The following is a 230,686-nucleotide window of genomic DNA, read 5'->3' on the forward strand; positions in this document are numbered from 1 at the left end:
TGATGCTATCGAGCTACGCGATGGCACTGGCTAGCGCCGATTACGCCTACCGTTTTGCACTGAATACCCATGGCACAATCGAGGCATGGCGGGTCGAACTGACGCCCGCGGTGTATGCCGTTTCAAAACGCGATGCGGAGCTACGCGATCTGGTCGTGGTCAACGCGCAAGGAGGTGAGGTGCCGTTCGCGCCGTTGCCGCCAGCGCCGCCGCTATCGCATCCTTACAGCTTGAACACCCGATTGCTGCCGTTGCCCGGCGACAATACGAACATGGCGGGCAACGTGCGCGTGCAGCGCAGCGCAAACGGCGACATCGTGATCGGACAGTCGCCCGCCGGAAGCACGGCCAAGCCGACGCAATGGCTGCTCGATGCGCGTCGCGCGGTGAGCCTGGACAGCATCGAAATCGATCCATCCGCACTCATGCAGGATTTGCGTGTTCGACTGGCTGTGGACGCCAGCAACGATCTGCAGCAATGGCAAACGCGCAGTGAGGGCAACGACATTGTCAGCGTCAAGCGCGGTGAGGATGCCGTCGAGCAGCGCAAGATCAGCGTCGGTGGTGATCCCGCCCGTTATTACAGGCTGCGGTTGATCGACGGCGATGCGCCGTGGGACAGCCAGCAGACACCGGCAGTGAGCTTGAGCGGCAGTTTTACCGACCCACTGGCCGACCAGGCCGCCTCGCGGCAGTGGCTCACGTTGTCGCCGTCAGCGGCCATCGCGACAACCGGTGGCGGCATCAGCTATGACTACACTTTGCCGGCACCGCTGCCGGTCGACGCGGCGCGCGTCACGCTGATCGATGCCAACACCGCCGCGCGCTTTACGTTGTCGGCAAACGATGACGGGGACGTCAATGCCGTGTCGCTGACGACGGTTACGGTAGTGCAGGTGGGCAACGCCAAACCGGATTCATCGGCCAGCACATTCGATTCGTTGCGAGTGCAGCACTTGCGTTTGCACACGGATACGCCGCTGCCGCAGGCACCGACGTTAGCCGTGGGTTGGCACGCGGATACATTTGTTTTTCTCGCCGAAGGAGCGGGCCCTTACAGCCTGCTCGCTGGCAGTTACGCCGCGCGCCGCAGTGACTATCCGGTCGATGCCGCACTGGTGAAGATGCGCCCGACCGATGCCACGGCCAACTGGCAACCGCCGTTGGCTGTGCTTGGTGCCCGCAGTGATGCCGGCGGGGACGCCATGCTGTTGCCGCCCAAGCAGCCATACGACTGGAGCAAGCCGCTGCTTTGGCTGGTGCTTGTCGGTGGCGCACTGCTCGTTGTCTGGATGGCGTTGAGCCTGCTTAAACAATCCCGGCGCGATAATGACCAGACCTGATCGACTTTTGCCCTGATCGCCACGGTCGCTGTTGCCATGCCTCTTTCCTCTTCGTCCCCGGGCCTGTTCCCCGAATCCGATGCGCTCAAGCCGCTGGCCGAGCGGATGCGTCCGCGCAGTCTCGACGAGATCGTCGGCCAACAGCGCCTGGTCGCGCCCGACAAGGCGCTGCGCCGCGCGCTGGAAGCGGGCAGGGTGCATTCGATGGTGTTGTGGGGGCCGCCCGGTTGCGGCAAGACCACGCTGGCGTTGCTGGTGGCGCGCTATGCCGATGCCGATTTCCGCGCGATTTCCGCGGTGCTTTCCGGCTTGCCCGACGTGCGCAAAGCGCTGGCCGAGGCCGAGGTGAATTTCGCGCAGGGTCGGCAGACCGTGCTGTTCGTCGACGAGGTGCACCGCTTCAACAAGACCCAGCAGGACGCGTTCCTGCCGCATATCGAAAAGGGCGTGATCATCTTTATCGGTGCCACCACCGAGAACCCGTCATTCGAACTGAACTCCGCGCTGCTGTCGCGCTGCCGCGTACACGTGCTGGAGCCGATCTCGAAAGACGACATCGTAGCCGCTCTCAAACGTGCCCTGGTCGATACCGAACGCGGCCTTGGCGATCAGCATCTGCAAGTGGCGGATACCTCGCTGGATTCGATCGCCCAGGCTGCTGACGGCGACGTACGCCGCGCATTGACCCTGCTGGAAATCGCCGCCGAGCTGGCAGAAGAGGGCCGCATCGATGACGCCACGCTGAGCCAGGTACTGGCCGACCGCACGCGCCGCTTCGACAAGCAGGGCGAGCAGTTCTACGACCAGATTTCGGCGCTGCACAAATCCGTGCGCTCGTCCGACCCCGACGCCGCCGTGTACTGGCTGTGCCGCATGCTCGATGGCGGCGTCGATCCGCTGTATCTGGCCCGCCGCATGACGCGCATGGCAGTGGAAGACGTCGGCCTGGCCGAGCCACGCGCCTGGCGCATGGCGCTGGACGCCTGGGATACCTACGAACGCCTCGGCAGCCCCGAGGGTGAGCTGGGCCTGGCGCAGCTGGCGATCTGGCTGGCCATCGCGCCGAAGAGCAACGCCGCTTACATGGCCTACAACAAGGCGCGCGCGGCGATTCGGGAGCAGGGCACACTCGAAGTACCCATGCATCTGCGCAATGCGCCAACCAAGCTGATGAAAGGCCTCGGTTACGGCAAGGGCTATCAGTACGACCACGACGCCGAAGGCGGCATCGCGCTCGATCAGCAATGCCTGCCCGACGAGCTGGCCGGCACGGTGTTCTACGAGCCGGTCGAACGCGGGCTCGAGCTGCAGTTGCGCGAAAAACTGCTGGCGTTGCGTGCCGCGCGCAAAGTGGCACGCAAAAATCCCTGAGCACGAGTCGATGCACTGGCGCGCCCGTCGGTGAACGGGAAACGATTGTGCGGGTGCTCTTGCAGCCGGGCCACACGCGGTCCTAGATTGTCGGCAACGCAGATAGCTGGGGAGCTCATGTCATGCGTATCTTGTATGCAGGTCTGATCGGCGGCATCGTGATGTTTGTCTGGGGCGCGGTAGCGCATATGGCTTTGGGCCTCGGCAACGTAGGCATCAGGCAGCCCGCCAGCGAGAACGTGGTGCTGAGCAGTTTGCGCGAGGGGCTTGGTGATCAACCCGGCGTCTACATCCTGCCGTCACTCGATCCGCAAAAGATGAGCGATGCCACAGCGGTTAAAGCGTATTCGGAAAAAAGTAAATCCTCGCCCTATGCGTGGCTGGTCTATCTCCCGCAAGGTGACGATCTGACCCAAATGGGAAAACAGCTTCCGCGCCAGTGGGCGTCGGATACGCTGGCGGGGCTGGCGCTCGCCTTTGTCATGGGCATCGCCGGTTTGAGTTTTCGCCGCCGCCTTGCGCTGGCCGCTGCTGCCGTGACGTTCGCCTGGCTTAATCTGCAGATTCCGTACTGGAACTGGTACCGCTTTCCGCTCGATTTCACCTGGGCCTCGCTGGTCGAACAACTGGTCGGCTGGCTGCTCGCTGGTGCGGTCATGGCGTGGTGGATCGGTCGGCAAGAGCGCAAGCTGGCATCCTGATCCGGCCGTGCTGGCACATCGCGGTTTATCTCGTGCCGAGCGCTTTCATTGCGGCCGGTAGGGCCGGGCAGCGATAATTGGCGGTTCAAGCCTTTATTTGGACTCGATCATGCTGGATCCCGCACTGCTGCGTTCGCGCCTGGCCGAAACCGCCGCGCGCCTGAAGGAAACCCGCGGCTTCATGCTCGACGTGTCCGAAGTCGAGGCGCTGGAGAACACCCGCAAGCAACTGTCCACTGAGACGCAGGACCTGCAAAACCTGCGGAACAAGCTTTCAAAGGCGATCGGTCAGGCGAAGGGCAAGGGCGAGGACGTCGCGCCGCTGATGGCCGAGGTCGCTGGCATCGGCGACGACCTCAAAGCGAACGAGCAGGTGCTGGCCGAGGTGCAGGCCCAGCTCGCCGATATCTCGCTGGTCATCCCCAATATTCCGCATGCGTCCGTGCCGATCGGCAAGGACGAAGGCGATAACCTCGAAGTCAGCCGCTGGGGTACGCCCGCGACCTTCGATTTCGCGGTCAAGGACCACGTCGAACTCGGCGAAAAACACGGCTGGCTTGACGGCGACGCGGGTGCCAAGCTTTCCGGCGCGCGCTTCACCGTGTTGCGCGGTCAGCTCGCCCGGCTGCATCGCGCGCTCGGCCAGTTCATGCTCGATCTGCACACCGGCGAGCACGGCTACCTCGAATGCAACGTGCCGGTAATCGTCAACGCCGACAGCATGCTGGCAACCACCCAGCTGCCGAAGTTCAAGGAAGACTTGTTCGCCACCGAGATCGGCGACACGACGCGTTACCTGATTCCCACCGCCGAAGTGTCGCTGACCAATCTGGTGCGCGACACCATCCAGGACGCCGATGCATTGCCGCTGCGTTTCACTGCGCACTCGCTGTGCTTTCGCGCCGAGGCCGGCAGCTACGGTCGCGATACGCGCGGCATGATCCGCCAGCACCAGTTCGAGAAAGTCGAGATGGTGCAGGTGGCCCGCGCCAGCGACTCCTACGACCAGCTCGAAGAAATGGTCGGTCATGCCGAGACCGTGCTGCAAAAGCTGGGTCTGCCATATCGCAAGCTGCTGCTGTGCACCGGCGACATGGGCTTCCAGTCAACCAAGACCTACGACCTGGAAGTCTGGCTGCCCAGTCAGCAGACCTATCGCGAAATCTCCAGCTGCTCCAACTGCGAGGATTTTCAAGCGCGTCGCCTGCAGGCACGCGTGCGCAACGCCGACACCGGCAAACCCGAACTCGTGCATACCTTGAACGGCTCCGGCCTTGCCATCGGTCGCACCCTGATTGCGGTGATGGAAAACTTCCAGCAGGCCGACGGCTCCATCATCGTGCCCGACGTGTTGCGCCCCTATATGGCCGGGCTGGATCGCATTGCATGAATGCGTCGATGCAGGGCAGCCAGGCTCAGCCGCAGGGTCGCTGGAGCAAGGTGGAGAAAGTCACGAGCATCTGCATGCTGGTCGTGCTTGCCTCGTTCATCGGCACACGACTGGCTTTCGCCACCGTGTGGGAGCTGCCCATACTCGATCTAGTTCTCTCCATCGCCGCGCTGGTGCTGGTACTCGCCAGCTTCTGGTTCGCCCGCCACCGCCGCAGTTGGCGCCTCTGGGTCATCGCCCTGGCCAGCGCTACCCAGATTGTGCCGATGGTTTGCCGTGAACCGGTGTTGTTATTTCCGCTGCTGGCCGCCGCCATCCCCATCGCCATCGTCGTCGGTTGCTTGATTGCACTATCCAAGAAAGATTCATCAGTTCGTCCAGCGCCAGGTTCCTGATAAACTGCCGCATTGAGCAAAAGCGCAATCTTGCATGGACCAAGTTTTGGAGAGATGGCCGAGTGGTTTAAGGCAGCAAGGGCTTGACGCGGAGGCAGGAAGCCGTAGCGAACATCGACGAAGTCGATGGCCCCGGAGGGGTGGAGGGCAGGATGCCCGGAATAAAACTGCCGTAGTGTCGCGCAACGCGGGACTTGCAGCGGACAATTTATGGAGAGATGGCCGAGTGGTTTAAGGCAGCAGTCTTGAAAACTGCCGTAGGTGTGAGCCTACCGTGGGTTCGAATCCCACTCTCTCCGCCAGATATGCAACTAAGCCTCTGAAATACGGGGCTTTTTTGTGGATGAAATTTCTCTACCCATGAATCTACCCACAGTGAACATGACCCTTGGGCTGCGTCGTTGGTGGGCTGTTAGACCCGATCAAATTTAGCCCTGGTTGCGTATCAAAGGATGATACGTCTACGTGTTGCCGATGTTCTGGAAGCTTCGCAAAGCCGAGAAGGCCCCCAAAAGCCTGCTGCACATTTCGTGTCGCTATCTACGCAGGTGCTGACGATCCTGTGCGAGTTGCATTCGCCCACTGGTGCAGAAGGCGCGTCATCTGTTCCTTGGTGTTGCGAGAACACGCTTGGGCTATGACGGCGACAGGATGTGTGGTCACGGCTCCCGAAGCGACCTTCGAAAGGTTGGAATTTTGATAGCCCACTTGTGTTTGAGCTTCCGCTTTTCCGTGCGGCCTCTGTAACCCGAGTGGATTCGCTCTTCGTCGCCTGCTCACCCAAATGTGGATAGAGCGACAGTCCCAGTTCGGTGGTGCTTATTTTCGTTTTCGCCACTTATCCTCGTTGCCTATCAGCGTCGACACTTTTGACTGTTTCTTTACAACCGGCGTCCTCAACAGCCTGTTAGCGTCAAATCTGACATTCACTTGCACTCAGTCAATTACGATTCAATGTTCAAAGATCGCAAATACCTGCCAGAACCATATCCCGCCGGCTTTCGTACTGCCATATAGCTCTGTGCCAGACGAAAGGATGCCTTGTCTCTATCAGTTGCATCGCCAATTCGTTGCCAAATGGCGTAGCTTTTCTCAGCAATAATCAGGAGGATGGATTGCTGCGATGTGAGCAATTCCGAGCGCTCGACCAAGTCACAAATCAGGTTTGCCGTCATTACACCCAGCAGTCTTTCATGTCGTGGCATGTCGGCTAGTAGCGGTAGCAAGGCCAAGGCTTCGGAATAGATAGTTGCGCCATGCGCAGGGTCGCCCGTCAGGATGGCGGCAGGTGTAGCCAGGGTGAAGATATAGAAGCGGTCGGCGGCATCAAAGCTTTCAAGTTCGCAAATATTGTTGCTCGCTTTGAGCAAGATCGCACGTTGTCGGCATAAACGAAGGCGCGTCGCGTCTGACATGCTGGGTTGGCTTGCTACCAGTGCCTCGATGTAGGCAATGCCATCCATCCATTCACCCAGATGCTCGCTGTGCACATGACACGCCAATGCGCCGACCTCAATGAGCTGTGGCTCACTCAACCCAGTCACTTGTAGTTTCTGTAGTTCACCTTGCACGACTTGCGGCTGCTTGGTGTGTGCCTTCCATTGCTTGGCCATGAATTCCCCAAAAGCTGATTCGCTCAATTTCACGATAAACCCTTCGCTGTAAGTGCCTGTTTCGAATATACAGAAACAAGTACTTGGCGTATATTGCAATTATCGAATTTAACTACTGCGTTCAACGCCATGTCATCGTTAGACCTGAATTTGCTCAAGGCGCTGGATATCCTTCTGACAGAAGGTAGTGTCGGCAGCGCTGCTCGGCGCATGCATCTGAGCGATTCGGCCATGAGCCGTACGCTTAGCCGCATTCGTGAACAGTTCGGTGATCCGATCATGGTGCGTGCCGGACGTTCGCTTGTGCCTACGTTGCGCGCTCTGGAGTTGCAACAGCAGGTACGCACATTGCTTGACGGCGCCGAGGCATTGCTTAAAAGCCATCCCGTCAACTTCGCTTCACTCGAACGAAACTTCACCATCCGGGCGAACGAAGGATTTGTCGTTGAGTTTGGAGGGGCACTCTTTGCGCGTTTAACGCAAGATGCGCCAGGTGTGCGGCTCAGCTTTGTGATCAAGTCGGAAAAGGATGCAAAGGCGCTGCGTGAAGGTCTTATAGATCTGGATATCGGCGTGCTTGGTGAATCCGGTCCTGAAATTCGTTTGCAGGCGCTGCTTCGTGACCGCTTCATTGGAGTTGTAGCAACTGATCACCCATTAGCTAGTGTCGGTCGCATTACAGCCAAGCGCTATACACAATATAGCCATGTCAGCGTGTCGCGCCGTGCGCTTGCGAGTGGACCCATAGATGAGGCGCTTGCCAAACAACACCTAGCGCGCAAGGTAGGTGTAGTGGCACCAAGTTTTCCTGCTGCGCTGGCCATTGCGAGGCGAACCCGGTTAGTCGCCAACGTACCCGAGCGCCAAACGGCCCACTCACGCAAGGGCATGCATAGTTTTGACCTGCCTATTTCGACGGAACCGGTAACTGTGTCAATGATGTGGCATCCGCGCAGCGACAAGGACCCCTCGCACGGTTGGCTGCGTGCCTGTGTCCTGAAAATTTGTTCGCAAGACACAGCTCTTGGCGTACTTTAATTTTCGTTTCGTCGAATGCTCCCCTAGGTGAGAGTCGACATGGGCCAACTTGTCAGGTGGTAGTCCTTGCGGACACTTCCAGATCGCCGTTGGGTGATCATGCAGGCGCGATGCCCCGCTGTTGCACTCGTGCCAGGTGCCTCAGGTTGTATGCAATCACCTTCAAGGTGATCACCGGTTTGGCTCGTGATAATTGGAGCAATAGGATGCCTGAGGCGGTGATACGGACCAGGATATCCTTCTTAAAGACGCGGTCGCAGATCATGTTTCAGACCGGGAATATGCTGCTCCGTCGTCGCGAAAATACACCACCACACAGGTTGATGTGCGCAGCAGCATGGCGGTCTCTTTTTCGACGGCGAGCTTCGCCGCCATTTCATCCAGGTCATAAGTACGCGAGTGACGGCGGCGTGGCACATGCCTGAAGCGATAGTAGTTGTAGTTGGACCACAACAGCACGATCAGCATGCACAGCGTCATGCCGGCAAGCAGCATCAGTATGTTCTGTGAACCGTTGTTGTGTTCGTGCAGGAACAGATTCACGTAGCTGGTATGCATTCCGATCAGCCAAGCGATCAAGGTGATCAGGGGCAGCCACAAGAATGACCATGCGATCCAAGCGAGGAACGTGATCCAAGCCAGAAGCACGCGCTGGATGGGACGTTGCAGGCGCGCATCTTGGATGAGGATGGTCTCGGCTTTCATCGCAGGCCCCGATCCGGGCTGGTCCACACGGCGCGAGTACCCCTGCGTTTGAGCAAGGCCTTGGGCAGCGCCACGACGGTGGTCAACGTACTCAGCAGCCAATAGACCAGTGGATACCAGATCAGCCAGTAATAATTACGACCAATGCGGGCCTCGTAGCGGCGGTCGATCATGATACTGATCAGGAACTGGATCAGGCAGACGGTGCCCAGCACGACGCCATACCATTGCGGCAATATGCTTGGCACATACAAGGCTGCAGGCATCGGCACAAATTTACCTACGGCCCAGAGTATGAAAATCCCCAGTGTCACGTAAGCCCAGACCATGCTGAGAATGTACTCCAGTGCCACCAGCCACTTGCGGCGCTGGCGCCATTTGAATAGCTCCGGCACATGGCGCAGGATCACTTCCACGCCGCCTTGTGCCCAGCGCAGACGCTGCTTCCACAGGCCGCGCAGCGTTTCGGGCATCAAGATCCAGCACAACGCGTTGGGTTCGTAGCGGATATCCCATTGACGCATCTGCAGGCGCCAGCTGATGTCGATGTCCTCGGTGACCATGTCGGTGCTCCAGTAGCCGACATCGTGAAGTGCGCTTTTGCGAAAGCAGGCGATGACTCCCGATACGGTGAAGATGCGCCCATAAACCCGTTGCGCGCGTTTGATCATGCCGATGATCGAGGAGAATTCACCCACCTGGAGTTTTCCAAGCAGGGTCGAGCGATTGCGGATGCGCGGGTTGCCGGTTACCGCGCCGACCCGCGCGCCGCCCACCATATGGCTCATCAGCCAGTGCGTTGCGTAGTTGTCCAGCAAGGCGTCGCCGTCGATGCACACCAGAAACTCGCTGCGCGCTGCCATCGCCGCCATGCGCAGGCCCATCGCCTTGCCCTGGTTGCTGGCCAGGTGAATGACCCGTAGGCGCGGTACCTCGACCAGCAAGGCGTCAAGTTGTTCGGCGGTGTCGTCGGTCGAACCGTCGTTGACCGCGATGATTTCGAAATCCGGATAACGCTGAGCGCTGAGGTAGTGGATCGTTTCACGGACCTGGGCACTTTCGTTGTGGCAGGGCACGAGCAGCGAGACGAATGGATACTCCGCCAGCGCTGGAGGGTCGACGCGCGCTGGCTGACCGCGCTCCCAACGCAGGTAATACATCAGGCTGCCACTGATCCAGATCAGCGACATGGTTAGTGGATAAAAGAAGGCGTAGTTGAACAGCCAGTTGACTACAGTATCCATGCGCATCGCTTCATTTCTTCGGATACGGATAGGTGGCCGCCGAGATGGCCGGTCGGATTGTTTCGAGCAGGGGCGTGTCGGTGATGAAATCGTCCGGGTAGTAGCCCAGATGCCGCACGCCATGTGCCTGCAGCAAGGCCATTTGATGAGCCAGGACGGCCGCCGGTATCGGTTGCTTGCTGTGCCAGTCAAATGCAGCCAGCTCGAATAACGTGCGATTCAAACCATTCGGCTGTGCGGCGACAGCCTTCACCAACCGAAGAAACCAGCCGTCGCTCGCCGTCTGCTGATCCAGCTGCGGCATCGCCATCAGCGCGGTGAAATCGTAAGCGGCGTTGAACGCCGGCAGACTCTGTGCGAACCATGCTTCGACGGCCGAATCGAGTACTGGCCGCGCATAAAGATTGCGTGCCGTCTTGATCTGCGGACGCCAAGGCCTCACGCGTGCTGCCAGTTCCCTGGTGAAATCAATCAGCGCCTGTGTGCGTTGCACCGGTGCCAGCGCAGCCCATGGCCCGAGGTTGTCGGTGTCGCGCAGGTAGGCATCGTCGGAGAACAGCAAACCATCCATCGGTGCGTGCATGGCAAGGTCTTCGTAGACATCGCCGATCATCTGACGTACTCGCGGGTCCCAGGGCGCCAATCGGAAGTGGTCTTTGTCATTCGCGCCACCCTTGCCGAGTGCCGGCAGCCCCGACGCATTCGGAAAGCGGAATGCGAGCACCGGCATCCAGGCATACACCGGCACTTCGGTACGGATCGACAGCTGCCACGACACGCGTGCGAACAGGTCAGCGCGCATCGGCAGATGCCGGTTGGGGAAATATACTGCCTTGGCCACGCCATCGCCGTCCGGATCGGCATAGGCCTGCAGCCAGACCTGGGTCGGCTTCAGACGCTGGATACGGTCGAGCAACGCCGAGAGATTCTTCTCCTGCTGTGCGGGATCGCGATCGTAGACGTAGTCCAGGTCCACCTGCACGACGCGCTCGGGCGCCACTTCGGTCTGCTCCTGATAGAGCATCAAGGCCAACCCGTTGACACTGATGTTGTCGGCGATCAACAGGCGCGGAATTGTCTGACCCGGTGCCAGCACCGGGAATTTCTCGTCCAGGCTCAGTGAGACATCCATCCCGGCGGCTTTTGCCTCCTGCTCGGCGACCTTGCTGTAGGCGCCATAGGGCCACACGATGGCGCGCGGTCGCCGGCCGGTCTCGTGCTGGATTTCATCGGCGCTGCGCATGAAATCCGCGCGGACGCGCGCGCGATATGTCTGCTCATTTTCGTAGCCGCCATGCTTGCCGTCATAAGCCAGGTAAGCGGCAGCCGGCAATTTGTTGCCCTGTGGGTTGGCGATGATGCCACGGTGCAGATCGTAGGTATGCGAGGCGATCTCGACCAGGCCGGATGCCTGCATCTCGCGCACCTGCGCCCAGCTGACAAAACACTCGCGCCCGCACTGCTCACCGTTGTAGTCGAAACTCTCGCCGTCCCGCTGATCCATCCATGAATTTTCTACCGCAAACAGCGCTGGGTAACGGTAGGCACGCAACAGCGGATAAACGCGCGTGTAGAAGCTGAGCATGCCATCGTCGAAGGTCAGCAGCACTGCTTTGTCCGGCAAGCGGCGACGACCGTGCATCGCCTGCACCACGTCCTCCAAGCTGACCACATTGAAGCCGTTGGCGCGCAGCCAGTCGAAGTGCGCGATCAGATGGTCGGTGCTGATCGCGTCAATGTCCGAAGGCCCGGCATCGCGGATATCGTCGTGCACGTCGTGGTAATTGAGCACGGTCAACGCCGGCATCCTGCCGCCGGCAGGTATCGGCCGCGTTAGCGCGTCGAAACGATCGGCGCGTGCGGCCACCGGCAATGCCGCGAACAACAGCAGTGCAAGCGTGGTCATCAACCAGCGCATCTCATTCGCCCCAATGCATGGTCAGGTCCAGCATGACGCGCGACTCGCGCTTACCGTCATAGGGCTGGTTGGACCAGCCAAGACCCCAGCCGAAACTCAAACCGTTGTGCGGCTGAAAGGTTTGCCCGTAGCGCACCTCAGCGATCCAGCCTGAGCCGTAGCGATACTCCTGATATGTGCCGAAAGAGACATCGATGCGCTGCCGCCACTCGTTCTCGTAGCGCTGGTAGAGCATGCTTTCCAGTCGGCTGGTGAACATCGCCCAGCGCGCCCATTGCGGGCTGTAGTAGGGCACATTGGTCAGGGTGTTGTGCGTGCTGCCCACAGTAGCGCCACCGTCCAGCGTCAAATACGGCGCGGTATACAGCCGCTGAACCAGCGCAGCTTCCCAGCCGTCGCGGTGATCACCGTCGCTGAAGAGATCGCGCGCCGCAGTCAGCTTGACCGAGGTCAATTCGCTCGCGCGCCATTCGGCAGATGCATCGAGCGCGTGCGCGGTGATGCCGGCAGCACTCGCCTCCAGCGGCGTATCCGTATCGCCGACCGTGCTCCAGTCGGTCGAGAATAGCCAATGATCAGTGGCGGCCCACTTCAACCCCGCTTCTAACGCGGTTCGGCGCGTCTGACTGCTGATGCCAGGCAATACCTGCACGTAGGCCTCCAGTCCACGCTCATAGAAACGCACGCCCATCCCGGCACGCTGGCGTTCGGCGGTACTGTCCTGCAAATCCGCGCCGGCCAGCCGGGTGATGCCATAGATACGCCAGTGGTCGGCGAGCAACGGACTTTGCAGCGTAGCCTCGGTCTCGTGATCGTCGTCGCCGTAGGTTGGCGTATTGCCCCAGCCACGATCATATGTAATGTCGAACTGCCAATCGCGCTGGTGGTCCCAGTCGTGCCGCGTCTGCTGTGTCAGCGGGTCGCGAGGTTCTACCGTCTCGACTTCGCGCAATGCGGTTTCGACGCGGGGGAAATCGTTCAGCTCGCGCCAGTCGTCGATGATACCTAGACGCACCTGCGTATCGTTGGGATCGATGCCGAGCGTGGTTACCAGCGTATCTTCCGATTGCCGCGGCCAGCCACGTGCGCGCTGCGTGTTGCCTTGTTCGCGGCGCAACATGCTGTCCAGCGGTGCCTGAGCCGCCAGAGCACTGATGCGTTGGTCGGCGTCGCGCAGCAGCCACATATACCGGCGCCATAGCGCGGCATGCAGATCGGCTTCGGTCTTGTGCGACGACGGCTGCAGCTGCGTCGTGCCATGCCGTGCCAGCCACACAGGCTCGGCTGTCGCGGCGCGGTCGATCAACAGCTGGGCATCGTGATAGCGGCCCGATTCCATATAGGCGTACATCAGCCCGATGCGCGGATCGTCTTCCTCTTCCGGATACGGTCCCGCTATGCGCCGAATGCTGTCTTCATACAACGGTATCGCACGCTCGGGCTGGTGCTGTTTAAGCAGCGCATCGGCCACCGACGCTTCGGCATACGGCGGCAGCGGCTGCTCGTGCAGAGGTCGTTCTGAGCGCCGCATGGCGTTGTAGTCTTGCACGGCTTCGGCGGCGCGCTCGGCCTGATCGTAGGCGATCAGGCGATCGATGCGTGCGCGCAGGCTTGCTTCGCCGGCATGCGCGGAGACCACTTGATCCAGCGTGGCCACGGCGTGATCGGCTTCGGCATAGGGATGGCGAGGATCAGCCGGTACCGCGCGGCTCCATCGAGTCTGATGAGCGCCCAGATCCGCCTGCAGTTTGGCCTGGTCGGCGTCACTCATGGCTGGGTGAAGCTGCTTTGCCAGGGCCTGCGCCTGCGCGGCTGCGCCCATTTCCGATAGCAGCTGTATCTGCAGACGAAGCGCATCGGGATAGCCGGGCCTGCGCGCTAGCGCGTCTTCGCATAAGGCCAGCGCGTGCATCCGTTGCCCTGCGGCTTGTTGGGCGCGCGCGTCGTTGAGCAAGCGTTCCGCTGTTGCGTCACCATTCTTGCCGGGTGTACTTGCAGCGTGTGCCGAAAGAGTCGGTACGGCCAGCATCAACGCAAGATATAGCCGCCATCGACCATGCTTCCTATGTTGACGCGCAAGCATGTTGAGCTCCGTGTTTCATCAATAGGTGTCGGGGTTCAGACACCAATCCTTGATCGACGTCCACGCTGGGCAGGGGGAGGCTGATTTCTCTTCGACTTTAGGCAAGACCAGCTCCGCCTGCGGCTTGGAGGCCGAGATTTCAGAACACTGGTTCATGGGGCGCGAGCATGGCCCTTATCACTGGTAGGTGGGGCGGCTCGACTAGTGCTTTCAGTGATTAAAAATGTGCTCAGCGCACATAGTGCGTTCTTCATCCGCATCAATGAATAGGACAATTCCTAAAATTCCGGATCGTTGTTGGGTTTCAGGTGTGCAGTGTCCTCGTACTTCCGAGTCACTCAGAAGTAGAGGTGGCTGATCGAAACAGGGTTTCTCCACGAAGTGACATCAAAACCGTCAATGACGATCTTTCCGCAACAGCAGGCTCCAGGCTATATATTCGAAACCGAGAATCAGCAGGCATGCTGTCGGTGGCCACCAGATATAAAACACCCGCAGTAAGCCAAGACACAACAAGAGCACAGCACACCATGCAGCTAACAACGGTTGCCAGGCGCGTCGAAAACCCGGTAGCCCATACAGCAGCAATGGCAGAGTCAACATGCAACCACCCAGCAAGAATTGACCGAGAAAACTCAGGGGGGTGACGAGCATGCCTCGCTGCAAAGACTCAAGCACATTGGCTTGATATTCCACGCCAGGCATTGATCCGTCAGGTGTCCGGATGATGTCGCCTAATCCTTCGGCGGTCGCACCAATCAGCGCCCAGCGTCCTTTTAATAGTGAGGCCGACACATCACCATCCAGCACGTCTGCGTAAGACAAGCGACCAAACGTGCCTTCCGGGCCGGCGTAACGCAGCAACACATAGTTGTCGCGCATCCATAGATAGGGCGAGGCATCATTGCTTATGGGATCGTGCATCCCGGGCAAGGGCGCGTTGCTGCTGGGCTGGCTGAGTTGACGGAGTGCCAAGGCAAACGATGGCCAGTACGAACTACCCAAACCGGCCTTGAGGTAGACGCCACGTACCAGATCATCGGCATCCTTGGCAACGTCGACGTGGCCGAGTGCCGCTACGCTCTGCGCAATGATGGGAGCCGGCAGCGCTTCCTGAAGTGGGCCACCCAGATCGATGGCTTCGGCGAATACCGGCATCACTACCTTGCCGTTGCGTTGAATCGCATTTGCGAGTAACTGGTCATCGCGCGAGTTATCGTTTTCCGACACGGACATGGTTATATCCATGCCGATACCGCGCACGCCGTCCGCTGTAAGGCGATCAATCAGCTTAGCATGTACGGAGCGAAGCCATGGCCAGCGTCCCAGCGCGCTCATGCTCTTGGGATCGATGGAAACGATCACTACGTCGTTATCGGGCGTGTATTGCCAGTGGCGCAGATGCAAGTCGTAGAGCGAATTGTCCAGGCGCGTCGTCATGCCGACGGCGATCAACAGGGTGAGCAAGCCGATGCCGGCCATCCAGACCATGCTGCGCACAAGCCACACAAAAGCGCTGATAGGCATCAGCGCCTCGCGACTGGCGTGCAGTGGTGACGGAGCGTGTGGTCGAAAACGAACCTCATGCGGCTCTTATAGCAAGATCCACAACAGCACGCTGCCACCGCCAATAGCGGCGATGCGACAAGCCATGCAGGATATCCTGATCTTCTGGGTTTCGCCCCATGGGCCTACATAGCCATCGGTGTCGATGGTTTGCATGCGTACGTACCATGTTCCCGAACCGGGTTTCTGGATTTGAAGCACCGGTTGCTCCACGGTTTGATCAACCTGTGGATGCGCGAAATCGGGGTGGCGATCCAGCTGGATGTGATGGCGCTGGCCCGGTGAACCAGCGGCCCAGCCAAAGCTAACTAGGTGCCCAGACGGCTTGGGCTTGCCGACTTCGGGTACGGGCGGTTGCGGAACAAGGTCGAATGGCATGGCATTGCTGAAAGGACCTTGCTTGCCGCTGCTATCGCGGCTGGCGATACGCCAGTAATAACGGCCATAGGGCAATGCTTGTGGTGCACGTACGCTATCGCCGGTGAGCTTGGGTTCGGCTGCCAGCAGTTGAGTAAATTGCGCATCGCTGGCGAGTTGCCACACGTAGGACGCTGCCTGCAGGTTCTCCGTCCAATGGAAGCTTGGACGTGTATCGCGCACCTTGCTATCGGGTAGAGGCTGCATGACCAGTGGTGGTTGCGGATGACCATTGATATGCAGAACGCAAACGCTGTCCTCTCCCTCCAGCCGACTGGCATCGATGCCATGTACACGCACGGCGTAATCGCCATCGGGCACGTCAGGCAGGCCGAACTGCGGTGCACTGGTGACATGGTCGAGCAGCAGGGTTTCGAAACGGTCATTGGACGCCATCTGCACCCGATAGCTCTTCGCACCGTCAAGCGCCGTCCAGCCAAAGGCGTAGGGCAATTGATTGACCGGTTGTGAAGGGCAGTGCAGCGTGGGTGCGGACAACAACGGCTGCGCCTGCTTCGGTCCACTGCCGTTGGCGACGGCAACGCCGAGGCCTTTCTGCACAAGAACGTGAGAATGATCGCCAGCTACGTCGACACGCCCGGTGAGTACTTCGGTCTGGGATTGATCCGTATCGGTCGCCACGCGAAAGTGCGTGCCGCGAACACTGGATACCGTGCCGGGTGTTTCCACACTGAAGCGTGCAGCCGCCCCCGTCATCGGCGTCACGGCACTCGATACGCGCCCGTGCTGCAGACGCAACCGGGTGTCCACCATGCCTGTGCGGCCATAGGCGCTCATCTGATCCAGGTCGAGCTGGCTATTGTCCTGCATCAGCACGCGCGAGCCATCGGCAAATTGCAGTGTGAGGCTAGCGTCCGCATCCGTGCTCAGGCGTGTGCCATATGGGAGTGTCATGCCAGTGGTGATCTGCACGGGTTGCGTCTGCCCGGGGAGCTGCACGTGTGCGTTACCGGCTACTGCAATTACCTCCGCGCTGGTTGGCTGGACGTGCAGCCACGCAATCGGAATACGCAGGCTCATGCCCGGAGGGAGATGGTAGGGATCGGCGACTTTGTTGTAGTCGCGGAGCTTTTGCCAGGATACCTCGGGTTTGAGATATCGACTGGAAAGGTCCCAAATATTGTCGTGGAGGCGAACGCGATACGTCCAATCCGACGCAAGAGCCGCCGGTATAACCAACAATGTCAAAAGGACCGCCGAAAGCTGTTGCAGGAACCGCTTGTTCCGTATGGAATACACCATGGTTCTCCCTGGTAAAGCTATGCAGCCGGGAAACTGCATTTACGAACGCCCCCCTCGTTACGAGTCAGCTGTTGGCTGGCGACCTTGGTCCGGGGGTCGACAGCCTGAGCTGAATAGATATGTTTTGAATTCTGCGGCAGTTGGAAGGGAAATACCAACTGGTAGCCATTTCAGTTGGACATCAATTCATGAAATATCTGCCTGCCGTGCCAGTTCGGCCAGCAGCTTTCGAAGGTCCTGAAGGTAGTGTGGCAGTTGTTGCAGTGCTTCGTACGCACGCGCTCCGGTCAAGCGTTCCATTAGAAGGCGTCCGTCGGTAATGACTCGGTCGGCCGTGAATAGCTGCAATGCACCTAACATGCGATGCAAAGCTTGCATGGCCTGTTGGCTATCGCCGATGACGATTGCCTGTTCGAGTTTCTCCAGGTCAGCGCCACCGGTGTCGATCAGCATTTGGAGCATTTCGGTACGAAGTATCTGCATGCCAGGTTCAGCAAACACATCGTCGTGAGTGGTAGCTGGCGTGTAGACAGTTTTCTCGCTGATGGCTGTCGATCGTGGCATCCATAGCCGAATCATGTCTTCGAGTTGATGAAGCTGTACTGGTTTGCTCAGGTAATCGTCCATACCGGCACCGCGACAACGCTCAATTTCGCCATCCAGCACATTGGCGGTCATGGCAATAATCGGCAAGCGGGCAAGTCGGTTTTCCTTTTCCTCGTGCTGGCGCCACTGGGTCGCAAGCTCATACCCATTCATCAGTGGCATCTGGCAATCGGTTATCAGCAATGTGTAATCGGTCTGGCACAAGGTCTCATAAGCGGCATGACCATCGCTCACTACGTCGCAAGACCAGCCGAGCAAATCGAGTTGGCGGCGTATGAGTGATTGGCTGACCGGGTGATCTTCGGCAACCAGAATATGCCCATGCGTTTGCTTGGGCTCATCGACATAAGGCGTTGGCGTGAGCGCCGCGCGCGCGCGACGGGAAGAAGCATTAAGTGGTTCCAGGGCAAGCATGCAGACACGGACAACGGTTTGCCACTTCAACGGATTGGCATTGAGCACAATAAGCTCATCGCCTTCACCTTCATGTAACCCGCTCGGTGCAAGCGATCGGATATCTACGAAGATAGATTGTGCGGCTATCATGCCCGCGCTCCCCTGATCGTCCATATCGATAAATAGCAAGTTGGCCGCAATACCTCGACGCAACGGTTGCGAGGGTGGGATCTTCTCAACGGTAAGACCGAGTGCTATCAAATGCGCAGTCAATGCGTTCGCAATGCCGATCGAGCTTAACCGCACGATGGCGTGTCGTTCGAGAAGGCCCGTTGGGCGATCGATTTCGCGTTGCGCGACCGGAAGGCGCAGTTCAAGCGTGACCTTGGTACCTTCTCCGAGTCGGCTACTCAGTTCGACGGTACCGCCCATGAGTTGTAAAAGATGGCGGCAAATAGTCAGCCCCAGCCCTGTGCCTCCGTAACGACGAGTGGTCCATGACTCGGCCTGTGAGAAGGGTGTAAACAGGTCAGCCTGCTTGTCGGCAGCGATACCTATGCCTGTGTCGGTGACGCTCAGGCGTAGACGCTGATAGTGGCCATCGTCACCAAGCACTTGCAGCCCGACAGCCACGCTACCGCGTTCGGTAAACTTGCTGGCGTTGTTGAGTAAATTGAGCAGTACTTGACGGATACGTACACTGTCTCCAAGCAGCTTTCCGGCAAGCGTTGCATCCGCGCCAACCTCGATATGCAGACCCTTTTTGTGCATGGGAGTTGCCATCGTACCGACGACGTTGTCGATCAACGTGCGCAAGTCGAACGGTGCATCGTCAAGGCGCATGTTGCCGGCTTCGAGTTTGGAGAAATCTAGTACGTCATTGAGTACCTGCATTAGCACGCCTGCGGAGTCCTCGACTGCATGCACCAATTCATGCTGTTCCGGATTGAGTGGTGTGTGTCCCAGGAGTTCTAGCATGCCAATGACACCGTTCATGGGCGTGCGTATCTCATGGCTCATGGCTGCAAGAAAATCTGCCTTGGCCTTCGATGCGCGCTCGGCCGCATCGCGCGCTGCGCGAAGTACCTCGTTGTGCGCGTTTATACTGGTGGTGTCGATGAAGTAGCCGATCCAACTCACGTCATGGTCGGGTAACCGACGAGCCACCATGACCAGATGGATCCAACGTAGGCCCTCTGCACCGTAGGCGCGAAAATCGAGCGTGAAGCTGCGCATATGCCGCGCGGCGCGTCGAAGCAGTTGTCGCAAGGCAGGAGCATCCTCGGCGTGGATGCGATCCTGAAATGGCCAGTCGCGCAACACGTCCCCCTTTTCCAGTAGGTCTGGAAGATCCAGGCCGAAGAGTGCGTTGAGGTTGCCCGCGTTAAAGGCCAGTCTGGGTAGCCGGTCGTTGCCGCGACGAACGGCGAAAACGACCACTGGAATGCGTTGGGTGATTTCGCGCAGACTCTGCTCGGTGGCGCGTGCATTGAGCTCGATCTCGCGGTATTCGGTAACGTCCAGTAGCACGCTTATGGTGCCGCCAGCTTCACCATCAGGCATGTGAATAGGGGACTCGAGGAACAGGCCGGTCCGTTGGCGACCATCGAGGCTCTGGTAGTCGAGTTCGCAGCGCTGTACCTTGCGCTCGCGAAGAGTGTCAAGACTCAGCCGATGGATTCTCTGCTCGGCGAGGGTGCCATCGGCCATCACCAGCAACCGGTGCTCTTTCATTTCCGGGCTTGTCCGTCCGATCGTCAGCACGGGGTCGATACCGAGCCGTAATTGGCACGCGCTGTTTAGCATGCGATACACGCTTGCCACGTCCCTCAACATTACGGGGAAAGGTATGGCGTTCAGCAGTGCCTGTGTCATCGCCATCTGTTGCTGGAGCTGCTCGTTGGCTTCGGTCAGCTTCTGGTGTTTCAGGTAAACCAACCGCAGCGCGAACAACGCAAATAGCGCGGTTAGGCTCAACAGGCCGGCGAGAATCTCTACGGTGACGGAAATGGATGCTGGCCCGGAGTCTATCCAGCTAGTACTCAGAATGCCGATGATTGTTGAAGTCTTCACGACAATGGTTCGGTCATGGGTGGTCAGATTCCTAGTGATGCCGATTCCCTGATGAGAGGGCAGGCACGCCTGTCATAATGCCTGCTTGCCGATCAAGATCAATCCATTGCGTGAAGTCACTGGACGTCAATGCACTTCGGTAGCAATGTAGTCAGGCATAGGGGCACGATTCGTGTCGCTTGTTTCGAAGTCTTTAACGAATGCAGGCTATGTCAGAGAACGGTCCGATAACCCGAGTCATCATGGCTGATGATCATCCTGTCGTGATGCTTGGGATCCGAGCGCTTCTCCACGAACGGAGCGACCACATGCGTGTGACCGGTGAGGCAAGTAACGGCGGCGAGTTGCTGGCTCTGCTTACCCAGCAGGGCTGCGATCTGCTCATTACCGATTTTTCGATGCCATATGAGGATGATTCCGGGGACGGACTGCCCTTGCTGAGGCGGTTGCGTAGAGATTATCCCAGCCTACCTATCATCGTCCTCACCATGATCCATAATCCGGCACTGATTCGCGGCATGTTGGACGCGGGCGTCAACGGAGTGGTGGGCAAGGTCGCGATGATGAAGGAACTGCTCCTGGCTATCGGGGCAGTGATGAATGGACGCACTTACCTTTGTGAGAGCATGCGCGAATACACGAAGGAAAAGCTGTTGCCGCGCCCTCAAGCTGGAACTGCGACGCAGTCTGCCGGTAATGACCCAGCTGTCCTGTCAAAGCGCGAGGCCGAAGTGGTGCGCCTGTACGCGCAAGGCCTCTCGATCACGCAGATTGCCGAGCATGTCCATCGCAGCGTAAAAACCGTCAGCCAGCAGAAAAACGATGCCATGCGCAAACTCGGCATCATAAGCAATAGCCAACTTTATGAGTATGCACGGGCCTACGGTCTGTTCTAGGTATTCATAAATGCTTTACGTGTAGTCGCGCGTGAAGCTAGATCCTCCGGTAAGGATCTCCTGCGCCGCCTTCTCGCGGAACCCGCAATAGTTCGACAGAACCATGTCGGTCGCTAACGGCATATCTGTGGCGCCAACGCCTCAATTTAGGAATCGTCCGATTCTGGTCTGGGTCGGCTTGCCGCATCCTGCTTGCCAATAACGTAATCATTTCCACGCTTCGGGGTGAGTTCTCCCAGAGACAGAGATTGCGGCCAGCTTCCGCATGTGCAGGATGCGCATGCGTCGATGATAACGCCGGCGACCGTCGAGATTCGCTCCCTGAATCTCGACGGTCGGGATAGCTTTAGCACGTGGCCCGAAGGGGGCGAGAATGCTTTCCAACCAATGCATTTCTCGTCATAACTCAGATCCTGATGGCCTCGTTGCCGTGCCGTTGCACAATACGAGGAACCTGATGTTTTCAGTCTTGACCAACGAGGCACTCGATCGGCTGCACGCCTTTATCAACACTCATTCGGAGCGGCGATGGGAGGTGGACGAGCACTGCCGATATATCGACGTATCACAAGGTTTGCTTAACTTGTTTGGTCGCGAGCGCAGCGAAGTATTGGGCAGGCCGGTATACGACTTCATGACATTGAACGAAGCGGATCGCATTTCGCGCATCTTCGCAAGCAAGCCCATCCTCCCTTACTCGGAAGCTATCTCACATCATCTTCGACCAGATGGTCGGACGATTGTGATCGAATCCTGCGCTGTGCCGTTGAAAAGCGAAGATGGTGCCTTGAAGGGGTATCGAGGTATCGCACACGAGGTCGCCCATTTAGACCTACTACACAGCGACAGCGCATATCGGATGAAAGCAATCTACGACACCGTATCCGTTGCACTTTGCCTTCTCAGCCGAGACGGACGATACCTCTCCGCGAACGCAGCCTATGCCGCAATCCACGAGCTATTACCCGATGCATTGGTCGGCCGCAAGGCCAGTGAATTGCTGCCAGGCGCTGGTGAAATGGTACGTAGCGACCTTCTGTTGATGGATGCTGGTCAAGAGGTGCCGGACCACGAAATCGAATGCCGTGGACGGATCTATCTAGTTTCGGTGAGCCCACTGCAGAATCTAGAGGGGCAGGTGGCTGGCATTACGATGGCGTTGATGGATATCACCGAGCGTAAACGTGCGGAGCGCAAGTTAGCAGAAACAAATCAGCAGCTTCTGCACTACGCAAGCCACGATTACCTGACTGGTTTGGCTAACCGGCGCCACGTAGACGAGACGCTCGCGAAAGAAGTTCGACGTGCGATGCGCGAACGGAGACCGCTTTCGCTATTGATGGCGGATGCCGATTTCTTCAAACGATATAACGATCACTACGGCCATTTGCTAGGTGATCAGTGCCTGCATATGGTGGCGTCTCATCTCAAAGACGCCATGAATCGGCCCAGCGATTTGATCGGTCGGTACGGTGGCGAAGAGTTTATTGCCATCATGCCTGCCACCGATAAGGTCGGGGCACTGAAGATCGCCGAGGATGTCTTGCGCACGATCAGCGATTTGAACATGCCACATGTCGAGAGTGATTACGGCATAGTAACGTTGAGCATTGGCGTGGCGACTCTCGAACCTACTTCGCAGCTATTGACAGCTGAAGCCAATGTGCAGGTACTTCTAAGTGCTGCAGATCGAGCCCTTTATGAAGCCAAGGCTGCTGGCCGAAATACCATATCGATCGATTCGTCCCTTCAGAAGCTTTCTGGGGGATTGCTGAATCGTACGCGTTGAGGAGGTATGGCGAAATGTTGCTCTTCTTAAAGTGCACAAGACATGATTGAACATCCGCACCACATTCAGTCCGTATCACATTCAATTGGATTGGATTGTTGATCGATCACAGCGATGAGATATATCACCAGTGTAGCCATGTGTTTACGTGCAAAGCAGGTCGCATGCTGCATAAGCAAAACATGTTTGCTATCGCATTGGCGGTTTTTTTAGGAATTGTCTGATGCCACTCACGATACGGCGTAGGCACTATTATTTCCACAGCGCGACATTTGCTGATCGGTTCTGATAAAAATCAGGCTGACTTGGTTTATGTGTCCGTTGAACACTTTTCCACAAACTCAAGGATTGGTTTGGGTCAACGAATCTACGTTGACGACAGGTATGAACCGGCCCCCTGTGCTCATGCTTGTCGGAAATTTGCAAGAAACTGAAGGGTTTTAGCGCCAGCGGATGAGATGCATAGTGAAGTATTTATGCGATGCGCGTGCTGTCGCCACACAGAGCTGACTACGAAAAGTGAAACCGCCCTGGTTTATAGTCAGGGTGTTTGTGTCTGGCCCGTAGACCCATCCATTTGTAATATCTTGGAGTAGTTTAAATGGCATCGCATGGCATCTTTGCTTGGTTGATTATCGGCGCGCTGGCTGGTTGGCTGGCTGGCAAGCTCGTCAAAGGCAGTGGCTTCGGATTGCTCGTCGATATTCTCCTCGGCATTGTCGGTGCATTCATCGGTGGTTGGTTGACGGCTGCGCTTGGCATCGGTTTTAGCGGCGGTTTGCTTGCGTCAATCATCATGGCTACTTTCGGTGCAATAATTCTTCTGTTTGCTGTAAGGTTATTCAAGGCACAACGATTGTAGGTTGCGTCAACAACCGGATATAGACTCCTAACGCGTCTTTAGATGCTGGGGACTAAAGAAGCGGCTCAAGTTCAGTTTTGAAGTGTCTGGAATTCCGATCAACGATTGTGGGATCGGACTCTAATCACGCCTTAAAAGGTAAGGACGAAACTAGAGCCCAATGCTCACCGTGGCGGCTTTGCCAGCTAGATATGCCGCGTAGCGGGGGGCGTCAATCCACCGAGTGCCCTCTTTGGTCTTCATGCGATTGATTTTAGGTTGAAGCCTCTTTTGCAGCATGCCGATTCGTGGGCAAGACTCCGAAAGGGCAATGACTGCCATCTACTTAGCGAGCGCTGGGTTTAGACCAATTGCTGGACGAATGAACGCCCCAATCCGCTGCAAGCTAGCGGACGGGGTGCGCAAGACTATGCCGCCGAACGACAATAGCGCGCCCAGTCCTTCATCAACTTGGCACGCCGAATTAGTAGATCACCGCGTTGATATGCAGCTTCCGACTTGTCCTTGAGCCGGTGCGCCATCGCTGCCTCGATCACTTCACGCGGGTGCTTCGTGGTTTCCACGGCCCAGTCGCGGAACGTCGATCGAAAACCATGCGCCGTGATCTGAGGGTGCAATTCTTTCAGCAGATTCATCGCTGCGGCAGTCGTCAGAGGGCGATCCTTCACGCCCGGAAACACGTGGCCAGCGATGTGCAACTGCTTTCCCTTCGGTGTGATGGGAATAAGCGATTGCAGCAGCGCCAGTACGGTCGGTGACAGAGGTATGCGATGCTCTTTACCGGCTTTCATGCGATCGGCTGGAATGATCCACATCGCCGCGGGTACGTCGAATTCATCCCACTGCGCGCCAGCAGCTTCACCTGGCCGTGTCGCGGTGAGTATCTGCAGTTCAAGCGCACGTGCAGATAGACCTTGGCGTAGGCGCAGCTTCGTCATGAACTCCGGCATATCGGCGTAGGGCAGTGCAGCACGGTGTTCCACCTTCTGAACCTTGCTGCGTTTGGGCAAGAGTTGATCGAGATGATTGCGCCACGCCGCGAGATTATCGCCAGTGCGGAACTTGCGGACCGTGGCCCAAGCCAGTACCGACTCAATGCGACCGCGTACGCGGCTCGCGGTTTCAGTCTTCGCTTTCCAGATCGGTTCCAGGCACTTCATCACCAGGACGGTATCGATCGTGGCGACGTCCAGCGGCCACAGCAGTGTGCAGTAAGTCCGCAGGGTGGCATCCCACTGGCCAGCGTGTTTGGCATTCTTCCATCCGCTGCGATGCGCCTCTATGTACTTCTCGCAGCATTGGCCAAACGTCATTACACGCGCGTCAGAAAGCCGCTTCTTCTGCTGCGCAGCGTTTCGTTGCTCTATAGGATCGATTCCGTCAGCTAGCAGCTTTCGGCAATTAGTCGCACGGTCGCGTGCATCACGTAGCCCGAAGGTGTTGAAGCTCCCCAAGCCCATTTCTCTGGTACGACCGTTGGCCTGGTAGCGAAACACCCATGACTTGGAGAGAGAAGGGGACACTTGTAGGTACAGGCCGCCACCATCGCCCAGATAGCCAGGACTTTTGACCTTGCGGACCTTCAGGTCGGACAATTTTTCAAATGCGCGCGCCATAAGCTACCCATGGTTTTACCCATGATAATACGCTGGATTTGATTGGTCGGATATGGACAGTTTTGGACAGTTATGCGCTACAGATGGCGTTGTTAAGCCATTTATTAAGACTTGATTGGACACGTCTGGACCATAGGTGGACAGACACTCTATCCGCCAGAAAAGCAAAACGCCCCCAAGTGGGGCGTTTTGCTTTTCTGATGGTGATGACGGGGTGAGAAACCACCCGGGTTCGACAAATTCGTCTGGAACGAATTTGGACAGCCGCAGGCTGGCCCCGTAGCGCGTAGCGCGAAGGGGTGAGGCTCATGGATGAGCCGAACAATCCCGCACGCCTCATTGATGCGTCGATGAATTAAGTGACTCTGACCCGCTTAGTTGGCAAGCCACTATTTCCTGAAATGCAAATAAATTTCGCCAGCGCAGTGATCTGTATTGGCCTCGAAGTTCGCTTAAGCATATGGGGAGTGCAAGTCGCGAACTATTTTCTCGTGCAAGCCAGCACTTCCCATTTATCAATGTTAGATCAGTCGCACGGAGTCATTGGTCAGTTACTTCCAGTTCGCTTTGGATCTCGAACTTTCTTGATTTGCAACTACGAGGTGTCCCATGAATGCGATCAAACTTTCAGATTTCCGAACCAATTCAGGTCCGGCGCTCGCTCTTTACGGAAGCATTGGTTCGGCGACCTCCGCTGGTGATCCCGAGGACAGCTCTCTTTGCTTGGCCTGGAAAGGGCTAACGTCGTCGAAGCTTTATTACTCAGTGCTGCCATGGACAACTGAGAACCATTTCTCGAAGGCCGACATAGCGTCAAGGCCCGCGCTGTGTTCAACACCAAACGATATAGGACAGGTTTGGGCATGGAAGAATGCCACTGGTATTGGTATGTCCTGGAGCGCGAATGGCGTGACGGGTATACAGAGCGTGCCCAATCATGCGCATACCGTCGGTTCGCCAGTAACGTTGATGGTCGGCGAGGCGATCGATCCTGATTCGGGCAGCACCAACTACAACGTCTTTACACTGTTCTGGCAGGGCGATGCCAAATCGGGCGGGAACGGCACCAGTCATGAGTTGTGGTTTATGTCTTACGCAGATGCACCAGGTTGGAATAGCCCCACGCGCATTCCCGGAGCATCGCCAGCGACTTCGCCGGCCGCATGCCTTGGGCCGTCTTCGTTTAACGTCTATGGAACGACACTGGCGTGGGCAGATCGCAATGGGCAGATCTGGATTTGTAGCGGCGACTCATCTGGAAATGCTGACGCGCCATGGTCCACACCGATCCCAGGTCCGGTTTCATGTACCTACGACGGTCCGGCGATTTGCTACTTCAAAGGAAGTCTCATTGTTGCCTGGATAGCAGCCGGTATGAGCCAGATCATGTATTCAGTGCAAAGCTTTACGCAGGATGGTGAACTGACCTGGTCTGACCCTGCGGTGCTGGTCAATGCAATCAGCCATGACACGCCGGCACTCTCAGAACACAAAGGCAAGCTGTACGTTGCATGGGCGGACGCCGGCGATAGTTCCATATCCTACGAAACCTTCGGTTCGCTCTCGGATCTTCCGCAGCCAACGACCAACCGAGCTGGCGTACCGATGTTGATTTCCAACACTGTCGTCGGCCATGCCTACACTGGTACGTTGTTGATCGGCGCGCAGGCCGATCCGGTCAACTGCATCATCGACACCGGCAGCAGCTCACTCGCAGCGCTGAAATCAAAATACAACGCTTCCGCTGATGAACTGCTCATACCGACCGCACTTTGCCAATACGACGCGTACGGGCCGAATGGCGAAACAGGTTATTGGTTCGGGCCGGTAGTAGAAACGCTGGTGGGATTTTCGGCAGTGCCGGGTGTTGCGGCACCGCTTCCGGTTGCTGGCATCAACGTTAGCGTCGCCATCGCCGATGACAGCACCGCTACCCATCCAGTCTTCGCCGGCGCCGACGGCATTCTAGGGCTGGCGTATCCCAGCCTAAATGTTGCATACGATCTGACTGTTTACCTCACCAAAGAGGGCAAGCCACCGGTAACTTATCCTTGGCCCATCTCCAGCTCGCAGGCACCGACGACGCTTAGCGCCTTCGACTCGTTTATCAGTGCCGCCGCCGCAGCCCAACTGCCGGTACCACCTTGTTTGACGGAACTTTCGCAGGATGGACTCTTGCCGAACAAATTTGCGCTTTACGTTTATCGTGCGCTTGAGAACCTACGGACGTCCACGCCGGCCACCGACGCCAGCAACTACGGCACGCTTGTGCTTGGAGGCGGGGAAGACTTTTTCGTAAACGAGGTTGGGCCATTTCAAACCGCACAAGTCGTACAGGATAGCTTTTACTTCGTTAACTTGCTTTCCGTCCAGGTAGGTAACAATCCGCCGATTCCCTTTCCGCTGTTTTCGAGCGAAAACAATCAGACGTCTACCGCACTGATCGATAGCGGAACATCGGGGATCGTTTTACCGGCGACGGTCTTTACTGAGGTCCTCAACCAACTGCAGGCCGAAGTACCTAACTACTCCGAAATCGTCAGTCCGATGCTGCAGGCATACAATAAATACCTAGATTTCTCGCAGTGGCCGCCGCTCACTTTTGTCTTGGCTGCATCGGACGGTAGTCAGATTTCGTTGAACTGTTATCCGCCCCAGTATTGGCAGACCGATGCCGAACCCCAGGGCGTCGCCCAATGCATGTTGCAACCGGTACCCGGAGACAACCAGCCGGCGATTCTTGGTCTTGCGTTCCTGACCGGCTACTACACGATTTTTGATCGATCGATCAGTGGATTTGGCGTGGTCAAGTTTGCGCAGAAGCCGTTGATGTAGGGTCTGCATGTGCTGGGAGAGGGCATTTGTATTTGCCACCTGATTTAGGCGCTGAGCGAAAGTGGCTATCGGATTGATCCGATAGAGAGCTGAAGCATCGAGCCACAGAAAACCATGACGTTGGAAATGAAGCTCGCCTCACTTCTGCTAAGATGCCGCTGCCTAAGGTGACTGCCGGCATGGGGCCGGCAGTTGAAACGTGAATCCGGTGCGATGCATTTGGCTTGCCACTGCGTCTATTCCGGGGCTGCCCCCGCAACGGTAAGTGAGTTGTGACCCGCAAGGGTCGCCGGATCAACATTAGCCACTGTGTGTCATGCATGGGAAGGCGTTGATCCAGAAGACGCAAAGTCTTCGACCACGAGCCCGGAGACCGGCCTTGAGCGTGAACTCCGGTTTGCTCGCGGTGGGGCGAGGCTTGGGAGCGCCGGGTGCGGTTCACGCGCTCGTCGTGCTTTTCATGTCCCTAATCCTTTCGCAGTCGCCGGCATATTTATCTTTGCCGTACGGGGCCGTGCGGCTGGGGAACCTCCAAAATGAAACACCACACGACGCTGAATCGCCGCGCGCTCGCGGCCGCCCTGTTACTGGCTCTATCTGTAGCGCCTACCGCTTTTGCACAAACCGTCACGCAGCCCGACACCTTGTCGACCGTAGTCGTCACCGCGACGCGTACGCCTGAGACCGTGGACGATACGCTGTCGTCGGTTACCGTCATTACGCACGATGACATCGAGCGCCTGCAACCGACTTCACTGGCGGATTTGCTCACCGGTCTGCCCGGTGTGTCGATCGCCCAGACGGGTGGCATCGGCCAGCCGATTTCGCTGTTCCTGCGCGGCACCAATTCCGGCCAAACCTTGGTGCTGATTGACGGCGTGCGCATCGGCAGCGTGTCGCTGGGCACGCCGGCGTTGGAGCAGATTCCGGTGAATGCGATCGATCACATCGAGATCGTGCGCGGTCCGCGATCGAGCCTGTACGGTTCGGATGCGATAGGCGGCGTGATCCAGATCTTCACCCGCCACGGCTCGGACAGCGGCAACATCGAGCCGTCGGTAAGCGTGACTACCGGTAGTCACGGCTTCATCAATAGTCAGGCGGGCGTATCGGGCGGAGATGGCCACTACTGGTTCAACGCCAGCCTCGGTGGCGAATACACCAGTGGCATTCCGTCCTGCCGCCTGGGAGCTGCAGAACTGGGCGTGGCTTGTTTCACGGATGACCCGCACAACGATCCGTACCGCAACTACAACGGTCTGGCCAACTTCGGCTACCGCTGGGACAACGGCACCGAGCTGGCCTTCAACTGGCTGCGCAGCAAGAGCGACAATTTTTACGCGGGCAGCCCGTTCGGCGGCAACAACAACGAGGAAGAGCAGTACGCCACCGGCGCACGCCTGAGCTTCACTCCAGTGGATATCTGGAAGGTCACGCTGAGCGCCGGGCAGAATCGCGATGACTCTGCCACTTTCTATCAGGGCGATTATTTCGGCCAGTACTACCCGCGTGCTCCGACGGGTTATTTTGACTCGCGCCAGAACCAGGCGTCGTGGCAGAACGACATCACCCTGGCTCCCGGTCAGCTGCTCAGTGTGGGAGTGGACTACCTGCAGCAGCACATCGACAGCGACACCGATTTCATCGTCGATACGCGCGGCGATACCGGCACCTTCGCGCAGTATCAGGGCACCTTCGGCCAGAACGAAGTGCAGGTATCCGGACGCCACGACAATGACGACGAATACGGTTCCCACAACACCGGCGCAGTGGCCTGGGGTTATCACTTCGATCACGGTCTCGTGCTGTCGGCCAGCTACGGCAGTGCCTTCCACGCGCCGACTTTCGACGACCTGTACTACCCACCTTTCGACGGCACCCCCACCGCCAACCCGAACCTGAAGCCGGAAAGCTCGCACTCGGCCGAACTCGGCCTTACGCAGCAACTCGACAGCTGGCACTGGGGTCTGAATGTCTATCAGACCCGCATCACCGACCTGATCACGCTTGACAGTAACTTCGTGCCACAGAACATCAGCAGCGCGCAGATCCGTGGCGTGGAAGGCCAGTTCGGTTTCACGTTGAACGACTGGCGCGTGCAGACCGACTTGACCTGGCTGCAACCGAAGGACAATAGCGACGATGCGAACAACGGCAACTGGCTGCCGCGCCGTGCGGGTCAGACCGCTCGCGTGGACGTGGACCGCAAGTTCGGCCAGTTCAACGTCGGCGCCACCTTCTTCGCGGCGGGCAAGCGCTACGATGATGCAGCCAATCAGATCCGCCTCGGCGGCTACGCTACCACCGCTCTTCGCGCCAGCTATACCTTCGCGCCCAGCTGGCAGGTGGAGGCGAAACTCGACAACGTGTTCGACCACAACTACGAGACGGCGTATTACTACAACCAGCTCGGTCGCACTTGGTACCTGACGCTGCGTTACCAGCCGGGACTGTAATGTTCGGAGTGATGGACTGGCGCCTGCCAGTCCATCACCGACGTGTAACGCAAACATGACCGCTTGAGGAGTCGCGCGATGAAATCACTATCGGGTTCCCGCTTTACCTTGCTGTTAGCCGCGTTGGTGCTGGTCATGCTGGCGACACGCTTCAAGCACTTCGGCGACGTGCTGCATTTGCCGGACGCGTCGATGGCGATCTTTTTTGTGGGCGGTCTGTTCTTGCGCAAGCACTGGGCCTTCGCCGTGTTCATCCTGCTGACCGTAGGTCTGGACGAGGTGTCGATCCATTACGCCGGCATCAGCGACTTCTGCGTCACGGTCGCCTATGCCTTCCTTCCACTGGCCTATGCGGCGCTGTGGTACGGCGGCCGTTTGTACTCGTCATGCCTGCGTGCTGACGCAGGGCCGCTGGTCGGGGCATGGTGCGTGGCTTTGCTCTCGGCATCGATTTCCTTTGCCATCTCCAATGGGTCATTCTATTGGTTGGGCGGCCGTTACCCGAACCCTCATATGGTCGAATATCTGCAGCGCCTGTGGCAGTGGGGTCCGCTGTTTGTTCGCACCACCATGGGTTATGTCACGACGGCGTTGGTCGCCTACTTCATAGGCAGTCGCGTCGTGGTCTGGTACGGCGCGCACTACTTGTCAGAGGCTCGCACATGAGCGACGAATCGCACTCAGAGGAATCGGCTGCAGACGCGCATCATCGCGAGCGCATGCAGCGCAAGAAGGAGCTGATCGATCGGCGCATCGCCCGGGCCACCATTGAGCGTGGTGTGCTAGTGGTCAATACGGGTAATGGCAAAGGCAAAAGTTCGTCGGGTTTCGGCATGCTGGCTCGTTCGCTCGGCCATGGCTTTCACTGTGGCGTGGTGCAGTTCATCAAGGGCAGTTTCTCCACCGGAGAGGAGGCCTTTTTTCGTCGTTTTTCCGATGAGCTCGACTATCACGTGATGGGCGAGGGCTATACGTGGGAAACGCAGGACAAGGCACGCGATATCCGAGCCGCTGAAGCTGCCTGGCAGATAGCCGCAGGCATGTTGGCCGACCCACAGTACGACTTCGTATTGCTGGATGAACTCAACATTGCCTTGGTGAAGGGTTACATCGATGTGGAGAAAGTGTGCGACGCACTGCGTGCGCGTCCTCCGCAACAGCATGTCGTGGTGACAGGCCGTGGTGCTCCGGATGCACTGGTTGAGCTTGCAGATACGGTCACCGAGATGCGCGTGGTGAAGCACGCTTTCCAGGCAGGCATCCGCGCGCAAAAGGGCATCGAGCTTTAGCCCATGGCGTTTACGCCTTATCCATGCACGGCCGCAACGCTGTTCATGCCATGACGACGGCATGGGCGATGCTGGCAGCGGTGTTGATCGATGCCTGGCTGGGCGAACCATCGCGTGCGCACCCACTAGTGGGATTCGGGCGTCTGGCGCGCTGGCTCGAAGCGCGGCTATACGCTGATCGTCGTGGTTCGGGTGTCTGCGCCTGGTTGTTGACGGTCATGCCGCTGGTGCTATTGGCCTGGGGCGCCGAGGCTTGGCTGGGCCGGCTGTCGGCATGGGTGGCATCTCTTTTTAATGTGCTGGTGCTCTATGCCGTCATCGGGCTGCGCAGCCTTGGTGATCATGCGATGCCCGTGGCATCGGCTTTGCGTGACGGTGACATGGCGCGTGCCCGCCAAGCGGTCGCGCGCATGGTCAGCCGCGACACACAGGTGCTAGACGAACACCAAGTGGCTGCGGCCGCCACCGAGTCGGTGCTGGAGAACGGCAACGATGCCGTCTTCGGCGCATTGTTCTGGTTCGCCGTGCTGGGAGCTCCGGGGGCGCTGCTATACCGGCTGGCGAATACACTTGATGCCATGTGGGGTTATCGCACAGCACGCTACGAGAACTTCGGCTGGGCGGCGGCGCGCATCGACGATGGACTCAATGTTGTTCCTGCGCGACTCACGGCATTGAGTTACACGCTGCTTGGCCAGACACGCCGTGCATGGCGCTGCTGGCGCACGCAGGCAAAGCTGTGGGACAGCCCGAATGCCGGGCCGGTAATGGCGGCCGGCGCAGGTGCGCTGGGGGTCCAGTTGGGAGGCGCCGCGCCTTACGACGGAGTGTGGGAAGCGCGCCCGGATCTTGGCGAAGGCGACCCGCCAGACGCCAACGTCATCGCGCGCTCACTGGCGTTGGTGCGCCGTAGCGTAGTGCTGTGGTTGGTGGTGGCGTTTCTATACGGTAGCTTGGCCTATGCTTGAACACGGCGGACGTTTGTTGCGTGCTGCGCGTACCTATGGCATCGCGCCAGCGGATTGGCTCGATTTGTCTACGGGCATCAGTCCCTTTGCGTGGCCGGTACCACCCATACCAGCCGCTACGTGGGCACGACTGCCCGATGATGAGGACGGTCTAGTCGAGGTGGCGCAGGCTTACTACGGCGCGCCTCAGTTGCTTCCCGTCGCTGGTTCGCAGGCGGCCATCCAGACATTACCTCTGCTGCGGTCCGCGTCGCGGGTCGGCGTTATTGCACCCGGCTACAACGAGCATGCGCATGCTTGGCGGCGCGCTGGTCATCAGGTGATCGAGCTTGCGGCAGAAGAGTTGCTTGCGCGGGTCGATGATGTCGACGTGGTGGTGCTGATCCATCCGAACAATCCCGGTGGCGATCGTTTTGATCTGGCCACATTGTTGGCCTGCCATGCACGCTTGGCAGCTCGCGGTGGCTGGCTGATTGTCGACGAGGCCTTCATGGACGCCATGCCCAACGACAGCCTGTGTCCGCATACCGCCAACGAGGGGCTGATCGTGTTGCGCTCGGTGGGCAAATTTTTCGGCATGGCGGGCGCACGCGCTGGTTTCGTTTGTGCCAACGTCACCTTGCTCGATGCGGCGCGTGAGCAGCTTGGCCCGTGGACCGTGAGTGGCCCGGCTCGCTATGTCTTGCGTCACGCATTGGCCGATCTCGCGTGGCATGCACAGGCACGTACGCGCCTGCAGGCGTGCAGTGCACGTCTTGCGCAGTTGCTGACGAAGCACGACATCGTTCCCACTGCCGGTTGCGCGTTCTTCCAATGGTGGCGGAGTGAGCGGGCCAACGATGCGCACCGTGCACTCGCTGCGCAAGGCATCCTCACGCGCCTTTTCGATCGGCCTCAAAGCCTCCGTTTCGGCTTGCCGGAAAACGACGCTGCCTTTAAGCGGTTGGATGCCGCTTTGGCGCAGTGCGCACGATGAGCGGCGTCTTGATGGTGCAAGGGTGTACCTCCGACGCCGGTAAGAGCGCGTTGGTCACCGGGCTGTGTCGCTGGTTACGTCGACGCGGCATACGCGTGGCGCCGTTCAAGCCACAGAACATGGCACTCAATTCCGCGGTCACCGTGGATGGCGGAGAAATTGGTCGCGCGCAGGCGGTACAGGCACAAGCGGCGGGGCTTGATCCCCATACGGATTTCAATCCGGTGCTGCTCAAGCCCAATAGCGATATCGGTGCGCAGGTAATCGTGCACGGGCATGCCATCGGCAACATGGACGCACGCCACTATCACGACTACAAACGCGTGGCGATGGATGCCGTGCTGGCTTCACATGCACGGCTGGTCGCGCAATACGATGCGGTAATTGTCGAGGGCGCTGGCAGCCCCGCAGAAATCAACCTGCGCGAGCGTGACATTGCCAACATGGGTTATGCCGAAACCGTGGATTGCCCCGTGGTGTTGATCGCCGATATCGACCGTGGCGGTGTGTTCGCGCACATGGTTGGCACACTGGCCTTGTTGTCCGAGAGCGAGCGCAAACGGGTAGTAGGCTTCGTCATCAACCGTTTTCGCGGCGACATGGCGTTGCTGCAGCCGGGCTTGGACTGGCTGGAACGCGAAACCGGCAAGCCGGTGCTGGGCGTGCTGCCTTACCTGCATGGTTTGCAACTGGAAGCAGAGGATGCCTTGCCGCGCCAGCGCGAGCACAAGCCGCAGGCACGATTGCGCGTGATGGTGCCGGCGTTGCCACGTATCAGCAATCACACCGATCTCGATGCCTTGCGCGCGCATCCCGATGTCGAACTGATCCTGGTCGGTCCGGGTGAGTTGCCGGCGGCCTGCGATTTGATCGTGCTGCCCGGTTCCAAGTCCACCCGCGCCGATCTGGCATGGCTGCGCGGGCAGGGCTGGCCGCAAGCCATCGCCAGGCATCTGCGTTATGGTGGCAAAGTGATAGGGGTCTGCGGTGGTTTTCAGATGCTTGGGCGAGTCGTGCACGATCCGCACGGCCTCGAAGGCGAACCCGGCTCAAGTGAAGGTTTGGGCTGGTTCGACATGGAGACCGTGCTGGAACCGCAAAAGCAGCTGCGTCGTACGCATGGCCGACTTTCATGGACGGATGCCCTGGTCAGTGGCTATGAAATCCACTGCGGTATCAGTCATGGCGATGCGCTGGCCTGTCCATCGAGCTTGCTCGATGACGGTCGCAACGATGGTGCGCTGTCTGCAGACGGCCAAATTCTCGGCAGTTATCTGCATGGCTTGTTCGATCAGCCGCAGGCATTGACCGCGCTGCTGGCGTGGGCCGGTGTGCGCGATGCTGCAGCAGTGGACATGCATGCCTTACGCGAAGAGAGTATCGACCGGCTGGCCGATGCCGTGGAGAATCATTTGGATAATGCTGCGCTGCTCAGGCTGATCGGCATGGGAGAACCATCGTGCGCACACTGATACTCGGAGGTGCCCGTTCGGGCAAGAGTGCGCTGGCCGAGCGGCTGGCGCGTGAATCCGGACAAGAGGTGGTCTATATCGCGACCGCGCAGGCGCACGATGCAGAGATGGCTGTCCGTATCGCCCATCATCGTGATCGTCGCCCGGCGCACTGGCAAAGTGTGGAAGAGCCTCTGGCGCTGGCCGATACCTTGCGTGCATACGCCCACCCTGATCGTTGCGTGCTGGTCGATTGCCTCACCCTGTGGCTCAGTAACCTGCTTGGTGATGCCGACGACAAGCGCCTTGGGCGCGAATGCGAAGCCTTCCTCGAGGTATTGCCTGTACTCCCCGGCGAATTGTTGTTTGTCAGCAACGAGGTCGGACTCGGCGTGATACCGATGGGTGAGTTGACGCGCCGCTTCGTTGATGAAGCGGGGCGCCTGCATCAGGCTATGGCGGCCCGCTGCGAACGTGTGTTGTTTGTGGCAGCGGGGTTGCCGCTGCCTCTCAAAGGAAATCTTGCATGAGTCATGATTGGTTGTTTCAGCCGTGTGCCGTCAGCGACGCGGACAGCGAAAATGCCGCCCGTGCCCACCAGGCACAACTGACCAAGCCACCAGGTTCACTCGGTGCGCTGGAAACGCAGGCTATTCGTCTGGCCGGGTTGCAACGCAGTGCCCGGCCATCGGTGCAGCAGGTATGGATCAGTGTCTTCGCCGGCGATCATGGCGTTGCGGCGGAAGGCGTATCGGCTTTCCCGCAAGTGGTGACGGGCGAGATGGTGCGCAACTTCGCCCATGGCGGCGCCGCGATCAGCGTGCTTGCACGGGCCCTCGGCGCCCAGCTTGAAGTGGTGAATCTGGGCACGGTGAACGATCCCGGCGAACTGCCTGGGGTACGTCGGGCGATCATCGCGTCGCAGACGCACAATTTCTGCGAGCAGGCGGCGATGACGCCGGCCCAGCTTGATGCCGCGTTGCGCACCGGTGCTGACAGCGTTGCGCAGGCTCATACAGCGGGCGCGCAGTTGTTTATCGGCGGGGAAATGGGCATTGCCAACACCACATCGGCAGCGGCGCTGGCCTGCGCCTTGCTGGGCGAGTCGCCGGCCACCCTGGCCGGTGCAGGTACAGGGTTGGATGCCAAAGGTATCGAGCACAAGGCCGAGGTGATCGCCCGCGCGTTGGCCCGGTATCCTAATGATGCGGATGCGCTGGCGTGGCTAGGGCGCGTGGGCGGCTTCGAGATCGCTGCGCTGACGGGCGCCTATGTAGCGGCGGCACAGTGTGGCGTGGCGGTGCTCGTCGACGGTTTCATCACCACCGTTGCCGCACTGGCTGCAGTGCGCATCAATCCCGCTTGCCGCGCCTGGATGTTTTTCGGTCATCGCTCGCGCGAACAGGGACACACGCGCGTGCTTGCAGCACTGGATGCTGATCCTCTGCTGGATCTTGGCTTGCGCCTGGGCGAGGCCAGTGGTGCGGCGACGGCAGTGCCTTTGCTGCGTCTGGCCTGCGACCTGCATGCGGGCATGGCGACGTTTGCCCAGGCCGGAGTGAGCAACGCATGAGCGGAAGTATCGATCTGCTCCGTCACGGCGACACTGGCCAGACCAGCTACCGGGGCCAGCTCGACGATCCACTCAGTACCTTGGGTTGGTCGCAACTGCGTGCGGCGACGGCGGATCGTCGTTGGGATTCCATCGTCACTTCGTCGCTATGCCGCTGCACTGATTTTGCGCGGGAACTGGCCACGGAGCAGGGCATACCGCTGCGCGTCGACAGTCGACTTGCCGAATATCACTTCGGCCATTGGCAGGGCGTAAGCATCGAAAGGCTGGCACAGGAGCAGGGTGTTGCACTGGGACAGTTCTGGGCCGACCCAGTGACAAACCCGCCGCCAGGTGCCGAGTCGTTTGCGGCATTTCGGGATCGCCTGTGTGCTGCATTGAGCGATATCGCCGTGGAAGCCACCGTGCATCGCGTGCTGGTGGTAACCCACGGCGGTGCCATCCGTCTGCTGCGTTGCGAGTCCGAGGGGCGCGATTTTGGCGATATGGCCAGCATTGATGTACCGCACGCTTCCCTGCACCCATTGGGTTGGCGAGTACCGGCCTGATGCGTTCGTTGCTTGCCGCGCTTGGTTTTCTCACCCGGGTGCCGGTGCCCGCGTGGGTATTCAAAGATGCCGGGGCAACGAACGCCTCGCTGGCCTGGTATCCCACGGTGGGATTGCTGATAGGGGGCGTGCTTTGGGGTTTGGCGTGGATCGGCAGCAGCTTGCCGCCACTACTCCTGGCCGCACTGCTCTTGCTCGTATGGACCGGATTGACCGGTGCCTTGCATCTGGACGGTCTGGCCGACAGCGCCGATGCCTGGGTCGGTGGTCTCGGTGATCGTGAGCGTACGTTGGCGATCATGAAGGATCCACGTAGCGGCCCTATGGGCGTGACTGCCGTGGTGCTTGTGTTGCTGCTCAAGTTTGCTGCACTGGCGAGCTTGCCGCTCGCCGACACAGCGATCTGGCTGGCGCCGATGCTGGCGCGTACAGCCATCACAGCGGCCTTTCTTTCGATGCCCTACGTTCGTAGCCAAGGCCTTGGCAGCGCGCTGACACACTCGCCCCGGCTGCCCTGCATAGTCGGCGTATTGGCAGCGGTCGCAGTCGCTGCGTGTAGTGGATCGCATGGCGCGCGTGCTTTGCTCGCCGCGTCGGTCGTGTTTGCATGCTGGCGGTTTGCATGCATGCATCGCCTGGGAGGCATGACGGGCGACACGCTGGGAGCATTGACCGAGCTCGCCGAAGTGTTGGTGCTGATCGTGCTGGTCTAAGCGGATTCCAACCTGACGACGTGCCGAGTTTCCAGCGGCCCGAAGTGAAGGCGGGCGTCATAGGTTGCGTACTCAAGCTGGTTTATTCGCAGCGACGTCGACGGCGCATCGATCTCACACAGTCGCTGGCGAACTTCCTCCGCCGTTTATATAGCCCCAAGGTGACATGCGGCGCGTACGTGGCCTGCCGAACTTCTTTCGCCGCCACTTCCAAGGCGCAGCGCCACCGGGTCAGTTGCCCGGATGGATCCATCACGGGAATGAAGACGGCACTGGCGAAGCTGTCGGGCGCGCCCAGTGGAAGCGAACATGCGGCGCTACGCAAGCCCTGCAGTGACTCGATTTGATCGTGCAGTTGCGTGGGTGAGAAGTCATCATGCGCAACGCGTAATTGTTGCTCGAAACCGCAGACGAACAGGGTCAGATGCGGTTGGCGCTGCTGGGATGGATGCAGCAGGTCAGCAAGCCGCCGTCGTGCGGTTTCGATGTATTCCAGTAACACCGAATCGTTCACGGGAATGATCCAAACGCCATATCGTTGCCGGTGCCGATGCCACTCCGGATAGTCACGCAACTCGGCAACCACCGTTTCGGATGGGCCATGTTTCAAGTCCGAGATCAGCATGTGCTCATGCTACCCGATACCATGCGCTCAACGATTTAGGTCCGAGGTGGTTGAGGATGAGCACAGTCAATGTTGGCAATGAGGCCGATGCTACTTTTTCGGATGTGGAGCGAGATGCCGTATACAAGTGCATCTTCAATCGGCGCGACGTTCGCTCTCAGTTTCTCCCCGACTCCGTTCCCGAGGACGTGCTGGCCCGCATTCTGCGCGCCGCTCACCACGCCCCATCGGTGGGTTTCATGCAGCCCTGGGATTTCATCGTCGTGCGGGATGCCAGTGTAAAACGCCGTGTCCACGATGCTTTCCAGATCGCGAACGCGGAAGCGGCCTCAATGTTCAGCGACGAACGCCGACAGACGTATCAGTCACTCAAGTTGGCGGGCATTCTCGATGCACCGGTGGGCATCTGCGTGACCTGCGACAGAACTCGCTCCGGCCCCGTCGTTCTTGGTCGCACGCACCAGCCGGAGATGGATCTTTATAGCGCGGTCTGCGCGGTACAAAACTTGTGGTTGGCGACGCGGGCAGAAAACATCGGCCTGGGCTGGGTCAGCATCGTGGGTCCGCAACACTTGCGCGAAGCATTGGGTATTCCGAATTCCATTGTTCCCATTGCTTACCTCTGCGTCGGCTACGTCACTCACTTCCTCAAAAAGCCAGAGTTGGAAACGGCCGGCTGGCTTCCGCGCATGCCACTTCGCGACGTCGTATGGTTCGATCAGTGGCATGCTGAAGATGGAGCGGAATCCTTACTCCAACACCTTTAAGAGGATTCAGGGCCTAGGTGCCAGCCCGACTTGGACATGTTGGCCAGTACCGTGACTTCGATCGTCGTGAACGCAGCCCGGTGACCTGATCCATAAGGCGTGGAGCAGGGAGAGGTGCTGCGAGAAGTTCACCCCATGTCGGTCGTTCCATGTGGTCGAAATGGGGTGAGATTAAGCCGCAACGTCAGTCCACGTGATCCGGTTATACGTCCGGTTGTTAGCCGGACCCAGCACAGATAAGCTCGAAGTGAATCAGGGCCTTGCGTCGGGACTTCCGAACGTGATCAGAGATGTATAACCGGACCCACGGGTCCGTATATTAGGTAGTTAGGCCCCATATGGACCAAGGCGAACTAAGACAAGCAGCCGAAAATTTTGAGCGAGTCGCAAGACAAATGTCCGTAACCGTGCCTCTGGCGGAAACGATGCTACGAGGGATGGACTCAGTCATTGCTCGGGTCAAGGCAGAGGAGATAAATTCTCCTATGGAGTGGCACGAAATACCGTTCGGGTACTTATCGGCAGACGGGGAATTGTCCGCGTACCCAGAGTTGGAGGACGCTTACGCAAACTTTAAGCTCAAGCTTTGCAACATCAGCATCTCCGATAAGCTTGTGTAAAAGGGCTAGCCTTGCTGGCAGGCCTAACAACTCGTTCAAGGCGGACGCCGCCGCTTAACTCCAGCGTTAGGGCGACGGGGGAAATTCAATGAACGACTACTCTAGCGTTTCAACGGCGCATCGTATTTGTATCTTTTTTTATGGCATGGCTTCGCTCGGTTTGCTAATCGATTTATTCTTCTCGCCGATCCACCGTACTGCCGGACAATGGGTCTTCTTGGGCATGTTGCTTGCCCTTCTAATCGGCGGTCACACAGCGCTTGCAATTGGGGCATCGAACGCAAGGCCTTGGGCCCGCGCTTGGAGCATTGTCATCGCGGTTTTATACGTATTTGCATTCCCGTTAGGCACATTTGTAGCTGTTTACCTTTTCTACAAATGCAAGAATCCATGGCAAGGCCCGAAACATCGTCCCTCACTAGCAGATGCTTGGCCAATCAGCCCCGAGAGGCCCTAACATTTCGTTCAAGGCGGACGGCTTCGCCGCCGCTTAACTCCAGCGTTAGGCAGCATGAGAAAAAACTTTCCAGCTCATACCAAAACCGCGACAGGCACTTTGCTGTTTTGTCTCTTCGCTGTAGCACTTAGCACTTCCGCAATGCCGTACCTCACGGGTTATGGCACCGTGCTTTCGCAAATCGTTGGTCTCGGGGCTTGGGGTCTACTTGCTTCCGTAACTTCGGGCATGTTTGCAGATCAAAACCACCAAATACTCTGGCCAATTGTCGCTACTCTAAACGTATTTCTGTTTTCGCTATTGGCAGGTCCTGTGTATTTTGTCTTCCGCCGTCGCGCGCCAAGCTTCACGTTATGGTTCTTGGCGTTGTGGCTTGTTTTCTATTTGTGTTGCTTGTTCGTTCTCTTCCCCGCAACTGATGGTCCTTAGTAGCATGCTCCCTAACAATTCGTTCAAGGCGGACGCCTCCGGCGCCGCTTAACTCCAGCGTTAGCAAACAGGGGGCTTCATGCGAGTATCACCGACCATATTGGTCAGTTGTCTTGTTCTTGCAGGCTGCCCCGCTGCGTCGCCCACAAGCGTCGCGATTGACCCGTACGCAATTACACCGCCGGTCCGCATCGGCGAACAAGCTGGCGCGATCCCGCTTCGTTGCTGCGAGCTGGAAACCAGTGGCAGCGAAATGCTCTCTTGATAATGTCTGCGTTGGTCCTGACGAACCGGAAATTGCGACGAACATCCGCACAGATAGCAGTTGCGGCTACTTTACGAAGGGTGCGAACAAGGTTGAGATTTGCACAGTCCCTATAGCGGATGGTTCTTTGGTGAGCAGCATCTCACTTGTCCAATCTTGTTCGCTAACAATTCACTGCAGCTGACGTCCCTGACGGGCCGCCGCTGAGCTTAGGCGTTAGGGCCCTATGCCATTCAATCTCGCAGCTGTTTTGGCAATCGTCGCTGGTGTCTCGGTAGCTGGCTTGACCTTTGCCACTTGGATAGTTTCGGAGCGCTTCTTTCAGCGGCTCATCGCACAACATCCCGAGCTCGCTATTTCCTTTCCGCGCCCGCCTCTGTTGACACGATATGGCCCAATTCTTCCCTCAAAGATGGCCTACCTCAAAGGGAAGCGCTTCAATGATCTTTCAGATCCTAAGTTAAAGCGGTTGGGGCGGCTTTCACTTACGTTGCTCACTGCTCACGCTGTGGCATTTACTACGTTTATTATTTTCGCCCTATGGTGGAGCGCTGTACGGGACCGCCCGTAATACACAAAAGGGGACCATTCGAAGAACGCCTAAGCAGCAGCGTTCGCGGGACACCGTGGACGTCATCGTTGAAGCGGCAACTCGCGTTCTCGCGAAGCTCGGCTGGGCAAAATTCACAACCAACGAAGTTGCGCGAGTGGCTGGCGTAAGCGTGGGCTCGTTGTATCAATATTTTCCCAGCAAGCTGGCGCTCGCTGAAGCGATTCGTCAGCGTCACCTCGCCATGGTGCTCTCGGTGTTGCCCGACCCTGACAGTCGCGACAGTGCCATGTCGCTTGCGCGAAGGGTGGCGAAGCTGGTCGAAGGCGTTATCGCCATTCATTCAACCAACCCGAAGTTGCATCGCGTGCTGCTCGATGAAGTTCCTCTTGCGGCGCGATCCAGCTTCGAGACATTCGAGGCGGAATATTTGCGTCGCTACCAGGCGTTGATCGAGGACTGCTCGAAACAGGCGGATTCTTCGGGTGGCGACATAGCTGCTCTAGTACTTGCTGCAGCGGTGGAGGGCGTGGTGCATACGGCTGCACGCCATGGCAAGCTCGACTCCCCTGAGTTGAAGGTCGAACTCAATGGTTTGGTTTGCGCTTATTTGCGCGAACGTCTCCGTCGCTAGCCTTGGCCACCGACAGTGCCGAGCAAACCTGGTGTGATGAAGCGCTGGCCCGTATTCGCCGGAATTCGCAAGAAAGGCAAGTCTTAAAAACGCCGAGGAAAAATTTCCCTCGGCGCCCACGCTCGGTCTACTTCAACGATCAGTAATTGCGCGTTCTCAGTTCGATTCGGTAAATTGAATGGAGGGATTCGTCGCTGCCGTGGTGCCCTTGGCAGCCGTTCCAGCCTTGGCGGTACATTTACCCAGCGTCAGATTGTTGGTTTCTCCCGTGGTGCCTCCATTGGTCGGGCCAGCGCACGTTGGTGCAGTCGTCGTACCGTCAGCCACTTGAATGTTCACCGTGAGCGATGATCCCTTATTGAAGGAAAGTCCTGAGCCACCGCCGTTACCAACGACATTGAACTCCGATTGTTTCCAAATGGACCCGATGCTGACTGTGCGGCCACTCTGGCTCACCGACTTGGCAGTGGTACCGTAGGTAAAGATCACGGTGTCGTTGCCCTTCGTCGAAGCCGACCCTGAGAGCTTTACGCTACCAAGGTTTGCCAATGCAACGTTGGCTGTGTTTACAGCAGCGCTATCTTCGTAGCAGGCATCTTGTGGGTCATAGCTACCCCATCCGCTCGGACATCCAATGGAAGAGTAATCATCATCGGAAAGAAATATCCAATTCTGGATATAAGCTTGTGGCGGAGTGCCGGATACGTCCTCGCCCGTCGTTCCGTAGATGAATTGCTCCCAAGTCGAACAACTGGAGTAGCCGTACGTCGCGTTGCAAGCGGACGAGGACCCAATAGTGGTATTCAGCTGCAGCGTGTAATTGCCCTTCGCCGTGACGCCCTTCACGCTGGGAAAGCTTCCTGTTGCTGAGGTCGTCAGGCTAGAAGTTGTAGCGTTATAGTCATTGCCATCACCGACAGTATCCGTCGCTACCGGGGCGCTCTCAGCCTGGATGTGCTTAGCCGGTTTAGCGAACCGCGGCGGTAATACCACTCGATGCGCCGCTACCGGAACGCAGGCCTCCTTCTCCCAAATCACGCTCGGATACGTTGTGTGAAAACACCCTTCTGTCGGCGGCGGAGTCTGTTTAAGAGACTTGTGCCAAGTATCCAAGGCTTCTTTTTGCGCTTGGGCCGCCACATCATTCGTTTCCTGCGCCGCGACAGAAGGCGAGACACCGACGGCGCCCAATAAACCAAGGATCGCTGTGGCAAGAATCATGCGACGCATATGGAACATTATTTTTTCCGAGTGCATTTTATCTCTCCGATAGGTAGGTTATCCCGCTTCCCGCAAACAGCTTCTCCTCTAACGGGAATTTTTGGTTTTTCCAATAGACAGCGCATTGAAAAGAACTAATCTTTGTGTGCCTTACATCTTTGTGTGCCTTACATCTTTGTATGGATTGTCCCTTGGGTATGCCCTGATTTATTGAATTCGAAACGGATGTGTATACGGCTGTGTGGAACTTCGTGGACGCCTTTTTCCTTCGGTAGATGTCGACTTCCTTGGCGTCCCCTTTAAAGACGTCAAAGCGTGATAAAAACCTACCTAGAAAAATTCCTATCAATAAATTTTGAATCGGAAAAGAAAGGTGAGAGCCAGCGACGCCCACCCATCACCGCCAAATCATTCCTTGAGCGTTTTCAGAGTTTTCGCCATCATGCTTGGAGTGCCGATGCAAACCGGCGCTCGACTACTAGGCCTGCATTTTGCGGCCATGACATACAAGGGGGCGATGGTGATAGGGGTATTGCGTTTGGGCTGCCTGGGCGTCAGCGCTTTGCTCGCAAGCCAAGCTTGGGCGGACGGCTGCCAGTTGAAGGATTACGGTACTTTGCCGGTGGAAATGGTCGGCAGTCGAGCCACGACCATGGTGAAGATCAATGGGAACAATACGCGCTTCATTCTCGATACTGGGGCTTTCTACAACACCATGTCGAGTGCAAACGCGTCGTCGCTGGGACTTAAGCTGCAACCTGCGCCATTTGGTTTTCGCATCAGCGGCGTTGGAGGCGATGCGAATGTCCAGCAAACGCACGTCAAGGAATTTGGCATCCTCGATACGACGCTAAAAAATGTTGATTTCATCGTCGGCGGTACTGATGCAGGCGATGGATTGCTTGGCGCCAACCTGCTCGATTTGTTCGATCTGGAAATTGATCTTGCACAAGGCAAATTGACGCTGTTCAAAGCGGACCACTGCGATAAAGCATCGCTGGCGTATTGGGCAAAGGATGGCAAGTACAACGTCGCCGATATCGAACCGGCGGACAACCCGTTCGATCGACGCACTTTTCTCAGTGTGACGATAAATGGCAAGAAGGTGCGAGCAGTGCTCGATTCGGGGGCATTTGCCACCGTACTAAGTCGTGACGCGGCCGAGCGAGCCGGCATTGACCTCAATGCGCCAGATATCAAGGCAGGCAGTATCAGCATCGGCATTGGCGCCAAGCCGGTCAAGACATGGACTGTGAACATTGATTCGTTCTCGGTCGGCACGGAAACCATCCAGCACAGCCAGATGCAGGTTATTGACGGAAGAATTGGAGACAAAACCGACATGTTGCTCGGCGTGGATTTTCTCCTCGCCCATCATATGTTCATTGCCAACAGCAAGGAGAAAGCTTATTTCACCTATAACGGTGGGCGCGTGTTTACCTTGGCCAAAGCACCGAACGGCAATGACACGCCCGATGTCGGCACTGCTATGGACGACAACGGCGCAGCACCCACGGCTGCGCCTGATTACGCGCTGCGGGGCGAAGCGCACCTGTCTCGCGGCGAACCGAAAGCTGCCGTAGCCGATCTGGACGAGGCGATCCGTATGGCGCCCGATCAAGCCGCTTACTATGTCGCCCGTGCGAGAGCACATGAGGCGGACAAACAGCCCGATGCCGCGCTCACCGATCTGGACAAGTCCTTGAGCCTGGATCCGAAGAACGTCGATGCTTTGCTGATGCGCGCCGAACTTCGCTTTGCGCACAAGGACCACACGGGTGCGGCAGCCGACGTGAATGCAGCAGGCGCCTTGGTGCCTGCCGGATCGACACAGGCGCGCTCGATTGCCCATCTATATGTCCAACTCGATCAACCTATCGCGGCGCTACCCTTACTCGACGATTGGATTCGTTTGCATACGAATGACGCCATGCTCGGCTCAGCGCTCAACGAGCGCTGTTGGGTGCGCGCCCTGACCAATCAGATGCTCGACGATGCCTTGAGCGATTGTCGCAAGGCGATCAAGCGCGATGGCGAAAAGCCGGCTTACCTCGACAGTCTCGGCATGGTGCAGTTACGGCTGGAACATTATCCCGAATCGATCAAGGCCCACGAGCAGGCCGTCGCGCAAAGCCCCCAGTCTGCGTGGTCGCGCTATGGTCTAGGCCTAGCAAAAATTCGCAGTGGCCAGACCGACGCGGGCAATGCCGATCTGGTCGCCGCCCGCGCGCTTAATCCGGAAATAGAGGCGCGTGCCACCAAGTATGGCTTGACTGCGGCGGGGCCATAGATCGCATGGGAAATATTCCATCCGTCTTTGCAACCTTAAAGGAAAGGGGGCGTTAGGTTTTTGACCTGCGCCCACTGATCTGGAAACTACCCGGGCCAGAGTGAGTGGGTCTCTTTGTTCCGGCGTTTCGATCAGAGCGGCAACCGATTAGGGCAAGCGGTCAGCACTAATTGTCGAAGCCAGCGATGGGCAGGATCACCCTCCAAACGAGGGTGCCACATCTCGGACACCGTGCGAGTTGATCATCCTGCTACGCGTGCTTTAGCGGCAATGCAGCAAATTCCTCACGGCCAAAGGCCGTCCCTGACATTCCCCAGCCACCTTCGGCAGCTTCGGTCAGTAGTACCCAGGTACGTTGCGCTTGAGTCGCGTCGCGAGAAATTCGCGTAACGATTTCAGTAGCCTCCTTGACGATCTGCTTTTGACCATCACGACTCAGTGCACCGGGTGGCGTGATGATCTGAACGCGAACCGTGCGCGCTTGCGCCGTGGCAGCCGTCTGTACTGTGAATTGATCCATGCGATGGATATAGACGGCGGTGTTGTTGGCATGGAAGGGACCAGGGCTGATTACTCCTTCTGCGCGCAGCACCGCCAGAGTAAGTTCCTCACCAAGCTGGCGATCGATACCGGCTGGAAACAGGTCGGCAGCAGCGTAAACGTCGATCATCGGCATCTTCATTCTCCTAAAGTTAAGGATGATGAAATCATCCATATTCCCCGCGGGATTCGTTCTCTTTGTGCAGACGTAACATTCTGAATGATGATCATCATCCACATTAATGAGGATGATGAATACAATCCATATTGTCAAGTTGCTTGCTGGGATTTTCGAATGGGCCATTCAAAGGCAGACAAAGCCGACAGCCACGATCGCATCGTAAGGACGGCAGCTGCCCGTTATCGCGAAAACGGTGTAGACGGTATCGGGGTGGCCGACCTCATGAAGGATGCTGGCCTGACCCATGGTGGCTTCTACCGGCACTTCGCCTCACGCGACGAACTGGTACTCGAAGCCATCGAGTGTGCGCTGCATGACGGCGGTCAACGTGTTGTTGGCGCGCTTGTGAACAGCAGGCAGCCACCCTTGACTACCTTAGTGGACGCTTACCTCAGTGCGGCGCATCGCGATAATCTGGCAACGAGCTGTGCTGTCGCGACGCTAGCGGGCGACGTGGCCCGCAGCAATGACCGTGTTCGGAGTGCATATACACACCAGGTCAACGCTTACTTGGAACTGCTCACCAAGCTGATATCAGCGGATAAGCAGAGGTCAAAACGAATGAAAGCTATCGGTGCGTTGTCCTCGTTGGTCGGTGCTATATCTATAGCTCGTGCGGTCAATGACGAAAAGCTGTCCCGCGAAATCCTCAAGGCAGCCGCTGACGAATTGAAAGCCCAACTTGGGTAAAGTCGTTGCTAGTCCCTAGTCCGAGGGGAAAAGATGTTACCGACTTGCAGGTAGCAGGTAGTGAAATTTCGTTTTGGGCAAACCGAGTTTCTTGGCCAGGGCGGTAAATTCTTTGCTGTTGGGATATTTGTTGTCATCAGTGCCTCTTGTCTCATCGAAGAAGTTGGCGGGGTCGTTGTGCGTGAGGCGCGTGTCTTTGGTGTCATGCAGGGCGACCCACTCGCAATACTCACAACCGCGCGTCAGTTCCCACCTTCAGGTAGGACGCTTGGTCCGCACACTAGCCCCACGGCCGTGTATTGCTTTTCCAAGTCCTCGGGCTTTTCCAGTGGCACGGTTTTACCGTCTGCCGTCTTGAGCTGAAGGGTGGTTTGCGTGCAATCACAGCTCCCCGTTTTGCACTGAAGGATCGCTGTCGCTGCTCCACATGTTTTAGTGACGGGCTTGTAGTCAGCCGCGTTGGTTTGTTGAGAGAACCCCAGACCAAAGCGCGCGGTAAAGCTGGATGCAATCAGCGCGCGTGCCAGATGTCCGTTCATCGTTTGCTCCTTTAGGCCATTCCTACGTTGGCAGATGCCAGATGGCAGCTACAAAGGATTTGAAGTCACGGGAAAATCGGAGCACATTTCAAGTGTGTTGCGTTGCCAACTTGAGCAGGGGCTGGAGCTATGGGTCATCGTAAATTCGAGAATCCGAAGCAAGGTGAAACGAAATTCGTCAAAGGCACACCGAGGGGATTTGTTGTACCAACAAGACCTAAGCCGGCGGAGCCTGTCACCGAGACACACATATTGCGACGCGGGGGGATCGTAGCGGGTCCTTATGGCACACCGGGCTTCAAGTACCAGGGAGGTGATACCCATATGTCGGTCCGCCCGGTGCGTGATCGCCAGGAACTCAGCAGCCGTATTTCCCAGAGCTTGCGAGCGCAGAATCCCATCAAGCGCCACCCCATAACCATTTCGCATCGCGAGGATGCTCGCGGGTCGGGCGCTTTCTGGGATCACTACACCATGCGCACGACTACCGGCCGTACGACGGAAATCAGTCATCATCGGGAAGTGACGCCGACACTGCAGGCGCCCGGCCATATCACCGCCAAGCAGTTCACCGGGGATTTGCCAGGAGCGCGGCCTGATAGCGGGAGCGGTTTTGGCCAGGGGTTATTGTTTATTGCCGGCGGCAATTACGGTCTGCTGTCGGAGACACCGCGCAACACAGCTCACATTCCCACCAGCGAGGATGCGCAAAAGCGCCACCAGCGGCGTACCGGGCATGAGAAAGACCTTCTCAAGCATGCTCAGCTCACGGGGCGCCCCGTTCTGGGTATTTGTGGTGGCTCTTGGCAAGTGCTGGAGTCCTTTGGTGGCAGCACCCGAGGGGTAAAGCCGAAGACACACCAGACCCGGAAGATGCCTTACCTGACATCAAAAGGGACGGTCGCCAAGGTTGCTTCGGAACATGGTCTAAGTGTGGTTCCGCGGACCATGTTGTCCAGCGCTTTTCGCGACGATAGCGGTAGTACGCCAGCCAAGGTCAATTCCGCTCATTGGGCCGTAGCGGAAGAAAGCGCTCCCGGCCGACTCAAGGGAGTTCCGAAAGTCGGCGCGCGGAAAGAACCCTTGCTGAAGGTAAGTGCACGCGGATCAACTGCCCTGGATCCTCCATACCTCAAGAAAACAGGTGACTATCACCAGCAAAGTGTTGAAGCATTCGAGAGCAGGCACGGCGCTCCGGTCATGGGCATCCAATGGCACCCGGAGGCCTATGGTCACGGATTTCCTCCCACCCAGACGCAAGCCAATCAGCGCCTGCTCAATTGGATGGCCAAAGCAGGGGATGCCTATGAAGCCCGCAGGGAAATGACCCAGGAATTCAGCAAGTGGGTCAATACAAAACGCCTTCAACCGACTTACCTAGCAAAGAACAAAGCGTTCCAACTGGCGCGCCGTAACACAAAACTGGGCTTGAAATAGGGGGCGTTTGCTCTGCTGAAGCCGGTTGCCGCGGAGCCTTGAACATGTCCAGATCTTCTTGATAGCACCGGAGCGCCGGCTTTTTCGATCTTGTCTTTGAACGCAAGAGAAAAGAAATAGGTGACTTTCTCTTCTTGCTTAACTAGTTCACTGACCAACCCAATCGTCGGGTTGACGTGGCCGTGCGAAGGCACGCTCAAAAAGAGAGCGTTGGACAATTCAAGATCCTGATTTGTTGACAGGCGGTTCGGCAATCAAGGCCGCCACCCTTTGCGGCGACAGCCGATTTCCAATGCCGCGTTGAAGTTGCCAAAGCAGTACGAACGCGACCAGCGACGTGCCGACGACAACGTAGCCGATCGTGTCGAAATGTTGGAGCTTGCCATCGGTGCCGAGCGTGACGATGTGGCCCGCGACAACGGAAGCTAGTCCGCCGGACAGTTGCTGCACAGAGGCGCCGATGGCGTTGAATGAGCCGCGCTGTGTATTCGCTGGCATCGCGGACATGAGCGCCTGAAACGGAATCATGCGCGAAAAGATCCCGACGAACATGACGGCATTGATCACGATGAGCATGGGCAAAGAGATCACTTTGAGGTGCGTATAAACCAACACCATAACGATAGACAGTGCTGTGCCGAGCGTGAACACGCGGAACTTGCCAAACGCATCGGCGGCTTTTCCGATCAGGGGACCGAAGAAGATGGTGCACAAGCCGGTCACCAGATAGACCATTGGAAGGCTATGCAGGTTGATACCCAGATTATTTACAACATAGGCGCTGCCAAATGGCATCAACATGAATCCGCCAGTCGTCACAAGCGCCGTCGTCGCGAAGGCGGCCAGGTAGCGCGGCTGGTTCACCGTATGAAGCAGATGCATCCATGGGCTGTGCTCCTGGGGCAAGCCGAGGTGGTCTGCTACGGGTTGCATGCGCCAACTCACGATCAAGCCACCGAGTACGCCAAGAGCGGCCATTGCCAGGAACGGCACGTGCCAATTCCATCGGTTGGATAAATACAGGCCGATCGGAATACCCAGCACCTGACTGGCGGCGAAAGCAGTCTGGATCAGGCCCATCACGCGACCGCGTATTTGCAGCGGGAACAAGTCGGTGGCAATGGCGAGCACGACCGAGCCGATGACGCCACCGAACAAGCCCGTCACGATTCGCGCCAGCAGCAGCGCCTGGAAGGTTTGGGCGAGCCCGCACCATAGCGTGCCCGCGATGAAGCCGATATAGAAGAAAAGCAGGATCTTCTTGCGGTCGAACCGGTCGGCAAAGCCAGCCGTCAACAAGCCTGACAAGCCAGCACTGAATGCGTACGCCGACACGACCAACCCGAACTGTTTGGGGCCGATGGCGAGCGCAGGCATGATCACCGCGCCCAGTGGGGACATCAGCATGAAATCGAGGATGACGGCAAACTGCAGGAACGCCAGTATCCCGACGACAAATTTCTGATAGCGGGAGAATTTCAGTGGCGAGGATGTGGCTGCAATGTTCATGCGTTTGTTCGAAGCCGGGTCAGGGTAATGGCATCTTCGGGGCACGCGCTGACGCATAGGCCACAGGCTCTGCAGGCATCAGCGTTCAGCGCGTACGCGACGTTCATGCCGTGCACGCGAAGTTTGAATTTGTGCAGCGTACCGAGGCTTCGATAGTCTTCGTCGTCGATCCGTCGAATTTCAAAAACATTCTCGGGGCACACCCGAACGCAATCTGCCTTTCCCTCGCATTTCTTCAGGTTGACGATCGGAGCAAATACGCCCGGTTCCTGCCTGCAGGTCGCCGTCTCTTTCGCGCTCATTCCCGGTTGTCCCAGCTTCGACCGCGCCGCATGTTCTGACGAAACTGCTCTCTCTCGTCCGCCGTCATGGCTTGCCATTTTTCCCAGCGTTGTCCGCGCCGTCCACCGCGTCCATGGAAGCCGCCAAACAGAATGCGGCTGAGGATCAGCAGTCCTAATGCATGTAGATAGTCGACCGGGTGACTGCCTGCAAACACAGCCGGAACAACGGCGTTCCATAGCAGCATGACCAACCAGCCAAGCACAGCTATAGCCGCCAGGATGAGTACCGCCTTGCCCAGGAATCTGAATTTAAACGTCATGTCTGTCTCCTTTTAAATTTCAAGTTCGTCGTATACGGTTTGCAAACGCGCCCGCAGATGCAGCACCGCATAGCGTTTGCGTGCGAGCAACGTATTGAGAGTTACGCCGGTTCGAGCCGAGATTTCTTTGAAGCTGTTTCCTTCAAATTCGTGCGCAACAAAAACTTCTCTCTGGTTCTCAGGCAGCTCATCGAGAGCCTGCTGCAAAGCCTTCAGCAGAGTGGATCTCGCATATTCCGCTTCAGGGCCCGCTTCGGGCGAGGGAAGGGCGAGGTCCAGTCGCAGCTCGCTGTCATCGCCGCCGAGGTCGCTCGTTTCGCTGATTGGGCGTGCCTTCTTTTTCCGGAAATGATCGACAATGCGATTGCGCGCCACGCGAAACAGCCACGCGCTGACATGCTCGATCGGCTCAGGAAGACGGTACGCTTCGATAAACTCGTAAAAGACGTCCTGCAAGATATCTTCCGTTTCTGCCTGATCGCGAACGCGACCCCGGATAAAATTACCGAGCCTCAGGCGTTCACGCATGACAGTTGCAGCAATAGCGCTGTCTTTGTCTGTCATTGGGTTCGGGGTATCGGCGGGTACATACGTCTGAAGACGTTTCAGAGTCAGAAATATTGTGGTTCACCACGATATATTGGTGATACCACGCGGTACAGCCGAGTTGCAGCGAGCTTTTTCATCAGCTCGGTCTCGCCAAGCGGATGCTGCAGGGCCAGGTTCCGGGATCTGGGACAGAGTTCCGGTTTGGCTAGAGAGATCATGCCGGATGCTCGATTAGCCTTAGGCTGAGCATCCATTGAAGCGAAGAAAATCACGTGATGGCGTGTCGAGCGTGGTTTCGTCGCTCTAGATTGAGGCGGCGGCCAATGGATCAGCAGCCTTGCCTGAGAACACGCCAACGCGCTGATGTCTGTTGAATAGAGCCACGATCTTCCTCGGCATCATGAGCATAAATTATTGAAAAATATCATTTATATGGCTTATGTTGTTGTGCCGTAATTTGTCGGCAGGCCGGTCACATTGAACGGTCTTGTGTACTTATTGGTAGCGTGCCCGGGCCCGATATTTTGCTAAGCGGATAGACAAGGTGGATCTCCCAGGCACCTATGCCATACCCCGGAGGCAAGTGCGTACCTTGCCAGTGCGAGCCTGAAAAATTCTGCGGCGAGCAATATCAGTTTGGAAATCGATCAAAGTTGTCCTACATTGCGTTAGCCGCATAAAAGGTGGCTCATCGAAACGCCGAACCTAAAGGAAATGACATGGCAACAGCTAAAAAGGCCGCACCCGCAAAAGCAGCCGTCAAAGGCAAGTCGGCATCCGTCGCTCACAAGCCCATCAAGGATGCTTTGAACAAAACGACGCTCGTCGCGCATATCGTTGAAGCGAGTGGTGTGATTGCGAAGGATGTGCGCGCGGTATTGGCTGCACTCGAGGGTGCGGTTGCAGGCTCCGTCCATAAGAAGGGTGTTGGCTCATTCACATTACCTGGCCTGCTGAAGATTTCGGCTATCCAGGTTCCCGCGAAGGCCAAGCGTAAAGGTATTAATCCTTTTACCAAGGAAGAACAGTGGTTTGCCGCCAAGCCGGCATCGGTCAAGGTCAAAGTGCGTCCGCTGAAAAAACTGAAGGATGCGGCAGCTTAAGAGATACGTTGCCAGATTATGGGGATAGATCTGGCTACATCGCCGCAGAGTTGGGTGTACGTGGCCGCCTTAGCCACGTACACACATAGGCGAATTTGTGTGGACTGAGTGGTTGACCTGCATCACAGAGCGAGCAGAACGATCAGCCGGTGACGGCTCGTGATCTTCTCCACGGCGCCATCGGCGTTTAGCGAAGCTGATCCAGCCGCAGGCGCTGGCGTCCGTCGGTAAGACGCCATGCGGCGGAATATGCGACCGCCACGGCGACCAGGCCGCTGGCCCCTGACAAGAGAAACATCAGCAGGATCTGGTATTTGACGGCTTCAACCGGATCGAGCCCTGCCAGGATCTGGCCGGTCATGATGCCGGGCAGGGTGATGATGCCGGCGGCAGACATCTGGTTGATGATCGGCACCATGCCCCGGCGAATCGAGCCACGTATCAGGGTAGCCATGGCAGACCAGTAGGGGTGGCCGAGCATCAGGCGTGCTTCGATACCTGGCTGTGCTGCTTCCACGCCGCTAAGCACGCCATCCAGTGCAATGCTTCCCGCGTTCAACACACTGCCCAGAATGATACCGACGAGCGGAATAGTGTAATGCGGGTCGAACCACGGGTCGGGCCGTATGGCTGTAATCAGTGCAAAAACGCTGGCCAGCGTTGTGGCCCCCGCCACGCTCACCAGACCAATCAGATAATTCTGTCCGTGGACGAGTGACCGATCCGGCCGCGCTGCCACTTCGCGCGCAGCGACCAGAACCATGATCATCACGATGAGACCGGTTGCTGCCGGGTTGTTGAGGGCAAAGACAAATTTCAGCACGTAACCGATCATGACGAGTTGCACGACCATGCGAGTGGCCGCTATCGCGATCTGCTTGTGCAAACCCAGACGAAGAAAGATCGATAGTGCAATGTCGACGATGACCAGTGATGCGGCAATCGACAAATCCGTTGGATGTAGCAGGATGGTTTTCATGCGGGCAGTACCTTGCCATCCTTGATATGCATGGTCTGGTTTCCCAGCCGCTCGGCTTGGGCAGGATCATGTGTTACCAGGATCAGCACGAGGCCACGTTCGAGCTCGCTGGCGAGAAGCGATTCCACGGCGGCCACGCTTTCCTGATCCAGCGAACTGGTGGGCTCGTCAAGGAGGAGTACCGCGGGCTTTGCCACCAAGGCCCGGATGAGAGCAAGCCGCTGCCGTTCGCCGGTCGATAGCCGCAGAACCTGCCGGCTGAAAATGTCTTCGGGCAATCGCAACTGACGAGCTAGCTCTGTCGCGGTGGTTTTGTTCTTTTCTTCAAAATGCTCAGCCACCGTTGGCGCCCACCATCCCGCCTGCGCAGGCACCAGCGTCACCTTTTGACGCCACTGCGGCGCAGGCATGGTCGTGCGATCCTCATCGCCAAGCAAGACCTTGCCCTCGGCGGCATCCATGTCCGCCACCATGCGCAGAAAAACGCTTTTCCCCGATCCCGATGCCCCAGTGACTGTCAGGCATGTTCCCCGATCAATCGACATGCTGAAAGGCCCTGCCCAGGTATTGCGCAGTGCGTCTATTCGGAGATTTACGGTCTGAGTGGCGTGATCCATATCGTGGCTGCTCGCATCCGGTATCTAGCGTGGCGATTTATTCGTCCACGCTAGAGAACCATGGCAGCCCTTACAAGAAGCTTCGTTAAAGCCCGGCGAATCACATGACTTCGAACATATAGCCGAAGAAAACACCTCAAACTTCCAGCCGATCATCCTTCCGTGCCACGAGCGCATACAACGCCGGCATCAAAAAGATGCTGATCAACAGTCGCGTGAACAAACCGCTGACAATGACCAAGGCGAACGGCCGTTGCGTATCCGTACCGACACCGGTGGCAAGCGCCGCGGGCAACAGTCCCAGTGCCGCCACCAGCGCGGTCATCATGATCGGGCGCAGGCGCAGGATGGCGCCTTGGCGGATGGCCTCGGTGACGTCGACACCGCCGCGCCTGAGTTCATTGACGTAGGAGATATAAACGACGGCCGTTTGCACGGAGACACCGAACAGCGCGAGGAAGCCGATGCCGGATGACACGGAGAATGGTGTGCCGGTGAGCCAAAGCGCCACGATGCCGCCGACCGGCGCCGACAGCAGCACACCGGCCACGGTGATGAAGGGGAATTTGAAATTGCTGTAGAGGGTGAACAGCAGCAGGAAGATCAAGCCCAGGGTTAGCGGCAGGATGATGTTGAGCTGGGCACGCGACGCAGTGTATTCCGAGTATTCGCCACCCCAGTCAAGGCGATAGCCCTGCGGCAGGGTAATGGTCTTGTTGACCTGCGCAATGGCGTCCTCCACGGCGCCGGCCAGATCGCGGCCTTCCACCGAGAACTGCACGCCGATGTAGCGTGAGTTGTCCTGACGGTAGATGAAGGAGGCGCCGTTGGTGACCTTGATGTCGGCGAATTCCTTCAGCGGAATTTGCTGGCCGCCCGGCGTGGCGACCAGGATATTGCCGATCTCTTCGGGGTTGTCACGATACTTCTGTTCAAGGCGCACGACGAGATCGAACTGTTTTTCCTGCTGCACAACTTGGGTGGCCACATCGCCGCCGATCGCGGTGGTGATCAGGCCGTTGATGTCGGACACATTCAAGCCGTAACGGGCGATCGCGGCGCGGTTGATCTTGATGGTGAGGCTGGGTTGTCCCAACTCCTGCACCAGGGTCACGTCGCGGATGCCACGGACTTTTTCCAGTACCTGCTTGATCGCCTTGCCTTTCTGCTGCAGGGTGTTCAGATCGGCACCAAAGACTTTCACCGCGAGTGCGCTCTTCAGTCCGGTCTCGGCTTCATCCACCGCATCCTCGGCCGGCTGGGTGTAATTGAAGTTGATGCCGGGGAACGCCTCGAGCTTGCGGTTGATCGCGGCAATCAATTCAGGTTTGGTGCGGTAGCTGCCGCTCCACTGTGAGTACGGTTTGAGGCCGACATAAAACTCGACGTTGAAGAAGCCGGTCGAATCGGTGCCGTCATCAGGCCGGCCCAACTCCGAAGCAACCGTGGTGACCTCGGGGAAGGTTCGCAGGATGTCGCGTATCTTCGGCGTAATCCTGGCTGATTCGTCGAACGAGATGGTGTACGGCATGGTGGCGCGCACCCACAGCGCGCCTTCGTCCAGCTGCGGCATGAACTCGGCACCGATGCGCGGGATCAGCAGCAGCGAGCCCAGCAGGATGACGGTGGAGGCCAGCGTGGTCGCCCACGGATAGGCGAGGCACAGATCGAGGCCTTTGACGTAAACCGACTTGATCGCCTCGAACACCACGTTGCGCCGCTCGCGCACGCCTTTGCGCATGAACCACGCACACAGCACCGGCAGCAGGGTCAGTGTGACGATCAGCGAACCGACCAGGGCGAAGATCATCGTGTCCGCCATCGGCTTGAACAGCGTGCCTGATGGCCCTGACAGCACGTAGATCGGCAGGAAGCTGACCACGATCACCGCAACGGCGTAGAACAGTGGGCGATCCACCTCTGCGGCTGCATCGCGGATGATTGCCCTGACGCTGAGTGGCGTGCCTTTGCGCTCGGCGATCTGACGGAAGATGTTTTCCACCATCACCACCGCACCATCGACCAGGATGCCAAAGTCGATGGCACCGATCGACAGCAGGTTGGCCGATGCACCCTGGACGTCCAGGCAGATGAAGGCAAACAACAAGGCCAGTGGAATCGTGACGGCAACGATCAAGCCCGCACGGAAATCGTAGAGGAAAAAGATCAGCACCACGATGACCAGCAGCATGCCGCGCAGCAGGTTGTCTTCGACGATCTTGGTGGTCAGCGCGATCAGGTCGCTGCGGTCGTAGTAGGGCACGACCTTGACGTCCTTGGGCAGTACGCCGTTGTTGAGTTCGTGCGTTTTGGCTTCGACGCGCTTGAGTACGTCCTGGGTTTTCTCGCCGGTGCGCAGCAGGATCACGCCTTCGACGGCGTCGTCCTGTTTCTCGTAGCCAAACTCACCCAGTCGCGGCGCAATGCCGATCGCCACGCGGCCCACGTCCTTCAACAGTATCGGCGTGCCGTCATGTACCGCTAACACCACATTGCTGATGTCCTCCAGCGTGTCCATACGGCCCAGGCCGCGCACGTAGTAGAACTGGCCACCCTGCGAATAGAAGCCACCGCCAGCGTTGTCGTTGTTGGACGCCAGCGCCGCTTCGATCTGCACAGCGGACAGGCCGACCGAAGCGATCTTGGCCTGATCGAGCAGCACCTGATATTGCATGGTGCCGCCGCCGAAGCCCGAGTCATCGGCGACGCCGGGGACCGATCGGTACTGCGGTTCGACCGTCCACGCTTCGAGCGTTTTCAGCTCCATCGGCGAGCGGTCGGGGCTTTGCAGCACGTAGCGATAAATCAGTCCCGACGGTGCGGACAGCGGCGATACCGAAGGCGTGACTCCGCTTGGCAGGCTGGGATCGCCCAGCCGGTTGAACACTTCCTGCCGGGCAAAATTATCGTCAGTGCCGTTGTTGAACGTGATGATGACGTCCGACAATCCGTACAGCGAAATCGAGCGTGCGTTGGCGACCTTCGGGATGCCGTTCATCGCGAGCTCGACCGGCACGGTGATCAGTCGCTCCACTTCTTCGGCAGCGTGCCCTGGCCACTGTGTGATGATCTCGACAATGGGCGGCGAGAGGTCGGGATACGCATCCACCGGCAGGCGCTGCAGCGATCTTGCGCCGGCACCGGTCAGTAACAGCGTCAGCAGGATGATCAGCAGCGGTTGGGCCAGTGATGAGCCGACCAGCCGGTTCATGATCGACGCCGTGCGCGACGGCGTCTCGTCAGGAGGTAGTTGGTCGCTCATTGGTTTTGCATGAACTGGACGAAGATGCCACCGTCGACCACGACCTGGTCACCCGCATGCAGACCGTCAGGAATGTTGAACTGATCGCCGGTCCGGTCACCCAGGGTCACCGATCGCCGCGCGAAGCTGCCGTCCTGCTGGGCGACATAGACGAAGGGCAGGTTCTCGTCGTCGCGCAAAATCGCCGATACCGGCACGAGCAATCCGCTGTGTGATTGGCGCGAATGAATCCGCACGGTGACGTACATCTGTTTCTTCAGAAAATCGCCCGGGTTGTCGACCACGACGCGCGCGATCACCGAACGGGTGTCGGGATTCACCAGCGCGGCGATGTTGTCTACGGTGCCTGGAAAGTTTTTACTGCCGATGCCTGTTACCACCTCCGCCGGGTCACCGAGGCTGATCGAATCGAGGTCAGACCCGGAGACCTGCGCCATGACCCAGACCCGTGAGAGATTGGCCACGGTGAAACACGGCGTGGTACCAGCCTGCAGCAGCAGGCCTGGCGTGATCAGCTTTTCCGCCACGGTGCCGGCAATCGGGGAACGGATGATGCCCTCGATATGCGACACCGTGCGGCCCTGCTGGATACCCTTGATCGCGTCTGGATCGATATCCAGTGCAATCAGAGCCTGCAGAGCGGCATCGCGATCAGCTTCGGCGTTGACGGCATCGGTTTGCGCCTGCTCGTTTTCGCGTTGGGCGACGCCTTCATGCTGGCCCAGATCCTTGTCGGCGTCAGCAAGACGGCGGTCGGTTTTTGCCGTCGCGAGCGCCTTGGCATAGGCGCTGACGGCGGCGGCAAAGTCGGGTGAGTCGACCATGGCCAGCGGCTGGCCTTTCTTGACGCGATCGCCGGGAGAAACCAGCAGCCGGGTTACCGGACCGGAGAAGGGCGCGATCACGCTGGTGGCCTGATCGTTGTCGAAATCGACGGCACCGGTGGTCTCGACCGTCTTGTGAAACGTCGACGGTGCCACGGTGTAGAGCTTGATGTGCTGGCGCTGGTCTGAGGTCATCGTCACGTTGTGTGCGGTGACGGATGCGGGCTGTACGTTCGTGTCAGCGTCCGTTTTGGACGAACACGCGGTGAGCGACACAAGCATTGCGATGATCATGGTGGCAACGGCAACCCGGTGCGGTAGTTCACCGGGACGTTGCGCAGGCGAAGTCCCCGGTATTGCGTGCAGCAAATTATTTTTCATTTTTGTCCTGCATTGAATCGTTCTGCATCGAATCCGCATTGGCCAAGTCCGCGCGGTTCCACCAGCCGCCTCCCAGCGCCTGAAACAGCGCAGCCGTATCGGAAAAACGGTTGGCCTGCGCCTGCACCAGGTTGATCCGGGCCTGTTGATAGCCCTGTTCCGCGCTCAACAACGAAAGATAGTTGGCGTAGCCGGCCTTCCATTGCCGCTGCGACAGATCCAGGGTGATCTTGGCGGCATCGGCAGCGTGAGCTGCCGCCTTCAGGCCCTCGGCGTCCTGCTCAAGCGCGGTCAGGGTGTCGGCGACATTCTGGAACGCACCCAACACGGTGCTGCGATATTGTTCGGCTGCTTCGACATAGGCCGCCTTCGCAGCACGCTCCTGGTGCAGCAGGGTGCCACCCTGAAAAATCGGTGCGGTGATGGCCGCACCAATATTCCAGAAGCCGGTGCCTGACTTGAACACCTGCCCCATCGCCAGCGCCGTGCTGCCAGCATTCGCAGTCAACGCAATATTCGGCAGCCGGTTGGCGGTGGCTACGCCGATCTGGGCGCTGGCAGCATGCATGTTGGCCTCGGCCTGCAGCACGTCGGGACGCTGAGCCACCAGTTCGGAAGGCAGGCTCAGCGGCAAATCCTGTGGCAGTTGCAGGCTCGCCAGATCAAAACTTCCGCCCGGTATCTCATTCGGAAAGCGGCCGACCAGGACAGCCAGCAGATCATGCTGCTGGGCCAGTTGCTTGATCAGCGGCGGTAGCGTGGCGGTGACCTGCGCCAGCTGCGATTCCTGCGCGGCGACATCGAGTCGGCCGACATATCCCTTGGTCAACTGGTATTGCAGGATCTTCAGCATGTGCGTGTTGATGTCGACCAGCTGATGGGTCGCATCCACCTGCGCCTGCAGCGATGCCTCCTGCACCACGGCGGCCACCACGTTGGTGCTGAGCGTGATCTGCGTCGCGATGGTCTGGAAACGGACAGCCTGTTCCTGCGCCTGCAGGGATTCCACCGTTCGACGATTCAGTCCGAAAATATCGGGTGCATACGAAATGCTGAGCTGCGGGGTGAATAAGTCGTACCGATAGGCGTTGTTGCTGGGTACGGGAGCGAGTGAACCCGGTGGGTCCTTTTCGCGCGAGGCCGAAAAGCTCCCCGAGACGCTGGGGTAAAACGCACCGTGTCCAGCCTTGGTCGTTTCACTGGCCACCAGCAGGGCAGCTTGTGCCGCCTTGAGATCGGCATTGCTTTTGAGTGACTGCTCAATCAGTGCGTTCAGCGGGGTGGAATGAAACAACGTCCACCAGTCGCCGGGAATGTTGGCCCCGTTGGCGAAGCGCTGTGCTTCGCCTCCGGTGATGTTCTGACTGCTGACCGTGGTTGAAAGCGGATGATCGGTGTAGCTGGTGACCTTGGGAGCCGCCGGCTTCTTGAAGTCGGGACCCACCGCGCAACCGGCAATCAGCAGACAAGCCAGCGTCGCAGCGAACGACATCGAATGGGCAAGCGGCCAGCTCGCCACTTTGTTCCTATCCAGACCACTATTCTTCAATTTCTTCGGAATGCCCATAGGCCTCACAGCTAGGTGATACGCGCCAACCGTCAGGCATCGAAGCCACGGTCGAGCTGATGCTCGACACGGTGTCAGTTCGATACATAGTAACAACGGATGCCAAGCCCGCGAGGATAGGCTGTCAAAGGGTTTTGGAGAAGCTTTTGTATGGCTGCAGGTATATGTTTGCCGCCGCTATCGCCGCAATTACTTGCATGGCCGTATCGGGGGTGTCGTGACGCTACCGAGCCTGTTTGGTTCGCATGAAAAAGCGTGTGCTTCGCGACGTGACAAAGCGTTGCTAAGACGACCCAATCGGTTCTCACGATTTTGATCAGGGTCGCAAGTTGAAGCCGCCACACTTCAACACGGAAGCGCTGGCGCGTGAGTACGTGCATTGTATGGACAAGATGATTGATTGCGTGGTGCTGACGACCAGCATGGCCCAATCTTCAACGTAGCGTAACTATCAGCCCCGCAGCTTTAGCATGCTGCTTGGGTAGCTGAACTGGTCAAAGCCTGGGCAAGAGCTGCTGTCGCGCTGAAGTTAGTCCAGGTAGCTACCCGCCAATCCCGAGGGGGCTGAATCTTCCGATTAACGCGGGGAGACAGTCGCCGGCTTCCAACCGCTGTGCTTGGCACGATCTGCAGAGGCGGATGTCCGACAGGCGTAAAAGCTGGACCAATCCAGCTGACTCTGTGCGGTGCCGGCATGACAGGCGATCAACGTGTTCGCGCGCAGCCGATCGTTGTCGAAATACTGAGCCGGATCGTAGTGCGCGCTACGCAGCGTGGCAGGGTCGGGTGACTGCTGGCAGGCCATGATGGAGAGGATCATGGCGGTAAACAGGATGATTTTTTCGACAGCAGTCAAGACGGGCTTTCCATAGGTCGGTGTACGGCGCCATTAGGCCGTCCTCTGCGCAGAATGGCAATCAGCAAAACACTCGTCGCATGACGGTCAAGGATTTATGAGCCCTCGGTTGCTCAAAACGTGACTGAGGCACTGTGTTTCAGGTGGGCGTGCATTCGTAACCGTTTGGCTAGACGCGTTGTTAGAGTAGTCTGACAACGCAAGAGGTGCTGAACACCGGAGCTTTATTCTGTGATGCACACTGCCGAACCCATGGAGGAAATGCCTGCCAACAACACTGTTGTCGAGCGGTCCCGGATGACTCGGCTTCGCTCGTTGAATATTCTGGATACGCAGGCCGAGCCGTTATTCGATGCCATCACCAAGGCGGCCGCGCTGGCCACCGGTATGCCGATCGCGCTGATCACCTTGATCGACGAAAACCGCCAATGGTTCAAGTCCAACGTCGGTTTGCCTGGCGTACAGGAAACACCACGTGACGTGGCGTTCTGTTCCCACACGATCCAGGGCGACGATGTGATGGAAATCCCCAATGCGCTGAGGGATGCACGCTTTGCAAAAAATCCGCTGGTAACGGGAAATCCGGATATCCGCTTTTATGCCGGTGCGCCGATCACGTTGCATGATGGACTGCGCATGGGAGCACTCTGTGTCATCGACCAAAAGGCCAATGCGCTGAGCGAAAATCAGCGCCTGGCACTGAAGGAACTGGCACGCGCTGCGGCGGAGGCCTTGGATCAGCGCGCTGTACTTCTGGAAAGAAATGACGCGCTTGTGCGCGAAGCCGAGGCGGCAAGCCTTCAGGCAAAGATAGCTGCACGGCTTGAAAAAAAGCTGCAGGCGAGCGAGGCCTTTCTTGACCGTACCGGGCGCGCGGCCGGCGTCGGTGGCTGGGAAATCAATCTGTTGACCAATGAAATCATCTGGTCCGATGAAACCTGCCGGATACATGAAGTGCCGCCGGGCTATCTACCGACGATGAAGGAAGCGCTCGAATACTACGCGCCAGCCGCAAGAGAGGTCATGCGGGCGGCCGTGCAAAAAAGTCTCGAAGAGGGGCGTGGATGGGATCTTGAATTGCCCTTTGTCACGGCGAAAGGTCGTCATATCTGGGTTCGCGCCGTCGGTAACGTTGAGCAAGGGGAGGGGAAGCCGCTTCGCCTGGTCGGTGCTTTGCAGGACGTTACTTTGCGCAAGCGGGCCGTCACCGCGTTGGAAGGCAGCGATCGTCGGTTTCGCAAATTGTTTGAGTACAGCCTCGGCTTGATTTGTACCCACGATGCCGACGGTATTTTGCTTTCAGTCAACCCGGCCGCCGCGCGTTCGCTCAATTATTCAATCGCTGATCTGCTGGGTCGGTCGCTGGCAGATTTCATGCGCGAAGCGCGTCGTCCGGGGTTTCAGAGCTATCTCGATCGGATCTTTGCCACCGGTGCAGATTCCGGTGTACTTGAATTGGTCGCTGGCGACGACAGCTTGCGGACCTGGGAGTACCACAACGTGCTCGACGGCGAGGGTGATGAGCCGTACGTGTTGGGGCACGCGCAGGACATCACTGAACGGCAGCAGCACCAGCGCAAGCTCGAGGAATGGTCGATACGCGATCCGCTGACGGGTTGTTTCAATCGGCGATATATCACCGAGCTGGCAGCCTCCATGGGCGAGCTGGATCGATGGGGTTGTATTACGTTCGACCTTGACCGCTTCAAGCTGGTCAACGACAAATATGGGCATCAGCGTGGCGACGAAGTGCTGGTTGCCATGGCAAAGTTCTTGTTGAACCATCTCAGGCCCGAGGACGCCGTGGTACGGCTGGGTGGTGACGAGTTTCTGGTCCTGCTCCGGCATGCGGATGCATTCCTGACCGAAAGCGTTGCCAAGCGTATTGCTGATGATCGTAAAACCGCGCCGATCAGTTTCACCATGGGCTCCGCTTATCGCCATTCCGGGGAGCAGCTGGAGCACATGCTGGCTGAGGCCGACAAGCGCCTGTACGAAGTTCGCGCCCTGCGCTCAACGCCAAACGCCGAGCGCAGATAGCTGGTTCAGCATTCGCAGGATTTATCGATTTTGCCGCAGGGTCGCGGGAATGGCGTCGCCAACCTGTTATTCGCCGCGTCGCCGGCGCATTATCGTGTGCCAAGGGGCCCCTTGGGTGAGGCTTGCGATGCAGGCCTCACGAGTTCATCCCAGTCGAGTAAACTGAGTGCTCAGGGGGAGTCATACATACCCGCAAACTGCAAGCGAAGGTAATCATGGGCGCCGACAAGGTTGTCCTCATTGTTGATGACGATCACGCCGTATTGGAAACGATGCGGATGTTGCTCGAAGGCAAAGGCGGTTTTCGCGTGCACTGCGTTGTGGGCTCAAGCGGGGCCTCCGGCTTTCTTTCGAGACAAGAACAGGTCGATGTCGTCATAGCGGACGTGATTCTCGCCGGGGAAACCACGGGTATCGACATCTGCGAACTCGCCAGACGTCGGCATCCCGAGGTGGGTCTGGTCGTTATCTCCGCCGATCCGAATACCGATCCCGAAGAAGTGCCGGAGCGTAGCGTCTATCTGCGCAAGCCCTTCGGAGGCAAGGAACTCATCGAAGCGATCGAGCGTGTACAGGCTTTTGCCACGCTTGGTTTAACCGAGGCGTTGCCTGATAGCTGATATCGGTTCAGGTGTGAATGTTCGAGTTATCGCTGAACATTACGGCCGGTTCGTTAGCTTGGAAAAAACGCCCCATGGGGGCGTTTTTCTTTTCTGCAGATTCCAGCGTGGCCAATTTGTCATCGTGTAATCCGTCATTAGCCTTGCGGCGGCGGCGGCGGTGGCATCAGGTGTGGTCCGCGCCACGGTCCGCCCGGCGGTGGCGGCGGTGGAAAAGCGGCCGACCAGCGAGCCATGCCCTGATCGCCGATGATGCTCTGCAGGCTACGGCAGGTTTCCGCATCCATATCGCGACGCTGCTGATCCAGACGCTGTGCTTGTGCGGCCTGGCGCTCGAATACTTGCTGCACCTTGGTCGCCTGTGTGCTGCTGATGCCCAGATCCTTGGCGAACCCGTCGTCACTAGCGGGAACGGGCGGCCAAGGCCGCGGTGGAGGCGACGGCAAAGGTAGCGCACCGTTGCCAACACAGCCGGGGGGCGGCGGCGGCAAGCCGCCGGCGAACCGTGCAGGCGGGGTTCCGACATCGGGCGGCGAGGGTTGAACGGCTTGCGCAACGGCCGTGCCTGCGACGGTCATGGCGATCAAGGCGCAGAGAAATCGGGTTTGCATGTGGATGCTCCTGTGTGGTGCCGGTCGGCCCGGCACACTCCACGATGACCTCCCACTTCGCAGGAATTATGCAGGGAATGCGGACGCGTATTTTCAAGCACCGGGTTATCCTGCATGGCCGATGGATACTCCGACGCCAGCCGCATCCAATGACTCGCCGCGCACGCGTTTGCGTCTGCGCGTGGTGCACAAACTTTTTCTGCTGCTGGCGCTCACGATTGCGCTGGCGCTGGGCACGCTGGGTAGTATCACCATCCTCAACCTGCGCAGCGGCTTTGTCGCTTACGTCAACACGCTTGATCTGGCGCGACTATCGCCGCTAACGCAGGCACTGGATCAGCGCGCAGATGCAATGCATGGTTTCGATGATTTGCGTGATCGTGAAAAATGGGATGCGCTACTGCACGAGATACTGGATCCGAAACCACCGCGCGGTGCACCGGATCCATCCAGCAGGTATCCGCGACCGCCGCCTGCGCCGGATCACGACGATGTTCCACCGCCACAACCAGCGTTGCCTCTGCCGCCGCGCGTGTCGCTGCTCGATGCGCAACATCGCCTGATCGTCGGTGCGCCGTTAGGGGCTGATGCTTTGCAACGGCCGCTGCAGCAAGACGGAGTACTGGTTGGCTGGCTTGCGCTGCAGCCGCTCACGCATCCGGTGGAAAGTCGCGATACCGATTTTCTTTCGGTACAGGTGCACGACATGGCGCTGATCGCCGGGTTGCTTTTGCTGCTGGCGCTAGGCATCGCCTGGATATTCGCGCGCCATCTGCTGGGACCACTGCGCGATGTGGAGCAGGCGGCCGACCAACTTGCCAACGGCAACTATCACCTGCATCTGGATACCTTGCGCCGCGACGAATTAGGGGATCTGGTCAGGCATATCAATCGGCTCAGTGCCGCGCTGCAGTCGCACGAAACGGCGCGTCGGCGCTGGATTGCCGACATCTCGCATGAACTGCGCACGCCGTTGTCGATCGTGCGCGGTGAAGTCGAAGCGATGCAGGACGGCGTGCGCACGGTCGATGCCGGCGGCGTGCTGTCGCTGCATGAGGAAGTGATGCGGCTGGATCGTCTCGTCGATGATCTGCATCAGCTGTCGATGGCCGATCTCGGGACGCTGAGTTATCGCTTGCAAGTGATCGATATCGCGGAGCTGTTGCGTGCTGCCATGGTGCGCTTTGCGCCAATGGCGCGCGAATCGGAACTTGTACTGGAGCAGGATTTGTCGCCAGCGTTCGTGCAAGTCGATGCTGACCGCATCCGCCAGCTGATCGACAACGTTATCGGCAACAGCCTGCGCTACAGCGATCGTGGTGGTCGTGTGCGTATCGGCATGGCAATGCAAACGCATACGGTAGACATCATTGTCGACGACACACCACCGGACGTTGATGCGGACTCCTTCGCACGGCTGTTCGAGCCGCTCTATCGCGGCGAAGCTTCGCGCGACCGCAAGCGCGGCGGCAGTGGGCTTGGTCTGGCCATCGCGCAACGTATTGCGCTGGCGCATAACGGCGAGTTGCGCGCGTTGCCATCGCCGCTCGGCGGCCTGCGCATCGTATTGACCCTGCCTCTAGTACAAAGCTGAGATGACAACCACACAGTACATCCTGATTGCCGAGGACGAGCCGAAGATTGCCGCGCTGCTGAGCGAATATCTTCAGGATGCTGGATACCTTGCATCAATCGTCGATGAAGGCGACCGCGTATTGCAGGCCATCGGCGACCATCAACCTGATCTGCTGCTGCTCGACGTGATGCTACCCGGCAAGGATGGGTTGCAGATTCTGCGTGAGTTGCGCAAGGACAATCCGTTGCCGGTAATCATGCTGACCGCACGCGTGGAGGAAATCGATCGTCTGCTCGGCCTGGAGTTTGGCGCCGATGATTACGTCTGCAAGCCGTTCAGTCCGCGCGAAGTGGTGGCGCGGGTGCGTGCGCTGCTGCGTCGTACGAGCGGGTCGGTACCCATCAATCCATTTGTTGTCGATGAGAGCATGCAGCGCATTCTGGTTGCCGGTAAACCGCTGCCGTTGACCACCACCGAGTACCGCTTGCTGCAGACGCTAGTCGCGCATCCTGGCCGCGTTTATTCGCGCGATCAGTTGCTGGATCTGATGCATGACGAGTTGCGCGATGTCACCGATCGTGTCGTGGATAGCCACATCAGAAATCTCCGCCGCAAGCTCGATGATCTCGTGCCGGGCGGCCCGTATATCCATTCGGTGTATGGCGCGGGCTACCGTTTCGAGTCCTCGGAAGCGGCGTCACCCTGAAGTCGGTGGCATCAGCTTTACTTGCCCCAGGTCACGAACATCATGATTGCCGCTGTGGCCATGGTTGCCGTAGCCAGCCAGCCGAAAATTTTCAAGGGCATGGGCATGGTGAACTCTCCCATGACCCTGGACTGCGATCCCATCAACATCATCACGATCATCAAGGGTACGGCGACCACACCATTGATCACTGCGCTCCAGTAAAGCGCCTTGATCGGATCCAGCGATGTGAGGTTCAAGGCGATGCCGGCCACACTGGCTACGATGAGTACGCCGTAGAAGAATTTCGCCTCGCGCATTTTGTGCTGAAGGCCGCTGAGTTGGCCGAATGCACCGGCCGCTGCATAGGCGGTGGCACCGGCGAGTACGGGAACCGCCAACAGACCGGTGCCGATGATGCCGGCTGCGAAGAGGGCGAACGCCAAATTACCCGCCAGTGGCCGCAAGGCCTCCGCGGCTTCTGATGATGACTGGATATCGATCTTGCCGTTGGCGTGCAGCACCACGGCTGCCGTGAGAATGATGAAGAACGCGATCACATTGGAGAAAATCATCCCCACCGTCGTGTCGATCCCGATCCGACGAAGTGTGCTGGGTGCTTGCAGCGGTGCAAGGAGCAGGGGGGCGCGATCCGTGCCCGCTTCGATCTCTTCGACCTCCTGCGCCGCCTGCCAGCAAAACAGGTAAGGACTAATCGTCGTTCCAAGAAGCGCGACAAGACCCACCGCATACTTGGCGTTCCATGTCACCGGCGGAATGACGATGCTCTTGAGCACGGGCAGCCAATGCACGTGAATTACCATGACCGTGGCGACGTAGGCGAAAAGACTGAGCGTGAGCAACTTGAGGATCGGCGAGTATCGTGAGAACGGAATGAAGACCTGCAGCACTAGCGACAACAGCGCGAAACCGCCCGCGTATAACAGCGCCGGCCCACCGATCAAAAGCTTGAGCGCTGCGCCCATTGCGCCAATGTCTGCCGCAAGATTGATGACGTTGGCTACGAAAATCGATACCACGAGTCCGTACACCAGTTTGCGCGGATAGTAGGCACGAATGCCATCCATCAGGCCGTGGCCGGTCACGCAGCCGATGCCCGCACTGATTGCCTGGATCGCGATCATCAGTGGCATGGTGAACAGAATGCACCACAGCATGCCATAGCCAAACGCCGCGCCGACCTGAGAGTAGGTGGCTATGCCGCTGGGATCGTCATCCGCCGCACCGGTAATCAGTCCCGCGCTCAAGTTTCGCCATACCGGAATTCCGGGTGTGCTTTTGCCTACGTGCACGCGATTGATCATGCTGCGGGCTCCCTGCGCGAATGCCCTCTGTGCGCCTGGACAGCATGGCACAAGCAATGTTCGTCTAGTGGATGACGATAGATATTTGTCGGTTGCGCATCGGGTACTTACTGTCTTTTGAATTACCGCGGTCGAACTCGGCTTGGTGGCTGATGTCGCCGTCAAAGCTCATATAACGTTTCGACGACAGGCATTTCATCTCGTTGCAGGCACGCTCTGCCGAAAATTTTTCAAGCGGATATTGCTGATGACAGAACACATCCAACTGCGTGATCGACCCAGCCGTGCCTTGTGGTGCCGACGGTTTCGATGCACTGATAGTGAGCTGCTTGAAGCGGTACGCGCTATTCACAGCATCGACCCGATCGAGATAGGCCTCTACCTTTCAACGCGTCGTGCGCTGGAAGCGTTCAGGGTTACGAAGGCTGCCTGAAATCGCCGTGGTTCGATGTGCAGATGGGAAAACTCTTGAGGTGCAACCAAACAAAACGCCCCGGTCGGGGCGTTTTCTCTTCAATAATATTTACTTAAGAGAAAGTCTCGGCTCAGCGAATGCGCGTGATATTTCCACTCTGGTCGAGCTGCACGAGATCACCCTGGCGAATAGCGCTGGCGTCCTTGACCTGGACATTGGCGTAGCTGCCGTTACCCATGCGCAGGCGCACCAGCCAGCTCTCGCTGCTACCGCTCTTGCCGATGGCGTTGCCGGCGAAGCCGCCACCCACCGCACCGCCGACCGTGGCGATCTTGCGGCCGTTGCCTTTGCCTATCTGGTTGCCCAGTACGCCGCCGGCCACGGCGCCGATGATGGCGCCGGCCACACCGTGGTTACTGCCCTGGGTGATGTTTTGCTCCACGCTTTGCACTGTGCCGCACTGGTCGCAGCGCAGATAGATGCCGTCCTGGCGGACCAGCACGCCACTGCCGTCCGGACTGGCACTGGCCACACCGGCGCTGCCGAGTGTCAAAGCTGCAGCAAGGGACAGAGCAAACAAGGGTTTAATGTTCATGAATATTCCCGAATTGGAGAGGGCACTTTTTCTTGCCGCTTGGTCATTCTAATCAGCTCAGCTGAATCGCTGGTCAATTCGTATCAGGTTTCTTCAGAGCTGCGAATCACTCCATTTTACGGAAGAATTTTTGAATCGATTTCCTGCAATTCGCTGTCGCTACCAGCCCGTTTGAGCAACCACGCCAGCACCGGCGGGGTGACCATGGCGGTGAGCAGCGACATCGCCACGATGATGGCGTACATCCGATTGGTGAAAACGCCAGCAGCCAAGCCGAGGCTGGCGATAACCACGCCCACTTCGCCACGCGGAACCATGCCGAAACCAATGATCGTGGCGCTGCGCCTGCCCAGTGACAGCGAACCCAGCCAGCCACCGGCCAGCTTGGATACGATGGCGATCACGGTGATTACTGCGAGCATGATCAGCGCATCGGCATTGGCCAGCTCGTGAAGGTCGATCTTGCTGCCAGTCACCACGAAGAAGAACGGTGTCAGTAGCGCGAGCAGCGGCATCATCTGCTTTTCCAGCGTGTGCCGCTGCTGGGTTTCCGAGGCGATCATGCCAGCCAGGAATGCGCCGATGATGGCAGCCAGTCCGAACAGCGTGGACAGGTAGGCCAGCCCCAGACACATCGCCAGCACGATCATCAACGGCGAATGCGGATCGCGCGGTTTCTCCAGCCAGTTGGAATTCCAGCGCATCACCCGTGTGCCACCCCAACCGATCAACGCGATAAAGCCGATCGCACCCGCCAGCACCACCAGCAGGTGCAAGGGGTCGAAACCGCCACCGCCCTGCAGCGACACCACGACGCCGAGCAGCAGCATGGCGAGGATGTCATCGATCACCGCAGCACCCAGAATCACCTTGCTCTCGATCCGCTGCAGCGCATGCAGTTCCTGCAGCACCCGTGCCGTAATACCGGCTGACGTCGCGACAAACGCCGCTGCGACGAACAGCGATTTGTCCCAGCTGAAGCCGCTACCGTGTGCCCACAGGCTACCCATGCCGAACGGTATGACGACGCCCAGTACGCCGACCAGAAAGGCGACCTTGCCGACTTTCTTCAGATCTTCCAGCCGCGTTTCCAGGCCGACGGAAAACAGCAGCAGTACCACGCCGATTTCGGCCAGCACATCCAGCGGCATGCCAACGGCGATCTGATCGGGCGTGATCAGGCCGAGCAATGACGGCCCAACGACGCAACCGGCAGCAATCTCACCGACGACGCCAGGCAGTTTTAGTCGCTGCGCAATTTCACCGCCAAGTTGCGCAGCGATAAACACAACAAAGAGGGTGAACAGGATGTCGCTAGCATGCTGCATGCGGCGCGCTCAGGCTGTCGTTGGAGATAGCATCCTACATGCATGCGCAGGCGGGTGGCATGCGGTGGCGCGTATGTTGATCAATGCGCGGTGGCAGTACCGGACAAGGGACGATTTTCTGGCAGTCGGCTGAAAATGCGGCTGGCGATTGCGGTGATGCCACCTAGCAAGACTACGGTCCAGCGGAACGCGACGATGTACTGTTCGTGCGCGTGACCCTGCAGCAGTGCTTCCATCAACAAGGTGGCTAGTGCAATGCCAAAACTCATCGCCAGATACTGCGCGGTCGAGGCCATCGACGAGGCCATCGAGGCGTGCTTGATGTCGAGATCGTTGTAGATCAGCGTGTTCATTGCGGTGTACTGCATGCCGGTGCAGCTGCCATAGGCGAACACCAGCAGGGCGGTCGCCCACATCGGTGTGGTCGGGCCGAGCAGGGCAAACATTGCCATCAGCACCGAGGCGATCAGCGTATTGCCCAGTAGCAGGCGGCGATAGCCAAAGTGGATCAGCGTGCGGTTGATCGCCCACTTGGCGCTGATCGAGCCCAGCGCCTGCGGCACCATCATCAGTCCGGCCATTAGCGGCGACCAGCCGCAGCCTACCTGCAGAAACAGCACCAGCAGCAGAAACATGCCGGAGATGCCGAGTCGGGTGAACAGGCCGCCGGCCAACGCCACCCAAACGCTGCGCACGCGCAGCAGGGTGAGATCGGCGACTGGATATTCCGTGCGGCGGCTATGCCAGACGTAGGTCGCGCCTAGCAGCAACGCCAGCAATGTGCACAAACCAATGTGGCTCCAAGGCACCGGCGTGCTGCCAGCCAGTTCAGAGGCGGTGAGCAGCAGTGCCGAGGCAGCCGCAAACATCAGGAAACCGGAGAGATCGAAGCGGTTCGCATGATCGAGCCGGTAGTCCGGCATGTCGCGCCGGTTCATCCATACGCCGGCAATCGCCACCGGCACATTGATCAGAAAAATCAGCCGCCACGAGGTGAACTCCACCAGCGCGCCGCCCATTAGCGGCCCGAGTACCGAGCCGAGCAGGCCAAAGGTCGCCACGGTGCTCATGGCGCGGACGAATTCGCGCTTTTCGATGCTGCGGACAAGGACATAACGGCCTACCGGCATCAGCGAGGCACCGCCGACGCCTTGCAGCACGCGCGCGGCGACCAGTTCGGGCAGCGTCTGCGCAAGGCCGCACAGCAGCGAGCCGGCGCCAAACACGACGATGGCGAGACCGAATACCCGGCGCGTGCCCAACCTGTCGCACAGCCATGGGCTGGCCGGGATCAGAATCGCCAACGTCAGCACGTAACTGGTCAGCGCGGTGCGCATCCCAAGTGGCGTGACGTCAAGTGCCGAAGCCATGGCTGGCACCGCGGTGTTGACCACGGTGGAATCCAGCGACTGCATGAAGAAGGCGGCAGCCACCAGCCAGAGCAGGCCGCGGTAACGTTCTCGTGAGGAGATTTCCGCCACCACCTCTGAAACCGTGGCGGGCGCGGCAACAGTGGCGACGGCGGCGCGTGACTCTGCGGCGGTGGCATCGGCTGACATAAGCCGCTCATGATACCTGCTGTGACAGCTTGATCCGCGTGAAAGATGTTTTAGGAGTCAGGCCGGCTTTATCTACGGGTGGAAGCTCGGGCGCTATCAATCTGCTGATAGTCATCCGAAAGCCGCCGGTATCGTTAAACTTCGACGATCCAGGAGATTTGCATGACCGAACGTCCAGCCCCCGCCGATCCCGCAGTGCGCGCTACTGAGCTGCGTGTTGCGATCGAGCAGGCCAATTATCGCTATCACGTGCTCGACGACCCGCAATTGCCTGACGCGGAATACGATCGCCTGATGCGCGAACTGGAGGCGCTGGAAGCCGAGCATCCGACATTGGCCGCTGTCGATTCGCCGACGCGTCGCGTCGGTGCTCGCGCGAACGGTGGATTTGCCGAAGTGCGGCACGCACTACCGATGCTGTCGCTCGGCAACGCGTTCGAACAGGCCGGCGACAACGACCGCGAACGTTTTCATGAAGTCGCCGAATTCGAACGTCGGATCGAGCAGACGCTGGATCGTCGTGAACCGCTGTTTTCTGTGGAACCCAAGCTCGACGGTCTGGCGATTAGCCTGCGCTACGAGAATGGCGTGTTTGTGCAGGGCGCGACCCGCGGCGATGGTGAAACCGGTGAGGATGTCACCGCGAATCTACGCACGGTGCGCGCCATTCCGCTGCGCTTGCGCAGCGGAAAAGATGGCGATCATCCGCTGAGGCTTCGCGATGAAGGCTGGCCATCGCTGCTCGAAGTGCGCGGTGAGGTCATCATGCTGCGCAAGGATTTCGAGAGTTTCAACGAACGCGCCCGTGCGCATGACGAGAAGCCGCTGGCCAATCCGCGCAACGGTGCGGCGGGCTCATTGCGCCAGCTCGATCCTGCAATCACGGCAAAGCGGCGGCTGAGCTTTTTCGCTTATGCCATCGGCGTTGTCGAAGGCGGCTCGCTGCCGCCGACCCATTCGCAGACGCTGCAGCAATTGCGCGACTGGGGCTTTCCGGTATCGCCTGAAGTCGGCACGGCAAAGGGCTTCGACGGGCTGATCGCCTACTTTCAGCGCATCGGCGCCAAACGTGACACGCTGCCGTACGACATCGATGGCGTGGTCTACAAGCTCGACGACTATGCCGGCCAGCGCGAGATGGGCTTTGTCTCGCGCGCGCCGCGCTGGGCGATTGCACACAAGTTTCCCGCACAGGAAGAGATGACCCGTCTGCTGGATATCGAAATCCAGATCGGCCGCACCGGTGCGGCCACGCCGCGGGCTCGGATGGAGCCGGTGCAGGTGGGCGGGGTCACGGTCACGTATGCAACCTTGCACAATGCTGACCAGATTGCCCGTTTGGACGTTCGTATTGGCGACACGGTGATCGTGCGTCGTGCCGGTGACGTGATTCCCGAAGTCGTGCGCGTGATCGAGGATCAGCGTCCCGCGGACACCGTACCGTGGACGATGCCGACGCACTGTCCCGTCTGCGGCTCCGATCTGCTGCGCGAAGACGGGGCGGCGGCGTTTCGCTGTTCCGGCGGGTTGATCTGTGCGGCACAGCGCAAGGAGGCCATCATCCATTTCGCCTCGCGCAGGGCCATGGATATCGAAGGCCTCGGCGAGCGTTTCGTCGATGCCTTGGTGGAACTCGATATCGTCAAGACGCCGGCCGATCTTTATGACCTCACCGTCGAGCGGCTTGTGACGATGAAGCAGGCCATCGACGAGCGTGATGGCACCACACCGGAAACCGTTAAAGCCGGGAAAGTGGCCACCAAGTGGGCAGAAAATCTTGTCGATGCGATTCAGGCCAGCAAGCAGTCGACGCTGTCGCGCTTTCTGTTTGGCCTTGGCATCATGCATATCGGCGAGAGTACGGCAAAGACGCTTGCCGCGTGGTTTGGCCGTCTGGATATCGTGCGCGTGATGCCGGCACCTGTTTTACGCGTGTTGCCGGATATCGGGGAAGAAGTCGCCACGTCGATTGCCGGTTTTTTCGCGCAACCAGGCAACGAGGCGGTGGTCGATGCGCTGCTGGCGGCTGGCATCGTCTTCAGCGACGAGTCCTCGCCTTCGCCAAAGCTGCGCGATCGACTTGGCCTCGCCGTGTTGCTGGATACGGCGGACATTCCCAAGCTCGGCACCAAAACCAAGAGTGCTGAATTGCTGAGCCGGCATTACGCGACACTGGCAGCCTTGCAGAAGGCTGGCTCCGCACACTGGATCGTCGCCGGGTTGCCCTCGGCTGTAGCGACCAACTTGCAGGCATTTCTCGATGACGATGAAAAGCGTGCGCAGCTCCATGAGGTCGAACTGGCAATGCAGGTGCTGCTGCAGGCAATTCCTCAAAGTGCCCATGCCGAGGATGCTGCGCTGGAAGGTCAAACCGTCGTACTGACCGGCACCTTGCCTACGCTGAGTCGTGAGGAAGCGAAAGAGCGGCTGGAAGCACTGGGCGCGAAGGTATCCGGCTCCGTGTCGAAGAAAACCGATTTTGTGGTCGCGGGCGAAGCGGCCGGCTCAAAACTGGACAAGGCGCAAGCGCTCGGCGTGGCGATCTGGGACGAAGCGAAATTGCTGGCGCTATTGGCCAAGCACGAGCGTGCCGCGTGAGTGCCAAGAAGCTGTCGCTGATTAGTGCGCTGCAGCTGCGCGCGAAAGTCTACAACCTGATCCGCAACTTTTTCGCCGTGCGTAATGTGCTGGAAGTGGAAACGCCGATCCTGTCCGCAGCAGGCAACAGCGAACCGAATATCGAAAGTTTCAGTACGACCTTCATGGGCCATGTTGATGCGGGTGCGCCGGTGCGCTGGCTGCGCACATCGCCGGAATATCCGCTCAAGCGTCTGCTTGCCGCCGGTGTGGGTGATTGCTACGAGCTGGGTCGGGTGTTTCGCAACGGCGAGGCCGGCGGTCAGCACAATCCCGAGTTCAGCATGCTGGAGTGGTATCGGGTCGGCTGGGATCACCGGCGCCTGATGGAGGAGACGATCACGCTGGTGGAGGCCGCCCTGGCATTGGTCGGCCGGCGTGCCGAGGTGCATATCGTCAGCTACCGACAGTTGTTTCTCGATGAGCTGGGGATCGATCCGCTGCATGCACCGATCGAGGAGTTGCGCGAGCCGCTGGTCGACTATGGGATCGATCCGTCGGGGCTCACGCGCGACGACTGGCTCGACCTGCTGATCACCCACCGGCTGCAGCCGGCATTCCCGCGCGATTGCATCACGGTGATCCACGATTACCCGGCCACGCAGTGCGCGCTGGCGAAAATCCGTGCAGGTGATCCACCCTTGGCCGAACGCTTCGAGCTTTATCTCGGCCATCACGAAGTGGCTAACGGATATCACGAGCTCAACGATGCCGATGAGCAGCGCATGCGTTTCGAGCGGGATCAGGTGGTTCGCCGCGAACGTGGTTTGCACGATATGCCGATTGATCATCGCCTGCTGGCCATACTCGATGCGATGCCTGACGCTGCCGGGGTTGCCATGGGCATCGAACGCCTGCTGATGTGCCTGGCCGACACGGATGCGATCGCCGATGTGCTGGCCTTTCCCTTTCACGAGGCCTGAGCAGAGATGATTTCGCCATTGCTGAAATCGATCCACCATGTCGCACTGATCTGCTCGGATTATCCGCGTTCGCGCGCTTTCTACAGCGAGACGCTGGGCCTGCCAATTGTGCGTGAGGTTTATCGCGAGACGCGGCAGTCGTGGAAGTGCGATCTTGAGGTCAGCCCTGGCGTGCAGCTGGAGCTGTTCTCTTTTCCCGAGCCGCCACCGCGGCCATCGCGGCCGGAGGCGCAAGGTCTGCGCCATCTGGCGTTTGCGGTGGACGATATCGATGCATCAATCGCCGTTCTGCTCGATCGCGGCGTGACCTGTGAGCCGGTGCGCGTTGACGAATATACCGGCCGGCGCTTTACCTTCTTCGCCGATCCGGACGATCTGCCGATCGAGCTTTACGAAGCGGACGGAGGCGAATTGTCGTGACTCGGATCAACTAGAAATTCGCGCCGATGGCGAAGCTCAGGAAGTCATGATCCTTCAGCACGTCGTACGGTGCGTTGTCGACCCAGTTGGTGTAGCTCAGGGTGGCGAAGTAGCGTTTGGCGTATTGCGCCGCCAAGCTGATGGTATAGGGCTTGCGTCCCTGCACCAGCTGGTTGTCGACCGAGAAGCCATGCACGTCCTGGCCCCACGACAGTGCGGGTGACAGCGTCCAGCTACCTGGCAGCGAATAGTTGAGCTGGCCTTTCAGGCGATAGCCCCACGCTTGGCGCGTGTAGTACCCCTGGCTCACGCAACCTTGTGGATTTTGTACGGGCGAGCAGCTGCCGTCGCTGTATTGCGGTGAGAAACCCCAGGCGAAGCCGCGGCCATAGCGCGCTTCGGAGAGCGGCGGCAGATTCGCATGACTCCACACGGCCTCGCCCGCGAGCGTTGCGGTGTCCGCACCCCATACGTCATTGAACAATCGCGTGGCATTGATTTGCGCCTGGGTCTTGTCGAAGCGGTCGTAGCCCTGCAACGTGTCGCCGGGCAGCAGTACTGCCATGCGGCTGCCAATCGGGCCGCCATTGCGGGTCAAGGCGGCGAACATGTCGGCCGTATTGATCTGCACCGGTTGGTCCGCGGTGTACGACACTTCGGCGGCGACCTTCCAGTCGCCGATATGCTTGGAGGCGGACAAGCCGGCGATATGGATGCCATTCGGAAAGGCCCAGTATTCGGTAATACCGGATAGCCGCTTCGATAATGCTGCATCCGCTGCCGGTACGCCGGCCGCTTCCAGCGTCGGGATCAGACTGTTGTTCTCGATCGCCGGATTGATCGTGGTGGCATTGAGAAAAGGCGCGCGCGAATTGATACGCATGTAATACGCGCCGAAATCAGTGCCGATGCTCTCGGCCTTGTAATGCAGCGAAAGGCCGAACTGTCCTGTGTTGCTGCCATGCAGATCGTTGCCGCGCGGCAGGATGCCGCCGACCGAATTTTGGTAACCGTCGCTGAGCCACTGCCCGGCGCCCTTCGAGTAGGCGTTGAGCGGGTAGTAGGCGTTGCTCTCAATACCCGCGCAGCCGCGGTCGATACCCAGGTCACTCCCCGAGAAAAACGTCCCACAGGGATCGTACTCGTTCGGCCGCCACTTCCACTGGTAGAAACCTTCAACACTTAACGGGCCATCAAAGGTCAGCTTGCCCCACAGCATCTCGACCGGTAGCTGCGCTTCGGTGGATGGATCGGTGCCGGGGCGGTGCAGGGTGGTGTAGTCGGTGGGGTTGATCTGGTTGATGTTCTGCACGAACAGATCCTCGCCCCAGTGGATGTTTTGCTTGCCTAACCTCACGTCCAAGCCCGTGTTGTCGCCCAGCGTAAAGTGGTCGTAGAGGTAGGCGTTGAGAAACATGAAACCGGAAAATTGGTTGTCGCGATCGAAGCCGCGATCGCTGAGTGGGCGATTGGGCGTATAGCCGTTCGGCGTATTGCCCTGTGGCACGTCGCGGTTTTCCAGCGCGGCGTCGTACCACGCGCGTGCGCTCACATCGATACCCAGGTTGCCGTATTTCAGATCGACGCCGCTGACAATTTTGTACAGGTTGGAGTAGACGTCTCCCTTGCCGTAGTTGAGGTTGCCATCGTCGGCGGTGTCCGCACCGTCGCCGCCTTTGGGTTTGCCATTGGATTCGAAACCTTTGCCGACGAGATGCGGCGACGCATTGCTGGTGCGCATGGCAGCGCCTGCGACGAGTCTTGTATTCCATTCGCCAATGATGTCGCCGTTGGCGAGCGTGAAATTCTCGGCGTGCAGCGGCAATGCGAGAGCAAGCAGCATGCCTGCAAACAAGCTGGTACGACGGGCGAAACTCTTCGAGGCATGGCGCATGGCGTTGGTTCGTTGATCAGTACAATGGCGGTTTATAGCATTTTGCTGTCATGGCATCTATTGTGTTTTGGACGGCCATATGCGTTTCGCCAACTCGCGCATGAAATGGCTTTCCTGGTCGTTGGATTGGTGTATGGTCGCCAGCCAAGACCTCTTTCAACGCCCAGCGAGCCATTGATGCCCCACGACACGCCATCATCGTCATCGATCGTCCGCCCTCTCAACCGCAGCGATGCACGAACGCTGACACTGTCGGCGCTAGGCGGCGCGCTCGAGTTCTATGACTTTGTCGTGTTCGTTTTTTTCGCCAAGGTGCTGGGGCAGCTGTTCTTTCCGGCCAACGTCGCGCCCTGGCTGGCGCAGTTGCAGGTGTATGGCATCTTTGCCGCCGGCTATCTGGCGCGACCGCTCGGCGGCATTGTGATGGCGCATTTCGGCGACAAGCTGGGGCGCAAAAAGATGTTCACACTCAGCGTGTTCTTGATGGCAGTGCCCACGCTGGCCATTGGCTTGTTGCCGACATACGCACAGCTGGGTCTGATCGCACCGCTACTTTTGCTGCTGCTGCGCATCGTGCAGGGCATTGCGATCGGCGGAGAAGTTCCTGGCGCCTGGGTGTTCGTCGCCGAGCATGCACCGGTGGGCCGGATCGGTTTTGCCTGCGCGGCACTGACCTGTGGGTTGACCGCCGGCATCCTGATCGGCTCGCTGCTGGCCGCGGGGATCAGCAAGCATTATTCAGCGGATCAGGTTCTGGCCTTCGCCTGGCGTATTCCGTTCGTGCTGGGCGGCATCTTCGGTTTCGTCGCGGTGTGGTTGCGCCGCTGGCTCAGCGAAACGCCGGTGTTTGCCGCACTGCGCGAACGCAAGCAGCTGACACAGGAGCTGCCGCTGAAAGCCGTGCTGCGCGGACATCTGGTCGGTGTATGGCTGTCGGTGCTGGTGACCTGGATGTTGACCGCGGGCATCGTGGTGGTGATCTTGATGACGCCGACGTTGGCACAGACCCGGTTTCATCTGGCACCGGCGCTGGCGTTTGAAGGCAGCAGCGTCGCCGCTTTGTTCCTTTGTTTCGGCTGCCTAGGCAGTGGATTGCTGGTTGATCGCATCGGCCGTGGCTGGTCGTTATTGCTGGGTTCGCTTGCTCTGTTGGTGACGACGTATGCGCTGTATCTGGATCTGGCTGCGGGCGGTGCGCATTTTCTGCCGTTGTACGCCATCGCCGGGTTTAGCGTGGGCGTGGTGGGCGTGGTGCCTTCGGTGATGGTGGCAGCGTTTCCACCGCCGATACGCTTCACCGGCATTTCGTTCTCCTACAACATCGCCTACGCAATCTTTGGTGCAATCACACCGCCGCTGATTGGCTGGTTCGCCGGCAAGCTCGGCCCACTGGCGCCGGCGCATTATGTGGCGATCACCGCCGTCGTGGGCGTCGTCGTGGCGCTGTATCTACTGGGTTCGCGCCGCGCCTTTTACGAGCGTTGAATCATCGAGCAATGAACCGTCCGGGTGTTCAGAACTCGAGTTCTTGTGCCGCGCACAGGTAATCGATCAGCGGCGACACCTTCTTGAAGGTCGACACCGTCCACGGCAACAGCTCGTCGGAGCACGCGAGTTCTTCGGTGAAGTAAGCCGAGGCGACGAAATCCTTGCGCTTGAGATCATCGATCAGCTCATGCGTTGCCTCGTAGCCGCGGGGCGGTCGGCTGAGCGACTCGCCACCCATCTGCAGGTGCTCGCGAAACGCCTTGCCTTGCGTAGCGCGCTTCCACGTTGCCGGGTTGTCGACGATGAATTCGCGGATGTGCTTCAGTGCATCGGACTCGGGGTGCCACATGCCGCCGCCGGCAAAGCAGTCACCCGGCTGGATGTGCAGGTAGAACGACGGTGCCGGGATCTCGTGCCGGCGCTCGTGGAAAAACCGCGAACCCTGCCACGGCTTGTACGGTAGCTTGTTGTTGGAAAAGCGCGTGTCGCGAAAGATGCGGAACAGTGAGCCGCCGTTCTTGCGTGGATCGGCACGGTAGTGCGCGCTGATCTTCGCCAGTGGTGCCTGCAGATCGGTGATCAGCTGCAGAAACGGCTCGCGCACGTGGCGCTCGTAGTCATCTTTGTGCGCATGAAACCATTCGCGGCTGTTGTGGCGATCGAGCGCGGTCAGAAAGCGAAACGTGTCAGGTGTGAAGTAGGTTTTTGGCATGCGTGATGATCAGAAGGTGGGCTGAGTGAGGGATCGGTAAGCGTTTAACGTCGAACATGGTTGCAGGGGATGGCGATCGAATCGAGGGGTGGCCGAGCCGGGTTTGTTCAGATGCTGGCGGCGAGCTCCTCACCCCAGGCCTGCAACTGGTCGAGTAGGGGAATTTTGCCTTGTGCCTGCGGATCGGCCCGCAATTCGGCGAGTCGCGCAAAGTAGTCGTCCAGCGTGAGTGCAGTCAGTGAAGTGTGCTTGGTCAGTCGCATTCGACGGAAAGCATCCCATCGCACCTGCTCGCCGGCATCCAGGCTATGAGGCCAGTTGCGTGCGCGGTAGCGAAACAGCAGTTCCGGATAGCGCGCATCGCGAAACGGAAACACGCGTTGACCCAGCTGTTCGGAGGGCGTGGCGCGCACCTGTGCCAACAGTTTCTTGTCGGCGTCGGGCAGAAAGCCGCCGCCGTAGAGTGCCAGTTCGGGATCGTCCGGTGGTGGCAGTTCGGCGGCGCGCTGAAATACGCGGCGCAGTTTTTCAACCAGGCCATCAGCTGCGCGCAGCACATCGCGATGGGCCATGCACCTGCCTGCATCGAGTTGCAAGCGATTTGTGTCGATACCTTGCAGCACCGATAGCGGCGCCAGCGCGGGCGCGTGATTGGCGCGAACGGTGCGTAGCGGAATGCGCTCGATGCCCTCGGGTAGATCAGCGCGAGCAGTGAAGATACGGTCGGCGATTTCCTCTTCGTCCAGTGCCAGCCAGTCCGCTGGATCGGTCGCGAGGTCGTACACGATCACTTCGCCTGCGCGGTTGGGATGCGGCGCCAGTGGGGCAATGATCGTGAGGCAGTGCCGGTTGGCCGGGTAGCGCGAGGACACATGGACTACCGGCGTCATGCCGATCACATCGAGCATCTCGAATACTTTCTGCTTGCGGCGCAGACCGTAATACCAGTCCCACAGGCGCGGCTGGCGCACGCGAATCAGGCGTGCCAGATCGATCAGTGCATAGACGTCAGACAACGCGTCGTGGGCGCGTTCCTGCGTGAGCTGGTTGGCTGTGGCCAGATGCTCGAGCTTGAAGCTGGGCGAGCCATCATCGCGCTTTGGCCACACGATACCTTCGGGCCGCAGCGCCTGGCACATGCGTACCAGGTCGATGAGATCCCAGCGCGAATTGCCGTTTTCCCACTCGCGACCGTACGGCTCATAGAAATTGCGATACAGCATCTGCCGCGTGAATTCATCATCGAAGCGCAGCGAGTTGTAGCCAACGCCGCAGGTGCCGGGCGTCGACAGCTGCTCATGCACGCGTGCGGCGAATTCGCTTTCGATCAAGCCTTCGCGTTCGGCCAGCTGCGGCGTGATGCCGGTGATCATGCAGGCATCGGGATGCGGCGGCATCTCGCGCGACGGCTTGCCGTAGAACATCACCGGCTCGCCGACAATCTCAAGCTCTAGCGTGGTGCGAATGCCGGCGAATTGCAGCGGGCGATCGCGCCGTGCGTCGGCGCCAGAGGTTTCGTAGTCGTGCCAGAAAAAAGTCTGCATGGCGTGAATCATCGCACGGAGAAAAGTCGCAAAAACTTAAAAGCCCATCGTCACGTAGATACGTAGGCGAATCTATTTAGATAGGCAGACGGAGCAAGACTGATAAACTGCTTATCCAAAGGAGTACCCATGAGCCTCGTGAACGAAGAAAACCTGATCTGGATCGATCTGGAAATGACCGGTCTCGATACCGACAACGACTCGATTCTGGAGATCGCCACGATCGTCACCGACAGGGACCTCAATCTGCTGGCGGAGGGCCCGGTATTTGCGATTCGTCACGAGATCGACCGGCTCGAATCGATGGACAGCTGGAACAGTAATCAGCATCACAAGTCGGGTTTGTGGCGCCAGGTACTGATCTCCGAAACCGATCACGCGATGGCCGAGCAAGCCACGGTCGACTTTCTGCGTGCTTGGGTACCACCGGGGAAGTCGCCGATGTGCGGCAATTCGATCTGCCAGGACCGCCGCTTCATGCATCGGCAGATGCCACGGCTGGAGCGCTATTTTCACTACCGCAATCTTGACGTTTCCACGCTCAAGGAGCTCGCCCGGCGCTGGGCCCCGAATATCGCCAAGAGCTTTGGCAAGGAATCGGCGCATACGGCGCTGTCGGATATCCGCGACTCGATCGACGAGCTGCGCCACTATCGCCGTTACATGGGTGAGCTGGGCGGATCGTCCGCTGCCTGATGTCTCGCCAGTCTTTTCGGATATCGCAATTCTGAGGTGACACGCATGTCGATCGATCCGTTTACCATCGATGCGTTTGCACCGGTGCTGGATTGTGCCGGGCGCGCGCTGCGGCTGGATCGCCCGCGCGTGGTAGGCATCATCAATCTCACGCCGGACTCGTTTTCGGCCGACGGCCTCCATGGTCAGGTCGATGCCGCCGTAGCGCAGGGTTTGCGCATGGCCGAAGAGGGTGCCGATATGCTCGACATTGGAGGTGAGTCGACTCGGCCCGGTGCGACGGAAGTTTCGGTCGAAGAAGAGCTTCGCCGGGTGTTGCCGGTCATCGAACAGCTGATCGCACGCACCCAGTTGCCTATTGCCATCGATACCTCCAAGCCGAAAGTGATGCGTGCCGCGGTTGCTGCTGGTGCGGGCATGATCAACGACGTCTACGCGCTGCGTCGCGAAGGTGCACTGGATGCCGCGGCGGCATTGGGCGTGCCGGTGTGTCTGATGCATATGCAGGGCGAGCCCGGCAGCATGCAGGCCGATCCGGAATACGACGATGTGGTTGGCGATGTTCATCGATTCCTCACCGATCGGCTGTTTTCCTGCGAGCTGGCGGGCATCGACAAGCGCAAAATTCTGGTTGACCCCGGCTTTGGTTTCGGCAAGACGCTGGAGCACAATCTGGCGCTACTCAGTGCGCTGGAACGCTTTGGCAATCTGGGCAGCGGCGTGTATGTCGGGCTGTCGCGCAAGGGCATGATCGGCACACTCACGGGTAAAACCGATCCCGCCGAACGCGCCGCCGGCTCGGCCGCTGCAGCGCTGATTGCCGTGCAGCGTGGCGCGCGGATGGTGCGCGTGCACGATGTTGCTGCCACGGTGGATGCGCTAGCCGTATGGCGTGCAGTACGCGCGATCGATACTGTTCCGAAGCGCGATCCGAAGACGGCGGTGCCTCGCTGGCCGGATGATGAGTGAGCGCTTCAATCGTCGCAGCGTTATGCTCCAGCGAATGAAATACCTTCAAAGCGGCAAGACACGATGAATCAACGCAAGTATTTCGGTACGGACGGTATCCGCGGTCTGGTCGGCCATTGGCCTATAAGCGCGGATTTCATGCTGCGGCTGGGACGCGCCGTGGGTGCCGTGCTGGTGCGCGAGGGCCGGGATCGGCCCAAGGTGCTGATCGGCAAGGATACCCGCGTGTCCGGCTACATGTTTGAATCCGCGCTGGAAGCCGGTCTGGTGGCGGCCGGCGCGGATGTCGGCTTGCTGGGTCCGATGCCAACGCCCGCCGTCGCGTTTCTCACCCGTTCAATGCGCGCCAGCGCTGGCATTGTGATCAGCGCGTCGCACAACCCACATCACGACAACGGCATCAAGTTTTTTTCAGCGAATGGCGAAAAGCTCTCCGATGCGGTCGAGCTGGCGATCGAGCAGGAGGTCGATGCCGACTTCGTCACCGTCGATTCCGAGCGACTGGGCAAGGCCCGACGCATCGATGATGCAGTAGCGCGCTACGCCGAGTTCTGCAAGGCCACCGTGCCGGAGGATTTCAGCCTGCGCGGATTCAAGCTGGTGATCGACTGCGCACACGGCGCGACCTATCAAGTTGCGCCAAAGGTGTTTACCGAAATGGGCGCCGAGGTCATCGTCATCGGTGACAAACCGGATGGCTTCAATATCAATCGCCAGTTCGGTTCTACCCACCCGCAGGCCGTGCAGCAGGCTGTACTGGCACACGGTGCCGATATGGGCATGGCTTTTGACGGTGATGGTGATCGGCTGGTGCTGGTCGATCGCCATGGCGCGCTGGCCGACGGTGACGATATTCTTTACGTGCTGGCTCGCAGCCTGCACACACGTGGCCTGCTGAAGGGGCCGGTGATCGGCACGTTGATGAGCAATTTCGGCCTGCAGCAGGCGCTGGCGGAAATCGACGTGCCGCTGATCCGCGCCAATGTCGGCGATCGTTATGTGATGCAGATGTTGCGGGAGCATGGCGGCATGCTGGGCGGCGAAACGTCCGGCCACATCCTTTGTCTGGATCGGGCCACAACAGGTGATGGCATCGTCGCGGCACTGGCGGTGCTCGAAGCCCTGGCGCTGTCCGGTCAGGATCTGGCGTTGGCGCGCACGGGCCTGCAAAAATTGCCGCAGGTCATGCTCAACGTGCGTTCCCTGGGTGCGCGTGAAGCACTGGCGGGAACGGCGGTACAACAGGCACTCGCCGAAGTGGAGAAGACTCTCAGCGGCCGCGGTCGCGTCGTGCTGCGCGCTTCGGGAACCGAGCCGCTGGTGCGAGTGACTGTAGAAGCGGTGGATGCTGTTGAAGTGCAGCAACTGGCCGAACGGCTGGCCGACGTCGTAAAATCATCGGCCCTGACGTATCTCGCCGAAGCCTCATGAAGCACGTTCCCACGCTGGATATTCGTCGTTACGACACTGACCGTGACGCATTCGTCGCTGAACTGGGCGCGGCTTATCGCGAGTTCGGTTTTTGCTGCATCAGCGGGCACGGTATTGCACGCGAACTGATCGACGATTCCTACGATGCGTTCCAGCGCTTTTTTGCATTGCCGACCGACGTCAAGATGAAGTATCACGTGCCCGGTAGCGGCGGTGCACGCGGTTATACGCCTTACAAGGTCGAGACCGCCAAGGACAGCAAGCATGCTGATCTTAAAGAGTTCTGGCACATCGGTCGCGAGATCTCTCGAGATTCAACATTCGCTGATGTGATGCCACCCAATTTGTGGCCGGCCGAAGTGCCTGACTTCAGGCCGCATGGTTACGCACTTTACGAAGCGCTGGATCAGCTGGGTACGCGCGTGCTTTGCGGCTTAGCACTGCACATCGGGTTGCCCGAACATTATTTCGGCGACAAGACTGATCAGGGCAATTCGATTCTGCGGCCGATCCACTATCCACCGATTACGCAGGACAACATCCCCAACGAGCGCGCTGGGGCGCACGAGGACATCAACTTCATCACGCTGCTGGTTGGCGCCAGTGCCGAGGGCCTGGAGGTTCTCAGCGAAGGCGAATGGTTGCCAGTAACCACCGAAGGCGATGCTATCGTGGTGAATATCGGTGACATGCTGCAGCGGCTGAGCAATCACGTATACCCATCGACATCGCATCGCGTGGTCAACCCACCGAATGCGAATGCGCGCAAGCCGCGTTATTCGGTGCCGTTTTTCCTGCATCCGAATCCGGACGTCGTGCTTGATCCCGTCGTACAGTGCATCACGCCGGATAACCCGAGCCGTTACAGCGACTCGATCACGTCGCATGAGTACCTGATGCAGCGATTGCGCGAGATCAAGTTGATTTGAGCCACGCCGTCTGAAGCTGGCTGGCTCAAGCGTCTACTCGCTGCCGTTTCGATAGCGTTTTGATTGCTTGGCCGACAGCGCCAGCGCGAGTCGATCTGGCACGAGTTCAAACAAGGCCTTGATGAACCGGTTGACTCCGCCGGTGACATGGACCGCTTCGCCACGTTCCACCGCGTCAACGCCTTGTCGTACCACCTCTTCGGCGGTGAGCCACATGAAATCGGGCAGCTTGTTCATCTTGTCACGGGTGCCGGTGACATCATGGAATTCCGAGCGGGTAAAGCCTGGACACAGCGCGCAGACGTTGACACCGGCCAGCTGGTTTTCCAATGCCAGCGACTGCGAAAACTTGATCAGATAGGACTTGGTCGCTGCGTACAGCGTATGTCCTGCGGTACCCGGGAGAAACCCGGCTAGCGAGGCCACGTTGATGATGCGGCCATAGCCGCGTTCGCGCATGCCGGGCAGCAACCGCCAGGACAGCTCGGTGGGCGCGGTCAGCAGCACTTGCAGCGAATCAGCGTGAGTGGCCCATGGACTGGCGACCAAGGCGCCTGGCACCCCGTAACCAGCATTGTTGATCAGCCAGTCGACTTTCAGCCCGCGTTCGTCGAGCGCTGCTGTGAGCTGTTGTGGCGCTGTCGGATCGGCAAGATCGCTGGGCAGAACGGTCACCGTGGTGCCGTGTTTTTCGCGCAACTCGGCGGCCAGCGACTCCAGTCGATCGACGCGCCGCGCGGTGAGCACCAGATCATGGCCCTGCGAGGCGAGCTGCCGCGCGAACGCTGCACCAATGCCGGCAGAAGCACCGGTGATCAAACTGAGTGGACGGGATGGAGACATGTGGCATTCCTCGTGACAATGCCCATTCTCGTCCGTATTACGCAATGGACGCCACCGGCTTCATCGGTTTGCTGATGTTCCGCCCCATCGGTAAGCTTGCAGTTTGATTGAAGCGGAATCAGACCATGCGTACGAAACTCGTCGCCGGCAACTGGAAGATGCATGGCAGTCGTTCGATGGCTGCGGCCTTGGTCGATGGGATCGTTGCAGGCAAGCCGGCTTCCATCGATGTGGCCATTTTCCCGCCGTTTCCCTATATCGCTGCGCTGGCTGAGCAGCAGGGTGATTCCGGGCTGGCCGTTGGCGCGCAGGATGTCAGCGAGCACGAGGGGCAGGGTGCCTATACCGGCGAGGTTTCCGCTGCCATGCTCCGCGACATTGGCGCGCAGTGGGTGTTGGTCGGTCATTCAGAACGTCGTCACTACCACGGCGAAAGCGATGAGCTGGTCGCGCGCAAGTTTGCTGCTGCCCGCGCTGGCGGCCTGACACCAATCCTCTGCGTCGGCGAGACGCTGGAGCAACATGAGGCGGGCGAGGCGCAGGCAGTGATAGCTCGCCAGCTGCAGGCCGTACTGAAGCTCAACGAGATAGCTACTTTTGATACCGCCGTGATCGCCTACGAGCCAGTCTGGGCCATCGGAACCGGCCGCACGGCCTCCCCGGAGCTGGCACAGCAGGTACACGCCTTCATTCGTAGCCAATTGGAAAAAGAAGATGTTATAATTTCGCGGCTAACAAGACTGCTTTACGGCGGTAGTGTCAAAGCGGCCAACGCCGCCGAATTATTCGCGCAAGCGGACGTGGATGGAGGGTTGATCGGAGGCGCTTCGTTGGCGGCATCTGATTTCCTCGGCATCTGCAACGCAGCGCATCAAGCGCAACAGGCCTAAAAGAAACCATGTTCGTTATTTTCAGCGTGTTTTACATCCTGATCGCTGCGGCAATGATCGTACTGATCCTGCTGCAGAACGGTGCGGGCGCCGATGCCGGTTCCGGCTTCGGCAGCGGTGCGTCGGCCACGGTGTTTGGTGCGCGGGGTTCGGCAACGTTCCTTACGCGGGCGACTGGCGTACTCGCGACACTGTTCTTCCTGCTGAGCCTCGGCATGGGCATCTACCTGCACGCCAACGGCCAGCCGCACAGCGCCGCCAGCGATCTGGGCGTGATGTCCGGCGTGACCGGCACGGCCAAGCCGGCGGCGACAACTACAGTCCCGGCGAATTTGGAAGTCCCGTCGGCCGCACCAGCCGCTCAGCCTGCTGCGCCAGTCAAAGCCAGCGATCAGGGCGAAGTGCCGGCAGCAAAAGAGCCAACGAAAAAGCATTAAGTTAAGTAAGTAGTAAGTAATACACCTGCCCAGGTGGCGGAACTGGTAGACGCACTACCTTGAGGTGGTAGCGACGTAAGTCGTAGGGGTTCGAGTCCCCTCTTGGGCACCAACAAAAGTTTCAGTGCATAATCAATTGCACTGGAATTTGTAGTAATAAGGAAACCGTCTTCTGACGGTTTTTTTATGCGCCGCGTTTGGTCAGGATCAGTCGGCTTTGGGTACTTTCGACCGTGTTAAGAGGTGGGCCGGAATTTTCCTTCCTTTGGGGGCAGGCGTCATGGGCTAATTTTTTGAGCAGCAGTCTCGCGGTAATTCCCGCACAACGTATGTGGGCGCTGGCTGACATATCGCACGTATGCAAAGTGGCACATTGCGTGCTTGGATCGACGTAGATAAACGGCCGTTCGTCGTTTCAATATTGAATGTTTCAAGGATGGGATTGCTGCAATGGTGATTATTTCGCTGAAGCAGGGGCCTAAGGGTAGTTGGAGTGTTAGCCGCGCCCACGTAACGCTGTTCAGCGATCTTCAGCTTGATGCTGCCATCGCGCTGGCCAAAGAAGTGGCGCATGACGAGCACCTGCGTACCGGTCGCCCCATCCGCGTTGAAATGCCTGGGCATGCATCTACATTGGTGCTCGCAAGATATCTGGACACGCCCGAGGCTTCTGCCAACGATGTGATGGAAGCTTGAGTCATGCTGGTCATGGACTCAGCTCGAATCATCGAGCTTGGCAATCTTGAATATTACCGATGGTTGGATTTTGATCGATGCCCCGATTTGACCAAATCAAGCCTTGTTCGACGCGATGGTGCGCGGCCTTTGGCGCAATGCACTCTGGAAAGGGATTTAATCGAGCTATTCAAGGAGGGATGAAATGATCAATGTCGTTTTGGTGGATGATCACGAGCTGGTTCGAACCGGCTTTCGCATGATTCTGCAGCAGCAGTCGGATATCAGCATTGTCGGTGAGGCAAGCAACGCCGAGGAAGGGCTGCGACTTATCCGTACGCTGTCGCCCGATATCGCGTTGGTCGACGTGCATATGCCGGGGATGAGCGGTGTCGAGCTGACCGAGCGGGTGTGTCGTGGGAAAATGTCTACCCACGTCGTCATCGTTACGGTTGTTGACGATGCGCGGTTTCCGAAGCGACTTCTTGATGCCGGTGCGCTTGGTTACTTGACCAAGGGTTGCACGGCCGATGAGCTGGTATCTGCTGTGCGCCAAGTAGCAACCGGCCGCCGTTATCTGGCTCCGTCCGTCGCCCAGCAGCTGGCGCTCGCCACGCTTGATGGAAGCATGTCACCGTTCGACGTCTTGTCCAGTCGTGAGCTGGAAGTGGCGATGATGTTGGTGCGAGGCAAGCCGCTGACGATTATCGGTGAACAACTGAATCTGAGCCCGAAAACCGTGTCGACGTACAAGCAACGGCTGATGGAAAAGCTGCACGTCGATCATGTCCTCAGCCTGGCTCATCTGATGACGGTGCATGGTTTGCTCGACACTTCAAATCATCAAGTGGGTAGCTGATGTCGAGCTGTTGCAGAAGAAAATTCTGAGATCGCAAGTAATAAAAAACCGGACAATTGTCCGGTTTTTTATTACTTCATGAACTGCTGATCAAACGTTCGAATCTTTCTTCTCATGATCCAAATGCGCTGCTTCAGGAACATCCGCATGACTGCTCAGAGACGTGGAGTCGGAATGTGTTGTCTGAGCCAGCAGGTCACCTTGCTTGGGCAGCGGGGCGACCGGCACGTTCACCTTGACCTCATCAGACCTGACCTCATCAGACGTTTCCGCATGCGGCAAGTGAGATACAACCGACGCAGGGATGGGTTTGATTGTCTGGCTGGACAACGTTGCCGATTCGGGCTTCGTCTCGGCATTTGCCGACGAGATATGCTCCACGTTTTTGTCAACGTCATTGAAAGTCGCAGCTGGCGATGCGGCGACTTCAGTGCTGATAGTCGGCACCGACAGAGTCTGCGGTATTTCGACCGCCGCACTGACGCGGGCAACTGCGTATGTCGTTTCCGGCTGGCTGGCATAGGCAGGTTCTGACGGAGCTGCAATTGTCAGTTCGCCTGAATGCCCGGCGTCTGCATCAACCGCTGACGATCCGGCTTGATCAGGGATAGGCGGAAGCGTTGGCAGATTAAAGCTGGTAGGAGCAGGCAAGGTCGTGCCTACGAGGCTATCCGTTGACAAATCATGGCTCGGCTTGGGCGATTCGCTATGGGCGACAAACGCATTTTCTACAGTGACCGGAGCCGATTCGGGGACATCAGACGAAATTGACGACGGCACTCGCTGGAGTGTCTCGGCTTGGGCGTGCTCAGTGATTTGCTCAACCGGTACAACGCTTTCAGTCGCTACCGCAACCGATGATGGCGATGACTCGCGGCGCGCCGCCAGCTTCGATGAGTCGATGCTTTCCATCGGATCATTGCGATCTTCGTCATCGAGACCTTCCGTCTGTGAAGCGTCGAGGTTGGTTCCGTTCGGAGTGGTTTCGTCATGACGACGGCGGCGACGGCCACCCCGACGGCCGCGACGACGACGTGACTGGCTGCCATCGGCGTCTAGCGTGCTATCGGCGGATTCTGGCGCAGCCGATTGAACCGGCGTAGCGGCGAGCTGCGCTTCCTTCGCAGTCTCTTCCGGTGATTCGCCCAAGGGGCGATCATTCACGGTGGCAGGGCGCGGCTGACGCTCGGCCTTGGGCTGCTGCGGATTGGGCTTACGCTCGGCGCGTGGTTGATTGCCATCAACCGCTGCAGGCTTGTTGGGCTGACGCTCGGCCTTCGCCGTCTGCGTCTGCGTCTGCGGCTGTTGGGGTTGGCGTGGTTGCTGACCGTCGTTGTTGCGCTGACGGTTGTTTTTTGGTTGTTGCGGCGATCCGGATTTCGCTGCACCTTGCGCTGACGATTCGCGGCGAGGCTGCTGCTGGCGCGACGCCGATCCATTCGGGCCGCTACCGCCGCGACCCGATCGCTCATCGCGGCGACCACCACGCGCATTGTCTTTATCTTTGTCTTCATTCCGTTGCTTGGCGACCGGAACAGGGGCCGCGGCCTCTGAACCACGGAACCAACCCAGCAGACGCGACATCAATCCACCGGATGACGGTGTAGCGATAGCTGTGGACTGATGGCGGCTAGTGACCGGCGCTTTTGCAGCGGCGCTCGCGGCAATTTCTTCGCGCATCGGGGCAGGGCTGGAAGGCATGATACCGCTCACCGCGGGCTGTTCGCTGCTGCCCAGTACCTGGCCCATCTTGGGCAGATCGGTCGGCTCTACGGCGGTCAGTCGTTCGTAGCTGGGCTTGCTGTGATCGCCCATGTCCGCTTCGCGGATACGCTGAATCTCGATATGGGGTGTTTGCAGCTTTTCGTCGGCGATGATCATCACATGCACCTTGTGGCGCATTTCGATCTCGACCACGCTGGCGCGCTTTTCGTTGAGCAGGAAATTGACGACGCTCGACGGCGCCTGCACCAGCACCTGGCCGGTGCTTTCCTTCATGGCGTGTTCTTCAATCAGTCGCAGCGTCGACAGTGCCAGCGATTCCACGCCGCGGATATGACCGTGGCCTTCGCAGCGCGGACAGACGATCTGCGATGCCTCACCAAGGCTGGGCCGCAGGCGCTGGCGCGACATCTCGAGCAGGCCGAAGCGCGAGATACGTCCGACCTGGACGCGCGCGCGATCGTGTTTCAGGGCGTCCTTGAGACGATCCTCGACGTCGCGCTGATGCTTCGGGCTGTCCATGTCGATCAGATCGAGCACGATCAGGCCGCCGGCATCGCGGATGCGCAGTTGGCGGGCGATTTCCACCACCGCCTCGCAGTTGGTATTGAACGCGGTTTCCTCGATGTCGCTGCCCTTGGTGGCCTTCGAGGAGTTGACATCGACTGCAGTCAACGCTTCGGTCTGATCGATGACGATCGAGCCACCGGATGGCAGACGCACCTGGCGGTCAAACGCGTTTTCGATCTGCGTTTCGATCTGGTAGCGGGTGAACAGCGGCGTGTCGTCACGGTACAGCTTGAGCTTGCGCAACGCGTTCGGCATGACCTGCTGCATGAAATCGCGCGCGTCGTTGTAGAGCGACTCTTCGTCGATCAGGATTTCGCCAATGTCGCTGCGCAGGTAGTCGCGCAGAGCGCGGATAAACAGTTTCGATTCCTGGTAGATCAGGAATGGTGCCTTCTGCGAAACAGCTGCAGCAGAGATCGATTTCCACAGTTGCAACAGGTAATCGAGATCCCACTGCAGCTCTTCGGCATCGCGGCCAAGGCCGGCGGTGCGCACGATCAGGCCGACGTCGTCGGGTACGGTAACGTGGTCCAGGGCTTCTTTCAGTGCCTGCCGATCTTCACCCTCGATGCGCCGCGAGACGCCGCCGGCTTTCGGGTTGTTCGGCATCAGCACCATGTAGCGGCCGGCGAGGCTGATAAACGTGGTCAGCGCCGCGCCCTTGTTGCCACGCTCTTCCTTTTCGACCTGAACGACGACTTCCTGGCCTTCCTTCAGCAGCTCACGGATGCTCGCCTTGTGGGGGTCAAGTCCGGTCGTGAAATAGTCGCGGGAGATTTCCTTGATCGGCAGAAAGCCGTGTCGCTCGGCGCCGTACTCGACAAAGCAGGCTTCCAGCGAAGCCTCGACCCGCGTGATGCGGCCTTTGTAAATATTGGATTTTTTCTGTTCCCGTGAAGGGATTTCGATATCAAGGTCGTACAGGTTTTGGCCATCGACAATGGCCACACGCAACTCTTCACGCTGAGTCGCGTTGATCAACATACGTTTCATGGTGGTTTCCTCGGCTTGGCCGCGCGTCGCGTGCCTCGGTGGCGCCTGTGATGGCGGCCTGCCGGGGATCGCGCCGCTGCGGTTAAGCGGCAAAATGAACGGCACCGTTGCCGGTGTCGGGATGATTCGGTCAACTACGCCTGCTGCCCCGATACCCTATGGCACCGGACAACAGCAACCCGAACCGTTACGATGAAAGGGAGTCGAGGCTGGATGCCAAAGGGCAACCGCCGCAATCCTCGCCGACGTGACGGGCCGTCATTCGACCCGATCCAGACATCGGTGGGAAGAATGTGGCGCTCGCCGAGTATCCTATTTCATCAGGTTTTTTTCAATGCAGACGGTAACTTCCCCCGACGCACCTCAAGGTGTACGTCAAGTCGCGATCGGTCCTGAACGGGATGGTCAGCGCATCGATAACGCGCTGGTAACCCTGCTCAAAGGCGTGCCCAAGAGCATGATCTACCGGCTTTTGCGTACCGGACAGGTGCGCGTCAACGGCAAGCGGGCCAAGCCCGATACCCGTCTCGCCGACGGCGATATGCTCCGTATTCCGCCGGTTCGCGTGGCTGAACGTCCCGAAGGCAAGGGGCCGGCCACGGGCATGGTCGCTCAGGTGGCCGATGCCATCATCTTCGAAGACAAGCACTTTCTCGTGATCGACAAGCCTTCGGGCATTGCCAGCCACGGCGGCAGCGGCGTAAGCCACGGAGCGATCGAGCTATTGCGCGCGGCCAGACCGCAGGAGCACCTTGAGCTGGTGCATCGGCTGGACCGGGACACCAGCGGCGTGCTGGTATTTGCCAAGACGCGGGCTGGACTCACCGGCCTGCAGGCGGCCATTCGGGCTGGTGAAGTGACCAAGCAGTACCTCTGCCTGATGCTGGGGCATCCGTCCAAGGCCAAGTTCGATGTCAATGCGCCGCTGCTCAAATCGGTGCTGCAGGGCGGCGAGCGGATGGTGCGGGTCGCCGATAACGGCAAGCCTTCGCTGACTTTTTTCAAGGAAATGGAGCAGTACCCGAGCGCACGCCTGATGCAGGCCACACTCGGTACTGGCCGAACCCATCAGATCCGTGTTCATGCGGCCCACATCGGTCATCCGCTGGCGGGTGATCCGAAATACGGCGATCGCGAGATGAACAAGCGTTTTCGCGATATGGGCTTGCAGCGGATGTTTCTGCATGCGGCCCATCTGAGCTTTGAACTTGAGGATCGTTCGTACAGTTTTTCCGCGCCGTTGCCAGACGATCTCAAGGATTTCCTCGATGTGCTGTCGGTGAAAGGCAAACGGCTTTTGTATCTCAAGGAAAAGTCGCGCACCGATTTTTAATCACCGGTGCACGAAGCGGTCAGCGCTGCCTCAGCGCGCCAGCAGGCCTTCGACACGAGCGGCGCAGATAAAGTCGTTTATCGATAAGCCACCCACGTCGTGGGTTGACCACAGCAGCTGGCAATGACCGTAGCCCGCTTCGATGTCCGGGTGATGATCCTCGTGATTGGCCATAAACCCCACCGCATTGATAAATCCCAGTGTGTGGCGAAAGTCATTGAATTTGAAGTCTTTGACGATGGCTTGCTGGTCGTCACTCAACGTCCAGCCTGGTAGCTGCTTTAGAAAAGTGGTTACTTTTTCAGCATTCAGCAGGTGCTGCTCGCCCTTCAGTGGCTTGCAGTGCTGGCTGGCGAGGTCAGTTGTGGTCATGGATGGTTCCGGTCAGTGAAATAGTTGTTCAAGCGTCGAGCGTGAATGTCTGAAAGTCAAAGTCGCGCATTGAAAGCGAAACAGGACTAAAATGGTGCTGTTTCGCCTGCGTCAAATCGCAGGCATGAGTCAGACTTTTCGGAGCAGGCATGATCGACATCTCGGAACGCGCGCAGCAGCATTTTCTGCGACTTCTTTCGCAGCAGGGTAGTGATGGCATGAGCATCCGCCTGCGCGTAACGCAGCCCGGAACGGCAGCAGCCAATTGCGAACTGGAGTTCTGCGAGCCGGCTGACCTAGCTGGCGGTGAGTGGACGATCGAATGCACAGGGTTTGATTTCCATGTCGATGGTGAGAGCGCTCGCTGGCTCGAAGGCGCCACCATCGACTTTGAAACCAACGCCACCGGTGGCCAGCTCAATATCCGCGCGCCGAAGATCAAGGGTGATGTACCTGGCGCGGAATCCGGCTTGATCGAGCGTGTCCGCTACGTGCTCGATGCCGAGATCAATCCACAGCTCGCCTCGCATGGTGGCAGGGTCACGCTGTTGGAAATCGATGCCAGCGGTGCTGTGTTGCTGCAGTTCGGCGGCGGCTGTCACGGCTGCGGCATGGTCGATGTAACCCTCAAGCAAGGCGTCGAAAAAACCTTGCGCGAACGCGTGCCCGAGATAACCGCGGTTCGTGACGCGACAGATCATGCAGGTGGCGAGAAGCCTTATTACAGCAAGACCGAAGGCAAATCCGCGCTTGGTTGATTCGATAGCGCTCTATCCCCATAAAAAAGCCCGCAATCGCGGGCTTTTTTATGCAATCGCCGCGAGATTATTTGTCGCCTTCGACATGACCTTGCAATGTATCCAGCTTGGTCGGCAGGCTGGAGAAGTAGGCTGCAATGTCCTCGATATCCTGATCAGACAACGTCGCATCCATCCCCTTCATGATCGCGTTGTTACGTCGACCGTCTTTGTACTCATGCAGCGCCTGCTGGATGTACTCATCGTACTGACCGGCGAGACGCGGATACTGCGGGTCGACTGCGTTGCCATCGGTGCCATGGCATGCAAAGCAGGTGCCGGCTTTCTTTTTCCCGTTCTCGGCATTGCCACTTGCAAGCAGTTGCGTAGATGCAAACGCCAGGATGGCGCCGAATGAAAGCAGGGTAAGCGCACGTTTCATGCGGAGAGTCCTTGGCGACTACTGGGCGAGGCTGGAAAGGTAAGCGGCGACGTTCTGAATGTCCGTGTCGGACAGACTCTGCGCCTGCGCGCCCATCGTCGGATGCGTGCGGTCACCGCTCTGGTAGCCATGCAAAGCGTTGATGATGTATTGCTCGTTCTGCCCGGCGATTTTCGGCACCGGATACTGCGGGTAAGCATTGCTGTAACCAGGCACACCATGGCATCCAGCGCAGGTATAGATCAGTTTCTTTCCGGCGGCCTTGTCACCTTCGGCATGCACACCGGCAGTGGCAAATAGGGCAGTGGCCGCGGCCATGCCAAGCAGTTGCAGTCGAGTCATCGAGATCATTCTCACGATTGCGGCGGAGTCGCGGTCATGTAAGCGACTGAGTATAGAGGTTGCATCGTGGCCCGAACAACACTCCGCTTTCATGCTGCCCACGCGGGCTTGTGCCTGCGTCATTGATCTTGCGCGCTCGCTCGAACAACTTGCCGTTAGCTACATTTCGTCGTGGTTTCGAGTTACCGGCCAGGTAGTGAATCAGGCAATGTGACGGATTAGATTGATGATCGGGTCGCTGTCCCCATATACTCGGGAGGTTAAATCGTTTTCCCCGGGGGTGTTCTGGCTTCGACGGGGGTAGTGAGATGACTTGGTGCATGCCGAGGGGGCAGCTTTCCTCGTAAATCCAGCAGCAAACTTCTAGTTGCCAACGACGACAACTACGCTCTCGCCGCTTAAGGCGTAAGCCCCGAACCCACTTGTGCTCGTGCTCGTCGGTGTAGGGTCATTATCACGGGATCGCCAAAGACTGCCGCCTGGCGGTACTAGGTCAAATCAATCAGGCTGGTTCCGCGGTGCGCTTTGCCCATCGTGCTTGTCGCGGAACGAGATCGAACGTTGAGCTAAGCATGTAGATCCGGGCGTTGAACGCTCTCGGACGCGGGTTCGACTCCCGCCACCTCCACCAACAATGGCCTCTAAGTGCTTATGCACTTAGAGGCCTTCTTTATTGCGAAACCGCCTCGTTGCTTAGGCTTAGTTTCGCCGAATCTCTCGACTTTAGCCGGATCAAATAGCTGGGAAGGGGGCAAGGCAACTGACCTGACTCAAAATTGCATTGGTCATTTCAATTTTAGTGCCCACGAACGTCATGGAGAGATCACAGCAAACACGCGGGTCGAACAAATTGAATGAGCTGACCAACCAACCCGGAGCCGAAGCCATCGACAATCAGGTAGTTATCCGCTGGGTAGTGAGATTAGTTGCGACTTCTTGTTCGCTGATCGTCAGCGCGCTGATTCTCGTTGTTCTTGCCATTTTCGCGGTCGGCAACTTTATTACGGAGGCGGCCAGGAAATAAAACAGATTGCCCTGGCTACCCAACCAGCGAAGATAGCGTTTCCATCCGCAGCATGATCCGGCTCGCATGCAAGTCAATCCGCGCAGCTGATTGCTTGGCATATTTTAGGGTTTGTCAAAACTTGGAAACAGCTAAACCCTTATGAAGCAAGGCTTCCAGCGAATAGTTCGATAGAGGCCACCTCAGTAAACAAAAAGCCCTAGATGGTCATCAAGGGCTTTTTGCTGCGTATACAGCTTCTTGTCAATTCAAGCGGCGCGGTTGTGCGAGCGCATGGTGCGTTGTTTTTCGATCTGCCAGTCGCGCTGCTTTTCGGTATTGCGCTTGTCGTGTTCCTGCTTGCCCTGGGCCAGGCCGATCTCGACCTTGACCTTGTTGCCCTTCCAGTACATCGCGGTCGGCACCAGCGTATAGCCCTTGCGCTCGACCGCGCCGATCAGTTGGTCAATTTCCTTGCGATGCAGAAGCAGTTTTCGCGTGCGTCGATCCACCGCGACCACGTGAGTGGATGCACTGATCAGCGGTGGTATCGATGCGCCGACCAGAAAGATCTCGTCGTTCTTGACGGTGGCGTAGCTTTCGCCAAAGTTGATCCGGCCGGCACGCAAGGCCTTCAATTCCCATCCTTCCAACGCGATACCCGCTTCGTATCGCTGATCGATGTGATATTCGAAGCGCGCGCGCTTGTTCAGCGCGATGGTGCCGCCGCCCTTGGTGTCTTTGTCCTTCGCTTTGGCCATGTCCGTTAAACTCGGGCCTAGTTGCCCTGATGCCGGATCGACCGCATATCGGGTCGAATCCAGTGTGATATGAAGAGGCTGCCATGATCGAAATCCGTCGTAGCGCCCTGGTGAATTATTCGCCGGCGCAGATGTTCGACTTGGTCAATGACGTCGAAGCATACCCAAAGCGTTTCCCTTGGTGTGTAGGTGCTGAGATACTCGAGCGTACCGATGATGTGCTGGTGGCCAGGCTCGATCTCAAGTTCGCGGGGTTTCGCCAGAGCTTTACTACACGGAATTCGGTCAATCCACCTGCGCGTCTGCATATGAGTCTGGTGGATGGACCTTTCCGCAGCCTTGATGGGGTATGGGACTTCCTGGCCTTGGGCGACGCTGGTTGCAAGATCAGTTTCGCGCTGGATTTCGATTATGCCAGCCGGCTGGGGGGAGGAGCCTTGAAGCTCGGCTTCCAGGGACTGGCCAACCGCATGGTGGACGACTTCTGCCGTGAGGCCGAGCGGGTTTATGGCTGACCGCATGATACCTGTCGAAGTTGTCCACCTCGGTGCGGAGCAACAGTGGCTGCGCTGTATCGAGGTGGTCGAAGGTAGCACGGTGATGCAGGCTATCAGTGCATCGGGCGTCGCTGAAATTTTGCCAGGTGGTATGGTTGACCCTGACCGGCTAGGCATCTTCTCGAAGCGTGTCTCGTCGGATCACCTGGTGCAGGCCGGTGATCGAATTGAGATCTACCGGCCATTGATGCTTGATCCGATGGAGGCGCGTCGACGGCGCATCCGCTGAAGCAGACCCGTGACGGTGTGGGTCAATGGCCGTCGTTGCCGCCGCTGGTCGGGGAAGGCGTCGTGCCGTTGTCAGTGCCGGAACCAAAGCCGCCGTCCTTGTTGTCTTCATCGGGCGTCTTGCTCTTGTCACCCTTGGTTTCGTTAACCGGGTAACTGGCGTGATACTTCTTGCTGTCCTTGACGAGCTGCTCTGCGTCTTGCGCGAAGAAATCGCCCTGAGTCCGAACCAGCGTGTCGTTGTTGAAGGTCAGCGTAAAGGTTCGCAGTTTGATCGGGCCGCCGCGGTGCTCCTGAGTAGACACGTAATCCCAGCGACTCTGGTCGAAGGGCGTGCTGACCGAGGGTGTGCCCATCAACACGAGCACCTGACGCTTGGTCATGCCTGGCTTCAGTTGATCCACCATGGTCTTGTCGAGCAGATTGCCTTGCTGCACATCTGGGGTATAGACGATGTGGCAGCCGGCGATGGAGAGCGCCAGCACGGCGAAAACCAGCAGGGTGATCAGCTTTTGCATGCGTGTTGCGTCCAGATCGTGAAGGTATCGGATGATACACTACAGGCTCAGTAGCGCTGTGTGCGAAGGGTGGGTTATGGAACAGGAAACCAAAGAACTGCGTCGGGTCGGCCTCAAGGTCACGCATCCGCGGATGCGAATCCTGCAGATTTTTGATGAAGAAGGGGTACAGCACCTCACGGCGGAAGACGTCTACAAAAAGCTACTGGCTCACCAGGAAGACATTGGCCTAGCCACGGTCTACCGCGTGCTGACCCAGTTCGAAGCAGCCGGCATCGTCGTCAAGCACAATTTCGAAGGTGGCCAGGCTGTTTACGAACTGGATCGCGGCAAGCATCACGATCACATGATTGATGTCGACAGCGGAAACGTCATTGAGTTCGTCAGCGAAGAGATTGAACGTCTGCAGCGCGAGATTGCCGATCGACACGGCTACGTAATCGAGGATCACAGCCTGGTGATCTACGTGCGCCCCAAAAATCGCCCCAAGAAGGGCTGAGCAGGGATTGACCTGTCTGCTGGCTTGATTGCGGACCAATTCCCGGGCGTGGGTCAAGCTGCCGAATCATTGCAAGTGCCTGAATATCGGCCATAAAAAAGCCGCGAAGAGGACTCCTGTCCACTCGCGGCTGCTCCGCTACCCTGACTCACGACCGGCTCAAGCACTAACTTGCTGTTGCCGAGGCTCGTCGCCGAATAGCGGCGAAACAGCATCCTGCCGTTTTTCAGAACCACCGTCCCCACGGTGATTCTGATCCACCATCTTGCAATGGTGGCTCCCCCACATCGATGGCCTGATCGTAACGAAGTCTTTACGTTCCAGGTATAAGAAAAATTCCTAGTTCAAGCGCTGAGGATCAGGCAAGCTGTTGTTGCTGCGCAACAAAATTCGCAGGTGAACGCCAGCATGGTCTGCCCGCAGACGGAACTGGCCACCCAGTGAGGTGACCCGATCACGCATGCCTTGCAGGCCGCGGCCACCACGCGGTATTCGATGCGGCAGGCCGGTACCGTTGTCCCGCAGATCCAGTAGCGCAAGCGCCATGCCTTGGCGCTCGCCGATGCGCAAACGCACTCTGAACTCGCTGGCTTGCGCATGCTTCACGGCATTGGTCGCGCTTTCCTGGGTGAGCCGGTAAATCGCGGTGCGCGTGTCGTCATCAAGAAGACGCGGGTCGCCGTGAAGTTCGGTGAAGTACGTAATGCCGGCGGCGTTCAATAGATCCCGGATCGGCCCCTCATCTAGCGCGCGAATAAGTCCGAACTCATCCAGCACGGCAGGGCGCAGATCATCCAGCAGGCGATGCAGGGCACGCCGCATATGGGCCAGGATGGTATTGATCGACGTGCTGATGTCCTGCATGCCCGCATCGTGCAGCCGGGTTTGCGCCAGCTTGACGTGCGTCTGGATGGCGGTGATGTTCTGCCCCAGCTCGTCGTGCAACTCGGCCGCCAGATGACGGCGCTGGTTTTCATCGGCCTGCAGATTGCCGCGTGCGGCACTGCGCAATTGCTGGGCGAGCTGGTCAAGCCGGCGGTTGACAGCACCCAGATAGACATTCTGCTCTGCGACCCGCGTGCTGCTGCGGCGCAGCGCATCGGTTGCCGAGCCAAGCATGATCGCGCCCGTACCCGCCACCGCAAGGAAAAGATAGGCCGCGGCGGTCGAGGGTGCATGTCCGAGATGCTGCTCGACCAGGTTCATGCCGAAACTCGAAATGATCATGGCCATGCTGGCACCGCGCCAGCCGTGGCGAAACGCGAAAAAAAGTACGGGTGCCAGCGACAGCACGCGAGCAAACTGCGGCTGTGGTGATGCCTGTTCGGACAGCACCAGCAAAATCATCATCGACGGGAACATCACCAGCAGGCCGTCCATGGACAGGCTGGCCAGGGCACGGCGATCGAAGCGGGTGCGCAGCAGCAGAATCATTAACGGCACGATCAACAGAATGCCCAGATAGTGGCTGAGCAACTCTTCGCCGAGGATGCTGATGATCAGCTCGGGCGAGCCAGGTTCGTGGATCAAGTCCAGCAGTGCTGCGTCGACAGCGGTGGTGGCGATCACGATCAACACCACCGACAGCAGCAAGCGTGTCACTTCCTGCGGACTGTTCAAACTCGCATGCAGATTCAGTCGGCGCAGCAGCCACAAGCCGACAGCCATCACCAATGGCTCAGGCAGTTCGGCGAGAAAAAAGCCGTTCCAGCCCAGTGGCATGCCTTGCACCAGGGCAATTCCAGCCGTGGCGGCCAACTCCGCGCCAAGCAACCAGCCCCAGTGGCGCACCGGCGTCAGCAGCAGTGCGCCAAACCGCAAGCCGTAGGGAAGCATCCAGTATGGCTGCACCGTCATCCACAGCAACAGCCAGAGCAATACGTAGCCGATGGCCAGCAGTGGGCCGGAATCTGGTAGATGGAGTGATTTCAGGCGCATGTGCGGATGGTACATGCGGCAGTTCGCCGGTATGCGGCGATGTCGGCGCTGGTCGATGATTCTCGCGGCATCTGCCTAAGTTGTAATCCACTGTGTAAAGTAGCGGGATGCACAAAATCGTTTTGGTCGATGACCACGCCATCGTTCGTGAGGGCTTCAAACGACTGATCGAGCTTGAGCCCGATCTCGACGTCGTTGCTGAGTGCCGTAACGGTGACGATGCCGTGGAGGCGGTGAGTCAGTGGCGTCCCGATCTGGTCGCGCTGGATCTGTCGCTGCCCGATGGCAGCGGCTTGCCGCTGATCGAACATCTGCTGAGTGTCTGTGTGGAAACGCGCATTGTCGTGCTGAGCATGCATGACGGTGATCCCTACGTTTCGGAAGCGCTTCGCCGCGGTGCCAGTGGGTATGTGACCAAAGGTGTGGCGCCGGAAGAGCTTGTGGCGGGTCTGCGCGCAGTCATGCACGGCGAAGTCTTTCTGAGTTCGGATTTACGCGAGCGTCGAGCTGGCAGATCGAGTGCAGGGCTTGATCCGATCAGCCGATTGACGGCGCGCGAACGCGAGGTGTTTCTGCTGTTGGCTGGTGGTCTCACACCCAAGCAGGTAGCTGCCGAACTAGGCATCGGTCAGAAAACTGTCTATATCCATCGCGCCAGTTTGATGGGCAAACTGGGTGCTGGTTCGGAGCTGGATCTGTATCGCATGGCAACCGACCGCGGGCTGCTGCCGGTCAATACCTGAACTTCCGGGCTGCGTTTGCTCGGCACCATTGTCGGCAATCAGCTCAGTTGCTCTGAGCCCGCTCCAGCATCTGCTTGGCATGCGCCCGCGTTTCGCGGGTGATCTCGACGCCGCCAAGCATGCGTGCCAGCTCATCGCGCCGACCGGCCGCGTCGAGTTTCTCGATCTGCGTACGGGTGGCATCGCCATCACTTTGTTTGCTGACGCGAAGATGTGCATGGCCTTGCGCGGCTACCTGCGGCAGATGAGTAACGCAAAGTACTTGGCGTTGCGAGCCCAGCGAGCGCAATTTTTGACCAACCACTTCCGCAACGGCACCGCCAATGCCGGTGTCGACCTCGTCGAACACCATGCTGCCGACGGTGTCCTTGCCCAGCGTGGCAACTTCAATAGCCAGACTGATGCGTGCCAGTTCGCCGCCGGAAGCCACCTTGCGCAGCGGCCGCGGTGGTTGGCCTGGATTGGCGCTGACCAGCAACTCGCAGCGCTCCTTGCCCTGCGGATCGGGCTCGTCACCGGCGACGGGTTCCAGCTCGATGCGCAGCAGGCCACCGGTCATGCCCAGCTCACTCATGAGTGCGCTGACTTCAATGTCGAGCCTGGCAGCGGCAGTGAATCGTGCCTCGCTGAGTTGGCCCGCGGCGATGGTGTAGTCGCGTTGCAGTTGTTCGCGCTGGGCCGCCAGTTTTTCCAAGGCGTCACCGGCGCCTTCGAGTTCGGCCAGTTCCGTACGCAGCGCGTCGAGCTTGTCGTGCAGTTCGGCAACCGGTAATCGATGGCGTCGCGATAATTCATGTAGATGTGCGAGATGCGTGTCTACTTCGTTATAGCGATCGGGATCGAGATCGACATCCTGCGCGTAACGGCCAAGTCCATCGGCGGCTTCGCCGAGCTGGATTTCGGCGTTGTCGAGCAGTTCGAGCAATGGCGTCAGCCGATCGTCAATCACAGCCAGTTTGCCCAGCTCCGCATGGGCGCGACCGAGTGCGCGACGCAGGGCAAACTCACCTTCGCCATCGAGCAGTTCGACGACCCCGGAGGCGCCTTCAGCCAACCGTCCCGCGTTGGCGAGGCGCTTGTGACTGGTCTCCAGTTCGGTCAGTTCGGCAGTGGGCAGCGTCCACTTTTCCAGTTCGCCCAGCTCGTGGTTCAGTAGCTCGATACGCTGATCACGATCGTCACCGCCGCTGAGTTTACGCACGCGTGCGCCCAGTTCGCGCCACTGCAGCGCGCTGTCGCGCACTCGCGCCAGCAGGGTGTCGTGGCCGGCGTAGGCGTCGAGCAGGGCCATCTGATGCGAGCGCGAAAGAAGCGCTTGATGCTCGTGCTGGCCATGAATCTCCACCAGCAGCGACGCCAGTTCACCGAGCTGGCGCGCGTTGGCGGGGCGGCCGTTGATCCACGCCTTCGAACTGCCTTCGGCGCGAATCACGCGACGTAACTGGCACTGGTCTTCTTCGTCCAGTTCTTCACGCTGCAGCCAGTCGCGTGCGTCGGGCAGTTCGGTGAGATCAAATTCCGCCGTCAGGTCAGCGCGATCGCTGCCGGCGCGTACCATGCCGCTGTCGGCGCGGGCGCCGGCCAGCAGCATCAGTGCATCGACCAGCAGCGATTTACCAGCGCCGGTTTCGCCGCTGACCACGGTCAGGCCGGGGCCGAACGCGATCTCGGCGCCTTCAACGACCGCAAAATGACGAACGTAAAGCGAGGTAAGCATGGTCGAGGCAGTTAATCAGGGCGTTGGGATGATGATTTCAATGGATTGTAGCGGTAGGCCGGCAGCGCTAAATACGAATTTCACTTGCAAGCTGTGCGCGCAGACCTTATTTCTGTGCAGTCTCAAGGACTGCTACAGCGCATGATTAATCCGCACGGCCCCGATCTCGACGCCCGCACGCGACGCCTGTTGCGCACGCTGATTGCCCAGTATCTGGTCGACGGCGAGCCGGTAGGGTCGCGCACGTTGTCGCGCTCGTCCGGACTGGATGTAAGCCCGGCGACGATCCGCAATATCATGGCCGACCTCGAGGATGCCGGGCTGGTCTCTTCGCCGCATACCTCAGCTGGTCGCGTGCCGACGCCGCGCGGGCTGCGCCTTTTCGTCGACAGCCTGATCGAATTGCAGCCGCTGCCACACGACGAGATGGCGCGTCTGCAGAGAGAGCTGCCGCCGGGCCCTACCAACACGCTCGACCTGCTCGGCAATGCGTCGACCCTGCTTTCGGCGATGACGCATTTTGCCGGTGTAGTGACTGTGCCGCGCCAGGCAGATTTTCCTTTGCGCCATATTGATTTCGTGCCGCTGCCGGACGCGCGCGTGCTGGTGATTCTGGTGTTCTCCGACAATCAGGTGCAGAACCGCATCGTGCAGCTGGCCCAGCCGCTGGACAGTCGCGAGCTGGAAGAAGCCGCCAATTATCTCAACGCGCAGTTCGTCGGCTTTCGCGTGGACGACATCCGCGCACATCTGCTGGCCGAACTGCGCGAGGCCGGCAGCGAGCTCAATCGCCTGCTGTCGAGCACGATGGAGCTGGCGACTGCATCATTCGCGCCGCAAGCTGGAGGCAGCGACGTGTTGGTGAGCGGCCAGACCAATCTGATGGCGTATTCGGAGCTGTCCAATCTGCAGCGCCTGCGCGAACTGTTCGATGCGTTTCAGCAGAAAAACGAGTTGCTGCAGCTGATGGAAGTGTGTGCCCGTGCGCCGGGCGTACGGCTTTTCATCGGCGAAGAGTCGGGCTTTACGGCGCTTGATGGTTGCAGCGTAGTCACGGCAAGCTATGGCGCTCAGGGGCGTGTTCTGGGTGCGGTGGGTGTGATCGGGCCCACCCGGATGGCGTATGAACGTGTGATTCCGGTGGTGCAGGCAACGGCCGCATTGCTCAGCGACGCCTTGAATCGAGCCGCTACGACCTTATAACCCGTGCGGGAGGCGGGGTTTCCCGCGAATTGTTGACGGTTGGCAACCCATCAAGGTGCCGGCCATGGAAAAGTCTTGGAGTGTTTCAATGCATAACAACGATCCGCACGTACCCAACGACGCGCAGGACGAGAACGGCGATTTTGGTTCGGAAAATGCCGAGCTGGAAGCGCTGCAGAGCCAGCTGAGCGCGCTCGAAGCCAGCCACGCCGAGCTGCGCGAGACTGTGTTGCGTGAGCGCGCCGAACTGGAAAATCAGCGTCGCCGCATGCATCGGGATCTGGAGCAGGCACGCCGCTTCGCCAACGAGAAACTGCTCAACGAGCTGCTGCCGGTATACGACGGTCTTGAGGGTGGCCTGGCTGTGGAAGGTGGCGACATCGCCTCGATGCGCGAAGGTATCAGCCTTACCTTGAAGGCATTGTTGAAGGTTGGCGAGAACAACGGCATGGCGCAGATCGATCCCCTTGGTCAGTCGCTTGACCCGGAACGCCACCACGCGGTGAGCATGGTCGAGGCACCGGGCAAGGCGCCGGGCACGGTGGTCAGCGTGCTGCAGAAGGGTTATGTGTTGAATGATCGTCTGTTGCGTCCGGCGCTGGTCGCCGTGGCCAGGGACTAGAGCTTTTCTTGCTGGCGTTTGCCTGAATGAGGCGCTGGCAAATCGAACAAAATCGCATCTGGGGCGTTGCTGGCATTGAATCGCCGGGCCACACCCCCACCTTGAAACCAGTCGCGGCCGCGGGGGCCGCTAGATAAATTGTGGAGTAGTAGACATGGGCAAGATCATTGGTATCGACTTGGGCACCACCAATTCGTGCGTCTCCGTCATGGAAGGCGGCACGGCCAAGGTCATCGAGAATTCGGAAGGCGATCGCACCACGCCATCCATCGTCGCCTTCAACAAGGACGGCGAAGTGCTGGTGGGCGCGTCGGCCAAGCGCCAGAGCGTCACCAATCCCAAGAACACCTTCTACGCGGTGAAGCGCCTTATCGGCCGCAAGTTCGCTGACGCGGAAGTGCAGAAAGACCTGCACATCGTGCCTTACGGCATCGTGGCGCACGATAACGGCGACGCGTGGGTGCAGACCTCCGACGGCAAGAAGATGGCGCCGCAGGAGATCGCAGCCAAAGTGCTGATGAAGATGAAGAAAACCGCCGAGGACTATCTGGGCGAGACGGTCACTGAGGCCGTGATCACGGTGCCGGCCTACTTCAACGACAGCCAGCGCCAGGCGACCAAGGATGCCGGCAAGATCGCGGGCCTCGACGTCAAGCGCATCATCAACGAGCCGACCGCGGCCGCGTTGGCTTACGGCATGGACAAGAAAGGCGGCGACCGCAAGATCGCTGTGTATGACCTGGGTGGCGGTACGTTCGACGTTTCGATCATCGAGATCGCCGAAGTCGACGGTGAGAAGCAGTTCGAGGTGTTGGCCACCAACGGCGATACGTTCCTCGGTGGCGAAGACTTCGATATGCGCGTCATCGATTATCTCGTTGACGAGTTCAACAAGGAGCAGGGCATCGACCTGCGCAAGGATCCGCTAGCCCTGCAGCGCCTGAAGGACGCTGCCGAGCGCGCCAAGATCGAGCTGTCGTCCAACCATCAGACCGACGTCAATCTGCCTTACGTGACGGCCGATGCCTCGGGTCCGAAGCACCTCAACATCAAGCTGACCCGTGCCAAGTTGGAGTCGCTCGTCGAGGAACTGGTCAAGCGCACTATCGATCCGTGCCGCACTGCGTTGAATGACGCCGGCTTGCGCGTGTCCGACATCAACGAGGTGATCCTCGTCGGTGGCCAGACCCGCATGCCCAAAGTGCAGGAGTCGGTGAAAGAGTTCTTCGGCAAGGACCCGCGTAAGGACGTCAATCCGGATGAAGCCGTCGCTGTCGGCGCCGCGATCCAGGGCGGCGTGCTGGGCGGTACCGTCAAGGACGTATTGTTGCTGGACGTGACCCCGCTGTCGCTCGGTATCGAGACGATGGGCGGCGTGATGACCAAGCTGATCGAGAAGAACACCACGGTGCCGACCAAGGCCGGGCAGACCTTCTCTACCGCTGATGACAACCAGACGGCCGTGACCGTGCACGTGCTGCAGGGCGAGCGTGAGCGCGCCAGTGCCAACAAGTCGTTGGGCAAGTTCGACCTGTCCGGTATCGACGCTGCGCCGCGTGGCCAGCCACAGATCGAAGTCACCTTCGATATCGACGCCAACGGCATCCTGCACGTGTCGGCCAAGGACAAGAAGACCGGCAAGGAACAGAAGATCGAGATCAAGGCGGGCTCAGGCCTGTCCGAGGACGAGATTCAGCGGATGGTTGCCGACGCCGAAGCCAACAAGGAAGAGGACAAGAAATTCCACGAGCTGGTGGCTACCCGCAACAAGGCCGACCAGCTGGTGCATTCGACCCGCAGTGCGTTGAAAGAGCACGGCGGCAAGATCCCGGCCGACCAGCTCAGCAGCATCGAAGGCGCGTTGTCCGATCTGGAAAAGGTCAAGGATGGTGAGGACAAGGCCGCGATCGAGTCCAAGGTTGAGAAGCTGGAGCAGGCAGCACAGTCGCTACAGGCCGCGGCACAGGGCAGCGGTGGAGCGGATGCCGGTTCGCAGTCGGCGCCGGGCGGTTCAGCGCAGCCGGACGATGTGGTCGATGCTGAGTTCACCGAAGTGAAAGATGAGAAAAAGTAAGAAATAATCGACAGCCGTCCACCTGGATAAGGGGCGAGGGCAGGGTCGACTTCACCAGCCCGTGCCGGGATCATCCTGTCACGGGCTTCGTGTTGAAGGGGCGGCACGTTGAATGATAAGCGGGGATTTTGAGCGTCACCGCTTGATCTCCAGATAAGCGACAAGCAGTGTGGATGCATGAATGAGCAAGCGTGATTACTACGAAGTGCTGAGCGTTGAGCGCAGCGTCACCGAAGTCGAGCTGAAGAAATCCTTCCGCCGGCTGGCGATGAAATACCATCCGGATCGCAACCCGGATGACCCGGCGGCGCAGGACAAATTCAAGGAGGCCAAGGAGGCCTACGAAGTTTTGTGCGACACGCAGAAGCGCGCGATTTACGACCAGTACGGCCATGCCGGACTCGAGCAGGGTGCGGGCGGTCGCGGTGGTGCTGGCTTCGGCGATGTCGGTGACATCTTTGGTGACATCTTCGGCGACATTTTTGGCAGAAACGGTGGTGGCCGTCAGCGTCGTGGCGCTGACCTTCGCTACATCATGGAACTGGATCTGGAAGAGGCTGTATTCGGGGTCAGCCGGCAGATTGAAGTACCGACCCAGGTCAATTGTCATCATTGTAACGGCAGCGGTTCGGAAGACGGCAAGGTCAGCCAATGCAAGACCTGCCGCGGTCACGGCCAGGTGCGCATGCAGAACGGTATCTTTTCGGTGCAGCAGGCCTGCCCGCATTGCGCGGGCACCGGCAAGACCATCGAAAAGCCGTGCAAAAAATGTCATGGCGAAGGCCGGGTCGAAGAATCCCGCACGCTGTCTGTGCAGATTCCCGCCGGTGTGGACAACGGTGATCGCATCCGTCTCAGCGGGCAGGGCGAAGCAGGGCCCGGCGGCACGCCTGCGGGTGATCTTTACGTCGAAGTGCATGTGCGTGAACACGCGATTTTCCAGCGTGAGGGCAATGACCTTTACTGCGAACTTCCGATCCGCTTTACGCAGGCTGCGCTCGGCGTCGAACTGCCAGTACCCACGCTGGAAGGCGAGGTGCCAATCAGCATTCCAGCCGAGACCCAGACCGGCACGCAGTTCCGCTTGCGCGGACGCGGCGTCAAATCGGTACGCAGCACGCGCCATGGCGATCTGATCTGCCGTGTCGTAGTGGAAACACCGGTGCGTTTGACCAAGGCACAGCGCGAGCTTTTCGAATCGCTGGAAGCCACGTTCGAGGAAAGTGATGGTGATCGACATACTCCGCGCGCCAAGGGCTGGATCGATGGCGTCAAGGAATTCTGGTCGCGGGTCACCGCCTGATCAGTCAATTTCTATGGGTAATGTTCGATGGGTAATGCCAGTCGTGCATCGGATCCACGACGCTCACGTTAGGATGGATCGATCAATGGATACGACGGGAGTAAGCCAGTGACTCAATCGCTTCGCCTCGGCATCAATGGCGCTTCCGGCCGCATGGGTAGTTCGCTGCTGGGCCTGCTTGAGGGCGATAAGCGATTCGCGTTGGTTCATGCCGTAGTGTCACCCGCCTCGTCGAAGAATGGCCTGCCGGTTTCCTCCGGTGGCATCAATTCGCTGCGTTATTCCCATGACTGGCTAAGCGCGCCGGCGCTCGACGTGGTGATCGACTTCAGCGGCCCTGCAGGACTTTCGGCGGTGCTGGACTTTTGTCTGGCCAACGGCACACCGCTGGTCACCGGCACTACGGGTACTGATGCAGGGATGGAAGCTCGACTGCTCAAGGCTGCAGAAAATATTGCGCTATTGCGCGCGGCCAATTTCAGCTTGGGTGTTGCGGTGCTGACTCATCTTTTGCGCGAAGCGGCGGCGACCTTGCCTGATTGGGATATCGAGATTGTCGAGGCTCATCATGGCCGCAAGCAGGATGCGCCCTCCGGCACTGCCCTGGCTCTTGGCCATGCAGCAGCTGTGTCCCGCGACGTCACGCTGGAATCATCAGCGGTCTACGCTCGCGAGGGCCGAACGGGCGAGCGCGTCGATGGCTCGATCGGTTTTGCCGTGGTCCGCGGCGGCGATATCGTCGGCGAGCACACGGCGATGCTGATCGGACAGGGCGAGCGGCTGGAGCTGGCACATCGTGCCACCGATCGCTCGATCTTCGCGCGCGGCGCATTGCAAGCTGCGCACTGGCTGCGCGGGCGCGCACCGGGTCAGTGGCGACTCGAGGATGTCATCGCCACACCACGGTGAGGGCTTCGGCTGCGCCTTGTGATTCGCGTCTACCCTGGTTACGATCACTGACTTGTCATTGGGGAGTAGCCAGCCTCGTACCCAGAGGCGTCCGCATCAACACAATTGGTTTCGGTATTTCGAAACCATGGTGCGGACAGCAAACCGTCACTTTCAGTGACGGCCACGCCCGGCGAGACCTTTGGCCATCGACATGCTTACCCGGCCGGGCGAGCGGTGTCGGTGAGCCATCGGTTTTCCGCTCGCCTGGCCCTTGTGCATTCCATGCTGCTTACCTTCGCGTTATTCCTCGGCTCTGCGGTGGTGATTTATCTCGCCTGCGAGTATTTCGTCAACGGTGTCGAATGGTTCGGGCGCAAGCTCAAGCTGAGTTCGACCGCAACCGGTACCGTGCTTGCCGCTTTCGGCACGGCGTTGCCCGAGAGTGCCGTGACTTTCGTTGCGGTCATCTTCGGCAAGACGCCCGAGGCGCGTGATATCGGCGTCGGTGCTGCGCTTGGCGGTCCGCTGGTACTGGCCACTATCGCCTACGCTGTCGTGGGCGGTGCACTGTGGTTGAACCGGCGGCGGCTGAAGCGAGCCGATCGGCTGATTCGCGTCGATCATCAACGTCTCGCGCGCGATCAATCCTGGTTTCTTGCGATCTTTGTCGTGAAAGTTGGGCTGGGCTTGGTCGCGTTTGCGATCAAACCATGGCTGGGTATCGTTTTTCTGGCGGCCTACGGCTTGTACGTATGGCGCGAGATGCGTAGCGAAGATCACGTGCCGGAAGACGAAGTACTCGATCCGCTGAAGTTTCGTCCTCGGCAGGTCGATCCGGCGATGCGCTGGGTTGTCGCGCAGACGGTTATCGCACTGGCCGTCATTGCGGCAGCATCGCGATTGTTCGTCGGCCAGCTGGAGGCCATTGGTGCGTTTTTCTCGCTGCCAGCCCATTTCGTGGCGCTGGTCCTCAGCCCTGTCGCCACCGAATTGCCGGAAACCGTTAACGCACTGATCTGGGTGCGTCAGGGCAAGGAGCGCCTTGCACTCGCCAATATTTCCGGCGCGATGATGATTCAGGCGACCATCCCCAGTTCGCTGGCGTTGTTTGCCACACCTTGGCTGTTTGACGCGCCGCTGAAAGCGGCTGGCGTGATCACCATGATCGCGATCGGCTATCTGTGGTGGCTGTTTCAGCGCGGGCGCGTCGATGCGCGCTGGATATTGCCGGTCGGCCTGCTCTACGGCGTATTTGCGGTGTTTGCCGGGTGGTGGTTGGCTTGCCAGGGCTGATACAGACGGCTTAGTCCTGGCACTATCCGGTGGCGGCGGCCAGGCCTCTGCCGAGGGCATTGGCATAGAGTACGAAGCCCAATAGCAGCAACAGGGCGATGCCGCTCACCAGCAGCATGCCACGCAGACCACGCCAGTACCGGCGTTTGGCCAGGTAGGTCGCGGGCGCGGCTACGCACAGGCCTGTCCAAGCCAACGAGAGGGCGACTATGTGGTCATCCATGAAGTCATACGTGATCCAGCCCTGGTCGACGTCGGGCGACATGCCACCCAGCCGGGACTTGAGGGACGTGAGCAGGATCAGGCCGACGATGTCGACGACGAAGACCGCCAGTCCCAACAGCATGCCCCAGCGGAATGCCAGGGGAGTGGGCGGTGCGTGCTGGATGTCCGTATCCATGTGGCTTCAATCCTTGTGTGAGGCATTTCGGTCGCGGCCAGCGCCGTGCCGGGTATCCAGTTTGCCGACGAGCTTCTTGAACACGCGTGAGAACTTGCCACGTTTGGTCTTGCGCAGTTTTTCTTCTTCGCTGGTCAGCCAGGCGACCTGGACTACGCGACGCTCGCCTTCGAAGGGCAGGTGGCCGTGGAAGGAATTGTCGCAGCGCTTGAATACCGCGAATTCGCCATATAGTGGCGTCAGTTCGGGCACTACGATGCTGTCGATGTCGTCGATCTTGTGCAGGAATCGCAAGCAGCCATCGCTGGTGTCAGGCCATTGCGTATTGAGATAGATCAGTGCAGTGGCAACTTTGGACTTGCTGTCGGTATGGATGGTGCCGTGGCGTTTGTTGAGCAAGCGGCATAGCGTCACCAGGGTTGGATACTGACCGAGATTGTCGATGCCCAGCCGTGCACCAACGGCTTTGGCGAATTCAGGCGAGGTCATGTTTTCAATCAGCGCATTGATGGACGGGCCACAATCGCTGGCATCGTAGGGAAAGAATCCGGCGCTGGCGTAACGCGGGAAGTCACGATCCAGCTCATTGCGCGCCTCGTCCGGCAGCTGTCCGTGCGCCACCAGGAACGGAAATGGCTGCTGTGTCACCGTGGTATCCGGGCGATCAAGGCGCGCGGGATCGAGCAGAACGGTGGCGCTCATGGTTTGGCAGGCTCCCGAAAAATATTTTGTAGTGTAACGCTGGCCATTGTCGAAATAGCGCAGGCCAAAAGCGTGGTTCATGCTTCGTAAGGTGGACAGAAACCGCGCTGCGTCCTATCATTTCAACCCGCCCAGATACTTTCTCTCACGAGTTCCACAAGCCAGCCATGGCGCGGCTTGCGGACCTTGCTGCATCCAAAAGGCGGACACCTTATGCTTACTTCCGCTCTGCTCGCCCTCGAAGACGGCAGCGTGTTTCATGGTCACGCCGTGGGCGCGACTGGCGATACCGTCGGCGAAGTGGTTTTCAATACCGCGATGACCGGCTATCAGGAGATCCTCACCGATCCTTCCTATGCGCGCCAGATCGTCACGCTGAGCTATCCGCATATCGGCAACACCGGCGTCAATGCCGAAGACGCTGAATCCGGTGCCATACACGCGGCCGGACTGATCGTTCGCGACGTGCCGCGCCGGGCCAGCAACTGGCGCAGCACCGAAAGCCTGCCGGATTACCTTAAACGTCACGGCACAGTGGCGATTGCGGGTATCGATACCCGCAGGCTGACCCGTATCCTTCGCGACAAGGGCGCGCTGGCTGGTTGCATCATGGCGGGCGAGCAGGTCGACGCCGAAGTGGCGCTGGCCAAGGCGCGCGCGTTTCCGGGTTTGAACGGCATGGATCTGGCCAGGGTGGTCAGTGTTGCCAAGCCGTACGTGTGGAACGAGGGTGTCTATGACCTCGACAGCACGGCTTTCAATCAACCCGCGAAGCGCTTCAAAGTCGTCGCTTATGACTTTGGTACCAAGCTCAATATCTTGCGCCTGCTGGCCGAGCAGGGCTGCGAAGTCACTGTGGTGCCGGCGCAGACCTCAGCTGCCGACGTGCTGGCGATGAAACCCGATGGCGTGTTTCTCTCCAACGGCCCGGGAGATCCGGCCGCCTGCGACTACGCGATCACCGCAACGCGCGAGTTTCTCGATGCAAAGATCCCGCTGTTCGGTATCTGCCTGGGCCACCAGATCATGGGACTGGCGGTCGGCGCCTCCACGCTGAAAATGAAGTTCGGACACCACGGCGCCAACCATCCGGTGAAGGATCACGATAACGGCCGTGTGCTGATCACCTCGCAGAACCACGGTTTTGCGGTCGATCCCGCCACACTGCCGGCCAATGTGCGGGTCACCCATACCTCGCTGTTCGACGGCTCGCTGCAGGGTTTCGCACTGACCGATCGCCCGGCGTTCTGCTTCCAGGGACACCCTGAGGCGAGCCCAGGGCCGCTCGATATCGGGTATCTGTTCGATCGTTTTGCAGCACTCATGCAGGAGGCCCGCTGAGATGGCCAAGCGTACCGACATAAAAAGCATTCTCATCATCGGTGCCGGCCCGATCGTCATCGGTCAGGCCTGCGAGTTCGACTATTCCGGTGCCCAGGCCTGCAAGGCGCTGAAGGAAGAGGGTTACCGGGTGATCCTGGTGAACTCCAACCCAGCCACGATCATGACCGACCCGGAAACGGCCGATGTGGTCTACATCGAGCCGATCAATTGGCAGACGGTGGAGCGCATCATCGCCAAGGAGCGCCCGGACGCCGTGCTGCCCACGATGGGCGGCCAGACGGGTCTCAACTGCGCGCTGGATCTTGCCGATAACGGCGTGCTGGAAAAGTACAACGTCGAGCTGATTGGTGCTTCGCGCGAAGCGATCCGCATGGCAGAAGATCGCGAGCTGTTCCGCGTCGCCATGGCCGAGATCGGGCTGGATTGTCCCAAGGCCGAGGTTGTTCGCACCTTCGAGCAGGCGCTGCTGACGCAGGCTAAGGTCGGCTATCCGACGATCATCCGGCCGAGCTTCACGCTGGGTGGTTCGGGCGGCGGCATTGCTTACAACCGCGAGGAGTTCGAGGAGATCGTCAAGCGCGGCTTGGATCTCTCGCCGGTGGGCGAAGTACTGGTCGAGGAGTCCGTGCTCGGCTGGAAGGAATTCGAGATGGAAGTGGTCCGCGACACCGCGGACAACTGCATCATCGTATGCTCGATCGAGAACCTCGATCCGATGGGCGTGCATACCGGTGACTCGATCACCGTGGCACCGGCGCAGACGCTCACCGACAAGGAATACCAGCGCCTGCGTGATGCCTCGATCGCGGTGCTACGCAAGATCGGTGTGGATACCGGTGGCTCCAACGTGCAGTTCGGCATCAATGCCGAGAACGGTCGCGTGGTGGTCATCGAAATGAATCCGCGCGTCTCGCGTTCGTCAGCGCTGGCCTCGAAGGCGACGGGTTTTCCAATCGCCAAGATTGCCGCCAAGCTCGCCGTCGGCTACACGCTGGACGAGCTGAAAAACGATATCACCGGTGGCTTGACGCCAGCGTCGTTCGAGCCGTCGATCGATTACGTTGTCACCAAGATTCCGCGGTTCGCCTTCGAAAAATTCCCGTCGGCCGATGCGCGCCTCACCACCCAGATGAAGTCGGTGGGTGAGGTGATGGCGATTGGCCGCACGTTCCATGAATCGCTGCAAAAAGCGTTGCGTGGCCTGGAGATCGGCAAGACCGGCCTCAATCCAACTGGCCTGGATATCAGCACCGACGATGGTCTCGCCGTGCTCAAGCGCGAGCTGCGTGAGCCGCGGCCTGATCGCGTATTCCATCTGGCCGACGCCTTCCGTGCTGGACTCTCGCTGGAGGAGGTACACAACCTCAGCCGTGTCGATCCATGGTTCCTCGCCGCGTTCGAAGACATCGTGCTGACCGAGAAGGAAGTTGCCGAACAAGGGCTGACCGCGATCGACGAACCGCGCATGCGTGAGCTGAAGCGTCTCGGATTCTCCGACGCGCGCGTGGCTGAGTTGCTTGATACCGACGAAGCTGCCGTACGTCATCTGCGCCATACGTTGGGCGTGCGTCCGGTCTACAAGCGGGTCGACTCATGCGGTGCTGAATTTGCCACCAGCACGGCCTACATGTATTCGACCTACGAGGAAGAATGCGAGGCCGCGCCGACGAATCGCGACAAGATCATCGTGCTCGGTGGTGGCCCGAATCGCATTGGCCAGGGCATCGAGTTCGATTATTGCTGCGTGCATGCATCGCTGGCGCTGCGCGAGGATGGCTACGAGACCATCATGGTCAACTGCAATCCTGAAACCGTCTCGACCGACTACGACACCTCTGATCGCTTGTACTTTGAGCCGCTGACGCTTGAGGACGTGCTGGAAATCGTGCACATCGAAAAGCCCAAGGGCGTGATCGTGCAGTACGGCGGCCAGACGCCGCTCAAGCTCGCCCGTGCGCTCGAGGCAGCCGGCGTGCCGATCATTGGCACCAGCCCGGACAGCATCGATCTGGCCGAGGATCGCGAACGCTTCCAGCAGATGATTACGAAGATCGGCCTGAAGCAGCCGCCGAATCGCACCGCGCGCAACGCCGACGAAGCGCTGGCGCTGGCCCGCGAGATCGGCTACCCATTGGTCGTGCGCCCGAGCTATGTGCTCGGTGGCCGTGCGATGGAAGTGGTGCACGATGATGCCGACCTGTCGCGCTACATCCGCGATGCCGTGAAGGTATCCAATGATTCGCCAGTGTTGCTCGACCGCTTCCTCGATCACGCGGTCGAAGTGGACGTGGATGTGATTGCCGATGCCGAAGGTAACGTGCTGATCGGCGGCATCATGGAGCACATCGAGGAAGCCGGCGTGCACTCCGGCGATTCGTCCTGCTCGTTGCCGCCGTATTCGCTGACGGCACCGATCCAGGACGAGATGCGTCGCCAGGTCACCATGATGGCGCGCGAACTCAAGGTCATCGGCCTGATGAATACCCAGTTCGCGATTCAGGGCGAGACGGTGTTTATTCTGGAAGTGAATCCGCGTGCGTCGCGCACGGTGCCGTTCGTCTCCAAGGCGATCGGCGTGCCGTTGGCCAAGATCGCCGCACGGGTCATGGCGGGCCGCACGCTGGCCAGCCTGGGCGCGACGAAGGAAGTCATCCCCGAGTACTACTCGGTGAAAGAAGCGATCTTCCCGTTCCTGAAGTTCCAGAACGTCGATCCTATCCTCGGCCCCGAGATGCGTTCGACCGGCGAAGTGATGGGTGTGGGCCGCAGCTTTGGCGCGGCGTTCGCGCGCGGTCACGAAGCAGCCGGCATTAAGCCACCGAAGGTGGGTAAGGTATTTCTCTCGGTTCGCGACAGCGACAAGGAGCGCCTGCTGCACGTTGCTAAGGAGGTCGTTGCGCGCGGCTTCAATCTGGTGGCGACCTCGGGCACCGCCAGCTATCTGGCCGAACATGGCGTCATCTGCGAGCGTATCAACAAGGTGCTCGAAGGCCGCCCGCATATCGTCGACTTGATCAAGAACGGCGAGATTGTCTATATCGTCAATACCACCGAGGGCAAGCAGGCGATTGCCGATTCGTTCTCGATCCGGCGCGAGGCCTTGCAGCACCGCGTCACGTATTCCACCACCGTGGCAGGCGCGCGTGCGCTCGTCCATTCGCTGGATTTCCGCAGCGATGGCGATGTGCATAGCCTGCAGGAACTGCACAAGGAGTTGAGCGCATGAGTCGTCCCCCGATTACCAAGGCGGGCGCAGAGCGCCTGCGTGGCGAGCTCGAAAAGCTGAAATTCGTCGATCGGCCGCGCATCATCGCAGCCATTGCCGAAGCGCGGGCGCACGGTGATCTCAAGGAAAATGCCGAATACCACGCCGCGCGCGAGCAGCAGAGTTTTGCCGAAGGGCGCATCGGTCAGCTGGAGTCACTGCTCTCGAACGCTGAGGTTATCGACGTCACCCAGCTCAATCCGGGCAACCGCGTTGTGTTCGGCGCGATCGTCGATCTGGAGGACGAAGACTCCGGTACGGCAGTGACCTATCAGATCGTTGGCGATCTGGAAGCGGACATCAAGCTGCACATGATCGCGGTCTCTTCGCCGATTGCCCGAGCGCTGATCGGCAAGAGTGCAGGCGACAGCTTCGAGTTCACTGCACCCAATGGGGTTAAACATTACGAGATCACGGGTGTCCGCTATACCTGAAGACGCGTGTGAAATTTTCGGACGTAGTGCGTGAGCGGCCTGGTTACCAGCTGGCGGCGCGCTGGCCTCTGTCGATGAGCATCTGACAATGGATCGCAATATGCCACAGCAGAAGATCCTCTTCCTCAGCGTTTCGGCCGGTGCAGGTCACATGCGCGCGGCCGAAGCGTTGCGTCTCACCGCAGCAGCCAGTTTACCGAACGTCGAGACCTTGCATCTGGATGCCATGGATTACGTCCCGTCCGCATTCCGCAAGCTCTACACCGATTTCTATATCACACTGGTAAACAGCTACCCCACTCTGTGGGGCATGCTGTACCAGCGCAGTTCCGAGGCCGATCCAGATGGCCCGATGCAGAAGTTGCGGCGCGCCGTCGAACGGCTGGGTACGGGCGATCTGCGCAAGGCGATCGATGCGTTTGCGCCCGACGCTATTGTCTGCACCCACTTTCTGCCCGCCGAGATGCTGATGCATGAGATCCGGCGTGAGCGGATGACGGTGCCGGTGTGGGTCCAGGTCACCGACTTCGATCTTCATGGCATGTGGGTGATTCCACACATGACGGGCTTCTTCGCCGCCAGCGATGAGATTGCCTTCCGCATGCGGGCGAACCGTATCGAGGCGCAGCGCGTCCATACCACCGGCATCCCGGTCATGCCTGAGTTCACCCAGCCACAGGATCGCCAAGCCTGCGCCGAGCGTTTCGGCCTCGACCCGACACGGCCTACCATCATGCTGATGGGCGGCGGCGCCGGTGTCGGTAAGCTCGACGAAGTGGCAGCCAGATTGATGCAGTTGGAACACGACTTCCAGCTGATCGTGCTGGCTGGGCGCAACGAAGCCGCATTGGCCCGGCTGAAGATTCAGGCAGTGGAACAGCCGGGGAGGTTGTTTCCGTTCGGCTTCACCAACGAGGTAGCGCTCCTGATGGCCTGCTCTGATCTGGTGATCACCAAGCCTGGTGGCCTGACCACATCCGAGTGTCTTGCGATGGGTGTGCCGATGGTGGTGTATGCGCCGATTCCCGGTCAGGAAGAGCGCAACGCGGACTACGTGTTGGAGCAAGGCGTAGCACTGAAAGCGGTGGACCTGATCTCGCTCGAGTATCGCGTGCGTCAATTGCTGGCCGAGCCGGAACGTTTGACGCGGATGCGTGAATGCGCCCGCCGCCTGGGGCAGCCGCAGGCGGCGCGGCGCGTGCTCGACATCGTTCAGGCCCAGCTTGATTGCCGGCAGTCAGAAACCATACCGGTGGATCATTGAGCGTGCGTCGATGGGATCAACGATTTCTGGGGGCTGACCGAAGAGTTCCAGTCTCGATGCATCCACTGGTAGTGGTGTTGACGCTCGGCTGGACCGTGCTGCTGGCCTTTTTCTTCGCCCACGTGGAAATCCAGATCGAGGGTGCCGCCGGTTGGGCCGCGAATCTGCCGACGTGGCGCATACAGCATCATTGGCTGCTCGATATTTTCTGGGGTGGCCGGCCGATGACTGGTTATCACGCGTGGCTGTTTCCGTGCATGGGACTGTTCTTCCATTTTCCGCTGGTTTTCACCGGGAACTGGAGTTGGCGTGGTGAGGCGCGCGTGTTCGCCTGCATCATGCTGTTCTGGATCACCGAGGATTTCCTGTGGTTCGTGTTGAACCCCGCGTATGGCCTGGCGCATTTCGCGCCACGTTACATCCCCTGGCATATCCACTGGTGGGGTCCGGCACCTAGTGATTACTGGGTTTCATTGTCCGTGGCCGCGTTGCTGCTCTGGTTGTCGTGCCGCCGCCCGGCAACACCACGTCGCTGAGCGCTTGCAGTACTTTCCCTTTGCGGCACTCCCATAGTTCGGGTTGAATCCCGGGCACAAAAAAGGCCGCTTGCGCGGCCTTTTCATGACTTCGTTGCAACCAGACCTGATTAGGCTTAGCGCTGACGAGCCTTGAAACGGGGATTGCTCTTGCAGATCACGAACACCTTGCCGCGACGACGCACAACCTTGCAGTCACGGTGCCGCGCCTTGGCGGACTTCAAAGAGTTAAGCACCTTCACGGCCAGCTCCTGACACTATTCAAAAGTTAAGTCCGCAAGTGTAGCGGCCTGAGAGGCTTATCACAAGCCTCGCACGGTGGCTGTTTCAGCGACGGTCGACATGAATTGGCGAAGGGCAGGGGAATCGTCATCGATGCGGCAGGCCACGGCCAGCAGCAGGTAGGCATCGGAATCTTCCAGGGCGACATAGCTGACGCCAGCCAGGCGCACGGCGCGCATGCTGGCCGGTACGAGTGCGTGACCGAGCCCTGCCGCCACAAGCGCCAGTAAGCCGTTGATCTGTTGTGCCTGCTGGATGATCAGCGGTTCAAACCCTGCCTTGGTAGCCAATTTCACCAAGCTGTCGTACAGCGTCGCTGCCAGTTCACGCGGCTGCGAAATAAAAGCGTCGCCGGCGACTTCGATTAACCGCAGACTTTTGCGGCCCGCCAAGGGGTGGCCGATAGGTACAGCAAGCAGCAGGGGCTCACGATCGATGACCCGAAGCCGCAAACCGCGCGCATCCTGAGCATGCAGCGGCTCATCGCGAACGAAACCGACATCGATCTGACCCGCCAACAGCGCGGCAAATTGCGGTTCGGTATACATCTCGCTCAGCTGCAAACGGACGTTCGGTGCGATCTGGCCATAGCGCAGCAGCGTCTGCGGCAAGGCAGGATGGAACGACACCGAAACCGTATACGCCAGACGCAGCTGCCCGCTATAACCCGCGGCGGCAGCGACCACGTGGCTGCGAGCTTCGTCAGCCTTGGCGAGAATCTGTCGTGCCTGTTCCAGAAAAATCTTGCCTGGCTCGGTCAGCGCCACGTTGCGCTTGTTGCGTTCGAGCAGGCGCACGCCCAGATCCTGCTCCAGTGATTGGATCTGCTGAGAGAGCGGGGGTTGGGAGAGATGCAGGCGTATGGCCGCGCGAGTAAAGCTGAGCTCCTCGGCGACCGCAATGAAATAGCGCAGCTGGCGGAAATCAAACATATAGCGATATCGAATAAATGATTCGCTAAATATATATTGGATGCTTTAACACGTCGATCAGATAATCCCGCTCGTCCTGTCGCTTCCCCTCCCCCTAGCGGCAGTGGCCCTCGCCCCGCGGCAACGCTAAATACGACATCTGGTCATCTCCCCCCTGACCCATGTTGATGCGTTGCAATCGCGGGGCGTTCTTTTTTGGGTTTGCGGATAGTTTCCGGTTCCCGCACTCCGCTCGCGGGGCCATCTTGAGCGCTGCGGCCAAAGCTAAAGCCTGCTGGCCAGCTCGGTACCTTGCGCAATAGCCCGTTTCGCATCGAGTTCGGCGGCGACGTCGGCACCGCCGATGACATGAACCTTGATGCCGGCCGCGATCAGATCGTCAGCCAGTCGTCGATTGGGCTCCTGACCGGCGCAGATCACCACGTTATCGACTGGAAGCACTTGAGGTGCGCCATCGACGGTGATGTGCAAGCCATGTTCGTCGAAGCGCTCATAACTCACGCTACCCAGCATTTCGACCCGTTTGGCCTTGAGCGTGGCGCGATGCACCCAACCGCTGGTTTTGTTCAATCGCCCACCCGGGCGACCCTCGCTGCGTTGCAGTAGCCAGATCTGGCGAGCGGGTGATTCCGGTTGCGGCTTCTGCAGGCCTCCGCGAGACGCCAGCTGCATATCCACACCCCATTCATGGGTCCAGCGGGCAACGTCCGTGGTGGGCGAGGGGGCGTTTTCGACCAGAAACTCGGCCACATCAAAACCGATACCGCCAGCGCCGATGATGGCGACTTTCGAACCAACCGGCACATGGCGAGCCAGAACATCCAGGTAGCTGAAGACACGGGCGTCATCGCTGCCGGGAAAACTTATGGTCCTAGGGGTGATGCCAGTGGCAATCACTACCTCGTCATAACCGCCGGCAATCAGCGATACCGCATCGGCGGTCTGCCCGAGTTGCACATCAACGCCGTTGTCGCTGAGCTGATGACCAAAGTAGCGCAGTGTTTCGTAAAACTCTTCCTTGCCGGGTATCTGCTTGGCGTAATTGAACTGGCCGCCGATCTCCTGCGCCTTGTCGATCAGCGTCACCGCATGGCCGCGCTCGCCAAGTGTGCTGGCGCAAGCGAGGCCGGCGGGGCCTGCGCCGACCACGGCGATGCGTTTGCGTTTCGAGGTCGGTGAGATAACGAGTTCGGTTTCATGGCAGGCGCGTGGATTGACCAAACAGCTGGCGTGCTTGTTCTGAAACACGTGATCAAGGCAGGCCTGATTGCAGGCGATGCAGGTATTGATGCGATCACCGCGTCCGGCTTTGGCCTTGCTTGCCCATTCCGGGTCGGCCAGCAGCGGCCGCGCCATCGACACCATGTCGGCGGCACCATCGGCAAGAATGTCTTCAGCCACGTCCGGCATATTGATGCGGTTGGTGGTGATCAGCGGAATGGCCACCTCACCCTTGAGCTTTTTGGTGACCCAGGCAAAGCCGCCGCGCGGCACGCTGGTAACGATGGTGGGTACGCGCGCTTCGTGCCAGCCGATGCCGGTATTGATGATGCTGGCACCGGCTGCTTCGATAGCCTTGGCCAGCGTGACGATCTCGTCCCAGTCCTGACCGCCCTCGACCAGATCGAGCATCGACAGGCGATAGATGATGATGAAATTCTTGCCCACGGCTTCGCGCGTGCGGCGAACGATTTCAATCGGCAGGCGCATGCGGCTCGCAGCGTCGCCGCCCCAGGCGTCGCTGCGCTGATTGGTGCGCGCGGCAATGAACTGGTTGATCAGATAGCCTTCCGAACCCATCACCTCGATGCCGTCGTAGCCAGCCTCCTGTGCCAGTTTCGCGCAACGCACGAAATCCTTGATGGTTTGCTCTACACCACGCGATGACAGCGCGCTCGGAGTGAAAGGCGTGATCGGTGACTTGATCTTCGAGGGTGCCACCGAGAGTGGGTGATAGCCATAGCGCCCTGCATGCAATATCTGCATGCAGATAAGTCCGCCTTCGGCGTGTACAGCATTGGTCAATTTGCGATGGCGCGGCTTGTGCCATGGCATCGACAGGCGACCTCCGAACGGCTTCAGCCAGCCGCGAATGCTGGGGGCAATGCCGCCGGTCACCATCAGGCCCACGCCGCCGCGGGCGCGTTCGGCGAAGTAGGTGGCGAGCTTGTCGTAGTCGCTGGCCTTGTCTTCCAGCCCCGTATGCATGGAGCCCATCAGGATGCGATTGGGCAGGGTGACGTGACCCAGATTCAGCGGAGCGAACAGATGCGGATAGTTCATGCGATCGAGGCCGGTTCAAACAATCGTATGAATGTGCCGGTGTTTGAGGGCGGAAAGCAAGCTCTACGTTTGAGGCGTAGCTTTTTCAGGCCAGCAATTGATGCACCAGAGCGATATAGCGACGCATCGCGTCTTCCTCGGATACACCATGCAGCTTGGCCCACGCCTCGTGTTTCGCTGTGCCAATGAAATCGAAAAACCCTGGCTGCGCTCCACTGAGATCGCCCTTCGAACCTTGCTTGTAGAGCGCATAAAGCTTCAGCAAGGTGTCGTTGTCGGGGCGCTTGCCGAATCGCTGAATATCCTCAGCAGCCTGTTCGAACTCGCGGCGAAGATCGGTCATAAGATCGGTCATGAAAAGAGGCGGAAAAGCTTGCGAACCAAGCGTACTTGTTTGATAACACGCGACTCAGTCGGGGTCAACGAGACGGTGCACGCGTTAAACTTCGGTCTTTCTTCTGAATCAGGAATCTCCATGAGCCATGCCTTGCCCGCGCCCGTTCTCACCATCGATGGGCCATCGGGATCAGGCAAGGGCACGATCAGCGCACTGGTCGCGCAACATCTGGGCTGGCGTTTGCTCGATTCCGGTGCTCTTTATCGCGCGGTGGGGTATGCCGCCGGCATGGAGGGGCTGGACCTGTCGGATGTGGACGCAGTAACCCGTTGCGCCCAAACCACGCGCATCAAGTTCAGCGCGTCGCCTGACGGTGGGGAGACGCGGGTTATCGTCAATAGTCATGACGCCACGGACGAGCTGCGCACCGAGACTGCCGGTGCCGCGGCTTCGGCGATCGCTTCGGTGCCATCGGTGCGTGAAGCCTTGGTGGCCTTGCAACTGGGCTTTCGTCGGCCACCGGGGCTGGTGGCCGACGGGCGCGATATGGGTACCGTGATCTTCCCTGATGCGGCGTTCAAGGTGTTCCTCACCGCGAGCGCCTCCGAACGAGCGAAAAGACGCTATAAGCAGTTGAAGGAAAAGGGACTTAGCGTTACACTAGCCGGCCTTCAGCGCGAAATTGAGGCGCGTGACAGCCGCGATGCATCGCGTGCGGTCGCGCCGCTCAAACCTGCCGAAGATGCCTTGCTGATCGACACCACTGGCATGGGCATCGAGGACGTCGTCGCGAAAGTACTCGCCGTGGTGCAGCTGTAAACAGCGGCATTGCGGTTTCTCGTCCCTGGCAAAGCTTCTCGCTTGAGAGAAGTGAGGCAGGGATTTTGGCCAACGGTGACAAGGGTTGTTGTTCCTGCGGGAACCACCCGAACTTGCCCTCAACCGGTGGACCGGCCGGTACGTGCGCAACCTTAAGTAAAGCGCAGCGAGCCGCGGTCTTTTCCCACTATGGAATCAACATGACTGAAAGTTTTGCCGAACTGTTTGAACAGAGCCAGCAGGCCATCTCCAAGCTGAAGCCTGGCGCCATCGTCACCGGTATCGTTGTGGAAATCCGCAATGACGTCGTCGTGATCAACGCCGGCCTGAAGAGCGAAGGCATTGTCCCCATCGAGCAGTTCCGCGATGAGCAGGGCGTCCTTGAGGTGCAGGTAGGCGACGAGGTGAAGGTTGCCCTCGAAGCTTTGGAAGACGGTTTCGGCGAAACCAAGCTGTCGCGCGAGAAAGCCAAGCGCTCGATGGTGTGGGACGATCTCGAGCATGCGTTCGACAAGGAAGAGACCATCGTTGGTCTCATCTCCGGTAAGGTCAAGGGCGGCTTCACGGTCGACATCAAGGACGTCCGCGCATTCCTGCCGGGCTCGCTGGTCGATGTGCGCCCGGTCCGTGACCCGGTTTTCCTCGAGGGCAAGGAACTCGAGTTCAAGATCATCAAGCTCGATCGCAAGCGCAACAACGTGGTGGTCAGCCGTCGTGCCGTCGTCGAGACCGAGTTCTCCGCCGAGCGCGAGCAGTTGCTTGAGCGCCTGACCGAAGGTGCGGTGGTCAAGGGCACCGTCAAGAACCTGACCGACTACGGCGCGTTCGTGGATCTGGGCGGTATCGACGGCCTGCTGCACATCACCGACATGGCGTGGAAGCGCGTTCGTCATCCGTCCGAAGTGGTCAACGTCGGCGACGAGCTGGACGTGCGCGTGCTTAAGTATGACAAGGAGCGCAACCGCGTTTCGCTCGGCCTGAAGCAGCTGGGCGACGATCCGTGGGTTGCCATTGCCCGTCGTTACCCGGTCGGCAGCCGCCTGTTCGGCAAGGTTTCCAACGTCACCGATTACGGCTGCTTCGTCGAGATCGAGCCAGGCGTGGAAGGTCTGGTGCACGTTTCCGAGATGGATTGGACCAACAAGAACGTCAACCCGGCCAAGGTGGTTCAGGTTGGTGACGAAACCGAAGTCACCGTGCTGGACGTGGACGAGGAGCGTCGCCGCATCTCGCTGGGTATCAAGCAGACCCGCTCGAACCCGTGGGAAGCCTTCGCCGCCATGCACAAGAAGGGCGACAAGGTGTCCGGCCAGATCAAGTCGATCACCGACTTTGGCGTGTTCATCGGCCTGGACGGTGGCATCGATGGTCTGGTGCATCTGTCCGATATCTCCTGGCAGGTGACCGGCGAAGAGCTGGTGCGCAACTTCAAGAAGGGCGACGAGATCGAGGCCGTGGTGCTGGCTGTTGATCCGGAGCGTGAGCGCATCTCGCTTGGCATCAAGCAGATGGAGCAGGATCCGTTTGGCCAGTTCATGGCAGCGAATCCGCGTGGCGCGATCGTCAACGGTATCGTCAAGGAAGTTGATGCCAAGGGTGCATTGATCGATCTGGGCGAAGGCGTCGAGGGTTACTTGCGCGCCAACGATATCGCCAAGGAGCGTATCGAGGATGCCACCGAGCATTTGAAGGTCGGCGACAAGGTCGAAGCCAAGTTCACCGGCATGGATCGCAAGGGTCGCCAGCTGGCGCTCTCGATCCGCGCGAAGGACGAGGAAGATGTACCCGAAGCGCCGGTGGCTGACTATGCCTCTGCCTCCACCGGTACGACCAAGCTCGGCGCTCTGTTGAAGGAACAGTTCGACAAGGCCGATTGATCGTCACTTGCGATAGCATGATGCGGGGCGGCACTTCGCCGCCCCGTTGTTTAACGTCACGGACATTGGGGTCCCATGACCAAATCCGAATTGATCGAGGCGCTGGCAAGGCGTCAGACCCATCTTGCGTTTGCTGACGTCGAATTGGCCGTCAAAAGCGTAATCGAACAGATGAGCCATGCATTGGCTCACGGTGAACGTATTGAAGTGCGTGGCTTTGGAAGCTTCGCGCTGCACTATCGGCCGCCGCGCATGGGGCGTAATCCCAAGTCAGGCGATGCAGTGGCATTGCCGGGCAAGCACGTTCCACATTTCAAGCCGGGCAAAGAGCTGCGCGAGCGTGTGAATCTGCATCTCGAACAGACTGGCGCCTAAGGCATTCATCCAGGTTTATCAGGGCAGGCGACTTTGGTCGGTCCTGCCTTTTTTATGCACGAAGCCTTGATTCACGGGATTCGAGCCTGTTAAAGGTCTGAATCATCACCACTATAGGTGAAGGCAATACCTGTGCCTGTCGCGGTCAATCGGGTAAAGTCCGGTCATGCGTTTACTCGTCCTGTTTATTCTTGTCATCTTCGTGGCTGCGGGCATCGTGGTCGGCGCGCTCAATGCCGATTTGGTCAGTTACGACCTTGCATTTGCCAGGGTCCAGCTCCCCAAAGGCGCCGCATTGCTCTGCGTGCTGGTTATCGGTTGGCTGCTCGGCGGACTGACGGCGTGGCTTGGCGTGAGTTCTCGCCAGCGCCGTGAGCGTCGACAGCAATTGCGCGACAGCGAAAAGAAGTCGCCGGCCACTGCATGAACTATCCGTACGTGCTGGTTCTGCTGGTGCCGGTAGCTTTCATTCTCGGCTGGTTGGCCTCCCGTCGGATGGGCGCAAAGCGATCAGGTGCGGAAGTCAGCGAGCTCTCGTCGGATTACTTCCGCGGTTTGAACTACCTGCTCAATGAAGAGCAGGACAAGGCGATCGAGGTTTTCCTCAAGTTAGCCGAATACAACCGCGACACGGTGGAAACCCACCTGGCGCTGGGCAATCTTTTTCGCCGTCGCGGTGAAGTGGATCGGGCGATTCGCCTGCATCAGCATCTGGTGTCGCGTCCGGGTCTGTCCGATGCCATGAAAACGGTCGCGTTGCTGGAACTGGGCGAGGATTACATGCGCGCCGGCCTGCTTGATCGCGCCGAAGCACTGTTCTCCGATCTGGTGGCGATGGACGCGCATGCGCCATCGGCATTGCGGCATTTAATTGCGATCTACCAACACGAACGGGACTGGCACAAGGCCATTGAGCACACGCGCCGTCTGGAAGTGATGACGGGCGAGGACGAAGCGTCGATGAAGGCTCAGTTCTTTTGTGAGCTGGCTGATCGTGCCCGACAGCATGGTGCCCGTGGCGAGGCGCGTGACTATTTGCGCCAGGCTTTTGAGTGTCAGCCCGACTGCGTCCGCGCCTTTATGCTGACTGGCCGCCTGCAGTCGGAGGACGACCGTCACGCCGATGCAGTGGTTGCCTACGAGGCTGCGGTCAACGCGGATATAGCGTTTACACCGGAAATTCTGCCGCCGCTTCTCAATAGCTACGCCCGTTCGCAGCAGATGGATCGCGCCGAATCTTTTCTGCGCGAGATGCTGAGCCGTTATCACGGTATTTCCCCCGTGCTGGCCTTGGCACATATCTATCGTCAGCGTGACGGTGAACGCGCAGCGATCGATTTTCTGACCTCGCAGTTGCGTCAGCGCCCCTCGGTACGCGGCCTGATGGCATTGATCGACGCGACGATGGACAAGATTGAAGGTGAGGCGCGTGAAAATTTCCTGATCCTGCGCGATCTCACCAAAAAGCTGTTGGAAGGCCAGGCGATGTATCGCTGCAGCCGCTGCGGCTTCGGGGCCAAGGCGCATCACTGGCAGTGCCCGAGCTGCAAGAGTTGGGGCACGATCCGTCCGATCCACGGCGTTGCCAGCGAGTGATATGAGGATTCCGCTTGCCGTCGGATGGCTACTTGCCGCTTTCGTCATCACGCTGCTTCTAGTGCGCGGCGCTATCGTATACGCACACCGACGCGGCATGCTCGATCAGCCCGGACAGCGTCGCTCGCACCGTGTTCCCACGCCTCGTGGTGGTGGTATTGGCGTGGTTATCGCACTGCTGATCTGCATTCCCGGTGCCTTGCTCAGCCTTTCGGCGCCATGGCCTGCCAGTGTCGTGATCAGTCTCGCCATGGCCTTTGCCCTGGTGGCATTTGTCGGCTGGTGGGACGATCACCGCCCGCTGCCGGTGCTGCCCCGCTTTGGTGCGCAGCTGCTGGCGGTTCTGATGTTTTCCGGGGTCTTGTTGGCCACGGGGCTGTCGTGGTGGTGGTTGCCGCTGTTACTCGGGGCTGGCGCCTGGAGCATCAATCTGCACAACTTCATGGATGGCATCGATGGGCTGCTGGCGCAGCAGACCATCTTCGTTGCTGCCGGGTTGGCTTGGATGAGTTGGTCTTTGGCGCAGCCTGCACTGGCATGCGCCACTGCCGCGTTGGCCGCATCTGCTTTTGGGTTCTGGTTGTACAACCGGCCGCCGGCACGAATCTTCATGGGTGATGTTGGCAGCGGCAGCATCGGCCTGCTTATTTTTGCCTTCAGTGCGATGTTATGGCGGCTGGATCACGCCATGCTGTGGCCGCTCTTGATACTCTCGTCCGCGTTTTTGCTTGATGCTACGTTGACATTAGTGATGCGAATGTTCAGAGGCCGGCGGTGGTATAGCCCGCATCGAGAACATCTGTACCAATGGATGACCCGGCATGGGGGCGGTAGGCATGGCCAGACAGATGCTCGCTACCTGGGCTGGAATCTGTTGCTGGCTGGACCGTTCACCTGGTTGGCGTTCAGTCATCTGAATATTGCTTTGCCGATTACCATTGCGTTCTATCTATGTGCGGCGGCCTTGTGGCTGACGCTCAAACGCCGCTACTTGCGGCGCAACCTTCCAAAGGAACGCCATGTCGCTGCGTAAACTCGTTGGCTTCATCCATCCGCGTGTCGCGGTCGTGGCTCACGACCTGGCGATGACGGCGCTGGCATGGTGGATCGCGAAGATGTTGCGTTACGCCTTCAATCCGTCCGAGATCATCAGCTTCCAGCTGCTTGAGTTTCCGATCGTGCTGCTGGTGCAGGGCCTGATCCTGCGCTGGACCGGTCTTTACAAAAGCGTGTGGCGTTTCGCGAGCCTCCCGGACTTGTGGAACATTGCGCGCGCCGTGGTGATCGGAGCATTGGGGATCGGCCTGTCGTTATTCCTCTATGACCGTCTTGAGGGTGTGCCTCGTACCACGTTCCTGCTGTACCCGCTGGTGTTGGGTGCCCTGCTTGGCTTGCCTCGACTGGCCTATCGTTTCTGGAAAGACAGTCGTCGCGAACTGCTGCAAAATCATGAAGTGAAGCGAGTCATGATTGTGGGCGCGGACCGTGCAGGCGAGGTACTTTCGCGCGACCTCCGTCGAGACAGCCGTTATGCCGTGGTCGGCTTTGTCGACGACAAGCCCAGCCTGCGCGGCGCCAGCATCAATGGTCATCCCGTGCTTGGCCGTTTTGACGAACTGCCGGAAGTGGCGCGCGAGGCCGCAGTGCAGATGCTGTTGATCGCGCTCCCTGGAGCGTCGACCAACGAAATGCGTCGGATCGTGGCGCTCTGCGATGGCACCGGTCTGCCGTATCGGACGATTCCGCGGCTCGAAGACGTTGTCGCTGGGCGCGCACAGTTCAACCAGATCAAGGAAGTAGCGATCGAGGATCTGCTCGGTCGTGACGCGGTAGAGCTGGATTGGACGGCTATTCGTGAAACGCTCACCGCGCGCCGCGTACTGGTGACCGGCGGCGGCGGATCGATCGGCTCGGAGTTGTGCCGACAGATCGCCCGGCTTGGTGCGCAGTCGCTGATTGTCGTCGAGCAGAGCGAATACAACCTCTATCGCATCACTCAGGAACTGCGCGCGGATTTTCCGGAGCTGATCTTCGAAGGCATTCTGGCCAATTGCGGCGACTATGCGGCCATGCAGAAGGCCTTTGTGGAAACCAAGCCGCAGGTGATTTTCCATGCTGCCGCTTACAAGCATGTACCGATGTTGCAGGCGCAGTTGCGCTCGGCATTCCGTAACAACGTGTTGGGCACGCGCACCGTGGCCGACCTGGCCCGTGAGACTGGCGTTGAGTGCTTTGTGCTGATCTCCACCGACAAGGCGGTGAACCCGACCAGCGTCATGGGCGCCTGCAAACGTGTCGCCGAAATCTATTGCCAGAACCTCAACGCGCATGCCGATACGCGTTTCATGACGGTTCGTTTTGGCAATGTGCTGGATTCGGCCGGTTCCGTCGTTCCGCTATTCCGGCAGCAGATCCTGGACGGCGGTCCGATCACGGTGACCCACCCGGAAATATCGCGTTACTTCATGACGATTCCCGAAGCCTGTCAGCTGATTTTGCAGGCGGCCAGCATTGGCAAGGGCGGAGAGATTTTTGCGCTCGATATGGGTGAGCCGGTAAAGATCCGCGATCTGGCCGAGCAGATGATTCGTCTTGCCGGCAAGAAGCCGGGCACCGAGATTCCGATCGTCTATACGGGTCTTCGCGCCGGTGAGAAGTTGTTCGAGGAATTGTTCCACCCGCTGGAAAACTACAGCGCGACGGAGCACGCAAAAATCTTCCTCGCGCAGCATCGCGAAGTATCGTGGGATCTGCTGCAGGCGTTGCTGAACAAGGCGACCGAAGCCGCCGAGATTTTCGATGAAGAAGAACTTCGACGCTGCGTGTCGAGTTTATTGCCCTCGTTCCGCTGGACCGAGGTCGCGCAGCCCGATAACGTGGTTTCGATACGCCGCATCAATCCGGAGAAAAGTGAGTGAGCAAACCTCTGCGCAAGGTCGTCTTTCCCGTAGCCGGACTCGGTACGCGTTTTCTTCCAGCCACCAAGGTCGTGGCCAAGGAAATGCTGCCAGTGCTGGACAAACCGCTGATTCAGTATGCGGTCGACGAGGCCGTCGATGCTGGCGCCGATACGTTGATCTTTGTCACTAACCGCTACAAGCACGCTATCGCTGACTATTTCGACAAAGCCTACGAGCTTGAAGCGAAGCTCGAAGAAAAGGGTAAGGACGAGTTGTTGGCGCTGGTACAGGGGACGCTCCCCCCGCACGTGCGGGCTATCTTTGTTACCCAGCCCGAAGCATTTGGCCTCGGCCACGCGGTGCTTTGCGCCAAACCGGTTGTCGGCAATGAGCCATTTGGTGTCGTGCTGCCCGACGATCTGATCTGGAACGGCAAGATAGGTACCGGTAAGGGCGCCCTGCGGCAGATGGCCGAATTGGCCAATGCGCAGGACGCCGGCGTGATCGCCGTCGAAGAGGTGCCGCACAACGACACAGACAAGTACGGCATCGTTGATGCCACGCCGATCGACGATCGCAGCGCGCAAATCCGTCATATGGTGGAGAAGCCGAAGCCGGCCGACGCGCCGTCCAATCTGGCGGTTGTGGGACGCTATGTACTGCCGGGTCGTATCTTCGAGTTGCTGGAACAGACAACGCCGGGCGCCGGTGGCGAGATCCAGCTTACCGACGCGATCGAAGCGTTGCTGAAAGAGCAGGGCAAGGTTCTGGCCTATCGCTTCGAAGGCATACGATTCGATTGCGGCAACAAGGCCGGCCTGGTGCGCGCCACCATGCATATGGCGATGCAGGATCCGACGTTGGCTTCCGTGGTGCGCGAATTCGTCGGTAAGCTTTAACTTCACCTGCGATCCGTGCAAATGGATAGATAGCGCTGCATCCACTGCCAATATAAACAACGGGCCGACATTCTCAGAATCTCGGCCCGTTGCTTTTGAGTACTTGCGGACGAGACCTGCGCTGGCTGTTACAGCCGTCCGCCGCATGTCAGAATCAGCGCCGCATCCTGCCATTTTCAACGCGCAGAGTGCATGGGGACATTAGGAAGAATCGCCGTCATTGTGCCTTGCTCAAGGCTGCGGTGATGGCGGTTGGAAGATATCGTCGTTGCTATCAACGGATGAAGGAAAGGGGACGTCATGGATCTGCTGCGGTTTCTGCTTATGTTGCCGGTGCGCCTTGTGCGCGGGTTGTTCCGCGGGCTGGGCTGGATTCTGCGGCCGGTTCTCGGCAATGTGTCATGGTCGGCACCGACCTGGGCGCCGGCTACGGGCGCGGCGATCAAGCGCAAGCCAAGGCAATTTGCCGGCGGATTTCTCGCTACCGTGCTGTTTATCATCGCTGCCTGGTTCGGCTGGCAGTGGTACCAGCATCGCCCCAAGCCGATTGAGCCGGAGCGCATTACTTTTCAGGCGAAAGTACCGGCGCTGACCGACTATGTGACGCAGCCAGACGGCACACCCAAGATCACCATTCATCCCCTCGACGTCGCTTTCTCAGCCTCGGCCGCACCGATTGAGTTGGTGGGCAAACCGGTCAGCAAGGGCATTACCATGCATCCGGCGCTCAAAGGCGCATGGAGCTGGACCGACGACCACACGTTGCGTTTTGTTCCCGCCGAGGACTGGCCGGTTGGCGCGCATATCGAGGTGCGTTTCGACACGGCGGATGCATTCGCGCCGCATGTGTTGATGGCGGACGACCATCTCGCTGTTGATCTGCCGGCGTTCACGGCAAAATTTGGTAATGGTGAGTTCTATCAGGACCCGCAGGATCCGACGGCGAAGACCACCATCGTTCCGGTCAATTTCAACTACCCAGTGGACACCGCGCAGTTTGAAAAGCGCATTGCCATCGCGTTGGCCGACAAGGACGGCAAGCCGGGCACGCCGCTTAAATTCACGGTCACCTATGATGCTTTCAAGCTCAATGCGTGGGTGCATTCGCAGCCGCTGGATCTGCCACGCGACGATGGTGCGGTACTGCTGAAACTGGACAGCGGCGTGCGCAGCTCGCGCGGCGGTGACGGCACGCCTGACCCGCTGCAATCGCGTATTCGCGTGCCAGGCCTGTATAGCTTGTCGCTGCAGGACATCAGTCCGACCCTGGTCGACAACGACAAGTACGAACCCGAACAGGTGCTGGTAATCAATGCCAGCGGCAAGGTGCGCGGCAGCGATCTTTCCGGTCTGACCAAAGCCTGGGTACTGCCGCGCAAAAAGGACGGTGCGGATTCGAATCAGGGAGACCAGGCAGACGACGATGCGCCTTATGGCTGGGACGTGTCGGAGGTGAGTGAGGCTGTCCTGCGGAAATCACAGCCGCTGCCGATCGAGTTGGTACCGACCGAAGACGATTTCGCGACGCTGCAGAGCTTCAAGTACCACGCGGAACCCGGTCAGCGGATCTACGTGCATGTCGGTACAGGGTTGAAATCTTTTGGTGGCTATGTGCTGGGCAAACCGACGGCACAAACGTTTACCGTGCCGGATTATCCCAAGCTGCTGCGCTTCATGGCCGACGGCTCGCTGCTCTCGCTGAGCGGCAGCAAACGCCTGTCGGTAGTGTCGCGCAATCTGCCTGGCATGCAGCTGGAAATCGGCCGCGTACTACCCGACCAGCTGCAGCATCTGGTCAGCCTCAATCAGGGCACTTATAGCCATCCCGAGCTCATGTACGGTTTCAGCGAAGACCATATCGTTGAGCGCTTCGAGCAAAAGCAGGCGTTTCCGAAGACCGACCCGGGTAAGGCGCATTACGAGGGTGTCGACCTTGGTCAGTATCTGAAAGACGGCAAGCGCGGCGTATTCCTGCTGCACCTGTCTGGCTACGATCCGGCCGCCGAAAAAAAGAAGGCAGATGCTGCCGCCAAGGCAAAAGCGCGCGCGTTGCAAGGGACTGCACAGGCGCCGGGTGACCAGCCGGCGAGCGATGACAGCTCGGCCACTGACGATAGTGCGGACGAGGCCGATAACAGCGGGGCCGATAGTAGCGATCAAGGCGCTGACGATCAGGCTGATGGCGACCAAGCTGATGACGGCAGTGCCGACAACGCGCCAATGCCGACCGATACGCGTCTGATCGTGGTAACTGATCTTGGCATGCTGGTGAAGCGTTCGCTTGACGGCAGCCAGGACGTTTTCGTGCAGTCGATTCATACTGGCCAGCCGGTAGGCGAAGCCAGCGTTTCCGTGCTTGCCGTGAACGGCCAGACGCTATACGCGCAGGCCACCAGCGCCGATGGCGTGGTGCACTTCCCGACCTTCAAGGGCCTGGACCGCGAAAAGAAGCCGGTGATGTATGTGGTGAAGAAGGGCGATGATCTGTCCTTTCTGCCGATCGGCGGCGCGGATCGCCAGCTCGATTATTCGCGCTTCGATATCGGCGGTGAGCGCAACGCGTTGAATCAGGGCCAACTGTCGGGTTATCTGTTTTCCGATCGCGGCATCTATCGCCCGGGCGACCTCTTCCATATCGGCCTGATCGTACGCGCAGCCAGCTGGACACGCAGCGTGGCCGGTATTCCGCTACAGGCGGAAGTCGTCGATCCACGCGGCGTCACGGTCAAGCAAATCCCGCTGACCATGGATGCTTCCGGCTTTGGCGAGCTCGATTACACGCCGGCCGAAACCGCGCCGACCGGCACCTGGACGGTGAACCTGTACATTGTGAAGGACGGTAAGGCCGACGCGCAGATCGGCACGACAACAGTGCAAGTGAAGGAGTTCCTGCCCGATCGCATGAAGGTCAGCGCCAAGCTTTCCGAGCAGGTACCCGAAGGCTGGGTGAAGCCCGATCAGCTCAAGGGCATCGTCGACGTGCAAAACTTGTTCGGTACGCCGGCGGCCGATCGTCGCGTCGAAGCGTCGCTGACCTTGCGTCCCGCGTGGCCCGCGTTCCACAGCTGGCCCGACTACCATTTCTACGACGTGCGCCGGGCCAAGGAGGGCTATGAAGAAGCCCTGCAGGATGGCAAGACCGACGACAAGGGTCATGCCGAATTTGATCTCGATCTGAAGAAATACGCCGACGCCACGTACCAGCTGTATTTCCTCAGCAAGGCGTACGAAGCCGAGGGTGGTCGTAGCGTGGCAGCCGCGGCGCAGACGCTGGTGTCCCGCAACGACTGGCTGGTCGGTTACAAGGCGGTAGACAACCTCGATTACGTCAAACGTGACAGCCCGCGGGTCGTGCATCTGGTCGCGATCAATCCGCAGGCGAAAGCCTTTGCGCTCAGCGATCTAAAAGCACAGCTGATCGAACGGCGTTTTGTCTCCGTGCTGACCAAGCAGGATTCGGGCGTCTATAAATACGACTCCAAGCTCAAGGAGATCGCGATCAGTGAGCAGCCGCTGGCAATTCCGGCGTCCGGTCTCGATTACGCGTTGCCGACCGACAAGCCCGGTAATTACGCGCTGGTCATCCGTCGCTCGTCCGATCGCACCGAAGTGAATCGCGTCGAATATTCGGTAGCCGGCGATGCCAATATTTCGCGCTCGCTGGATCGCAACGCCGAGCTGCAGTTGAACCTCAGCAAGCAGGACTACGCTCAGGGCGAGCCGGTCGAAATCGCCATTCGTGCGCCGTATGCCGGCAGTGGTCTGATCACCATCGAGCGCGACAAGGTTTACGCGCACGCGTGGTTCCATGCCGACACCACCAGCTCGGTACAGCACATTACCGTGCCCGCGGATTTCGAGGGCAACGGCTACATCAACGTGCAATACATCCGCGATCCGTCGTCGGATGAAGTGTTCATGAGTCCGCTGAGCTACGGTGTGGTACCGTTCTCGGTCAACCTCGATGCACGGCGCAATCCGATCACGGTGGATTCGCCTGCGCTGGTTAAACCCGGTCAAACGCTGACCCTGAAACTGCATTCGACCCAGCCGACGAAGGCGGTGGTGTTTGCCGTGGACGAGGGCATCCTGCAGGTCGCGCGCTACAAGCTCGGCGATCCGCTGAAATTCTTCTTCCGCAAACGCATGCTGGAAGTCGGAACCTCGCAGATCCTCGACTTGATCCTGCCGGACTTCGAGAAGCTGATGGCGATGGCGGCACCGGGTGGCGATGCCGACGGCGCGATCGGCCGTCAGCTCAACCCGTTCAAGCGCAAGCGCGACAAGCCGGTGGTGTACTGGTCCGGCATCGTCGATGTCGATGGCGAAAAGGATTTCAGCTACACCGTGCCGGATTACTTCAACGGCAAGCTGCGTGTGATGGCGGTATCCGTCTCGCCGGACCGCATCGGCACCTTCGAGGGATCGACCACCGTGCGCGGCGACTTCGTGCTGTCGCCGAACGTACCCACCACGCTGGCACCCGGCGATGAGGCGGAGGTCAGTGTCGGCGTGGCGAACAACCTGACTGGCCTCAACGGCAAGCAGGTTCCCGTGGTCGTCACGTTGAAGACCGGTCCGCAACTGCAGGTCATCGGCAACACCACGCAGAGCCTGGCACTGGGCGAGATGCGCGAAGGTGTGGTGATCTTCCACGTCAAGGCAACCAGCACGCTCGGCTCGGGCAATCTGGCCTTTACCGCCGGCTATGGCGACAAGTCGGCCAGGCAAAGTGTCGATCTTTCGGTGCGGCCAGCATCGGCTTATCGCACCCAGGTAGACGTCGGCCGCGTCGACGCTCACAGCAAGGTCGAGGTGCCGGATCTGCGCAAGTTGTATGACGCCTACGCCTCACGCGATGCCGCGATATCCACTTTGCCGGTGGTGCTGGCCGAGGGTCTGACCAGCTATCTGGTGAACTACCAGAACTACTGCAGCGAGCAGCTGGTTAGTGCGGCCATGCCGCAGTTGGTGCTGGCAAAGTGGCCGGTGGTTCCCGTGTTCACTCATGCCCTGCAGCCGGCTTTCAGTGAAAAGAAAATCAGTAATGACGAGGCGCTGGCGCATTTCCTCGACGTGCTGCATTCGCGCCAGAACGGGCAGGGTGGTTTCGGCGTGTGGTCTGCCACCCCGGATTCCGAACCGTTCGTGTCGGCCTATGCGATGCACTTTTTGCTGGAAGCGCGAGATCGCGGCGTTGCCGTGCCGGGTGACATGCTCGATGCGGGCAACAAGTATCTGCATCAGCTGGCGGCGGACGAGAGCCTCGATTCGCTCGATGCCTTGCGCCAGCGCGCATACGCCGTATACCTGCTGACGCGCCAGGGCAATGTCACCACCAACGATCTGGCCGCCGTGCAGAAGCGGCTGCAGGAAGCATTCCCCAACGACTGGAAGAGTGATCTGGCTGCGGCATGGCTGGCGGCGTCCTATGAAATGCTCAAACAGGACAAGGAGGCCAACCAGCTGATTGCCGGACCGCAGAAGGCGCTGGAACGCAAACTGTCCAACGATGCCTACGTGTATCAGTACTACTACGATCCGCTGACTCGCGATGCCAGCGTGCTCTATCTGCTGTCGAAGTATTTCCCCGATCGGGCCAAGGCACTGTCACCGCAGGTGATGGAGAACATCACCTGGCCGCTGGCGCAGAACCGCTTCAATACCCTGTCAGCGTCCATGACCATTCTGGCCCTGGATGCCTATGCGGCACAGACGGCGGGCGAGCTGGACAAGCTGGCTATCGACGAGGTGCATGGCGACGGTACGGTCAAGTCGATTGCCGCCATCCAGGGCAACCTGCTGCAGGCCGGAAGCTGGAGCGCCGCCACGGCGAAGCTGCGATTCTCCAACGGTAGCAGCCTGCCGGCATGGCACGTGGCCAGCCAGGGCGGTTACGACAGCGACGCGCCTGGCAAAGCAATCAAGGACGGCATCGAAATCGTGCGTGACTATACCGACACCAAGGGCAAGTCGCTTGATCAGATCAGTGTTGGCGAGGAGATCGATGTGCATATCAAGATCCGCGCGACGGGCAGCAATGGAGTCGGTGATGTCGCGATCGTCGACCTGCTGCCGGGCGGCGTCGAGCCGGTGATCGAGCCACCGCCACCGGTCACCGATCAGCAGCAAGCCGACACGGACAGCCAGGCGGATCAGGGTGGCGACAGTGAGGTGAAGCCGCAAGCCTTCCGCTCGCCGGTCGGTCTGTCCACCTCGACCTGGCAGCCTGACTATGCGGACATCCGCGAGGATCGGGTGGTGATCTACGGCACGGCCACACCGGACGTGCGCGAGTTCGTCTATCGCATCAAGGCCAGCAACGCCGGCAAGTTCATCGTGCCACCGGCGTACGGTGAGTCGATGTACGACCGCAGCGTGCAGGCGCGCTCACCCGGGGGCAGCGTACTGACGGTGGTGAGCAAGCCATGATCAGCAGACCATGATCATGGCCGCCCCCTTTTCATTCGTGAAAGGGGGCGGCCTGAGCTTCATGGCATGGTCCGGTCGACGACGATGTCTCTATTACTTTCTACTTGGCGCGCATGCTTCACTTGGTTGCATCGTTGGCAGAACTGGCTGGTCGGTTTTGCGCTGATCGCCATGCTGCTGATCGGCTGTCGCCTATGGCCGCATCCGCGCCTGCGCGACTGGTTGCCGTCCTCCACGGCGGTCTATGACGAACATGGCCGGCTGATGCGGTTGACCCTGGCCAGCGACGATCGTTATCGCCTGTGGGTGCCATTGCATGACATCTCGCCTCAACTGAAGGATGCGGTGCTGCTGCACGAAGATCGCTGGTATCGCTGGCATCCAGGCTTCAATCCCTACGGTCTGGCGCGCGGCGCGTGGGTCACCTATGTGCGCCATGGCAATCCGCAGGGCGGTTCCACCATCACCATGCAGTTGGCTCGGCTGTTGTGGAAGCTCAATACGCGTTCGCCATGGGGCAAGTTGCAGCAGGTGACGCGGGCGATGCAGTTGGAGTTGTTTTATTCCAAGCAGCAGATTCTCGAGGCTTATCTCAACGACGCACCTTACGGTCGCAACGTCGAGGGTGTGGGTGCGGCCAGTCTTGCCTATTTCAATAAATCGGCTGGCGAGCTGAGCTTGCCCGAGGCGCTGACGCTGGCGGTGATTCCGCAAGATCCGACGCGCCGGTTGCAGAGTGCATCGCATAACGCCGATGCCGACGGCGACATCATCAATCCGCAACTCGCCGCTTCACGCAATCGGCTCTACGCGCGCTGGCTGCATAGCCATCCTGATGATGTCTCGCTGAAACCATTGTTCGCGTTACCGCTGAACCTGCGGCCACTATCGCAGCTGCCGTTCGAAGCACCGCAAGCGGTCGAGCAGGTGCTTGCCGCTCGGCAGATCGCCGGCGGCAGCAGCGATTCTCGCGTTGGCACCACCATCGATCTGGATATCCAGCACAGCCTCGAACGGCAGATCACCCTTTACGTGGCGCGCAACAACTCGCGCGGCATCCGCAATGCGGCGGCAATTTTGATTGACACGCGCGATATGGGCGTCAAGGCCATGGTGGGCTCGGCGAATTATTTTGATCGTTCCATCCAGGGGCAGGTCAACGGCACGCTGGCCAAACGCTCGCCGGGGTCGACGCTGAAGCCCTTCATTTACGCACTGGGTTTCGATCAGGGCGTGCTACATCCGCAGACCGTACTGCGCGATGTGCCGAGCTCCTTCGGGCCCTATACGCCGGAAAATTTCGACGGTCATTTTCTAGGGCCGATCACAGCCACTGATGCATTGATCCGCAGTCGCAATATTCCGGCGGTGTGGATCGCATCACAGCTCAAGCAGCCCGACTTGTACGAGTTCCTTCACGCCGCCGGCATCAGTCGCATGGCTAGCGAAAAGCATTACGGCCTCGCTCTGGTACTGGGTGGCGGTGAGGTGACCATGCAGGAACTTGGCGGCCTGTATGCCATGTTGGCCAACCGGGGTGAGCTCAGGCCGCTGCGCTTGAACAGCAGCGATCCGCAGGTCGCCGGCACGCGCCTGCTCAGCGATGAGGCGAGCTTCATGGTGATGGATATGCTGCGGCAGAATCCGCGTCCGGATGAAACCACCGGTGCGCAGCCGTCGCGCCTGCCGGTGTATTGGAAAACCGGCACATCGTGGGCGTTCCGTGATGCGTGGACGGCGGGCAGTTTTGGGCCGTACGTGTTGGTGGTGTGGATTGGCAATTTCGATAGCACGGGCAATCCCGCCTTTGTGGGCGCGGACGCGGCCGCGCCGCTATTTTTCCAGATTATCGATGCGCTGCGAGCCGAGCGTCAGCAGTTGGCCGAGCCGATCCGGCATATGCCGGCCAATCTCAAGCGCGTGCCGATTTGCCTGGCCAGCGGTGAGTTGCCCAACCAGTGGTGCCCGCAAAAGGGCATGACCTGGTTCATCCCCGGCAAGTCGCCGATCCGCGTCAGCAACGTGCACCGGCCGGTGGTGATCGATGACGCGACGAGTCAGCCGGCGTGTCCGCCGTATGCCGGAAAACGCACACATGTGGAGGTCTACGAATTCTGGCCGTCTGATCTGCAGCAGGTGTTTGCGCAGGCGGGTATTCCGCGTCGCAAGCCGCCACAAAATTCTGATTGCAAGAACGCAGGCGAGCCCGACGGCGATCCGCCGCAGATCACCTCGCCGCTGCTTGGCAGTACCTATGCAATGCGTTTGAAGCAGCTGGGTGAGGAGCGCATCGCCTTTATCGCCACAACCGACGCGGACGTCCACGCGTTGTACTGGTTCGTCAACGACGCCTATATCGGACGCAGCGTGCCTGGCGAGTCACTGCTGTGGCAACCGCAGACAGCGGGCAGTTACAACGTACGCGTGGTGGATGATCATGGCCGCAGCGATCAGCGACCTCTGGGCGTGAGTCTGGTGGAATAGCAAAGGCAGCTGCTGCGTTATGCTCGATGTTTAGTCAGCGTGCCCCATCCCGATCAACTGACCTATGACGCTAGCAGCTGCTTCTTATTACCGAGCTACGGCCACACCGTATGAACCGTATGCATTGTTACAGGGTACGAAGCGGGCGAGTGTCGCCATCATCGGTGGCGGCTATGCGGGCTTGAATAGCGCATTGGGGCTGGCCGAGCGTGGCATGCGCGATGTCGTCTTGCTGGAACGCGAACAGATCGGCTTCGGCGCGTCCGGCCGCAACGGCGGTTTCGTCTTTGGCGGCTATTCGCTGGGTGAGCAATCGCTGCTCGATCAACTGGGAGAGTCGCGCGCGCGCGGGTTGTTCAACCTCACCACGGAGGCTGTTCAGCTGATTCGTCGGCGGATTGCCGATTACGCGATTGCCTGCGATTGCGTGGATCAGGGCGTGATCTGGGCCAATTGGTTTCGCGATCCCGCCGTGCTGCGTCATCGTCAGCAGCTGCTGGCAGAGCACTACGATTCATCGTGGCAATGGTTGCCGCAGCAACAGCTGCGGGAAAGCGTGCACAGCGAGCGTTATCACGATGGGTTGTACGAGCGCGATGCGTTGCACCTGCATCCGCTGAACTACGCGATTGGTCTGGCTGCCGCGGCGACCGGGCAGGGCGTGCGTATCCATGAAAGCAGTGGTGTCATGAGTCTTGTTCGTGAGGGGGCGCAGTGGTGCTTGCGTACTGCGCAGGGCGTGGTCATGGCCGATCAGGTGGTGCTGGCCTGTGGCGGCTATCTCGCGGGTCTGCAGCCGGCGATCGATCGCGCGATTTTGCCGATCGCGACCTATGTGATGGTCACCGAGCCGCTGGGTGCACGGATGGGTGAATGCCTGCACACTCGCGCCGCTGTCTATGACACGCGTTTTGCTTTCGACTACTACCGCGCGCTGCCCGATACGCGATTGCTGTGGGGCGGTCGCATCTCGATACGCAACCGTTCGCCGCAGGCTGTGAAACGACTGCTGATGCAGGATCTGTTGCGCGTGTTTCCCCAGTTGAAAGGAGTGCAAATCGATTACGCATGGTCGGGACTGATGAGCTATGCACGCCATCAGATGCCGCAGATCGGAGGCAACGACAACGGTTTGTGGTGGGCGCAGGCGTTTGGTGGGCACGGGCTGGCACCGACCTGTGCTGCTGGTGAACTGCTGGCAAGCGCGATTGCCGAAGGAGACGATCGCTGGACGCAGTTTGCCGATTACGGCTTGCGCAGCACGTATCGACCGTTCGGTTATCTTGGTGCACAGGCGAGTTACTGGTGGCAACAGGGCCGCGACTGGTTGCAGACGCGGCGAGAGAAATAAGGTGCGAACAATGAGTGAAGAAAAAGACGGGATGTTGGATGAAATCAGCTGGACCGATTTCGAGAAGGTACGAATTGTCGCCGGCACCGTGATCCGTGCGGAGCCGTTTCCCGAAGCGCGCAAGCCGGCGTGGAAAGTGTGGGTGGATTTCGGACCCTACGGCGAGAAGAAAACCAGCGCGCAGATTGTGGCCCTGTACAAGGCCGACGATTTAGTCGGCCGCCAGATTGTCGGCGTGATCAATTTCCCTGAAAAGCAGATCGGACCGTTCCGTTCGCAGTTTCTGCTCACCGGCTTTCATACTGAAGAAGGCGTTGTACTTACCGCCATCGAGCGGGCAGTGCCGAATGGGACGCGATTGGCTTGAATCACGGTTGGCCTGAATCAGCCTGCGGCAGCGAGCGGCATGGCTGAATGCGGCCGGCGACGGATAGTCAACGCAATACCCGCAGCGACCAGGCCGGTCACGCCAGCGATCACGAACGGCTGCAGGTAACTGCCGCCCTGTGTGCGCATAAAGCCGGCAAACAATGCAGCGCTGGCGGCGCCGATCTGATGTCCCGCAGCGATCCACCCGAACACCACCGGTGCATCGCGGTCGCCAAATGCCTCCGACGCGAGACGCAGGGTTGGTGGCACGGTGGCGATCCAGTCCAGTCCGTAGAACATACCGAACAGCGACAGGCTGGTCAGCGAGAAATCCGAGTAAGGCAACCAGATCAGTGACAGGCCACGCAGCGCGTAGTAGACAAACAGCAGCTTGCGCGGGTCGTAGCGATCGGTAAGCCAGCCCGAGAGGGTCGTCCCGATCAGGTCAAATGCACCCATCATCGCCATCACGCTGGCCGCGCGCACTTCGGGAATGCCGTGATCACCGCATAGCGCAATAAAGTGAGTACCAATAAGCCCATTGGTGGTGAAGCCGCAAATAAAGAAGGTGGTGAACAGGAACCAGAAGGTACGGTGCTTGGAGGCCCGCGCCAGCGCACCGAAGGCGATGGCCAGCAGCTTGCGTTTCTCCGGCTCGGCAATCACTTCATCGGTACTGGCGCCGTAAGGGCGCAGGCCGATATCTTCCGGTCGTTCGGGCAGCAGCCACCATGCCAGTGGTATCAGCAACGCGCAGGCCGCCGAGACAGTCCAGATCACCGGTCGCCAGCCGCCGTGCTGAGCGATCGAGGCGAGCAGGGGAAGAAACGCCAGTGTCCCGGTCGCCGTGCTGGCAGTCAGCAGACCCATCATCAGGCCGCGATGCTTGACGAACCAGCGATTGACCACCGTCGCCCCCAATACCATCGCCACGCAGCCCGAACCGATGCCAGAAAAAACACCCCAACTCAACAATAGATGCCAGGGCTTGCTCATCCACGCACTGGCCGCGATGGACAACGCCATCAGGGTCAGCGCGCCGATCAGTGTGCGGCGGATGCCGATGGCCTGCATCAACGCTGCCGCGAACGGACCGACCATGCCATAAAAGAAGATGCCCACCGCGGCGGCCAGTGAGATGCTGTCGCGCGTCCAGCCAAAGGCGTTACCCAGCGGCAGGATCAGCACACCGGGAGCAGCGCGCACCCCGGCGGCAGCAAGTAACGCGAGGAAAACCACGCCAGCAGCAACGAAGACGTAGTTCTGGCCGAAAGGGCGATGCTGTATGCTATTCATGTTACCGCTCAGTACGTGTGTGGTAGGATCATACGTACCGATCGGTAACATCGTCAATAGTGGTGAACTCATGACACTCAAACGCTCCACTGCCAGTATCAAGAACAGCACGGTTGCCGCTGTGCCACGGGCCGCCGAACGCATCCGTAGCACAGCACGCGAACTTTTTTATCGGGAGGGCATTCGCGCGATCGGCGTGGACGAGATTGTGAATCGCGCCGGAGTGACCAAGCCGAGCCTGTATCGGAGCTTTGGTTCCAAGGATGCGTTGGCGACGCTGTACATCAATGATTATGCCGCCGAGTTCTGGACTCGCTTCGATGCTCCGGGGCGAACACATCCGAACGATCCGCGCGCTCAGCTGCTTGAGTATCTGAAGGGTTTGTCGGAACGGGCCACGCAGTCGGGTTACCGCGGCTGCGGGATGAGCAATGCTGCGCTGGAGTATCCGCACGCACAGGGGGCACAGTCACAGCATCCAACCCGCAAGACCGCCGTGGCAGAGAAGCGCAAGCTGCGCACTCGCCTGCATGATATGGCCGAAGCCATGGGTGCCAAGTCACCAGACGTACTGGCCGACGGTCTGCTGTTGCTGATCGAGGGCGCTTTCGCCAGCGGTCAGATGTTCGGCCGCCATGGCCCTGCGCGCTCGCTGGTCAAGATGGCCGAACAATTGATCACTGCGTCGCTGCGTTAGGTACTGATCAAAACGGTCAGGCAGCTTTCTTTTGGCCGTCCAGCCAAACTTCCAGACCTTGCGCGTTCAGTTCGATGTCCATGCCGATCACGTCGCGCAGCGCGTCGCGACCTTTGGTCCAGCCGTGGGTTTGCGCGCGCTCAAGGTAGAGATCGGTCAGCAATTCTTTCAGCGCCATGTGCCGATCGGGCTTGTCATTTGCAGCGCGCGCCTGTTCAACCATCGAGTCGATCTGCACGTGCAGGTCGGCGGCCAGGCGCGCGATATCCTCGACGCGGCCGTAGTGGGTGAGATACATCGCGTCGGGTTTGAGTGCGACGAGTCGATCAATGGATGCGTGCAACTCCATTTGATCGAACTGCACCGGTGACGTCGTCGGCACGATGAATGGATGTCCGTCGTGATCGAACTCCCGGTACGACAATCCGAAAACATCGCCGGTGAAACAGACATTGGCGCGCGCATCGAAGATGCTGTTGTGATGCTTGGCATGGCCCGGCGTGTCGAGGCAACGCAGCGGACGCCCCGCGAGATCGATGATGTACTCGTCGGTGGCTTCAATCACGCGCTCTGCCGGTATCGGCCGCAGATGGCCATACGTTTCCTTCATCACCGCTTCGCCATACACCGCAGTGGCGCCGGCCCACAGCTTGGACGGATCGATCATGTGCCGCGCGCCGCGCGGGTGCACCACAAGTTTCGCGTTGGGTAGCTGTGCGATCAGTTCGCCCGCGCCGCCGGCGTGGTCCAGGTGCACGTGGGTGAGGATCAGCCAGTCAACATCGGCCGGCGCGAGCCCGCTCTCATCCAGCGCCGCAAGCATGCGCGGCACGGCGTAATTGGTGCCGCAATCAATGAAGGCGCCACGGCCGTTTTCGACGACGAGGTAAGCCGCGTCAAACTGTGGTCGAACGAAGCCGGTATCGATGGTGTGGATGCCGTGCATGGATGTCATGTATTTCTCACGATGGTCGGGTTCAATGAACTTATCCGTCGAGCGTAGCAAGACCTCTGGCAACGATCCGTGGATGCACTTATTCGGCAGCCATCGATAATGTCACGAACCACCGTAAAAGTGCGCTAGGCTGTCGATGGATATCGACATGACGGGGGTTGGATCGATGCGTTGGATGCATGCTGCTGCACTGCTGGTATGCGGTATATGTTCGGCTTCAGCCTCACAACGTGTCGTGCATTTCTTCGATAATCACAGCAACGTAACCAGCAATGCCGTACTTGGCAACATCAGCGCTGGCAGCTATACAGCGCATGTCTGGCACCCACTGTTGCAGCCGGGGCAGGTTGAGCCGACTCAGAAAATCGTTATTGCCAGTGGTCCGCTGATTTCACGTACCGGTTTCACTATTTTTGCTGTTGCCAATCTGCGTGAACCGATGGATGTGAACCATGTCCAGAACTGACGCTTTCGCATGGGCAACCTGAGCTTCCGACTTCGGCTGGGACTGCTGTTCGTCGCCACCTTGGTGATCGTGCAGCTGTTGACCGCAGGCCTGATCTACGAAGTGACCCGACGCGCGCTGGTGACCGAAGGGGAACGCCAGTTGACCGCCAATGCCGGAGCGTTTGTTTCGCAGATGGATGACATCTCGGCACGCGTTGCGGGCAACGTTGAAGTGATCTCGCTCGATTACGCATTGCGTTCGGCGATTGCCGAGCGTGATCGCGGTACCGTGCTTTCCATGCTGCGCAATCACGGGCGTCGGGTCGGTGCTTCGGGCATGCTGTGGATTGGGCTCGATGGCGCCGTACTGGCCGATACCAACGATGCGACTACCGGTAATGTCGACGTGACGCCGCGGCGTTTTCCATTTCCCGATCTGATCAAGAAAGCCTACAGTGAGCGAACCGCCGCGGTGGTTGTGCTGGATGGCAACGCGTACTGGATGGTGGTAGTGCCGATTTACGCACCGCAGCCGGTGGGGCTGGTGGCGGTGAATGTGCCGCTGGACAACACTTTGCTCAGTCACATGCAACAGCTGTCTGCATTGCCCAGAGACATCGAACTGTTGGCCCAGGCTGTGCCGAATCACTGGTCGGTCGTGGCGCGCGGCAGCAGCCAGACGAATCTTCTCGGCAGCATTGCGCCGGTAAACGGTGATCTGCCGTGGAAGCCCACGCTGATGATGGTTGGCGGCATGCAGTACATCGTGATGGCACAGCATCTGAAGCAGCCGGTAAACACTGCGCCGGTGGTGGCCTTGCTCGGCTATTCACTCGACGATGCGCTGAGGCCCTTTCATTCCGCGATGGTCGCGGGAACGATCCTGTTGTGCCTTGGCCTTGCGATGGGTTTGCTGGTCGCCTGGTTGGTCGCGCGCAGCGTATCGCGCCCGATCGAAGCGCTGGCCGCCGCCGTAAAGCGCATTGAAGTTGGCGACTATCGTGCGCCGGTGAGCGTGCAACGGCATGACGAGATAGGCCAGCTGGCCGTTGCGTTCGGTACCATGACCGACGCAGTGCGTCAGCGCGAGGATCGTATCCGCCATCAGGCCATGCATGATCCGGTGACCAATCTGCCCACCCGCATGGCGGCCGAAGAGAGCATCAATCGTTCAATCGCGACCGACGATGGTGTTGGTGGCGCCTTGCTGATGATCGGAATCGCCCGCGTGCCGGATATCATCAAAACCATGGGGCACTCGTTGTGCGATCGACTGATGCGTGATGCGGGCGAACGTATTCGCGACGTTTCAGATGGCGCGTTTATCGCCCGGGTGACCGATACGCAGTTCATGGCATGGCTGCCACAGACGGACAAGTCGAATGCCACCGCGGCGGCGCTGCGAATCCTTGATGCGCTCAACACGCCTTACAAGGAAAAAGATGTCGCCATCGATCGATTGCCTGCGATCGGCGTCGCCATCTATCCCACCGATGGGATCCGGGCGGGCACACTGCTGCGTCATGCCGAGGTTGCGCAGTTTGCCGCCAGTGGTTCGTCAACTGCATTGAGTTTCTATAATGTGGCGACGGATCCACATCGCCCTGAACGCTTGTCACTGATGGGTGATCTGCGCAATGCGCTCAATCACAACAAGCTGTCGCTGCACTATCAACCGAAGCTTGCGCTCGCCACCAAAACTATTGATGGCGCCGAAGCGCTGGTGCGCTGGGATCATCCGAAACTTGGCGAAGTGCCCCCGGACGCCTTCATTGGCATGGCGGAGGACACCGGTAATATCCAGCGCGTCACACGCTGGGCATTGACCGCGGCGCTGGCGCAGGCCAAACGCTGGAGTGAGCATGGCCTGCATCTGCAACTGTCAGTGAACCTTTCCACGCGCGATCTGGATGACCCCGATCTGCCGGGCAAGATCATTACCTTGCTGGCGATCCACGAGCTTCCTCCGCACTGCCTGACGGTGGAGGTCACCGAACGTGCGATCATCGACGAGCACGATCTGGCCATCCGAATTCTACGGCGCCTGTCCGATCACGGTGTTGGCATTGCCATCGATGATTTTGGCGTGGGTCAATCGACGTTTGCGTATCTGCGCCATCTGCCGGTCAGCGAGCTGAAGATCGACCAGATGTTCATCAAGAATCTTGGCACCGAGCGCAAGGACCAGATCATCGTGCACTCCATCGTCGATCTCAGCCACCGGCTGGGCTATCACGTCACCGCCGAGGGCGTGGAGAACAAGGCGGCGCTCGATTACCTTACTTCCATCGGGTGTGACCATGCCCAGGGCTATTACATCGCGCATGCGATGGCGACGAACGATTTCGCGACCTTCGTCAAAGCCAACAGCTCCCCTAAAGGTGCCGGCGTTGGCGGGAGAAATGCAAAGCGATAGCGCCGCCAACGCGGTCGGCCGCGACCCGTATCAAGCTGGTGCGTCGACTAGAACCAGTTCGGTATCTTCCAGCGCTTTCAGCCGCAGCAAAGGCTCCTGGTGAATAGCTGCGCCATCACGCGTTTGCAGCGTCACGCCGTTGATCTCGACCGAACCTTTCGAAGGCACCAGATAACCATAGCGATTTTCTGCCAGCGCGTACTCCGCTGACTCGCCGGCTTTTAGTGTCACGCCGAGCACGCGCGCATTAGTGCGCAAGGGCAGCGCATCGGCATCTTCACGGAAGCCGCTGGCCAGCGCCACGAATTGACCAGAGCGATCACCCTTCGGGAATGGCTTGGCACCCCATGAAGGCGGCTGGCCGCGTTCGTCGGGAATGATCCATATCTGGAAGATGCGAGTCGTCTCCGACTCCAGGTTGTACTCGCTGTGCGTAATGCCGGTGCCTGCACTCATTACCTGCACATCGCCCGCCTCGGTACGGCCCGTATTGCCCAGATTATCGCGATGGGTGATCGCACCCTCGCGCACGTAGGTGATGATTTCCATGTCGCCATGCGAATGCGGTGGGAAGCCGGTTTGCGCAGCAATCGTGTCGTCATTCCACACGCGTAGCGCGCCCCAGCCCATGCGTTTGGCATTGTTGTAGCTGGCAAACGAAAAGTGATGTTTGGCATCGAGCCAGCCATGGTTCGCACCGCCAAGGCTTTCAAAAGGTCTGCGTTCAATCACGACGCTTCTCCGGTAGCTGTATCGCGCCACGATCGGCGCCTGGAGCAAAGGTAGGGTCAAACACTGCAGGTTTAAATGCGCTACGAGGAAACGGACTGTCGCCGAACTGAAGGTTTTTGACCTGGGAGTCTTTGCGAATAACCCGGGTTTGTATCGGGCGACTATTCAGGGAGAGTGACTCAAAAGTGGCGTGACAACCTGTTCCAGCCGTTCGGACGTCCATACTGGATTTTTGTCCTTCCATCCATTGTCCACCAGCTTCCCATTCCGGTTGATAGTGAAACTGACCGGCAGATGCCAGATGCGACCATAACCCGGCACATGCGGGTCGCCAAGTAGCCCGACCGGAAAACTCAGACTGCGTGAAACGGCGCGTACCTTGTCGAGGTCGTCAGACGTGTCGAGACTGAAGCCGAGCACCACCAGGCCGTCTTTCGCGTGCTGTTGGGCGTAGCGAGAAAGCAGCGGCAGCTCCTCCCGACAGGGCCCACACCAGGTTGCCCAGAAGGTCACGATCACTACCTTGCCTTGCAGATCGCTGGTCGCGATCTGCTTGCCGTCCAGGGTGGTCAACGTGATTGGTGGCGCGGCATCTCCGATAACGAGACTGTCGGCGCTCACACCTGCCGAGTGCAGCAGAGCAAGCGCCAATACGGTAGCCGCTGCAAAACGCGAAACGAAGAGTCTCGAGCCTTGCTTGAACCGCCGCAGAGCTACTTTACAAGCGGGTATGCCGAACATGACGAGTTGCATCCGGTCTGGTTTAGCGCGCTGTACGGGGAGTCGAATAGTCATAGCCCCAAACTGATGCCGACGGTACCGGTCCAGCCCGGGAATAGCTGGTAACCGGCCAGGTGGCTATATACCGGCACTTGCACAAAGGCATACAGCTGCAGCTTCTTGGTGAGGCTCGCGCTGATGCCAGGGCTGAGGTAAGCCACAGTGCCTTCCGTATCGGGCTGGTCGGCAAATGCCCCCTGATCGGCACTCTTGTGCAGCAGGTTGATCTGCAATTGCGGCACCCAGTTGGCGTGGGCTTCATAGCGTACGCCCAGACTCATGGTGGCAAGATTACCGGGTCGATAATTGGCACCGGCAGCGCTCATCCTTTCCGAAATGGCCGACTGGAACTGGCCGTTGACGAAGCCATCAAAATTCTGGCTGATCGGCTGGAAATAGTACGCGCCTACGATCAGGTCAGTGCTGCCGGTACCTGCCTGCAAGCTCGAGTCGAGCGCCTGGCCAGCACCTGGTCCGTTCTTGAAGAGTACGGGTGTGCCGACAAAATTGCCGTCTTCCGTTTCCCCGCCGTAGTTGCCGGTAGGCAGTTTGACGCCAAACTGCACGCCAAGATTGTGTGTTGGCAGAAAGCCCTGGTAGCTCGCCAGCAGCTTGATATCACCAAGACTGGATACGCTGGCGTTGCTAAGCTGATCCGGTGCACTTTCTGCAGGCGTGTACGGTTGAAGCTGGGTGCCATAGGTGTCGTGATCGCGCTTCACATAGGGAACCAGCAGGCTGATGCCCCAATCGGCGTTGAAGCGGTAAGCAGCGGTGAAATTCAGGTATTGGTTGGTTGTGCCATGTTCGATCTCGCCACCGCCGAGTGAAGGGTCGGATGGCCGATTGACCACTTGTTCCGGACTGGCGCTGCTGCTGCCGGTGCGGAGTTCATTCTGGTCGATAGTGGTGTAGTCCACGTTTAGACGCCAGCCTGATTCGGCGGAGTAGCCGGTCGCGGCATCAGTGCTGAGTGTGCACCCGCAGGTAGCGCAAGCCTGCGCTGCCATCGGCAGAGCCGACATCAGCAGGGCAAGCGGGGCGGTTTTGATGGTTCTGGCGTTGAACAAGAAGTGCATGAGAAAGTCCCGGGAAATGCGGCCAAGCGGCGCATTGATATAGGCATCGATCTGGCGCGGGCCATGCAAAATGCCCGTTTGCGCCAATGCGCCAACGAGCCGTGCGGCTGCGTTCAAGTATCGTTATTGAGTTCAGCGACGAAGGTTTGCGGGTCAGGCATGCCAAGCGTCAAGGCGGTAGCCGTCATGTAAGCGACGGCGGCCCTCTGGCATCAGCACTCAGCAGGCGCGGTCGCGGCCCGGATGGAACGACCTGCACAGAAAACAGCGGTCCCGACAACAGCAGGGACGGCAAAACGACGCAGGCATGTGCGAGAACAAGCGGGCTGTGACAGAAAAGGCTGCAATACCCGCACTTGTCCATCGGGGCGGCAGGTGCGGACGGGCTGCCGGGATGATGATCGCTGAGACCATGGCCGGTGCACCACGCACCGAGGTCCATCGATTCTTGCGCGTGGCTCGGCAGAAACTGCGAAAGCACCGGCATGCCAATAGTGAGCCACATGGCGGCCAGAGCCAGCCATGCAACAAACTTTCGGTGCCTGGTGTTGCGGAACGCCGCCATCCCCAATCCTGTCGTGTTGGTCACCCAACTTCAGGATAATCGCACGCTTTCTTTACAGGTTGGTGCTACTCGGCCGCGACATAGCGCCTCAGAGTCCTGCGCGACAGATTCCAGGATTTTCCAGTCAAGGCGGTTCTTACCACGTCAGCATGATCTTGCCGATATGTGCGCTGCTCTCCATCAGCACGTGTGCCTTGGTTGCATCGGCGGCAGGGAAGACCTGATGGATGATCGGTTGCACTCTGCGCGATTCCAGCAATGGCCAGACTTTCTCGTAAAGCGCCTGTGCAATGGCTGCTTTGAAGGCAATCGGACGCACGCGTAGCGTGGAGCCCGTCACGGTGAGTCGGCGGCGCATGATTGCACCAGCATCGATGGTCGCCTTGCCGCCGCCGAGGGTGGCGATGACGACCAGCCGGCCATCATCGGCGAGTACCTCGATTTCGCGGGGCAGGTAGTCGCCGGCAACCATGTCCAGAATCACATCGACGCCATGACCGTCGCTATGGCGCTTCACCTCTTCCACGAAATCCTGTTCGCGGTAGTTGATGGCGATGGCACCGAGCTGTTCGCAAGCAGCGCATTTTTCCGCGCTGCCTGCGGTGACGAATACACGGTAGCCAAACGCATGTGCCAGCTGGATGGCAGTAACGCCGATACCGCTGGAGCCACCCTGGACCAGCAAAGACTCATGCGTACCACGTTTGCCCTGGCCGAGCTGGCCGCGATCGAACACGTTGCTCCATACCGTGAAAAAATTTTCCGGCAGCGCTGCCGCCTCGACCATCGAGTAGCCTTGGGGCGTGGGCAGGCATTGCAGCAGCGGCGCTATGGCGTACTCGGCATAACCGCCACCACCGATCAACGCGCATATCATGTCGCCGCGTTTGAGGCCGAATGGATTTTCGCCATCCAGGTCGCCATCGACCAACTCGCCAGCGACTTCCATGCCGGGTATGTCGGAGATGCCCGGCGGCGGGGCGTAGTTTCCCTTGCGTTGAAACACGTCGGGCCGATTGACGCCAGCTGCCGCTACCTTGATCAGCACCTCGCCCTTCTCGGGCTTGGGTATGTTGCGCGAGGTGAGTTTCAGTACATCGGGTTCGCCGGGGCGAGTGATTTCGACGGCTTGCATGGTAGGCATGGCGGTTGTTTGATCCATGGGTTGTTCAACGTTTACCTGACTGTGCCGATGAGGGAATGACCAAGTAGGACATTATCGAAGTGTAGAAAGGCGAGGCAGTAATCCTTTGTCATTATTGTGATGCAGCGGCGCTTGCGGTGGTCTGTGCTGCCGGGCTCGCAGAAGTAACGCGCCACACCACATTGCCCACGTCATCCGCGACCAGCAAGGCGCCTTTGCCATCCGTCGTTACACCGACAGGCCGGCCTTGCGCCTCGCCATTTCCATTGAGGAAACCTGTCAACACGTCTTCGGCGGGACCGGATGGCTGGCCGTTGGTGAACGGCACAAAGATCACCTTGTAGCCACTGCGCGGGTTGCGATTCCAGGAGCCATGCTGACCGATGAACGCACCGTTCTCATAGTGCGCGGGTAAAAGATGCGCAGTGTAAAAAATCAGTCCCAGCGACGCGGTATGTGGGCCGAGCGCGTAGTCGGGCGCGATAGCCGTGGCTACCAGCGCGGGGTTCTGCGGTTGCGCGCGGACATCGACATGCTGGCCGTAATAGCTGAAAGGCCAGCCGTAAAAAGCGCCGTCCTTCACTGAGGTCATGTAATCGGGTACCAGATCGCTGCCGATTTCGTCGCGCTCGTTCACTGCTGTCCACAACGCGCCGCTTTGCGGTTGCCATGCCATGCCATTGGGATTGCGCAGGCCGGTGGCGAATACGCGTGACGTGCCGCTGGCAATGTCGACTTCAAGAATTCGTGCACGGTCTTTTTCTACCGCAAGTCCGTTCTCTCCGACATTGCTGTTGGAGCCGACCGTGACGTAAAGCTTCCTGCCGTCCAGACTGGCGATGACGTTCTTGGTCCAGTGATGATTGATGGTGCCGGCCGGCAGGTCCATCACTTTGGTCGGTGCTGCCGTAATCGTGGTTTCCCCGGCTTCATACGGAAAGCTCAACAACGCATCACTGTCGGCAACGTAGAGCGTGTTGCCGACCAAGGCCATGCCAAACGGCGAGTTGAGGCCTTTCAAAAATACGTCATGCGTATCGGCTACACCGTCACCCTTCGTATCGCGCAGCAAGGTGATGCGGTTGGCGCTGGGTACGCCAGCACCGGCACCGGCCATGATCTTCTTTGCAATCCAGCCCCGGATGCCCTTGCTGTCGTCGGGCTTCGGTGGTGCATTGGTTTCGGCGACCAGCACGTCGCCATTGGGCAGCGTGTAAAGCCAGCGAGGATGATCCAGTCCGCTGGCGTAAGCGTTCACGGCCAGACCCGATGCGGCGATCGGTGTAGCGCCGGCTGGCCAGCCCACGGCTTTGGCTGTTTTCATGGTGGGAAACAGCGTCTTGTTTGGGGCGGGTAGCTGCGGATTGGCGCCCGTTCCATCGCTTACCTGTAGGCGTGCCGTGTCGCCGCAGCCGATCAGCATCAGCACTACTGACAAAGCGGTGATGGCGAAAAGAGTTGTTCGGACGGATGAGTGCATGGCGAGGCTCCAGCAGGTAGGCCACTACTGCACACCGCCAATGGGGAAGGTGATGTGAAAAGTCATGACGATATGGACATGTGCGTCACGTGTGGCGTGGGGAAATGATGCGGGTTGGCTCGAATAGACCTGCGCCGTAACAAGCGACTCATTTTGAAGTAGAAATTGGAGAACACCATGACTGATCAGGAAAAGCTATTTCTTGCCGAACTTCGTCTTTGCGGCGAATCAAACCACTGGCGCGTCGACGTGCGTTATACCGGAGTCTTGAAGGACGAGGATAACGGCGATGAACAGTCCGGTGACGAGGAGGGTAAAGAAGAAAAAAAGAAGCCGTCCCTTCCCGAAGAAATCAAGTTGTCAATCCTGGTGCCTGCCGGTGATCGATCCATTGTCGATCTGCAGCTCGATGCGATGGACCGCGCCATCGCATTTCTTCAAGCCACAGCTCATGCAGCCAGAGATGATCAGCTGAAGCAGATGAATGCAGTCGATGAATAGTGCTCTCACACACGGCAAGCATTGATTAGTCCGGTGTCGGCGGTGTTGCCGTTCGGCTTATTTGCAGGCAAGGTAAAGCCATGCATGAACCAGTGGCCAAAGATCAATTGAACTCCGAAGACGATCTGCTCACGATCGATCAAGCCAGCGTGATGCAGGGCGATCGGCTGGTGCTGGACCGGCTCAGTCTGTGCATTGCCGATGGCCAGCACACGGCTATCCTCGGCCCCAACGGTTCGGGTAAGTCGACGCTGGTAAAGCTGATTGCGCGGCAGCTGTATCCGTTGGCGAAGCGGGATGGCAATGGCCGCGTGCACATCTTTGGCCGCGATCGCTGGAACGTGGCGGAGCTGCGCAGCCTGCTTGGCATCGTGTCGCCGGCGGTGCAGCTCGATTACACCAGTGATACGCCCGTGGAAGTTTTTGATGCGGTGGTGTCGGGATTCTTTGCGGCGCGCGGCATCAGCTTCAATCATCAGGTCACTGATGATATGCGCGGACGTGCTCATGAGGCGTTGACGCAGGTCGGTGCAACGTCGCTGATCGGGCGCGACATGGCGAGCCTGTCTACTGGCGAAGCGCGTCGTGTACTGATCGCGCGGGCGCTGGTGCATCGCCCGCGCGCACTGCTGCTCGATGAACCCTGCGCAGGTCTGGATATGGCCAGCCGTCGGCATTTTCTGGAAGGCCTGCGCGAGCTGGCCAGGAGCGGCACCACGTTATTGCTGGTCACCCATCACGTCGAGGAAATCCTGCCAGAGATCGGGCAGGTCGTCTTGCTGCGCGATGGTCGGGTGTTCCGGCAGGGCAGCAAGGTCGACACGCTTACCGATGCCACGCTGTCAGAGGCGTTTGCCATGCCGGTGCGAGTGAGCCGGCATGGCGATTACTACGCGGCGACGCTGGATTGAGGTTGGCGTTCACTGAAATCATCTGCAGATAGAGACGGCGCTCACCAGTCCGTCGGCCGATAGTCCTTTAGAAACTGCCCCCACACGTGCTCGCCGGTGTTGATCCCGCTGATGATCGGATCGACGATGCGCGCTGCGCCGTCGATGATGTCCAGCGGCGGGTGGAAGCGTTCCTCGATCACTTTCTTTGCGGCCAGCTCGGCCGGGTCTTCATCGGTGACCCAACCGGTATCCACGCTGTTCATGTGGATACCATCGTTGTGATAGTCGGTAGCAGAGGTGCGCGTCATCATGTTGAGCGCGGCCTTGGCCATGTTGGTGTGTGGATGCCGCGTAGTCTTGAAGCTGCGGTAGAACTGGCCCTCCATCGCCGACACGTTGACGATGTGCTTGTCGCGACTGGGTTGATCATTGCCCGGCGTGCGCAGCATCAGCGGCTTGAGCCGCGCGTTGATGATGAACGGCGCGATGGCGTTGACCAGCTGCACCTCCAGCAATTCCACCGACGGCACCTCGGCCATCAGCAACCGCCACGAGTTGCGCTCGCGCAGATCGATCTGTTGCAAGTCCTGATCGAGTTTCCCTTGAGGAAATAGGTGCTGCTGCGCGAGTAGTTCTTCCGGCAACAGTGGCAGCTGCGACAGCTCGGCGGCGCGCGTCAGACCGGCAACATTAGGCATGCTACCTGGTTGCGCGATAGCACCCGTGTTCGCCTCAGGTAGCAGGTGCGCGCCGCGCAAGCCTTCGTAGTTTCCGACCAGCTGGCGCACGTGCGCTGGCAGGTCGTGCAGCGCGGCCGTTTCGCCGTCCATCATGTGCGCGTAGAAATCCGGCGGTCGGCGCACGGTCTGGCAAGCGTTGTTGATGATGAAATCCAGTCGCGGCCGCGTGGCGATCAACTCCCGACAGAAGGCTTCGACGCTGGGCGTGTGGCGCAGATCCAGTCCGTAGATCTGCAGGCGATCGCTCCATTGCGCAAAGTCCGGTTCTTCAGCGTAGCGCGCGGCGGAATCACGCGGAAAACGTGTGGTGACGATCAGCTCCGCGCCCGCGCGCAGCAGTTTCAAACCTGCCTGGTAACCGATTTTCACCCGGCCGCCGGTCAGCAGCGCCACGCGCCCACGCAGATCCACCAACTCGGTGCGCTTGGCGTAGTTGAACGCTGCACAATCCGGGCACAGCTGGTCGTAGAAAAAATGGATGGTCGAGTACTTCTGTTTGCACACGTAACAGTGCTGCGGTTCGATGGATTCGCGTGGTTGGGTGGCGTCCGCATAGGGGTTTACGTCGTGCGCCTCGAAACCTTCCGGCGCAAACACGCTTGGCGTGCTGAACACCGGCTTGCGACGCAGTGCGCGGATGCCGGTCTGGTTGAGTACGGTGTCGTCGGCACGAATCTTCGACGCATAGTGCGCTTTCTGCTTGGCCTTCAACTTCACCCGGCGTGTCGCCGGATCGGGGTGATACACGCTCGCCACCGCCTGATGCAGCCGGCTGCGTTCCTGCGCCGGCAACTGCGCCAGCAGCAGCGGATCGGCTGCCAGCGATTCCAGCAGTGCCGTCGCTTCGTGCAGCCGCTTCAGCAGGGCAGGGTCCGCATCGTCCGGTACGGGCGGGGTAGGTGTGGAGTTGGTCAAGGTGTCATCCGTATCGGTAGAGCGAAAGTGGAAGGTGGCGGCAGGCGATTTGGCCGCGCCAGCTGTGTATTTTGCCTGTATTGACGCGGCGCTGCCCGTGCATGGATTTATGGCGATGCACTATCCTGATTACACCATCGGCATAGGCACAAGTGAGCGGGCTGCACGGGATATGCTCTATTCGAACTATCTTTGATCACACAATTAATGTCTCACGCGTCTAATGTCGAGGCATATCAACGCGAGGTAGCCATGAGCCGTACGCACCCTTTGCCCCATGTGGTCATCATCGGTGGTGGATTCGGGGGATTGAGCGCGGCGCGCGCGCTGCGATCGGCGCCGGTGCAGATCACGCTGGTGGATCGTACCAATCATCACCTGTTCCAGCCGCTGCTCTATGAAGTGGCGACGGCGGGGCTGTCGGGACCGGATATTGCTGCGCCGCTGCGCCATATCCTGCGCAAGCAAGCCAATGTCACCGTACGCATGGAAACGGTCACGGCGATCGACGTGGTGCAAAAGCGCGTGTCGATGGGGGACGATGCGCTGGAATACGACTACCTGATTGTGGCAACCGGATCGAGCCACGCTTACTTTGGTCACGACGACTGGGCCACCGATGCGCCCGGCATGAAGACGATGAACGATGCGCTGGCCATCCGCCGGCACATCCTCAATGCCTTCGAAGCCGCCGAGCGCGAGCCTGACCCGGTGAAGCGCGCAGCGTGGCTCAGCTTTGTGGTGATCGGCGCCGGCCCGACCGGCGTGGAACTGGCCGGCACGCTGGCGGAGATCGCCCATCACACGCTGGCCAACGAATTTCGCGTAGCCGATCCACACCAGGCGCAAATTCATCTGGTGGAGGCAGGTGGTCGTGTGCTGGGTTCGATGCCGGCGGATCTGTCGGTGAAAGCGCAGCAACAGCTTGAGCGCATGCTGGTGCGCGTTCATCTGAATTCGGCCGTCACCAGCGTCGGCGACGACCATGTGCAGATGGGCGAGCAGCGCATCGAGGCGCGCACGCTGGTGTGGGCTGCAGGTGTGGCCGCATCGTCCCTGGGCAGACAGCTGGATACGCCGTGCGATCGCGCGGGTCGCGTGCAGGTCGCGCCCGACCTGTCGTTGCCGCAGCACGTCGAGGTTTTCGTGATCGGTGATCTGGCGCATTTGCAGCAGGATGGAAAACCCGTGCCGGCACTGTCACCGGCAGCCAAGCAAATGGGGGCCCACGCGGCGAAAATGATCCGCGAGCGGATGGCCGGCCGCACCACGCGTGCTTTTCGCTACAAGGACTACGGCAGCTTCGCCACTATCGGCCGCGGCAAGGCGGTAGCCGATTTGCGCGGCATCCATCTGTCCGGTGTCGTCGCGTGGTGGCTCTGGCTGGTGGTGCACATCTTCTTTCTGATCGGCTTCGGCAACCGGCTGCTGATCACGATAGGCTGGGCCTGGTCGTACCTGACCTGGCAGCGCAATGCGCGCATCATCGTGGGTGGCGAGCCAGGCAGATGATGCTGCTTGCGAGTCGCGTCGCTGCATGCGTGTGCTCCGCTGTCTGATGATGTGCGGTATATCCGCAGCGTTCATGTCTTGACGAACTGCGGTAACGCCTATGACAACGACGGTCGCTGTTTCGACCGATACCCGCTCAACTCATCGCCGGCGTCGTGCGCAAAGCCCACATGCCAGCGCATGGAGCTGAGCGAGATCAGCGTGACGATCACAAAAGCGATGGAGAAATCCATCAGATGCGGTTCGGCGTGATCACCGGCAGCCATGGTCAGCTTGAGAATCAGCGCACCGCTGCAGACGCCGACGGAAAGCATCAGCTGCTGCAGGGTGGTGTACAGGCTGCTGGCTGCGCTGGTGCGCGACGTCGGCACGGCTTCGTAGGCCACCGTGTTGTAGGCCGCAAACTGGAATGACATGAAGGCACCGCAGCAGAACAACAGGCCGAACATCAGCCAGTCCGGCCAGCCCGGCCGGAAAAACGCGCACACCGCATAGCCCATGCTGGAGAGTATGCCGTTGGCCATCATGCCGCGCCGAAAACCCACCATCCGCAGCACGCGTGGCGTAACGCTGCGCATCACGATAGCGCCGAGCGACGTTGCCAGAATCAGCTTGCCGCTGCGCACTGCCGACAGGCCGAAGCCGATCTGGAACATCAATGGCAGCAGGAAAGGCTGCGCGCCCTGCGTGACACGCATCAACGAACCGGAGATTACCGACAGGCGGAACGAGTCGATCTTCAGCAGCGATAGATCCATCAGCGGATCGGGTCGCCGCTTCGCGTGCCATATATAGGCTGCGCATGCGGTGCTGCCGATCACGAGCAGGAGCAGTGCGCGCATAAGATCGGCGTTTTGCCCGATCGTCTCGAAACCGAACAACAGGCAGCCCAGCCCGACCCCACATAGGGCGAAGCCGAGAAAATCAAAGCGCGCCGGCTTGGATTCGCTGGGAATCTCCGGCACAAACTGACGCACCAGCCAGAAGCCCAGCAGGCCGATTGGCACATTGATATAAAAAATCCAGCGCCAGCTGAGATAGCTGACGATAAAGCCGCCCAGCGGCGGCCCGATCAGTGGTCCGAGAAACGCCGGTACCAGCGTCCACGACATCGCCGACACCAAGTTGCGTCGCTCGACCGTGCGCAGCAGGATCAGTCGTCCGATCGGCGCCATCATCGCGCCACCCGCACCCTGCAGCAGGCGTGCCGCGACCATCGCGGGCAGGCTGGTTGTCAATGAGCAGACGATCGAGCCGGCCACGAACACGCCAATCGCCACGCTGAAAACGCGTCGCGCGCCAAAGCGGTCCGCCATCGCGCCGCTGGCCGGGATAAAGATCGCCAGCATCAGTAGGTAGGAGGTAATCGCGATGCTCATCGCCGGCGCCGTCACGGCAAAGTCGTGCGCCATGGTCGGCAGCGCCGTCGCCAGCACGGTAGCATCCAGCTGCTCCATGAAGATGGCGCAGGCGACGATCAGCGAGGTGACGCGGTAATCGGGAAACACCGGTGCCGGGGGGCTCGGCACGTTGGTGGTTTCCTCAAGGGGAAGGCTCGCCACTACATATCCTTTGAACGAGCGATCCGGCAGGCACGGCATGCACCGAGGGGAAGCCAGCTGGGCCACTCAAGAAAGCGACACCTAGATCGTGCATCGCAACGTGGGGATTATTCGCTGGTGGCGTGGCTAGGACAAGCACGGCATACCGCAAAGGCGTCGATCTGCTGTTGACGCGGGTATGTCCGCGTCCCGTCACAAACAGAGCTTGAGGTCGCGAATAGAGCAAGTCACACTGATAACTTCTGGTTTCGACCGGGGCTGTGTGAAACGCAGCTGTGCGTTCTTGGCTAATCAAGATTTGCTCAAATTGATACGTGTACGCTTGGTTCTGAACCACTCGCTACGCTCGACAAGTTGCCGAAAAATCGCGTACATGGCACACGTGCAAATAACGACTTTCATTTAACAGCTGGCCTGCTTGCCCAGGACTGCTTCGTTTTCAAGGAAACCTCATGCGTTTGGCTGTTGGTACGGAACTGTTGGCTCAGGCTTTGTTGTTTGATATGGACGGTACCCTGATTGATTCGCGCATGATGGTCGAGACGTTGTGGAAAGACTGGTGTGATGCGCACGACGTTGATTTCGACTGGGTGTTGCCGCAGCTGCATGGTGTGCGACTGGCCGATTCGGTGCGCCGCTTTACGCCACCGGGTTACGACGTGGAGCAGGAGATCCGCACGATGTACGACATCGAGCTGCACAGCACCGATGGCATCGTGCCGATCAAGGGGGCACTCGAATTGCTTGCCAGTCTGCCTGAGGATCGCTGGACCATCATTACCTCGGCCGATCAGGAGTTGGCGCGTGCGCGGCTGGCGGTGACGGGGATCGTGCCGCCGCCGAAGATGGTTGCTGGCGACGACGTCAAAGAGGGCAAGCCGCATCCGGCAGGTTATCTTGAAGGTGCGCGGCGGATGGGCTGTGCACCTGCACAGACACTGGTGTTCGAGGATGCTGTTGCCGGTATCCGTGCGGGTCAGGCTGCCGGTGCGCGGGTGATTGCTTTGGCGACCGGCCATCCGGGCGAAATCCCGGAAGGGGTTGAATGGATTCCCGATATGTCGGCGCTGCGTTTTGTCGATGTGGGTGCCGATGGCGTGCGCCTGCGCGTTGTTGCTTGAGCGAAAGGCGAACTCCTATGCGTATCTTGATTCTCGGCGCGGGTGGTACGGGCGGCTATTTCGGCGGCCGGTTGGCGCAGGCGGGCCTGGACGTAACCTTCCTGGTGCGCCCGGCTCGCGCCGCGCAGCTGGACGCCCATGGGTTGGTTATCAGCAGTCCGCTGGGCGATGCGCAGTTGGTGGTCCGGCACCTTACGACTGATCAGCTACCGAGGGCAGAGCCGTTCGATCTGATCCTGCTGAGCTGCAAGGCTTACGACCTGGATAGTTCCATCGAGGCGATTGCGCCGGCGATGGGCGAGCACACCACGCTGCTGCCGATTCTCAACGGCCTGCATCACTATGAGGCGCTGGATCAGCGCTTTGGCGCGGCGCGCGTGCTTGGTGGTCTCTGCTTCATCAGCGTCACCAAGCCGGACACCGGCGAGGTGTTGCATCTCGGCAAACCCGCCTCAGTGACCTTTGGTGAGCGCACGGGCGAACCGCGCAGCCAGCGCTGTGCGGCGATTGCCGCTGCCTTTGCCCAGGCGAAGGTGGAGCACAAGCATTCGCTTACCATCGAGCAGGATCTGTGGATCAAGTACAGCTTTCTCACCGCATTGGCGGCCGCCACCTGTCTGATGCGAGCCAGTGTCGGCGTGATCGTGGCTACTGACGGTGGCCGCGATTTCGTGGAGCAGCTGTATGCCGAGTGCGTTGCGGTAGCTGCAACGGCCGGTTCGCCGATATCTGCCAGCGCCCGGGAGCTGGCATTAAAAAACCTGACACAGGATGGCTCACCCGTTACTGCCTCGATGCTGCGCGATCTGGAGTCGGGCCAGCAGATTGAAGGCGAACAAATCGTCGGCGACATGCTGCAACGTGCACGGGCGGCCGCTATCGATGCGCCATTGCTGACGGTGGCCTGGTGTCATCTGCAGTCTTATCAGAAGCAGCGCAAGGTATAGGGAACCTCTAAAAACCGTAGCGAGCGAAGAGACAAGCGCGTCGCCGGCGCGCAGGAACCGCAGCATACATGGGAGTATGTGAGGATTCCGAGCACCGCCGGCGCGCAAATTATCGAGCGCAGTAGGTTTTAGAGGTTCCCTCAGCGTCATGCGCCAACGGTGATGCGGACAAGCAGAAACAAGAAAAACGGCGCCGTATTGCTACGGCGCCGTTTTCATTTCAGCTGTGATGCAACGAATCAGAGCGCTTCGAAAATACCTGCTGCGCCCATGCCGGTACCGATGCACATGGTGACCATGCCGTACTTCTGCTTGCGACGGCGCAAGCCATGCACGAGCGTGGCGATACGGATCGCACCGGTGGCACCCAGCGGGTGACCAAGGGCGATGGCACCACCGAGCGGGTTGACTTTGCTCGGATCGAGACGGAGGTCGCCGATCACAGCCAGCGCCTGTGCGGCGAAGGCTTCGTTGAGCTCGATCCAGTCCATCTGGTCGAGGGTGAGACCGGTCTGCTTGAGCACCTTGGGAATCGCTTCCTTCGGGCCGATACCCATGATTTCCGGCGGCACGCCGGCGACGGAGAAACCGACGAAGCGAGCCAGCGGCTTCAGGTTGTAGTCCTTGACCGCCTGTTCGCTGGCCAGCATCACAGCGCCGGCACCATCGGACATCTGCGAGGACGTGCCGGCGGTGACGGTGCCACCGTACTGGGCGTTGCGGAATACGGTGCGGAGCTTGCCCAATACTTCCATCGTGGTGCCGGCGCGCGGACCCTCGTCAGCATCGATCAGTCGGCTGTCGGTGGTGATGCCGCGTGTGGAGAGATCAGGGTAGTGGTCGTCCAACTGGAACGGCGTGATCTCATCCTTGAATTCGCCGGCGGCCTGCGCAGCGAGTGCACGGCGATGGCTCTCGACGCCGAAAGCATCTTGCTGCTCACGGGTGACCTTCCACTTTTCGGCGACTTTCTCGGCGGTGATGCCCATGCCGAAAGCGATGGCGTAATCCTCGCTGTTGGCGAAGATGGCCGGATTCATCGCGATCTTGTGGCCCATCATCGGAATCATCGTCATGCTTTCGGTGCCACCACCGATCATCAGATCGGCTTCGCCAAGACGAATGCGGTCGGCGGCCTGGGCTACGGCCTGCAGGCCGGAGGCACAGAAGCGGTTGACGGTGACGCCGGGCACGGTGTCGGGTAGGCCAGCCAGCAACACGCCGATGCGTGCCACGTTCATGCCTTGCTCGGCTTCGGGCATGGCGCAGCCGATGATGGTGTCGGCGATACGGTGCGGATCGATGCCCGGAGTTTGGGCGATCACGGCGCGGATGACGTGCGCGAGCAGATCGTCGGGACGGGTGTTGCGGAATACGCCGCGCGGCGCCTTGCCCACCGGAGTGCGGGTGGCGGCGACGATGTAGGCGTCTTGCACTTGCTTGGTCATGAGACTAATCCTCGTGGAATGTCGGAAAGGAAAGAGAGTTGGAGGCTGGCCATTCGCTTTCCGTCAGTTCCGCAGCGGTTTGCCGGTGGTCATGGTGTGCGCGATGCGCGCCTGGGTCTTTTCGGTCTTGGCCAGTTCGACGAAGTGCTTGCGCTCCAGTGCCAGCAGCCACTCCTCGTCGACCAACGAGCCACGCTCGATCTTGCCCCCGCACAGGGTGTCGGCAATACGCGTGGCGATGTCGATATCGTGCGGCGAGGCAAAGTAGCCTTCCTTCAGATTGGCCAGCGAGGCCTGGAAGGTCGCCGTGCCGGTATCGCCGGCGACCGGAATCGCACGGCCCGGCATTGGCGGACGATAGCCACTCTCGGCCAGCGACAGCGCGACCTTCTTGGCAACGTAAAGCAACTCGTAGGCGTTGAAGACGACGATGTCGCTATCGCGCAGCAGGCCAAGCTGCTTGGCTTCGAGCGCGCTGGCCGAGACTTTGGCCATGGCGATGGTCTCGAAGACTTTCTTCAGCGACTCAAACGGATCGTCCGGGTTGGCCTTGGCCGCGCGGACGGCCAGCTCGTGCAGGCCGCCGCCAGCCGGCAGCAGACCGACGCCGGCTTCGACCAGACCGATATAACTTTCCAGCGCAGCGACCGTGCGGGCCGAATGCATCTGGAACTCGCAACCGCCACCAAATGCCATGCCGCGCACCGCGGAGACGACCGGAACCAGCGATTCCTTGATCGACATGCTGGTGCGCTGGAAGTTGGCGACCATGCTGTCGAAGTCGTCGAACTTGCCTTCCTTCAGCAGGCCTAGCGCACCCTTGAGATCGGCGCCGGCGGAGAACGGTTCGCCGGTCTGCCAGATCACCACGGCCTTCAGCTTTTCCTCGGCCAGTTTGATCGCGTGCTGCACGCCGTCGAGCACCTGGTCGTTGACCGTGTTCATTTTGGTCTTGAACGAGATGATGCCGACCTGGTCGTCTCCGAGCGTCCACAGACGTACGCCATCGTTTTCCCAGACGGTGACACCCTGATCGAATTTCTCGCCGAGGATCGGATCGGGGAACAACTGGCGCGCGTAGACCGGATGCTGCGAGCGCGGCTTGTAGCTGCTCTCGCCGGCCGACCACGAGCCTTCTTTCGAATGGACGCCTTTACGGCCATCCGTTACCCATGCCGGTAGCGGCGCATTGCTCATGGCCTTGCCGGCCTTGATGTCCTCGTTGATCCACTCGGCCACCTGCTGCCAGCCGGCAGCCTGCCAGGTCTCGAACGGGCCGAGTTTCCAGCCGTAGCCCCAGCGAATGGCGAAGTCGACGTCGCGCGCGGTGTCGGCGATGTCGGCCAGGTGGAAGGCGGAGTAATGGAACAGGTCGCGGAAGCTGGCCCACAGGAATTGTGCCTGTGGATCGCTGGAGGCGCGCAGTTTGCCGAACTTCTCCGATGGATCCTTGATCGCGAGGATCGCGGCGACCTCATCGGACGGCTTTTGTTCGGACGGGCGGTAGTCCTGCTTGGCGGCATCGATCACCACGATGTCCTTGCCTGCTTTCTTGTAGAAGCCAGCGCCCGTCTTCGAGCCCAGTGCGCCCTTGTCGATCAGGCCCTGCAATACAGCCGGCGCCTTGAAGTATTTCAGCCACGGATCGTCGGGCAGGGTATCGGCCATGGTCTTGATGACGTGCGCCATGGTGTCCAGACCAACGACGTCGGCAGTGCGATAGGTCGCACTTTTCGGACGGCCCAACGCGGGGCCGGTCAGTGCGTCGACGGTATCGAAGCCCAGTTTGAACTGCTCGGTGTGGTACATCGCGGCCAGCATCGAGAACACGCCGATGCGGTTGCCGATGAAGTTCGGCGTGTCCTTGGCGATCACCACGCCCTTGCCCAGCGTGGTAGTAAGAAAGGCTTCGAGACCGTCGACCACGGCCGGATCGGTCAGGCGGGTCGGAATCACTTCGACCAGATGCATGTAGCGCGGCGGATTGAAGAAATGCACGCCGGTGAAGCGATGGCGCAGCTCTTCCGGCAGCGCTTCGGCCAGGCCGTTGATCGATAGGCCGGAGGTATTGCTGGCCAGCACGGCCGTAGCGGAAACGTGTGGCGCGATCTTCTTGTAAAGGTCGAGCTTCCAGTCCATCCGCTCGGCGATGGCCTCGATCACCAGGTCGACATCTTTCAGGTGATCCAGATGCTCGTCGTAGTTGGCCGGAATGATCGCGGCGGCCAGATTCTTGTCGGCCAGCGGGGCAGGTGACAGCTTGGCCAGGTTGGCGATGGCCTTGAGCGCGATACCGCTCTTCGGGCCGTCCTTCGCAGGCAAGTCGAACAGCACGGTTTCGACGCCAGCGTTGGTCAGGTGCGCGGCGATCTGCGCGCCCATGACGCCGGCGCCCAGCACAGCGGCCTTGCGGATGCGTAGTGGTGGTTTTGACGAGGATGCAGCAGTCATTAGCTTCTCCAGTAGAACGAACACAAAGCTTTGGGGTGGAAGTCGCAGCCGTTGCCGGCTGTGGGTGCGGAATAAATGCTGATTTAGCGTGGGCTCAAGTCGTGACTCAGGGATGACTCATCCCGGCCACGGCGAAACGGATAAGGTGCTGTGCGGTCTGCTCGCGGTGCACGGTTTCGCTGACGTCGCTTTTGCGCTGGATCATGCCGAAGCCGGACATGGCGTGGGTCAGCGCGCCGCTGACCAGATCGATGCGCCAATAGAGCTCCTGCTTGCTCAGTTGTGGCAGTAGACGGGCGAATTCGGCGGTGAACTGGCGCATCACGTGGCCGTAGTTCTCTGACAGGAACTGCCGCAAGGTGTCGTCGTGCTCGGCAAACGCCCGTGCCAGAACACGCATGAAAAGGCTGCCGCTTTCGTCGTGCGATAGATCCAGCGCCGGGCGGATGAAGGCGGCCAGCACGTCTTCGATCGTCGTGTTCTCTTTGCCAGCGACCAGAGCCAGGGCTTCCAGGCGGCTGTTATTTAGGGCGTCAAGCCGTCGGCGAAAGATTTGCTCGACCAGCTTCTCCTTCGACCCGAAATGGTAATTGACCGCGGCTAAATTGACGCCGGCGGCTGAAGTGAGCTGCCGTAGCGAGGCGCCATCGAACCCGCGTTGGGCAAACAGCGATTCGGCAGCGCCCAATATGCGTTCCTTGGTGGAGTTGGAGCTGTTCACTGGGACAATCATTGCGTCGCTACGCTCATCGGTTCAAACGATCGTTTGAGGATACGCGGAGCGCTTTGTAGCCGTCAAACATCTGAATTTTGTTAAGGACAGGTGATTTGCGTATGGAGTAGAATCTGTCAAACTTTCCGGTACTAAACCCGTAATACAAGTCAGGTTTAGCCCTTTGTCGGCCCCTGTTGGCCATGACAGTCTTTTTTGAAATTCATTCCGGAGCAGATTCGCATGGCGCTTGAGCGCACCCTTTCCATTATCAAGCCCGACGCCGTCGCCAAGAACGTCATCGGTGAAATCTATGCCCGTTTCGAGAAGGCTGGCCTCAAGGTGGTTGCTGCCAAGATGAAACAGCTGTCGCGTCAGGAGGCCGAGGGCTTCTATGCCGTGCATAGCGCGCGCCCGTTCTTCAAGGCCTTGGTCGACTTCATGATCTCCGGCCCGGTGATGATCCAGGCGTTGGAAGGTGAGAACGCCGTGCTCAAGCATCGCGACTTGATGGGTGCGACCAATCCGAAGGAAGCCGCCGCAGGGACGATCCGTGCCGATTTCGCCGACTCTATCGACGCCAATGCGGTGCACGGTTCTGATGCTGCGGATACGGCGAAGGTCGAGATCGCTTATTTCTTCGCCGCGACGGACGTTCTCTCGCGCTGAGATATCCGAGGTACTAAGTTGTGAACCAGGTTGTCGTGAACCCATCTGCCAAAGTCAATCTGCTCGACTTCGATCGGCAGGGTTTGCGTGACTTTTTCACGCAGATCGGCGAGAAGCCTTATCGCGCCGAGCAGGTGATGAAGTGGATCTACCACGACCTGGAAGACAGCTTTGAAAACATGACCGACGTGGGCAAGGCGCTGCGCACCAAGCTCACCGAGGCCTGCTACATCGGTCCGCCCAGGACCATGCTGGACAAGGCTGCCAACGACGGTACGCACAAGTGGCTGCTGGGTATGGACAGCGGCAATGCGGTGGAGACGGTCTATATCCCTGAGCCAACACGCGGCACGCTATGCGTATCCTCGCAGATCGGCTGTGCGTTGAACTGCCAGTTCTGCTCGACCGGCGCGCAGGGGTTCAACCGCAATCTGTCTACCGCCGAAATCATCGGTCAGGTGTGGGTGGCGGCCAAGTATCTTGGCAATATCACCCATCAGAATCGTCGTATCACCAACGTGGTGATGATGGGCATGGGCGAGCCGCTGGCCAATTTTGACGCGGTGGTCAAGGCGATGAGCCTGATGCGCGACGATCTCGGTTTTGGTCTGGCGGCCAAGCGCGTGACGCTTTCCACCGCCGGGATGGTCCCGCAGATCGATCAGCTGTCCGATGCGATCGACGTCTCGCTGGCCGTCTCGCTGCACGCTGCCAATGATGAACTGCGCACCGAGCTGGTGCCGCTCAACAAGCGTTACCCGATTGCCGATCTGGTAGCTGCCTGCCAACGCTGGGTGGCGCGCAAGCCGCGCACGTCGATCACGTTTGAATACACCTTGATGAAGGGCGTCAACGACCAGCCCGAACACGCCCGTCAGCTGATCAAGCTGATGCGCAAGCTGCCGACATGCAAGGTCAACCTGATTCCGTTCAATCCTTTCCCGGGCACCCGTTTCGAGCGCTCCAGTGCGAACGATATTCGGGATTTCCAGACGCTGTTGCTCAACGCTGGCGTGCTGACCATGCTGCGCCGTACCCGCGGCGACGATATTGATGCCGCCTGCGGCCAATTGGCGGGGCAGGTCACCGATCGCACACGACGCAGCGCCGATATCCGCAAGAAGCAGGACGAGGAAGCCTTACATGCGCATTGATCGCGTGCTGATATTAGGCCTGTTGCTGCCGCTGGCCGGTTGTATCACCACGCATACCGACAGCAATCCCATCGGCAAGAACCTCCCGCAGACCAGCAAGGCCGACCAGGCAGTGGAAGCGGCACGTGTCCATACCGAGCTTGGCCAGCGCTACCTGGCCAACGGTGATGTGCAGACGGCACTGGCCAAATTGACGACCGCGCTGCAGTTCGATCCCAACTACGCGCCGGCGCATACCGTCATTGCGGTGGTTTATGAGCGCATAAATAACTTGCCCGAAGCCGAAGTGCACTATCGCAAGGCGGTTGCGCTGGAGCCCACCAAGGGTGATCCGAACAACAATCTCGGATTGTTCCTCTGCTCGACTGGCCGCTACGCAGAAGCCAATGGCTATTTTCAGAAGGCTGTGGCCGATCCGTTCTATCAGACGCCCGATATCGCACTGACAAATGAAGGGATCTGCCAGCTGCGAGATCATCAGGTTGTTCCCGCTGAAGCCAGCTTTCGTGACGCCCTCGCGCGTAACGCGAATAACGCTGATGCATTATTTCAGCTTGCCAAAGCGCTCTATCTGAATAACGATGCGTTCCGTGCGCGGGCTTTCATTCAGCGCTTCGATGCACTGGGGGCGCCGACTGCGGCGGCATTAAAGCTTGGCTACGATATCGAATCTCGTCTGGGCGACCGGGATGGTGCCCTTACCTATAGCACTCGGCTGCAAAACCAGTTCCCGGATTCGGAACAGGCACGCGCCCTCAATACAACTGTCAGCCAATGACTTCCATGCAGCCTGATCCGACCGAACCCGGCAAGAGCACGCCCGATCTTTTCGGGATCAATTTGCTTGATATGGACGCGACTTCAGCGAAGACGCAGGCCATCAGTTTTGGCGCTCGATTGAAGGCCGCACGCGAAGCGCGTGGGCTGACTATCGAGATTTGTGCGAGCACGCTGCGGCTTCCGGTGCGCGTGTTGCGCGAACTTGAGCACGACATGCACGAGGGGATCGATTCGAAGATCTACCTTGGCAGCTATATCAGCAAGTACAGCCAGTTCCTCGGCATCAACGACGCCTCGATTCAGGTTGAACTCGATCGTATCAAGCAGATCGAGCCGCCATTGGTGGCCACGGGCGGTATTTCGCATTCGCGCTTTCTGCTGGACCGTTATGCCACCGCTGCCACTTACGTGGTGTTGACGGCAGTGATCGTGGTTCCGATGATCTGGCTGGGTGTACGCGGGACGATGGATCGCAGCGTGACGCATCTGGCGCCGCTCGATGCAGCGCCAGTGGCACAACAGGATGCTCCGGCCACGGTCACGGCCACGGCGACCAGCGCCGCGGGCGCAGCCAATAGTTCGACTAAGAGCACCGCCGTGGCGCAGATTCCAGCGCCACCGCCGATAGTAACGACCTCGGCACCGCAGGATCAGCCGTTGATGGCATCGATGGCGCCGTTTCCGAACATGGACGGCGGCAATCTTCAGACGGCAAAGCCGGTTGCGCCGGCAGCGGTGGATACCGGAACGGGCAGTCACAGCCTGAGCGTCACCGTCGACGCTGCCAGCTGGGTCGAAGTGATTGACAAGGATGGCAAGCGGCTCGAGTACGGCCTGCTTCCTGCGGGCAGCAGCAAGACCTATCACAGCGATCAGCCGCTGGATGTCCGCATCGGCAATTCCAGCGGTGCACAGATCAGCATCGATGGTCAGCCCGTTGGTCTGGACGATTTCCGTCATGCCAATGTGGCGCACTTCCGCGTGCAGGTTCAGGACGGCAAGGCCTCCGCGGCCAGCCTCTGATCAACGCTCCGGGCCGCTCTGAGCGGCCCTTTTCGGTTATGCTTGTGCACTGATTGTTCGCTGCATGGCGGGCACGGGTGGCTTTTGCTTTCATCTCTCGCGCGGCGGCGTGGTAAAGGCCTGCGAACGAGTGATTTTTGAAGGATGATTCATGGCATTTGACGAATACGACAAATACGAACAAAGCGAACTCGTTCAAAAGTGGCTACGCGAGAATGGCCTTTCGATTGTCGTAGGCATCGCCATTGGTCTCGTTGGCATCTTTGGCTGGCAGCAGTGGCGCAACCACCAGGCACGCAACGAGAGCAATGCTGCCCAGTTGTACAAGCTCGCCCAGGTCTCGCTGGCTGCCAACAAGCCGGAGGCTGCGAGTGCGATCACCGATCAGCTGATGAAAGACTACGAAAAGTCGCCGTACGCTGTCTTTGCGGCCACCGATCGGGCCAAGCAGCAGGTACAGGCCAAACAGCTGGACAAGGCCGAAGCGTCGCTGGACTGGGCTGCAACCCACGCGACCGATCCGGCGCTGAAATCGCTCACGCAACTGCGCAAGGCGCAGGTTGAACTGGCCCGCGACAACGGTACAGCGGCGCTGGCGACACTCGATGCGATTCCGGCCAATACCTATCAGGGCCTGGCTCAGGAACTCCGCGGCGATGTGCTGGTCAAGCTTGGGCGTGCAGACGATGCGCGAAAGGCTTATCAGGCCGCGCTGTCGGCGCTGAAAGAGCAGGCACCACAACGTGGTGCGCTGCAGATGAAACTCGATGATTTGGCCGTGGCCGGGAAGCAGGGTGCATGAAAGCTGAAATGATGAAACGCGTCTTGCTGATCTCGTTGACCTCGTTGGTGGGCCTCGCCGGCTGCCACTCGTTCAAGAAGGAAAACGTCCAGCCGCCGACACCGCTGGCCAAGGATTTCAAACCGACCGTGCAGGTGACCCGTGTGTGGGAAACCCGCGTAGGTAACGGCGCTAGTCAGAGTGGTGCGCTTCTGCGTCCCTCGGTCGTCGATGGCGTGCTCTATGCCGACAGCACCGACGGCAAGCTGGCGGCGATCGATGCAGCCAGTGGCAAGACCCTGTGGACAAAAAGTACGCGGACCAAGGGCTGGTTCGGCTGGGGCGACAAGAAGCGTAAAGATGCGCTGTATGCCGGTGGTCCAGCCGTCGATGGTGATCTGCTTGTCGTCGGTACGCTGGACGGCCACGTCTATGCCGTCAATGCAAAAGATGGCAACCCACGCTGGGAAGCCGAGCTGTCCTCCGAAGTGCTGGCTTCGCCGGTGATCGTCGGCGATCTCGTCGTGGTGCGCACGGAGGATGGCCGCATCTACGGCCTGGAAACGGCTACCGGTAAGCGCCGCTGGGTCTTCGACCAGGATACGGTCCCTTTGCTTAGCCTGCGCGGTAACGGCTCCATGCTCGCCGCCAATGGCGTGATTTTCTATGGTAGCGACGATGGCCGTCTGGTCGCACTGCGCTTGGACAATGGTTCGAAGCTGTGGGAACAGAAGCTCGCCAGCGGTGAAGGCCGCACCGAAATCGATCGTCTCAATGATGCGGATGGTTCAATCCTGCTAGACGGTTCACTGCTTTACAGTGCGGCCTATCACGGCAATCTGGTAGCAGTGGATGGCCCCAGCGGCCGTCCGACGTGGACCCATCCGTTCTCGACCTTCGTCTCGTTGGCGCTTGGCGGCAATTCGCTCTACGGCGTCAACGAAGATTCGCAGGTCTGGGCTTTCGACAAGACGGGTGGCGCCGATATCTGGAAGAACGACGCGCTTAAGTACCGCTGGCTGACCGGCCCTGCTGTTCAGGGTGACTACGTTGTCGTTGGCGATATGGAAGGCTATATCCACTGGCTACAGAGCAGTGATGGTGCCCTGGCCGCTCGCGAGCGTCTGTCCAAGAAAAAGGCCATCCGCGCACAGCCGCTGGTGGTTGGCGACATCGTTTACGTTGAAGATGTGAAGGGCCATATCGGCGCTTATCGTCTGTCCGCGCACTGATCGCGGAGACCATGTACTCGCCATGCTGCCCGTCGTCGCACTAGTTGGTCGTCCCAATGTCGGTAAATCGACCCTCTTCAATGTATTGACGCGCAGCCGTGATGCCTTGGTGGCTGATATGCCAGGCGTCACCCGTGATCGCCACTATGGCGTCTGCCGCAGTGGCGAACGCCCGTTTGTCGTGGTCGATACCGGAGGCCTGTCCGGCGTCGATGAGGCGATGGATGTATTGACCGCCAAGCAGGTGCGCCTGGCGATCGAAGAAGCTAACGTGCTCGTATTCGTGGTCGACGCACGTGACGGTCTGCTGCCGCAGGATCACGTGATCCTCAACGAGCTGCGCCGCACCGGCAAGAAGATCATTGCCGCAGTCAACAAGACCGATGGTCTGGACGAACAGAATGCACTGGCCGAGTTCGCCGGCTTCGGCATCACATACACCGTGCCGTTGTCTGCCGCGCACAATCGCGGCACCGATGATCTGATCGAGCTGGTGCTGCCGCTGCTGCCAGTCGACGAGGAAAGCTCGATCGAGGGCGATGGCGAGAGCGGCAGCATTCGAGTCGCCATCGTTGGACGTCCCAATGCCGGGAAATCCACGCTGATCAACCGGCTGTTAGGCGAGGACCGTTTGATCGTTTCCGACGTCGCCGGCACCACGCGTGATCCGATCCGCGTGCCGCTCGAGCGTGACGGCAAGCGCTACACGCTGATCGATACCGCCGGTATCCGCCGCAAGGCGCGGGTCGAGGAAGCGCTGGAGAAATTCAGCGTCATCAAGACGCTGCAGTCGATCGCCGCTGCCCAGGTCGTGGTGGTGATGATCGACGCCCGCGAGAATCTCGCCGATCAGGATCTCACCCTGATTGGTTATGCGATGGACGAGGGCAGGGCCATCGTGATCGCCGTGAACAAATGGGATGACATGGACAAATACCAGCGCGACGAATGCATGCGTGCACTCGATCGTCGGCTGGTATTCGTGGACTGGGCCAAGCAGGTGCATATCTCGGCACTGCACGGTTCGGGTCTGCGCGAGTTGATGCGCGCCGTCGTGCGTGCCCATTTTTCGGCGACCAAGGAGCTGGGTTCTTCCGAGCTCACCAAGACGCTGGAAAAAGCCTACGAGAGCTACCAACCGCCACTGGTCAACGGTCACGCGCCGAAGCTGCGCTTTGCCCATCCGGGTGGCACCAATCCGCCGACCATCGTTATCCACGGTACCCGCACCAAACATATTGCGCCGGCGTATCAGCGGTATCTCGAGAACTTCTTCCGCAAGCGCTTCAAGCTGGAAGGCACGCCTGTGCGCATTGCCTTCCGTGAAGGCGAAAACCCGTATGCGGGCCGCAAGAAAGTGCTGACCAAAGAGCAGCAGCAGAAGGCCCGCCGCCGCGTCAGCGATCTGATCAAGCGCACGCGCTAAGAGCTTGTTTACGGTCTCCGCGTAGCCCGCGTTGTGCCGTGGCGGCCGCCCGGCGGCAAGTGTGCGGCTTGATCTGAGACCGCCAGTCAGGCGGCTGCGTCACGCACCACCACCGGACAGCCCACGGCACAACGCGGGCTACGCGGAGACCGTAAACAGGCTCCTAGCTGTCAGCACATGCCGGTCGGCTTCTCGTAGACTGATGGCATGAGCGAACCACTTAATCGCGACTCCTGGCTTGGCGCGCTGCGCGAACGCATCCCGGAAGTCACGCCGGCCCAGGCGCTAGCCGCGCAAGCCCAAGGTGGCCTGCTGATCGACGTGCGCGAGGATGCCGAGCGTACCTCCGGCACGCCTGCCAACGCGCTGGGCCTTTCGCGCGGATTTCTCGAATTGCGCATCGAACAAGCAGAAACCGATCGCGATCGACCGATCGCCTTGTTGTGTGGCAGCGGTCAGCGTTCTCTGCTTGCGGCTGAATCGCTGGTCCGGATGGGTTACCGCCAGGTGAGTTCAGTGGCTGGCGGCTTCGGTCGCTGGAAAACCGAGGGGCTGCCGATTTCTCAGCCAACGCTGGATGTCGACGCCATCCAGCGTTACGCCCGCCAACTGAGGCTTGCGCAGATCGGCGAAGCGGGCCAGGCGACGCTGGGCAGTGCAAAAGTGGTGCTTCTCGGTGCCGGTGGCCTGGGTTCGCCAGCGGCACTGTATCTTGCAGCGGCTGGTGTGGGTCAGCTGACTTTGATCGATGATGATGTAGTCGAGCGATCCAATCTGCACCGCCAGATCATTCACGCCGATGCGCGTGTCGGCATGGCGAAAACCGAGTCGGCACGTATCGCGCTGCAGGCGCTCAATCCACGCGTGCGCATCGTGATCCACAACGAACGTCTGCAGGCGGATAACGTCGAGCGACTGCTGGCTGGTCACGATGTGCTGGTTGACGGCGCTGACAATTTCCCAGCTCGTTATCTACTTACCGCCGCCTCACTGCGGCTGAAGCTGCCGATGGTTTATGGAGCCGTTGAACGTTTCAGCGGACAGGTAAGCGTGTTCGATCCTCGTCGCGAGGATTCTCCGTGCTATCGCTGTCTGTTTCCCGAACCGCCGCCGGCGGCCGATGCACCCAATTGCAGCGAGGCTGGCGTGCTGGGTGTGCTGCCCGGCGTCGTGGGGTTGCTGCAGGCTACCGAGGCGCTGAAATTGTTGCTCGGGCTGGGCGAATCACTGGTCGGCCGTCTGCTGAATTTTGATGCCTTGGACATGCGCTTTCGCGAGATCCGGTTGACACGCGACCCGGATTGCCCGGGATGCGGGACGGCATCGGTATTCAGTGGCTACGAGGATATTGTCCGGTTCTGTGCCGCAGCAGGCTAAGAGCCTGTTTGCGGTCTCTGCGTAACTGCAAACAGGCTCTAAGACAGATCCGTCAGAATCAAGCCGTATACCGCTGCGTCATTGGCGCGCCCATTTGCCCACAACCGCTGGCGTGCGATAGCTTCGAATTGCGCGCCCGTTTTTTCGGCAACGCGTCGGCTTGGATGGTTGTCAGGCAGGACAATGATCTCGATGCGGATGAGTCCCAGTTGTTCAAAGCCAAAACGTGCCACCAACGCCGCAGCGCGAGCAGCAATGCCTTCACCATGACGCGACTGGCGCACCCAATAGCCGAGATTGGCACTGCAATGCAGACGGTTGCGCTGATTGAGTCCGGCCCCGCCGAGAAGCTCACCAGTCATCCGGTCGACAATCGAGAACGCAAAGTGTTCTCCTTGTGACCAACCGTCCTGGCAATGGCGTATCCATGCGTTTGCATCGTCCAGGCTGTAATCGGCACGGCACCAGGGCAGCCAGCGCCCCACGCTCATCACTGACGAGCGTACGGCATCGAACAGGTCGGCAGCATCCTGCATCTGCCATGGACGCAATCGCAAAGTTTCTTCGACAAGTTCCTGTGCTGGCAGGACTGGTTCGGTGGGCATCGTGGCATCCTCTGTTTGTATGCGTGTCTGTCAGCCGGGATAATGCCTTTCTTTGTAGGTAGGCAAAATCATGAGCGCACGCATCCTCGACGGCAAACGCATCGCGCAGGAACTGCTGGAGCGTGTGGGTCGACGCGTCACCGAACGACTGGCGCAAGGGCTTGCCGCTCCCGGTCTCGCCGTTATCTTGATTGGTGACAATGCCGCATCCTCGGTCTACGTGCGCAACAAGCGCAAGGCTTGTCATCAGGTCGGTTTTCGTTCGTTCGATCACGACCTGCCTGCCGATACGAGCCAAGAAGAAATTTTCGCGCTGATCGATCGCCTCAACGCCGACCCGGATGTGCATGGCATCCTGGTGCAGTCGCCGTTGCCCGAGCATATCGAGGAGGACGCGCTGGTCGATCGCATCGATCCGGCCAAGGATGTGGACGGATTTCAGGCAGTGAACGTGGGACGCCTTGCGCTGCGCCGGTTCGGCCTACGCCCCTGCACACCGAAAGGCGTGATGACCTTGCTCGGTCACACCGATCGGCCGGTGCGTGGCCAGCATGCGGTGGTCGTCGGCGTGTCCAACCACGTCGGGCGTCCGCTGGTACTGGAGCTGATGATCGCCGGCTGCACCACCACTTCGTGCCATCGCTTTACCCGCAACCTGGAAAGCTTCGTGCGCCAGGCGGATATCCTGATCGTGGCGGTCGGCAAGCCCGGGTTGGTCAAGGGTGAGTGGATCAAACCGGGTGCGGTGGTGATCGATGTGGGCATCAACCGGCTTGACGACGGCCGGCTGGTCGGTGACGTGGATTTCCACGCGGCCGCTGAAAACGCCAGCTGGATTACCCCGGTCCCCGGTGGTGTGGGCCCGATGACCGTCGCCACGCTGATCGAGAACACCCTGGAAGCCGCTGAGGCGCGGTCGGCCGGCTGAGTATGGCGAAATTCAGTCGCTGATCTGGCGAGCATCACGGCAGGGCGCGTATAATTCCCTCTTTGCAGCAGGACTACTCATGCGCATCCTCGCCGAGGCCCTGACCTACGACGACGTCTACCTTGTTCCTGGCCACTCGATCGTGCTGCCGCGCGATGTAGACACCACCACACGCTTCACCCGCAACCTGCGGCTGAATATCCCGATCGTTTCCGCCGCGATGGATACGGTGACCGAAGCCGGCCTCGCCATCACCATGGCGCAATGCGGTGGCATCGGCATCATCCACAAGAATCTGACCGTCGAGCAACAGGCGGCGGAAGTTCGGTTAGTGAAGAAGTTCGAGGCGGGCGTGATCCGCCGCCCGATCACCGTCAGCCCGGACACGTCGATCAGCGAAGTGCTGCGTCTGACCCGCGCACACAACATCTCCGGCGTGCCAGTGGTCGATGGTGCGAAGCTGGTCGGTATCGTCACCAGCCGCGACCTGCGCTTCGAACGCAAGCATGATGATCCGGTGCGCAACATCATGACGCGCCAGGAAAAGCTGGTGACGGTGCGCGAAGGCGCCAGCCAGGATGATGTACTGCTGCTGCTGCACAAGCACCGCATCGAGAAAGTGCTGGTCGTCAACGACGACTTCCAACTGCGTGGCCTGATCACAGTGAAAGATATTCAGAAGGCCCGCGACAATCCGCATGCCGCGAAGGATCAGCAGGAGGCGCTGCTGGTCGGTGCGGCGGTCGGTGTGGGCGGCGACACCGAAAGGCGCGTTGCTGCGCTGGTCGAAGCCGGTGTCGATGTGCTCGTCGTCGATACCGCGCATGGCCATTCGCAGGGCGTGATTGAACGTGCCGGCTGGGTCAAGAAAAATTACCCACAGGTGCAGGTGGTGGCCGGCAATATCGTCACTGGTGATGCGGCGCGTGCGTTGCTCGATGTGGGCGTGGATGCGGTCAAGGTTGGCGTGGGTCCTGGCTCGATCTGTACGACTCGCGTGGTCGCCGGCGTCGGTGTACCGCAGATCACCGCGATCGATATGGTCGCCAATGCGCTGAAGGACGAAATTCCGCTGATCGCCGATGGCGGTATTCGCTATTCCGGCGATATTCCCAAGGCGCTCGCTGCCGGTGCTTCCACCGTGATGCTGGGCTCGATGTTTGCCGGCACCGAAGAATCACCGGGCGAAGTGGAGCTGTTCCAGGGCCGCTCGTACAAGAGCTATCGTGGCATGGGTTCGATCGGTGCCATGCAGCTCGGTTCGAAGGACCGCTATTTCCAGGACGAGGCCGATGCCGACAAGCTGGTGCCGGAAGGTATCGAAGGTCGGGTGCCGTACCGCGGCCCGCTGCGCAATATCATCCATCAGCTGATCGGTGGACTGCGCGCGTCGATGGGTTACCTGGGCGCGGCCAATATCGAGGATGTGCGTCACAAGGCGCAGTTTGTGAAGGTCACCTCAGCCGGCGTCACCGAAGCGCACCCGCACGATATCCAGATCACCAAGGAAGCGCCGAATTATCGGCTGAATTCCTGACGTGCGAGGGTTGAGTTGAGTAGCGAGGGCGCGATGACCGGTGCCTTTCGCTACTTGCCCAGCTTGTGCTGAGTCGGCGGACGCTTGCCGGCTTTTGAGCGTTGTTCCTGGGGCATCGTTTCCTAGCCCTCGCTACTCGCCCCTCGTCGCTTTCAAATGCTACTAAGCGCGCTGAACCATAATTTCCATTCGCCCGTATCCGCCAAGCCGCCAACCCATGACCAATATCCACAGCGACAAGATCCTCATTCTCGATTTTGGCGCGCAGTACACGCAGCTGATCGCACGGCGCATTCGCGAGATCGGCGTGTATTGCGAGATCTGGGCGTGGGATCACGATCCGAACGAGATCGTTGCATTTGGTGCGAAGGGCATCATCTTTTCCGGTGGCCCCGAATCCACCACGCTGGCCGATGCACCCAAGGCACCGCAGCAGGCGTTCGATTCGGGCCTGCCGATACTTGGCATCTGCTACGGCATGCAGACGATGGCAGCGCAGCTTGGTGGTACCACCGAAGCGGCTGATGCCAGGGAATTTGGCCGCGCCGAAGTGGATATCGTTTCAAATAGCCGTCTGTTCAAGAATCTCACCGATCACGTCGACAGCCATCGTCTCGACGTGTGGATGAGCCATGGCGATCACGTGGCCAAGGCGCCGCCGGGTTTCGTAGTCACTGGCAACACCGATCGCATTCCGGTTGCGGTGATGGAAAACGATGAGAAGCGCTGGTATGGCGTGCAGTTCCATCCCGAGGTAACGCATACGAAGCAGGGCGGGGCGCTGCTGAAGCGCTTCATCACCGAGATCTGCGGCTGCCAGACGCTGTGGACAGCAGCCAATATCATCGACGACCAGATTGCACGGGTGCGTGAGCAGGTTGGCGACGATCATGTACTGCTGGGGCTTTCCGGCGGCGTCGATTCGTCAGTGGTCGCCGCCTTGCTACATCGCGCGATCGGCGACAAGCTCACCTGTGTGTTCGTCGATACCGGCCTGCTGCGCTGGAAGGAAGGCGATCAGGTGATGGCCACGATGGCGGCGGCCTCAGATGATCACGGCATGGGCGTCAAAGTGATACGCGTCAATGCGCAGAACCGTTATTTTGATGCGTTGGCCGGCGTTGCGGATCCGGAGGCCAAACGCAAGATCATCGGCGGCCTGTTCATCGAAATCTTTGACGAGGAATCGTCAAAACTCACTGCCGATGGCGCAGGCGCGGTGAAGTGGCTGGCCCAGGGCACGATCTATCCTGACGTCATCGAGTCGGCCGGCAGCAAGACCGGCAAGGCACACGTGATCAAGAGTCACCACAACGTTGGCGGTCTGCCGGCGCATATGAAGCTCAAGCTGGTCGAGCCGCTGCGCGAGCTGTTCAAGGACGAGGTACGGCGCATCGGCGTTGAGCTGGGCCTGCCGCGCGAGATGGTTTATCGCCATCCGTTCCCTGGTCCCGGTTTGGGCGTGCGCATTCTTGGCGAAGTGAAGCGCGAATACGCCGAGTTGCTGGCGCAGGCCGATGCGATCTTCATCGATGAGCTGCGCAAGGCCGATCTTTACGACAAGACCAGCCAGGCCTTCGCGGTATTTCTACCGGTGAAATCGGTGGGTGTGGTCGGTGATGCGCGGGCCTACGAATGGGTGATCGCACTGCGCGCCGTGGAAACCATCGACTTCATGACCGCGCACTGGGCGCATCTGCCGTACGAGTTTCTGGGCAAGGTATCGAACCGGATCATCAACGAACTACGCGGTGTCTCTCGCGTCGTCTACGACATCAGCGGCAAGCCGCCAGCCACGATTGAGTGGGAATAACTCCGCAGAGCGCCTCCGGGATATCTTCCAACACCGGATCGCCAAACCCGGGCATGAGTGACGAAGTGACCATCATGGATATTGCCTCATCGTTCAGTGCCGACGACGTTGGTTATATGCGTCGCGCGCTGCAGCTGGCGGAACACGCGCGCGATGTCGAAAACGAGGTGCCGGTCGGTGCTGTGCTGGTTATCGACAACGAGATTGTCGGGCTGGGCTGGAATCGCAATATCACTTTGCATGATCCCACTGCTCATGCCGAAATTCAGGCACTGCGCGCAGCGGGAGAAAAGCTGGCCAATCATCGTCTGTCGGGTGCCACACTTTACGTGACGCTGGAGCCGTGTTCGATGTGTGCGATGGCGATGATCCATGCGCGGGTAGGGCGTGTGGTCTACGCTGCGGTGGATCCAAAGACCGGTGCGGCGGGTAGCGTGTTCGATACGCTGATATCCGAAAAGCACAACCATCGTATTGATGTCAGTGGTGGCTTGCTCGCTGATGAGTCGGCCACATTGTTGCGCGAATTTTTTCGCGCCCGCCGTTAGTCTTCTAGACGGTAGCGCTATCGTTCTAAATAAAAGCCAGCGCCTGCGCGCACGACTGGTCGACTTTCAAGGTCAGTAGCGGATCGGCGCGCGTGTGGCCTCTATTGATGGCTGCGACGGGTTTGCCTGCAGCAACGGCGGCATGCACGAAGCGGTAGCCCGAATACACCATCAGCGACGATCCGACGACCAGCACGGCGTCGGATTCCCGCATCGCCTGCATGGCTGCATCGACGCGATCACGCGGAACGTTTTCGCCAAAGAACACCACGTCAGGCTTCAGCATGCCGCCGCATTGGAAACAGACCGGAACATTGAAGCCGGAGAAATCCTGTTCCTGCAGATCGGCATCGCCATCGGGTGCATCCAGCGCATCGATATCGGCCCATGCGGGATTCAGTCGCAACAGTTCGGCCTGGAATTCACCGCGCGGTAGTCGCTGCTCGCAACCCAGGCAGCGGATCACATCCATCCGGCCATGCAGGTCGATCACGTTTTTATTACCGGCAGCCTGATGCAGGCGATCGACATTTTGTGTCAGCAGTAGCACTAGCTTGTCTTGAGCTTCCAGCTTGGCCAGAGCACGATGCGTGCCGTTGGGTAATGCGGTGCCGAAACGCCGCCAGCCGACCAGATTGCGCGCCCAGTAACGTTGCCGCGTCGCCTCGCTGCCGACGAAAGCCTGATAGGTCACCGGTGGCGTGCGTTTCCAAGCGCCATGGCTATCGCGATAATCGGGAATGCCGGAATCCGTACTGCAGCCGGCACCGGTCAACACGAACAGACGCCTATGCGATGTCACAAAATCGGACAGCGCCGCGCTTTCTGCAGTGGTTTTGAGCGCTGGGACAATGCTGACCGACATGCGAGCTCGTTTCAAAAAGACCGATACACCGATTTAGTGACTGGCCGCTTCAGGCCATTGCTGTGGCACTTTGCGGATGTCAGACACCTTGTAACCCATCGCGGTGACGCGGGCCACCATCGCATCGTAGTCCGTCTGCGGGATAGTTGGCGTGCGTGCCATGATCCAGACGTAATCGCGCTTGTCGCGGGCGATGATGGTTTCGCTGTAATGATCGTCCAGATAGGCAATGACGTACTGTGCCTTGATCGGCCAGACGATCTGCACGCCCCAGACGGTATTGTTGGTATTCGGCGTCACGAAGCCGGTCGACTTGATGGTCTTGATCGGATTGGTGAAGGCGCTATTGCGATAGCGGAACACCGTATCGATGTGGCCATTGGGTGCCAGTGTGTAGGTCTCGACGGCGTTGTAGGCTTTCTTCTCAAGCGCCGATGGAATCGAGGCAATCACGTACCACGGGCCCATGAAGCGCTGCAGGTCGACTTTCTCGACCGGCTTGATCGGCGCCATATCGGCCGCGAGCGAAGTTACTGATATCAGCGCCAGCACGCCGATCATCAGAATGGCTTTGGTAAAGCGCATGGATTACTCCGGTGTCGATTACGGCTACGGCTAGGCAATGCATCAAGGACGAACAAACCGATAGTGGGCGACCAACCATTCCTGGCCATTGTCATAGCCGAACAATTCGGCACACGACATCCAGAACATCCGCCAGCGCTGAAACCATAATGCGGCGGCCTTTGCGCCGTAGGCTTCGGTCAGGGTGACCATGATCTGCTGCTTGCGCGCATCCTGATTCGCCAGCCAATGGTTGGCGGTACGCTGGTAATGCGTTCCATCGACGTGCCAGCGCTGCTCGATTTGCAGATCACGTTGAAACCACAGCAGCGTGTCCGACGCCGGCATCAGCCCGCCGGTAAAGAAATGGCGACCCATCCAGTTGTCGTCACCCTCCGTCTCGAACGGATACATCAGGGTCTTGTGCGCAAAAATGTGCACGAAGAGCTTGCCGCCGGGTTTCAGCCAGCTAGCCACCCGACCCAGCAAGGTTTCGTAGTTGCGCATGTGCTCGAACATCTCGATCGACACGCAGCGATCAAACTGTGCGGAATCCATCTCGAGTTGATTCACGTCCTGCGTAATCACGTGCACGTTGGACAAGCCACGCTTCACGCATTGCGCTTCGATATGTTTGCGCTGCGGACTGGAATTGGAGACAGCGGTGATCTGCGCATTCGGATAACGTTCGGCCATCCATAGTGTGAGCGAACCCCAGCCGCAGCCAAGTTCGAGAATCTTCTGGCCATCGGCCAGCTCGGCGCGCTGACCGTAAAGTGTCAGCATCGCTTCCTCGGCCTGCTCCAGCGTTTCGTCGCCGCGCGGGTAGTAGCAACCGGAATATTTCAGGCGTTTGCCGAGGCATTGCTCGAAGAACGCAGGCGGCAATTCGTAATGCTGAGCGTTGGCGGCATCGGTGTGGATCGCCACCGGGCTCTGGCGCAGCATCTCGATCCGTTCGGCAAAACGCGCGGCCTGCTCATCGAGTCCGCCAGCCATTTCTTCGCGCAGACGCTGTGCGCACATACGGCGTATGCCTTGACGCAGCAGCGCGTCAGGCAAATGGCCGCGCTCGGCCATGCCCAGCAGTCCGGGAGCAGGCTTCTCCTGCGGCAGTTCGGCGGTGACAACGGCTGGATGACTCATCGTTCGGTCCTCTTGGAAAACCAGGGAAACAGCATTGGAGTGGTGCGCTGGTAGTCGCGGTAATCGTCACCGCGACTGCGCAGCGCATGCGTCTCGGTATAGGGAATGCCACTGATCCAGCGCAGAAAGATGTACATGACCACCGGTCCCGACCACACCAGCCAGAAGCGGGGCGAACCCACGGCGAGGCAGACGTAGGCGAACCAGTGGATCCATTCAAGGAAATAGTTGGGATGGCGCGAGTAGCGCCACAGGCCAGCGCGACAAGTCATTCCGCGATTCAATTCACCGGCCCGAAACGTTGCCAGCTGGCGGTCGGCAACCGATTCACCGATGACGCTGATCAGCCAGATGACAATGGCTGCCAGCATCCATGAGCCGTGCGTCTGGGCGTTGTGCGCGACCGCGAGAAACGGCAGCGAAAAGAGCACGATCAAAAACGCCTGAAACTGAAAGAACAGAAAGAAGTAAAACTGATTGCCTTTCCAGTGTTCGCGCAGATGATGGTAGCGGCCGTCTTCCGGCTCGTCGCTGACGCGCTTCCACAAATGGGCGGCCAAACGCATGCCCCACAAGCTACCGAGTACGGCCATGGTCAGCCGCGGCCACGTAGCGCCATCGCCCAACGTGGCAAACAGCACGGCGCTGCCGCCAACGCCGCACGACCAGAGCACATCGACGATGCCGGCGTTGGATCGCAGACGCTGCCACATCCAGCCGAGGGTCATCATCAGCGCGGCCAATGCCCAAAGGCATGCGAGCTGAATCCAGGGATTCATGATGCGTGTCCCTGCAGTGCTGTCGCCGGCTCGGTCTTTTCTGCCGGCGACGAATGTTTTGCCAGCCAGGCCAGCGCCGGTGTCGCCAGCGCCCAGCCGATTCCCAGCCATAGCAGGCCGCGCCAGCTCGGGTCGGCAAACGTCACCACATGGAATCCCCGACTCGCACTCATATACGCCACCGGTCCGCCTATGGCGCCGAACAGAACGGCAACCCACAAACGTTTCTGCAAATAGGCCAGCGATAGGGTGAAGGTCAGCGAAAACGTCATCCACAGTGCAAGAATCCACACCGGCGCAAACGAGGCTGACGGCCACGGTGCACCGAAACGCGCCAGGCCCGTATAAGCCAGGCCACCATCCACCACACAGCCCATGACGAGTGCTACAGCCATCAGCGACAGGTGCGTCTTGTAGTTATGCAGCAGACCCAATTGGAACGAGGCGTAGATCAACATGCCGAGCACGCCCGGCCACGCCAGCCCGTGCTCCGCGCCAATCACGGCAGCGAACCAGACCGACTGATAGCCGATGAGGCAGACCCAGAATTTCATGCATGGACCTTGGTTACCGTTTCAAGCGGCGGCAGCAGCGATGGACGACGATTGTCTGGTTTCGCCAGCAACAGATGGGAGACGCCGATCGAACGTTCGCGGAAACCGCCCTCGCAGTAAGCGAGATAGAACTCCCACATCCGGATAAAACGATCATCGAAGCCTTGCGCGTGAACTTGCGACAGCCGTGCGATGAATCGACCACGCCATGCTTCCAAGGTACGCGCGTAGGATTCGCCGAAGTCTTCCAGTTGCACCAGCGCCAGATCGGTCGTGCGCGTCTTGGCATCGAGCATCGCGCTGATCGACGGAATGAAGCTGCCCGGAAACACGTGCCGCTTGATGAAGTCGACTTCCGTTACGGCCTTTGCGTAGCGGTGATCCTCGATGGTGATGGCCTGCAGCAGTGCCAGTCCATCGGGTTTCAATAGCGAGCCGAGCTTGGCGAAATACGTGTCGATATATTGCGCGCCGATCGCTTCGACCATTTCGATCGACACCAGCTTGTCGTAGGTGCCAGTGAGGTCGCGGTAGTCCTCCAGCAGCAGGGTGACGTGCGCACTCATGCCGGCAGCAGCGATGCGTTCGCTGGCCAGCGCGTGTTGCTCTTTGGAGATCGTGGTAGTAGTGACGTGGCAGCCGTAATGCTGAGTGGCGTAAAGTGCAAAGCCACCCCAGCCGGTGCCGATCTCGACCACGCGGTCGGTCGGCTTGAGATCGAGCTTGCGGCAGATACGCTCCAGCTTGCGTGTAGAGGCGGCTTCCAGCGTGTCGTTGGCGCCGTCCCAGATCGCCGAGGAATACATCAGATCCGACGATAGGAATAGCTCGAAAAAATCGTTGCCCAGATCGTAGTGCGCCGCAATATTGCGTCGACTGCCGGTGCGCGTATTGCGTTGCAGGGCATGCCACGCACGCATCGCCATGCCGCCCATCCGCGCCATGCCGGTCTCCATGCCGTCGAGCAGATCGCGGTTGCGCACCAGCAGCTGGATTAGCCCGACCAAGTTGTCGCAGCGCCACATACCGTCCATATAAGCTTCGCCTGCGCCAACGCTGCCATTGGCTGCGACCGCGCGGTAGAAACCCGTGTCGAGCACGTCGAGATGCACGACGATATCGGTCGGCTGGTTGGCTGGCGTGCCCAGTTCGATCTTGCCCAGTGCATCGGTCAGAACCAGTCGCCCCTGCTGGAGTCCCGCCATCTGTGCGAGCAAGCGCTGGCGCAGGAAACGTGCGCCAGCGGACACCGTCGACGCATGGGTAGTTTGGGTGACGTTGGATTTAACGACGGCGTTCATGTGGACCTCAAAGCGGTTGCGGGTGATCGTAAACAGGGTTGCGTTTTAGCCATAGGCGAAGCGCTTGCCAATGGATGACGCTGACGACCTGCGCCGTCATCAGCGGATAACGCCACAGCACGCGCGCAAGCGATGCGCTGTTCAAAGGGCGCCGATGCAGGGTCAGGGTGGCGTCGAACTCACGCTCACCGTCACGTAATACGTCCATATGCACGCGTAGATCGTCCCCGGGCGCGGTGAAGCGCCAGGCATAGTCGCGAGCCATCGGCATGAACGGCGAGACGTGGAAGATCTTGGGGAAAATCCAGCCCATGGCGCGACCATGCGTTTCGGCGGTATCGATGGGGAGCACATAAGCGTGACGCTCACGCCACGGCATATTGGTGATTTCCGCAACGATGCAGACCAAGGTCACACCGTCTTCGGCGTAGCAGTAATAGAAGCTCACTGGATTGAAGGCGTAGCCAAAGTAACGCAGATGCGTCAGCAGGCGAATCGGTCCGGCCGGTCGTTCACCGGTGGCTTGTTCGACGCGTTGACGCACGGCATCGGCCAACGACAATTCGTTGGGGCCCAGATAATCATCGCGGCGAAATTGCGCCAGGTTGCGCTTCTCGTTGGACCACAACCAGCGCTGCTCGAAAACCGTGTTGATCTCGTCGAGATCCAGATAGACCTGCGCCATCTTGTAATCGAAGCTGTGCGGGTGCGGCCCCATCCGACGATGACGCACCACGCCTTCATAGATGGCGCTAGCCAATGGCGCCGGTGCGGGTGCACTCTCGATGGAGAGTCTTGCGTTCACGCTGGCAGCGCCTCTTCGTGAGGCTCGTCTTCATGGAACGGATTGGTATCGGCGGACCAGCGCACGCCAAGCGCCTCGGCCACTTCGACCGCGCTGCGCATGCCGTCCTCATGGAAGCCCCAGCCCCAGTAGGCGCCAGCGAACCATGTGTGGCGACGGCCCTGGATCTCGGCCTTGCGAGTCTGCGCAGCCACCGAGGTGGTGCTGTAGACCGGGTGCTCGTAATGCATGCGGCGCAGCACCTTGGCTGGATCGATCGCGTCGGTACGGTTCAGGGTGACGACGAAGGGCTCAGGCGATTCGATACCTTGCAGCAGGTTCATGCAGTAGCTCACCGTACAGGCTTCAGCCGGATCGCGTGGAAGCCAGGCATTCCAGGCTGCCCAAGCCTTGCGGCGCACAGGCAGTAAACTGGCATCGGTATGCAGGACGGTGTCGTTGACCTGGTATGGCATGTCGCCGAGGATCGATTGCTCGCGATCATTCGCGTCCGCCAGCAGCGCCAGCGCCTGATCGCTATGGCAGGCCAGCACGACCTGATCGAAATGCTCGATGCCGGCGAGGCTTTCCACTTCCACGCCTTCGGCATGGCGCCAGATCGAACGCACCGCGCAATTCAGTCGCTCGCGCACCGACCAGTGGGCGCGCAGCGCTTTCACATAACTCGACGAACCGTCTTTCACCACCCGCCACTGCGGACGGTCGCTGATCTGCAACATCTGGTGATTGGCCATGAACTGCACGAGGTAGCGGGCAGGGAATCCGAGTATCCGGGCGGGTGGCGATGACCACAGCGCGGATGCCATTGGCACCAGATGCTCATCGCGGAAGGCGGTGCCGTAGCTGTTTTGGGTGAGGTAATCGCCCAGCGTGATGGTGTCGTGCGGCTGCTCCAGCAGAGCGGGTGCCTCGCGATAGAAGCGCATCAGGTCGCGCACCATGCCGATGAAGCGCGGTGAGAGCAGGTTGCGGCGCTGGCAGAACAGCGTGTCGAGCGTGGCCGCGTTGTATTCAAGTCCGGTGGCTTCGTTGTGCAGCGAAAAACTCATGGTCGTGGCCTGCGACGCCACACCGAGCTGACTCAGCATGCGCGTTAGCAGCGGGTAATGCGCAGGGTTATGCACAATGAAGCCGGTATCAATCCGGTAGTTTCTGTCATGCAGCGCGATGTCGTGGGTATGCGTATGACCACCCAGATAATCACCGGCCTCGAACAGCGTGACCTCGTGCTCGCGCGACAATAGCCACGCCGATGCGAGGCCCGCGATACCTGACCCCACCACGGCGATGCGCATGGCTTAGCTCCGCGCCTTGGCGTACACCCAGGCAGGCACCGGCTTCAAACCCTGCACCAGTCCCAGCCCCGACATCAGCTTGAGGCCGTACCAGGTGATGTCGATTTCCCACCAATGAAAGCCCTGGCGGCTTGAACCAGGGAAGTAGTGGTGATTGTTGTGCCAGCCCTCGCCAAAGGTGATCAATGCCAGCCAGACGTTGTTGCGGCTGCTGTCCTTGGTCTCGTAACGACGCGAGCCGAAACGGTGCGCCAGCGAGTTGATCGTGACGGTGGCATGGAACAACACCACGGTCGAAACAAAGAAGCCCCAGATCAGCATCTGACCACCGCTGGTGCCCAGCTGTGGCGCCACGTGGTGCAGCAGTACGCCAAAAAAATACATCGCTACAGCGAGCAGGACCGGCACCAACGTGTCATAGCGATCGAGCACACGCAACTCAGGAAATTTGGCCAGGTCCGGCACGCGCGAAAGATCCGTCTGGAAATTGCGCGGTGTCAGAAACCAGCCGACGTGGCTCCAGATAAAACCGTAGATGGTCGGCGAATGCGGGTCGAGTTCGGTATCGGCATGGCGATGATGATTGCGATGGTGCGCGGCCCACCACAGTGGTCCGCGCTGCACGCATGACGCACCGATCAGCGCGAAGATGAATTGCACCGCGCGTGAGGTCCGGAATGTGCGATGCGAAAAATAGCGATGATAGAAACCAGTGAGCGCAAACATGCGGATCGCATACAGGGCACCCGCCACGATCAGCGAGATCGGCGACACGCCGACCCAGATCACTGCGATGCAGGCCAGATGCATCGCGATAAACGGCGCGGCGCGCAGCCAGTCGATCCGGTCGGCGCGCTCGTCGTCAATCGCCGCTACTGCCGAGGTGTCAAACCACGCACGCAATTGTCGGGCGACCCATGAGCCTTTTCCCACCGGCGTCGCTGCGAAGGGTAGCGAGGACTCTACCCGTCCGGGGCAAGGCATCGAAACGGGTTTGGAGAATGCCATGGTGTCTGCCTGTCTAGCGTGTGCTTACAAGTACGAGCCAACGCTCGATACGGATGCATGCACAAGCCCGCGTTGCCGGCATTTCGCCACCTGCGGTGCGTACGAGTACCGGGATTGCGCTCGCAGCGATGGCGCTTGATCTTGCGGTCCCCGGTACGTGCCTACGTTGCGAGCGGTTCCATGCGGATCCGTACCAACGAATCGTCAGTCTTTTCGGGTCCGATACGCCGCGAGAGCGTCCTGGCGGGACTGCGCGAGATCAACGATGGGCGAGGGATAACCGCTCTGCCTCGCTCGCTCGGGGTCTTTCCATGGTTCGTGCAGCGTATCGAGCGGAAAGTCGGCCAACTCCGGCAACCAGCGCCGCAGGTAGACGCCGTCGGGATCGAACTTCCTTGCTTGCGTCACCGGGTTGAATACTCGGAAATACGGCGCGGCGTCGGCGCCACAGCCGGCTACCCATTGCCAGCCCAGTGTGTTGCTGGCCAGGTCGGCATCGACCAGGGTGTCCCAGAACCAGCGCTCGCCTTCGTGCCAGTGTTGTCGCAGATTTTTGGTCAGAAAGCTGGCCACGATCATCCGCACACGGTTATGCATCCATCCCGTATGCCACAGCTCGCGCATGCCGGCATCGACCAGCGGAATACCGGTGCGCCCCTGCTGCCAGCGTTTAAGCAACGCTTTGTCAGGCGGATTCCAGTGAAAGCTATCGAAGCGCGGATTGAAGTTTTCCGTTGGCGTTTTCGGAAAGTGATAAAGCAGGTGATAGGCAAACTCGCGCCAGCCCAGTTCACGCAGATACGGCTCGATATCCGGCCGCCGCTTTGCATCCATGCGTTTGACGTGCTTGATCAAGGCGAAGTGGATCTGCCGCGGTGATATCTCGCCGAAATGCAGGTATGGCGAAAGGCGCGATGTGCCGTGTCGTGCTGGCAGGTCGCGCGCCTGCGCGTAGTCGCTCACGGCGTCATCGCAGAAGAGTTCCAGCATCTGCCTGGCACCGTGTTCGCCGGGTTGCCAGCTTTCAGCGAAGCCCGCGTCCCATGGAATGGCCGGCAGCAGCTTTAGTGCCGACAACTCCAGCCCGCCCGGAAGCTTGTTCCAGCCGCGCAGCGTGGGTTCGGGCAGGGGCGCGACTACTTGCAGGTGCGCTCGCAGGTTGCGCCAGTAGGGCGTAAATACCCGATACGGGTCGCCTTGTTGCGTGGCAATCTGCCATGGCTCCCGCCATAACGCAGCGTTGTAGCTGTGCACGGCGAGACCTTGTTCGCGCAAGGCAGCCTTGTTGCGGATATCGTTTGCGATGGCGCTGGGTTCGTACAGGCGGTTCCAATAGACCGCCTCTGCGCCACTGTGCTTTATCAGCTCCTGCAGGATAGCCAGGCTGTGACCTCGACGGATATGCAGGCCTGCATGGTGACTGTGTAGTCGTGTCTGCAGCGAGGTCAGTGAATGGTGCAGCCACCATCGGCTAGCGCCGCCGGCTGCCCAGGCGCCACTTTCATCCGGGTCATGGATATAGACCGGCAGCACATGTTCGTGCGACTCGCACGCGGCGGTCAGGGCCGGGTTGTCGATCAGCCGTAGATCGCGCCGAAACAGAACCAGTGCTGTGCTCATGCGCGAAACGACACTCGTGACAGCGTCAGACGGACCGACCGTCGCCCATGCCATTGAACGTTGTCGCTACCCGCACCACGTGATCATGTGCGTCAGGTGAGCCGCTGATCGAACCCTTGGCAATGACCGCTCCAGTGGGTTGACCGGTCGGTGACCCACCTATCGGTTCCACCGACACGGCAAGCAAGGCGGTCGGGCCAAGTTTGGCAAGCAATGAAGAATCCAGCGTGATCGTTGTTGGTGCATCACGCGTGATCATGCCGACCGAGATAGGTTTGCCGCCTTGGGGGATCAGCCACAGTTCGGGTGCTCGCCCGCTGGCGAGCGCGACGGGGGCAGCGGGTACCACGACCATCCGCGCGCGATCGAGGTCCATCGTGGCGGTCCAGCCGGTGACTCCGTTGTCCTGCTGGATGGTTGAAACCATATAACCGGCGCTCGCTGTTACTGCAGGCGCGGTTTCGCGATGCGGCAATGCGATGACCACCAGCAGTGCCACAGCCAGCGCACTCGCGCCGATGCCAAGCCAATGCCACAGCGGCAAGTTGTTCCATAGTCCCTTGCTCGGCTGGGTTCGCGTGGCAGCCACTGGCACATCGAGCTGCAGGTCGTCATGAATCCTTACCCACACGTAGGCACCTGGTGTGACGCTGGCGATCTCATCGCTCAACGGCATCAGACGACGCTGCCACAAGGCGACCGCCGCCGCGGCTTCGTCAGTCGTCTGGACTTCCTGAGCGACGGCCGCGCGCGCATCGGCGTCAAGTACGCCAAGCACGTACTCGGCATAGCGCAGATTGTCGTTACCCTCGTCGGCTGGTGTATTCATTGTTCCAGGCATACCCGTAATTGCATCAAGCTTCGACGGATCCAGCTTTTCATGGTTCCGAGCGGCACCTTGGAGCGCGTCGCTAATTCGTTATACGTAGCCCCGGTGAAAAAGGCTTCACGTACCGAATCACGTTGTTGTGGTTCAAGCGCGTCGAGGCAATGCTGCAGGCGCCCATACTCCTGGCTGGTTTCGGCGCCGGCTGCCGGCGTGGGCTGATCGTCTACCGTCTGTTCGAGTTTGGACGGGTCATCCATCAACTCCTCGCGGTGCTGTCGCAACCGATCGATGGCCTTGTTGCGTGACAGGGTGATCAGCCAGGTAATGGCGCTGGCCTTGGCGGCGTCGAACCCGGCGGCGCGACGCCAAACCGTCGTATAGGTTTCCTGCAGCACCTCTTCGGCTTCGCTGCGATCGCGCAGCATGCGCAGGCAGACACCGAACAACTTGGACGAGGTGCGCTTGTACAGTTCTGCAAAGGCTTTTTGGTCGTTACGCCCGGTCTGTATCAGCAGCCGGTTCAGCTCTTCACGCTCAGCGGGACTGGTGACGCTCATAGGCAAACGATCCTGTGTTCATGAAGAAACCACCCGGTGGCGATGAGGCACACGGCTTTGACAAGCCATGCCCGCGAGCACTTCCGTAGCATGAAGCGGCCATAGCCCGCTTGCAAGCACGGGCACTGGGCAGTGTTGTGGCAAAGCGTCGTGCATGCGTTATCGACGGCAAGCTAGGCGTCGCTACATTGATGGATAATTTATGAACATGGGGACGACGGATTAGGCGTCAGCCGCGACGCTATTGGCCGGCGGGAGCCGAGTCGCTGAAAATGCGCCCATCGCGAATCTCCAGCACGTGCTCGCCCAGCGCCTCCACATCTGCCGGATCATGCGTGATGATCAGCATCTGCAGATCGAGACGCGTCTGTAGTGCGGCCAGCTCGCGACGCATGCGCACACGCAATGGCGGATCCAGTGCCGAAAAGGGTTCATCCAACAGCAGGATGTCGGGCTCGGCGGCGAGCGCGCGAGCCAGCGCCACGCGTTGCTTCTGCCCGCCGGAAATCTGTGATGGGTAGTGCGTCGCTACGACATCGAGTTCAAACGCTTCGAGCCAGCTTGCCGCGACTTGGGGGATAGCTCCTCTGCGCGGATTGAGGATGCCGGTACGCATGCCGAACGCCACGTTCTGTGCTACTGAAAGATGCGGGAACAGCGCGTAATCTTGAAACAGGTAGCCGACCTTGCGCACCTGTGGTGCCAGATTCACACTGAGCGCCGAGTCAAACAGCACGTGTTGATTCACGGCTATACGGCCTTCGTCCGGCGTCAGCAGTCCCGCGATCGCGCGCAGCGTCATGCTCTTGCCGGAACCGGAAGGCCCATACAAAACGACACGTCGGCTCGTTGAACGAACGGCGACATCCAGCTCGAAGCGTCGGTCGGTGTTGGCCAGTACGCGGCGAAATGAAATATCTACGGTCATACGTCAGGACACTCGCCGCAGTCGTGAGCGGTCCGGTGCGAGCCTGCCGGCGATCAGCAGCACCACCACACAGGTCGTCGAGGCCACGATCACGAGTATGTTGGCCCCCCTGTCGTCGCCAGCCTGGACAGCGGCGTAGATCGCGACGGACAGCGTCTGCGTGCGACCGGGGAGGTTGCCGGCAATCATCAGCGTGGCACCGAATTCACCCAGGGCGCGGGCAAAGGCGAGCAGGGCGCCGGCGGTGATTCCTTTCGAGGCCAGCGGTAGCGATATCCGGAAGAACACTGCCCATTCGGACAGGCCAAGCACACGCGCGGCGCTTTCCAGCTGCGGATCGACATTCTCGAAGGCTGCACGCGCGGCTTTCTGGATCAACGGAAAGGCAACCAGGGTCGAGGCGATCACTGCGCCCTCCCAGGTAAACACTGGATTGATGCCCCAGCGTTCAAGCCACGCACCAAAAACGCCGCGCCGGCCCAATAGCACCAGCAGGTAATATCCCAGCACAGTGGGAGGCAGAACCAGCGGCAGGGTCAGCAGTGAATCGACCAGATCACGCAGCGGCGAACTCCAACGCGACAGACCGAAGGCCACCGCGACTCCGATCAGTAGATTCAGCGCCGTTGCCCAGATCGCCACTTTCAGCGACAGTAGCAACGGCATCCAGATATCCATCGGGCGTTTCAGTTCAAGGCTTGAGGAAGCCGGACTTTGCCAGCAGTTGCTGACCTTCCGGCGAAAGCACGAAGTCCTCGAATGCCCTGGCGTCGTCGACATGCTTTGCCAGCGAGACGACCGCGATCGGATAGCTGATCGGCGTGGGTGAGCTCACCCGCAACGTGATCCTGACCTTGTCCGGCATGATGGCGGCATCGGTGGCGAACACGAAGCCGGCATCGACCTCGTCGCGTGCTACGTAATCCAGACTCTGCCGCACGTTCTGCGCCAGCACGGCCTTGGCCGACACCGCCGGCCACGAACCATCTGCCTCCAGCGCTGCCTTCGTATAACGACCAACCGGAACCGAGGCCGGATCACCGTAGGCAATCCGCTTGATGGCAGGCTGGTCGAGATCCTTGAGGCTGGTGATATTCAAATGACTCGCCATCGGCACGATCAGCACCAGCTGGTTGGTCGCGAAATTTTTCCGCGAGCCCTTCAGCAGCACGCCTTGCGTTTGCGCCTCGTCCATCGCCGTCTGGTCGGCGGAGGCAAATACGTCGGCCGGCGCACCATTGGCAATCTGCTGCAACAGCACGTCCGACGCCGCAAAGTTGAGCACCACCTTGGTGCCCGGATGCTTTGCCTCGTAGGCTGTGGCCACGTTCTGGAATGCATTGGTAAGACTCGATGCAGCCGACACCACCACGTCACCGGCAGCTGCGGAACCGACCCAGAAAGTCATAGCCAACGAGAGGGCGAATGCCATGTGGCGCGGGCGGGTCTTGTGCATGTTTGTCCCGAAATTGATGGAATCGCTCGATATATAGTCGACTACATAGCGTCAGTCAAAGGTATGGACCAACGACAGTGCTGCAGTCTGCTTATACGCGATAAGTCCGCTTAGTTGAGCACGGCGGGTACGTTCAAGCCTTCGACTGCCTCGTTGGCCAATGGCAACAGGCCTTCGCCACCTTCGGTGACAAAAGTTTTCAGCTGGCGACGCATCACGGGGTCCCAGAAGCGGGTCAGGTGATCGCGCACGCCATTCACCGCGGTGGCGTGGTCAGGCTCCGAGGTGAAATACGTGGCGATATCGTTGGCCATGGTGATCAGTCGTTCGATGTGCATCATGGCTCCTGCAAACGTTCGGACGGCTGATCGGACAACAGTCGATGCGGATGGGTATAGACGTTGTGGCTGCCGGGTCGGGCGAAGCCGACCAGGGTGATGCCGGCGCTGCGCGCCAGCTCGATCGCCAACGCGGTAGGTGCGGAAATGGCGGCGAGCAGGGCGATGCCAGCGCTGGATGCCTTGGTCACCATCTCGTAGCTGGCGCGGCTGGTGACCAGCGCCATGCCGGTCTGCGGATCGATGGAGCCCTGATGCATGGCGCCAATGAGTTTATCCAGCGCGTTGTGGCGACCGACGTCCTCGCGCACCAGCAGAATATTTCCTTCGCGGTCAGCCCATGCCGCGGCATGCACCGCACCCGTCGCTGCATTCATGGGTTGCTGGCAGTGCAGCTGGCTCAACGCGTTTTCCAGCGCTCTGCGCGTTATGGTGCAGCCTGCACCGACTGGCGAACTCTGGCGTATCGCCTGCTCCAGATCGCGAGTGCCGCAGATGCCGCAGCCACTGCGACCGGGTAGCAGTCGCTCATGCTGATTGGCGAGATGCGCACCGTGAGCTTCGGCAGCGACGGTCATCGAAAGTTGAATGCCTTCGAGCAAGGTCTGGACTTCGACCTTCTGCAGTTGCGCCGGCGATGCGATCAGCCCCTCGCTCAGCGAAAAGCCCAGCGCGAAATCTTCGAGGTTATGCGGCGTCGCCATCATTACGGCAAAGCTCACGCCGTTGTAGAGCATCGCGATCGGCATCTCTTCGGCGACGCAATCGTCCTCGTACGTCGCCTTGCCACCGCGCCAGCGATCGACGGGGCGGCTGACGAAGCCGGTGCTTGGCAAACCGGCCTCTAGCCCTGTTTTCTCACTGTTGCCCAAGCGTATCTGCCGGTTGAGCCGCGGCCGATTGGTCCAGCAGTGACTGCTGTTCGTTGGAGAAGGCGCGAAAACGCTTTTGCCATTCGGACGGCTGCGACACGCGGGTGACTTGCACCGCGGTGACCTTGTACTCGGGACAGTTGGTCGCCCAGTCCGAGTTATCGGTGGTGATGACATTGGCGCCGGACTCGGGAAAATGAAACGTCGTGTAGACCACACCGGGCTGCATGCGCTCGGAGACCATGGCGCGCAGCACGGTTTCGCCCGAGCGGCTGGCAATACCGACCCAGTCGGCGTCGTTGATGCCGCGTTCCTCCGCGTCATGCGGATGGATTTCCAGCCGGTCCTCGTCGTGCCACATCACGTTGGCCGTACGCCGCGTCTGTGCACCCACGTTGTACTGGCTAAGGATGCGCCCGGTGGTGAGGATCAGCGGATGCTCGGCGTTGACCTTCTCGCGGGTCGGTACGTATTCGGTCAGCATGAAGCGGCCCTTGCCGCGGACGAACTCGTCGACGTGCATCACCGGCGTACCGTTCGGGTGCTCCTCGTTGCACGGCCACTGGACCGAACCCAGCTCGTCGATGCGGTCGAAGCTGACGCCGTGGAATGTCGGCGTGAGCGCGGCGATCTCGTCCATGATCTCCGACGCGTGACCGTAGTTCATCGGATAGCCCATCGCCTGCGCCAGTTTCTGGGTGATCTCCCAGTCCGCATAGCCGGCCTTGGGCGCCATCACCTTGCGCACGCGCGAGACGCGGCGCTCGGCGTTGGTAAAAGTACCGTCCTTTTCCAGGAATGAGCTGCCGGGAAGAAACACGTGCGCGTATTTGGCCGTCTCATTGAGGAACAGGTCCTGCACCACGACGCACTCCATCGCGCTGAGCGCGGCGGTCACGTGCTGGGTATCCGGATCGGACTGGGCGATGTCCTCACCCTCGACATACAGGCCCTTGAAGCTGCCATCGAGCGCCGCCTCGAACATGTTGGGAATGCGCAGACCCGGCTCGTTGTACAGCGGCACGCCCCAGGCTTTTTCGAACAGCTCGCGGGTGGCGACGTCGCTGACGTGGCGATAGCCGGGAAACTCGTGCGGGAACGAACCCATATCGCACGAACCCTGCACGTTGTTCTGGCCGCGCAGCGGGTTCACGCCGACACCTTCGCGACCGATATTGCCGGTGGCCATGGCGAGATTGGCGATCGCCATTACCGTTGTCGAGCCCTGTGCGTGCTCGGTCACGCCCAGCCCGTAATAGATCGCGCCGTTGCCACCAGTGGCGTACAAGCGTGCGGCACCGCGAACTGCCTCAGCGGAGACACCAGTCTGCGCCTCCATCGCCTCGGGGCTGTATTTGTCCTGGGATACGAACGCGGACCATTTGGCAAAGGCTTCCGGTTCGCAGCGCCTGGCGACGAAATCATGGTCGACCAGGCCCTCGGAAACGATGACATAGGCCATTGTATTGAGCACGGCGACATTCGTACCGGGTTTCAGCTTGAGGTGATAGTCGGCCTTGATATGCGGCGTGCGTACAAGGTCGATGCGGCGCGGGTCGATCACGATGAGCTTGGCGCCCGCCCGCAGTCGCTGCTTCATCTGTGAGCCGAAGACCGGATGCGCGTCGGTGGGGTTGGCACCAATCACCAGCACCACGTCGGTCTTTTCGATTGAATCGAAATCCTGCGTGCCGGCCGATTCTCCCATCGTGGCTTTGAGGCCGTAGCCAGTCGGCGAATGACACACGCGGGCGCAGGTGTCGACGTTGTTGTTGCCGAAGCCGGCGCGGACCAGTTTCTGCACCAGATAGGTTTCCTCGTTGGTGCAGCGCGAGGAGGTGATGCCGCCGACGGAATGGGTGCCATAGGTGGCCTGCAGCCGCTTGAACTCGCTGCCGACGTGAGCGAATGCTTCATCCCAGCTGACCACTTTCCACGGATCGGCGATGCTGGCGCGGATCATCGGTGTGGTGATGCGGTCCGGGTGGCTGGCATAGCCGATGGCGAAGCGTCCCTTGACGCAGGAGTGGCCGTGATTCGCGTGGCCGTCCTTGTTCGGCACCATGCGCACGATTTCCTCGCCCTTCATTTCGGCGCGGAAGCTGCAGCCGACGCCGCAATAGGCGCAGGTCGTCGTGACGCTGTGCTCGGCCTGTCCCTTGTCGATCAGCGATTTTTCCGACAGCGTGGCGGTAGGGCAGGCCTGCACGCAGGCGCCGCACGACACGCACTCGGAGTCGAGGAAGCGGTTGTCCTGGCTGGCGGCAACCTTGGATTCGAAACCACGCCCCTGGATCGTCAGCGCAAACGTGCCCTGTACCTCATCGCAGGCGCGTACGCAACGTGAGCAGGCGATGCACTTGGAAGGATCGAAGGTGAAGTAGGGGTTGGATTCGTCTTTCGGGGAAAACAGTGGGTTCGGCACTAATTCATGAGTGCGGCCATGGATGGCCGCTTTTTGACCTTTGCTCGCAGGGATGCGTGCAAAAACATGGTTGGCGCCCTCGTAGCCATAGCGCACTTCGCGCAGGCCGACCACACCAGCCATATCCTGCAGTTCGCAGTGTCCATTGGCGGGGCAGGTGAGGCAGTCGAGCGGATGATCGGAGATGTACAGCTCCATCACGCCGCGACGGATTTCGGCGAGCTTGGGCGTCTGCGTGCTGATCTTCATGCCGGCGGCCACCGGCGTGGTGCAGGACGCTGGATAGCCCTTGCGGCCTTCGATCTCGACCAGGCAGAGGCGGCATGAGCCGAACGCATCAAGCATCTCGGTGGCGCAGAGTTTCGGAATATTGATGCCGGCCTGTGCAGCGGCGCGCATTACCGATGTGCCCTCGGGCACGCTGATGTTCTTGCCATCGATCTGCAGGATGACGGTGTTCGCGGAAACGGCTTTCGGGGTGCCGTAGTCGATCTCGACAATGGACAACATGACGCGTTACCTCCTCAGGACGTAGCCGCTTCGGCGGCGCCCGCGAAATCTTCGGGGAAATGATCCAATGCGCTGAGCACGGGGAACGGTGCCATGCCGCCCAGCGCGCAGAGCGAACCACCCAGCATGGTCTGGCAGAGATCGCGCAGTAGCACTTCGTTGCGGTCGCGTTCGGCGGCATTGCCGGCTTTGAGACGGTCGATCACCTCAACGCCACGGGTCGAGCCGATACGGCATGGTGTGCACTTGCCACAGGACTCGATTGCGCAAAACTCCATCGCATAGCGCGCCTGCGCAGCCATGTCGACGCTGTCGTCGAATACCACGATGCCGCCGTGGCCGAGCATGCCGCCGATCGCAATGAACGCTTCGTAGTCGATCGGTGTATCGAGTTGGGAGATCGGAATATACGCGCCCAGTGGACCGCCCACCTGCACTGCGCGCACCGCTCGGCCACTGGCCGTGCCGCCACCATATTCCTCGATCAACTCGCGCAGTGTCAGGCCAAACGCGCGCTCGACCAGACCCGTACGCTTCAGGTTGCCAGCCAGCTGCATCGGCAGCGTGCCGCGCGAGCGGCCCATGCCGTAGTCGCGATAGAACGCAGCGCCCTTGTCCAGAATCGTCGGTACCGTTGCCAGTGTCACCACATTGTTGATCACCGTGGGCTTGCCGAACAAGCCTTCGATCGCTGGCAGCGGTGGCTTGAAACGCACCTGGCCGCGCTTGCCTTCAAGGCTTTCCAGCAGCGAGGTTTCTTCGCCACATATGTAAGCGCCGGCAGCCATGCGCACTTCCAGATGAAACGCCTTGCCGCTGCCACGTACGTTGTCGCCGAGATAGCCCTCGGTTCCCGCCGTCTGGATGGCCGATTCCAGCGCGCGCTGCGCGTGCGGGTATTCCACCCGCAGATAGATGTAGCCGTGCGTCGCACCGACTGCGAGTCCGGCGATAGTCATGCCTTCGATGAGTACGAACGGGTCGCCTTCCATGATCATGCGGTCGGCATAAGTACCCGAATCACCCTCATCCGCATTGCAGACGATGTATTTCTGTCCCGCCTGCGCATCCATGCAGGTCTTCCACTTGATGCCAGCGGGAAAGGCGGCACCACCGCGGCCGCGCAGGCCGGAATCGGTGACGGCCTGCACCACCTCGGGGCCGGTCATGCCGAGCGCAGCCTGCAATCCGCGATAGCCACCGTGTGTGCGGTAGTCATCCAGATTGCGTGGATCGACGATGCCGACGCGAGTAAAGGTAAGTCGTTGCTGGCTTTTCAGATAGGGAATGTCTTCGGTTCGTCCGAGACTCAATGCATGCATGCCGTTATGCAGGAAATTGGCCTCGAACAGGCCTGCGACATCGTCAGCTTGCACCGGACCGAAGGCCGCGCGTCCATGGGACATTTCCACTTCGACCATTGGCTCCAGCCAGTACAGACCACGCGAACCGTTGCGCACGATGCGGATATCGATATCGCGCCGTTTCGCTTCGGCGGCGATGGCCTTGGCTACCGCTTCGGCCCCCAGTGACAGGGCGCCTGCATCGCGCGGCACGTAAACCGTGATGCTCATGTTGCCTCCGCGGCCAGCCATGCGTCGAATTGCTTTGGCGTCATCCGGCCCTTCAGTTCCTCATCCACCATGATTGCTGGCGAGCAGGCGCAGTTGCCGAGGCAATAGACCGGCTCCAACGTATACGCGCCATCCGCGGTGGTCTCATGGAAGTCTACGCCGAGGCGCTGCTTGATGTGATGTTCCAGCGCCACGGCACCCATCGCCTGACAGGATTCCGCGCGGCAGACGTAGATGACGTGTTTCCCGGAGGGCTTGCTGCGAAAGAAGTGATAAAACGTGATGACGCCATGCACGTCGGCGCGCGAGAGGTTCAGCTCGCGCGCGATCAGCGGCACCGATGCCTCCGGTACATAGCCCAGCGCCTGTTGTACGCCGTGCAGCACGGGCAGCAAAGCGCCTGGTAGATCCTTTAGCCGGCCCGTGACTTCGAGTACTGCGGCGCGGATATCGTCGGGGATATCCGGCAGCATGCCCTGATTGAGTGCATTCGGATTGGCAGCACGTTTCATTGCATCACCTTCAAACATTTCTCAGAACAGTGCCGCGGCCTTTGCCAATGCAATGTACAAGCCGATCAGGAATGGCACGCCAACCGCCAACCACGCCAGCATACCGATGACACCGAAGCTGCCGCGCGCCGAGGTTTCGGCGCTGGACGTGATCAGGTCCTCGTGCTGCAGCGAGCGCTCATGCGCCAATTCTGCATCGCTCATGAAGACCGAATCCTTGACCGGCCGCACCAGCGAATTGCAGATCAGGCCCAGCAGCAACAGACCGGCCATGATGTACAGCGTGTGGTCGTAGACGAGGTTCTTGGCCACGCCGGCATCGATCTGCGTCTGGCGAATCGCGGCGATCAAGAACGGCCCGATCACGCCGGCTGCCGACCACGCCGTCAGCAAACGGCCGTGGATCGCACCCACCATTTGTGTGCCGAACAGGTCGGCCAGATATGCCGGGATGGTGGCAAAGCCACCGCCGTACATGCTGAGAATGAGACAGACCGTGGCCACGAACAGGCCAGCCAGTGCCAGATGCCCCCACGTCGGCAACAGACAATACGAAACGATACCCAGCACGAAGAACGTGTAGTACGTGCCCTTGCGGCCAAGCTTGTCGGACAGCGACGCCCAGAACAGGCGGCCGAGGCTGTTGAACAGGCTGATCAGCCCGACCAGTCCCGCTGCCGAGGCAACGACCGCCGCCTTCTGTGCTGCTGTGAGCGTGGCGGCCACGTCAGCCAGACCCGCCAGCTTGCCGCCGAACACGTCCTGCAGCATCGGGCTGGCCATCGAGATCACCGAAATGCCGGCAGTGACGTTGAGGAACAACATACCCCACAACAGCCAGAATTGTGGTGTTTTCCACGCACGGCTCAGATGCACATGGCGGCGCGTGATCATCGACTTGCCATCATCCTTGGCCGGTGGTGTCCATCCCTTCGGATACCAGCCATTGGGTGAGACGCGAAAACCCAGCGCGCCGCAGGCCATCACGATGAAATAGATCGCGCCCATCACCATCAAGGTCGATGCGACACCTTGCGCGCTGGTATCCGAGAAGTGCTTCATCAGTGCCACCGCCAGCGGCGCACCGATCATCGCGCCGCCGCCGTAACCCATGATGGCGAACCCGGTCGCCATACCGCGGCGATCCGGAAACCACTTGATCAGCGAAGACACTGGAGTGATGTAGCCCAGACCCTGGCCGACGCCACCGAGGACACCGCAGCCCAGGAACACCAACCAAAGCTGATGCGTCGACACGCCGATGCCACCGACAATCAGGCCGCCGCCCCAGCACAGCGCTGCGATAAAGCCGGCCTTGCGCGGCCCCGCATGTTCCAGCCAACCACCCCACAGCGCGGCCGAAATGCCCAGCATCGCGATAAACGTTTCAAAGATATGGGTGACCTGCGGCACGGTCCAGTTGCAGCCGGTGCTGGTCAGCGCTGCAAAAAAGCCGAGGTTGGCGCAGGTGGCCACGTCGGTGGTGGTCAGCAGCTTGGACATCGGCAGCCAGAACACCGAGAAGCCGTAGGCCATGCCGATGCAAAGGTGGATCGCCAGCGCCGCCGGCGGCACCAGCCAGCGATTGAAGCGCGGTCCTGCGATGGTGCGTTCCCTGGCGAAAAATCCGGGCTTGGCTCCTACTGCCGCTGACGAAACAACTGCTTCTGGTACCCCTGCCATGAGCGTTCTCTCATTGAGTTGAAGTATCCGGCGAATGTGCCGGGCGTTATTGTGGTGACATCAGCGCGTTTCACATGTCGGTTGGTTTCCAGGCAGCGTCAGCCCGCCAAATCGCTTCAGCGCTCAATCTTGTCGTCATCGTCTGCTTCCGTGCCTGAAGTTGAAGCCTGCAGAATGAGCATCCGCAGCAGACATCAATTTGTAACAATGGCGCCTACCGGTTAACGCGTTGCTTTCACCATGCTCATACCATGCACGTTCGACGTAGCAAGGATCACGCTGCAACGCAGTAAAACGATTTCACGTGATATGGCTGCGGTTGGTATAAGCGGTGCCGTTGGTAGCAAACCGGCCACTGGCCCACGAGCAGAGGTTGTCGAGTCCGGATGGTCAAAAGCCCGGTTCGTCTTCTCTCCATCCGTCGATGATGCGGTGACGCTTCTGCTGCCCGTGCGAAACTCGCGGCCTACTCAACGGTGTTGCCAGGCAATACATCACTTCTCATGATCGACTACACCAAGGCCCTCGAACTACTTCTCGCACAGACTTGTCGGTTGCCCGCCGAATTGTGTGCGCTCGATGAAGCCACTGGACGCGTGCTGGCCAGCGCCATCACAAGCCCCATTGCACTGCCTTCTTTCGATCACGCGGCGATGGATGGCTATGCGCTTTTCGCTGTCAAGCCGTTGCCTGCAGGGTCGGAGCACGCCGTCTATGGTTCGCAAGCCGCCGGTGATGTTGCGGGCAAAGCGCAACATGTCGATGGCGAGCAAGATGCTTGCGAGATCATGACCGGCGCGCGCCTGCATGAGGGTCTCGATGCCGTGGTGGCACTGGAGCGCACCGAATGTCTTGGCACTCATGCGGACGGTAAGCCGGCACGCATTCGCCTGCGTGATCCATTGCATGCCGGCGATAACGTGCGTTACACCGGTTCCGATGTCGCGCTGGGTGTGGAAGTGATGGCGGCAGGCACGCGTATCGAAGCGGCGCAAGTGATGCTGCTGGCTGCGCTGGGCATCTCGACGCTGGAGGTAGTCCGGCGCCCGCGTGTGGCGATCATTTGCACTGGCAAGGAGCTGCAGGCCGATGCGACCCAACCGCTGGCTGCCGAGCGCATCCATAATTCCAACGGGCCGTATCTTTGTGCTGCACTCGCCGCCGCCGGTGCGCAGGTGCTGTTTTGCGAGACGGTGGACGACACAGCGATCACTTTTGCCGATGCCCTGCAGCGCGCGATCGATGCCAGTGTTGATCTGGTCGTCAGTACGGGCGCGGTATCGATGGGTCGCTATGATTTCGTGCCTGAGACACTGCGTCGTTTCAATGTGCAGCTGTTGTTCCACAAGGTCGCGATCCGCCCCGGCAAGCCGCTGCTGTGCGCGGCAATGGCGAATGGCCCATTGATCATTGCGTTGCCAGGCACGCCGATGGCTGTCGCCGCGGGAATGCGTTTCGTCGTGGTGCCGGTCATGCGTGCCATGACCGGGCAGGGCAGCGAACACGCTTTGTTCGCCGTACTCGATACGCCCCAGCAACCCAAGGCCGGCCTGCGGCATTTTTTGCGCGCGAACCTGCACCAAGGTTCGGACGGCCAATTGCATGCCACGATATCGAATCAACAACAGCCGTTCCGGATTCGTCCATTTGCCGATGCCGACGTCTGGGTGGTTTTGCCGGAGGATGCGGGCGATTGCCCTGCTGGAGCGCGTGTCGAGATTGTCAGCCTCGAAGCGCATTCTCCGCCTCGCGTCCGATCATCGCCATAACCGCGCGCATGTTGGAGTGTCTTTATGAAACTGCAGATTGAGGGCCAGCATCTTCGAGTGCGTATCGATGAAGATGAGCTGGCGCAGCTGCTCGCTGGCGACGTTGTCGATGCACGCAGCTATTTCGCCGATGCGTTTGCGATAGGCTTTGAACTCGCACTGATAGACGCTGATGAGCCAAGGTTTGCCGGTCAGGCCGGCGCCTGGAGAATCGAGTTGCCACAAGTCCCCGTGCGTGAACATGTCGATCGTCTGCCGACGCGGGAAGGACTACGCTTCACACTCCCAGCGAACAACGGCAAGGATGAGCTGACGCTGCTTTTTGACGTGGATGTGCGCGATAGCGTGAGGCGGCGCAGGTCGCCCTGAAAACCCGCTCGGCCATTTCCCTTCCGGTATGAAGCGAAATCAACTACCAGATCAGATCGTCCGGGACTTCGAACTTCTTGTAGAACTCATCGTCATCGCTTTGGGCATTGCTCGTGTCTGGACGGTCATGATCAAGCACGATCATTGCTGCATCGCGTGCATACACTTTATCCGCCGCCAAGCGAGGCAGTAGTTCGTAACCCTGGTCATGACGAACGATCACCAGCGTACCGCTGGCAAGTTGGGCACGTAGAGGCTCGTTGACCAGAACGCTTTTGATCGCCTCACCGTCGGCGAAGCGGTAGGCAATTTCACCTTCGCGCTTCACTTTATGGCTCTCGACGATCTGGCGAACCTGCGCGCGCTGCTCGCTAGCGCGCGTCTGCGCATTGCGTTCGGCGGCCAGCGCACGATCACGTTCGGCGCGCTCGGCCTGCAGCCTTTGGGTATCGACGTGCTCATCGACCGGCGCCATGGGTGACTTGCTGTGCCGCTGTTTGGTCTGCTCGCGCACGACCTGCGCCGCCTTGGTCTTGTTGACCAGGCCCGCTTTGAGCAATTGTTCCTGCAGAGGATTGCGCATGAGGATCGAATGAGTGGCTTGGCGAAATCGCAGTGCATGATTGTAACGCCGCTGTGCCGATTCACCAGTCAGCGCAGGTCCCCGTCTACCGATGGACGAGCAGAAGGCAACAGATATTGCGCATTGCTCCTTCTTTCGGACTGCCGAACCATGCGGTTTTCACCAATTGTTTCCATGCTGCAACGAAGCGTGGAATCGCCAGGAGCGTGTGCTAGCGTCCGGCCTACCCAAACATCCGCTCACCCGGATTATGTCGCGTGGCCATTGGCCGCGGCGCTCATCAAAGGCTCAGCCATGTCATCTGTTACTGCCACGTTTGATTACATCATTGTGGGTGCGGGACCGGCGGGTTGCGCTACAGCAGCGAGGTTGGCAATAGCCCGCCCGGACAGCACGGTGCTGCTGCTGGAAACCGGGCCGGCCAAGAGCGGCGTTTTGTCGGATGTGCCGCTTGGTGTGGCCGGTCTGGTGCCGTTCCAGAATCCGCGAAATTATTCCTATCGCACGGTGCCGCAACCGGGCCTTGGTGGCCGTCGCGGGGTACAGCCGCGTGGCCGCGGTGTCGGTGGCTCCAGCCTGATCAACGCGATGATCTATATGCGCGGTCAGCATGAGGACTACGACGACTGGGCAAACGCCGGCGCCACCGGCTGGTCGTGGCGTGACGTGTTCCCGTATTTTCTGCGTGCCGAAAACAATGAGCGCGGCGCCAGTGACTGGCATGCGACGGGTGGACCGCTCAACGTCGCCGATCTTGCCAGTCCGAGTGAATGCGCGTGCCTGTTTGTCAAAGCCGCTGAGCAATGCGGGCATCCGTTGAATCCGGATTTCAACGGCGCGACGCAGGAAGGCGTGGGGCAGTATCAGGTTTTCCAGAAGCAGGGCAGCCGCTACAACGCAGCGCGTGCTTATATCGGCGGTCTGGCGCCGAAGAATCTCACGGTCATCGCTACCACCCAGGTGGAACGGGTGTTGATCGAGCAGGGGCGCGCCACCGGCATTCGCTGCGTCGATGGCAAGATGTTTGTCGCACGCGCTGAAGTAGTTTTGTCCGCGGGCGCTTTCGGCACGCCACAGTTGCTGATGATGTCCGGTATCGGGCCGGCCGATCATCTGCGTGCGATGGGTATCGATGTACTCCATGACAGCCCCGAGGTGGGTGGCAATCTGCAGGACCATCTGGATTTCACTATCTGCCGTGCAATCAACGATCGAGAGTTGCTCGGAATCGTGCCCTCGGTCATTCCGCAGGTGATTCGTGCAATCAAGCCGTACAAGAGCGGCACCGGCATGCTCACCAGCAACGTGGCCGAGGCGGGCGGCTTTCTGAAAACGCGCAAGGAACTGGATCGTCCGGACATCCAGCTGCATCTTTGCATCGGCATTGTCGACAACCACAATCGCAAGATGCACATGACGCGTGGTCTGAGCCTGCATGTCTGCAATCTGCGGCCGGAAAGCCGCGGTGTCGTGCGCCTGGCCTCAAACGATATCCGCAAGGCGCCGATGATCGATCCAGGCTATCTCTCGCATCCCGGTGATCTGGATACGCTGCTGGCCGGCGTGCGCATCGCCCAGGACATTCTCGCGGCGCCCGCGTTTGCGCGCTATGCGGGCAAGACGTATTACAACGCGGACAGCACGGACGAAAACCTGCTGCGGCAAAGCATTCGTGATCACGCCGATACGATTTATCACCCGGTCGGCACGTGCCGCATGGGTAGCGATGCCATTGCGCCGATCGATCCTCAATTGCGCGTGCGTGGTGTCAGCCATCTGCGCGTAGCCGATGCGTCGATCATGCCATCGCTGATATCGGGCAATACGCAAGCGCCCAGCGCGATGATTGGCGAGCGGGCGGCTGATTTTATCGCTGGTTGAAGTATCGGCGTTAGTGCGGGCTGATCGCGAGCGATGGCCTAAAGCGGATCGCCGATATGTTTCCAGTAAATCTTCGTGCCCGTCAGTCCGCCGTGTGGTTTCAAAGCGTAGTCCGGGATTACACCGGCGAGAGTGAAGCCAAGGCCGTCGTACAACGCTGATGCGCCGCCGTCGACGGCGGTATCGAGCACCAGCACGTTGCGGTGGTTTTTGATCGCCATGGCTTCGGCCGCATGCATCAGCGCAACGGCTATTCCTTGACCCCGATGGCTGAGCCGGGTCATCAGCTTGGCGATTTCGGCCCGGTGCGGCTGATTGGGCGGACAGTCGAGCAGCACGGTGACCGTGCCAACGATCATCTCGCCATCCCAGGCACCCAGCACAACGCGTTTGCCTATGGCCGCGGCTGCCAGCGAGTCGTTCCAGAATGCTTTTGCCGTTTCGGGGGCGAGCGGATGCATGAAGCTGACTGAGCCGCCATTAGTGACTACCTCGACGATGATTTCGCTGAGCATGTCGACGATCTTCGGCGACGCGCTCAAGCTCGTGATTTCGATCCTGGACATTGGTGCTGACTCTTGTAGGCAGAAAATAAATTGCGTGATATGCCCGCGAGTTTCAAGGGGGGCGTCATCGGCGCGGTTGGACAAGAGCGATTCACGCGGCTTTGTATTCAAAGATTCACGATGCCCGGGCAAGAAGCACGCTGTTGCTTATACCTATCGACAAGCATGTAACCATTTGGCGGTCGGGAACGAATGCCGTTGGCAGGATTGTTAATCGCAAATCCACTTCCCAACCAAGGACAGACACATGAACATGATTACCCTCAAGCGCAAGGCGATGCTTATCGCGATGGCAACCGGTCTTTCGGTCGTGGCGATCGTGCCGGCGGTTGCTGCCGATCAGCCGGCTACACCGGTGCATATTCGCGGCACCGTGCTCGATGTGAGCAGCACCGGTTTCACCGTACAGACCTCCACTGGCCCGCAGACCATTGCCATTGCGGCAGAAACCAGGGTAACCGGCATCGTGCCGAGCAGTCTGGACGCCATCAAGGCGGGCACCTTCATCGGTACGGCCAACGTCCCGGGTGCTTCTGGCGCCCGCGCGCTTGAGGTGGTGGTGTTCCCCGATGCGATGAAGGGTACTGGCCTTGGAGACTATGCCTGGGATCTTCCGGCCAAGGGCGGCACGGCTTCCGCCATGACCAATGGCACCGTCAAGAAGATGAACCATGGCGGCACCATGTCGGCGATGACCAACGGCACCGTAAAGACGTCGTCCGGCAGCGGAGCACGCACCCTGGTTGTCGATTACGGCAAGGGCGAAAAAACCATCAATGTGCCGGCCAACGTGCCAGTCGTGACCTTCCAGCCGGTCGACAAGACCGCCATCGTCAAAGGTGCACACGTATTCGTGGTCGGCAAGCCGGGTAGCCCGGTGAATGCCGGACTGGTTGCCGTTGGCCTCAACGGTACCGTGCCGCCGATGTAATGGAATGACCTTGGTCTCGGCCGATTGGCGGCTTTAGGCGGCTTGCTTGGCTGCCACGATTTTCACCGGTACCGACTTGTAGGACGGCGTACCGGAACGCTCGTCATGGTTTTCCAGCGCAACCAGTGAATTGCCTTCCGGGTAGTACATTGCCACGGAGCCTTTGGCAATGTCGTAGGCCACGGCGGTGTAGCCGCGCACCGCCCGCGGGTCGCTGCCGTTGGCTTGACTGGCAACCGTTTCGACGTCGATGCGGTCGCCGTGTTGCAGGCCGCGGGCAGCCAGGTCGCTGGGGTGAATAAAGATCACATCCCTCCGGCCGGTAATGCCGCGGTAGCGGTCGTCCATGCCATAGATCGTGGTGTTGTACTGATCGTGCGAACGGATGGTGGTGAGCGTTAGCGCATCTTTCGGTTCTGGACCGTCCTCATCCAGGCCCTTGCCGATAAGGAAGTGCGCACGCTTGTCGGGTGTGGCCCAGACGCGTTCGCAGGCGGCTATATACAGGCGAAACCCACCGGGTTTGCGCACGCGTTCATTGAAGTTCTTGAAGATCGGGAATACCGCTTCGATGCCGTCGCGAATCAGGTCGTAGTCGTCGACCATTGCCTGCCAGTCGACTCTGGTGTCCGGCAGTGTGGCCTTCGCCATCATTGCGATGATGGCAGGCTCGGAGCGCAGCATTTGACCGGCTGGTTTCAGTCGCCCTTGCGAGGCGTGCACCATCGACATCGAATCTTCTACCGTCACTGACTGAAAGCCGCCAGCCTGCAGATCGAGTTCGGTACGGCCAAGGCACGGCAGGATGATCGACTCGCGCGCCAGGATCAGGTGCGAGCGGTTGAGTTTGGTTGCGATATGAACGGCCATATCGAGCTTGGCCATCGCGGCAAAGGTGGCCTCGGGATCGGACATCGCCACGGCCAGATTGCCACCAAGGCAGATCAGCACCTTGGAGCGACCATCACGGATCGCCTTGACCGCATCCACTGCATCGTGCCCATGCGCGCTCGGCGGCGTGAAGCCGAAGCGATTCCTGATGCCGTTGAGCAAGTCGTCGTTGGGTTTTTCAGTAATGCCCACTGTGCGATCGCCCTGCACGTTGGAGTGCCCGCGCAGCGGACAGATACCTGCGCCCTCGCGACCGATATTGCCGCGCATCAGCAGCAGGTTGGCGATGTGATGCACGTTCTCGGTGCCGTGCTTATGCTGGGTAATACCCATGCCGTAGCAGACGATCACGCGTTTGGCATTCACGTAAACCGATGCGGCTGCTTCGATATCGGCCTGGGATAAACCCGACTTGCGCTCAATGGTTTCCCATGTCGTGGCATTGAGATCGTCCACCAGCGTGTCGAAGCCGACGGTGTGCTGCGCGATAAAGTCATCGTCCAGCTTGCCGGGTCCGCCGGCTACGCGGTCGGCAGCATCGTCGGCCAGCACGTATTTCATCATGCCCTTGAGCACGGCCACGTCGCCGCCGACCTTGACCTTGTAATAGGTGGAGGCGAGCTGAGTGGCGTTGCCCGTGAGCATTTCAGCCGGGCTTTGTGGCGAGACGAAACGTTCCAAGCCGCGCTCAGGCAGCGGATTGAACACGATGATTGGTACTCCGCGCTGCGCGACTTCGCGCAAGGTACCCAGCATGCGTGGATGGTTGGTGCCCGGGTTGTGACCGATCGAGAACAGCGCGTCGCAGTGGTCGAAATCTTCCAGCGATACCGTGCCCTTGCCGACGCCGATCGACATCGGCAGGCCCACGCTGGTCGCCTCGTGGCACATGTTGGAGCAGTCGGGAAAATTATTGGTGCCGTACTCCCGCGCAAATAACTGATACAGAAACGCCGCCTCATTCGAGGCGCGGCCCGAGGTGTAGAACTCGGCCATGTTCGGATCGGGCAGGGCACGCAGGCCGACGCCGATGCGCTGCATGGCTTCTTCCCATGAAACTTCGACGAAGGTATCGCTGGCTTTGTCGTATGCCATCGGATGGGTAAGGCGACCCTCGTCTTCCAGCGCGTGGTCGTGCCAGTTCCAGAGTTCGCTGATCGTATGCTTGGCAAAAAACTCGGGCGTCGCACGCTTTGATGTGGCTTCCCAGCTCACTGCCTTGGCGCCGTTTTCGCAAAATTCGAATGACGAGGTGTGCTTCGGGTCGGGCCACGCGCAGCCGGGGCAATCAAAACCGTTCGGCTGGTTCATCCGGCGCATGGCCGAGGTTTCGCGAACCACGGCCATCTGCTTGCTGATGGCGCCGGCTACCGCGCGCAGCGCCCCCCAGCCACCGGCAGGGCCGTCGTATTCGCCAACACCGGGAACCTTTTTGTCATTCATGGAATGTCACCTTGTTCGATGCAAAACGTGTCGACAGTGCGAATTGCTGCATATGCACACATGGTACGACATGCGCGGAATATCGTTTGCTCAACGGATGTCCGCAGGCAGCGAGCTACTCATCTTCTTCGTGCCCTGCGTCAGCGTCGCCTCGTCGAATCCGGCATAAAGTATTCATGCGGGCGAATATGTTTACAAACATATATTACACATATATACTATATTTACTTGAAATAAAGGATGCCGCCAGTGAGCAGCTTTGCACCGACCGAACAGCGGCTTGTCATTACCTGCAAGCGGTATCCACGTTTCCCGATGGGTCCCGGCGTGCTGGCACGGCTGATCAAGCACATTCATAAAGCCTTGCACGATGACGTCAATGCGCTGCTCAAGCCCTACGGCATCAATCACCCCGAATATAACCTGCTGATGATGATTTACGGCACCGAAAGCGGCACGATGCTACCGTCGGAACTGGCTGAAGCGGCGGGGGAGAAATCGGCCAATATCACACGCCTGACCAACGAGCTTTGCGAAAAGGAGCTGATTGCCCGCGCCAGCAGTGCTGGCGATCGCCGCAAGGTCGAGTTGAGCCTGACGCCGGCCGGCCTGGCCTTGATCAACAGCTTTCTTCCTGATGTCTGCGGCCTGCTGGAACGCCAGGGCCGTGATTTGAGTGCGATCGAGCAAAAGCAGTTGGAGAAGCTGCTGAAAAAGATGTTGAACGGCTTGACCAGCTAAGGCACATCGGATGTCAGCAAACCCCGCCACCATGACTGCACCGACAACGCGCACCGTCGTTGTCGACACGTTGCGCGACGAAGCCGGCGTATGGTTGTTCGTGTTCAAGACGCTGCTGGCTTATTACCTGACGGGGTGGCTTGCGATGCGCTTTTCGCTGCCGCAGCCGTCGAGCGCCATGCTCACCGTGATCATCGTCGCCAACCGGCAGTCGGGCATGGTACTGGCCAAGAGTTTTTATCGCGGCATCGGCACGCTGGCCGGTGCGGTGGCTGCGTTTGTCATTGTGGCCTTGTTCCCGCAGCAGCGTGAACTGTTTCTGTTGGCGCTGTCGCTGTGGATCGGTGTTTGCGCAGGCGGTGCCACGCTGTATCGCAACTTCAAGTCGTATGCGTTTGTGCTGGGCGGTTATACGGCAGCGATCATTGCCGTTCCGGTCATCAATAATCCGCCGGCCGTGTTTGATTCCGCCGTGGCGCGTATCAGCGAAGTATTGCTTGGCCTGCTGGTCAGCGGCGTGGTGAATGATGTCGTTTTGCCCAGCCGCATGCGCGACGTGCTGCGGCGTAGCGCACGCGCGCAGTTCGCGCACTTCATCGGTTTTGTCCAAGGCAGCACTGGCGGCACCATTGCGCGTAATGCCATGGAAAACGCACACCTGCGCTTCGTGCGTGATGCGGTGACTCTGGAAGACCTGCGCAGCTCGGTAATCTTTGAAGACGCCGAAGCGCGCGCACGCAGTGGCCACCTGCAACTGTTCAATCAGCGCTTCATGGCTGCCTCGACAAGCTTTCAGTCGCTGCATCACCTGATCAATCGACTGCAGCGCAATGGCCATGAGGCGTCCGCAAAAGCACTGATCGCACTTTACGCGCCGATTGGAAAGGCGCTCGATGCGCCGATCGAGGCCGGTGCCGCTTCCTACGTATTGCTGCCGCGTCTGGTCGAGGCACGGCAAACCATGCAGAAACAGGCGCCGGCGCTGCGCCAGAGTTTGACCGACGCTGCCGCGTTGCGCGATTTCGATACCGGCGCCACCTTGTTGAACCGTTTTGCCGATGAACTGCATGCCTACGTGGAAACGGCGGCATCGCTGCAGGCGCCGCGCCTGATCCTGCGCTCGCCCGAGCGCGTGCGTTTTGAACGTGGCAACGATTTTGCCAGCGCTGGACTGGCCGTATTCCGTACCACGCTGACCATGCTGGTGCTGGGTGCTTTCTGGATCTACTCGGCATGGCCGATGGGTGCGAGCGCCATGCTCATCGCCACCATTTTTGCCGGCCTGTTTGCCACGGCACCCAATCCGGCGCGAGTCACCCGATCGGTGCTGATGGGCTATGCCACAGGCATGGTTGCGGGCTTTGTATGCGTGTTTTTTGTCCTGACGAAAATGGAAGGCTATATGTTGCTTGTTGCGGGCTCGGCACCATTCTTGATGGTGGGCTTGGCGATGCTCATGCGGCCGTCGATTGCCAGCTATGGGCTGGGTTATTCCATGGGCTTTGTCTACATCCTGGCGCTGAAGAATCCGATGGTGTTCGACCCCGCCAACTTCATCAATGACACCATTGCGCAAATCATCGGTGTGAGTGCAGCGTCGCTCGCTTTCATCGTGGTCCCTCCGGCGATCGGTAGCCACTGGCTGCGTCGACGCCAGCTTGAACGGTTGCGCCGACAGGTGACGCTGGCGGCAGAAGCGCCGCTTGCCGGACTGCGCCATCGCTTTGAGAGCGTCAACCACGATCTCTTCAGCCAGGTTGTTGCGCAGACCGAGCCCGGCAGCACGGACTCTCGTGCATTGATTGCATGGACCCTGGCCGTGCATGAAACCGGCCGAGCCCTGATCGAACTGCGCCAGGATATGGGCAGCCATCCCGTGCCTGCCGAAGTTGATCGATGTGTCAATCAGGCGATCAACGCATTGGCCCGTTTTTATGAGCATCCGGATAGCGCTGGGTATGCACGCACGCGCGATGCCGTGGCTGCCGCTATCGACATGGCTGACAGTGAAGCAAGCGCCCGTCCGCTGCTAGATCATCTGCACCTGATCCGGCTTGCCTTGCTGGATGGTGAGTCCGTGCTCGCTGATTACATGCCCGATCACATCAGGCCGGTTGCACCGGCTCCCAAGGAGATCGCTGATGCCTCGTGAAATTGCCCTGGGTGATGCGCTGGTGCCGGGCCTGCTGGTGCTGTTTGTGTTCTCACTGGCGCTGCTCTGGCTGTTCGACTGGCTGGCCGGCCACTTTGGACTCTATCGCCTGGTCTGGCAGCCACCGCTGTTTCGGCTGGCCTTGTTTGTCTGTGTCTTTGGCAGCGCTGCGCTGCTCCTGTTCTGAGAGTGATGCCATGAAAATTGCCACGCTGATTCGTTTTGCTGTGACTTTCGTTGTCGTGCTTGTCGCAGTACTCGTCGCGCACGCGCTGTGGAAGCACTATATGTACTCGCCGTGGACGCGCGATGGCCGCGTACGCGCCGAGATCGTGCGTATAGCGCCCGACGTGTCCGGACTGGTGACGCAGGTCAACGTCATCGATAACCAGACGGTCAAGAAGGACCAGTTGCTGTTTGTGATCGACCGTGCGCGTTATCAGAATGCGTTTGACCTGGCCAATGCCAACGTCGGTGCGGCACAGGCCGTGGCGCGTGCTGCCCAGGCCGGTGTGGAGGCGGCATCGGCCGGCGCAGTACAAAGCAAGTCGAGCTACGACATGGCGTCCGAGCAATCCAACCGTCGGCAAAAGTTGAACGACGTGGTATCCGATGAAGACCGCGCCGATGCCAAATCCGCCGCTGCCACGGCACGTGCCGGGTTCAACCGCGCGCAAGCTGGCATGGATCAGGCCTTGGCCAGTCAGCAGCAGGCGCAGGCCTCAGTAACCCAGGCGAAGGTGGCGTTGGCTGCCGCGCAGCTCAACCTGGATCGAACCGAAGTACGCGCGCCAACCGACGGATACATCACCAACCTCGCCATACGCGTCGGCGACTATGCCAGCGTCGGCGTGCCGCGCCTCGCACTGATCGACAGCCACTCCTACTGGGTCTACGGCTATTTCGAGGAAACCAAGCTACCGCAGGTGCATGTCCACGATTCAGTCGATATCCGTCTGATGAGTGGCGGTGTGCATCTGCACGGAACGGTGCAAAGCATTGCCCGTGGTATTACCGATGCTGCCAATCCCACCGGTTCTGATCTGCTGTCCGATGTGAATCCGACCTTCAACTGGGTGCGACTCGCTCAGCGTGTGCCGGTGCGCGTGGATATCGATACCGACCATATGCCGGCGGGAACCGTTCTCGCCGCGGGCATGACCGCCACCTTGATCGTGCATCCGCATAGCGCCGACAGTGCCGTAGTGGCATCGCCATGAGTGTCCATGACATCAAATCACGAAAGTTTTTCCGCACCGCAATGCTCGTGCTCAGCATTGCACTAGCCGGCTGTGTCAGTAGTGGCGGACTGCATACGACGGGCACGATGACTGATTCCGCCAGCCTAAAAAATGAGCGTAGCCTGGCCCAGGTACCACTCAGTCCGACCGCGTGGCCAGCGCAAGATTGGTGGGTCGGCTTCGGCGATTCGCAGCTCAATACACTCATCGCCGAGGCGTTGAAGAACAACCCCACACTCGCCGATGCCGAAGCACGCGCCAGACAGGCACAGGCCGTGGCCGACAGCCTGAATGCCGCCCGTGATCCGCAGGCGGATCTAAGCGCCAGCGCCGTAGGAGCGCGGCTCTCCAGCAAGGATCCGGTCTATCCCGAATATGCGCTGGGATCCTTCGCCTGGGCCAAGTCGGTGACGGCGGGATTCTCGTGGGATCTGGATCTCTGGGGCGGCAAACGCGATGCCTGGGAAGCTGCGCTGGGGCGCAGTCGTGCAGTGCAGATCGATGCGCACGCGGCGCGCATCCAGCTGTCGGTGAACGTGGCGCGTGCCTATGTGCGGCTGGGCTATGCCTTTGCCCAGCGGGATGTAGCCGATGCCGAACAGCAGCGCGCCAGTAAATCGCTCGCGTTGACCCGCCGGTTGATTGAGGGCGGCCTGGGTACGACGCAGCAGGCGTACCTGGCCGATTCCCAGGTGGCCAGCGCCGAGCAGCAGAAAGTGCAGGCCGATCGTGCCATCGATGCCGCGCGCAGCAGTCTGTCCGTGTTGCTTGGTCAGGGTCCGGATCGCGGCCTCGCCATCACCCGACCGCAGCTGCTCGATCAGGGCATGGTCGCGTTACCGGATCAGCTGTCGGTGGGCTTGCTGGGGCGTCGCGCCGATCTGGTGGCCGCGCGCTGGCAGGTCGAAGCTGCAGCGAAAGACATCAAGGCGACGAAGACCGAGTTTCTTCCCAATATCAGCCTCAGCGCGATGGCCGGTGTGGTCGCTGTCGGCGACAGCACGAATGTCTTTCAGTTGCCGGCACGGACCTTCAGCATTGGTCCGGCACTCAGCCTGCCGATCTTCGACGGCGGCCGACTGCGCGCCAAGCTTGCCGCTACTGACTCGGTCTACGATCAGTCGGTAGCACGCTACAACACGCTTCTCGTTGCGGCGCTCAATGACGTGTCGGATCAGGTCTCTGCATTGAAATCGGTGCGAACCCAGATCGATCTGGAGAAACGTGCGCAGCAGGATGCCCAAAAAAGTTGGGAACAGGCAATCACTGCATACAAAGGTGGTGTCAGCGGGCCACTCGTGCCCCTGATCAGTCGTCAGCAGTTGCTGCTGACCGATCAGCGCACTGCAGCGCTGGAAAGCCAGCAAGCCGATATTTCTATCCAGCTCATCGAGGCACTGGGCGGCGGCTATGGCGTCGGTGACTCAGTCGATCTGGATCATGCAGAGGCGGCAGGGCAGGTGTCTCGATAAGTGCATGGCCGCACTACCGGCCTACCAGCGGGCGATGGAGAGGGGCGGCGATAGGCGTTCAAGACTGGCGCTGGATTTCTTTGGACGGCTCTGCGGTTTCCAGGCCTTGTAGCTTGTAAGGTAGCAACCTGATCAGTCGTGTTTGAATCCTCAACGATCAGGAGCCCATACATGCCGTCTGCATCAGATCCGCTTCTCGTACCGCCCGCACATTCACGGGCGATAGCGATCATCACTACGGCCACCGTGCTGGCGTTGCTGTATCTCGGCAGGGAAGTGCTGGTGCCGATCACGCTGGCCCTGATCCTGAGTTTGCTCGTCGCACCGCCGGTGCGCTGGCTACGCAAGATCGGGCTGGGTCATGCGCCGTCCGTACTGATCGCAGTGCTGGCGTTGGTGATGTTCCTGGTGGGCTTGTCGACGATAATCGGCTCGCAGGTCGCGCACATGGCCACCAGCCTGCCGCAGTACGAGGCGACGGTCCATAACAAGATCGATGCCTTGAGCAAGCTGACGGCGGGTCGCCTCGAAGCGATGCAGGATGAAGCGGGCCGTGTACTGAATCAGTTTGGTGATCGCACGGCAGAACTAGCGAATGAGCCTGCCGACGCACAGCAAAATCTGAAGGCCTCCACCAGTGTCGTTCCGGTGGAAATCCGTACCGCACCGCCCAGCCCGATGGGCGTGGTCGGCCGCATTTTTTCATCGATATGGCCACCGCTGCAGACGGCTGGCATCGTGCTTGTGGTGCTGATCTTCGTATTGCTGGAGCACGAGTCGTTGCGGGATCGCTTCATCCGCCTGGCGGGTGGGTCGGATTTGCGCGCCACGACGGAAGCGATCAACGATGCCGGTGAGCGCCTCTCGCGATTTTTCGTTTCGCAGTTTGCGGTCAACTTTGGTGTCGGTGTGGTGATCTGGCTCGGTCTGGTGATCATCGGCGTACCCAATGCGCCGTTATGGGCCACTCTTACCGCGATTCTGCGTTTCGTGCCTTATGTAGGTGTTTGGCTGGCGGCGATTCTCGCCACTCTGCTCGCGGCCGCGGTCGATCCCGGCTGGTCATTGATGCTGATGACGATCGGTCTATATATGGTGGTCGAAACGGTGGTTGGGCAGCTGGTGGAGCCACAGCTGTATGGCCACACCACCGGGTTGTCGCCGTTGGCGGTGGTGGTCGCTGCGATTTTCTGGAGTTGGTTGTGGGGGCCGGTCGGACTGATCATGTCGACGCCGTTGACGTTGTGCCTGGTCGTCGCCGGGCGGCATGTCAAAGCGCTCAACCTGCTGGATATCCTGCTTGGCGACTTGCCTGCGCTGACCATGCCGCAGCGCTTTTACCAGCGTGCGATTTCGGGCGACTCCGATGAAATCATCGCCAGTGCGCGCGTTTTTCTGAAGCGAAAATCCTTCGCGGCTTACTGCGATGCCGTGCTGCTGCCGGCGCTGCAGCTCACCCGCATCGACTTGGTGAATGGCCTGATCAATCCGGAGCAGCAGGTCATCGTCCGCAGCGCCATCGTGCGAGTGATCGAATCACTCGGTAGTCATGGACGCAGGCATTCGAGTTGGCGTCGTTCCGCCTCGGTACTCGAGGGATCGAGTATCGGTCAGGTCCTGCGTCAGCGGCGCGAAAGCGTCAGCGGACGCTGGCAGGGTCCGCTGGTAGTGGCGCCGCGATCGGTAGTCTTGTGCACGGGCCTCGGCACGATTGGCGATGATCTGGCTACTGAAATTCTCGCACGTATCCTGCGTGATCTGAATATCGATGCACGTCACCTGTCGATCCAGGATATCGAAGCGATTGAAGCCGATCCGCCGCTTGAGGTCACCCGTGACGGCATCTCGATGGTCTATATCGTCAGTGCGGCACCCGGCAAGGAAAGGGAAAACAGCGCGACGGTGGCCAGCGAAATGCGTCGCCGGTTTTCTGACGCATGCATTCTTGCCGTCCTGTTGCCTGCGCTGCTGGCGCTGCCGGAAATCACGCTTCCGGACTCCGGCGTCAACCAGGTGGTGAACTCGCTCGAAGAGGCCGCACAGCAGGCCATTGCCCGGTTTCCGGGTGGCAGAAAAAACACCCAATCCTGAGTGAGCTGGCTGGCGATCCATCAGAGTTCGTTAGCAGCATCGGTGAGGACCATCTCCAGTGCCAACGCGGCTTGCGATACCGAGGGCTGCCGGTCAATCACATATTCCAGAACGCCAAGTTCGGGCAGGCCTTGGTCAAGACGTACCAGACCTTCCGGAATGACATAGCCCGCAAATGCACTGATGCCGAGCCCCGCCATGACCGCCGCCTGGATCACCATGACGTTGCTGCTGACGATGGCAATCCGGTACGGTCGATTGACAGCCTTCAAAGCCTCGAAAATGCGACGGCGGGCAATGCTCGGCTCGGGATGCACGGCCAGCGGTATGATCGATTCGCCACCGTTCAATGGTGAAGTAGGGCTCCCGCACCAATACAAAGGTTCCGTGCGGACGACCGTGCCGCGCTGGCTGCCGCTGAGACGTTTGGCAAAAACCAGATCGTGCCGACCTTCGTCGAGTTCACGAAATAGATCACCACTCATGCCCGTACTGATGATCAGTTCGACCTCGGGATTACGCTGCACGAAACTGGCCAGCGCTGTCGTCAGACGAGTGGAGGCGAAATCTTCGGGAAGGCCGACGCGCACGGTGCCATTCAGCGGTGGCCCGCACAGGCTTGTCATCGCCTCATCCATCAGCGAAAGAATTCTTTCTGCGTAACGATGCAAGGTCTCGCCTTGAGGCGACAGGCGCACGTTGCGAGTATCCCGTTCAAACAGTGGCTGGCCGACCAGATCTTCAAGCCGACGGATGTGCTGGCTGACCGTGGACTGCGAAAGGCTTACTTGTTCCGAGGCGACGGTGAAACTGCCGGTCTGGGCGACGACGACAAAGCTGCGGAGAAGCTCGGAGGGTAATGGTCGCATTGGAAATCCCTCTGAATCGCTTCTGATAACTTCATAAATCGACTGAGTCGCAGCAGTTACGATCGATTCGCCTGATGAATATGGACCGCCGGCAGTCTAAACGATAACTCCCTACATCCCCCAAGGACACGATGATGAAGATCAAAAGCAAAAAGAGCATTTTTCTATCCGCAGCGTTGACGCTGGGCATGAGCGCATTGACCGGCCAGGCGATGGCAGCAACACCGGTGCACAATATCGTTCTCGTGCATGGCGCATGGGTCAACGGCAATGGTTGGAAGCCGGTCTACGACATTCTGGTAAAGGATGGCTACCACGTGTCGGTTGCGGAGCATCCGCTGACGTCATTTGGCGATGACGTAACCGCCGTAAAACGGATTGTCGACATGCAGGATGGTCCGACCATTCTCGTGGGCCACAGCTATGGTGGCGCGATCATTACCGATGTCGGCAACGATTCGAAAGTCGTAGGTCTGGTTTACATCGCCGCACATGCGCTCGACCAAGGTGAAACCGAGGTTGCCAATGGCAAGCTTTTCCCCAATGCCATCAGCAAAACCAACGACGTCAAGAAGACTGCCGATGGCTTTCTGTATCTCGACCCGGCGCGTTATCCGGCAGACTTTGCTGCGGATCTGCCGCTGAAACAGGCCCAGTTCGAGGCGAATGCGCAGGAATTGACCGCGGCATCCGTATTCAACTCACCGGCCGGTCAGCCTGCCTGGAAAACAAAACCGAGCTGGTACGCCGTAGCGACGTCCGATCACATCATCAATCCTGATCTCGAGCGGATGTACGCCAAGCGCGCCCACAGCCACACGATTGAAGTGCAGGGAGCGAGCCATTCGGTTTACGAGTCGCACCCCAAAGAAGTCGCCGGCCTGATTGAACAAGCGGCGACCCACGCCGTTCCATAAAACGATCGACGCGCGCCGGAATGTGTAACGGCGCGCTGGCGGCAATACGCTGCACGTGCTGACTATCTGCGTACTGTCCGACTTCCTTGGCTGGCACATCACTTACTTCGAGTTCGAGGTGACTCAGAAAAACCTGGGCGCTTTAAATAGACTTGGCCGTACGCAAACGACGCAGAAGAAAATCTGCATCATCTATCCGCGCAAGACACCTGTGTTGCTTATGACCGTTGCTTACGATGACGGTCCATAGTCGATCACTTATCGGTTTTCGGAAAATGCTGGTCGAGCAACTCATATGGGGTGCAAAAAAGCTACGCGCGTTGCGAAAGTACATTGCGCTCTGGTGCTATGCCAATGACCATTTGGCATATCCACATGGCCTTTTCAATTCCTTTGGAAGAGCGAAAAAATCATACGCAAGTTTAACGATGCGCGTGTTTGACTGAAGTCGAAGAAGCACCACAACACACGTTGTGCGCAACTAGGTGGGGATAGGCTATGACAGACATCGCAATCATCGGTGGTGGCGCCGCAGGCGCTGCCGTATTTGGTGAACTCGTTCAGCACAAGCGCGCCTGCACGATTCACTGGATCGTCGGTGCGTCATCACCTGGTCGGGGCGTGGCATACAGCACGGATGACGACCGTCACCTGTTGAATGTTCGCGCCGACAAGATGGGACTTTTTCTGCACCAGCCCTACGATTTTCTGGAGCATGCGAGTGGCGAGCTGGCGAGCGTCAGCGGCTCGGATTTTCTTCCTCGCCGTCTATTTGGCGATTTTGTCCAGGCCCAGGTCGCTGCGCTCATCCATTCTGCGCGTCAACAAGGACAATCTGTGGAGATACATCGCGCGAGCGCGATAGACATCACTCCAGCGGGCGATGACCGGTATAGCATCGCCTTGCACGATGGAAGAAGGATTGAAGTGGATGGCGCTGTCTTGGCGCTCGGTGCGCTACCGCCTCGTGCTCTCAGATGTGTCACATCAGAAGCTCGTGAGAGTGGCGCATACAAACTCGATCCCTGGAACCTGGCGAGCGACGCGCGCAATCCGCGTCGAGTCGTTGTCATCGGCACCGGGCTTACAGCAGTCGACACCCTCCTCACGGTATCTACGCGTTGGCCTAACGCCCAGATGGTTGCCGTCTCCCGGCATGGTCTCTTGCCCTCGGTACACGCCCGAGACGGGTTTGATCCATATCCCGATCAGCAAACGCTCAACAACGATCTTCTAAGCACTCCTAGCATTCCGCAGATCGTCCGTAAGATTCGACGCGCGATTACCGAACATGCCGGAGACTGGCGTAGCGTCGTTGACGGTCTACGGCCGATCAACAGTCTCCTTTGGCAGGGCCTTACAACAAGGCAGCGGTGGCAGTTTCTGCGGCACGTGCGCTGGGTTTGGGAAGCAGGGCGCCATCGAGTACCCCCGGCGTCACATGGGGCGATCGAACAGCTGCGTGAAGAGGGGCGATTAGCGATTCTGGCTGCGAGGGTGCTACGTGTCGAGGGCAGTGCGCCGTTGCGGCTGACGATCCGTGATCGTGCTTCTCAGCTGAACAGCATCCTGGAATCCGATCTCGTCATCCAGGCGACAGGTCTGGACACGGCTTGTGCATACACAGAGCATCCTCTGATATCCCGGCTTCTGGAAAATGGGATGGTGGTGCCAGACCCTCTCCAGCTCGGTATAGCCACTGAAATAGACGGCCAAATACTGAGCCGCGATGGCAGAGCTCAGCCAGGCCTATATGCGCTTGGCTCACTGCTTCGTGGCGGCTTATGGGAATGCACGGCCATGCCGGAGATTCGTAAAGCGGCACACGGTGTGGCCAACCGACTGACCGACACGGTTCTACCATTCGGCGTCGTCGGCGGTGCTTCTTCGAGATAGGTCCCGGGTTCAACTAAACGCAATACAACATTGACGGATAGAAACCTAGGTCAGCGGGACTACCCATGCATCATGAGTTTGATGCATGCCTTTTGTGCACAAGCTTGGTAGCACTCATTGAGTGCGAGGTCACACCAATATCACCGTATGTATCTACCTTCGGTATTCCCGATCCTCCTGTGGATCGGGAATACCACTGATGAAGGAACTATCCATGAGCGACCAGCACGAAATTCATCATCATCACCACGAAGCAGCCAAGCACCTTGACGAAGCAGCCAAGCATCATCGCGAAGCAGCCAAGCATTCAGAAGCTGGCCATCACGAGCAAGCGAGCCAACACGCCCATTTGGCTCACGGCCACAAACTTCACGCCATTGAGCACGCCGAACACGCTGCAAAGAAGCACGCGCACAAGCACAACGGTCATTGATTGACCCAGCATGTGGCCTTTGGTGTGTCCAAATCAGGCGCACCAAATGGCTCGTTGGTGCCCTAACGGCTGAGTCGATTGCCAATCTTTAGTTACGAAGCGTGAGGTCACTCCAGTGAATTTCGGCTACGCCACCAACCTGAAATATCCCATCACGCTAGCCATCAAGTGGTTCTGGGTCTGATTGCCATCAGAGTGGGTAGGACAGGCCTTCGGTAATAAATCTCGAGCACAAGCCGAGCTTGTCAAAGGCACATCCGGCCTTAGTTGCGGATTCCGATTCATTTGAACACTTATTCCCGTAGGCGCAGGTCAGTGCACTGCTGATGATCAGTGATCGCATTGAATCTTCTATCTCCTGTTGACTCACGATCCAACAAAAGCGTTCAGAGATATTTTTCGAACGCAATCAGCACGCGGTGACGCGAATATTGTCTATGCCGCCCTCTTGGTATTAAAGAATATCCCGCAGGATCACTGTTACGAAGCGCACATTGCCCGGTGTTGCCATCTGTAACTCCAGCCGGGCTCCGACAGCACCCTCCAGCTTGCTCCAGAGTTGCTCTTGGCTGAGCGCATCTGGACCTTGGCCATCGATCCGGGATACTACTTCACCAACCTTGATGCCCGCATCGGCGGCAGGGCTGTCGGAATAGACAGCGCTCACGGACCAGATATTCCCTTTCTGCAGCAAGCGGAGACCGGCCCGGTTGAATACGTCCTTCTGACCATAGAGGTGGTTGGCTTCCAGGATGATCCGTTGGCGAGCGTAATCGAAGGTCAGATTGAACTGCTTGAGAATGCCAAGCCCTATATTGGCCGAGACGTTGCGGTTGGCATCAAAGCCCGAGTGCTGAAGCGAGATGCGCGTGACCGGGGCGTGGACGACGGCCAGCGATCGACCATCCGGACCATCGAAGGAAACCGTTCCGACCCGCTTACGAGCCCACACGCCGTGGGTGGCGCCAAGGGCCTGCCCTGCATAAGGCAGATCGGCGTGATAGCGCTCCACCAAGCCGTAACGCCGGGCGAAGGGTGCGATCAGCAATAGAGAGCCGTTATCGCCGGTATCGATGGTGAAAAGCCCTGCGATCCCGTCGATGGCTCCCGTGACCTCGGGCTGGTTATCCTGAAAATGAAATGGAATCACCGCGCCGACACCGCTGTAGGTGAAGGCATCGGGCCGGGTCAGGGTCATGATCTGTCGGTCGAAATCGAACCGGACGACGAAGCGCTGCAATATCTCCAAGCCCACAAGCGCCTTGTCGGGAGCTCCAGCGTCGAAGGCCATGCTGTGGAAAGCTACGTCGTTAATTACTGCATCGCCGAGCGCTATTTGTCCCAGACGTCCGCTGGTTGAGATGGGGCCTGCGCCCTCACCACCACCTCTGCCTTGCATATGGCCGACGACGCCGATGTTCAACGCGGCCACTGCAGTGGGTTGCAGGATCAGGCTGCCCCCGCTGTCGAACTCGGCGCTGAAGGTCTTATGCCCATCGACTGTCAGAGGCACGAAAATACGGTTGTCCGCCGTCAGGCGAAACGGTACTTCGACACTATCCCGGTGCGGCGGCAACACGATGTCGGAGGGAGGAAGAGGGGGAACCGAATACAGGCCGTCTGTGATGTCGGGATTCACGTCGACGGACTGGACGGTCGACACGTCGTCGAACGCGGGATCGCCGTCGTCGCCCGATCTGATCGCGAAAGGCAGCATGACACCATGTACGGGACGATAGTCCGAATAGGTCGTGACGACGCGATCTTCAGCTTGTTGCTCGTCGGTGCGGGCGAGCAGATGCGTCGCCTGATCAATCCAGGCTTCAAACATTCGCCCGCCTTCCGGCGTTATGTCCAACACATCGAAACTCCGCCCATTTTCGTTGCGGATGCCGACAAAGATGGTGGTCGCGGAGTGACGTTCGGGAAACCACCATCCACGCGCCACACGGAAGGCCTCATCGGCGGCGACAAGCGCGGCGTCGACATCACCCAGGGAGTAGGCGATGCCGCTACGGGCCTGCCGCCATGGGGTCACGCCGTCAAACCCATGCTGCGTCGTAAAATTGGATCGAACGTAGCGATCCATGTAACGCCCCGTCGCCACATCTTCCCAGCTTTCGGCGCGGACAGTCTGCCCACCTGAGCTCATGTTCATGACCGTATGAAGAGTCCGAATCCCCTCCCAATGGTCACCGCCGGAGGCTTGTCGCATGGCCGTCAGAATCGCCGTGGCCTTATCCTCGTTTTGCGCGGTGGCAGGAGGAGAGGAGAGAAAGAGCATCGCCGCCATAAGGAGCGGAAGGAACATGGATGAATTGAGCTTCATGGCCGACAAAATATTCGCTCGGCGCTGCCGTCGTCTTGAACGTGCGAAACATCGGGTGGGCTAGGCCTCGTCATGACGGCGCCAGGTGCCTGGTGTCAGGCCCGTGTGTGCGCGCACCATTCGGCTCATGTGACTTTGATCCGCGAAGCCGATTTGATGGGCAATCGTCGAAAGACTTTCACGCCCGTCTTGCAACAATGTCACGGCCCGCGCGACTTGCAAACGACGCGCATAGGTTCCGACGCTACATCCAAACGTCCGCCTGAAGGCGCGCGCGACATGCACAGGATGGACATCGGCGACGGCCGCGAGCTGATCCATGGAAGGCACACCGTCCGTATTCGCCTCCAGATAATCGCGAACCCGCAGCAGCCAGCGGGCGCCACGAACCTCTGCAAGGTGGGCGTGATCTGCGGTCGCAACGAGTTCAAGAACGAGGCTCTCGATCGCCAGCGCAGACACCGTATCCCGGCGCCTCATTTCGCGGCCAACGCGGGCGCCGAAGATCGCAAGAACGTCGTCCTTCCGGTGCCACGAATCGTCGAAAACCCGCGTCTCCGGTCTTAATGCGGCGAGACGCGCAGCCTCTATCTCAATCGTCAGGATGCGCGTCTGAACCGCTTCATGACGGTCTGCGTGATGCTCGCCGGCTGGATGAACAATGACTGTTCCAGGTATGACGTAGCGTTCCTTCCGGCCGAAGGATTCGTGGTAGCCACCTGCCATCACTACACAGACACTGGCGAGTTCATGATCGTGGCGTTTGATGGTTAGCGACGGCGGATACACGCCGTCATGAACGATGAAGCCATCGATCTTGCGCTGAGCACTCTCAGCAGCGTGTAATGTCCCAGCCTTCAGAGTCACCCAAGTCGGTCCTATTTTTCACGCTCAGGGCGTTAGATTACCCATGAACAGGACGTTGAAAAACGGCGCCCCTGGTGACTCCGAGCGTATCCCTTCGGATTGGTGACGGACAGTCATGACCCTAGCGTAGCCAGCGAAGCGTCGATCCGCTAGAAACTTGTTATTGAAGCAGGAGAGATTCCCGCGTGCTTTGTAACGTCATGCCACCAGACGGACGGTTTTGCACAGGCATTCCTCGATTATTGAACGAGCCAACTTGTGCCGGAAGCCCGGACCACACATGCTGGTCCGAGCTTCCGCCAGAGGTGACGGTATGAACGAGGTAGGCAACCGCAACGACCTGCAGAATCTGCGCGCTCAACGGAAAACGCTGATGCGCGGCCTGCCGATCGCCGCACCCATTGCCCTCTTCGTTTGGCTGGCACTGCGTTACGGTCTGTCCCCGCTGCCAGATATGCAGGCATGGCCGGATCGGCTGTGGTTCGCTATAGGTTGCTGTTGCGTGGCTGTGCTGCTTTGTCTGCTGCTTGGTATCGAAGCAGTCTCCCACGAGCGTCTCGTTACTGCCGCCCTCAATCCGCTGGCGGGTGCCGAATCGGCGCGCATGAAGGTCAACCTGCGCTATCTACAAAATACAGTGGAACAACTGTTGCTGTTCATTCCAGGGCTGCTGGGGCTGGCGCATTATTGCGACGACGGTGCATCCATGCGCGCCGTGGCAGCGACCACCGTCGTCTGGATCCTTGCGCGCTTCGTGTTCTGGATCGGCTATCACCAGGGGCCGCTGTTTCGTACTCCTGGCCTGGTCGGGGTGGTACAGAGCCTGTTGGTATTGCTGTACGTATGCGCACGCTTCGCTGACGATGTGGCTGGCATCGCCGGCGCCGTGTTCGTGATCGGTCTGTTTGTCGTCGGTGAAATCTATCTGGTCTGGATCAACCGCGAATCATGCGTCGCACGGCTGGATTGAACGGTTCAGCCTGAGACAAACGGAAACGCGATACGAATATACGGTTGGTGATCTGCATGGCACGAATTTATCAAACACAGACCATGGGCGAGGCAGATGTGCGCGTCGCCTTGGTCACCGCACGTGGGCAGGCTGATTTGTGGGTTCACCGGGTCGATAGCTGGGGGCTGGCGCGCGGCGACGCACGCTGGTTTATGACGCCGGCACGTTTCGATGCGACCGCATGGGTGTATTTCTGCAGTATCGGCATGGCGCAAGTCCTCGTGTGTTTCGTTGACAGCTACGGTGAGGCCGGCTGGCGTGATCCGGCGCGAGCACGCAAAGGTCTTTTTTCACGACGCGGGTTTGGGTGACGGCGGCAACTGGATGAGCGGCGTGCTTCGCAAGTCAAGCGCCTCTTGAAGGCGCGGAGCTGCCTGGAGAGCCGCTGCAGGACTCGCGAATTCTCCAATCGCCAGTACAGTCCATGACGCATTCTGGCTGTCTATCACGGCCACTTTGGTCAGCGGCAGGTCGAGCCCTTGTGCCTTGAAATGATCTTCGGCGATCGACGCTTCGTCATCCGTTACGAACTGCCCAAGTTGCAGAGCAAAAACCGGCTGCCCCTTGGCGGGCACGGGAGTAGCCACCGTGGTCTTGACCAGTAATGCGTCCAGTTGCACGGGAGCGGTTGCAGCGATTGCAGGCGTTGTTGGTGTGCTGTCTGGCACGGCTGAGCCTGTCGCATCAGATGCTTTCGTTGCACACTTGGTATCGTGCGATTGGTTGGATGCCGACGCTGCGCTGGCTGGCTTTGTTACGCATGCGACGTCTGTCGATATGACGGATATCGAAGACGTTGTATGCATTAGATCGATCAGATGATTGCCGATGTGCGCAATAGATTGCTGCCAGGCATCCGGTGCCAAGGCGCCGCCAATAAATGCGAATACGCCAAAAAGCAGGATAAGCAGCAGAAATCCAAACTTGGCAAACATGCTTCGAGGCTCTCCACCAGCACTTTTAGTTACGCCAGTGACCGAATCGTAGGGCGGTCTAGTCGCCTCGACGGCCATGCGTAACTTATGGCGCACTTCGCATGATGTTACACATCGTATAACAAGGTATAGGCATATTGGGTATAGGCATATTGCGATGGAAGCGCAATGAGGTCTACATTCACAGTCCGGGGGAAGTTAATACAGGTATAGCAGGATGCTTCAGTTGATCCGCCAGGATCGCGAGTCGCCATCCGCCACGCGTGTGTTGCTGACGTCTCCCTGCACTCTACGGGGGGTTCTTCATGGGCGATATTCTGGAGCTCAACCTGCTTGGTTCTTCTGCACAGTTTGCGCATGTCATTGCGCAGATCCGCAGAATTGCGAAGTTCGATGTCACGGTACTCATTGGTGGCGAGACCGGAACCGGCAAGGAACTGGCTGCGCGTGCTGTGCACTACCTCAGCACGCGTGCAACGCAGCCGTTCATTCCGGTGAACTGCGGCGCGCTGGCCGAGTCGCTCGTCGAAAGCGAATTGTTTGGCCACGAGCGCGGTGCATTCACCGACGCCAAGCAAGCTGCGCCGGGCCTGATCAGCCAAGCCGAAGGGGGCACCCTGTTTCTTGACGAGGTCGATACGCTGTCGCTGAAGGCCCAGGCGTCGCTGTTGCGCTTTCTGCAGGATCGTAGCTATCGTCGTGTCGGTGGTACGGCGACACGACAAACGGATATACGCCTGATCGCGGCCAGCAATGCGACTCTCGAAGATCTGGTCAAGTCACGGCACTTTCGCCGGGATCTGCTCTATCGCCTCAAGGTGATGCCGCTGGTCATGCCGCCCTTGCGCGAGCGCGGTAAAGACGTGGTTGAACTGGCGCAGGCATTTCTCGATCGCTTGAATCGCGACTATCTCGGCCAGACACCAGTCAAGCGTTTCCATCAGGATTTGACGGACGCGCTCATGCATTACAGCTGGCCGGGCAATATCCGCGAGCTGGAGCATTTCATCCAGCGCGAATATCTGATGTGCGATGGTGAAGTGATGCATGCCAACCTTCAGTCGGACACAGGCACAGCGCCGACCGAGCCGGATCGCCATAACGCCGTTTTCAAGAAGGCCAAGGCGATGGTTATTGCGGATTTCGAGCGCAGCTACGTCATATCGGCCATGTCGCGCGCCAGAGGCAACATTTCGCGGGCGGCGCGTATCGCCGGACAAGACCGTAGCGCCTTCAGTAAGCTGGTGCACAAGTACAGGGTCGCCCCTGAGGCCGAACAGGAGCAAGATTCGGCCGATCGTTGAAGCATTCCAGCGAGGCGCTGTTGTGACCGGTTACTCCGTGCGTGCCGTTGCCGACGCTATCGCGAGCTTTCTTGGCGCGCATCCCGCGTGTGCCGATAGCATTGAAGGTATACAGCAGTGGTGGCTGCGGCCACTAGGCATCACGCCGCCCATCGATGTCATCTCGCGCGCGCTTGATTTGCTCGAGATAGAGCAGACCATCGAATCCTTCCATATCGGGCCACGCGTCATCTGGCGTTTGCGCACATCAGTTGATTGAACACGGCTCGCTGCGATTGAAACCATCCGAGGCATGCGCATAAGAGGCGGTTTTGTGGCTTCTCCTTTCACGTGGGCGGATTCGTTGTGCATTGCCACGCGCTGAGTAGTTATTCACACACCGTGAGAAATTCATCACGGTCATGTGGGGTTTCGTATTCGTCCACATCCGCCTGGATGAGAGCCAATACGGATCAATCGTTTGCAACAACCTCTCCATGCAGGCCATCACTTTTTCGCGCTTAACTGGATGAGTAAAAAATCACCCATGTGGTCTGGCATGCATGCATGTGTATGCCCTGCAAAGCGGCTACTACAAGCGATTGTGCGATTGGCACGCCTTTTGAATAAGCCTCGTTGCAACGCGCGCGGCAGCGTTCGATCGGATCCTGCAGCCGCAACATCAATGAGGCCCATACATGACAGTCGAAAGCATTCAACAAAAGCTCCTGCGTGTGCGGCCACCACGCGTGCGCATTACTTATGACGTTGAAACCGGCAATTCCCCCGAGCAGGTGGAACTGGCCTTTATCGTCGGCATGTTTGCCAACTTGTCGGGTGACCTTGCTTCGAGCGCACTACCGGCGCTTAAAGATCGACGTATGCGTGATATTGATAGCGAGTCGTTCGATCTGATCCTTGCCGACAGCACGCCGACGATCAATCTTGGCGCTATCCCCGACTTGATCGTCGGTGGCAAGAATCTGGTTGGCACGATGACGTTCCAGTGCCTCGCGGATTTCGAGCCGCTTGCCGTCGTTAACAACGTGCCGAGTCTCAAACAGCGCTTTGACGCGAGAGCTGATCTCCGTGCATTGCAGTCCATGGCCGAATGCAACGATTCGCTTGCCGCTGCACTGGACGACACGATTGTCGATGGCGATGCGACGACTGCATTGAAGGCAGCATTTGCCACCAACGTGGTTGCCAACTGGGTTGCTGCACCCATCACGCCGCCTACGACACCGCCAACGGTACTGACCGGTGCGCAAACGCCCACGACGCTGGTGACGCTACTGATGGCGCAAATGGCCGGTAATGCCGATGCAGCGGCTTCCGCCCAACTGGCAGCCACCGCCGCGCAAACCGCCGCAGACAATGCCAAAGCGTCGGCCGCCGCGGCCACCACAAACTTGACTGCGGCACAAAAGGCTGTGCCCGCCGCGACGGCTGCACTGGCCACCGCCAATACCGCCAAAACAAAAGCAAGCGGAGATCAGGCGATTGCGACCGCAAATCAGGGCGTAATAACCGCGCAGGCGGCGCTGGACGATGCCAATAAAGCGTTACTCGTCGCGCAAGCGCAGTCCGGTGCGGCAGCGACACTGGTTACGACGACAGCACAGGCCGCTCTCGATGCACAAGCGGTATTTCTGGCGATCGACCCCTTGTCGAAGGCGCGTCGGCTGGTCGGAC

At 59.5% G+C, this 230,686-nt stretch carries 201 protein-coding genes, 2 tRNA genes, 1 other RNA gene, 1 pseudogene and 2 riboswitches (2 of these 207 only partly in view); of the genes and pseudogenes, 115 read left to right on the forward strand and 90 right to left on the reverse strand.

What is annotated here, in order from left to right:
- The 6 genes from HDE80_RS07315 to HDE80_RS07340 all read left to right on the forward strand — a co-directional run.
- Positions 1-1,343, forward strand: the 3' portion of a protein-coding gene (locus HDE80_RS07315; RefSeq protein WP_184669356.1) for a DUF3999 family protein. The gene continues 52 nt to the left of window position 1, outside the view; the window shows 1,343 of its 1,395 coding nt (coding positions 53-1,395); its start codon lies beyond the left edge, outside the window; the stop codon is at positions 1,341-1,343.
- A gap of 36 nt (positions 1,344-1,379) precedes the next feature.
- A complete protein-coding gene (locus HDE80_RS07320; protein WP_184669358.1) occupies positions 1,380-2,714 on the forward strand; it encodes a replication-associated recombination protein A in 1,335 nt (444 codons plus the stop codon).
- A gap of 122 nt (positions 2,715-2,836) precedes the next feature.
- Entirely contained in the window at positions 2,837-3,415 is a 579-nt protein-coding gene (locus HDE80_RS07325; RefSeq protein WP_184669360.1) for a hypothetical protein, read from the forward strand.
- 109 nt (positions 3,416-3,524) lie between these two features.
- A complete protein-coding gene (gene serS / locus HDE80_RS07330; RefSeq protein ID WP_184602365.1) occupies positions 3,525-4,805 on the forward strand; it encodes a serine--tRNA ligase in 1,281 nt (426 codons plus the stop codon).
- Positions 4,802-5,200: an LrgA gene (locus HDE80_RS07335; RefSeq protein WP_255483624.1), complete on the forward strand. Its 399-nt coding sequence runs from the start codon at positions 4,802-4,804 to the stop codon at positions 5,198-5,200. Before serS ends, HDE80_RS07335 begins: the two co-directional genes overlap by 4 nt.
- A gap of 212 nt (positions 5,201-5,412) precedes the next feature.
- Positions 5,413-5,502, forward strand: a tRNA-Ser gene (locus HDE80_RS07340).
- Between the two features lie 642 nt (positions 5,503-6,144).
- On the opposite strand, the gene HDE80_RS07345 is transcribed toward HDE80_RS07340, so the two are convergent.
- Positions 6,145-6,846, reverse strand: coding sequence for a hypothetical protein (locus HDE80_RS07345; protein WP_184669362.1), 702 nt, complete (start codon positions 6,844-6,846; stop codon positions 6,145-6,147).
- A 96-nt stretch (positions 6,847-6,942) separates the two neighbouring features.
- Here HDE80_RS07345 and HDE80_RS07350 point away from each other — a divergent pair, with 96 nt between their 5' ends.
- Positions 6,943-7,851 (forward strand): LysR family transcriptional regulator, encoded by a 909-nt coding sequence (locus tag HDE80_RS07350; RefSeq protein WP_184669364.1) that lies wholly within the window; start codon positions 6,943-6,945, stop codon positions 7,849-7,851.
- Between the two features lie 261 nt (positions 7,852-8,112).
- Here the strand turns inward: HDE80_RS07350 and pgaD are convergent, their stop codons facing one another.
- From pgaD to HDE80_RS22345, 8 genes and pseudogenes are all read right to left on the reverse strand, one after another.
- Positions 8,113-8,556: a poly-beta-1,6-N-acetyl-D-glucosamine biosynthesis protein PgaD gene (gene pgaD / locus HDE80_RS07355; protein WP_184669366.1), complete on the reverse strand. Its 444-nt coding sequence runs from the start codon at positions 8,554-8,556 to the stop codon at positions 8,113-8,115.
- Complete coding sequence (gene pgaC / locus HDE80_RS07360; protein ID WP_184669368.1) at positions 8,553-9,800, reverse strand: poly-beta-1,6-N-acetyl-D-glucosamine synthase; 1,248 nt, start codon at positions 9,798-9,800, stop codon at positions 8,553-8,555. Before pgaC ends, pgaD begins: the two co-directional genes overlap by 4 nt.
- Positions 9,801-9,810: 10 nt before the next feature.
- On the reverse strand, positions 9,811-11,706 hold the full coding sequence (pgaB, locus tag HDE80_RS07365; RefSeq protein WP_184669370.1) for a poly-beta-1,6-N-acetyl-D-glucosamine N-deacetylase PgaB: 1,896 nt from the start codon (positions 11,704-11,706) through the stop codon (positions 9,811-9,813).
- A 13-nt stretch (positions 11,707-11,719) separates the two neighbouring features.
- Positions 11,720-13,801 (reverse strand): poly-beta-1,6 N-acetyl-D-glucosamine export porin PgaA, encoded by a 2,082-nt coding sequence (gene pgaA, locus HDE80_RS07370; RefSeq protein ID WP_184669372.1) that lies wholly within the window; start codon positions 13,799-13,801, stop codon positions 11,720-11,722.
- A gap of 396 nt (positions 13,802-14,197) precedes the next feature.
- Positions 14,198-15,328, reverse strand: a complete 1,131-nt coding sequence (locus tag HDE80_RS07375) for a CHASE2 domain-containing protein (RefSeq protein WP_255483625.1) — start codon at positions 15,326-15,328, stop codon at positions 14,198-14,200.
- A gap of 66 nt (positions 15,329-15,394) precedes the next feature.
- Entirely contained in the window at positions 15,395-16,993 is a 1,599-nt protein-coding gene (locus HDE80_RS07380) for a FecR domain-containing protein (protein ID WP_184669374.1), read from the reverse strand.
- A 240-nt stretch (positions 16,994-17,233) separates the two neighbouring features.
- The gene (locus HDE80_RS07385; protein WP_255483626.1) at positions 17,234-19,285 is read right to left on the reverse strand and encodes a hybrid sensor histidine kinase/response regulator; all 2,052 of its coding nucleotides are present in this window, start codon (positions 19,283-19,285) and stop codon (positions 17,234-17,236) included.
- A 327-nt stretch (positions 19,286-19,612) separates the two neighbouring features.
- Positions 19,613-19,930: pseudogene (locus HDE80_RS22345) on the reverse strand (hybrid sensor histidine kinase/response regulator); the annotation flags it as partial.
- A gap of 434 nt (positions 19,931-20,364) precedes the next feature.
- Here HDE80_RS22345 and HDE80_RS07395 point away from each other — a divergent pair.
- The 3 genes from HDE80_RS07395 (at position 20,365) to HDE80_RS07405 (ending at position 23,669) form a co-directional block, all read left to right on the forward strand.
- Complete coding sequence (locus tag HDE80_RS07395) at positions 20,365-21,018, forward strand: response regulator transcription factor (RefSeq protein ID WP_255483627.1); 654 nt, start codon at positions 20,365-20,367, stop codon at positions 21,016-21,018.
- A gap of 373 nt (positions 21,019-21,391) precedes the next feature.
- Positions 21,392-22,807 carry a diguanylate cyclase gene (locus HDE80_RS07400; RefSeq protein ID WP_184669387.1) on the forward strand — a complete coding sequence of 472 codons (1,416 nt, stop codon included), beginning with the start codon at positions 21,392-21,394 and terminating at the stop codon, positions 22,805-22,807.
- A gap of 601 nt (positions 22,808-23,408) precedes the next feature.
- Complete coding sequence (locus HDE80_RS07405; RefSeq protein ID WP_184669389.1) at positions 23,409-23,669, forward strand: GlsB/YeaQ/YmgE family stress response membrane protein; 261 nt, start codon at positions 23,409-23,411, stop codon at positions 23,667-23,669.
- Positions 23,670-24,076: 407 nt separating this feature from the next.
- Here the strand turns inward: HDE80_RS07405 and HDE80_RS07410 are convergent, their stop codons facing one another.
- Complete coding sequence (locus tag HDE80_RS07410; RefSeq protein ID WP_184669391.1) at positions 24,077-25,285, reverse strand: site-specific integrase; 1,209 nt, start codon at positions 25,283-25,285, stop codon at positions 24,077-24,079.
- Positions 25,286-25,894: 609 nt separating this feature from the next.
- Here HDE80_RS07410 and HDE80_RS07415 point away from each other — a divergent pair.
- The 11 genes from HDE80_RS07415 to HDE80_RS07465 all read left to right on the forward strand — a co-directional run bounded on the left by HDE80_RS07415 (position 25,895) and on the right by HDE80_RS07465 (position 38,094).
- Positions 25,895-28,120, forward strand: a complete 2,226-nt coding sequence (locus HDE80_RS07415) for a pepsin-like aspartic protease (RefSeq protein ID WP_184669393.1) — start codon at positions 25,895-25,897, stop codon at positions 28,118-28,120.
- 148 nt (positions 28,121-28,268) lie between these two features.
- Positions 28,269-28,517: riboswitch (cobalamin riboswitch) on the forward strand.
- Positions 28,518-28,656: 139 nt separating this feature from the next.
- Positions 28,657-30,576: a TonB-dependent receptor gene (locus HDE80_RS07420; RefSeq protein WP_184669396.1), complete on the forward strand. Its 1,920-nt coding sequence runs from the start codon at positions 28,657-28,659 to the stop codon at positions 30,574-30,576.
- Between the two features lie 78 nt (positions 30,577-30,654).
- Entirely contained in the window at positions 30,655-31,242 is a 588-nt protein-coding gene (locus HDE80_RS07425; protein ID WP_184669398.1) for a hypothetical protein, read from the forward strand.
- Positions 31,239-31,865 carry a cob(I)yrinic acid a,c-diamide adenosyltransferase gene (gene cobO / locus HDE80_RS07430; protein ID WP_184669400.1) on the forward strand — a complete coding sequence of 209 codons (627 nt, stop codon included), beginning with the start codon at positions 31,239-31,241 and terminating at the stop codon, positions 31,863-31,865. The genes HDE80_RS07425 and cobO overlap by 4 nt, the downstream gene beginning before the upstream one ends.
- A 50-nt stretch (positions 31,866-31,915) precedes the next feature.
- Positions 31,916-32,833, forward strand: a complete 918-nt coding sequence (gene cbiB / locus HDE80_RS07435) for an adenosylcobinamide-phosphate synthase CbiB (protein ID WP_184669402.1) — start codon at positions 31,916-31,918, stop codon at positions 32,831-32,833.
- Positions 32,826-33,809, forward strand: a complete 984-nt coding sequence (gene cobD / locus HDE80_RS07440) for a threonine-phosphate decarboxylase CobD (protein ID WP_184669404.1) — start codon at positions 32,826-32,828, stop codon at positions 33,807-33,809. Before cbiB ends, cobD begins: the two co-directional genes overlap by 8 nt.
- A complete protein-coding gene (locus HDE80_RS07445) occupies positions 33,806-35,281 on the forward strand; it encodes a cobyric acid synthase (RefSeq protein ID WP_184669406.1) in 1,476 nt (491 codons plus the stop codon). The genes cobD and HDE80_RS07445 overlap by 4 nt, the downstream gene beginning before the upstream one ends.
- Positions 35,269-35,790 carry a bifunctional adenosylcobinamide kinase/adenosylcobinamide-phosphate guanylyltransferase gene (cobU, locus tag HDE80_RS07450; RefSeq protein WP_184669408.1) on the forward strand — a complete coding sequence of 174 codons (522 nt, stop codon included), beginning with the start codon at positions 35,269-35,271 and terminating at the stop codon, positions 35,788-35,790. The genes HDE80_RS07445 and cobU overlap by 13 nt, the downstream gene beginning before the upstream one ends.
- Positions 35,787-36,833, forward strand: a complete 1,047-nt coding sequence (gene cobT, locus HDE80_RS07455; RefSeq protein WP_184669410.1) for a nicotinate-nucleotide--dimethylbenzimidazole phosphoribosyltransferase — start codon at positions 35,787-35,789, stop codon at positions 36,831-36,833. The genes cobU and cobT overlap by 4 nt, the downstream gene beginning before the upstream one ends.
- Positions 36,830-37,381: a histidine phosphatase family protein gene (locus HDE80_RS07460; RefSeq protein WP_184669412.1), complete on the forward strand. Its 552-nt coding sequence runs from the start codon at positions 36,830-36,832 to the stop codon at positions 37,379-37,381. Before cobT ends, HDE80_RS07460 begins: the two co-directional genes overlap by 4 nt.
- Complete coding sequence (locus HDE80_RS07465; RefSeq protein WP_184669926.1) at positions 37,378-38,094, forward strand: adenosylcobinamide-GDP ribazoletransferase; 717 nt, start codon at positions 37,378-37,380, stop codon at positions 38,092-38,094. The genes HDE80_RS07460 and HDE80_RS07465 overlap by 4 nt, the downstream gene beginning before the upstream one ends.
- A gap of 82 nt (positions 38,095-38,176) precedes the next feature.
- Here HDE80_RS07465 and HDE80_RS07470 read toward each other — a convergent pair whose 3' ends face one another.
- The gene (locus tag HDE80_RS07470) at positions 38,177-38,719 is read right to left on the reverse strand and encodes a 2'-5' RNA ligase family protein (RefSeq protein WP_184669414.1); all 543 of its coding nucleotides are present in this window, start codon (positions 38,717-38,719) and stop codon (positions 38,177-38,179) included.
- A gap of 56 nt (positions 38,720-38,775) precedes the next feature.
- Between HDE80_RS07470 and bluB the strand changes: the two genes are divergently transcribed.
- The 3 genes from bluB to HDE80_RS07485 all read left to right on the forward strand — a co-directional run bounded on the left by bluB (position 38,776) and on the right by HDE80_RS07485 (position 42,441).
- Positions 38,776-39,486: a 5,6-dimethylbenzimidazole synthase gene (gene bluB, locus HDE80_RS07475; protein WP_184669423.1), complete on the forward strand. Its 711-nt coding sequence runs from the start codon at positions 38,776-38,778 to the stop codon at positions 39,484-39,486.
- A gap of 708 nt (positions 39,487-40,194) precedes the next feature.
- Positions 40,195-40,563: a hypothetical protein gene (locus tag HDE80_RS07480; RefSeq protein WP_184669425.1), complete on the forward strand. Its 369-nt coding sequence runs from the start codon at positions 40,195-40,197 to the stop codon at positions 40,561-40,563.
- Positions 40,564-41,883: 1,320 nt separating this feature from the next.
- Complete coding sequence (locus HDE80_RS07485) at positions 41,884-42,441, forward strand: TetR/AcrR family transcriptional regulator (protein ID WP_221437466.1); 558 nt, start codon at positions 41,884-41,886, stop codon at positions 42,439-42,441.
- Between the two features lie 156 nt (positions 42,442-42,597).
- Here HDE80_RS07485 and HDE80_RS07490 read toward each other — a convergent pair whose 3' ends face one another.
- Positions 42,598-43,698 (reverse strand): hypothetical protein, encoded by a 1,101-nt coding sequence (locus HDE80_RS07490; RefSeq protein WP_184669427.1) that lies wholly within the window; start codon positions 43,696-43,698, stop codon positions 42,598-42,600.
- 421 nt (positions 43,699-44,119) lie between these two features.
- On the opposite strand from HDE80_RS07490, the gene HDE80_RS07495 reads away from it, so the two are divergent.
- Positions 44,120-45,952, forward strand: coding sequence for an aspartyl protease family protein (locus HDE80_RS07495; RefSeq protein WP_255483628.1), 1,833 nt, complete (start codon positions 44,120-44,122; stop codon positions 45,950-45,952).
- Between the two features lie 250 nt (positions 45,953-46,202).
- Here the strand turns inward: HDE80_RS07495 and HDE80_RS07500 are convergent, their stop codons facing one another.
- The gene (locus HDE80_RS07500; RefSeq protein WP_184669429.1) at positions 46,203-46,667 is read right to left on the reverse strand and encodes a tautomerase family protein; all 465 of its coding nucleotides are present in this window, start codon (positions 46,665-46,667) and stop codon (positions 46,203-46,205) included.
- A gap of 45 nt (positions 46,668-46,712) precedes the next feature.
- Between HDE80_RS07500 and HDE80_RS07505 the strand changes: the two genes are divergently transcribed.
- Positions 46,713-47,363, forward strand: coding sequence for a TetR/AcrR family transcriptional regulator (locus tag HDE80_RS07505; RefSeq protein WP_221437467.1), 651 nt, complete (start codon positions 46,713-46,715; stop codon positions 47,361-47,363).
- A 242-nt stretch (positions 47,364-47,605) separates the two neighbouring features.
- Here the strand turns inward: HDE80_RS07505 and HDE80_RS07510 are convergent, their stop codons facing one another.
- A complete protein-coding gene (locus HDE80_RS07510) occupies positions 47,606-47,902 on the reverse strand; it encodes a hypothetical protein (protein WP_184669431.1) in 297 nt (98 codons plus the stop codon).
- 129 nt (positions 47,903-48,031) lie between these two features.
- On the opposite strand from HDE80_RS07510, the gene HDE80_RS07515 reads away from it, so the two are divergent.
- On the forward strand, positions 48,032-49,339 hold the full coding sequence (locus HDE80_RS07515) for a gamma-glutamyl-gamma-aminobutyrate hydrolase family protein (RefSeq protein ID WP_184669433.1): 1,308 nt from the start codon (positions 48,032-48,034) through the stop codon (positions 49,337-49,339).
- Between the two features lie 219 nt (positions 49,340-49,558).
- On the opposite strand, the gene HDE80_RS07520 is transcribed toward HDE80_RS07515, so the two are convergent.
- The 4 genes from HDE80_RS07520 to HDE80_RS07535 are packed head-to-tail and all read right to left on the reverse strand — an operon-like array spanning position 49,559 to position 52,016.
- Complete coding sequence (locus HDE80_RS07520; RefSeq protein WP_184669435.1) at positions 49,559-50,848, reverse strand: MFS transporter; 1,290 nt, start codon at positions 50,846-50,848, stop codon at positions 49,559-49,561.
- Positions 50,845-51,150 (reverse strand): 4Fe-4S dicluster domain-containing protein, encoded by a 306-nt coding sequence (locus tag HDE80_RS07525; RefSeq protein WP_184669437.1) that lies wholly within the window; start codon positions 51,148-51,150, stop codon positions 50,845-50,847. The genes HDE80_RS07520 and HDE80_RS07525 overlap by 4 nt, the downstream gene beginning before the upstream one ends.
- On the reverse strand, positions 51,147-51,452 hold the full coding sequence (locus HDE80_RS07530; protein ID WP_184669439.1) for a hypothetical protein: 306 nt from the start codon (positions 51,450-51,452) through the stop codon (positions 51,147-51,149). The genes HDE80_RS07525 and HDE80_RS07530 overlap by 4 nt, the downstream gene beginning before the upstream one ends.
- Positions 51,453-51,464: 12 nt before the next feature.
- Positions 51,465-52,016, reverse strand: a complete 552-nt coding sequence (locus HDE80_RS07535; RefSeq protein WP_184669441.1) for a sigma-70 family RNA polymerase sigma factor — start codon at positions 52,014-52,016, stop codon at positions 51,465-51,467.
- Positions 52,017-52,720: 704 nt separating this feature from the next.
- Between HDE80_RS07535 and HDE80_RS07540 the strand changes: the two genes are divergently transcribed.
- Positions 52,721-53,104, forward strand: a complete 384-nt coding sequence (locus HDE80_RS07540) for an HU family DNA-binding protein (protein ID WP_184602338.1) — start codon at positions 52,721-52,723, stop codon at positions 53,102-53,104.
- 187 nt (positions 53,105-53,291) lie between these two features.
- Here the strand turns inward: HDE80_RS07540 and fetB are convergent, their stop codons facing one another.
- The 6 genes from fetB to HDE80_RS07570 all read right to left on the reverse strand — a co-directional run bounded on the left by fetB (position 53,292) and on the right by HDE80_RS07570 (position 61,590).
- Positions 53,292-54,083 carry an iron export ABC transporter permease subunit FetB gene (gene fetB, locus HDE80_RS07545; protein WP_184669443.1) on the reverse strand — a complete coding sequence of 264 codons (792 nt, stop codon included), beginning with the start codon at positions 54,081-54,083 and terminating at the stop codon, positions 53,292-53,294.
- Positions 54,080-54,700 (reverse strand): ABC transporter ATP-binding protein, encoded by a 621-nt coding sequence (locus tag HDE80_RS07550; protein ID WP_184669445.1) that lies wholly within the window; start codon positions 54,698-54,700, stop codon positions 54,080-54,082. The genes fetB and HDE80_RS07550 overlap by 4 nt, the downstream gene beginning before the upstream one ends.
- Positions 54,701-54,836: 136 nt before the next feature.
- Positions 54,837-57,962, reverse strand: a complete 3,126-nt coding sequence (locus tag HDE80_RS07555; protein ID WP_255483629.1) for a CusA/CzcA family heavy metal efflux RND transporter — start codon at positions 57,960-57,962, stop codon at positions 54,837-54,839.
- On the reverse strand, positions 57,959-59,167 hold the full coding sequence (locus HDE80_RS07560) for an efflux RND transporter periplasmic adaptor subunit (protein WP_255483630.1): 1,209 nt from the start codon (positions 59,165-59,167) through the stop codon (positions 57,959-57,961). The genes HDE80_RS07555 and HDE80_RS07560 overlap by 4 nt, the downstream gene beginning before the upstream one ends.
- Complete coding sequence (locus HDE80_RS07565; RefSeq protein ID WP_345776422.1) at positions 59,157-60,686, reverse strand: efflux transporter outer membrane subunit; 1,530 nt, start codon at positions 60,684-60,686, stop codon at positions 59,157-59,159. Before HDE80_RS07565 ends, HDE80_RS07560 begins: the two co-directional genes overlap by 11 nt.
- Positions 60,687-61,311: 625 nt before the next feature.
- On the reverse strand, positions 61,312-61,590 hold the full coding sequence (locus HDE80_RS07570) for a hypothetical protein (protein WP_184669447.1): 279 nt from the start codon (positions 61,588-61,590) through the stop codon (positions 61,312-61,314).
- 261 nt (positions 61,591-61,851) lie between these two features.
- Here HDE80_RS07570 and HDE80_RS07575 point away from each other — a divergent pair, with 261 nt between their 5' ends.
- Positions 61,852-63,630, forward strand: a complete 1,779-nt coding sequence (locus tag HDE80_RS07575) for a diguanylate cyclase (RefSeq protein WP_184669941.1) — start codon at positions 61,852-61,854, stop codon at positions 63,628-63,630.
- Positions 63,631-63,845: 215 nt separating this feature from the next.
- Positions 63,846-64,250 (forward strand): response regulator, encoded by a 405-nt coding sequence (locus HDE80_RS07580; RefSeq protein ID WP_184669449.1) that lies wholly within the window; start codon positions 63,846-63,848, stop codon positions 64,248-64,250.
- Positions 64,251-64,387: 137 nt separating this feature from the next.
- On the opposite strand, the gene HDE80_RS07585 is transcribed toward HDE80_RS07580, so the two are convergent.
- Positions 64,388-64,861, reverse strand: a complete 474-nt coding sequence (locus tag HDE80_RS07585; protein WP_184669451.1) for a hypothetical protein — start codon at positions 64,859-64,861, stop codon at positions 64,388-64,390.
- A gap of 121 nt (positions 64,862-64,982) precedes the next feature.
- Between HDE80_RS07585 and HDE80_RS07590 the strand changes: the two genes are divergently transcribed.
- Positions 64,983-66,455 (forward strand): ATP-binding protein, encoded by a 1,473-nt coding sequence (locus tag HDE80_RS07590; RefSeq protein WP_184669453.1) that lies wholly within the window; start codon positions 64,983-64,985, stop codon positions 66,453-66,455.
- Position 66,456: 1 nt separating this feature from the next.
- Positions 66,457-67,143: a response regulator gene (locus tag HDE80_RS07595; protein WP_184669455.1), complete on the forward strand. Its 687-nt coding sequence runs from the start codon at positions 66,457-66,459 to the stop codon at positions 67,141-67,143.
- Positions 67,144-67,160: 17 nt separating this feature from the next.
- Here HDE80_RS07595 and HDE80_RS07600 read toward each other — a convergent pair whose 3' ends face one another.
- The 5 genes from HDE80_RS07600 to HDE80_RS07620 all read right to left on the reverse strand — a co-directional run bounded on the left by HDE80_RS07600 (position 67,161) and on the right by HDE80_RS07620 (position 72,344).
- Positions 67,161-68,447 (reverse strand): divalent metal cation transporter, encoded by a 1,287-nt coding sequence (locus HDE80_RS07600; RefSeq protein ID WP_184669457.1) that lies wholly within the window; start codon positions 68,445-68,447, stop codon positions 67,161-67,163.
- 64 nt (positions 68,448-68,511) lie between these two features.
- Positions 68,512-68,799, reverse strand: coding sequence for a hypothetical protein (locus tag HDE80_RS22150; protein WP_255483631.1), 288 nt, complete (start codon positions 68,797-68,799; stop codon positions 68,512-68,514).
- 193 nt (positions 68,800-68,992) lie between these two features.
- The gene (locus tag HDE80_RS07610) at positions 68,993-69,457 is read right to left on the reverse strand and encodes a glycine zipper 2TM domain-containing protein (protein WP_184669461.1); all 465 of its coding nucleotides are present in this window, start codon (positions 69,455-69,457) and stop codon (positions 68,993-68,995) included.
- 116 nt (positions 69,458-69,573) lie between these two features.
- Positions 69,574-70,785, reverse strand: a complete 1,212-nt coding sequence (locus HDE80_RS07615; protein ID WP_184669463.1) for a cation:proton antiporter — start codon at positions 70,783-70,785, stop codon at positions 69,574-69,576.
- An 80-nt stretch (positions 70,786-70,865) separates the two neighbouring features.
- Positions 70,866-72,344 carry an MFS transporter gene (locus tag HDE80_RS07620; RefSeq protein ID WP_184669464.1) on the reverse strand — a complete coding sequence of 493 codons (1,479 nt, stop codon included), beginning with the start codon at positions 72,342-72,344 and terminating at the stop codon, positions 70,866-70,868.
- Positions 72,345-72,506: 162 nt separating this feature from the next.
- Between HDE80_RS07620 and ligA the strand changes: the two genes are divergently transcribed.
- The 3 genes from ligA to HDE80_RS07635 are packed head-to-tail and all read left to right on the forward strand — an operon-like array spanning position 72,507 to position 76,324.
- A complete protein-coding gene (gene ligA / locus HDE80_RS07625; protein ID WP_184669466.1) occupies positions 72,507-74,942 on the forward strand; it encodes an NAD-dependent DNA ligase LigA in 2,436 nt (811 codons plus the stop codon).
- On the forward strand, positions 74,939-75,904 hold the full coding sequence (gene epmA / locus HDE80_RS07630) for an EF-P lysine aminoacylase EpmA (protein ID WP_184669475.1): 966 nt from the start codon (positions 74,939-74,941) through the stop codon (positions 75,902-75,904). The genes ligA and epmA overlap by 4 nt, the downstream gene beginning before the upstream one ends.
- 6 nt (positions 75,905-75,910) lie before the next feature.
- Positions 75,911-76,324 carry a VOC family protein gene (locus HDE80_RS07635; RefSeq protein WP_184669493.1) on the forward strand — a complete coding sequence of 138 codons (414 nt, stop codon included), beginning with the start codon at positions 75,911-75,913 and terminating at the stop codon, positions 76,322-76,324.
- Positions 76,325-76,334: 10 nt separating this feature from the next.
- Here HDE80_RS07635 and HDE80_RS07640 read toward each other — a convergent pair whose 3' ends face one another.
- Positions 76,335-78,218: a DUF1302 domain-containing protein gene (locus HDE80_RS07640; RefSeq protein ID WP_184669496.1), complete on the reverse strand. Its 1,884-nt coding sequence runs from the start codon at positions 78,216-78,218 to the stop codon at positions 76,335-76,337.
- 177 nt (positions 78,219-78,395) lie between these two features.
- On the opposite strand from HDE80_RS07640, the gene HDE80_RS07645 reads away from it, so the two are divergent.
- Positions 78,396-79,703 carry an MFS transporter gene (locus tag HDE80_RS07645; protein WP_184669498.1) on the forward strand — a complete coding sequence of 436 codons (1,308 nt, stop codon included), beginning with the start codon at positions 78,396-78,398 and terminating at the stop codon, positions 79,701-79,703.
- A gap of 28 nt (positions 79,704-79,731) precedes the next feature.
- Here HDE80_RS07645 and HDE80_RS07650 read toward each other — a convergent pair whose 3' ends face one another.
- Together HDE80_RS07650 and sbcB are read right to left on the reverse strand one after the other, a co-directional pair.
- Positions 79,732-80,418: a DUF2461 domain-containing protein gene (locus HDE80_RS07650; RefSeq protein WP_184669501.1), complete on the reverse strand. Its 687-nt coding sequence runs from the start codon at positions 80,416-80,418 to the stop codon at positions 79,732-79,734.
- A gap of 107 nt (positions 80,419-80,525) precedes the next feature.
- Complete coding sequence (sbcB, locus tag HDE80_RS07655; protein ID WP_184669510.1) at positions 80,526-81,962, reverse strand: exodeoxyribonuclease I; 1,437 nt, start codon at positions 81,960-81,962, stop codon at positions 80,526-80,528.
- A gap of 129 nt (positions 81,963-82,091) precedes the next feature.
- Between sbcB and orn the strand changes: the two genes are divergently transcribed.
- The 4 genes from orn to HDE80_RS07675 all read left to right on the forward strand — a co-directional run bounded on the left by orn (position 82,092) and on the right by HDE80_RS07675 (position 85,987).
- Positions 82,092-82,658, forward strand: a complete 567-nt coding sequence (gene orn / locus HDE80_RS07660) for an oligoribonuclease (protein WP_184669512.1) — start codon at positions 82,092-82,094, stop codon at positions 82,656-82,658.
- A gap of 45 nt (positions 82,659-82,703) precedes the next feature.
- Positions 82,704-83,627 carry a dihydropteroate synthase gene (folP, locus tag HDE80_RS07665; RefSeq protein ID WP_184669514.1) on the forward strand — a complete coding sequence of 308 codons (924 nt, stop codon included), beginning with the start codon at positions 82,704-82,706 and terminating at the stop codon, positions 83,625-83,627.
- 63 nt (positions 83,628-83,690) lie between these two features.
- The gene (glmM, locus tag HDE80_RS07670) at positions 83,691-85,058 is read left to right on the forward strand and encodes a phosphoglucosamine mutase (protein ID WP_184669516.1); all 1,368 of its coding nucleotides are present in this window, start codon (positions 83,691-83,693) and stop codon (positions 85,056-85,058) included.
- Positions 85,055-85,987: an isopenicillin N synthase family oxygenase gene (locus HDE80_RS07675; protein WP_184669518.1), complete on the forward strand. Its 933-nt coding sequence runs from the start codon at positions 85,055-85,057 to the stop codon at positions 85,985-85,987. The genes glmM and HDE80_RS07675 overlap by 4 nt, the downstream gene beginning before the upstream one ends.
- Before the next feature lie 33 nt (positions 85,988-86,020).
- On the opposite strand, the gene HDE80_RS07680 is transcribed toward HDE80_RS07675, so the two are convergent.
- Positions 86,021-86,830, reverse strand: coding sequence for an SDR family oxidoreductase (locus HDE80_RS07680; protein WP_184669520.1), 810 nt, complete (start codon positions 86,828-86,830; stop codon positions 86,021-86,023).
- A 125-nt stretch (positions 86,831-86,955) separates the two neighbouring features.
- Between HDE80_RS07680 and tpiA the strand changes: the two genes are divergently transcribed.
- The 5 genes from tpiA (at position 86,956) to HDE80_RS07705 (ending at position 89,691) form a co-directional block, all read left to right on the forward strand.
- Positions 86,956-87,720 (forward strand): triose-phosphate isomerase, encoded by a 765-nt coding sequence (gene tpiA, locus HDE80_RS07685; protein WP_184669522.1) that lies wholly within the window; start codon positions 86,956-86,958, stop codon positions 87,718-87,720.
- An 8-nt stretch (positions 87,721-87,728) separates the two neighbouring features.
- Entirely contained in the window at positions 87,729-88,157 is a 429-nt protein-coding gene (secG, locus tag HDE80_RS07690) for a preprotein translocase subunit SecG (protein WP_184669524.1), read from the forward strand.
- A gap of 27 nt (positions 88,158-88,184) precedes the next feature.
- Positions 88,185-88,269 (forward strand) — tRNA-Leu (locus HDE80_RS07695).
- Positions 88,270-88,607: 338 nt separating this feature from the next.
- Positions 88,608-88,853 carry a hypothetical protein gene (locus HDE80_RS07700; RefSeq protein ID WP_184602303.1) on the forward strand — a complete coding sequence of 82 codons (246 nt, stop codon included), beginning with the start codon at positions 88,608-88,610 and terminating at the stop codon, positions 88,851-88,853.
- A gap of 184 nt (positions 88,854-89,037) precedes the next feature.
- On the forward strand, positions 89,038-89,691 hold the full coding sequence (locus HDE80_RS07705; RefSeq protein ID WP_184669526.1) for a response regulator: 654 nt from the start codon (positions 89,038-89,040) through the stop codon (positions 89,689-89,691).
- Between the two features lie 90 nt (positions 89,692-89,781).
- Here HDE80_RS07705 and HDE80_RS07710 read toward each other — a convergent pair whose 3' ends face one another.
- Positions 89,782-92,976, reverse strand: a complete 3,195-nt coding sequence (locus HDE80_RS07710) for an Rne/Rng family ribonuclease (protein ID WP_184669528.1) — start codon at positions 92,974-92,976, stop codon at positions 89,782-89,784.
- A 334-nt stretch (positions 92,977-93,310) separates the two neighbouring features.
- Between HDE80_RS07710 and HDE80_RS07715 the strand changes: the two genes are divergently transcribed.
- On the forward strand, positions 93,311-94,309 hold the full coding sequence (locus HDE80_RS07715; RefSeq protein ID WP_184602300.1) for an RluA family pseudouridine synthase: 999 nt from the start codon (positions 93,311-93,313) through the stop codon (positions 94,307-94,309).
- Between the two features lie 30 nt (positions 94,310-94,339).
- Here HDE80_RS07715 and HDE80_RS07720 read toward each other — a convergent pair whose 3' ends face one another.
- Positions 94,340-94,681, reverse strand: a complete 342-nt coding sequence (locus tag HDE80_RS07720; RefSeq protein ID WP_184669530.1) for a 4a-hydroxytetrahydrobiopterin dehydratase — start codon at positions 94,679-94,681, stop codon at positions 94,340-94,342.
- Between the two features lie 149 nt (positions 94,682-94,830).
- On the opposite strand from HDE80_RS07720, the gene HDE80_RS07725 reads away from it, so the two are divergent.
- Positions 94,831-95,439 carry an NfuA family Fe-S biogenesis protein gene (locus HDE80_RS07725; protein ID WP_184669532.1) on the forward strand — a complete coding sequence of 203 codons (609 nt, stop codon included), beginning with the start codon at positions 94,831-94,833 and terminating at the stop codon, positions 95,437-95,439.
- 67 nt (positions 95,440-95,506) lie between these two features.
- Here the strand turns inward: HDE80_RS07725 and HDE80_RS07730 are convergent, their stop codons facing one another.
- Both HDE80_RS07730 and HDE80_RS07735 read right to left on the reverse strand, forming a co-directional pair.
- A complete protein-coding gene (locus HDE80_RS07730) occupies positions 95,507-95,860 on the reverse strand; it encodes a cytochrome c (protein WP_184669534.1) in 354 nt (117 codons plus the stop codon).
- Between the two features lie 18 nt (positions 95,861-95,878).
- Positions 95,879-96,202 carry a cytochrome c gene (locus HDE80_RS07735; RefSeq protein ID WP_184669536.1) on the reverse strand — a complete coding sequence of 108 codons (324 nt, stop codon included), beginning with the start codon at positions 96,200-96,202 and terminating at the stop codon, positions 95,879-95,881.
- Between the two features lie 276 nt (positions 96,203-96,478).
- On the opposite strand from HDE80_RS07735, the gene ssrA reads away from it, so the two are divergent.
- Both ssrA and HDE80_RS07745 read left to right on the forward strand, forming a co-directional pair.
- Positions 96,479-96,833: a transfer-messenger RNA gene (gene ssrA, locus HDE80_RS07740) on the forward strand.
- A 219-nt stretch (positions 96,834-97,052) separates the two neighbouring features.
- Positions 97,053-97,226, forward strand: a complete 174-nt coding sequence (locus HDE80_RS07745) for a hypothetical protein (RefSeq protein WP_184669538.1) — start codon at positions 97,053-97,055, stop codon at positions 97,224-97,226.
- A gap of 248 nt (positions 97,227-97,474) precedes the next feature.
- Here HDE80_RS07745 and smpB read toward each other — a convergent pair whose 3' ends face one another.
- Complete coding sequence (gene smpB, locus HDE80_RS07750; protein ID WP_184669546.1) at positions 97,475-97,966, reverse strand: SsrA-binding protein SmpB; 492 nt, start codon at positions 97,964-97,966, stop codon at positions 97,475-97,477.
- An 83-nt stretch (positions 97,967-98,049) separates the two neighbouring features.
- Here smpB and HDE80_RS07755 point away from each other — a divergent pair, with 83 nt between their 5' ends.
- On the forward strand, positions 98,050-98,481 hold the full coding sequence (locus tag HDE80_RS07755; protein ID WP_184669548.1) for a type II toxin-antitoxin system RatA family toxin: 432 nt from the start codon (positions 98,050-98,052) through the stop codon (positions 98,479-98,481).
- Complete coding sequence (locus HDE80_RS07760) at positions 98,474-98,752, forward strand: RnfH family protein (protein WP_184669549.1); 279 nt, start codon at positions 98,474-98,476, stop codon at positions 98,750-98,752. The genes HDE80_RS07755 and HDE80_RS07760 overlap by 8 nt, the downstream gene beginning before the upstream one ends.
- A 22-nt stretch (positions 98,753-98,774) precedes the next feature.
- Here HDE80_RS07760 and bamE read toward each other — a convergent pair whose 3' ends face one another.
- Positions 98,775-99,269: an outer membrane protein assembly factor BamE gene (gene bamE, locus HDE80_RS07765; RefSeq protein ID WP_184669551.1), complete on the reverse strand. Its 495-nt coding sequence runs from the start codon at positions 99,267-99,269 to the stop codon at positions 98,775-98,777.
- 76 nt (positions 99,270-99,345) lie between these two features.
- On the opposite strand from bamE, the gene fur reads away from it, so the two are divergent.
- Positions 99,346-99,768: a ferric iron uptake transcriptional regulator gene (gene fur / locus HDE80_RS07770; RefSeq protein WP_184602280.1), complete on the forward strand. Its 423-nt coding sequence runs from the start codon at positions 99,346-99,348 to the stop codon at positions 99,766-99,768.
- Between the two features lie 339 nt (positions 99,769-100,107).
- On the opposite strand, the gene HDE80_RS07775 is transcribed toward fur, so the two are convergent.
- Complete coding sequence (locus HDE80_RS07775; protein WP_184669943.1) at positions 100,108-101,706, reverse strand: MASE1 domain-containing protein; 1,599 nt, start codon at positions 101,704-101,706, stop codon at positions 100,108-100,110.
- A gap of 107 nt (positions 101,707-101,813) precedes the next feature.
- Between HDE80_RS07775 and HDE80_RS07780 the strand changes: the two genes are divergently transcribed.
- Positions 101,814-102,449, forward strand: a complete 636-nt coding sequence (locus tag HDE80_RS07780; protein WP_184602279.1) for a response regulator transcription factor — start codon at positions 101,814-101,816, stop codon at positions 102,447-102,449.
- 43 nt (positions 102,450-102,492) lie between these two features.
- On the opposite strand, the gene recN is transcribed toward HDE80_RS07780, so the two are convergent.
- Positions 102,493-104,166, reverse strand: coding sequence for a DNA repair protein RecN (gene recN, locus HDE80_RS07785; RefSeq protein WP_184669553.1), 1,674 nt, complete (start codon positions 104,164-104,166; stop codon positions 102,493-102,495).
- A 141-nt stretch (positions 104,167-104,307) separates the two neighbouring features.
- Here recN and hrcA point away from each other — a divergent pair, with 141 nt between their 5' ends.
- From hrcA to HDE80_RS07815, 6 genes are all read left to right on the forward strand, one after another.
- On the forward strand, positions 104,308-105,369 hold the full coding sequence (gene hrcA, locus HDE80_RS07790) for a heat-inducible transcriptional repressor HrcA (protein ID WP_184602277.1): 1,062 nt from the start codon (positions 104,308-104,310) through the stop codon (positions 105,367-105,369).
- 88 nt (positions 105,370-105,457) lie between these two features.
- Positions 105,458-105,991 (forward strand): nucleotide exchange factor GrpE, encoded by a 534-nt coding sequence (grpE, locus tag HDE80_RS07795; protein WP_184602276.1) that lies wholly within the window; start codon positions 105,458-105,460, stop codon positions 105,989-105,991.
- 154 nt (positions 105,992-106,145) lie between these two features.
- Entirely contained in the window at positions 106,146-108,065 is a 1,920-nt protein-coding gene (dnaK, locus tag HDE80_RS07800; RefSeq protein WP_184602275.1) for a molecular chaperone DnaK, read from the forward strand.
- 181 nt (positions 108,066-108,246) lie between these two features.
- Positions 108,247-109,368 carry a molecular chaperone DnaJ gene (dnaJ, locus tag HDE80_RS07805; protein WP_184669554.1) on the forward strand — a complete coding sequence of 374 codons (1,122 nt, stop codon included), beginning with the start codon at positions 108,247-108,249 and terminating at the stop codon, positions 109,366-109,368.
- 108 nt (positions 109,369-109,476) lie between these two features.
- A complete protein-coding gene (dapB, locus tag HDE80_RS07810; protein WP_184669556.1) occupies positions 109,477-110,277 on the forward strand; it encodes a 4-hydroxy-tetrahydrodipicolinate reductase in 801 nt (266 codons plus the stop codon).
- Between the two features lie 48 nt (positions 110,278-110,325).
- Positions 110,326-110,526: riboswitch (yybP-ykoY riboswitch) on the forward strand.
- 15 nt (positions 110,527-110,541) lie between these two features.
- Positions 110,542-111,552: a sodium:calcium antiporter gene (locus tag HDE80_RS07815; RefSeq protein WP_184669558.1), complete on the forward strand. Its 1,011-nt coding sequence runs from the start codon at positions 110,542-110,544 to the stop codon at positions 111,550-111,552.
- A gap of 22 nt (positions 111,553-111,574) precedes the next feature.
- Here the strand turns inward: HDE80_RS07815 and HDE80_RS07820 are convergent, their stop codons facing one another.
- Complete coding sequence (locus tag HDE80_RS07820) at positions 111,575-111,952, reverse strand: hypothetical protein (RefSeq protein ID WP_184669560.1); 378 nt, start codon at positions 111,950-111,952, stop codon at positions 111,575-111,577.
- Positions 111,953-111,958: 6 nt separating this feature from the next.
- Positions 111,959-112,654, reverse strand: coding sequence for a 2OG-Fe(II) oxygenase (locus HDE80_RS07825; RefSeq protein WP_184602271.1), 696 nt, complete (start codon positions 112,652-112,654; stop codon positions 111,959-111,961).
- Positions 112,655-112,867: 213 nt separating this feature from the next.
- On the opposite strand from HDE80_RS07825, the gene carA reads away from it, so the two are divergent.
- The 5 genes from carA to HDE80_RS07850 all read left to right on the forward strand — a co-directional run bounded on the left by carA (position 112,868) and on the right by HDE80_RS07850 (position 119,497).
- Positions 112,868-113,995 (forward strand): glutamine-hydrolyzing carbamoyl-phosphate synthase small subunit, encoded by a 1,128-nt coding sequence (gene carA / locus HDE80_RS07830; protein WP_184669567.1) that lies wholly within the window; start codon positions 112,868-112,870, stop codon positions 113,993-113,995.
- Between the two features lies 1 nt (position 113,996).
- Positions 113,997-117,224, forward strand: a complete 3,228-nt coding sequence (carB, locus tag HDE80_RS07835) for a carbamoyl-phosphate synthase large subunit (RefSeq protein ID WP_184669574.1) — start codon at positions 113,997-113,999, stop codon at positions 117,222-117,224.
- The gene (gene greA, locus HDE80_RS07840) at positions 117,221-117,697 is read left to right on the forward strand and encodes a transcription elongation factor GreA (RefSeq protein ID WP_184602268.1); all 477 of its coding nucleotides are present in this window, start codon (positions 117,221-117,223) and stop codon (positions 117,695-117,697) included. The genes carB and greA overlap by 4 nt, the downstream gene beginning before the upstream one ends.
- Before the next feature lie 151 nt (positions 117,698-117,848).
- Positions 117,849-118,961 carry a glycosyltransferase gene (locus tag HDE80_RS07845; protein WP_255483632.1) on the forward strand — a complete coding sequence of 371 codons (1,113 nt, stop codon included), beginning with the start codon at positions 117,849-117,851 and terminating at the stop codon, positions 118,959-118,961.
- A 56-nt stretch (positions 118,962-119,017) separates the two neighbouring features.
- Positions 119,018-119,497, forward strand: a complete 480-nt coding sequence (locus HDE80_RS07850; protein ID WP_184669578.1) for a hypothetical protein — start codon at positions 119,018-119,020, stop codon at positions 119,495-119,497.
- A 116-nt stretch (positions 119,498-119,613) separates the two neighbouring features.
- Here HDE80_RS07850 and ykgO read toward each other — a convergent pair whose 3' ends face one another.
- From ykgO to HDE80_RS07870, 4 genes are all read right to left on the reverse strand, one after another.
- The gene (gene ykgO / locus HDE80_RS07855) at positions 119,614-119,739 is read right to left on the reverse strand and encodes a type B 50S ribosomal protein L36 (RefSeq protein WP_007508267.1); all 126 of its coding nucleotides are present in this window, start codon (positions 119,737-119,739) and stop codon (positions 119,614-119,616) included.
- A gap of 60 nt (positions 119,740-119,799) precedes the next feature.
- Positions 119,800-120,711, reverse strand: coding sequence for a LysR substrate-binding domain-containing protein (locus tag HDE80_RS07860; protein ID WP_184669580.1), 912 nt, complete (start codon positions 120,709-120,711; stop codon positions 119,800-119,802).
- A 264-nt stretch (positions 120,712-120,975) separates the two neighbouring features.
- Positions 120,976-122,994, reverse strand: a complete 2,019-nt coding sequence (locus HDE80_RS07865; protein ID WP_184669587.1) for an NADPH-dependent 2,4-dienoyl-CoA reductase — start codon at positions 122,992-122,994, stop codon at positions 120,976-120,978.
- A gap of 85 nt (positions 122,995-123,079) precedes the next feature.
- A complete protein-coding gene (locus HDE80_RS07870; RefSeq protein WP_184669589.1) occupies positions 123,080-123,337 on the reverse strand; it encodes an acyl-CoA-binding protein in 258 nt (85 codons plus the stop codon).
- Positions 123,338-123,469: 132 nt separating this feature from the next.
- Between HDE80_RS07870 and cmk the strand changes: the two genes are divergently transcribed.
- The 12 genes from cmk to HDE80_RS07930 all read left to right on the forward strand — a co-directional run bounded on the left by cmk (position 123,470) and on the right by HDE80_RS07930 (position 142,431).
- A complete protein-coding gene (gene cmk, locus HDE80_RS07875; RefSeq protein ID WP_184669591.1) occupies positions 123,470-124,150 on the forward strand; it encodes a (d)CMP kinase in 681 nt (226 codons plus the stop codon).
- Between the two features lie 200 nt (positions 124,151-124,350).
- Entirely contained in the window at positions 124,351-126,027 is a 1,677-nt protein-coding gene (gene rpsA, locus HDE80_RS07880) for a 30S ribosomal protein S1 (RefSeq protein ID WP_184602261.1), read from the forward strand.
- A gap of 75 nt (positions 126,028-126,102) precedes the next feature.
- The gene (locus HDE80_RS07885; RefSeq protein WP_184669593.1) at positions 126,103-126,402 is read left to right on the forward strand and encodes an integration host factor subunit beta; all 300 of its coding nucleotides are present in this window, start codon (positions 126,103-126,105) and stop codon (positions 126,400-126,402) included.
- A 166-nt stretch (positions 126,403-126,568) separates the two neighbouring features.
- Entirely contained in the window at positions 126,569-126,829 is a 261-nt protein-coding gene (locus tag HDE80_RS07890; protein ID WP_184602259.1) for a lipopolysaccharide assembly protein LapA domain-containing protein, read from the forward strand.
- Positions 126,826-127,998, forward strand: coding sequence for a lipopolysaccharide assembly protein LapB (lapB, locus tag HDE80_RS07895; protein ID WP_184669595.1), 1,173 nt, complete (start codon positions 126,826-126,828; stop codon positions 127,996-127,998). The genes HDE80_RS07890 and lapB overlap by 4 nt, the downstream gene beginning before the upstream one ends.
- 7 nt (positions 127,999-128,005) lie before the next feature.
- Positions 128,006-129,031: a glycosyltransferase family 4 protein gene (locus tag HDE80_RS07900; protein ID WP_184669945.1), complete on the forward strand. Its 1,026-nt coding sequence runs from the start codon at positions 128,006-128,008 to the stop codon at positions 129,029-129,031.
- On the forward strand, positions 129,018-130,916 hold the full coding sequence (locus HDE80_RS07905) for a nucleoside-diphosphate sugar epimerase/dehydratase (protein ID WP_184669597.1): 1,899 nt from the start codon (positions 129,018-129,020) through the stop codon (positions 130,914-130,916). Before HDE80_RS07900 ends, HDE80_RS07905 begins: the two co-directional genes overlap by 14 nt.
- On the forward strand, positions 130,913-131,797 hold the full coding sequence (galU, locus tag HDE80_RS07910; RefSeq protein ID WP_184669599.1) for a UTP--glucose-1-phosphate uridylyltransferase GalU: 885 nt from the start codon (positions 130,913-130,915) through the stop codon (positions 131,795-131,797). The genes HDE80_RS07905 and galU overlap by 4 nt, the downstream gene beginning before the upstream one ends.
- A gap of 300 nt (positions 131,798-132,097) precedes the next feature.
- Positions 132,098-138,229 (forward strand): MG2 domain-containing protein, encoded by a 6,132-nt coding sequence (locus tag HDE80_RS07915; RefSeq protein ID WP_184669601.1) that lies wholly within the window; start codon positions 132,098-132,100, stop codon positions 138,227-138,229.
- A gap of 84 nt (positions 138,230-138,313) precedes the next feature.
- Positions 138,314-140,713: a penicillin-binding protein 1C gene (pbpC, locus tag HDE80_RS07920; protein WP_184669602.1), complete on the forward strand. Its 2,400-nt coding sequence runs from the start codon at positions 138,314-138,316 to the stop codon at positions 140,711-140,713.
- Positions 140,714-140,777: 64 nt separating this feature from the next.
- The gene (locus HDE80_RS07925) at positions 140,778-142,064 is read left to right on the forward strand and encodes an FAD-binding oxidoreductase (RefSeq protein ID WP_184669605.1); all 1,287 of its coding nucleotides are present in this window, start codon (positions 140,778-140,780) and stop codon (positions 142,062-142,064) included.
- Between the two features lie 10 nt (positions 142,065-142,074).
- The gene (locus HDE80_RS07930; RefSeq protein ID WP_184669607.1) at positions 142,075-142,431 is read left to right on the forward strand and encodes a tRNA-binding protein; all 357 of its coding nucleotides are present in this window, start codon (positions 142,075-142,077) and stop codon (positions 142,429-142,431) included.
- Between the two features lie 17 nt (positions 142,432-142,448).
- Here HDE80_RS07930 and HDE80_RS07935 read toward each other — a convergent pair whose 3' ends face one another.
- Positions 142,449-143,729, reverse strand: a complete 1,281-nt coding sequence (locus HDE80_RS07935; protein ID WP_184669608.1) for an MFS transporter — start codon at positions 143,727-143,729, stop codon at positions 142,449-142,451.
- Between the two features lie 70 nt (positions 143,730-143,799).
- On the opposite strand from HDE80_RS07935, the gene HDE80_RS07940 reads away from it, so the two are divergent.
- Complete coding sequence (locus HDE80_RS07940) at positions 143,800-144,426, forward strand: TetR/AcrR family transcriptional regulator (protein ID WP_184669610.1); 627 nt, start codon at positions 143,800-143,802, stop codon at positions 144,424-144,426.
- 16 nt (positions 144,427-144,442) lie between these two features.
- Here HDE80_RS07940 and HDE80_RS07945 read toward each other — a convergent pair whose 3' ends face one another.
- The gene (locus HDE80_RS07945; RefSeq protein WP_184669612.1) at positions 144,443-145,381 is read right to left on the reverse strand and encodes an MBL fold metallo-hydrolase; all 939 of its coding nucleotides are present in this window, start codon (positions 145,379-145,381) and stop codon (positions 144,443-144,445) included.
- 136 nt (positions 145,382-145,517) lie between these two features.
- Here HDE80_RS07945 and HDE80_RS07950 point away from each other — a divergent pair, with 136 nt between their 5' ends.
- Together HDE80_RS07950 and HDE80_RS07955 are read left to right on the forward strand one after the other, a co-directional pair.
- Positions 145,518-145,847, forward strand: a complete 330-nt coding sequence (locus tag HDE80_RS07950) for a hypothetical protein (protein ID WP_184669614.1) — start codon at positions 145,518-145,520, stop codon at positions 145,845-145,847.
- A 9-nt stretch (positions 145,848-145,856) separates the two neighbouring features.
- Entirely contained in the window at positions 145,857-148,244 is a 2,388-nt protein-coding gene (locus HDE80_RS07955) for an EAL domain-containing protein (RefSeq protein ID WP_184669616.1), read from the forward strand.
- A 30-nt stretch (positions 148,245-148,274) separates the two neighbouring features.
- Here HDE80_RS07955 and HDE80_RS07960 read toward each other — a convergent pair whose 3' ends face one another.
- From HDE80_RS07960 to HDE80_RS07985, 6 genes are all read right to left on the reverse strand, one after another.
- Positions 148,275-148,976 carry a pirin family protein gene (locus tag HDE80_RS07960; RefSeq protein WP_184602247.1) on the reverse strand — a complete coding sequence of 234 codons (702 nt, stop codon included), beginning with the start codon at positions 148,974-148,976 and terminating at the stop codon, positions 148,275-148,277.
- Positions 148,977-149,141: 165 nt separating this feature from the next.
- On the reverse strand, positions 149,142-149,729 hold the full coding sequence (locus tag HDE80_RS07965; protein WP_255483633.1) for a TlpA disulfide reductase family protein: 588 nt from the start codon (positions 149,727-149,729) through the stop codon (positions 149,142-149,144).
- 38 nt (positions 149,730-149,767) lie between these two features.
- Positions 149,768-150,952, reverse strand: a complete 1,185-nt coding sequence (locus HDE80_RS07970; RefSeq protein ID WP_221437471.1) for a transporter — start codon at positions 150,950-150,952, stop codon at positions 149,768-149,770.
- A gap of 67 nt (positions 150,953-151,019) precedes the next feature.
- Complete coding sequence (locus HDE80_RS07975; protein ID WP_184602245.1) at positions 151,020-151,400, reverse strand: DUF2946 domain-containing protein; 381 nt, start codon at positions 151,398-151,400, stop codon at positions 151,020-151,022.
- 136 nt (positions 151,401-151,536) lie between these two features.
- Positions 151,537-152,562 (reverse strand): NAD(P)H-quinone oxidoreductase, encoded by a 1,026-nt coding sequence (locus HDE80_RS07980; RefSeq protein ID WP_255483634.1) that lies wholly within the window; start codon positions 152,560-152,562, stop codon positions 151,537-151,539.
- A 94-nt stretch (positions 152,563-152,656) separates the two neighbouring features.
- A complete protein-coding gene (locus HDE80_RS07985; RefSeq protein ID WP_184669618.1) occupies positions 152,657-154,024 on the reverse strand; it encodes a sorbosone dehydrogenase family protein in 1,368 nt (455 codons plus the stop codon).
- 177 nt (positions 154,025-154,201) lie between these two features.
- Between HDE80_RS07985 and HDE80_RS07990 the strand changes: the two genes are divergently transcribed.
- Together HDE80_RS07990 and HDE80_RS07995 are read left to right on the forward strand one after the other, a co-directional pair.
- On the forward strand, positions 154,202-154,525 hold the full coding sequence (locus HDE80_RS07990) for a hypothetical protein (RefSeq protein ID WP_184669620.1): 324 nt from the start codon (positions 154,202-154,204) through the stop codon (positions 154,523-154,525).
- An 80-nt stretch (positions 154,526-154,605) separates the two neighbouring features.
- Positions 154,606-155,436, forward strand: coding sequence for an ATP-binding cassette domain-containing protein (locus tag HDE80_RS07995; RefSeq protein WP_184669622.1), 831 nt, complete (start codon positions 154,606-154,608; stop codon positions 155,434-155,436).
- Positions 155,437-155,477: 41 nt separating this feature from the next.
- On the opposite strand, the gene HDE80_RS08000 is transcribed toward HDE80_RS07995, so the two are convergent.
- Positions 155,478-157,073, reverse strand: coding sequence for an SDR family oxidoreductase (locus HDE80_RS08000; protein WP_184669624.1), 1,596 nt, complete (start codon positions 157,071-157,073; stop codon positions 155,478-155,480).
- A gap of 1 nt (position 157,074) precedes the next feature.
- Between HDE80_RS08000 and HDE80_RS08005 the strand changes: the two genes are divergently transcribed.
- Positions 157,075-157,269 carry a hypothetical protein gene (locus HDE80_RS08005; protein WP_184669626.1) on the forward strand — a complete coding sequence of 65 codons (195 nt, stop codon included), beginning with the start codon at positions 157,075-157,077 and terminating at the stop codon, positions 157,267-157,269.
- Positions 157,270-157,325: 56 nt separating this feature from the next.
- Entirely contained in the window at positions 157,326-158,585 is a 1,260-nt protein-coding gene (locus HDE80_RS08010; RefSeq protein WP_184669628.1) for an NAD(P)/FAD-dependent oxidoreductase, read from the forward strand.
- A 98-nt stretch (positions 158,586-158,683) separates the two neighbouring features.
- Here HDE80_RS08010 and HDE80_RS08015 read toward each other — a convergent pair whose 3' ends face one another.
- Entirely contained in the window at positions 158,684-160,114 is a 1,431-nt protein-coding gene (locus HDE80_RS08015) for an MFS transporter (RefSeq protein WP_345776428.1), read from the reverse strand.
- Between the two features lie 485 nt (positions 160,115-160,599).
- Between HDE80_RS08015 and HDE80_RS08020 the strand changes: the two genes are divergently transcribed.
- Positions 160,600-161,268, forward strand: coding sequence for an HAD-IA family hydrolase (locus HDE80_RS08020; RefSeq protein WP_184669637.1), 669 nt, complete (start codon positions 160,600-160,602; stop codon positions 161,266-161,268).
- A 17-nt stretch (positions 161,269-161,285) separates the two neighbouring features.
- Positions 161,286-162,215, forward strand: a complete 930-nt coding sequence (gene panE / locus HDE80_RS08025) for a 2-dehydropantoate 2-reductase (RefSeq protein WP_184669639.1) — start codon at positions 161,286-161,288, stop codon at positions 162,213-162,215.
- 239 nt (positions 162,216-162,454) lie between these two features.
- Here the strand turns inward: panE and HDE80_RS08030 are convergent, their stop codons facing one another.
- The 3 genes from HDE80_RS08030 to HDE80_RS08040 all read right to left on the reverse strand — a co-directional run bounded on the left by HDE80_RS08030 (position 162,455) and on the right by HDE80_RS08040 (position 166,847).
- Positions 162,455-163,663 carry an acetyl-CoA C-acyltransferase gene (locus tag HDE80_RS08030; RefSeq protein ID WP_184669641.1) on the reverse strand — a complete coding sequence of 403 codons (1,209 nt, stop codon included), beginning with the start codon at positions 163,661-163,663 and terminating at the stop codon, positions 162,455-162,457.
- Between the two features lie 63 nt (positions 163,664-163,726).
- On the reverse strand, positions 163,727-166,114 hold the full coding sequence (locus HDE80_RS08035; RefSeq protein ID WP_184669643.1) for a 3-hydroxyacyl-CoA dehydrogenase/enoyl-CoA hydratase family protein: 2,388 nt from the start codon (positions 166,112-166,114) through the stop codon (positions 163,727-163,729).
- A gap of 106 nt (positions 166,115-166,220) precedes the next feature.
- Positions 166,221-166,847 (reverse strand): TetR/AcrR family transcriptional regulator, encoded by a 627-nt coding sequence (locus HDE80_RS08040; RefSeq protein ID WP_184669645.1) that lies wholly within the window; start codon positions 166,845-166,847, stop codon positions 166,221-166,223.
- Positions 166,848-167,069: 222 nt separating this feature from the next.
- On the opposite strand from HDE80_RS08040, the gene ndk reads away from it, so the two are divergent.
- The 8 genes from ndk (at position 167,070) to moeB (ending at position 175,268) form a co-directional block, all read left to right on the forward strand.
- Positions 167,070-167,495 (forward strand): nucleoside-diphosphate kinase, encoded by a 426-nt coding sequence (ndk, locus tag HDE80_RS08045; RefSeq protein ID WP_184602537.1) that lies wholly within the window; start codon positions 167,070-167,072, stop codon positions 167,493-167,495.
- 35 nt (positions 167,496-167,530) lie between these two features.
- Positions 167,531-168,649, forward strand: a complete 1,119-nt coding sequence (gene rlmN, locus HDE80_RS08050) for a 23S rRNA (adenine(2503)-C(2))-methyltransferase RlmN (RefSeq protein ID WP_345776423.1) — start codon at positions 167,531-167,533, stop codon at positions 168,647-168,649.
- Positions 168,639-169,427 (forward strand): type IV pilus biogenesis/stability protein PilW, encoded by a 789-nt coding sequence (gene pilW, locus HDE80_RS08055; RefSeq protein WP_184669649.1) that lies wholly within the window; start codon positions 168,639-168,641, stop codon positions 169,425-169,427. Before rlmN ends, pilW begins: the two co-directional genes overlap by 11 nt.
- Before the next feature lie 5 nt (positions 169,428-169,432).
- Positions 169,433-170,452: a helix-turn-helix domain-containing protein gene (locus tag HDE80_RS08060; RefSeq protein WP_345776424.1), complete on the forward strand. Its 1,020-nt coding sequence runs from the start codon at positions 169,433-169,435 to the stop codon at positions 170,450-170,452.
- A 151-nt stretch (positions 170,453-170,603) separates the two neighbouring features.
- A complete protein-coding gene (locus tag HDE80_RS08065; RefSeq protein WP_184669653.1) occupies positions 170,604-171,254 on the forward strand; it encodes a tetratricopeptide repeat protein in 651 nt (216 codons plus the stop codon).
- Positions 171,251-172,465: an outer membrane protein assembly factor BamB gene (gene bamB, locus HDE80_RS08070; protein WP_255483635.1), complete on the forward strand. Its 1,215-nt coding sequence runs from the start codon at positions 171,251-171,253 to the stop codon at positions 172,463-172,465. The genes HDE80_RS08065 and bamB overlap by 4 nt, the downstream gene beginning before the upstream one ends.
- Positions 172,466-172,487: 22 nt before the next feature.
- A complete protein-coding gene (der, locus tag HDE80_RS08075) occupies positions 172,488-173,891 on the forward strand; it encodes a ribosome biogenesis GTPase Der (RefSeq protein WP_184669655.1) in 1,404 nt (467 codons plus the stop codon).
- Positions 173,892-174,098: 207 nt separating this feature from the next.
- Positions 174,099-175,268 carry a molybdopterin-synthase adenylyltransferase MoeB gene (gene moeB / locus HDE80_RS08080; protein ID WP_184669657.1) on the forward strand — a complete coding sequence of 390 codons (1,170 nt, stop codon included), beginning with the start codon at positions 174,099-174,101 and terminating at the stop codon, positions 175,266-175,268.
- A 38-nt stretch (positions 175,269-175,306) separates the two neighbouring features.
- On the opposite strand, the gene HDE80_RS08085 is transcribed toward moeB, so the two are convergent.
- Positions 175,307-175,873: a GNAT family protein gene (locus tag HDE80_RS08085; protein WP_184669659.1), complete on the reverse strand. Its 567-nt coding sequence runs from the start codon at positions 175,871-175,873 to the stop codon at positions 175,307-175,309.
- Positions 175,874-175,943: 70 nt separating this feature from the next.
- On the opposite strand from HDE80_RS08085, the gene folD reads away from it, so the two are divergent.
- The 4 genes from folD (at position 175,944) to tadA (ending at position 180,699) form a co-directional block, all read left to right on the forward strand.
- Positions 175,944-176,801 carry a bifunctional methylenetetrahydrofolate dehydrogenase/methenyltetrahydrofolate cyclohydrolase FolD gene (gene folD / locus HDE80_RS08090; protein ID WP_184669661.1) on the forward strand — a complete coding sequence of 286 codons (858 nt, stop codon included), beginning with the start codon at positions 175,944-175,946 and terminating at the stop codon, positions 176,799-176,801.
- A 79-nt stretch (positions 176,802-176,880) separates the two neighbouring features.
- The gene (guaB, locus tag HDE80_RS08095) at positions 176,881-178,338 is read left to right on the forward strand and encodes an IMP dehydrogenase (RefSeq protein WP_184602221.1); all 1,458 of its coding nucleotides are present in this window, start codon (positions 176,881-176,883) and stop codon (positions 178,336-178,338) included.
- 217 nt (positions 178,339-178,555) lie between these two features.
- Complete coding sequence (gene guaA / locus HDE80_RS08100) at positions 178,556-180,151, forward strand: glutamine-hydrolyzing GMP synthase (RefSeq protein ID WP_184669663.1); 1,596 nt, start codon at positions 178,556-178,558, stop codon at positions 180,149-180,151.
- A gap of 53 nt (positions 180,152-180,204) precedes the next feature.
- Entirely contained in the window at positions 180,205-180,699 is a 495-nt protein-coding gene (tadA, locus tag HDE80_RS08105) for a tRNA adenosine(34) deaminase TadA (RefSeq protein ID WP_184669665.1), read from the forward strand.
- Between the two features lie 25 nt (positions 180,700-180,724).
- Here tadA and HDE80_RS08110 read toward each other — a convergent pair whose 3' ends face one another.
- The 21 genes from HDE80_RS08110 to HDE80_RS08210 all read right to left on the reverse strand — a co-directional run bounded on the left by HDE80_RS08110 (position 180,725) and on the right by HDE80_RS08210 (position 202,320).
- Entirely contained in the window at positions 180,725-181,564 is an 840-nt protein-coding gene (locus tag HDE80_RS08110; RefSeq protein WP_184669667.1) for an NAD-dependent protein deacetylase, read from the reverse strand.
- Between the two features lie 33 nt (positions 181,565-181,597).
- A complete protein-coding gene (locus tag HDE80_RS08115) occupies positions 181,598-182,149 on the reverse strand; it encodes a lipocalin family protein (RefSeq protein ID WP_184669668.1) in 552 nt (183 codons plus the stop codon).
- Between the two features lie 42 nt (positions 182,150-182,191).
- Positions 182,192-183,208, reverse strand: coding sequence for a cyclopropane-fatty-acyl-phospholipid synthase family protein (locus HDE80_RS08120; protein ID WP_255483650.1), 1,017 nt, complete (start codon positions 183,206-183,208; stop codon positions 182,192-182,194).
- 62 nt (positions 183,209-183,270) lie between these two features.
- Entirely contained in the window at positions 183,271-184,053 is a 783-nt protein-coding gene (locus tag HDE80_RS08125; RefSeq protein WP_184669672.1) for a DUF1295 domain-containing protein, read from the reverse strand.
- Positions 184,050-184,607, reverse strand: a complete 558-nt coding sequence (locus tag HDE80_RS08130) for a DUF2878 domain-containing protein (RefSeq protein ID WP_184669674.1) — start codon at positions 184,605-184,607, stop codon at positions 184,050-184,052. The genes HDE80_RS08125 and HDE80_RS08130 overlap by 4 nt, the downstream gene beginning before the upstream one ends.
- A complete protein-coding gene (locus HDE80_RS08135) occupies positions 184,604-185,908 on the reverse strand; it encodes a cyclopropane-fatty-acyl-phospholipid synthase family protein (RefSeq protein ID WP_184669676.1) in 1,305 nt (434 codons plus the stop codon). The genes HDE80_RS08130 and HDE80_RS08135 overlap by 4 nt, the downstream gene beginning before the upstream one ends.
- Positions 185,909-185,915: 7 nt before the next feature.
- On the reverse strand, positions 185,916-186,713 hold the full coding sequence (locus HDE80_RS08140) for a DUF1365 domain-containing protein (protein WP_345776425.1): 798 nt from the start codon (positions 186,711-186,713) through the stop codon (positions 185,916-185,918).
- Complete coding sequence (locus HDE80_RS08145) at positions 186,710-188,008, reverse strand: FAD-dependent oxidoreductase (protein ID WP_184669678.1); 1,299 nt, start codon at positions 188,006-188,008, stop codon at positions 186,710-186,712. Before HDE80_RS08145 ends, HDE80_RS08140 begins: the two co-directional genes overlap by 4 nt.
- A 3-nt stretch (positions 188,009-188,011) precedes the next feature.
- Positions 188,012-188,992 carry an acyl-CoA desaturase gene (locus HDE80_RS08150; RefSeq protein ID WP_184669957.1) on the reverse strand — a complete coding sequence of 327 codons (981 nt, stop codon included), beginning with the start codon at positions 188,990-188,992 and terminating at the stop codon, positions 188,012-188,014.
- Between the two features lie 228 nt (positions 188,993-189,220).
- Complete coding sequence (locus HDE80_RS08155) at positions 189,221-190,636, reverse strand: deoxyribodipyrimidine photo-lyase (protein ID WP_184669680.1); 1,416 nt, start codon at positions 190,634-190,636, stop codon at positions 189,221-189,223.
- Between the two features lie 25 nt (positions 190,637-190,661).
- On the reverse strand, positions 190,662-191,465 hold the full coding sequence (locus tag HDE80_RS08160; protein WP_184669682.1) for an anti-sigma factor: 804 nt from the start codon (positions 191,463-191,465) through the stop codon (positions 190,662-190,664).
- Positions 191,462-192,022, reverse strand: coding sequence for a sigma-70 family RNA polymerase sigma factor (locus tag HDE80_RS08165; protein WP_184669684.1), 561 nt, complete (start codon positions 192,020-192,022; stop codon positions 191,462-191,464). The genes HDE80_RS08160 and HDE80_RS08165 overlap by 4 nt, the downstream gene beginning before the upstream one ends.
- A 241-nt stretch (positions 192,023-192,263) precedes the next feature.
- Positions 192,264-192,950 carry an ATP-binding cassette domain-containing protein gene (locus HDE80_RS08170; protein ID WP_184669691.1) on the reverse strand — a complete coding sequence of 229 codons (687 nt, stop codon included), beginning with the start codon at positions 192,948-192,950 and terminating at the stop codon, positions 192,264-192,266.
- 3 nt (positions 192,951-192,953) lie between these two features.
- Positions 192,954-193,628: a molybdate ABC transporter permease subunit gene (gene modB / locus HDE80_RS08175; protein ID WP_184669699.1), complete on the reverse strand. Its 675-nt coding sequence runs from the start codon at positions 193,626-193,628 to the stop codon at positions 192,954-192,956.
- A 13-nt stretch (positions 193,629-193,641) separates the two neighbouring features.
- The gene (gene modA, locus HDE80_RS08180; protein WP_184669701.1) at positions 193,642-194,406 is read right to left on the reverse strand and encodes a molybdate ABC transporter substrate-binding protein; all 765 of its coding nucleotides are present in this window, start codon (positions 194,404-194,406) and stop codon (positions 193,642-193,644) included.
- A gap of 110 nt (positions 194,407-194,516) precedes the next feature.
- Positions 194,517-194,744 (reverse strand): formate dehydrogenase subunit delta, encoded by a 228-nt coding sequence (locus HDE80_RS08185; protein ID WP_184602168.1) that lies wholly within the window; start codon positions 194,742-194,744, stop codon positions 194,517-194,519.
- Entirely contained in the window at positions 194,744-195,616 is an 873-nt protein-coding gene (fdhD, locus tag HDE80_RS08190; protein ID WP_255483636.1) for a formate dehydrogenase accessory sulfurtransferase FdhD, read from the reverse strand. The genes HDE80_RS08185 and fdhD overlap by 1 nt, the downstream gene beginning before the upstream one ends.
- Positions 195,603-198,551, reverse strand: a complete 2,949-nt coding sequence (fdhF, locus tag HDE80_RS08195; RefSeq protein ID WP_184602167.1) for a formate dehydrogenase subunit alpha — start codon at positions 198,549-198,551, stop codon at positions 195,603-195,605. Before fdhF ends, fdhD begins: the two co-directional genes overlap by 14 nt.
- Before the next feature lie 14 nt (positions 198,552-198,565).
- Positions 198,566-200,125 carry an NADH-quinone oxidoreductase subunit NuoF gene (locus HDE80_RS08200; protein ID WP_184669703.1) on the reverse strand — a complete coding sequence of 520 codons (1,560 nt, stop codon included), beginning with the start codon at positions 200,123-200,125 and terminating at the stop codon, positions 198,566-198,568.
- Complete coding sequence (locus HDE80_RS08205) at positions 200,122-200,637, reverse strand: formate dehydrogenase subunit gamma (protein WP_221437472.1); 516 nt, start codon at positions 200,635-200,637, stop codon at positions 200,122-200,124. Before HDE80_RS08205 ends, HDE80_RS08200 begins: the two co-directional genes overlap by 4 nt.
- A gap of 21 nt (positions 200,638-200,658) precedes the next feature.
- Entirely contained in the window at positions 200,659-202,320 is a 1,662-nt protein-coding gene (locus HDE80_RS08210; RefSeq protein ID WP_184669705.1) for an OFA family MFS transporter, read from the reverse strand.
- A 503-nt stretch (positions 202,321-202,823) separates the two neighbouring features.
- On the opposite strand from HDE80_RS08210, the gene HDE80_RS08215 reads away from it, so the two are divergent.
- Together HDE80_RS08215 and HDE80_RS08220 are read left to right on the forward strand one after the other, a co-directional pair.
- On the forward strand, positions 202,824-204,089 hold the full coding sequence (locus HDE80_RS08215) for a molybdopterin molybdotransferase MoeA (protein ID WP_184669707.1): 1,266 nt from the start codon (positions 202,824-202,826) through the stop codon (positions 204,087-204,089).
- Positions 204,090-204,113: 24 nt separating this feature from the next.
- Positions 204,114-204,458, forward strand: a complete 345-nt coding sequence (locus tag HDE80_RS08220) for a hypothetical protein (RefSeq protein WP_184669709.1) — start codon at positions 204,114-204,116, stop codon at positions 204,456-204,458.
- A 43-nt stretch (positions 204,459-204,501) separates the two neighbouring features.
- Here HDE80_RS08220 and HDE80_RS08225 read toward each other — a convergent pair whose 3' ends face one another.
- Entirely contained in the window at positions 204,502-205,041 is a 540-nt protein-coding gene (locus HDE80_RS08225; protein WP_184669711.1) for a DUF2058 domain-containing protein, read from the reverse strand.
- Positions 205,042-205,335: 294 nt separating this feature from the next.
- Here HDE80_RS08225 and HDE80_RS08230 point away from each other — a divergent pair, with 294 nt between their 5' ends.
- Positions 205,336-206,922, forward strand: a complete 1,587-nt coding sequence (locus HDE80_RS08230; RefSeq protein WP_184669713.1) for a GMC family oxidoreductase N-terminal domain-containing protein — start codon at positions 205,336-205,338, stop codon at positions 206,920-206,922.
- Between the two features lie 38 nt (positions 206,923-206,960).
- Here the strand turns inward: HDE80_RS08230 and HDE80_RS08235 are convergent, their stop codons facing one another.
- Positions 206,961-207,572: a GNAT family N-acetyltransferase gene (locus HDE80_RS08235; protein ID WP_221437473.1), complete on the reverse strand. Its 612-nt coding sequence runs from the start codon at positions 207,570-207,572 to the stop codon at positions 206,961-206,963.
- Positions 207,573-207,735: 163 nt separating this feature from the next.
- Here HDE80_RS08235 and HDE80_RS08240 point away from each other — a divergent pair, with 163 nt between their 5' ends.
- Positions 207,736-208,419 (forward strand): metal ABC transporter permease, encoded by a 684-nt coding sequence (locus HDE80_RS08240; RefSeq protein ID WP_184669715.1) that lies wholly within the window; start codon positions 207,736-207,738, stop codon positions 208,417-208,419.
- A 33-nt stretch (positions 208,420-208,452) separates the two neighbouring features.
- Here the strand turns inward: HDE80_RS08240 and HDE80_RS08245 are convergent, their stop codons facing one another.
- The gene (locus HDE80_RS08245; RefSeq protein WP_184669717.1) at positions 208,453-210,753 is read right to left on the reverse strand and encodes an FdhF/YdeP family oxidoreductase; all 2,301 of its coding nucleotides are present in this window, start codon (positions 210,751-210,753) and stop codon (positions 208,453-208,455) included.
- 249 nt (positions 210,754-211,002) lie between these two features.
- Between HDE80_RS08245 and HDE80_RS08250 the strand changes: the two genes are divergently transcribed.
- The 6 genes from HDE80_RS08250 (at position 211,003) to HDE80_RS08275 (ending at position 218,450) form a co-directional block, all read left to right on the forward strand.
- Positions 211,003-211,494 carry a MarR family transcriptional regulator gene (locus HDE80_RS08250; RefSeq protein ID WP_184669719.1) on the forward strand — a complete coding sequence of 164 codons (492 nt, stop codon included), beginning with the start codon at positions 211,003-211,005 and terminating at the stop codon, positions 211,492-211,494.
- Positions 211,495-211,504: 10 nt separating this feature from the next.
- Entirely contained in the window at positions 211,505-213,646 is a 2,142-nt protein-coding gene (locus HDE80_RS08255) for an FUSC family protein (RefSeq protein WP_184669721.1), read from the forward strand.
- Positions 213,636-213,833, forward strand: coding sequence for a DUF1656 domain-containing protein (locus HDE80_RS08260; RefSeq protein ID WP_184602155.1), 198 nt, complete (start codon positions 213,636-213,638; stop codon positions 213,831-213,833). The genes HDE80_RS08255 and HDE80_RS08260 overlap by 11 nt, the downstream gene beginning before the upstream one ends.
- Before the next feature lie 10 nt (positions 213,834-213,843).
- A complete protein-coding gene (locus tag HDE80_RS08265) occupies positions 213,844-214,866 on the forward strand; it encodes an HlyD family secretion protein (protein WP_184669722.1) in 1,023 nt (340 codons plus the stop codon).
- A 107-nt stretch (positions 214,867-214,973) separates the two neighbouring features.
- Positions 214,974-216,359 (forward strand): efflux transporter outer membrane subunit, encoded by a 1,386-nt coding sequence (locus HDE80_RS08270; protein WP_345776426.1) that lies wholly within the window; start codon positions 214,974-214,976, stop codon positions 216,357-216,359.
- A gap of 171 nt (positions 216,360-216,530) precedes the next feature.
- Positions 216,531-218,450 (forward strand): AI-2E family transporter, encoded by a 1,920-nt coding sequence (locus HDE80_RS08275; RefSeq protein WP_184669727.1) that lies wholly within the window; start codon positions 216,531-216,533, stop codon positions 218,448-218,450.
- 20 nt (positions 218,451-218,470) lie between these two features.
- Here the strand turns inward: HDE80_RS08275 and HDE80_RS08280 are convergent, their stop codons facing one another.
- Positions 218,471-219,319 (reverse strand): LysR substrate-binding domain-containing protein, encoded by an 849-nt coding sequence (locus HDE80_RS08280; protein ID WP_184669729.1) that lies wholly within the window; start codon positions 219,317-219,319, stop codon positions 218,471-218,473.
- A gap of 134 nt (positions 219,320-219,453) precedes the next feature.
- Here HDE80_RS08280 and HDE80_RS08285 point away from each other — a divergent pair, with 134 nt between their 5' ends.
- The 3 genes from HDE80_RS08285 to HDE80_RS08295 all read left to right on the forward strand — a co-directional run bounded on the left by HDE80_RS08285 (position 219,454) and on the right by HDE80_RS08295 (position 222,565).
- Positions 219,454-220,236 carry an alpha/beta hydrolase gene (locus tag HDE80_RS08285; protein WP_184669731.1) on the forward strand — a complete coding sequence of 261 codons (783 nt, stop codon included), beginning with the start codon at positions 219,454-219,456 and terminating at the stop codon, positions 220,234-220,236.
- 498 nt (positions 220,237-220,734) lie between these two features.
- The gene (locus tag HDE80_RS08290) at positions 220,735-222,132 is read left to right on the forward strand and encodes an FAD/NAD(P)-binding protein (protein ID WP_184669733.1); all 1,398 of its coding nucleotides are present in this window, start codon (positions 220,735-220,737) and stop codon (positions 222,130-222,132) included.
- A 214-nt stretch (positions 222,133-222,346) separates the two neighbouring features.
- Complete coding sequence (locus tag HDE80_RS08295) at positions 222,347-222,565, forward strand: hypothetical protein (RefSeq protein WP_184602140.1); 219 nt, start codon at positions 222,347-222,349, stop codon at positions 222,563-222,565.
- Between the two features lie 454 nt (positions 222,566-223,019).
- Here the strand turns inward: HDE80_RS08295 and HDE80_RS08300 are convergent, their stop codons facing one another.
- A complete protein-coding gene (locus HDE80_RS08300) occupies positions 223,020-224,894 on the reverse strand; it encodes a hypothetical protein (RefSeq protein ID WP_184669735.1) in 1,875 nt (624 codons plus the stop codon).
- 60 nt (positions 224,895-224,954) lie between these two features.
- Positions 224,955-225,761 (reverse strand): AraC family transcriptional regulator, encoded by an 807-nt coding sequence (locus HDE80_RS08305; protein WP_184669737.1) that lies wholly within the window; start codon positions 225,759-225,761, stop codon positions 224,955-224,957.
- Between the two features lie 313 nt (positions 225,762-226,074).
- Between HDE80_RS08305 and HDE80_RS08310 the strand changes: the two genes are divergently transcribed.
- A complete protein-coding gene (locus tag HDE80_RS08310; protein ID WP_184669739.1) occupies positions 226,075-226,731 on the forward strand; it encodes an MAPEG family protein in 657 nt (218 codons plus the stop codon).
- A 56-nt stretch (positions 226,732-226,787) separates the two neighbouring features.
- Positions 226,788-227,084 carry a DUF6150 family protein gene (locus tag HDE80_RS08315; protein ID WP_184669741.1) on the forward strand — a complete coding sequence of 99 codons (297 nt, stop codon included), beginning with the start codon at positions 226,788-226,790 and terminating at the stop codon, positions 227,082-227,084.
- Here HDE80_RS08315 and HDE80_RS08320 read toward each other — a convergent pair.
- Positions 227,064-227,786 carry an SPOR domain-containing protein gene (locus HDE80_RS08320; protein WP_184669742.1) on the reverse strand — a complete coding sequence of 241 codons (723 nt, stop codon included), beginning with the start codon at positions 227,784-227,786 and terminating at the stop codon, positions 227,064-227,066. The genes HDE80_RS08315 and HDE80_RS08320 overlap by 21 nt on opposite strands.
- A 227-nt stretch (positions 227,787-228,013) precedes the next feature.
- Between HDE80_RS08320 and HDE80_RS08325 the strand changes: the two genes are divergently transcribed.
- The 3 genes from HDE80_RS08325 to tssC form a co-directional block, all read left to right on the forward strand.
- Complete coding sequence (locus HDE80_RS08325) at positions 228,014-229,012, forward strand: sigma-54 dependent transcriptional regulator (protein ID WP_184669744.1); 999 nt, start codon at positions 228,014-228,016, stop codon at positions 229,010-229,012.
- 22 nt (positions 229,013-229,034) lie between these two features.
- The gene (locus HDE80_RS08330) at positions 229,035-229,271 is read left to right on the forward strand and encodes a hypothetical protein (RefSeq protein WP_184669746.1); all 237 of its coding nucleotides are present in this window, start codon (positions 229,035-229,037) and stop codon (positions 229,269-229,271) included.
- A 418-nt stretch (positions 229,272-229,689) separates the two neighbouring features.
- On the forward strand, positions 229,690-230,686 hold the 5' portion of the coding sequence (gene tssC / locus HDE80_RS08335) for a type VI secretion system contractile sheath large subunit (protein ID WP_184669755.1). The gene runs 1,364 nt beyond the window's last position; the window shows 997 of its 2,361 coding nt (coding positions 1-997); its start codon is at positions 229,690-229,692; the stop codon falls past the right edge of the window.

Source organism: Rhodanobacter sp. A1T4 (assembly GCF_014207185.1).
Classification (GTDB): Bacteria; Pseudomonadota; Gammaproteobacteria; order Xanthomonadales; family Rhodanobacteraceae; genus Rhodanobacter.

Coding starts and splice junctions, on each gene's coding strand:
- HDE80_RS07320 (WP_184669358.1), top strand. CDS start 1,380: ATGCCTCTTTCCTCTTCGTCCCCGGGCCTGTTCCCCGAATCCGATGCG.
- HDE80_RS07325 (WP_184669360.1), top strand. CDS start 2,837: ATGCGTATCTTGTATGCAGGTCTGATCGGCGGCATCGTGATGTTTGTC.
- serS (WP_184602365.1), top strand. CDS start 3,525: ATGCTGGATCCCGCACTGCTGCGTTCGCGCCTGGCCGAAACCGCCGCG.
- HDE80_RS07335 (WP_255483624.1), top strand. CDS start 4,802: ATGAATGCGTCGATGCAGGGCAGCCAGGCTCAGCCGCAGGGTCGCTGG.
- HDE80_RS07350 (WP_184669364.1), top strand. CDS start 6,943: ATGTCATCGTTAGACCTGAATTTGCTCAAGGCGCTGGATATCCTTCTG.
- pgaD (WP_184669366.1), bottom strand. CDS start 8,556: ATGAAAGCCGAGACCATCCTCATCCAAGATGCGCGCCTGCAACGTCCC.
- pgaC (WP_184669368.1), bottom strand. CDS start 9,800: ATGGATACTGTAGTCAACTGGCTGTTCAACTACGCCTTCTTTTATCCA.
- pgaB (WP_184669370.1), bottom strand. CDS start 11,706: ATGACCACGCTTGCACTGCTGTTGTTCGCGGCATTGCCGGTGGCCGCA.
- pgaA (WP_184669372.1), bottom strand. CDS start 13,801: ATGCTTGCGCGTCAACATAGGAAGCATGGTCGATGGCGGCTATATCTT.
- HDE80_RS07375 (WP_255483625.1), bottom strand. CDS start 15,328: ATGCCTATCAGCGCTTTTGTGTGGCTTGTGCGCAGCATGGTCTGGATG.
- HDE80_RS07385 (WP_255483626.1), bottom strand. CDS start 19,285: ATGCGCAGCTTCACGCTCGATTTTCGCGCCTACGGTGCAGAGGGCCTA.
- HDE80_RS07395 (WP_255483627.1), top strand. CDS start 20,365: ATGGCTGATGATCATCCTGTCGTGATGCTTGGGATCCGAGCGCTTCTC.
- HDE80_RS07400 (WP_184669387.1), top strand. CDS start 21,392: ATGCTTTCCAACCAATGCATTTCTCGTCATAACTCAGATCCTGATGGC.
- HDE80_RS07405 (WP_184669389.1), top strand. CDS start 23,409: ATGGCATCGCATGGCATCTTTGCTTGGTTGATTATCGGCGCGCTGGCT.
- HDE80_RS07410 (WP_184669391.1), bottom strand. CDS start 25,285: ATGGCGCGCGCATTTGAAAAATTGTCCGACCTGAAGGTCCGCAAGGTC.
- HDE80_RS07415 (WP_184669393.1), top strand. CDS start 25,895: ATGAATGCGATCAAACTTTCAGATTTCCGAACCAATTCAGGTCCGGCG.
- HDE80_RS07420 (WP_184669396.1), top strand. CDS start 28,657: ATGAAACACCACACGACGCTGAATCGCCGCGCGCTCGCGGCCGCCCTG.
- HDE80_RS07425 (WP_184669398.1), top strand. CDS start 30,655: ATGAAATCACTATCGGGTTCCCGCTTTACCTTGCTGTTAGCCGCGTTG.
- cobO (WP_184669400.1), top strand. CDS start 31,239: ATGAGCGACGAATCGCACTCAGAGGAATCGGCTGCAGACGCGCATCAT.
- cbiB (WP_184669402.1), top strand. CDS start 31,916: ATGACGACGGCATGGGCGATGCTGGCAGCGGTGTTGATCGATGCCTGG.
- cobD (WP_184669404.1), top strand. CDS start 32,826: ATGCTTGAACACGGCGGACGTTTGTTGCGTGCTGCGCGTACCTATGGC.
- HDE80_RS07445 (WP_184669406.1), top strand. CDS start 33,806: ATGAGCGGCGTCTTGATGGTGCAAGGGTGTACCTCCGACGCCGGTAAG.
- cobT (WP_184669410.1), top strand. CDS start 35,787: ATGAGTCATGATTGGTTGTTTCAGCCGTGTGCCGTCAGCGACGCGGAC.
- HDE80_RS07460 (WP_184669412.1), top strand. CDS start 36,830: ATGAGCGGAAGTATCGATCTGCTCCGTCACGGCGACACTGGCCAGACC.
- HDE80_RS07470 (WP_184669414.1), bottom strand. CDS start 38,719: ATGCTGATCTCGGACTTGAAACATGGCCCATCCGAAACGGTGGTTGCC.
- bluB (WP_184669423.1), top strand. CDS start 38,776: ATGAGCACAGTCAATGTTGGCAATGAGGCCGATGCTACTTTTTCGGAT.
- HDE80_RS07480 (WP_184669425.1), top strand. CDS start 40,195: ATGAACGACTACTCTAGCGTTTCAACGGCGCATCGTATTTGTATCTTT.
- HDE80_RS07490 (WP_184669427.1), bottom strand. CDS start 43,698: ATGCACTCGGAAAAAATAATGTTCCATATGCGTCGCATGATTCTTGCC.
- HDE80_RS07495 (WP_255483628.1), top strand. CDS start 44,120: ATGCAAACCGGCGCTCGACTACTAGGCCTGCATTTTGCGGCCATGACA.
- HDE80_RS07500 (WP_184669429.1), bottom strand. CDS start 46,667: ATGGATGATTTCATCATCCTTAACTTTAGGAGAATGAAGATGCCGATG.
- HDE80_RS07505 (WP_221437467.1), top strand. CDS start 46,713: ATGATGATCATCATCCACATTAATGAGGATGATGAATACAATCCATAT.
- HDE80_RS07510 (WP_184669431.1), bottom strand. CDS start 47,902: ATGAACGGACATCTGGCACGCGCGCTGATTGCATCCAGCTTTACCGCG.
- HDE80_RS07515 (WP_184669433.1), top strand. CDS start 48,032: ATGGGTCATCGTAAATTCGAGAATCCGAAGCAAGGTGAAACGAAATTC.
- HDE80_RS07520 (WP_184669435.1), bottom strand. CDS start 50,848: ATGAACATTGCAGCCACATCCTCGCCACTGAAATTCTCCCGCTATCAG.
- HDE80_RS07525 (WP_184669437.1), bottom strand. CDS start 51,150: ATGAGCGCGAAAGAGACGGCGACCTGCAGGCAGGAACCGGGCGTATTT.
- HDE80_RS07530 (WP_184669439.1), bottom strand. CDS start 51,452: ATGACGTTTAAATTCAGATTCCTGGGCAAGGCGGTACTCATCCTGGCG.
- HDE80_RS07535 (WP_184669441.1), bottom strand. CDS start 52,016: ATGACAGACAAAGACAGCGCTATTGCTGCAACTGTCATGCGTGAACGC.
- HDE80_RS07540 (WP_184602338.1), top strand. CDS start 52,721: ATGGCAACAGCTAAAAAGGCCGCACCCGCAAAAGCAGCCGTCAAAGGC.
- fetB (WP_184669443.1), bottom strand. CDS start 54,083: ATGAAAACCATCCTGCTACATCCAACGGATTTGTCGATTGCCGCATCA.
- HDE80_RS07550 (WP_184669445.1), bottom strand. CDS start 54,700: ATGGATCACGCCACTCAGACCGTAAATCTCCGAATAGACGCACTGCGC.
- HDE80_RS07555 (WP_255483629.1), bottom strand. CDS start 57,962: ATGAGCGACCAACTACCTCCTGACGAGACGCCGTCGCGCACGGCGTCG.
- HDE80_RS07560 (WP_255483630.1), bottom strand. CDS start 59,167: ATGAAAAATAATTTGCTGCACGCAATACCGGGGACTTCGCCTGCGCAA.
- HDE80_RS07575 (WP_184669941.1), top strand. CDS start 61,852: ATGCCTGCCAACAACACTGTTGTCGAGCGGTCCCGGATGACTCGGCTT.
- HDE80_RS07580 (WP_184669449.1), top strand. CDS start 63,846: ATGGGCGCCGACAAGGTTGTCCTCATTGTTGATGACGATCACGCCGTA.
- HDE80_RS07585 (WP_184669451.1), bottom strand. CDS start 64,861: ATGCAAACCCGATTTCTCTGCGCCTTGATCGCCATGACCGTCGCAGGC.
- HDE80_RS07590 (WP_184669453.1), top strand. CDS start 64,983: ATGGATACTCCGACGCCAGCCGCATCCAATGACTCGCCGCGCACGCGT.
- HDE80_RS07595 (WP_184669455.1), top strand. CDS start 66,457: ATGACAACCACACAGTACATCCTGATTGCCGAGGACGAGCCGAAGATT.
- HDE80_RS07600 (WP_184669457.1), bottom strand. CDS start 68,447: ATGATCAATCGCGTGCACGTAGGCAAAAGCACACCCGGAATTCCGGTA.
- HDE80_RS07610 (WP_184669461.1), bottom strand. CDS start 69,457: ATGAACATTAAACCCTTGTTTGCTCTGTCCCTTGCTGCAGCTTTGACA.
- HDE80_RS07615 (WP_184669463.1), bottom strand. CDS start 70,785: ATGCAGCATGCTAGCGACATCCTGTTCACCCTCTTTGTTGTGTTTATC.
- HDE80_RS07620 (WP_184669464.1), bottom strand. CDS start 72,344: ATGTCAGCCGATGCCACCGCCGCAGAGTCACGCGCCGCCGTCGCCACT.
- ligA (WP_184669466.1), top strand. CDS start 72,507: ATGACCGAACGTCCAGCCCCCGCCGATCCCGCAGTGCGCGCTACTGAG.
- HDE80_RS07635 (WP_184669493.1), top strand. CDS start 75,911: ATGATTTCGCCATTGCTGAAATCGATCCACCATGTCGCACTGATCTGC.
- HDE80_RS07640 (WP_184669496.1), bottom strand. CDS start 78,218: ATGCGCCATGCCTCGAAGAGTTTCGCCCGTCGTACCAGCTTGTTTGCA.
- HDE80_RS07645 (WP_184669498.1), top strand. CDS start 78,396: ATGCCCCACGACACGCCATCATCGTCATCGATCGTCCGCCCTCTCAAC.
- HDE80_RS07650 (WP_184669501.1), bottom strand. CDS start 80,418: ATGCCAAAAACCTACTTCACACCTGACACGTTTCGCTTTCTGACCGCG.
- sbcB (WP_184669510.1), bottom strand. CDS start 81,962: ATGCAGACTTTTTTCTGGCACGACTACGAAACCTCTGGCGCCGACGCA.
- orn (WP_184669512.1), top strand. CDS start 82,092: ATGAGCCTCGTGAACGAAGAAAACCTGATCTGGATCGATCTGGAAATG.
- folP (WP_184669514.1), top strand. CDS start 82,704: ATGTCGATCGATCCGTTTACCATCGATGCGTTTGCACCGGTGCTGGAT.
- glmM (WP_184669516.1), top strand. CDS start 83,691: ATGAATCAACGCAAGTATTTCGGTACGGACGGTATCCGCGGTCTGGTC.
- HDE80_RS07675 (WP_184669518.1), top strand. CDS start 85,055: ATGAAGCACGTTCCCACGCTGGATATTCGTCGTTACGACACTGACCGT.
- HDE80_RS07680 (WP_184669520.1), bottom strand. CDS start 86,830: ATGTCTCCATCCCGTCCACTCAGTTTGATCACCGGTGCTTCTGCCGGC.
- tpiA (WP_184669522.1), top strand. CDS start 86,956: ATGCGTACGAAACTCGTCGCCGGCAACTGGAAGATGCATGGCAGTCGT.
- secG (WP_184669524.1), top strand. CDS start 87,729: ATGTTCGTTATTTTCAGCGTGTTTTACATCCTGATCGCTGCGGCAATG.
- HDE80_RS07700 (WP_184602303.1), top strand. CDS start 88,608: ATGGTGATTATTTCGCTGAAGCAGGGGCCTAAGGGTAGTTGGAGTGTT.
- HDE80_RS07705 (WP_184669526.1), top strand. CDS start 89,038: ATGATCAATGTCGTTTTGGTGGATGATCACGAGCTGGTTCGAACCGGC.
- HDE80_RS07710 (WP_184669528.1), bottom strand. CDS start 92,976: ATGAAACGTATGTTGATCAACGCGACTCAGCGTGAAGAGTTGCGTGTG.
- HDE80_RS07715 (WP_184602300.1), top strand. CDS start 93,311: ATGCAGACGGTAACTTCCCCCGACGCACCTCAAGGTGTACGTCAAGTC.
- HDE80_RS07720 (WP_184669530.1), bottom strand. CDS start 94,681: ATGACCACAACTGACCTCGCCAGCCAGCACTGCAAGCCACTGAAGGGC.
- HDE80_RS07725 (WP_184669532.1), top strand. CDS start 94,831: ATGATCGACATCTCGGAACGCGCGCAGCAGCATTTTCTGCGACTTCTT.
- HDE80_RS07730 (WP_184669534.1), bottom strand. CDS start 95,860: ATGAAACGTGCGCTTACCCTGCTTTCATTCGGCGCCATCCTGGCGTTT.
- HDE80_RS07735 (WP_184669536.1), bottom strand. CDS start 96,202: ATGACTCGACTGCAACTGCTTGGCATGGCCGCGGCCACTGCCCTATTT.
- smpB (WP_184669546.1), bottom strand. CDS start 97,966: ATGGCCAAAGCGAAGGACAAAGACACCAAGGGCGGCGGCACCATCGCG.
- HDE80_RS07755 (WP_184669548.1), top strand. CDS start 98,050: ATGATCGAAATCCGTCGTAGCGCCCTGGTGAATTATTCGCCGGCGCAG.
- HDE80_RS07760 (WP_184669549.1), top strand. CDS start 98,474: ATGGCTGACCGCATGATACCTGTCGAAGTTGTCCACCTCGGTGCGGAG.
- bamE (WP_184669551.1), bottom strand. CDS start 99,269: ATGCAAAAGCTGATCACCCTGCTGGTTTTCGCCGTGCTGGCGCTCTCC.
- fur (WP_184602280.1), top strand. CDS start 99,346: ATGGAACAGGAAACCAAAGAACTGCGTCGGGTCGGCCTCAAGGTCACG.
- HDE80_RS07775 (WP_184669943.1), bottom strand. CDS start 101,706: ATGCGCCTGAAATCACTCCATCTACCAGATTCCGGCCCACTGCTGGCC.
- HDE80_RS07780 (WP_184602279.1), top strand. CDS start 101,814: ATGCACAAAATCGTTTTGGTCGATGACCACGCCATCGTTCGTGAGGGC.
- recN (WP_184669553.1), bottom strand. CDS start 104,166: ATGCTTACCTCGCTTTACGTTCGTCATTTTGCGGTCGTTGAAGGCGCC.
- hrcA (WP_184602277.1), top strand. CDS start 104,308: ATGATTAATCCGCACGGCCCCGATCTCGACGCCCGCACGCGACGCCTG.
- grpE (WP_184602276.1), top strand. CDS start 105,458: ATGCATAACAACGATCCGCACGTACCCAACGACGCGCAGGACGAGAAC.
- dnaK (WP_184602275.1), top strand. CDS start 106,146: ATGGGCAAGATCATTGGTATCGACTTGGGCACCACCAATTCGTGCGTC.
- dnaJ (WP_184669554.1), top strand. CDS start 108,247: ATGAGCAAGCGTGATTACTACGAAGTGCTGAGCGTTGAGCGCAGCGTC.
- HDE80_RS07815 (WP_184669558.1), top strand. CDS start 110,542: ATGCTGCTTACCTTCGCGTTATTCCTCGGCTCTGCGGTGGTGATTTAT.
- HDE80_RS07820 (WP_184669560.1), bottom strand. CDS start 111,952: ATGGATACGGACATCCAGCACGCACCGCCCACTCCCCTGGCATTCCGC.
- HDE80_RS07825 (WP_184602271.1), bottom strand. CDS start 112,654: ATGAGCGCCACCGTTCTGCTCGATCCCGCGCGCCTTGATCGCCCGGAT.
- carA (WP_184669567.1), top strand. CDS start 112,868: ATGCTTACTTCCGCTCTGCTCGCCCTCGAAGACGGCAGCGTGTTTCAT.
- carB (WP_184669574.1), top strand. CDS start 113,997: ATGGCCAAGCGTACCGACATAAAAAGCATTCTCATCATCGGTGCCGGC.
- greA (WP_184602268.1), top strand. CDS start 117,221: ATGAGTCGTCCCCCGATTACCAAGGCGGGCGCAGAGCGCCTGCGTGGC.
- HDE80_RS07845 (WP_255483632.1), top strand. CDS start 117,849: ATGCGCGCGGCCGAAGCGTTGCGTCTCACCGCAGCAGCCAGTTTACCG.
- HDE80_RS07850 (WP_184669578.1), top strand. CDS start 119,018: ATGCATCCACTGGTAGTGGTGTTGACGCTCGGCTGGACCGTGCTGCTG.
- HDE80_RS07860 (WP_184669580.1), bottom strand. CDS start 120,711: ATGTTTGATTTCCGCCAGCTGCGCTATTTCATTGCGGTCGCCGAGGAG.
- HDE80_RS07865 (WP_184669587.1), bottom strand. CDS start 122,994: ATGAACTATCCGCATCTGTTCGCTCCGCTGAATCTGGGTCACGTCACC.
- HDE80_RS07870 (WP_184669589.1), bottom strand. CDS start 123,337: ATGACCGATCTTCGCCGCGAGTTCGAACAGGCTGCTGAGGATATTCAG.
- cmk (WP_184669591.1), top strand. CDS start 123,470: ATGAGCCATGCCTTGCCCGCGCCCGTTCTCACCATCGATGGGCCATCG.
- rpsA (WP_184602261.1), top strand. CDS start 124,351: ATGACTGAAAGTTTTGCCGAACTGTTTGAACAGAGCCAGCAGGCCATC.
- HDE80_RS07885 (WP_184669593.1), top strand. CDS start 126,103: ATGACCAAATCCGAATTGATCGAGGCGCTGGCAAGGCGTCAGACCCAT.
- HDE80_RS07890 (WP_184602259.1), top strand. CDS start 126,569: ATGCGTTTACTCGTCCTGTTTATTCTTGTCATCTTCGTGGCTGCGGGC.
- lapB (WP_184669595.1), top strand. CDS start 126,826: ATGAACTATCCGTACGTGCTGGTTCTGCTGGTGCCGGTAGCTTTCATT.
- HDE80_RS07905 (WP_184669597.1), top strand. CDS start 129,018: ATGTCGCTGCGTAAACTCGTTGGCTTCATCCATCCGCGTGTCGCGGTC.
- HDE80_RS07915 (WP_184669601.1), top strand. CDS start 132,098: ATGGATCTGCTGCGGTTTCTGCTTATGTTGCCGGTGCGCCTTGTGCGC.
- pbpC (WP_184669602.1), top strand. CDS start 138,314: ATGTCTCTATTACTTTCTACTTGGCGCGCATGCTTCACTTGGTTGCAT.
- HDE80_RS07925 (WP_184669605.1), top strand. CDS start 140,778: ATGACGCTAGCAGCTGCTTCTTATTACCGAGCTACGGCCACACCGTAT.
- HDE80_RS07930 (WP_184669607.1), top strand. CDS start 142,075: ATGAGTGAAGAAAAAGACGGGATGTTGGATGAAATCAGCTGGACCGAT.
- HDE80_RS07935 (WP_184669608.1), bottom strand. CDS start 143,729: ATGAATAGCATACAGCATCGCCCTTTCGGCCAGAACTACGTCTTCGTT.
- HDE80_RS07940 (WP_184669610.1), top strand. CDS start 143,800: ATGACACTCAAACGCTCCACTGCCAGTATCAAGAACAGCACGGTTGCC.
- HDE80_RS07945 (WP_184669612.1), bottom strand. CDS start 145,381: ATGACATCCATGCACGGCATCCACACCATCGATACCGGCTTCGTTCGA.
- HDE80_RS07950 (WP_184669614.1), top strand. CDS start 145,518: ATGGATATCGACATGACGGGGGTTGGATCGATGCGTTGGATGCATGCT.
- HDE80_RS07955 (WP_184669616.1), top strand. CDS start 145,857: ATGGGCAACCTGAGCTTCCGACTTCGGCTGGGACTGCTGTTCGTCGCC.
- HDE80_RS07965 (WP_255483633.1), bottom strand. CDS start 149,729: ATGCAACTCGTCATGTTCGGCATACCCGCTTGTAAAGTAGCTCTGCGG.
- HDE80_RS07975 (WP_184602245.1), bottom strand. CDS start 151,400: ATGGCGGCGTTCCGCAACACCAGGCACCGAAAGTTTGTTGCATGGCTG.
- HDE80_RS07980 (WP_255483634.1), bottom strand. CDS start 152,562: ATGGATCAAACAACCGCCATGCCTACCATGCAAGCCGTCGAAATCACT.
- HDE80_RS07985 (WP_184669618.1), bottom strand. CDS start 154,024: ATGCACTCATCCGTCCGAACAACTCTTTTCGCCATCACCGCTTTGTCA.
- HDE80_RS07990 (WP_184669620.1), top strand. CDS start 154,202: ATGACTGATCAGGAAAAGCTATTTCTTGCCGAACTTCGTCTTTGCGGC.
- HDE80_RS07995 (WP_184669622.1), top strand. CDS start 154,606: ATGCATGAACCAGTGGCCAAAGATCAATTGAACTCCGAAGACGATCTG.
- HDE80_RS08010 (WP_184669628.1), top strand. CDS start 157,326: ATGAGCCGTACGCACCCTTTGCCCCATGTGGTCATCATCGGTGGTGGA.
- HDE80_RS08020 (WP_184669637.1), top strand. CDS start 160,600: ATGCGTTTGGCTGTTGGTACGGAACTGTTGGCTCAGGCTTTGTTGTTT.
- panE (WP_184669639.1), top strand. CDS start 161,286: ATGCGTATCTTGATTCTCGGCGCGGGTGGTACGGGCGGCTATTTCGGC.
- HDE80_RS08030 (WP_184669641.1), bottom strand. CDS start 163,663: ATGACCAAGCAAGTGCAAGACGCCTACATCGTCGCCGCCACCCGCACT.
- HDE80_RS08035 (WP_184669643.1), bottom strand. CDS start 166,114: ATGACTGCTGCATCCTCGTCAAAACCACCACTACGCATCCGCAAGGCC.
- HDE80_RS08040 (WP_184669645.1), bottom strand. CDS start 166,847: ATGATTGTCCCAGTGAACAGCTCCAACTCCACCAAGGAACGCATATTG.
- ndk (WP_184602537.1), top strand. CDS start 167,070: ATGGCGCTTGAGCGCACCCTTTCCATTATCAAGCCCGACGCCGTCGCC.
- pilW (WP_184669649.1), top strand. CDS start 168,639: ATGCGCATTGATCGCGTGCTGATATTAGGCCTGTTGCTGCCGCTGGCC.
- HDE80_RS08060 (WP_345776424.1), top strand. CDS start 169,433: ATGCAGCCTGATCCGACCGAACCCGGCAAGAGCACGCCCGATCTTTTC.
- HDE80_RS08065 (WP_184669653.1), top strand. CDS start 170,604: ATGGCATTTGACGAATACGACAAATACGAACAAAGCGAACTCGTTCAA.
- bamB (WP_255483635.1), top strand. CDS start 171,251: ATGAAAGCTGAAATGATGAAACGCGTCTTGCTGATCTCGTTGACCTCG.
- der (WP_184669655.1), top strand. CDS start 172,488: ATGCTGCCCGTCGTCGCACTAGTTGGTCGTCCCAATGTCGGTAAATCG.
- moeB (WP_184669657.1), top strand. CDS start 174,099: ATGAGCGAACCACTTAATCGCGACTCCTGGCTTGGCGCGCTGCGCGAA.
- HDE80_RS08085 (WP_184669659.1), bottom strand. CDS start 175,873: ATGCCCACCGAACCAGTCCTGCCAGCACAGGAACTTGTCGAAGAAACT.
- folD (WP_184669661.1), top strand. CDS start 175,944: ATGAGCGCACGCATCCTCGACGGCAAACGCATCGCGCAGGAACTGCTG.
- guaB (WP_184602221.1), top strand. CDS start 176,881: ATGCGCATCCTCGCCGAGGCCCTGACCTACGACGACGTCTACCTTGTT.
- guaA (WP_184669663.1), top strand. CDS start 178,556: ATGACCAATATCCACAGCGACAAGATCCTCATTCTCGATTTTGGCGCG.
- tadA (WP_184669665.1), top strand. CDS start 180,205: ATGAGTGACGAAGTGACCATCATGGATATTGCCTCATCGTTCAGTGCC.
- HDE80_RS08110 (WP_184669667.1), bottom strand. CDS start 181,564: ATGTCGGTCAGCATTGTCCCAGCGCTCAAAACCACTGCAGAAAGCGCG.
- HDE80_RS08115 (WP_184669668.1), bottom strand. CDS start 182,149: ATGCGCTTTACCAAAGCCATTCTGATGATCGGCGTGCTGGCGCTGATA.
- HDE80_RS08120 (WP_255483650.1), bottom strand. CDS start 183,208: ATGGCCGAGCGCGGCCATTTGCCTGACGCGCTGCTGCGTCAAGGCATA.
- HDE80_RS08125 (WP_184669672.1), bottom strand. CDS start 184,053: ATGAATCCCTGGATTCAGCTCGCATGCCTTTGGGCATTGGCCGCGCTG.
- HDE80_RS08130 (WP_184669674.1), bottom strand. CDS start 184,607: ATGAAATTCTGGGTCTGCCTCATCGGCTATCAGTCGGTCTGGTTCGCT.
- HDE80_RS08135 (WP_184669676.1), bottom strand. CDS start 185,908: ATGAACGCCGTCGTTAAATCCAACGTCACCCAAACTACCCATGCGTCG.
- HDE80_RS08145 (WP_184669678.1), bottom strand. CDS start 188,008: ATGCGCATCGCCGTGGTGGGGTCAGGTATCGCGGGCCTCGCATCGGCG.
- HDE80_RS08150 (WP_184669957.1), bottom strand. CDS start 188,992: ATGCCTTGCCCCGGACGGGTAGAGTCCTCGCTACCCTTCGCAGCGACG.
- HDE80_RS08155 (WP_184669680.1), bottom strand. CDS start 190,636: ATGAGCACAGCACTGGTTCTGTTTCGGCGCGATCTACGGCTGATCGAC.
- HDE80_RS08160 (WP_184669682.1), bottom strand. CDS start 191,465: ATGAATACACCAGCCGACGAGGGTAACGACAATCTGCGCTATGCCGAG.
- HDE80_RS08165 (WP_184669684.1), bottom strand. CDS start 192,022: ATGAGCGTCACCAGTCCCGCTGAGCGTGAAGAGCTGAACCGGCTGCTG.
- HDE80_RS08170 (WP_184669691.1), bottom strand. CDS start 192,950: ATGACCGTAGATATTTCATTTCGCCGCGTACTGGCCAACACCGACCGA.
- modB (WP_184669699.1), bottom strand. CDS start 193,628: ATGGATATCTGGATGCCGTTGCTACTGTCGCTGAAAGTGGCGATCTGG.
- modA (WP_184669701.1), bottom strand. CDS start 194,406: ATGCACAAGACCCGCCCGCGCCACATGGCATTCGCCCTCTCGTTGGCT.
- HDE80_RS08185 (WP_184602168.1), bottom strand. CDS start 194,744: ATGCACATCGAACGACTGATCACCATGGCCAACGATATCGCCACGTAT.
- fdhF (WP_184602167.1), bottom strand. CDS start 198,551: ATGTTGTCCATTGTCGAGATCGACTACGGCACCCCGAAAGCCGTTTCC.
- HDE80_RS08200 (WP_184669703.1), bottom strand. CDS start 200,125: ATGAGCATCACGGTTTACGTGCCGCGCGATGCAGGCGCCCTGTCACTG.
- HDE80_RS08205 (WP_221437472.1), bottom strand. CDS start 200,637: ATGAAACGTGCTGCCAATCCGAATGCACTCAATCAGGGCATGCTGCCG.
- HDE80_RS08210 (WP_184669705.1), bottom strand. CDS start 202,320: ATGGCAGGGGTACCAGAAGCAGTTGTTTCGTCAGCGGCAGTAGGAGCC.
- HDE80_RS08215 (WP_184669707.1), top strand. CDS start 202,824: ATGATCGACTACACCAAGGCCCTCGAACTACTTCTCGCACAGACTTGT.
- HDE80_RS08220 (WP_184669709.1), top strand. CDS start 204,114: ATGAAACTGCAGATTGAGGGCCAGCATCTTCGAGTGCGTATCGATGAA.
- HDE80_RS08225 (WP_184669711.1), bottom strand. CDS start 205,041: ATGCGCAATCCTCTGCAGGAACAATTGCTCAAAGCGGGCCTGGTCAAC.
- HDE80_RS08230 (WP_184669713.1), top strand. CDS start 205,336: ATGTCATCTGTTACTGCCACGTTTGATTACATCATTGTGGGTGCGGGA.
- HDE80_RS08240 (WP_184669715.1), top strand. CDS start 207,736: ATGAACATGATTACCCTCAAGCGCAAGGCGATGCTTATCGCGATGGCA.
- HDE80_RS08245 (WP_184669717.1), bottom strand. CDS start 210,753: ATGAATGACAAAAAGGTTCCCGGTGTTGGCGAATACGACGGCCCTGCC.
- HDE80_RS08255 (WP_184669721.1), top strand. CDS start 211,505: ATGTCAGCAAACCCCGCCACCATGACTGCACCGACAACGCGCACCGTC.
- HDE80_RS08260 (WP_184602155.1), top strand. CDS start 213,636: ATGCCTCGTGAAATTGCCCTGGGTGATGCGCTGGTGCCGGGCCTGCTG.
- HDE80_RS08265 (WP_184669722.1), top strand. CDS start 213,844: ATGAAAATTGCCACGCTGATTCGTTTTGCTGTGACTTTCGTTGTCGTG.
- HDE80_RS08270 (WP_345776426.1), top strand. CDS start 214,974: ATGACTGATTCCGCCAGCCTAAAAAATGAGCGTAGCCTGGCCCAGGTA.
- HDE80_RS08275 (WP_184669727.1), top strand. CDS start 216,531: ATGCCGTCTGCATCAGATCCGCTTCTCGTACCGCCCGCACATTCACGG.
- HDE80_RS08280 (WP_184669729.1), bottom strand. CDS start 219,319: ATGCGACCATTACCCTCCGAGCTTCTCCGCAGCTTTGTCGTCGTCGCC.
- HDE80_RS08285 (WP_184669731.1), top strand. CDS start 219,454: ATGAAGATCAAAAGCAAAAAGAGCATTTTTCTATCCGCAGCGTTGACG.
- HDE80_RS08290 (WP_184669733.1), top strand. CDS start 220,735: ATGACAGACATCGCAATCATCGGTGGTGGCGCCGCAGGCGCTGCCGTA.
- HDE80_RS08295 (WP_184602140.1), top strand. CDS start 222,347: ATGAGCGACCAGCACGAAATTCATCATCATCACCACGAAGCAGCCAAG.
- HDE80_RS08300 (WP_184669735.1), bottom strand. CDS start 224,894: ATGAAGCTCAATTCATCCATGTTCCTTCCGCTCCTTATGGCGGCGATG.
- HDE80_RS08310 (WP_184669739.1), top strand. CDS start 226,075: ATGAACGAGGTAGGCAACCGCAACGACCTGCAGAATCTGCGCGCTCAA.
- HDE80_RS08315 (WP_184669741.1), top strand. CDS start 226,788: ATGGCACGAATTTATCAAACACAGACCATGGGCGAGGCAGATGTGCGC.
- HDE80_RS08320 (WP_184669742.1), bottom strand. CDS start 227,786: ATGGCCGTCGAGGCGACTAGACCGCCCTACGATTCGGTCACTGGCGTA.
- HDE80_RS08325 (WP_184669744.1), top strand. CDS start 228,014: ATGGGCGATATTCTGGAGCTCAACCTGCTTGGTTCTTCTGCACAGTTT.